Source organism: Streptomyces sp. GbtcB7 (genome assembly GCF_019091445.1).
In the GTDB taxonomy this organism is placed as follows: domain Bacteria; phylum Actinomycetota; class Actinomycetes; order Streptomycetales; family Streptomycetaceae; genus Streptomyces; species Streptomyces mirabilis.
On the sequence record NZ_JAGXJM010000001.1, the window covers coordinates 1 to 230,686 of the forward strand.

Consider the following 230,686-nt stretch of genomic DNA (forward strand, 5'->3'; position numbering starts at 1 on the left):
TTGGGCACAGCGACATCCTTCCCACCCGCCCCGCAGGGCAAGCCAGTTCAGATGTCACCCGATCGTGCACCAGACCCGTCTGCTGCCTCCGCAGGTGACGCCGTCAAACTGGCCATGCCAGTTGCGGCGATTGCGGTCGCCATGAGTGCGGCCATGCGCTTATGCATAGTAATCCCCCACATGTTCGATTGTTGTGGTCATGCCGACCGTATCATGGGGCGAGTGGATGCCTTCGGCAGCGGGGCTTTTGCCTCTGGTGTCTCCTGCGTCGGAGCGTGCCGATCAACGCAGTTGTCAGGGGCCGAAATAGTGGAGCCCCGGTCGTCGATCGACCGGGGCTCTGTCTGAGTGCGGGGAGTGCTACGTCTTGACGCGGACTTCCTTGCGAAACTTCGCGGTCAGTTCGGCGGCACCCGCGAGGTCCGCGTCCTTACCGGCCATCGCGTCGGCCATGTCGACGCGGATGATCACGCCCAGTGTGCTGTGGTCACCCCAGATGCACACCGGCATGCTGATCTCACTCGGCCCGGACGATGAACTGCTGGACGAGGAGTCGCTCTTTACCTTCGCCTCCTGGCACTTGAGGATCGCGCCGTCGAGGCCGCTGGGCGTGTACGCCTTGGGGCTACCGACAACCTCGCCCTCGTCGTCCTTGGCGCTCTTCTTCATCTCGGTGAACATCCCGTCGACAACCGCCTCAGGGTCGTCGATGTCGCCGTACACGCCCATAAAGTTGATCATTTTCATTGCCAGCGGGTTGTTCTCGTCCCCGGACTGGTATCCGGAGTGCACGTCTTTGGCGTTCTTCACGCCGTGCTTCTCGGCGTCCTTGACGTCGTTCTCGTCGAAACCGCCGCTGCCAGCGCTGTTCGCCTTCTTGTACTCTCCGTTGAGTACTGTCGCCGGGGTGGTTAGTTTGTGCGGCCCGTCGTCTGCCACGCTCGAACTGTCGTTCCCGCCGATTACGAAGTATGCCCCCACCGCGATCGCGGCCACGACAGCCACCGAGCCGATGACGATCGCCGTCTTCTTCTTGCCACCGCCCGGCGCGGGCGGCTGCGGGGCGCCGTAGGGCTGCTGGCCGTAGGGAGGCTGCTGCCCGTAAGGGGGCTGCTGGCCGTACGCGGGTTGCTGGCCGTACGGGGGAGTCTGCGGCGGGACACCCTGGGGAGCCTGCTGGGGGTAGCCGTAGCCGGGCTGCGGAGGAGCCTGCTGCGGGTAGCCGTAACCGGGCTGGGGAGCCTGCGGCGGCTGGCCGTAGGGGCCCTGCTGCCCCGGCTGACCGTACGGTCCGGGCTGCTGGGGCGGCCCACCGTACGGGCCCGGCTGGTTGTAGCTCATCTCTGGGTTCCCCTCCAGATGCTTATGTGTTCCTGACATCTTGGCGGAAGGCCGAAGAGTGCGGGGCGCGTGGGGTCTATTGATGCCTAGTTGTTGACAGGCTGTGCCAGATGTTCGACGTACTGGTCGAACTTGGCGGACGAGTGCGCGCCGGCGGAAGCGGCGTAGTACGTCTTCGACCACACATTTTCTGTTGTGCCGCGTGAACGTCGTATGGCCCTAGCCGTAGCTCCTTTGAGTTGCTTGGCCAGGTTTGCCACGGAAACGTAGGCCGGATAGGTGATGGTTACGTGGATATGGTCGTCCTGGCCGTGAAACTCCTCGACCTCCGCGTCGAGTTGCCGCGCCGCCTCACGCATCGTGTGTTCGGTGAGCGATAGCAGCTCGCTGGTGAGAACGGGCCGGCGTCGCATCGTGGTCAACGCCAGGTGTACGCGGAGCTCGTGCGACTCCAGGATCGTGCCTTGTCCGGGATCTTCACGCTTCCGTGCGGGTCGCTTCGAGGGGTGAGCCGCTCGCCAAGCGTCCAGCTCCGCCGGTGTCCACGTGGGAGTCCGGCCGGTGTACACGGGTTGCGGAAAACCATTCCCCTTCCGGGAGTTGAGGACGTAAATCGCCTCTGGCGATATGCCGAGATGCTCGGCGGCCTGTACTGGCGTCAGTCGACGATCCATCATGAGGTTCACCGTATGACAGACAAGTTCACCTTGTCTGTCATACGGTGAATGCGCTGACCGCCCCTCCAGCCGAGGCGAGTTGAGCCGTGATGGGGGAGTGCGTGACGGTGAAGAGCAAGGCCAAGGCGGCGGGCAGGTCGGTCAAGGATCCTGCTGACGCCGGGCGCAAATACCGCCTCTACCCAACACCTCAACAAGCTCAGCGGCTCAGCGAGTGGGGGCACACCTGTCGCACCGTCTGGAACGTGGCCCTGGAACAACGGATCTACGTATACAGGCAACGGCGCATCCGCCTCCGGGCCGACGAGCAGTGCCGCTACCTCACCAGGGCGCGGCACGACCTGCCGTGGATCGGAGACCTGCCTTCCCAGGCGCCGCAGCAGGTCCTCAAGCATCTCGACCGGGCTTACGACAATTTCTGGGATGCGGAGCATCCGGCAGGATTCCCGCGATTCAAGAAGCGCACGGCGCGCCTGGCGATCCCGCTCCCCGGGCAGGCCGTGCGCGTGACGAGGCTGAACCGCAAGTGGGCCTGCGTTCGCATCCCCAAGCTCGGGGACGTCAAGTTCAGGTTGACGTGCCCGCTCGGTGGTCGGATCAAAAACGCATCGATCCGTACAGACAGCTCGGGCCGCTGGTATGTCAGCTTCGGCGTGCATATCGGGAGGACGGCAACGCCACCGAATGGGCATCCGCCGGTTGGAGTGGACTTCGGGGTGAAGCAAGCGGCGTACCTGTCGGACGAGACGGAGCCACGGCTCATGCCCCAGACGCTGACCGAGGGCGAGAAGCAGAGGCTGACCGGACTCGAACGCCGCAAGGAGCGGCAGATCGTGCAAGCCAAGAAGCATCGAGGAGGCAGATACGGCAACCGCTTACGAAGGACGCTCCGCGCCATCGCGGAACTCAAGGCCCGACAGGCCCGTCGACGCCTGGACTTCACACATAAGCTCACTACAGACCTGGCCAAGAACCACGGCCTGGTCGCCATCGAAGATCTTCGTGTGAAGCAGATGACGCGGAGCGCGAGCGGTACGCGCGCCGCACCCGGCGTGCACGTCTCTCAGAAAGCCGCTCTGAACCGGGCCATCCTCGACAATCTGCCGGGGGAGCGGCGCCGCCAGCTCGCCTACAAATGCCCGGCCTACGGATCCGACCTCTCTCTGGTGCACCCTGCGAGGACCTCGCAGACATGCGGTGTCTGCCACCTTTGGGACCCTGCGTCGCGCGTCAGCCGCGACAGGTTCATCTGTACCGGGTGCGGGCACACCGACGACGCGGATCACAATGCCTCGGTCGTCATTCTCCGTCGTGCCCTTCGTGGTCCGGCGGGCACCACCAGTGCCGCAGGACATTGCGGTGAACAGCACGCACCCGCAGGCCATGCCCGGCCTGCGATGCCCCGCACCCGTGCCGGGCGCACGCGTGAACCCCTGAACCCCTCATCCGGGACGGCCCGCCTTCCAGTGGATATCGAGGGCTACAAGGAATCCCAGCAGGTCACTGCAGGGAGGATGTCAAGAAAGAATCGCGTTTCGGGACACGGGCGCGGCACCTCTAAACTGACCCCGTGACCGAGAACTCTCAGCAGCCGCAATCAGAGCCCACTCCCGAACTGCCGACCCAGTACGCGCCGGCCGAGGTAGAGGGGAAGCTGTACGAGCGCTGGGTAGAACGGGGTTACTTCGCGGCCGACGCGAAGAGCGACAAGCCCGCGTACACCATTGTCATCCCGCCGCCGAACGTCACCGGGTCGCTGCACCTGGGCCATGCCTTCCAGCACACGCTCATGGACGCCCTGACGCGCCGCAAGCGCATGCAGGGGTACGAGTCGCTGTGGCTGCCGGGCATGGACCACGCCGGTATCGCGACCCAGAACGTCGTCGAGCGCGAGCTCGGCAAGGAGGGCAAGTCCCGCCACGATTTGGGCCGTGAGGCGTTCGTCGAGCGCGTGTGGCAGTGGAAGGAAGAGTACGGCGGCAAGATCCTCGGCCAGATGCGCCGGCTCGGCGACGGCGTGGACTGGTCCCGCGAGCGGTTCACCATGGACGAAGGGCTCTCGCAGGCCGTCCAGACCATCTTCAAGAAGCTGTACGACGACGAGCTGATCTACCGCGCCGAGCGCATCATCAACTGGTGCCCGCGCTGCCTCACGGCCATCTCGGACATCGAGGTCGAGTACCAGGACGACGACGGCGAGCTGGTCTCCATGAAGTACGGGGAGGGGGATGACACGATCGTCGTCGCCACCACCCGTGCCGAGACGATGCTCGGTGACACGGCCGTCGCCGTCCACCCCGACGACGAGCGCTACCGGCACCTGGTCGGCCGACGGATCAAGCTGCCGCTGACGGACCGCACCATCCCCGTCGTCGCGGACACCCACGTCGACCCGGAGTTCGGCACTGGCGCCGTCAAGGTGACCCCGGCCCACGACCCGAACGACTTCGCCATCGGCCAGCGCCACGACCTGGAGTCGCTGACCGTCATGGACGAGCGCGGCGTCATCACCGTGCACGGCCCGTTCCAGGGCCTCGACCGCTTCGAGGCCCGCTCCGCGATCGTCGCCGCGCTGCGCGCGGAGGGCCGCATCGTCGCCGAGAAGCGCCCGTACGTCCACTCGGTGGGCCACTGCTCGCGCTGCAAGACGACGCTGGAGCCGCGTCTGTCCATGCAGTGGTGGGTCAAGGTCGGCCCGCTGGCCAAGGCTGCCGGCGACGCCGTCCGGGACGGCCGGGTCACCATCCACCCCGCCGACATGTCGAAGCGCTACTTCGACTGGGTCGACAACATGCACGACTGGTGCATCTCGCGCCAGCTGTGGTGGGGCCACCGGATCCCCGTCTGGTACGGCCCCGAGGGCGAGGTTGTCTGCGTCGGCCCGGACGAGGAGCCCCCGGGCACCGAAGCCGAGGGCTGGAAGCAGGACCCCGACGTCCTGGACACCTGGTTCTCCTCGGGCCTGTGGCCCTTCTCGACCCTCGGCTGGCCCGAACGGACCCCGGACCTCGAGAAGTTCTACTCGACCGACGTCCTCCTCACGGGCCACGACATCATCTTCTTCTGGGTCGCCCGGATGATGATGTTCGGCCTGTACGCGATGGACGGCGAGGTGCCCTTCAAGACCATCGCCCTCACCGGACTCGTTCGTGACCAGTTCGGCAAGAAGATGTCGAAGTCCTCGGGCACGGCCGTCGACCCGCTCGACTGGATGAACGCGTACGGCTCCGACGCCGTCCGCTTCACCCTCGCCCGCGGCGCCAACCCCGGTACGGACGTGCCGATCGGTGAGGACTGGGTCCAGGCGTCCCGGAACTTCGCCAACAAGATCTGGAACGCCACCCGCTTCGCGCTGATGAACGGCGCGACGGTCGCGGGCCCGCTGCCGGACCCGTCCGAGATGACGGCGACGGACCGCTGGATCCTCTCCCGCTTGAACAAGACGGTGGCCGAAGTCGACGCGTTCTACGACGACTTCCAGTTCGCCAAGCTGTCCGACGCCCTCTACCACTTCGCGTGGGACGAGGTCTTCGACTGGTACGTCGAGCTGTCCAAGACGACGTTCATGGCGGGCGGCGAGCCGGCGAAGGTCTCCGGGCGTGTCCTGGGCGAGGTCCTCGACGTCACCCTGCGCCTCCTGCACCCGATCGTCCCCTTCGTCACCGAGACGCTGTGGACGACGCTGACCGGCGGCGAGTCGGTCGTCATCGCCGAGTGGCCGACCGACTCCGGTTTCCGCGACGCGGGCGCCGAGCGCGAGATCGAGACGCTTCAGCAGGTCATCACGGAGGTCCGCCGCTTCCGTGCCGACCAGGGCCTCCAGCCCGGCCAGCGCGTCCCGGCCCGCCTCACGCTGGACGGCACCGCCCTCGCCCCGCACGAGGCGGCCATCCGCCAGCTGCTCCGGCTGCAGCCGGAGGGCGAGGCCTTCGCGGCGACGGCGACGCTTCCCGTCGCCGGGGCCACGGTGGCGCTCGACCTCTCCGGCACGATCGACGTCGCGGCCGAGCGTAAGCGGCTCGCCAAGGACCTCGCCGCCGCGGAGAAGGAGAAGGCCCAGGCGAACGCCAAGCTCGGCAACGAGGCGTTCCTCGCCAAGGCACCGGACCAGGTCGTGGACAAGATCCGTACGCGGCTCGCCAAGGCGGACGAGGACATCGCTCGCATCCAGGCCCAACTGGAACGTCTCCCGGAGGCGTAACGGCTCTGTCGTAGGTGAACGAAGGCCCCCGGAACCTCACTGGTCCCGGGGGCCTTCGACGTCCTTCGGCTGCGGCCCGATCCCCTGGGCGCGCGGAGTTGTTCGGCTGCGGGTGGACGGGGGCTGGTCGCGCAGTTCCCCGCGCCCCTAGGGCGGGGGCTTCGCCCCGCATCCCCCGTTCACCCGGGTTCGTTCGGCTGCGGGCCGGTGGGGGCTTGGCGCGCAGTTCCCCGCGCCCCTAAAAGCCTGGGCGCAGGGGCGCGGGGAACTGCGCGACCGGCCCCCACTCGCCCGCAGCCGAAGAACCCACCCCGGGGGTCCGGGGGCGGAGCCCCCGGGGACGGGACGGGTAGGGGCGGCGGGGGCGAGAGACCCGGGGCGGGCTCGGCTCCGTAGACTGGCAGCGTGAGTGAGCTCCCCCCGCACGACAGCAGCGAGCCGGACGAGCCGGACCCCAGCGACCCGCACGGTCTCTTCGACGAGATCATCGCGGCCGAGACCGACCGCGACCCCGACCTCGCGGTGATCGAGGCCGGCAGCCGCACCCTGCGCACCCAGGGCGCCGACGCGGGCCGGCAGGCCGACGTGCCCGGGCGCCCCGCCGACCCCGAGGTCGACAAGGCGCTGCGCGAGGTGGAGTCCGAGCTCGCCAGCCGCTGGGGCGAGACCAAACTGGAGCCCTCCGTCAGCCGGATCGCCGCGCTGATGGACGTCCTGGGCGAGCCCCAGCGCGCGTACCCCTCGATCCACATCACGGGCACGAACGGCAAGACCTCCACCGCCCGCATGATCGAGGCCCTCCTCGGCGCCTTCGACCTGCGCACCGGCCGGTACACCAGCCCCCATGTCCAGTCGATCACCGAGCGGATCAGTCTCGACGGCGCCCCGATCTCCGCCGAGCGGTTCATCGAGACGTACAACGACATCAAGCCGTACATCGAGATGGTCGACGGCCAACAGGAGTACCGGCTGTCGTTCTTCGAGGTGCTCACCGGCATGGCGTACGCCGCCTTCGCGGACAGCCCCGTCGACGTCGCCGTCGTCGAGGTCGGCATGGGCGGCAGCTGGGACGCCACCAACGTGATCGACGGGGACGTCGCCGTCGTCACCCCCATCGACCTCGACCACACAGACCGGCTGGGCGAGACGCCCGGCGAGATCGCCACCGAGAAGGCCGGCATCATCAAGCCGGACGCGACGGTGATCCTGGCGCAGCAGCCGGTGGACGCCGCTCAGGTGCTGCTGAAGAAGGCCGTGGAAGTCGACGCGACCGTGGCCCGGGAGGGCCTGGAGTTCGGGGTCGTCGCCCGGCAGGTCGCCGTCGGCGGGCAGCTCGTCACACTGCGCGGGCTCGGCGGGGAGTACGAGGAGATCTTCCTGCCGCTGCACGGCCCCTACCAGGCGCACAACGCCGCCGTGGCGCTCGCCGCGGTCGAGGCGTTCTTCGGCGTCGGCGCGGCGCACGCCCAGCGGCTCGACATCGACACCGTGCGGAAGGCCTTCGCCTCCGTCACCTCGCCGGGCCGCCTCGAGGTCGTACGGCGCTCGCCGACCGTCGTCCTGGACGCCGCGCACAACCCGGCGGGCGCCCGTGCCACCGCCGAGGCCGTGGGCGAGGCCTTCGACTTCAGCCGGCTGATCGGGGTCGTCGGCGCGAGCGGCGACAAGAACGTACAGGGGCTGCTCGAGGCCTTCGAGCCGATCTTCGCCGAGGTCGTGATCACCCAGAACTCCAGCCATCGCGCGATGGACGCCGACGAGCTCGCCGGGATCGCCGTCGAGATCTTCGGCGACGAGCGGGTGCAGGTGGAGCCGCGGCTCGACGACGCGATCGAGGCGGCGATCACGCTGGCCGAGGAGGAGGGCGAGTACGCGGGCGGCGGCGTTCTCGTGACCGGCTCCGTCATCACCGTCGGCGAGGCCCGACTGCTCCTGAGGAGGGGCTGACCGCTGTGCGTACGCTCTGTGCTTCCACTCTGATCGGCGAGTTCTTCGTCATCGGCTTCGCCGGGCTCGTCGCCATGAAGGATCCCGATCTGTCCATGGCCACGGTGTGGACGGTCAGCGGGATCTTCATGGCGGTGAGTGTGCTGCTCTGCGGGATGATCACCCGGCCCGGGGGTGTCCAGCTCGGCTGGGCCCTGCAGATCGCGCTGATCGCCGGCGGGTTCGTCGTGGGGTCGATGTTCTTCCTGGGGGCGATCTTCGCCGCGCTGTGGTGGGCCTCGGTGCACTACGGGCGGAAGATCGACGAGGCCAAGGCGAGGTTCGCTGCGCAGGCGGAGGCGGGCGGGAACCCGGCATAGGCTTCTTCGCCCCCGCCGCCCCTACCCGTCCCACCCGTAGCCGGGGCTCCGCCCCCGGTCGAACGGGCCCCGAAGAACCCCGAACGCCCCCGCCCACCTGACTCTGCGTGACACCCACCCAGACACGCCCTGTAGCCTCGGTCACCCGCACACTTGTGACCCGAAGGAGCCACCACCGTGAGCCAGCGCACCCTCGTCCTCCTCAAGCCCGACGCCGTCCGTCGCGGCCTGACCGGCGAGATCATCAGCCGTATCGAGCGCAAGGCCGGCTGGCAGATCACCGCGCTGGAGCTGCGCACGCTGGACCAGGACACGCTGGAGCAGCACTACGGCGAGCACAAGGGCAAGCCGTTCTACGAGCCGCTGGTGGAGTTCATGGCGTCCGGCCCGGTCGTGGCGCTGGTCGTCGAGGGCGAGCGGGTCATCGAGGGCGTGCGCGCGCTCGCCGGCCCCACCGACCCCATCGCCGCCGCCCCCGGTTCCATCCGCGGCGACTACGGTGTGATCGTCCGCGAGAACCTGATCCACGCCTCCGACTCCGAGGAGTCCGCCGAGCGCGAGCTGAAGATCTTCTTCCCCGGCCGCGTCTGACCCCTCCTCGCAGTCGCGTCCGAGCTGCGCCCAAGTCGCCGCCGAGTCGCTTCCAAGTCGCCTCCGAGCCAGGTCCAAGTCAGGTCCCAGTCGCGTCCAAGTCGCGGCGGACCCGCACAGACATCACGATTCCAAGATGTTCTTGTAACGGCTTGTAAAGGCTTGTAAAGGACTTGCGTCCCCAGCCTGATGTCCGACCAGGGACGGCCGTGGAAATTCCGGCCGTCCCGCGGCATATGCGTGCCGATCGGGGGAACGCGTGCCCCCGTTGGGTCGTCTCCACAAGCGGGGCGGCGCCACGCATGCTGACAATGGCGAAGACCCTCGCGCAGTGTTCGTGCAGGCGCGTCTACGATGGAGACCTTCACGTCACTGCACCCACCTCGCCGTTCCTAAAAAGCCGTCAAAGCTCCGCTTGGGAAGGCCAGACGAATCCTGATGGGGAACTCAATGTCGTTCATCGGCCGTGACATGGCTGTCGACCTCGGGACCGCCAACACGCTGGTGTACGTCAGGGGTCGCGGGATTGTACTCAACGAGCCGTCCGTCGTCGCGATCAACACCAACACCGGTGGCATCCTCGCGGTCGGCGCGGAGGCGAAGAAGATGATCGGGCGGACCCCCGGCAACATCGTTGCCGTGCGCCCGCTGAAGGACGGTGTCATCGCCGACTTCGAGATCACCGAGCGCATGCTCCGCTATTTCATCCTGAAGATCCACAAGCGGCGCTATCTCGCCCGTCCCCGTGTCGTCGTCTGTGTGCCCTCGGGCATCACGGGTGTCGAGCGCCGTGCCGTCATCGAGGCGTCGTCCCAGGCCGGCGCCCGCCAGGTGCACATCATCGAGGAGCCCATGGCCGCGGCCATCGGCTCCGGCCTGCCGGTCCACGAGGCCACGGGCAACATGGTGGTGGACATCGGCGGCGGCACCACGGAGGTCGCGGTCATCTCGCTCGGCGGCATCGTCACCGCCCAGTCCATCCGCGTCGCGGGCGACGAGTTGGACAACGCGATCATCCAGCACATCAAGAAGGAGTACAGCCTCCTCCTCGGTGAGCGCACCGCCGAACAGATCAAGATCACGATCGGTTCGGCGTACGACCTGGACAACGACGAGCACACCGAAATCCGCGGCCGGGATCTCGTCTCCGGGCTGCCCAAGACCGTTGTCATCTCCGCGGCCGAGGTCCGCAAGGCGATCGAGGAACCGGTCAACGCGATCGTCGACGCCGTGAAGACGACGCTCGACAAGTGCCCGCCGGAGCTTTCGGGTGACGTGATGGACCGCGGAATCGTTCTGACGGGCGGCGGGGCGCTGCTGCGCGGGCTCGACGAGCGCCTGCGCCGTGAGACCGGTATGCCGATCCACATCGCCGAGGACCCGCTGGACAGCGTGGCGCTCGGGTCCGGCAAGTGCGTCGAGGAATTCGAGGCGCTCCAGCAGGTTCTGGACGCCCAGCCGCGCAGATGAGGTAACTCTTCGATTCCGCCGTACGGGATGATCGCTTCTCGTACGGCGGATCGTTGATATCGAGGCATAAGCTCCCCCATAACACCCTTGGGCGTCAGCACTCGCTCGGGGTGCGTTCCTGTTGACACCGACGAGGAAGGCACGGCCGCCGCACGTGAGGGACACACGAGAGAGCCGGCTGCTCCTGGTGCTGCTGATCGCCATCGCGTTCGCTCTGATCACGGTGGACATCCGTGGTGGACAGGACTCACCGGTCCAGGGTGCCCGCCAAGCCGCCGCGGCGGTCTTCGGCCCGATCGAGAACGGGGTGTCCTCCGCGGTCAACCCCGTCGGCAACGCGATCGCCGCGGTCCGCGACTCGGACAGCCGGCACGATCGCATCGCCCAACTCGAGCACGACAACACGGCGCTGAAGGCCAAGCTCGGCAGTGACGACCGCAATCGCAGTCGTCTGAACCAGCTAGACAAGATGCTGAAGATGGCCGGCGCCGGGCAGTACGGCATCAAGGGCGCCGAGGTCATCGCCATAGGAGCCGCCCAGGGCTTCTCCTGGACCGTGACCATCGACGTCGGCAGCAACGACGGCATCCAGCGCGACATGACGGTCCTGAACGGCGACGGGCTCGTCGGCCGCGTGACCACCGTCGGTCCGGACACCGCCACGGTGCTGCTCGCCAACGACCCCGATTTCACCGTCGGTACGCGGATGGAGTCCAGCGACGAGCTCGGCTTCGCCTCCGGTCAGGGCGACCGCCCGCTGCGGGTGGAGATGCTCAACGGCAAGGCGAAGATCAAGAAGGGGGACCGGCTGGTCACCTTCGGCTCGCAGGCCGACAAGCCCTTCGTGCCCGGCGTCCCGGTCGGCGTGGTCTCCCGTGTCGACCCGTCAGGCGGCGACCTGACCCGCACGATCTACGTCACGCCGTACGTCGCGTTCTCGAAGCTCGACATCGTCGGCGTCGTCGTAGAGGCCCCCCGCAAGGACCCACGTGACACGGTGCTGCCGGCCAAGCCCAAACCGACGCCCACGCCGACCGTGACCGTGACGGTCACCCCCTCGGCGTCCGAGCCCGTCACCGGCCAGACGCCGTAGGAGCTGAATCCCCATGCGTTTCAATCGGATGCTGCTCTCCGCCACCCTGGTGGTGGTCGCCCTGGTGATCCAGGTGAGCGTCCTCGCCCGTCTCCATCTCCCGGGTGCCGTCCCGGACCTCGTCCTGCTCACCGTGCTGGCCCTCGCCATGGTCTACGGCCATGTCGGCGGCGCCCTCATCGGCTTCGCCGCCGGCCTGCTCGCCGACCTCGCCCCGCCCGCCGACCACGCCGCCGGGCGCTACGCCCTCGTGCTGTGCGTCATCGGCTATCTCGCGGGGCTGGCGAAGCCGGAGAACGGCCAGCTCAAGTCGGCGACCGGCCCGATGGCCGTGGTCGTCGCCGCCGCGGTCGGCTCCACCCTGCTGTACGCCGGTGTCGGCGCCCTCGTCGGTGACACCGCCGCCCGCCATGTCGGCCTGGGCAGCCTGCTGTTCACGGCCGCCCTGTACGACCTGCTGCTGGCGCCGTTCGTGGTCCCGGGGCTGATGGCCCTGGCCCGGCGCTCCGAGAGCAATCCACTCGCCGATTCCAACAGCGCCAAGGCCGCCGACGTCTCCTCGGGCTGGCTGGCCTCCGGCACCGGCCTGCGCATCGGCAGCCAGCGCGGCCACCGGGTCAAGGCCGCCCGGGCGCGCGTCGCCCGCGCGGGGCGCATCAAGGGGGTCAAGCGCCTGTGAGCACACGTCGGTTGACCGACCCCGGGGTCAAGTCGCCCAGGTTCGCCGTGTACTCGTATGACTTGTATGACTCGTACGCATGTGGCGCCCCGTACGCACACGGCTCGCGCGCCCGTGTCCCGTACCCACTCTGAGAGGGGGAGGCAGCACCAGTGACCAACATTCCCGAGACCGGCAGGACCCCACGGGTACAGATCCGACTCGTCGTCATCCAGATCCTCGTGCTCTCCCTCCTCGGCACCCTCGGCGGCCGCCTCTGGTACCTCCAGATCCGCAACGGCCAGGAGTACGCCAAGGAAGCCTCCGGCAACCACGTCCAGCAGGTCGTCCAGCCCGCCGTGCGCGGCTCGATCCTCGACGCGCGTGGGGTGCCGATCGCCGACAACGAGACCCGGCTCGTGGTCTCCGCCTCGCGCACCGACCTGATGAAGATGAAGGACGACGGCAAGGCGGTCCTGACGAAGCTGGCCGGCGTGCTGGACATGAAGCCCGAGGACGTCATCCAGAAGGTCCGGCTGTGTGACGCGAAGACGCCGCAGCCCTGCTGGAACGGCTCCCCGTACCAGCCCATCCCCATCACCGACGAGGCCACCGCCAAGCAGGCCCTGCAGATCCGTGAGCGCTCCGAGGACTTCCCCGGCATCAGCGCCGAGCCCGAGGCCGTACGCCGCTACGCCGCCCCCGGCAAGGCCAACACCGCTCAGGTCCTCGGCTATCTCTCGCCCGTCACGGACGCCGAGATCACCCAGGCCAAGGACAGCAGCTCGCCGTACCTCCGCTCCGACCAGGTCGGCCGCTCCGGCCTCGAGCGCCAGTACGACAAGGAGTTGCGCGGCAAGGCCGGCGTCACCCGTTACGAGGTCGACAACCTCGGCCGCGTGATCGGCAAGGCCAAGAGCGACGCGGCCCAGTCCGGCTCCAACCTCGTCACCAGCATCGACTCCCGCGTCCAGCGGGTCGCCGAGTACGAGCTGGACACGGCGATGAAGACCGCCCGCCAGCAGTTCGACAAGATCACCGGCGAGAACTACAAGGCCGACTCGGGCGCCGTCGTGGTGATGGAGGCCAAGACCGGCCGGATCGTCGCCATGGCGTCCGCCCCGACGTACGACCCGAACGCCTGGGTCGGCGGCATCTCCGCCAAGGACTACAAGGCCCTCACCGGAAAGAACTCCGACTACCCGCTGCTCAACAGGGCCATACAGGGTCAGTCCGCGCCCGGTTCGACCTTCAAGGTGGTCTCCACGGCCGCCGCGGTCGAGGCCGGCTACGAGTGGGACGGCGGCTACCCCTGCACCAGCTCGTACTCGGTGGGCGGCCAGGTCTTCAAGAACTTCGAGGGCGAGAACTTCGGCCCCATCTCGCTCGGCCGGGCCCTCGAGGTCTCCTGCGACACCGTCTTCTACGGCCTCGCGGACAACGAGTGGAAGAAGGACGGCGGCATCAACCCCAAGAAGGGGGAGCCGAAGGACTACTTCTTCAAGGCCGCTCACCAGTTCGGCCTCGGCAAGGAGACCGGCGTCGACCTGCCCAACGAGGTCACCGGCCGCGTCCCGGACCGCCAGTGGAAGCAGAGTTACTGGAAGGCCAACAAGGACGTCTGGTGCAAGACCGGCAAGAAGGACGGCGACTACGTCCAGAAGATCGCGTACGAGAACTGCCTCGAGGGCAACAAGATGCGCGAGGGTGACGAGATCAACTACTCCATCGGTCAGGGCGACACCCTCGTCACCCCGATCCAGGAGGCCATGATCTACGGGGCGCTCGCCAACGGCGGCACCATCCACGCGCCGACCATCGGCAAGGCGATCGTCAGCGCCGACGGCAAGACCGTCCAGGAGATCAAGCCCAAGGTCAAGGGCAAGCTGCCGATCAGCAAGGCCACGCTCAACGGCATGAACTCGGCCCTCGAAGGCGTCGTCACCCGTGGTACCGCCGCCTGGAAGTTCGGCGGCTGGCCGCAGGACAAGATCACGCTGCACGCCAAGACCGGTACCGCCGAGGTCTACGGCAAGCAGACCACGTCCTGGTTCGCCACGTACACCAAGGACTACACGGTCGTCATGACCATCGCCCAGGCCGGTACGGGTTCCGGCGCCTCCGGTGAGGCCGTGCGCAACATCTACAACGCGCTGTACGGCGTCCAGGCCGACGGTTCCATCGACAACTCGAAGGCCCTCCTCCCCACCCCCCAGAAGGGCCTGCCGAAGATCCAGACGGACGGTTCGATCGACACCCCGGAGATCTCCAAGGACCCGGTCAAGGACCTCCAGGCCAGCGAGTCGCCCTCGCCCGGAGCCACCGACCAGCAGCTGCCCGCGGGCACCACGCCGTCCCCGACGGCCAGTAACCGGAACACCCGAAGGCGTACGGACCGTCCGAAGAAGCGGCGGGGGACGAGGATCCTGACATGACCGGAGCGAACAACTTCTCCGTCTCCGGCTACGGCCCCGCCCGCGGTGGGATGTCACGGCTCCTGGCCCGTGACTCCCTGGCCCGCCGCCTCGACTGGCCGATACTGCTCTCGGCCATGGCGCTCTCCCTGATCGGCTCGGCCCTCGTCTACTCGGCGACCCGCAACCGCACCGAGATCAACCAGGGCGACCCGTACTACTTCCTCATCCGCCACCTCATGAACACCGGCATCGGCTTCGGCCTGATGGTCGGCACGATCTGGCTGGGCCACCGCACCCTGCGCACGGCGGTCCCGATCCTGTACGGCCTCTCGGTCTTCATGATCCTGCTGGTGCTGACCCCGCTCGGCGCGACGATCAACGGTCAGCGCAACTGGCTCGTCGCGGGCGGTCTGTCGCTCCAGCCCGCCGAGTTCATCAAGATCACGATCATCCTGGGCATGGCGATGCTGCTGGCCACCCGGGTGGACGCGGGCGACAAGCAGTACCCCGACCACCGCACGGTGCTGCAGGCACTGGGCCTCGCGGCCGTCCCGATGATGATCGTGATGCTCATGCCCGACCTGGGCACGATCATGGTCGCGGTCATCATCGTGCTCGGCGTGCTGCTCGCCTCCGGCGCCTCCAACCGCTGGGTGTTCGGTCTGCTCGGCGCCGGTGCGCTGGGCGCGGTGGCGATCTGGCAGCTCAAGATCCTCGACGAGTACCAGATCAACCGCTTCGCCGCCTTCGCCAACCCCGACCTCGATCCGGCAGGCGTCGGCTACAACACCAACCAGGCCCGTATCGCCATCGGCTCCGGCGGCCTCTTCGGCACGGGCCTGGGCCACGGCTCCCAGACCACGGGCCAGTTCGTCCCCGAACAGCAGACGGACTTCGTCTTCACGGTCGCGGGCGAGGAACTGGGCTTCGTGGGCGCCGGCCTGATCCTGCTCCTGCTGGGCGTCGTCCTGTGGCGGGCGTGCCGCATCGCCCGCGAGACCACCGAGCTGTACGGCACGATCGTCGCCGCCGGCATCATCGCCTGGTTCGCCTTCCAGGCCTTCGAGAACATCGGCATGACCCTGGGCATCATGCCGGTCGCGGGCCTTCCCCTGCCCTTCGTCTCCTACGGTGGTTCGTCGATGTTCGCGGTGTGGGTGGCGGTGGGGTTGTTGCAGTCGATCAGAGTCCAGCGCCCCATGTCGGCGTAGGCCTCCGGCGGTTGGGCGGGAGGGGGTGCGTCTGCGTCGTCGGCTGCGGCCCGGTGGGGGCTGGTCGCGCAGTTCCTCGCGCCCCTGTACCGGGGCTGCGCCCCTGGCTCCGGTTGGTTTTTCGGGTGCGGGGTGCGTGGGGGCTGGTCGCGCAGTTCCTCGCGCCCCTGTACCGGGGCTGCGCCCCTGGCTCCGGTTGGTTTTTCGGCTGCGGCCCGGTGGGGGCTGGTCGCGCAGTTCCTCGCGCCCCTAAAGGCCTTGGGCGTCCGGTGTTCGAGGCGTGTGCCCGATCCAGCCCCGCCCTCAGCGCACTTCGCGCGTCCGGCGTTTGAGGACGAGGCCGTTCAGCCCGTGCCCCACCCCGCCCGCCCATCCCACCCGCCCGTCCTGCATCCGCAGGCCCGGCGGGGGCCGGGGCCGCAGTCCCGCCGGGGTCCAAGGGCGGAGCCCTGCGGGGGTGTAGGGGGCGGCGGCTCCCGGTGGGGTGCAGGGGTGGAGCTTCGCGGGGTCCAGGGGGCGTAGTCCCTGGCGGGGTGCAGAGGTGGCAGCCCCGCGGGGGTTCAGGGGCGTAGCCCCGGTGGGGTTGAAGGGGCGGAGCCCCTGGGGATGGGACGGGTAGGGGCGGCGGGGGCGAGATCCGGTCGTTCCCGGAGGTCCTGGAAGGGGCTGGTACTGCCATCCCGGCCCGACAGCCACTAGATTCAGTTCATGGCGGACACCAAGCGCGAAATCGAGCGAAAGTACGAGGGTCCCCCGGCCGGCGGCGACGCGCCACTCCCGGACCTGACCGACGTCCCAGGAGTCTCGGGCGTCATCGACAAGGGCGTGGCCGAACTGGACGCCACCTACTACGACACGGCCGACCAGCGGCTCGCCACCGCCTCCCTCACCCTCCGCCGCCGCACCGGCGGCGACGACGCGGGCTGGCACCTCAAACTCCCCGTTTCCGAGGGCGTCCGCGACGAAATCCGCGCCCCGCTCTCCGACACCGTCCCCGAAGACCTGACCGCCCTCGTCAGATCCCGCATCCGCGAGGCCGAACTGGTCCCCGTCGTACGTCTCGTGTCGGCCCGCGACATCCGCCACCTCGTCGACGCCTCCGGCACCCTCCTGGCCGAGGTCAGCGTCGACCGCGTCCGCGCGGAGCGCCTCAGCGGCGGCGCGGGCAGCGCGGAATGGACCGAGATCGAGGTGGAACTCGCCGACGACGGCGATCCGGCCTTCCTCGACAAGGTCGAGAAGAAGCTCCGCAAGGCGGGCATCAAACGCTCCGCCTCCGCGTCCAAACTGGCCAAGGCCCTCGACGACACGGCCCCCCGCAAGCCGGAGAAGCCGGAGAAGCCGGAGAAGCCGGAGAAGCCGGAGAAGCCGGAGAAGCCGGAGAAGGCAGGCAAGCCGGGGAAGGCAGGCAAGGCGGGGACGACCGGCAAGGCCGCTGACGCGTCGAAAGCGACGACAACGGCCGCGAAGCCCGAACCCCCCGATTCGACCCCGCGCACCGCAGGCGACCACATCCTCACCTACGTCCGCGCGCAGCGCGACGCGATCGTCGAGCTCGACCCCGCCGTCCGCCGCGACGTGCCCGACTCCGTGCACCGTATGCGTGTCGCCACCCGCCGCCTCCGCAGCACCTTCCGCTCGTACGGCAAGATCCTCGACCGCGCCGTCACCGACCCGATCGGCGTCGAGCTGAAGTGGCTCGCCGCCGAGCTGGGCGTCGACCGCGACCAGGAGGTCCTCACCGAGCACCTGACGACGGCGCTCGACGACCTCCCTTCCGAGCTGGTCAAGGGCCCCGTCCAGGCCCGTGTGAGCACCTGGTCGGGAGCCCGCCGCTCCGGCTCCCGGCAGCACCTGATCGCCGTACTGGACGGCAAGCGCTACCTGGACCTGCTGACGACGCTGGACACCCTGGAGGCCGGCCCGCCCCTGCTGGAGGCGGCCTCGAAGAAGCCCGAGAAGGTGATCGCCAAGGCCGTACGGAAGGACTTCAAGAAGGTCGCCGACCTGGTCGGCGAGGCCCTGGAGCTGCCGCCCGGTTCCGAGCGCGACCTCGCGATGCACGACGCCCGCAAGAAGGCCAAGCGCACGCGCTACGCGGCCGAGGCGGCCACCCCCGCCCTCGGCGAACCCGCCGCCGACCTGGTCAAGTCGATGAAGTCCCTGCAGACGCTGCTGGGCGACCACCAGGACAGCGTGATGGTCCGCGGGGCCCTGCGGGAGCTGGCGGCCGAGGCGCACGAGGTCGGCGAGAACGCGTTCACGTACGGGGTGCTGTACGGCCGCCAGGAGCAGCGCGCGGCGGCGGTGGAGGCGGAGCTGCCGGGGGAGTGGGAGGCGATCGAGGACAAGGGCGCCGTCTGAGGCGTACGGGGGCCGGCCACGGCCGCGTTAGGCTGGATGGTCAACCCTGTCAGTACCTCCCAGCTCACGAAGGTTCGCGAGATGCCTGCCGAAGCCGCTGTATCGGTGTTTCCACAGCTCGAAGCTCTGCTCCCGCATGTGCAGAAGCCGATCCAGTACGTCGGCGGAGAGCTCAACTCCACGGTCAAGCCCTGGGACGCCTGTGACGTCCGCTGGGCGCTGATGTACCCGGACGCGTACGAGGTCGGGCTGCCCAACCAGGGCGTCATGATCCTTTACGAGGTGCTGAACGAGCGCGAGGGCGTCCTCGCCGAGCGCACCTACAGCGTCTGGCCGGACCTGGAGGAGCTGATGCGCGAGCACCGGGTCCCCCAGTTCACGGTGGACAGTCACCGCCCGGTGAAGGCCTTCGACGTCTTCGGTCTGTCCTTCTCCACGGAGCTGGGCTACACGAACATGCTGACGGCCCTGGACCTGGCCGGGATCCCGCTGGAGTCCAAGGACCGTACGCTCGACGACCCGATCGTCCTGGCCGGCGGCCACGCGGCGTTCAACCCCGAGCCGATCGCCGACTTCATCGACGCGGCGATCATCGGTGACGGCGAGCAGGCCGTGCTCGACATGACGGAGATCATCCGGGCCTGGAAGGCGGAAGGCCGCCCGGGCGGCCGCGAGGAGGTCCTCTTCCGCCTGGCGAAGACGGGCAACGTCTACATCCCGGCGTTCTACGACGTCGAGTACCTCTCCGACGGTCGTATCGCCCGTGTCGTGCCCAACAAGTCGGGTGTCCCGTGGCGTGTGTCCAAGCACACGGTCATGGACCTCGACGAGTGGCCGTACCCCAAGCAGCCGCTGGTCCCCCTGGCCGAGACGGTCCACGAGCGGATGTCGGTGGAGATCTTCCGCGGCTGTACGCGCGGCTGCCGCTTCTGCCAGGCGGGCATGATCACCCGCCCGGTGCGCGAGCGCTCGATCACGGGCATCGGCGAGATGGTGGAGAAGGGCCTGAAGGCGACGGGCTTCGAGGAGGTCGGCCTGCTGTCCCTCTCCTCCGCCGACCACTCGGAGATCGGCGACATCGCCAAGGGCCTGGCGGACCGCTACGAGGAGGACAAGATCGGCCTGTCCCTCCCCTCGACCCGTGTGGACGCCTTCAACGTCGACCTGGCGAACGAGCTGACGAGGAACGGCCGTCGCTCCGGGCTGACCTTCGCGCCGGAGGGCGGCTCCGAGCGCATGCGCAAGGTCATCAACAAGATGGTCTCGGAGGAGGACCTCATCCGGACCGTCTCCACGGCGTACGGCAACGGCTGGCGGCAGGTGAAGCTGTACTTCATGTGCGGCCTGCCGACGGAGACGGACGAGGACGTCCTGCAGATCGCCGACATGGCGATGAACGTGATCGCCGAGGGCCGCAAGGTCTCCGGCCAGAACGACATCCGCTGCACGGTGTCGATCGGCGGCTTCGTTCCCAAGCCGCACACCCCCTTCCAGTGGGCGCCCCAGCTCTCCGCCGAGGAGACGGACGCCCGTCTGGAGAAGCTCCGTGACAAGATCCGCGGCGACAAGAAGTACGGCCGCTCCATCGGCTTCCGCTACCACGACGGCAAGCCCGGCATCGTCGAGGGCCTGCTCTCCCGCGGTGACCGCCGCATCGGCGCCGTCATCCGCGCGGTCTACGAGGACGGCGGCCGCTTCGACGGCTGGCGCGAGCACTTCTCGTACGACCGCTGGATGGCCTGCGCCGAGAAGACCCTCCCGGCCTTCGGCGTGGACGTCGACTGGTACACGACCCGCGAGAAGACCTACGAGGAGGTCCTTCCCTGGGACCACCTCGACTCCGGCCTCGACAAGGACTGGCTCTGGGAGGACTGGCAGGACGCCCTCGACGAGACGGAGGTCGAGGACTGCCGCTGGACCCCGTGCTTCGACTGCGGCGTCTGCCCGCAGATGGACACGAGTATCCAGATCGGCCCGACGGGCAAGAAGCTGCTGCCGCTGACGGTCAAGAACGCGGCGCCGGCGCCGAGCGGTCACGCGCACTGAGGTGAGCGAGGCGCTCGATCGGGTGATTGAGGCGCTGGCGGGGGTGAGCGAGGAGGAGGTGGCTGCGGCTCTGGCTGCGGTCGTCGCTTCGCCCCCTCGCCCGTCGGCGCCGCTGGCGTCCTCTCGGACGCCCCTGCCGGGTCCTGGCCGTGCCCTGCACATCGTCTCCGAGGTGGAGTGGATCTGAGGGCTCGTTCCAGGCTTGTGCGAGACTGTGTGGCCTTTGAGCCCCTCCCCGTCTGGGAGGGGCTCTCGGCGTGGCGGTCGGCCGCACGACGCCGGCGCATGTGCGGAACGCGGTGGGTCAGGCCGGGGTGTCGGCGTCCTGCATGGAGGCCGCGAACGCCTCGGGGCCCTGCTCCGCCGCTGCCGGGTCCATCCACATGACCTGCCAGCCGTGGCCGTCGAGGTCGAAGAAGCTGCGTGAGTACATGAAGCCGTAGTCCTCGGCGTCATCTGCCTTGGAGCCGCCCGCGGCGAGCGCAGCGGCGCTGACCGTATCGACCTCATCGCGGGACGACACGCTGAAGCAGTACAGCGCCAGCGTGTGGGTGGTGGGATCGGCCATCGGCAGTTTCGCGAACTCCGCGAACTTCTCGCGGCTGAGCAGCATGACGAAGGCGTGCTCGCCGACCAGCATGCAGGCGGCGGTCTCGTCGGTGAACTTCGGATTGAAGCTGAACCCGAGCTTGGCGAAGAACGCCTTGCTGCGCTCGAGGTCCGCTACGGGGATGTTCACGAACAGCATGCGGCCGGGGTGTGCGGGATCGGTCATGGTGGGTCTCCAGTCGGTGGCTCGATGGCGTACGTCCTGGTAGACCGGCGCCGCCGGCGGAACTCATCGGTGGATCCCGGCCAGGTCGCAGTCGCAGCGTTGATCAAGTCCACAGCCGCAGCTCAGAGACCCGGCCTTTCATTTCTTCGGCTCCTGGCGGAGGTGGCCCGCCCGTCGACTCACGTGCCGTGCCTGTGCGTGTTCTTGCCCGGCCGGGACCTTGCCCGTTGCGTGCCCGTTCCGGCGGAACGCAGCGGGCGGTGCGATGCGGCCTGTGTCGTGTCCGTGCAGGTACTTCCGCCTCCTGCCTATCACCCTCACCAAGGATTTCGGGCCGCTCCTCTCCTCGTCTGCGCAACCGACACCGGGCAGTACCCGCTCGCCGTCTGAAGGCTTTGACCAGGGTCTGGGCGTGAGTGTGGGTGACCAGATGCTCCCAGATGGACACGAGTATCCGGATCGGTCCGACGGGCAAGAAGCTGCTGCCGCTGACGGTCAAGTGGACTGGGTCCGAGGTCTGTTCCAGGCTTGTGCGTGACCACGTGGCCTCTGAGCCTCCTTCCCGTCCGGGAGGGGGCTCGGTGGTGTGTGATGGCGTGTCAGTTCGTGAACTTGGCGCTGCCAGGCGGCCCTCTGCCGGACCTTGGCCATCCGGATGGCCTGTTCGCTGTTGTTGTCGAAGGGCACCCGCCAGTCGAAGGCGAACGGGAGTACCTGGTCGCGTTCGGTGTCGAGGCGGGCGAGCAGGTTCGCGACCCTGCCCCTTGCGGCGCGGTTCGCCGGGGCCCGGGGCGGGTGCAGGGCCCCCGGCGGTGATCTCCTCGTAGCGGGCGGTGAGGCGTTCGAGGGCGCCCTGGGCCTGTCCGGTTCGCGGCGAGTTGTCTTGCTCGCGCAGTGGGCCGTTGCTAAGCCTTGGGCACTCAACTCTATGGAGGACGCTGTGTATCAAGAGCCCCCTCTTCCCGTTCCTCCGCGTTCACGTGTCCGAGGATTCGTCTGCGCCGTCACGGCCATCGCCCTCGTGACGCTCACCGCCGCGACAAGTCCCCGCGACGCGGACACCCGGACCGCGGCGGACCAGGCAGCCGTGGTCCGCGAGTGGAACGCCATCGCCACCGACACGATCAAGACCAGCCTCGGCCCACGCCCCTCCGGGCAGGTAGCGATCTGGGAGGGGTTCGTCTCCGTCGCCGTGTACAACGCCGTGGTGGGGATCGAAGGCGGCTACGCCCTGTACAAATGGCGCGAGCGCGGTCCGGCCAAGGCATCCTCCGCGGCGGCCGCCGCCACTGCGGCCCACGACGTGCTGCTCACCTACTTCCCTGCCTTCAAGGAGCGGCTCGACACCGCCTACGCGGACTCGCTCGCCGCTCTTCCGGCCGGTCAGGCCAGAGACCGGGGCGTTGACTACGGAAAGCGCGCCGCCGCCCGCATCATCGAACTCCGGGAAGGGGACGGAAGGTTCGCGGACGTTCCTTTCACCGCTTCCCCGGCACCGGGGGTCTGGCGGCCCACCCCGCCCGCGTTCCAGCCCTTCATCGACACCTGGCTCGCCAGGCTCCGCCCCCTCTTGCTCGCCTCCCCGCAGCAGTTCCGCCCCGGCGGACCACCCGCCATCTCCTCGGCCCGCTACGCCGAGGATGTCCAGGAGTTGAAGGCCCTGGGCGCGAAGACCGGCTCGGGCAGGAGCGCGCAGCAGACCGAGACCGCCCTCTTCTTCAGCGGCAACCTGGTCGAACAGGTCCAGACAGCCGTACGAGACCACGCCACCCGGCACCGGCTCGGCATCGCCGAGACGGCCCGGCTGTTCGCCGCGGTGAACGCGTCGGCGACCGACGCCGTCGTCACGGCATGGGACGCCAAGCTCCACTACGGCTCCTGGCGGCCGATCACCGCCATCCGCCTCGCCGACACCGACGGCAACCCCGCGACGACGGCAGACCCGGCCTGGGAGCCGCTGCTCCTCACCCCGCCACACCCGGACTACATCGCCGGCCATACGACCGTCGCCGCTGCCGTAGCACGCGCCCTGACCGGCGTCCTCGGCACCTCGCGCATCGACCTCCACGTTTCCTCCGAGGTCACCGGCACCACGCGGTTCTACGGGTCCGCCGACGACCTCAACCGGGACGTCGTCGACGCCCGTGTGTGGGGCGGCGTCCACTCCCGCACGGCGGACGTGGTCGGCTGCCGGGCCGGCACCCACGTGGCCGCCTGGGCGCTGGACCACTACTTCCAGCCGGTCGCCAAGGACGGCACCCAGCCGTCCTCGCCGGCACGAACGGCTCGGCAGGACAGGCTCGCCGAGCCCAAGTGCGGCGACGACAGCGACTGAACCACGGAGCCGAAGGGGATCCGGCGTCGTGCCGGGCTTCCGATCCTGTCCTGCCTTGAGCACTGGAGCAGCGCCCCCGGCAGCTCAGCGGGGGCAGCCACTCCAGGGAAAGGCTGTGAACGCGTCTTGATGACCCACATCAAGCCTCGTTCACGGCCTTTTCAGCGCATGTGGATGTTCCGCCCCGTCAGTACCAGCGGACGTGGGCGGCCGCACCCTGGCCTGTGCGGGCGGCGTGGCGGAGCACGCGCAGCGGGCCGTCGAGGAGCTCGTCGGCGTGGTGGTCAGGATCGTCTCCCAAGCCGGTCATCCACGCGTGGATCCGCTCGACGGCGTCTCGCCGTTGGGCTCCGGTCAGGGCGAGGGCTTCCTCGGCCGCCGGAAGCTGGGCGCGGACCTGCTCGGCGTCGAGCAGGAAGTCCCCGAACCAGCCCGGCAGCCGCAGCACCGCGTCGGGACCGAGCGCGTAGGCCAAGGCCGAGAACGGGCTGGCCTTGCGGGCCACGGCCACGAACAAGCCCTCCTCGCCATCGGACGGAAACTGGTCCATAACGGCGTCACGCAGGGCCTCCACGTGCTCGGAGTCGTCACGGCAGGCGTCGAGGAACGCGCTCAGCCGGACGGCGTCCTCGTCAGCGCTCCAACTGCCAGGAGAGGTCGTCGACGCGCTGAACATGGATTCCTGCGCCTTGCCCCGCCACCAATCAAGCCCGCCGGACACGTCCCAGTGCACCGACACCGGTGCCGACGACGAGTCCTGACCCGCAGCGCGCAGCAGGTCCCACACCTTCTCGTCGGGCATCGCGCCGACGACCCACACACCCGTGACGCTCAACCCTGCCTCCCGCCGCTGCTCCAACCCCAGCAACCTGATCATGCACGACTCCGTGCGCCTGCAATTCGTTGGCGTGTTGTCGTAGAGGAACCCGATCTCGGCGGTGCCGGAGTTCTCGGGGGAACTGACGTACGCAGCACTCCGCGCCGAACCGGCTCACCACATGGGCCGTGCCGACACGCCCGACGCGGTCACCGAACGGCAGTGGCGCTACGTCGGCTCCGGCCGCACCCCCGGTGCTGCCCTCATGGCGGTCGGAATCGCCGATGACCTTGCAGAGTCTCGACGGCTCGGCCTGGAGGCGAGGCAAGAGGGGGAGTGGGGCCGATAGCCGCTTCGCCCGAACGTGAACCCCGGCAGCCTCGGCGCTCGTCGCTGCCCCGGGCTGTCGACGGCAGGATCATGAGCCTGATCGAAAGCGAGATCGTGATCATTGACGATGACGGCACAGGAGAGCCGTTCGACCCCGCGTCGTGGTTCGAGTGCACCGAGAGGCCACCCACCCGGATGGTCAACCTCTGACGATGCAGAAGGGGTGCCCAGCCGGATCGGTGAGAACCCGCGCCTTGGCCCCGACGATCCTCCACGGCGGCGAGAAGGTCGACCGGACCCTCTGCGGCTGACCCTCCCGCCGGCCTGAGGCACGGGGTGGCCGACGACCGGCGAGCGACCTCCTGCTCGCGGGGAATCCTGAGCCGCCCGCACGAAAGAGAGTGGCCCCGCCATGGTCGGGGCCACCGCCCGCCCTCATTCCACCGGCTCCTGGTCCTGGAGGCGCTCCGCGGATCATCTCCGAGGTGGAGTGGGTCTGAAGCCAGGTCCACGCTTCGATGCGACCGAGTGACCAGTTGAGCCCCCTTCCATGAACGGGAGCGTGCGGCCGTAGTCCGCGCGGCGGCTGCCTTGACCAGTCAGAGGTGGTGCAGCGCCTCGATGATCTTGGCGGTGACTGCCTTGGTGGAGTAGGGGTTCTGTCCCGTCACGAGCCTGCCGTCAGCGGTGGCGAAGGGGGTCATGGGGATGGTGTTCCTGACATAGTGCGCGCCCCGCTCGCGGAGTTCGTCCTCCAGCAAGAACGGCACTCTCTTCTTCACTGTGGCGACTCGCTCCTCCGCGGTGGAGAACCCGGTGACCGTGCGGCCGTCGACAAGCAGGGTGCCGTCGGAAAGCGTGATGTTCAGCAGTCCGCAGGCACCATGGCAGACCGAGGAGACCACGCCGCCGTTCTCGTAGATCTCCCGTGCGACCTGCTGCAGCGCAGCGTTCGAGGGGAAGTCCCACATGACGCCGTGCCCGCCGGTGTAGAAGATCGCGGCATACCGGGCCGGGTCGATGTCGGCCGCCTTGGTGGTGCGGTCCAGGCTCGACATGAACGCGCGATCACTCATGTACTCGCGCACCAGCTTGTCGGCCCATCTGGTGCTGCGGGGATCCAGCGGCACGTGGCCCCCTGCCGGACTGGCGAGGTCGACCTCGAAGCCGGCCCGGCGGACCCCGGCGTGGAAGTGAGCCAGCTCTCCGATCCACAGTCCGGTCCGATGGGGGTTCGTCCCGTAGGTCGCCTGGTTGGTCACCACGGCGAGGATCCGTCTCGACGCCATCACGACTCCTTGCTTGCTGCGGAGTTGACCACGGGCTTGGTGCTCAGGCCTGCTCGGTGGGGCGTACGAGCAGCTCGGCGACGGCCACGTGCCGGGGGCGGGTGACGATGTAGCCGACGGTGTCGGCGATGTCCTGACTCTGCAGCCGTTCGATGTCGCCCAGGGCGGCGACGATGTGCTGCTGGATGACGTCGGGGTTGTGCGTACGAAGTTCGGTGTCGACGCTGCCCGGCTCGATGACGGACACGCGGACGTGCTGGCGTGCCAGTTCCTGACGCAGTGCCTCGCTGAAGGCACCGACGCCGAACTTGGTGGCGCTGTACACGGCGGACATGGCGTAGGCGTTGCGGCCGGCGAGCGAGCCGATGTTGACGATGTCGGCGACCTGACGCGGCTCCTCGGCGGCGGCCTTGACCAGGTGGGGGACGGCCGCGTGGGCGGTGTACATCAGGCCCATGAGGTTGATGTCGATCATGCGCCGCCAGTCGTTCAGGTCCGCGCTGGGGGCGGGGCCGAGCAGCATGAGGCCGGCGTTGTTGACCAGCGTGTCCAGGCGGCCCAGGCCCTCGACGGTCCGCTCGACCGCTTCCGCGGCGGCCTGGGCGGTGGTGATGTCGGCCGGCACGACCAGGGCCTTCCCACCGGCGCCGGTGATTTCCGCGGCGAGGTCGGTGAGCCGGTCCTCGCGCCGACCGACCAGGGCAACGGAGGCGCCCTCGCGGGCAAGCTCCAACGCGGTGGCGTGGCCGATACCGCTGGATGCTCCGGTGACCAGGGCCGCAGTTCCTTCAAGACGACGATTCATGGGTTCAAGCCTTTCGATGAACGGCCACGCTGCTGCGGGCCGTACGCGATGGAGGGAGGACGGCCATGTGGGTGGGGGCCGTACGGGGGCAGAGGCCGCTCAAAGCAGGGCCGAGGGCACAATGGGGAAGTGAGCAGCACTGGGCAGAAGACCACCGACAGCACGAGTCGAGAGACCAGGACCGAGGGAGAACTACCGCCTCGCGAACGCCTGGTCCGGGCCGCGTCGCGGCTGTTCTACTACGAGGGCGTCCGTGCGATCGGCGTGGAGCGGCTGATCGCCGAGGCCGGGGTCACGAAGGCGACCTTCTACCGCCACTTCGCCTCCAAGGACGACCTGGTCGTGGCCTACCTGCTGACCAAGGACGCCTATTACAAGGAGGTGGCCGAACCACTGGCCGCCGGGCACCCGCCCGTCGAAGCGATCGACCTGATCTTCGAGGCCATTGCCGAGCACGCCCGCGAGCGCGGATTCCGCGGCTCGCCGTTCATGAACGCGGCCGCCGAGTACCCGGACGCCGGCCATCCGGTACGCGGCCTGGTGACGTCCCACCGGAACTGGATCCGCACCCTCTTCCAGGATCTGCTCACCCGGCTCGGCCACGGCGACCCGGAGTCGGCCGCCGGTGCGCTGCTGATGCTCTACGACGGCGCGATGGCTGCCGGCTACCTGGACGACTCGGCGGCCGCCCACAAGACCCTGCTGAACGCGGTCCGGCTCATCCGGTCGGACGGCTGATCCCAGTGGGGCCGCACGAAGCAGTGGCCCTCTGCGGGGCCCCAGCCAGGCCGGGGCACGGGTTGCTTTCATGGAACTCTTTGATCTCTCTTCGACGTGCACCAGGGCCCACCAGCAGTTCTCTGCATGGAGGCAGTCCCGCCCGGAAGGCGGAGAGGTCATCCCATCGGAGGTAGGAAGACCGGTCGTTCTCCCTGTCGACGGTAGCCTCCTCGGCGTTCACGCGCCACTGGTCGACCCCATTTGTGGCGTCCCTCACCGGTCCGCAGCCGGCTCGCGCTGCCGGCTGAGAGGGTCATCGCCGAGTCTTCAACTCCCGTACGAGCTCTGAGGCCCCTCTCGATCGGGAGGGGCCTCAGATGCTGTCCGGGTCAGTTCTGGCAGCCGCAGCCGGCCTGCGTCTCGGTCCGGGGCTTGGTGGCGCGGACGATGGCGGAGTGCATGCCGTCGGCCACGGGGTGCGTGGGGGTGATCTCGACGTTCACGAACCCTGCCGCCTCAAGGCCTTCGCGGTACTCGGTGAACGACAGGGCCCCCGCGATGCAACCGACGTAGTCGCCGCGCTCGGCGCGCTGGGCGGGGGAGAGGGCGTCGTCGGCGACCACGTCCGAGATGCCGATGCGGCCGTTGGGGGTCAGGACGCGGAACGTCTCGGCGAAAACCGCCGCCTTGTCGGTCGACAGGTTGATCACACAGTTGGAGATCACCACGTCGATGGTGCCCGCGGGGAGCGGGATCGCCTCGATGGTGCCCTTGAGGAACTCGACGTTCGTCGCGCCCGCCTTCTTCGCGTTGGTGAGGGCCAGGGCGAGCATCTCGTCGGTCATGTCGAGGCCGTACGCCCTGCCCGTGGGGCCGACGCGGCGGGCGGAGAGCAGGACGTCGATGCCGCCGCCGGAGCCGAGGTCCAGGACGCGTTCGCCCTCGTGGAGATCGGCCACGGCGGTCGGGTTGCCGCAGCCCAGTGAGGCGGCGACGGCTTCGGCGGGCAGGGCGTCACGCTCGGCGACGGCGTAGAGGGTGGAGCCGAAGTTCTCGTCGACCTCGACCGGCTGCGGCCCGCAACAGGCGGTGCCGCCCTCGGTCACCTTCACGGCCGCGGCGGCGTACCGCCGACGGACGGTCTCGCGCAGTTCGGTGGACTGCTCGCTCATGACTCACTCCTGGATGACGGGGCATGGCAGGCCCCGGAACGGCTTGTATTGACGTTCATTGATGCAACCTTGCGCCTTGCATCGAAAAACGTCAACATAGACGCATGTCGAAACAAGAGCTTGAGGTGCTCGGCCAGGACGTGGACGGCGCCTGCTGTCAGGGACTGGCCTCCGCCCCGCTGGCCGAGAAGCAGGCCGTCGAACTGGCGAAGGCGTTCAAGGCGCTGGGCGACCCGGTCCGACTGCGACTGCTCTCGATGATCGCTTCGCGGGAGGGCGGCGAGGTGTGCGTGTGCGAGCTGACGCCCGCGTTCGAGCTGTCGCAACCGACGATCTCGCACCACCTCAAGCTGCTCCGGCAGGCCGGACTCATCGACTGCGAGCGTCGAGGGACCTGGGTCTACTACTGGGTCCTGCCCGGAGTGCTGGACCGGCTGGGCGCGTTCCTGACCACTCCTGAGCCCGTTGGGGTGACTGCGTGAGCGCTTCGCTCGGTCGGCGCGCGGTGGCCGAGCTGGTCGGGACGGCCGCGCTGGTCGCGGTGGTGGTCGGCTCGGGCATCCAGGCGACGGAGCTGTCACGGGACGTCGGCGTGCAGTTGCTCGCGAACTCGCTCGCCACCGTCTTCGGCCTGGCCGTGCTGATCACGCTGTTCGGGCCGGTGTCGGGGGCCCACTTCAACCCGGCCGTCACCCTGGCCGCCTGGTTCACGGGTCGCAAGAGCGGCGACGGAATGACCGCACGCGAAGCAGCCGTGTACGTCCCCGCCCAGACCCTGGGTGCGATCGGTGGCGCGCTGCTGGCTGATGCGATGTTCGCCGAACCGTTGGTGAAGTGGTCCACGCACGACCGCTCCGCCGGCCATCTGTGGCTGGGCGAGATCGTGGCAACCGCCGGGCTCGTCCTGCTGGTCTTCGGCCTGACCCGGACCGATCGCGCCCACCTCGCGTCAGCTGCCGTGGCGTCCTACATCGGGGCCGCGTACTGGTTCACGTCCTCCACGTCGTTCGCGAACCCGGCGGTGACGGTCGGCCGGGCCTTCACCGACACGTTCGCGGGGATCGCCCCCGCTTCCGTCGCCCCGTTCATCGCCGCGCAACTGGTCGGTGCCGCCGTCGGCCTGGGCCTGGTGGCGGTGGTGTTCGGTCGACCTGCGCCCGCCGAGACAGACGCCGTCGTCCCTCACGGCGAGTCCGAACTCGCCCCGTCCGCTCCCTGAGCCCGACTCCTCCCCTCCCCGGAAAGACACCTGCCATGAGCACTGCCACCCCGCGCCCGTCCGTGCTGTTCGTCTGCGTCCACAACGCCGGGCGGTCCCAGATGGCCGCCGCGTTCCTCACCCACTTCGCTGGCGATCAGGTCGAAGTCCGCTCGGCGGGCTCCACTCCCGCCGACACGGTCAACCCGGCGGTCGTCGACGCGATGAAGGAAGTCGGCATCGACATCTCCGCCGAGACCCCGAAGGTGCTGACCGTGGAAGCGGTGCGGGCGTCCGACGTCGTGATCACCATGGGGTGCGGCGACACGTGCCCGGTCTTCCCCGGCAAGCGGTACCTGGACTGGCAGCTCGACGACCCCGCTGGGCAGGGCGTCGACGCGGTTCGGCCGATCCGCGACGAGATCGAACAGCGCATCCGCGGCTTGCTGGCGGACCTGGAGGGTTGATCCAGTCGCCACACCGTGTGGTGCGGCCCGTGTCCCCGGATGGACACCAGCGTCCGAGGGGTTCGATCACCCGATCGAACCCCTAGCGGTGCCCAGAGGTGCCTCGGACATCCGCTCAGCGGTGCCTCGGACATCCGCTCAGTAGTGGACTTCCACTCACTGGTGGAGTGGGTCCGAGTCCGGTTCGGGCCTTTCTGCTGCCCCTGCGCTGTTGCGGAGGGGAGTGGCCCGGCGTTGGAATCAAGTGTGAGGCACTTTGGCGGCGCCGAGTCAGCCGGCCGCCCCGCTCCCGGGACGGGGTCCGGCCGGAAAGGGCTCAAGAACGACGCCCTGGGCATGTTCTCCTCGGTGGCCATGGGCCTGGCCTCCACCGGCCCGGCGTACAGCCTGGCCGCCACGCTGGGCATCATCGTGGCGGGGGTCGGACTGCAGGCCCCGATCGTGACCATGCTGGCGTTCATCCCGATGCTGCTGGTCGCGTACGCCTACCGGGAGCTGAACGCGAGCAACGCCGACTGCGGGACCACCTTCACCTGGGCCACCCGCACCTTCGGACCGCGTACCGGCTGGATGGGCGGCTGGGGCCTCATCGTCGCCAACATCATCGTCATGGCGAGCCTCGCCGAGATCGCCGCCACCTACGGCTTCCTGCTGGTGGGCCTGGACGGACTGGCGGAGAACCGGCTGTGGACCACCGTGGCGGGCATCGTCTGGATCGCCGTGCTGACCGCGATCTGCTATGTCGGCATCGAGTTCTCGGCGGCTGTCCAGCGCTGGCTGCTGTGCCTGGAAGTGGTGATGCTGGTCCTGTTCGCCGTCGCCGCACTGGTCAAGGTCTACACCGACCCTCCCCCGACGGCGACCCATGTTTCCGCCTCCTGGTTCAATCCGTTCGAGGTGCCCTCGGCAACGGCGCTGACCTCGGGCATCCTCGCGGGGGTTTTCATCTACTGGGGCTGGGACACCTCATTCGCGGTCAACGAGGAAACCGTCGACAGCACGTGCGTCCCCGGGCGTGCCGCGGTCATGTCCACCGTGCTGCTTCTGATCTTGTACGGGCTGGTGTCCACTTCGGCGCAGGCGTTCGCGGGAGTCGGCGCCTCGGGCATCGGGCTCGGCAACACGCACAACTCGGACAATGTGTTCTCCGGGCTGGGCAACGCCGTGTTCGGGAGCGACGGCACGGGGCTGCTCCTGTCGAGACTGCTGATCCTGATGGTGCTGACCTCCGCGTTGGCCTCCGCCGAGACCACCATCCTGCCCCTGGCCAGGACCGTCTTCTCCATGGCGGTCCACAAGGCCGTTCCCGCCCGGTTCGCCCGGGTCCACCGCAGGTTTCTCACCCCGACCTGGGGAACCGTCGGCATGGGCGTGGTGTCGATCGCCTTGCTGGTCCTGTTGAAGTCGTTCAGCCATAACGTCCTGGCCGACTCGATCGACTCGGTCGGTCTAGCGATCGCGTTCCAGTACGGACTGACCGGCTTCGCCTGCGTCTGGTACCACCGCAAGGTCCTCACCCGCAGTGCCAGGGACCTGGTCTTCAAGGGCGTGCTGCCGGGGCTCGGCGGGCTGATCATGCTCCTGCTGTTCCTCTACGCCACCTTCGTCGTCTACGCGAAGCCCGGATACGGCATGACCAGCGTCGACCTGCCGCTGATCGGGAAGACGGGCGGGGTCACCGTCCTGGGCCTGGGCGCCCTGCTGCTCGGTCTCCTGCTGATGCCGCTGGTCACCCGTGGCCATGCCGTGGCCCTCAAACTCCAGCGGAGCCTGCTGCCGGGCCGCCTGCCGCCACACGCCGCCGTTGACACGGCGAGCCGCTACCTGCCCGCCGACAGCGGGTCCGGGGTGGGCGGCGACTGGTACGACGTCATCCCCCTGTCGGGCACCCGGGTCGGCCTGGTCGTCGGGGATGTACTCGGTCACGGCCTGCGCGCCGCGGCCACCATGGGCCGCTTGCGCACGGGTGTGCGCGTGCTGGCCCGGCTGGACCTGAGCCCGGACGAGCTCCTGTCCCGCCTGGACGACCTGGTCGAGCAGACCGCGCACGAGCGCGGGGCCGGCCACGGCCCGGGGCACCTGAGGCCGAAGGCCGACGAGGCCCTGGGCGTGACCTGCCTGTACGCGGTGTACGACCCCGTCTCGGGGAAGTGCCGTCTGGCGCGGGCCGGGGAGTCGGTACTGGTGGTCGTCGAGCCGCACACGGGTGCCGTCGACCATCCGGAGCTGCCCCCCGGACCGCCGTTGGGAATCGGTGGCCTGCCCTACCAGAGCACGGATCTGGAGCTCCCGCCGGGCAGTCTCGTCGCCCTCTTCACGGGCGGCCTCCTCCAGGCGGCCGACAGCCGTGCCGCCGGACTCGCGCAGCTGTCCCAGGTCCTCGCCGACTACCGAGCGTCCCTGGAAGAGCTGTGCGACCGGGCGGTGACCACCCTGCTGCCCGGGGCCGTGGACGAGGACGCCACGCTGTTGGTCGCCCGCACACGCCTGCTCGACCGGAACCAGTTCACCCAGTGGGAGCTGCCCCCGGACCCGGCGGCGGTGGCCACCATCCGCACCGCCGTCGGCAAGCAGCTCCGCGACTGGGGGCTGGACGACCTGACGTTCGCCAGCGAGCTCATCGTCAGCGAACTGGTCACCAACGCCATCCGCTACGTCGGCGGCCCGATCGAGGTACGCCTGATCCGCGACCGGACCCTGATCTGCGAAGTCTCCGACACCGGCCACACCACGCCCAATCTGCGGCACGCCGCGAACGACGACGAGGGAGGCCGGGGTCTGTTCATCATCGCCCAGATGACCCACCACTGGGGCACGCGCTACACACCCACCGGCAAGACGATCTGGACCGAGCAGGACCTGCCGCCGACGGACGGCCAGTAGCGCCTCCCGAGGTCCGAAAAGGCTGAGCCGGTGCCTGTCGGTCACAGAGGCTGCCACGCTGATCCGAGTCGGCCGTAACGGAAAGGGCAAGATCGCGCGTGGCGTGATCAACTTGCCTACGCTGCCCGGTATGGGCGGGATCGATGTGGCCAACGGAGTCGTGGGCGCCGTACTCGGGACGCTGTGTGCGGTGCTCTTCCAGCAACCGTTGCAGGACGGCTGGTTCAGGCTGCGTACGCGCTCCACCCGCGCGGTGCGCGGCCTCAGGCAGCGGGAGGAGCCCGGTCCCGCGTGGAGGACCTTCTCCATAGGTCCTCTGCATACGTCCGCCCTGATCGTCGAAGGGGACGGCGAGTCGTCCATACCCGCCGAAGCGGTCCACGTCCGCGTGCTCGACGCGGAGATCGAGCTGCCCTCGGACATGGACGGCTGGCGAGCCGAGATCGAGGGGGCGAAGGCATGTCACGTCATATCGACTCGTCCGGCAAGAACGCGCCCGACGTGCATGCGTTGGCCCGGCGCGGCATGCGGGAGGAGCTGTCCCTCGAACCGCACGAGTACGCACTCGAGTTGCTTGCCTTTGTGCTGGACGTCGACAAGCGCCACTGGAGCGCGCACTTCCGTGCCAGGCTGAAGGACTTGACCCGACAAGGCCTGCGAGCGCGTATGAGCCGAGGGGTCGCGGATCGCTGGGAGCATCAGACCAGGCTGGGCCCCTCTTACGCCCGCCCTGTTCCATCTCGCCCTGGTCCATGTCTACGGCCGCACGCCCGTCGAGAGGGCGGAGGCGCAGGTCGTTCGGCGGATGTAGTACCCGGGTTCCCGGGGTCCTACAGGGACCCCGGGAACCTCGTCCCACGTACTGATGGCGGACTACGTCGTGATGGCGGACTACTTGCTGACGGCGAAGCGCATCAGGGCGTGCTCGTCACCCTGCTTGATCTTCCCCGTCACATTGATGACCTCGAGCTTCCAGCTGCCGTCGACACGAACGGCCTTGGCCACGGCGCACCCGTTGTCCTGGGTGAGCATGCTCGGCCAGATGTCGGCGACCTGCTGAGTGGTGCCGCCGGTCGCGTCGTACACCTTGAAGCTGATGTTGCGGGCCTTCTGGAAGGAACTGCCCTTCTTGAAGGCGGCGGCGATGAACACGATCGACGTGATGTTGGACGGTATGCGGGCGAACTCGACCGTCAACGTCTCGTCGTCGCCCTCCCCCCGCCCGGTCTGGTTGTCACCGCTGTGGACCAGGGAGCCGTTGCCCATGGGATCGAGCGAGTCGAGGCCCGCCAGGCGCACCGGGTCCATGCCCTGCATCGCGATGGCGATCAGGTCCAGGTCGGTGCCGGTTTTGCGACGGAGTACGCCCATCACTCCACCGCTGCTGCCCGCGGTGGGATCCCAGGACACTCCGATGGACAGATGGGTGACTCCGTCCAGATCCGCCGGGCCGTCTTCTTTGGTGAGCGTAATCATGCGTGGATCATCCTCTTGGAGGCGGGACTGCGACAGGCAAAGTGTGCATGGAGCTTTCGGTGTTCCCTCGGCAGGGGTCCCTTCATAAGCGGACAAGGGGACACATGAGGCACTGATCGCCGACTAGAGTCGTGTGATCACTGCTGGTTGTGGGGCCGGGGCGGTGCGGTGGCAGGGCCGCGAAGTTCCGGGGGAGGGCCTGTAGAGCATGAGTCGTCGCTCCAGTGGGTTGGTCGGTATCTGGGCTGAGGCACAGCGTCAGCAGCAGCGCCAGTTGGCGGCGCAGTCCAGACAGCAGCGGGATCAGGAGCGACAAGAGCGCGCCTTCCAGAGGGAGTTGGCGCGCGGCCGACAGGAGCAGCGGGCGGCCTACCGACAGCAGCGGGAGGCCGAGGCGCGGCGGCGGACCGAGGAGTTGGAGGCCCGGGTCGCCTCCTTGCAGGGCTTGCTGGCCGCCGGATGCCGGGCGCCCGCGTTCCGGGCCGCCATGCTCACCCGTTCCCAGCGGGTCGAGCCCTTCGCTCCGGGGCCGCTGGCGCATCCGACGCCCATGCCTGATCCGAACCACTACCAGGCGCAGGGCGGTTGGGGGCTCGGTGCCGGCCGGCGTGCCCAGGCGCAGGCGGACGCGCGGGCCCGCTTCGAGCGTGACCGGGAGGCCGCGCAGGCGGCGGAAGCCCGCCGACAGCAGCAACTGGCTGGTTACCAGCGGGAGTACCAGCGGCGGGCCGAGGCCCAGCAGGCGGAGGTCGGCCGGCACAACGCCGCCGTGTCCGAGATGACGGCGGGGCTGCGCGACGGCGACCCCGACGCCACGGTGGAGTACTTCTCCGCGGCCCTCTACGCCTCCTCCGCATGGCCCGAGGACCTGCCCCGGCAGGTGTCTGCGGCCTACGACCCGGCCGCACGCCAGCTGGTGCTGAACTGGGAGCTGCCCAAGTACGGCGTCGTCCCCGAGGTGAAGTCGGTGCGGTACATGCCCACCGCGGACCAGGACAAGGAGACGCCGCGGTCGGCGGCGCAGAGCCGTGCCCTGTACAGGGACGTACTGGCGCAGTGCGTTCTCCTGGTGCTGCACGCGCTCTTCGCGGCGGATGAGTTCGGGGTGCTGGAGTCGGTGGCGCTGAACGGGTTCGTGGACGACCACGATCCGGCGACCGGCAGGGAGGCGCGGATCTTCCTCGCCACCGTCATGGCTCCGCGTTCCGTCTTCGCGCGACTGCGGCTGGAGCAGGTCAACGCCGTCGACTGTCTGGTGGACGGGCTCCGGGGGCAGCTGTCGGCACGCCCCGACCAGCGCGCGGCGGTACGTCCGGGCCGCCACCCCGAGGACATCGGCAACGGCGTCGTCACCCACGGGGGTGCACAGGGAGCGGAGCTGGACGCGCCGGACCTGGACGAGCCGGATCTGTACGAGATGGATCCGATCGCCTTCGAGGCGCTGGTCGCGGAGCTGTTCCGCGCGATGGGCATGCGGGCGGTGACGACCCAGCGTTCGAACGACGGCGGTGTGGACGTCGACGCGCTGGATCCGACCCCGATCCGCGGCGGCAAGATCGTCGTCCAGGTGAAGCGCTATCGCAACACCGTGCCTCCGACCGCCGTCCGGGACCTGTTCGGCACGGTCCAGGACGCGGGTGCCAACAAGGGGGTTCTCGTCACGACCTCCGGCTTCGGTCCGGGATCGCACGCCTTCGCCAGCGGCAAGCCCCTGGAACTCGTGGCGGGCGGCGAACTCGTCGACCTGCTGCACCGCCACGGGCTGCGCGGGCGGCTCGGAAACGCCGGCCGCCCGGTTCCCGCTCCCCGCACGCCGGACGCGGTGGACGAGAGGGACGGCGGGGACGAGAGGGACGGCGGGGACGACTGGAACAGGCTCGGCATGTTCTGGACCGGCCAGGTCGCCCTGGACGTGTGCGCGCTCGTGTGCCACGGCAACCGGGCCCTGAGCGACGACCACTTCGTCTTCTTCAACAATCCCCGGACCCCCGACGGCACGGTCCGCGCGCTCGCCGCCACCGCACCGGACAAGGCGGCCATCCGGGTGTCGTTCGACGCCCTGCCGGAGCGGGCCGACCGACTCGTGCTCGTCGCGGCGGTCGACCCGGAGGCCAACCCCGGAGCCGATCTGTCCGGCTTCACCGAGGCGGGCATCCGGCTGCTGGACCGATCGGGGACCGAGCTCGGCCGACTCGACGTGTCCGACGGCCGCGTCCACGAGACCGCGCTGGTCCTCGGATCCTTCCGCCGTCGCGCGGGCGGCGACTGGGACTTCGTGGTCGGCGGCAAGGGGTATACGGGCGGCCTGGAAGAGCTCATCAGGGAGTACGGCATCGAAGTGGACTGACACCCCGGCTGTCTCCGGACCGGGCACGACGGCGCGACCGCCAGGAGTTTCGACGGGAGCGCAACCGGCCTCAGGGGTGTGCATCCAGATGGTGCCCTGATGCGTCTACGTCGGTATGGATCTGGAAAAGTCGCCTGCTGAGCGACCCGCAGTACCGGCCGAGGGGTGCCTCACGGTCGCGATCCGCCTGCCCGTGCGGATCGTCGTCCTCGTGCTCGTCGTGCCGGTGCGCATGCTGTGGGACGCCCTGGTGGTCGGCGGAAGGTTTCTGCGGGACACCGTGCTGCGCCCCGTGGGGCGGGTGTTCCAGTGGGTGGCGTGGGCGGTGTTCGTCTGGCCGTGGGTGACGCTGTGGCGGTACGCCGTGGTGCCGGTCGCGAAGGCGCTGGCGTGGCTCGGGTACGTGCTGCTCGTCGTGCCCGCCGTGTGGATGTACGAGACGGTGCTCACGCCGGTCGGACACGCGATCGCCTGGGTGGCGCGGGGCGTCGGCGCCGGGTTCGCCTGGGTCCTCCGAGGTCTCGGCGCCGGGTTCGCCTGGGTGCTCCGTGGCATCGGCGCCGTACTCGCCTGGGTGTACGCCCGGGTGCTGACCCCCGTCGGGCGGGCCGTCGCCTGGCTGCTCAGGGGCCTGGGGATCGGGTTCGGGGCGGTCGCGCTCGGGGTGTACCGGGTCGTGGCCTGGCTGGTCCGCCATCTGATCGTCGTACCGGCACTGTGGTTGTACGAGTGGATCCTCGCCCCCGTCGGACGGGCGATCGCGTGGGCGGCACGCGGACTCGGGTGGCTCGTACGGATGATCTTCACCGGGATCGGCGCCGCGCTCTACTGGACCCTGCGCGTCCTGCTCGTGCTGCCCGCGCTCGCCCTGTGGCGCTGGGTCCTCGTGCCGGTCGGACGGGTCCTCGCCGTCGTCGCGCGGGAGGTCGGGGACGCACTCGGACACGCCTGGCGGGTGGCCGGACACCTTTCGCTCGCCGTCGGCCGGTTCCTCGGACGGCTCTTCCGGTGGATCTTCGTGGAGCCCGTGCGCTGGGTGTACCGCAGCGTGCTGACGCCGGTCGGACACATCGTCCGGGACACGGTCCTGCGGCCCGCCGCCGAGGCCGCGCGCGGCGTGGGCCGTGTGACACGGCAGGCCCTGGCCACCGCCCGCGAGTCGGCGCGGCAGACCCGCGCGGACATCCGCCGCATGCTCTTCGGTGCGCCCCGGGAGCCCGAGCGGGTGCCCCTGGCGAAGGACCGGCGGGAACCGGGAGCCGCCGGGACACGTACTCTAGGTAGCAGTACGACCGCTCTCACGAAGGACTGAACGACACTGGGCAAGCGACAGCCCGAAGGCCCGCCGCCCGCACCCGCGGTGCAGCGCATCCGACTGCGCTACACCAAGCGCGGCCGCCTCCGGTTCACCAGCCACCGTGACTTCCAGCGCGCCTTCGAGCGTGCGTTGCGCCGTGCCGAGGTGCCGATGGCGTACTCGGCGGGGTTCACACCGCATCCGAAGGTGTCGTACGCCAATGCCGCACCCACCGGCACAGGCAGCGAGGCGGAGTACCTGGAGATCGCGCTCACCCAGACGCGTGACCCTCAGAAGCTGCGTGAGCTCCTCGACGAGTCGATGCCCGTGGGGCTCGACATCATCGAGGCGGTCGAGGCCCGCACGTCGGGTCTCGCCGACCGGCTCACCGCGTCCGTGTGGGAGCTGCGCCTCGACGGCGTGGCGCCCGAGGACGCGGAGCGCGCGGTCGACGCCTTCAAGTCGGCCGACACGGTGGAAGTCCAGCGCAGGACCAAGAACGGGATGCGCACCTTCGACGCCCGCGGTGCCGTGGCGAGCCTCGAGGTGCACAGTCCGCAGGCTGATAGGCCGACCGACCAGCCCTGTGCGATACTGCGCCTGGTTGTTCGGCACGTGACGCCTGCCGTACGACCCGACGACGTCCTGTCCGGTCTTCGCGCCGTGGCCGACCTGGCGCCGCCGGTCGCCGCAGCGGTGACCAGGCTGGCGCAGGGGCTGTTCGATGAAGAGACCGGCACGGTGACCGACCCGCTCGCGCCCGACCGCGAGGCAGTCATGGCCGCCCCAGCCGATCGCACAGGGGCCGCCGAAACTGCCGCCGCGAAGGCGTCGGCGTAAGGAAGGTCCCGCGTAAGGACGGACGTCGTAGCGTCGCCCTCGGATCCGGGAGCCACCTGGGTCGGGCAGCGCACCGACCAGAAGACTTTCGCCAGGCCGTACGCACACATGGCGTACGGAACCGGCGAGACAGGACACAGAGAGCTCCCGTGCGGCGCCCGCGCCCCGGACGGCGGCACCGCGCATCGCGCGAGCCGCGGACGTCACCGGCACTGCCGGACCAGGCGCGGCGCCCGGGAGCCTGACGGGAGATCCACCCGCATGCTCGAGCCGACCGAACCCACTGAGGGTTCCGACAACAACAACACTCCGAGCGACACCCTGCCGCCGCGGCGCCGCCGCCGTGCGGCGTCGCGTCCGGCCGGCCCGCCCACGGGCGCGGCCGAGTCCCAGTCCGTGGCCGAGACCACGGCTCCGGCCATACCGCCGGTGGCATCCGCCGAGGCCATGGCCGCCGCCGAGGTCGTCGAGGCCCCCGAGGCTCTCGAGACCGAAGAAACCCAAGAGACCGAAGAGACGGTGGAGGAGGCGGTGGCTCAGGCCGCTGCCGCCGAGCCGGTCGAGTCGGTCGAGCCCACCGAGGACGCCGCTCCGCGCCGTACGCGTCGCCGCGCCACCCGCCGGGTGTCCGCGCCCGCCGGTGCGCCGGTGACGGCCGAGGCGGCCCGGGCCGCGGAGACCGTGGTGCCCGCGCCCGCCGAGGCCGAGGCCCAGGTCGAAGAGGCCCCCGCTGCCGAAGCGACGCCCGCCGTCGAGGAGGCGGCGCCCGCCGCCCGTCCGCGTCGTCGTGCGACCCGTCGTGCCTCCGCACCGACCGGTGCGCCCCAGGCGGCCGAGGCCGCTCGGACCACCGAGACCGCTCAGACCCCTGAGGCCACTGAGACCCCTGAGGTCGTCAGGGAGCCCGTCGAGGCGCAGGCCGAAGAGGCCCCCGCCGCCGAGGACGCCGCACCCCGCCGCACCACCCGTCGTCGCGCCACCCGGCGCGTCTCCGCGCCCGCCGGTGCGCCCGAGGGCGACGCCGCCGACGAGCGTGTGGAGGCGCCCGTGACCAGCGAGACCAGTCCCAGCGAGAGCAAGCCCGCGGCCGAGGCCGAGACCAAGCCCGCCGCGGAGGCCGAGACCAAGCCCGCGGCCGAGGCCGAGACCGCCGAGGACGGCGCCCCGCGCCGGACCCGCCGCCGTGCCACGCGCAAGGCCGCTGTCGGTTTCTCCGCCCCCGCGCCGAAGGAGGCCGAGTCCGCGCGACGGCCCGCGCGTCCGGCCGTCGCCGTGTTCCAGGCGCCCGTGTTCACCGAGCCGATGTTCCAGACGCCGGAGCGGGCCGCCGCCGCGGCTGCCGCCGAGGCGGCGGAAGTGGCCGCCGAGACCGCCGAGGCCCCCCAGGCCGAAGAGGTCGTCGAGGCACCCGTGGCCGTCGAGGAGGAGACCGGCGGACGCCGTCGCCGTCGCCGCCGGGCCGTCGAGGAGGCGCCCGCGGCCCCGGCCGCGGAGCCCGTCGACGAGGTGGAGGAGCCCGACGAGTCCGCCGAGGACGTCGAGGAGGGCGCCGAGGACGACGAGTCCGAGGAGGAGTCCGCGGGCTCGCGCCGCCGTCGCCGTCGTGGTGGTCGTCGCCGTCGCCGCGGCGAGTCCGCCGAGGCGGACGGTGAGGCCGGTGACGACGAGTACGCCGCCGAGCAGGCCGCGCAGGACGCCGAGGACACCGCCGAGCAGGCCGAGGAGGACGCCGAGGAGGCGGAGGAGCGCGAGGAGCCGGGCGGTTCCGGCTCCAGCAGCAGCCGTCGCCGCCGTCGTCGTCGCCGTCGCGCCGGTGACTCCGGCCCCGAGGGCGAGCCCGGCGAGAACGACCCCGAGCGCACGGTGGTCAAGGTCCGCGAGCCGCGCGGCAAGAAGGACGAGCACCCGTCCGACGAGGTGCAGTCCATCAAGGGCTCGACCCGCCTCGAGGCCAAGAAGCAGCGCCGTCGTGAAGGGCGCGAGCAGGGCCGCCGCCGTGTTCCGATCATCACCGAGGCCGAGTTCCTGGCCCGTCGTGAGGCCGTCGAGCGCGTGATGGTCGTCCGCCAGAGCGGCGAGCGCACCCAGATCGGCGTCCTCGAGGACAACGTGCTCGTCGAGCACTACGTCAACAAGGAGCAGTCGACCTCGTACGTCGGCAACGTCTACCTGGGCAAGGTCCAGAACGTGCTGCCGTCGATGGAGGCCGCCTTCATCGACATCGGCAAGGGCCGCAACGCGGTGCTCTACGCCGGTGAGGTCAACTTCGAGGCGCTCGGCATGGCCAACGGGCCGCGCCGCATCGAGAGCGCGCTGAAGTCCGGCCAGTCGGTCCTCGTGCAGGTCACCAAGGACCCGATCGGCCACAAGGGTGCCCGCCTCACCAGCCAGGTCTCCCTGCCCGGCCGCTACCTGGTCTACGTGCCCGAGGGCTCGATGACCGGCATCAGCCGCAAGCTGCCCGACACCGAGCGCGCGCGCCTGAAGACCATCCTCAAGAAGATCGTCCCCGAGGACGCGGGCGTCATCGTGCGCACCGCCGCCGAGGGCGCGAGCGAGGACGAGCTGAGCCGTGACGTCGAGCGACTGCAGGCGCAGTGGGAGGACATCCAGAAGAAGGCGAAGAGCGGCGGCAGCTCGAACGCGCCGACCCTGCTGTACGGCGAGCCGGACATGACCGTCCGTGTCGTCCGCGACATCTTCAACGAGGACTTCACCAAGGTCATCGTCAGCGGCGACGAGGCGTGGGAGACCATCCACGGGTACGTGTCCCACGTCGCGCCCGACCTGGCCGACCGCCTCTCGAAGTGGACCTCCGAGGTCGACGTCTTCGCGACGTACCGCATCGACGAGCAGCTGATGAAGGCCCTGGACCGCAAGGTCTGGCTGCCCAGCGGCGGTTCGCTGGTGATCGACAAGACCGAGGCGATGGTCGTGGTCGACGTCAACACCGGCAAGTTCACCGGTCAGGGCGGCAACCTCGAAGAGACCGTGACCAGGAACAACCTGGAGGCGGCCGAGGAGATCGTGCGCCAGCTGCGGCTGCGCGACCTGGGCGGCATCGTCGTCATCGACTTCATCGACATGGTCCTGGAGTCCAACCGGGACCTGGTGCTGCGGCGCCTCCTGGAGTGCCTGGGACGCGACCGTACGAAGCACCAGGTGGCCGAGGTGACCTCGCTGGGCCTCGTCCAGATGACGCGCAAGCGTGTCGGACAGGGTCTGCTGGAGTCCTTCTCGGAGACCTGCGTCCACTGCAACGGCCGTGGCGTGATCGTGCACATGGAACAGCCGACCTCCGTCGGAGGCGGCGGCAAGCGCAAGAAGCGCGGCCGTGGTGGTGCCGAGCAGGACCACGAGCTCGAGCACACGCACGAGATCGCGGAGGAGCCGGAGACGGTCGAGAGCGAGGCCGAGGTGGCCGCCGAGATCGCCGCGCCCGTCGCTCTGGTCGAGCAGGAGTTCCAGCCGGACGAGGAGCTGTACAGCAGCGCCGCCGAGGCGGAGGCCGCGGCTTCCCGCGGTGGCCGTTCGCGGCGCCGGGCGACCCGGCGCGTGTCGGCTCCCGCGGGTGCGCCGAAGGCCGAGGAGCGTGCTCCCCGGGGCCGCCGTGAGGAGCGGGTCGAGCGGACCGAGCGGGCTCTGACGTCCCACGAGGCCGCCGAGTCCGAGCCGGTCGCGGTCGAGGACCCGGTCGTCGCGGCGCCGGTCGCCGAGGCTCCCGAGGTCACGCCGGCTGCTGAGGCCGCTCCGGCCCCCGTGGTCGCCGTACCGGAGGACGAGGCCGCTCCCAAGGGCCGTACGCGCCGTCGCGCCACCCGCAAGGTGTCGGCTCCGGCCGGTTCCCCGAAGGCGGCGGAAGAGGCCGTGGTGACGGTCACGGAGCCGGTCGCGGCGCCCGTGCCGGAGGCCGCCGCCGAGGTCGTCGTCGAGCCGCAGCCCGCGCCGGTCGCCGAGGCGCCCGCCGAGAGCGCCGCGCCGGCCCGCCCGCGTCGTCGCGCCGTCCGCAAGGCCACCGCGCCCACCGCGTCCGAGGAGGCGGCCGTCGTGGTCGTCCCGTCGGCCTCGGCGGAGCCGGCCGAGGCACCCGAGGCGGTCGAGACGGCGGCCGAGACCGCGGTCGAGACGGACGCCGAGGCCCCGGCCCCGGCCAAGAAGACGGCCGCCCGCAAGACGGCCAAGAAGGCGACGGCGAAGAAGGCCGCCACCAAGAAGACCGCTGCCAAGAAGACGGTCGCCAAGAAGGCCACGGCCAAGAAGGCGACCGCGAAGAAGACGGCCGCCAAGACCACCGCGAAGAAGACCGCGGCGGCCGAGCAGCAGGACCGTTCGACAGTCTCGGCGACCACCGAGGACTGACGCGGAACCGGCGGAGGGCTGACGGAAGTCGGTCCCTCCGCTGCTCCGACCGCATGACGGTGGCCCGGTTTGACCCCTCAAGCCGGGCCCCGTAACCTAGACCGTCGGCGTGTCCCCTGACACGCCGCACCCCCGTAAACCTCTTCCTCCCGGAATTCTGCGTGTCGTGCGTGTTCGCATGCCGTGCGCTTCGGGAGAGGCCGCTCGCGCAGCGCGTGGCTGGACTGCGGGGTTCCGTTCCGAGCGAGAGAGAGATCCGCGTGTACGCCATCGTGCGCAGCGGTGGTCGCCAGCACAAGGTTGCTGTCGGCGACATCGTTGAGGTTGACAAGATTCCCACTGCCAAGGTTGGCGACACGGTCGAGCTCTCGACCCTGCTCGTTGTCGACGGCGACGCCGTGACCAGCGACCCGTGGGTCCTTGCCGGCATCAAGGTCCAGGCCGAGATCGTGGACCACCACAAGGGCGTCAAGATCGACATCCTTCGCTACAAGAACAAGACCGGTTACCGCCGTCGTCAGGGCCACCGCCAGCAGTACACGGCGATCAAGGTCACTGAGATCCCCGCGGCTGCGAAGTAAGGGACTGAGGAGAGATGGCACACAAGAAGGGCGCATCGTCCACTCGGAACGGTCGCGACTCCAATGCTCAGCGGCTCGGCGTGAAGCGCTTCGGCGGTCAGGTCGTCAACGCCGGTGAGATCCTGGTCCGCCAGCGCGGCACCCACTTCCACCCGGGCAACGGCGTCGGCCGTGGCAAGGACGACACGCTGTTCGCCCTTGACGCCGGTGCGGTGGAGTTCGGTACCCACCGTGGCCGCAAGGTCGTGAACATCGTTCCGGTCGCCTGACCGGTTCTTTCGCGAGGCGGACCTCACTTCCCGTACGGGAAGCGGGTCCGCCTTTCGCGTGTTTTGAATAGCAGCGGCTCTGTGGCATACAGGGCTGCGCAGGACTTTCGTACGTAACTGGAGGCACATCCCATGACCACCTTCGTGGACCGCGTCGAGCTGAACGTCGCCGCGGGTAGCGGAGGCCACGGCTGTGCCTCCGTACACCGGGAGAAGTTCAAGCCGCTCGGCGGCCCGGACGGCGGCAACGGCGGCCGGGGCGGTGACGTGATGCTGGTAGTCGACCAGTCCGTGACCACGCTGCTCGACTACCACCACAAGCCGCACCGCAGCGCCACCAACGGCAAGCCCGGTGAGGGCGGCAACCGCTCCGGCAAGGACGGCCAGGACCTGATCCTGCCGGTGCCGGACGGCACGGTCGTGCTCGACAAGGCGGGCAACGTCCTCGCGGACCTCGTCGGCCACGGCACGTCGTACGTCGCCGCACAGGGCGGTCGCGGTGGCCTCGGCAACGCGGCGCTGGCCTCGGCCCGCCGCAAGGCGCCCGGCTTCGCGCTGCTCGGTGTCCCCGGTGACTTCCAGGACATCGTCCTGGAGCTGAAGACCGTCGCGGACGTGGCCCTCGTCGGCTACCCGAGCGCCGGCAAGTCGTCCCTCATCTCCGTTCTGTCGGCCGCCAAGCCGAAGATCGCGGACTACCCCTTCACGACCCTCGTCCCCAACCTGGGCGTGGTGACGGCGGGCGAGACGGTCTACACGATCGCGGACGTGCCCGGCCTCATCCCCGGCGCCAGCCAGGGCAAGGGCCTCGGCCTCGAGTTCCTCCGCCACGTCGAGCGCTGCAGCGTGCTGGTCCACGTGCTGGACACGGCGACCCTGGAGTCCGAGCGCGACCCGGTCACCGACCTCGACATCATCGAGGAAGAGCTGAAGCAGTACGGCGGCCTCGGCAACCGTCCGCGCATCGTCGTCCTCAACAAGATCGACGTGCCGGACGGCAAGGACCTCGCCGAGATGGTCCGCCCCGACCTGGAGGCCCGCGGCTACCGCGTCTTCGAGGTGTCGGCGGTTGCGCACATGGGCCTGAAGGAGCTGTCCTTCGCGCTCGCCGAGCTGGTCGGCACGGCGCGCGCCGCCAGGCCCAAGGAGGAGGCGACCCGGATCGTCATCCGCCCGAAGGCGGTCGACGACGCCGGCTTCACCGTGGTCCAGGAGGAGGACGGCCTCTACCGCGTGCGCGGCGAGAAGCCCGAACGCTGGGTCCGCCAGACCGACTTCAACAACGACGAGGCCGTCGGCTACCTCGCCGACCGTCTCAACCGCCTCGGCGTCGAGGCGGAGCTGATGAAGGCGGGTGCCCGCTCGGGCGACGGCGTCGCCATCGGCCCCGAGGAGAACGCGGTCGTCTTCGACTGGGAGCCCACCGTCATGGCCGGCGCGGAGATGCTCGGCCGCCGTGGTGAGGACCACCGCCTCGACGTCCCGCGGCCCGCCGCGCAGCGCCGCCGCGACAAGCAGGCGGAGCGGGACGACGCGGACAAGGAGTACGACGACTTCGAGCCGTTCTAGGCCGACGTTCCCGGTCCCTCTGCCGTCGTTCGTTCGGCTGCGGGTGGGTGTTGCTCGCGCAGTTCCCCGCGCCCCTTTTTAGGGGTGGGGGGAACTGCGCGGTCTTTTGGGGGTCACGACGGGCCGCCCTTCACCTTCTTGTCATGCTCTTGATTAACTCCGTTCAGCGAGCGGGCCACTGCGGCGTGTGAGCCTCCCGATGTCCAAGGGGCCACCGACGCAGGGGAGTTCACCGATGACCGGAACCGTCTCGCGCGATCGACGCCGCTTTCTCACCGCCGGCGCCGCGGCCCTGGGCGCCGCCACCAGCCAGTTGTGGCTGCCGGGCACCGCCCGCGCCGCCGAACCCCCGCTGCCCGACGGGGTGTTCACCCTCGGCATCGCTTCCGGTGACCCGCTGCCCGACGCCGTCGTGCTGTGGACCAGGCTCGCCCCCGACCCGCTGAACGGCGGCGGCATGCCCGACCGCGCGGTACCGGTGGAGTGGGAGATCGCCGAGGACGCCCGTTTCAGAAGGCCGGTGCGGCGGGGCGTCGCACAGGCGCTGCCCGAGTACGGGCACAGCGTCCACGTCGACGTCCGCGGACTGCGTCCCGACCGCGCGTACTGGTACCGCTTCCGCGCCGACGGCCAGCTCTCGCCGACCGGCCGCACCCGCACCGCCCCGCACCCCCACAGCTCCGGCGGCTCGCTGCGCGTCGCGCTCGCCTCCTGCCAGAACTGGCAGAACGGCTACTTCACCCCGTACGCCGACATGCTCGCCCAGGACCCCGACTTCGTGCTCTTCGTCGGCGACTACATCTACGAGTCCGCGCCGTCGGCGACGGCCGTCCGTCGGCACGAGGGCGGCGGGGAGCCGTACACCCTCGTCCAGTACCGCAACCGTTACGCGCAGTACCGCACCGACCCGCACCTCCTGGCGATGCACGCCGCGGCGCCCTGGGTGGTCACCTTCGACGACCACGAGGTCGACAACGACTTCGCCGGGGAGATCCCGCAGGACCCGGCCAAGCAGTCGCACGACGCGTTCGTGGCCCGGCTGACCGCCGCCTACCAGGCGTACTACGAGCACATGCCGGTCCGGGCGGCCGCGGTGCCGAACGGTCCGCACATCCGGATGCACCGGCGGCTCGACTTCGGCCGGCTGGTCCGGCTGAACGTCCTGGACACCCGGCAGTTCCGCAGCGACCAGGCGACCACCCGGGCGGGCGCCGAGAACCCCTCGATGACCATGCTCGGCGCCGAGCAGAAGGCCTGGCTGCTGCGCGGGCTGCACCACTCACCGACGCGCTGGAACCTGATCGCCTCGCAGATCATGATGGCCGAGACCGATCTGCAGATCGGCCCCGGCAAGCTCTGGTTCTACGACGCCTGGGACGGTTACCAGGCCGAACGCAACGCGCTCATGGGGGAGTTGGCCACCGTGCGCAACCCCGTCGTGCTGACCGGGGACCGTCACCTCACCATGATCAGCGACCTCAAGAAGGACTTCGCCGACCCGGAGTCCGACGTCGTCGGCGCCGAGTTCGTCGGGACCTCCATCTCCAGTGGCGGTGACCAGGACCAGGTGGCCTTCCACAACGAGTGGGACCCGCGGATGCCGGACAACCCGCACTGGAAGTTCATCGACGCCCACCGCGGCTACCACCTCTTCGACATCCGACGCGACGGCATCGACGCCACCGTCCGCGCCCCGGAGACCGTGCTGCGGCCGGACGCCGCGTCCAGCACGCCGGCCCGGCTGCGGGTCGAGGCGGGGAAGCCGGGCGTACGTCTGGTCTGAGCAGCGGGTCTGAGCAGCGTCGTTCTGGGACTCACAGAACTCGTAGAACTCATAGAAGTCTCAGAACTCATAGAGTTCTCAGAACTCATGGGATTCCTGGGACTCATGTGAGTCCCAGGACATTCTCAGGTAAGGCTCAGGTAAGAGATTTAGCCTCCCTTGACCATGGAGACCGACTGTACGCATCACGACTCGGCGGCCCCTGAGGCGGAGACCGGCGAAACCGCCCCGAAGAGCGCCCCCACACTGCTGCCCCCCGGCACCCGGCTGCTGCACATCGGCCCGCACAAGACCGGGACCACGTCGATTCAGAGCGCCCTGTTCGCGGCGAAGGACGCGATGGCCGGGCACGGCGTCGACTTCCCGGCCCACAGCAGGCACCCGATGGAAGCCGCCCTCGCGGTCTGCGCCCGGCCGGGGATGATGGGCGACGCCAAGCCCACCGACAGGCACTGGCAGCGGCTCGTCGACGCGGTGCACGCCACCGGCAGGCGCACCTCGGTGGTCAGCAGCGAGTTCTTCGCCGACGCGCCCGACGACGAGGCCATCGCCCGGATCGTCGACGACCTCGGCCGGGGCCAGGGGCGGGATCAGAGCCGGGATCAGAGCCGGGACCAGGGCCGGGACCAGGGCCGGGTTCATGTCCTGGTCACCCTGCGGCCGCTGGCGAAGATCATGCCCTCGCAGTGGCAGCAGTACGTGCAGAACGGTCTGCGCATGGGCTACGAGGACTGGCTCGAGCACATGCTGCGCAAGGCCCCGTACGAGAAGCCCAATCCGAGCTTCTGGCGCCGCCACCGCCACGACCGGCTCGTCGAGCGCTGGGTGCGGGTCGTCGGCGCCGAGAACGTCACCGTCGTGGTGGTCGACGACCGCGACCGCGACGGTCTGATGCGCACCTTCGAATCCCTCCTCGGCCTGCCCGACGGTCTCCTGGTGCCGGTGCCGGACACGGCCAATCGCTCACTCACGCTCGCCGAGACCGAAATGCTGCGGAAACTCAATATGGAGTTCCGCGGCAATGGGCTGCCCGACGAGGTGTATTCCAGGATGGTGCGTGGCGGCGCCGTCATGCATATGAAGAACGCCTGCCGCCCGGCCCCGGACGACGCGCGGATCAGCACGCCCCGCTGGGCGCTGGAGGCGGCCGCCGATATCGGCGCGGAGATGGCCGGGCGGATCGCCGCCATGGGCGTGCGGGTGCTCGGTGACCCGGCGTTGCTGTCCGTCGTACCCAGCGTCGCGAGCGCCGAGGAGACGGCATCGCCGCGGATCGATCCGGAGGTGGCGGCCCACGCGCTGTACGGGGCGCTCGCCGTGGCGGCCGCGACTCCCGCGTATCCCCCCGCGTCCGTGCGCTCGGTTCACCAGACCCCGTCCAAGGAACTCGTCCGGGTTCTCGGTCACCGGGTCCTCAAGCGTCTGAAGCGGGCGTGAAGAGCGCACGTAAAACGTGTGCAGTTACTCACAGCAAATCCGGACAATACGGTTCGGGATCTCGGAAGAGACCTGCCTGCAAGGTGAATAGCCGGTTGCGTGCACATAAGCAGCAGAGGGCGCTCACCTTGCATGGCAGTAACGGAAAGTGGGAGCATCCCAAAGTTCCCTGTCGCCCCAAGGTAGGTCACCTGTGTCTGAGCACTTTGCCAAGCCCCGTACCACCGCAGTGATCCTGGCCGGCGGCACCGGTCAGCGCGTGGGTCTGTCGATTCCGAAGCAGTTGCTGAAGATCGCAGGCAAGGCGGTCATCGAGCACACGCTGACCACCTTCGAACAGGCCGAGTCGATCGACGACATCATCGTGCTGATGGCTCCCGGTTATGTGCCGGACGTCGAGAAGATCGTCGCGAAGGCGGGGCTGAAGAAGGTCACCAAGGTGATCGAGGGCGGCTCGACGCGGAACGAGACCACCGAGCGCGCGATCGCCGCCCTCGGCGAGGGGCTGGCCGAGGGCGAGGACGCCAACGTCCTCTTCCACGACGCCGTGCGCCCGCTGCTGTCCGAGCGCGTCATAGACGACTGCGTCACGGCCCTGGAGCGTTACCAGGCCGTCGACGTCGCCATCCCCTCCGCGGACACGATCATCGTGACCCGCACCCACGGCGAGGACGGCGAGTTCATCACCGAGATCCCGGACCGCTCCCGGCTGCGCCGCGGCCAGACGCCCCAGGCCTTCAAGCTGTCCACGATCCGTCGCGCCTACGAGGTCGCGGCAGGCGACCCCAACTTCCAGGCCACCGACGACTGCTCGGTCGTCCTCAAGTACCTGCCGGACGTGCCGATCCACGTCGTCGCGGGCGACGAGTACAACATGAAGGTCACCCAGCCCGTCGACGTCTTCATCGCCGACAAGCTCTTCCAGCTGGCCTCCACCGCCGCCCCCGAGCAGGCCGACGAGGCCGCCTACCGCGAGCTGCTCAGCGGCAAGACCGTGGTGGTCTTCGGCGGTTCGTACGGCATCGGCAAGGACATAGCCGAACTCGCGGAGGGCTACGGCGCGAAGACCTACGCGCTCGGCCGCTCGACCACCGGCACCCACGTCGAGAACCCGGAGGAGGTCGACGACGCGCTGTCCACGGCGTACGCCGAGACCGGGCGCATCGACTACGTCATCAACACCGCCGGGGTGCTGCGCATAGGCAAGCTCGCGGAGACGGACAACGCGACGATCGAGGAAGCGCTGAAGGTCAACTACCTGGCCCCGGTGCAGATCGCCCGCTCCGCGTACAAGTACCTCGCCGAGACCAACGGCCAGCTGCTGCTTTACACCTCCAGCAGCTACACCCGCGGCCGCGCCGAGTACAGCCTCTACTCCTCCACCAAGGCCGCCATGGTGAACCTCACCCAGGCGCTGTCCGACGAGTGGGCCGGCGACGGCATCCGCGTCAACTGCATCAACCCCGAGCGCACCGCGACCCCGATGCGCACCAAGGCCTTCGGTCAGGAGCCCGCGGGCTCGCTGCTCTCCTCCGAGGCGGTCGCGCGCACCTCGCTCGACGTCCTCCTGTCCGAAATGACCGGTCATGTCATCGACGTACGCCAGCAGGACCCGACCGCCGGCGCCGGACTGGCCTCCGGATTCGAAGCGGCGCTGGCCAGCGTGCTGGACCGTCAGGACGGCGTGGCATAATTAACACCCATTAGTTTTCTTGGAATTCAGGCCTCTGAGTCTGCGCGTTTGCCGCGTATTCACAGAGGCCTGAGTCCGTAAAATTCCCGGATTGTCCGCGATCGCCCGCAAGGCCCTTTTAGTTAATCAAGCAGTAACAAAACCGGCACACACCCCCCAAGAGCAGGTTTATCCGTGATATCCACCGCTATACGCGTTGCCCGGGTGGGCAGTGCGGCCGAGTTGGCCGCGGCGGCCCTCATGATGCTGGGCTTCCCCTGCCTGATGCTGGCCGCGCTCATCCCGAGCGTCGGTGCCTTCGCGGCCGCGGCCGCTGTGACGTACCTGGCGGACCACTATCTGCACCGGCGCGGCAGCTATCTGGTCAACCGCCTCAGCAAGGTGCGCGCCGGTCTGTCCATCAGGTTCCTGATCCGACAGCTGCTGCTGGTCCTGCTGCTCGCGCGCCTTGACCTGTCCGACAGCATGGTCTTCTACGCGGCGATCGCGTGCTTCCTCGCCTTCTACGGCTTCCAGGCCCCGCACAGCGCGCTGATCACCATGATCCGGCTGCGCCGCAAGATGCCGGTCGCCACCCGCAACGTCGACCTGGCCTCGCGCATCCGCATCCCGGACGCACCGCCGCGCACCCTGCTCGACCGGGCCGCCGAGAAGATGCTCCACCTCGACCTGCTGGCCGTCGCCGGCGTCCTCGTCACCGGAGCCACCGACACCAACGTGTACGGCTTCGTGGGCATCGCGGCCACGCTGGTGCTGGCGTTCGTCTACGTCGTCGCGCTCGTCCCGTACATCCGCGGCAAGAAGACACCGCCCAACGCGGACACGGTCCTTGCGTCGGTCGACGGCTGGCTGCGCGAGTACCGCCCGGAGACGGTGCTGTACTTCTCGGGCTCCAAGGACTCGGCGTACCAGGTCAACATGTGGCTGGAGACGATGGAGCAGCTGGACACCCGGCCGCTGATCATCCTGCGCGAGCGCGCCATCCTGGAGCGCATGGCGCCCACCACGGTGCCGGTCATCTGCGTGCCCGGGGGAGTGCACCTGATGAACATGGACCTGTCCACGGTGCGCGTCGCGCTGTACGCGGCGAACGTCGGCAAGAACATCCACATGCTGCGCGTCCCGACCATGAAGCACGTCTTCATCGGCCACGGTGACAGCGACAAGCTGGCCAGCGTCAACCCGTTCAGCAAGGCGTACGACGAGGTGTGGACCGCCGGTCGCGCGGGCCGCGACCGCTACGCCATCGCCGACGTCGGTGTCCGGGACGACGACATAGCGGAGGTCGGCCGCCCGCAGCTCGCGCCGATCCAGACCTGGCGGGGCGTGCCCGAGGGACGTGTCCCCACGATCCTGTACGCCCCCACCTGGGAGGGCTGGGACGACAACCCGGGCAACACCTCGATCCTGCTGGCGGGCGCCAACATCGTGCGCGCGCTGCTGAAGGCCGAGCAGCCCGTCCGCGTCCTCTACAAGCCGCACCCGTTCACCGGCACCCGCAGCCCGCAGGCCAAGACCGCGCACGAGAAGATCGTCGCGCTGGTCGAGAAGGCGGCCGCCGAGCGCGCCGCCGACCCGCGCTTCACCGTCGACGCGGCGGCCCAGTCCGCGGCCAAGGCGGAGCTGGCCCGCATCGGGGCTCGCATCGAGAAGCTGACCGGCGTCACCGAGAGTGGTGACGAGGCCGAGGCCACCCGCGACGGCCTGGTCGACACGGCCGCGCACGCCGAGGTCGCCCGGCTGCGCACCGAGTGGAACGACGCCTACTGGCGCTCGTTCGGCAGCTGGGAGCACCGGGTCATCACGGGCGCCGAGCCGCGCCTGTACGACTGCTTCAACGTCTCCGACGCGATGGTCTCCGACATCTCGTCCGTGGTCTCCGACTTCATCGCGAGCGGCAAGCCCTACGCGGTCACGGACTCCGCGGAGCTGGGCGTCGAGGAGTTCAAGCGGCAGAACACCGCGGTGCGTGCCGCCGTGATCCTGTCGAACTCGGCGAGTGAGCTGGGCGAGCTGCTCGCCGAGGTCACCGACCCGTCCTCGGACGCGCTCGCCGCCGACCGCCGGGAGCTGAAGGAGTACCTGCTCGGCCCGGACGAGCCGGCGTCGATCGACCAGTTCAACGCCGCGGTGCGCGACCTCGCGAAGAAGTCCCGGGCGCGCAACCTCGGCCAGGAGACCGGTGCGTCGGCCGCCGCCGTGGAGCTCGCGAACGGGGTTCCCGGGCAGCGCAAGGCCTCGGCGGACGAGACGGGCGGCGCGGCCGTCAAGGGCTGATCCACCTCGCCGAGCAGTCGCCTCGCCGAGTAGCCATCTCTCCGAGTAGTCAGTGACAGGGCCCGGCCCCGAGGAGCATCCTCGGGGCCGGGCCCTGTCCCGTTCCCCGTAAACCTGTGAACCGCATCACATTTGGGGTCCGGTGAGGCAACCTCTTCGTACTTTCAACCGTCTTTGAGGTAGCCCTTGAGCTGATACGGGGGAAATGTTCGGATGACAATGGAGAAACGTGACCGTGACGCAGCCTGATGTGAGCGTGATCATCGGGGCGTACGAGGCCATGCCCTACCTGGTCAAGTGCCTGGAGTCGGTCGAGGCCCAGACGCTCGACCCCGCTCGTATCGAGGTCATCGCCGTCGACGACGGGTCGAAGGACGGCACCGGCGAGTACCTCGAGGAGTTCGCGGAGCGTGCGGCCATGGCCGTCACGGTGATCCGGCAGGCCAACTCCGGCGGCCCCAGCGGCCCGCGCAACGTCGGCCTCGACAAGGCCCGGGGCCGGTTCGTCTTCTTCCTCGACGCCGACGACTACTTCGGCCCCGAGGCCCTGGAGCGCATGGTCGCCATGGCCGACGAGCACGGCACGGACGTCGTGCTCGGCAAGGTCATCGGCGTCAACCGCAACGCCCCCAAGTCGATGTGGGGCAAGAACCAGCCCCGTACGGACGTCTTCTCCTCGCAGATCAAGTTCACGCTCAGCGCGCAGAAGCTCTTCCGGCGCGAGCTGCTCACCCGGCACGACATGCACTTCGACGAGTCGCTGAAGACCGGCGAGGACGCCCTCTTCACCATGGAGGCCTACCTCCGCGCCGACGGCGTCTCCGTGGTCGCCGACTACGACTGCTACTACCTCGTCGGCCGCGACGACGGAAAGCACGTCACCAAGAGCGGCAGCTACACCCTGCGCTTCGACTCCGCCCGCGCCCTGATGGGCCTGATCGCCGAGCACGTGCCCGCGGGCAAGCGCCGCGACGGCCTGATGGTCCGCCCCTTCCTCGTCACGCTGCTGCCGCAGTTCGGCCCCGTCTTCCTCAGAGACGACGAGGAGGTCAGACAGAACAAGCTCGTGCTGGCCAAGCCGCTGATCGACGCGTACTGGACCGAGGGGGTCGCGAACCGCCTCAAGGTCAACGAGCGGCTCCGGGTGAACCTCGCCGGTCAGGGCCGGGGCGACCTGCTGGTGGACGTCCTGGACTTCATCAAGAAGAAGAAGGCGCCCACCCTCCACGTGGACCCGCGCAGCCGCAAGGCCTACCTCGCCTACCCGCACTTCCGGGACAAGGCGGCGCCGCTCCCGGACGGCTGGTTCATCCCGACGTCCCGCGAGACGGTCACCATCGAGAGCTTCAAGTTCCCCCCCGCCGCCCACTTCCCGGGCATGCGCACCGCCCGCAAGATGGCGCGCAAGATCCTCGGACCGCGCCGCGCGGGCTGACGAAGAGGCCCGTTCCGCGGCCCGGAGGGCCACGGAACGGGCGTTCGATGAACCACCTGGCCACCAAGACCGCCGATGAGGGCTACTGGCGCCCCGCCTGCAGGGCCTTCCGCAGCGGGCGCCCCACCGCTCGCCGGGCGATCCGGTAGACGGAGCGCTGCGGCGCCGTCGCGGCCGCCGGCTTCGCGGCGGTCTTGCGGGCCTTGTCGAGTTCGCGCTTGAGCTTCGCGTTGTCCGTGGACAGTTCGCCGATACGGGTCTGGAGCCAGCCGAACCGGCTGGTCAGCGAGGCGACGTCGGCGTCGTTCCAGGGGCGGATGCCGGCCGGGAAGGCGAGCGAGCGCAGCCGCTTCTCGTGCGCCGCGCCCCCGTCGCCGTGCGTGAACGTGTTCTCCAGGCCGTTGCGCTCCAGGAAGCCCATGAAGCGGTCGAAGCGCTCCTGGTGGCCGCCGGTGAGCGCGCCGAAGTCCGCCTCCGCGTACAGCTCGGCCGGGTCGAGGTCCTGCGGCAGCGCGTTGATCCTGCGGTGCGGGACGCCGAAGTAGCGGCACAGCTCGAGGGTGCGCGAGTCGCCGCACAGCACGGTCGCGGGCGTACCCGCCAGCAGCGCCGCGATATTGCCGTGGATGCGGGAGCCGAACGAGAAGTCGAAGCCCCGCAGGTCGTCGATCCAGGTCACGGGGTCGATGTACACACGGACCTTGTCCTCGCGGTACATCGGGTGATCCGGGTGCGTGGGCATCGCGGTGACGGAACCGTTCGGATCCGACAGGTCGCGCCAGTGCAGCTGGCGGGCGTCGCTGAGGTTCTGTCCGACGAACCGCAGGTGGGGGTAGCGGCCGTGCGCCCGGCGGATGACCCCGTCCAGGCCCTGGGACTTCACCGCACTGTGCGAGCCGTTGATCGCGACCCGGGACTCGGGACCGAGCGCGGGCGCGTTCTTGCGTACGTCGAGCTCCCTGCCGTACATGAACATCGACGGACAGCCGATGACCTCGACGTCACGGAAGCCCATGTCCTTCAGGTACCGCTCGGTGAACTCGCCGCGCACCCCGATGGACGCGCTGCGCTCGAGCACCGCGCCGACGAACTCCCGGACGGCCGGTTCCATGGGCTTCAGCCTGGCCGGGTTGTAGTCCAGACCGGTCTGCGCGCCGATGCCCGGCACGACCACCGGGATCTTCAACTTGCTGATGAGCTGCGTCAGCCGCCTGAGCTGGGGCTCGAACGAGGGCCGGAACGCGTTGGCCAGCGGAACGACGAAGGCGTCGTACTCCTCGTTGATGCGGCCCGCGGCGGCGACGTTGGTACGGATGCCGTTCGACACGACCTCGGCGCGAGGAGTCTCGAGGATCTTGTGCGCGGCGTCGCTGAAGATCAGGTTTCCCGCGTTGGTGGCGATGACGTCCTGGTGGAGAGCCTGCTCCACAGGGACGACGTCGTACGGGCTTTTCCCTGATCTCAGGAGTATGCGCTTCACCGGATGAACATTAGATGCCACGTTGGTCAACTTATCTTTGCGTCATCTTTAAGTCCTATGAGGAACCCGCACAACCTTTTTTGCATACGCGGGACGTGAGCGAGCGGCTACGCCCCGGTGATCACGAGGGTCGGGCGCCGTCCGCAGGCTGGACCGGCGGGCGCCATCCCCGCCCCTTCGCGTAGATTGCCGGGCGGGACCGACGCGAGGGGACACACCGCAGGTGGCAGGGCAGGTGACTGGGCACATGGCAGGCCAGGTGGCAGGAGCGAGGCAGGCCGTGGCCGGGGCTCACAGAATCGTCGTCAAGGTGGGTTCCTCCTCGCTGACCACGGCCGCGGGCGGACTCGACGCCGACCGTGTCGACGCGCTCGTCGACGTCCTCGCCAAGCACCGCAGCGGCGGCGAGAAGGAGATCATCCTCGTCTCGTCCGGCGCCATCGCGGCCGGCCTCGCCCCGCTCGGGCTGCGCCGCCGCCCCAAGGACCTGGCCCGGCAGCAGGCCGCCGCCAGCGTCGGCCAGGGCCTCCTGGTCGCTCGCTACACCGCCTCCTGCGCCCGCCACGGCGTCCGTGTCGGGCAGGTGCTCCTCACCGCCGACGACACCAGCCGGCGCGCCCACCACCGCAACGCCGCCCGCACCCTCGACAAGCTCCTCGCGATGGGCGCCCTGCCGGTCGTCAACGAGAACGACACCGTTGCCACGGACGAGATCCGCTTCGGCGACAACGACCGGCTCGCCGCGCTCGTCGCCCACCTCGTCCGGGCCGACCTGCTGGTCCTGCTCTCCGACGTGGACGGCGTGTACGACGGTGACCCCAGCAGGCCCGGCACCTCGCGGATAGCGGAGGTCCGCGGACCCGGGGACCTCGCGCACGTCGACATCGGCACCGCGGGCAAGGCGGGCGTCGGCACCGGCGGCATGGTCACCAAGGTCGAGGCGGCCCGGATCGCGGCGGCCGCGGGCATCGCCGTGGTGCTCACCTCCGCCGTGCACGCCGCCGAGGCCCTCGCGGGCGGCGACACCGGCACGTACTTCCACCCCACCGGCAAGCGCTCCGCCGACCGACTGCTGTGGCTGCAGCACGCCTCGACCCCGCAGGGCGCGCTCGTCCTGGACGACGGGGCCGTGCGCGCGGTCGTCGACCGGCGCACCTCGCTGCTGCCGGCGGGTATCGCGGCCGTCGAGGGCGACTTCACCGCGGGCGACCCCGTCGAGCTGCGAGACAGTACGGGACGGGCGGTCGCACGAGGTCTGGTGAACTTCGACGCCAAGGAGATTCCCCAGCTCATCGGGCGCTCGACCCGCGAGCTGGCCCGCGAGCTGGGCCCGGAGTACGAACGCGAGGTCGTACACAGGGACGACCTCGTGCTCCTGCATCCGTAAGACGCCCGTTCCGCACCGCCTCTGAAACAGCTGTCCAGTACACCCGTAAAAGGCCGATTCCGAGGCCCCCGCCGGGGGACGTTGTGTAAAAGCGCCACACGGCGGCTCCCCACCTGCTGAACTTTGTTGCGGGGAGACCCCGGTGCAGCCCGATGCAGTACGACCATTGCGGACCATTGCGAAAAGGAGGCCGTCGTGAGACGAGTGCGCCCTGGGGCGGCGGCGTCCCGCGGCGGTGCCGCCTCCCGGGCGGGTGGTCCGGCTTCCCGCGCGGCGGGCGAGGAACGGGCCCTGACGAGCGTCGCGGCCGGTGACACCTACGAGCGCGAGAAGCCGGCCGACCAGCCCCGGCTGTGGCACGTCACGCTGAGCGTCTCGGGCGGCGAGGCCCCGCTGAAGGAGGTCAGGCGTGCCCTCGAACAGCTGGCCCACGACCACCCGTTCCTGCTGACCAGCCGCTACGCCAACGACCACGCGGAGATCCGCTACTGGGAAGAAGCCCGCGACCTGCACGACGCGGCGGCCGTCGCCCTGCGCCTGTGGGGCGAACACCGCCAGACCGCCAAGCTCCCGCCCTGGGAGATCGTCGGCCTGGAGGTCATCGACCGCGAGACGTACCACCAGCGGATCGCGGAGGGGTATGGGCCACTTCCGGCCACTCCGGTCGGAGTCCATCCCTTTTGACCCTGTCTCGGGGTGTGGGACAGCCGCTGGACGGGTCCGTCCGGCGCACTACCCTTCCGATATGACCACGCTCTCGCCGTACGACTCGATGTCCCCGGTCACCCAGGCCGCCTACCGCGCCAAGGCCGCCGCCGCCGATCTCGCACCCCTGCCGCGGGCCGAGAAGGACGACGCGCTGCTCGCGATCGCGGACGCGCTGGAGGTCCGTACGAGCGAGATCGTCGCGGCCAACGCCAAGGACATCGCGCGCGCCCGCGAGGCCGGCACCAGCGAGACCGTCATCGACCGGCTCACGCTCACGCCCGAGCGCGTGCGCGCCATCGCCTCGGACGTACGGGACGTCGTCTCGCTGCCCGACCCGGTCGGCGAGGTCGTGCGCGGCTCGACCCTCCCGAACGGCATCGACCTGCGCCAGGTGCGCGTCCCGCTCGGCGTCGTCGGGATCATCTACGAGGCCCGCCCGAACGTCACGGTCGACGCCGCCGCCCTCTGCCTGAAGTCCGGCAACGCCGTCCTGCTGCGCGGCTCCTCCTCGGCCTTCGAGTCGAACACCGCGCTGGTCCGGGTGCTGCGCGACGCCGTGGGCGGCGCCGGACTGCCCGCCGACGCCATCCAGCTGGTGCCCGGCGAGGGCCGCGAGTCGGTGCGCGAGCTGATGCGTGCCCGCGGTCTGGTCGACGTCCTCATCCCGCGCGGCGGCGCCTCGCTGATCCGCACGGTCGTCCAGGAATCCACCGTCCCCGTCATCGAGACCGGCACGGGCAACTGCCACGTGTACGTCGACGCCAACGCCGACCTCGACATGGCGATCGACATCCTGATCAACTCCAAGGCGCAGCGGCCCAGCGTCTGCAACTCCGCCGAGACGCTCCTCGTGCACCAGGACATCGCCCCCGAGTTCCTGCCGCGCGCCCTGGACGCCCTCGCGGACGCCGGGGTCACCGTGCACGCCGACGAGCGCGTCCTCGCCTATGCCAAGGACTCCAAGGCCACCGTCGTCGAGGCCACGCCCGAGGACTGGGAGACCGAGTACCTCTCGTACGACATCGCCGCCGCCGTCGTCGACTCGCTCGACCGGGCCGTCGAACACATCCGGCTGTGGACCTCCGGCCACACCGAGGCCATCGTCACCACCTCGCAGCAGGCCGCCCGCCGCTTCACCCAACTGGTGGACTCCACCACGGTCGCCGTGAACGCCTCGACCCGCTTCACCGACGGCGGCCAGTTCGGCTTCGGCGCCGAGATCGGCATCTCCACGCAGAAGCTGCACGCGCGGGGACCGATGGGGCTGCCGGAGCTGACGAGCACCAAGTACATCGTCACGGGCGACGGACACATCCGGCGCTGAGCCCGCGCTCCGCGTGAGCCGCGTCTCGTCAGGCGGATGAATTTCCATACCGTCTGCCCAAAATGACCCCCCAGGTCTACTCTGGATCCGTGCCGGAGGACGTGGGGGGCACGCCGTTCCCTGACGGCTGGGAGCCCGACGACGACCGCGACCGCGGGGGTGCGGACGAAGAGTTCGCCTCCGTGGTCTTCGACGAGGACTTCGTACGTGCGGCGGTGATCCATGAGCCGACCGCCGTCGAACGCCTCCTAGCAGCCGCGCAGGCCCGCGCGGAGGCCTCAGAGGCCGAGGCGCGCCGGGCGCACTCCCGGGGTGCCCGTGGCGACGACGAGCGCTACGAGGACGGGTTCGGGCCCGACGGCCCTGGCGATTACGGCCATGACCCGGACCTGGACGACCTCGACGACACCGAGATCCTCGAAGGCCGCTACGGAGCGCCGGGCTCGTACGGCAGATACGGCAGGGCCTACGGAAAACAGGCCCGCTGGCACCGCCCCGTCGCCTGGGTGCTCGCCCTCGTGATGGGCGTGGGCATGGTCGCCCTGGCCTTCACGGCGGTCTACCGAGGGGCCTCCTCGGGCCGTCAGGACCAGGTCCCGCCACCCGCCTCCACGGGCCTCGAACAAGGCCAGGACAAGGTCACCGGCACCGGCCCCTCCGCTTCGGCCGAGTACTCCCATTCGGCCGTGTCCGCGGTTCCCAAAACGCCCTGACACCCGTGGCGCCCGCGCCGCCCCTGACGACCCTTCGAACATTCTGACGATCGCGACGGTCCTTGGCGATCCTGGTGAGAACCTGTCAGAAGTTGTCGTGTACCACGGCGTTTACCTGAGCCCCCGGAGACCTACCCTGAAGGTATGGGCGGGCCTGGAGACCCACCTGAGGGGACACCCGAGGGCGCTCCCGCTGGTGGAGAGGACGAATACCGATCCGTCGTCTTCGACGAGTCGTTCGTCCGTGCTGCCCGCCTCCAGGAGTTCTCCGCGCAGGAGCGGATGGCCGACCACGCCCCGGCCGTACGCCGCCGCCCCACCCTCCAGCGCGGTCTGCCCCGGCAGGCGCTGATCCTGGTCCTGCTGATCGCCGTCGCCTTCGGCACCGCGATCTACATGGGCGTGCGGCACCCCTACCAGAGCCCGGCCGCCCAGCCCCCCGAGCCGCTGCGGATGACCGTCATACCCCTGGCGCCCCAGACCGCCGTCCCGGGGGCCACGAGCGCCGAGGAGCTGTACGCGCACAGCCCGGCCGCCCAGTTCGCCGTCGGCGCCGACGGCATCGCGCTGCCCGCCTACCGGCGCACCGCGCACTTCTCCGACAGCCAGGTCGTGGCCGCCCTGACCACCGCCAAGGACTACCTCGTGAAGTCCTCGCTCGACCCGGAGGTGCTCACGGGCGTCACCAACCGGCCCGTGCGGATCCTGCTCGCGCCCCAGCAGCTCGACCAGTTCGACCAGAGCTTCGACCACCCGGCCGCCGACGGTCGGCACGCGCCCACCGGCTGGCTGGTCCGCTTCGATCCCACCCGCGCCCAGCTCGCGGACTCCAGGATCAGGGTGCAGGGCACCCTTCAGGCCGCCGAGTTCGACTCCAGCACCCTTGAGGTCGTCGCCGACCACACCTTCGTGTACGCCCTGAAGCCGGCCGGCTCGGACGTCAACGCGAAGGCCTCGCTGTTCACCGTCCGGCGCGAGCTGCAGTTCCGCTTCGACCGCGACGACCTGCGCATGCACCAGGCCGAGGTGGTCGTCTCCTACGTCCAGGCCGGACCGCTCGCCTGCTCCGAGGACTCGGTGACCCATCTGCACCCGCTGCTCGCGGGCCAGACGGCGAAGGCGGGCGGCCCGGCCGGCACCGACCCGTACGCGACGGGCAGCGCGACGGCACTGTGTGGCTCACTGGCGACGAGCTCGCAGCCGAGGGTCTGACGGCCGAAGGTCTGGCGGCCGTCACTCTGGCGGCCGATGGATGGTCTGACAGCCGCAGGTCCGACGCCCAAAGTTCTGACCGTGACCGTCGTGTCCCCGGCTCCCGTGCGTGTCAGTCGTCGTCCGCGGGTGCGTGTCAGTCGTCGTCCTCGGGGGTGCTGTCCCGGGGCGGCTGGTCCTTCGGCGAGGTCCGGTCCTCGGGGGTGGTCTGGTCGTTCGGGGCGGTCTGGTCCTTCGGGGTGCCGCCGGCGAAGCCTCCGAACCCGCGCCGCACCCGCCCGCCGAGGTCGCCCGCGCCCCCCGCGATGTCGCTGACCAGCTTCATCAGCGGGTCCTTGGAGTTCTTGACGTCCGTGGCGTAGCTCGCCGCCGACTGCCGGAAGGAGTCCGAGACCGAGGTCTCCTTGTCCTCGGTGCGCCGCGGATAGTGACCGTCCATGATCCGCTGGTAGTCGCGGGACTCGGCCCACTTCTTCAGCTCGGCGGCGCGCACGGTGGTGAAGGGGTGTGTGCGGGGGAGGGTGTTGAGGATCTTGAGCACGGAGTCGCGCAGGTCGCCCCCGGCCTCGTACTCCTCGGCCTGTTCGAGGAACGCGTCCACGTTCATCTCGTGCAGGTGATTTCCTCCCGCGAGCTTCATCAGGCCGCGCATCGAGGCCTTCAGGTCCTGCCCGACGAGGAGCCCCGCCCGGTCGGCCGACAGCTCCGACTTGCGGAACCACTCGCGCAGCGCGGTCACTATCGCCATGATCGCGATGTTGCCCAGCGGGATCCAGGCCACCCGGAGCGCGAGATTGGTCAGGAAGAGCAGGATTGTGCGGTAGACGGCGTGGCCGGAGAGCGCGTGGCCGACCTCGTGCCCGACGACGGCCCGCATCTCCTCCTCGTCCAGCAACTCGACGAGCCCGGTCGTCACGACGATGATCGGCTCGTCCAGGCCGATACACATCGCGTTCGGCTGCGGGTCCTGGGCGACGTACATCGGCGGGACCTTCTCCAGGTCCAGGATGTGACAGGCGTCCCGCAGCATCGTGTTGAGGTGCGCGAACTGGGCGTCCGAGACGCGCACCGAGTCGGACAGGAACAGCAGCCGCAGGCTGCGCTCGGGCAGCAGGCCGCTCAGGGCCTTGAAGACCGTGTCGAAGCCGCTGAGCTTGCGCAGGGCCACCAGGGCCGAGCGGTCCGCCGGGTGTTCGTAGGTGCGCGAGGAGATCCCCTCGAAGCGCCTGCGCTGCCTGCTCGGCACGTTCTCGTGCCCGTTCTGCTGGTGGCCGTTGTCGGACATGTGTTCCCCCATGTGCGTCTGAGTGCCCTTTGTGCCCCCAAGGCACGGCCCAGCCTAGGCGGAGATAACGTGGACGGGCAGTACAGAGAAGGAGTCCATCGCCATGGAGCACATCCCCGCAGCCGCCTGGCTCACCGAGGCCGCGAACGCGGCAAACAAGCAAGGCCCGGGCAATCTGCTCCGTGTCGTGCTGATCGTGATGATCGTCGGGGTGGGCCTGACCGCCTGGTTCCTGCTGCGCGGGTACAAGCGGGACGACTGACGCGGGGACAAGCGGCACGGCTGAGGCGGGGACAAGCCGCACGACCGAGGCTGTGTGGGCCGGGGAGGCCGGAGCAACCGGCGTCCCCAACGGCGGAGTCGGCGTGATCGCGACCGAGGCCCCCGCATACGATGGGGCGACGTCTTTATCCCGCCCACACCGGATAGGTCCTGCCGAGATGAGCTTCCACAGCACCGCTGCACAGTTGGTCACCGTTGCCGCCGAGGGCGAGCAGGGGGGCAACCACGAGAGCCTCAACCCGTTCCTGACCGGCGGTGGCGCGCTGTTCGTGCTGCTCCTGCTGCTGTGGATCACCACGCGTTTCAACCGCGACCGCTGAGCCTTTTCGGCCGTTCGGAGCCGTCCCAGGGACCCCTGTCGGGCGGAGCCCGTCGACCGGGCCGGTAGGGTCTGCACGCATGGGAGAGCAGGACATGCCTACCGGTCCGGCGAGTGACACGGAGAGCGGCGCCGTCGGCGGCGCCGCGGGTGACGCGCTCGGCGGCCCAGTGAGAGGCGGGGCGAGTCGGCTGACGACCGGCCCCGGGAACGGCCCCTCGAATCCGGGCAAGCGCCGCCTCGGCGTCATGGGCGGAACGTTCGACCCGATCCACCACGGGCACCTCGTGGCGGCCAGCGAGGTCGCCGCGCAGTTCCACCTCGACGAGGTGGTGTTCGTGCCGACCGGGCAGCCGTGGCAGAAGTCCGACCGGAAGGTCTCACCGGCGGAGGACCGCTACCTGATGACGGTCATCGCCACCGCCGAGAATCCGCAGTTCTCGGTGAGCCGCATCGACATCGACCGCGGCGGCCCGACCTACACCACGGACACCCTGCGCGATCTGCGCGCCCTCAACCCCGACACCGATCTGTTCTTCATCACCGGTGCCGACGCGCTCGGTCAGATCCTCACCTGGCGGTACGCGGAAGAGTTGTTCTCCCTCGCGCACTTCATCGGAGTCACCCGGCCCGGTCACACCCTGACCGACCCGGGCCTGCCGGAGGGCGGCGTCTCGCTGGTCGAGGTTCCCGCGCTGGCCATCTCCTCCACAGACTGCCGTGCGAGAGTCGCCAAGGGCGACCCCGTCTGGTACCTGGTGCCGGACGGTGTGGTGCGCTACATCGACAAGCGTGAGCTGTACCGCGGCGAGTGAGGCGAGTGAGCCGAGAGGGGCACCGGTGAACGACCGATACGACGGATACGCGGGCGGCGACCAGTACGAGCTCGTCGGCTACGACGAGTTCGGGCAGCCTGTGTACCGGCAGGTGGCGCCCCAGCAGCCCCAACAGGGCTACGACCCGTACGCGCAGCCGCAGCAGCCCCAGCAGCACCAGGGCTACGGCTACGACCCCTACGCGGCCGACGCGGGGGGCTATGACACCGGTCAGCAGCAGCCCGTGTCCTCGTACGACACCGGTCAGCAGACCGCGGTCCCCGCCTACGACCCCTACGACCCGTACGGAGCCGGCGCGTCCGGAGCCGCCGGGACGACGCCGTCGTACGACCCCTACGGGCAGACGGTGCACACGGGGCAGGCTGGTCAGCCCGGGCAGACGGGGCGGGCCGGGCAGGCGGGTCAGTCCCGGAGCGGGACCGGCGCCGCGGGCACGAGCACCGGGCAGCAGCCCCGGGTCGCCGAGCAGACCGCGTACATCCCGCAGCAGGCGCGCCCCGCGGAGGAGAACGAGCCCCGGACCGACCGGGACTACCGCACCGAGCAGTTCGCCTTCGTCGAGGAGCAGGAAGCCGAGCCCGAAGACGTCATCGACTGGCTCAACTTCACCGAGAACCGTACCGAGCGCCGCGAGGAGGCCAAGCGCCGCGCCCGCAGCAGGGTCGTCGCCCTGGTCGTGGTGCTCGCCCTGGTCGTGGTCGGCGGCGTCGGCTACCTCTGGTACGCGGGGAAGCTGCCCGGCACCTCCTCCGGCGGCAAGTCCGCCGCGACGACGGCCACGGGTGCCCAGAACCGTGACGTGATCGTCGTCCACCTGCACAACACGAAGGGCGGCGGCACCTCCACGGCGCTGCTCGTCGACAACACCACCACCAAGCAGGGCACCACCGTCCTGCTGCCCAACTCCCTTGCCCTGACGGATGACAGCGGCTCGACGACCACGCTCGCCAAGTCCGTCGGCGACGACGGCTCCTCCGGGACCCGGGACGCGATCGACACGGTGCTCGGGACCAATATCCAGGGCACCTGGCGCCTCGACACCCCCTACCTCAACAACCTCGTCGACCTCGTCGGCAGCATCGACCTCACCACCAACGCCGATGTGCCGGACCCCGATGCGAAGAAGAAGGGCGAGGCGCCCCTCGTGAAGAAGGGCGAGAACCAGACCCTCAGCGGCAAGATGGCCGTCGCCTACGCCACCTACCGGGCCTCCGGCGAAGCCCAGAACGCGCAGTTGGAGCGGTTCGGGCAGGTCATGCAGGGCGTGCTGCGCAAGCTGTCCTCGGACAAGCAGGCCGCGACAACCACCGTGCAGACCTTGGCGCAGATCCTCGACCCCTCCCTGACCGACCAGGACCTCGGCGCCTTCCTCGCCAAGCTCGCCGACCTCGCCAAGGGCGGCGACTACAAAACGGCACTGCTGCCCGTGCAGCAGGACGGCACTCTGAGCGAGAGCGCCACCAACAGCGTGGTCAAGGACGTCCTCGGCGGCACCGCCAAGAGTCCCGACGCCGGTGCCGCCGTCCGTGTCGGCATCAAGAACGCCACCGGGAACAAGGACGCCACCGAGAAGGCCCGCGTCGTTCTGGTCAACGGCGGCTACACCTTCCTGGACTCCGGCACCGCCGCCACCGCCCAGAGCGTGTCCCAGATCACGTACACCGATGCCGCCAGGAAGAACGACGCCATCGAGGTCGCGAAGACCCTCGGTCTGCCCACCAGCACCGTGAAGAAGGGCAGTGGCTCGTCCAACGCGGACGTCTCGGTGGTCCTCGGCCAGGACTACAAGGTGACCACCTCCACCGGGTGATCACCATGACCACTCCACTGGGTGATCACGAAGAGTGGTCATGGGTGACCCTCCGGAGTGGTCGGCGCCACGTCCCGGGGCTCCCGGGACGTGGCCACGTAAACGCGTGGGGTGCCGTCGGTGGTCCGTGAGACCCTTGAGTCATTACTGACCGCCGACGGAAAGCCGCGTAGTGACCGCCACGGACCGCTCCATCGAGCTCATCACCACCGCCGCGCAGGCGGCCGCAGACAAGCTCGCGCACGACATCATCGCTTACGACGTCAGCGACGTTCTCTCGATTACCGACGCCTTCCTGCTGGCGTCCGCCCCCAACGACCGCCAGGTCAAGTCGATCGTCGACGAGATCGAGGAGCGGCTGAACAAGGAGCTCGGCGTCAAGCCGGTGCGCCGCGAGGGCGACCGCGAGGCCCGCTGGGTACTGCTCGACTACGTCGACATCGTGGTGCACGTGCAGCACAGCGAGGAGCGTGTCTTCTACGCTCTGGAGCGGCTGTGGAAGGACTGCCCGGAGCTTGACCTGCCCGCCGACGCCAAGGCCACCCGCGGCAAGGCCGCCGAGCACGCCAAGCTGCAGGCCGAGGAGGACTCCGTCGAATTCGGGGAGCTGCGGTGACCGCGGCGGGCGCCGAGGCGGCCAGGGCATCCGCCACGGGTGACGCCCAGGCGGGGCGGCGGCCGACCGTCGCGGGCGTCGAGGCCGGGGAGAAGCCGGGCCGCGGTCGCCGCGTCATCCTGTGGCGGCACGGCCAGACCTCCTGGAACGTGGATCGCCGCTTCCAGGGCACCACGGACGTCGAGCTCACCGAGACGGGCATCGGCCAGGCCCGCCGCGCCGCCCGGCTGCTCGCCTCGCTGAAGCCCGACGTGATCGTCGCCTCGGACCTCCAGCGCGCCGCGAACACGGCCGGCGAGCTGTCCACGCTCACCGGTATCGACGTCATCCACGACGAGGGGCTGCGCGAGACCTACGCGGGCGTCTGGCAGGGGCTGACGCACGAGGAGATCATCGCCCAGTACGGCGACGAGTACGCCGCCTGGAAGCGTGGTGAGCCGGTGCGCCGCGGTGGCGGCGAACTGGAGACCGAGGTCGCCGACCGCGCCGCCCCCGTGGTGCTGCGCCACGCCGACAAGCTCCCCGAGGACGGCACCCTCGTGGTCGTCAGCCACGGCGGCACCATCCGCACCACCATCGGGCGCCTGCTCGGCCTGGAGTCCCGGCACTGGGAGAGCCTGGGCGGCCTCTCCAACTGCTGCTGGTCCGTCCTCGGAGAGGGCGCGCGGGGCTGGCGGCTGCTCGAGCACAACGCCGGCACACTGCCGGAGCCGGTGCTCGGCGACGACGACTGAGCGGCCCCCTGTCCGGTCCCGGGGGCCGGGCGGGACCGGATTTCACTTTCTGGCAGGTCGCAGGCTAAAGTTCTTCTTGTTCGCCCCGCCGAGCGGGAAGAACGCAAGGGGCTATAGCTCAGTTGGTAGAGCGCCTGCATGGCATGCAGGAGGTCAGGAGTTCAATTCTCCTTAGCTCCACAGATCAACTCTCTTGAGTTGTCAAAGATCAGCACAGATCAGTGATGAGAATCCCGTTCCCTTCAAGGGGCGGGATTTTTTCATGTCCCCCATGTTGTCGGTGACATGGGCGACATCGGTCCCAGGGATGCCGTGGCGGCCGCGAGTGACGGTGGCCACAACCGCTCCCGCCGCTCGCGCAGAACCGCCAGCCCCTTGCGCGCCTTCTCGTCGTCCGGGGTGTAGGCGACGATCCGGCACTCCGGCATCCCGTCGATGGACAGCGACACCGAGGTCATCCGCAGTTCGCCCACCGCCTCATGGCGGAACGTCTTCACACGCGGTCCCGGCGGGAGGACGTCCCCGCCCGCCCACAACTCGGCGAAGCGCGGGCTGGCGGCCGACAGCCCGCGTATGTAGTCCTCCCAGGCGGGCTCGCCGACATGTCTGCCGTACGCGGAGCGCAGCGTCGCCACCATCAACGGCAGTTCGCTGTCCCGGAACACCACGGGGCAGCCGGGCTCGGGCACGGTGAACAGGGTCCACAGCACGTTGGGAACGCCGATGTCGAGCGTCTGCGGCACGAAGAACAGGTCGCGGTATGGGGGGTTGGCGGCCAGGATGTCGTACCGCGAGTTGTAGACCGCCGCCGGGCGCGGATCGAGGGCGTCGATGATGCCCTGGATCTCCGCGCTCACGGTCTGCGCGGGGAGCTCCGGCTCGGACTCGTAGGGCACTTCGGCCAAGTGGTACAGGTGCTCCCGCTCGGTCTGGTCCAGGCGCAGGGTGCGCGCCACCGCGTCCAGGACCTGAGGAGATGCGTTGATGGGGCGGCCTTGCTCCAGCCATGTGTACCAGGTCACACCGACCCCGGAGAGCTGCGCGACCTCTTCGCGGCGCAGACCCGGTGTGCGGCGTCGCAAGCCCGGGGGCATCCCGACGTCGGCGGGTGTCACCCGCGCCCGCCGGCCGCGCAGAAAGCCGGCCAGCTCCGGCCTGCGACGCTGTGTCGTGTTCATCGGCTTCACTTCCCCCGTCTTCCATCGTCCGCGCCGAACCCGTCCGCTGCCAGGTGCTGTCAGTACCAGCATCAGCGGGCTCTCGGCACCCGTATCCGGCCGCCGCCAGGCTCGGAGCCATGACGACGACAACCCCCGCGGGCCCAGGTCCCGCAGCGGATTCAAGTCCTGCGACCAGTAAAGCCCCTGGCACTGACAATCGCCCCGGACGGCTGCTCGCGGTCGTGCTCACAGCCCAGTTCATGGCACTGCTCGACGTTTTCATCGTGAACGTCGCCGTGCCCACGATCGGTTCCGAACTCCACGCGTCCGGCGCCGGAATGCAGTTGGTGGTCGCCGGATACTCCATCGCGTACGCCGTACTGCTGATCACCGGCGCGCGCCTCGGTGACCTGCTCGGCCACCGCCGCGTCCACCTCGCCGGGCTCGCGCTGTTCACCGCGGCCTCGCTGGCGTGCGGACTCGCCCGGGGAACCGGGGAGTTGATCGCCTTCCGGCTGGTGCAGGGCGCCGGTGCGGCCGTGATGATCCCGCAGGTACTCAGCCTGATCCAGCGCCACTTCACCGGCGAGGCCCGGGCCCGTGCCCTCGGCGCGTACTCCGCCGTCGTCGCGACGGGAGCCGCGGCCGGACAGGTGCTGGGCGGCGTCCTGGTCAGCGCCGACCTGTTCGACACCGGCTGGCGGCCGGTGTTCCTGGTCAACGTGCCCGTGGGCCTCGTACTCCTGGCCGTCGGCCACCGCGTCCTGCCGCGGGACGCCCCGGGAGCCGTGGAGCGCTCACGCGGCCTCGACCTGCCGGGCCTCGTCCTGCTCGGCGCCGCCGTGTCGCTGCTCACCGTGCCGCTCGTGCTCGGTCAGGAAGAGGGCTGGCCGCTGTGGTCCTGGCTGTCCCTCGGCGCGGCCGTGGTCCTCTTCACCCTTTTCTGTCTGTACGAGTCCCGGCTCGACCGGCGGGGTGGATCGCCGCTGATTTCACCCCGAGTGCTGCGCCACCCCGGCATGGGCCTCGCGGTCTTCCGCCTGCTCGCGGTGATGGCGGTCAACGCGGGTTTCCTGTTCGCTCTGACCCTGCACGTTCAGGGCGGCCTCGGGTACAGCGCGCTGCGTGCCGGACTCACCTTCGCGCCGACCGCGGTGGTCTTCGGCCTGGTCGGCCTGACCTGGCGCGACTGGCCGGCCGCTCTGCAAGGTGTCCTGATCCCGGCCGGCTTCGCCATCGCCGCCGTTTCCGTGGCCTGCGTCGGAGCCGTGCTGAAGGGCGGGGGCGACGGCGGTTTCTGGCTGTACGTGGCGTTCGCGGGTATGGGGACCGGTCTCGCGCTGGGCTTCAGCCCAACGCTGACCAGGGCGCTGGCCACGGTGCGGCCCGAGGACGCGGCGGACGCCAGTGGACTGCTCGCGACGGTCGCCCAGCTCGGTCAGCTGATCGGTGTCGCGGCCTTCGGCACACTCTTCTTGAACCGACTTGAGTCACTTGGGGCTCCGGGGGCGTATACCTCTGCGGACGCGCTCCTCATGTGCACGTATGCGCTGGCCGCGACGGCCACGTCGGGTGCCGTGTCCGGACTGGTACGAAGGCGTCGCTGACCGTATTGCTCCGGCCGTGGCAGAATCAAACGGCCGGAAGGGGGCGCGGCCCGACGGGAGGGAGAAGCGATGCCTGCGAGCATCCTCGAGGAGGTCGACGATCTCCTCGATGTGGCACAGACACGTAGAAGAGCCACTCTCCTCGACTGTCCTTCCTGCGGATCGGTCCACGTCGCCCAGGTCCTCGGCGACAACGGCGGGATCTCCTACGTGTGCACGGCCTGCGGCCACAGCTGGAGCTGATCGATGGGTGCACACAGGCGGAAGTGCGATTGGTGCGGCAGTGGTACGCCGATCGTCCGCGACATGGAGCCGGTCAACCACGACTACCAGTACTGGTGCGAGGAGTGCGCGCGGGCGCTGATCATAAAAGGCGACCCGATCGAGACGTACCGCGAGCTGGAGGGCGAGCCGATCTACGGCCGGCTCCTCGACGAGCACTGCACGCTCAAACGGTTCTATTCGTTCGCCACAGCTTGACCCCGATCAGGGTCAGGAAGACGAGACCGGCTCCTTCGTAGAGGGCCGACAACGTCAACTGGGCGCCCGTCTGTTGCAGTTCGAGCCGTCCTGGGCCGTGTGGCACCCACCACAGCGCGTACGAGCAGAAGACCAGCGACGTACCGGCGGCGGTCACCAGTGCCGTACCGGCGGCCGTCACCTGTGCCGTACCGATGGCGGCCGCCCGGCCGCGCGTGCCGAGGATCAGCACCATCGGCACGCACCACACCCAGTGGTGCGACCACGACACCGGACTGATCAGCAGCGCCGTGATCGCGCAGGTGGCCACCGCCCAGGCGCGCCGCCCGCGCAGCTCCGCCGCCACGCCGACCCCGAGGCCCAGGGAGCCCGCCACGGCCGCCGTGGCGACCCACCAGAGGCCCGGCTGAGTGGTGTGCAGCAGCCGGGCCAGTACCCCGCGCAGCGACTGGTTCGCGGTGTCCTCCACGAGCCCGACCCGACCCGTCTCGAAGACCATGCGACTCCAGAAGCGCCATGAGTCGTAGGGCAGGGCGGAGGCCGCCAGCAGGGTTGCCCCGGCGAATGTGAGGGCCGCCCCGCGCGCGTGCCGCAGCCAGGGGCCTCCGGGGCCCCGCCGCGCGTATGCCACGACACCGGTGACCAGTAGGAACACCGCGAAGAGCGCCGGTGTCAGCTTGATCGCCGCCGCGAGCCCGATGCCCACCCCGGCCCAGCGGTGCCGGGGCCGCCGCGTCAGGTCCCACAGCACCAACACGCCGAGCAGCAGATTGATCTGCCCGTACCGCACGGTCGTCCACACCGGCTCGCACCACACGGCCGCCGCGGAGGCCCACCAGACGCCCTCCACGCGCGCGTGGTTGACGAGCCGCAGCGAGAGGGCCACGAACGCCACAAGAAGGGCCAGATTTCCGGCCGTCGCCAGAGTCCGCATGGTCGACGTGTCCAGCAGCGTCAGCGGCGTGAACAGCAGCGCCGCGAACGGCGGGTAGGTGGTCGGCAGATGGGCCTCGGTCGTACGCAGCGCGTAGAGGTCGCCGCCCGCGCGGACGGTCTCGCCCTCCGCCCGGTACACCATCAGGTCGATCATCGACACGTGCGCGGCCCGCTGCGCCCACCAGAAGGAGGCGAAGGACAACAGGCACACCCCCAGGGCGACGGGCGCACGGCGGCGGACACGGGGGAGCGCGATCACGGTCACGAAGGCCGACACTATCCCTCATGTCCGCATTGTCCGCACGGCGCGGAATCGATTTGGTGGTCCACGGGGAGGACCGTGTAATGTTGGCGTCGCCGCCGGGGAAACCGGGCGACACGGTCGATATGCGGCTTCGCCGCATGGCCACAAGGGGCTATAGCTCAGTTGGTAGAGCGCCTGCATGGCATGCAGGAGGTCAGGAGTTCAATTCTCCTTAGCTCCACACATATTGAAGGCGGGTCACCCGGTCAGGGTGACCCGCCTTCGTCGTGTTCAGCGGCCGCTGCCGAGCGCCCGACGACCACGGCGCTGGGAGAGGACCGGAAGGTTGTTGCGGGCCGGGGCGGAGGAGCGGGTGTCCTCCTCGATGCGCAGGGCGAGCGCAGGGCAGCGGCGTACGGCCCGCAGCGCCTTCGCCTCCGCGTACCGGGGCACCTGGGCCTGCGCGACGGTGGGGAAGCCGTCGGCGCCCAGTTCGAAGACCTCGGGAAGGATGTCCGCGCACAGGCCGTGACCGCGGCACAGTGTCCAGTCGACGTAGATCTTCTGGCGGCTGGGGCCGGCCTCCTCGACCGCCTGGCCGCCGGGGATGCCGGTGGGCAGCTGACCGCCCTCGAAGAGCGGCAGAACGCCCTCCACGGGCCTTCCGCAGCCATTGCCGAGGACATGGGCGGCCAGGTCGTCCGTGAACGCCTTGATGGTCGACTCGATGAACATCGCCGAGCCGTCGGGGTGCGAGCAGGCGCCGCGCCTTTTCACGGCCTTGGCGACCTGCTTCACGGCCTCCAGGGCGGCCGGTCCGCCGCCGTTGAGGATGTCCTCCAGGCCGCGCGCCGCGGCGGGCAGGCCGAGGTAGCAGGGACCGCACTGTCCCGCGCTCTCCTCCGCCAGCCACTGGGCCACCCGGAGAGACTCGCCCAGCGGGCACGTCTCCTGGGTGATCGGGAGGATCGCGCCGGCGCCGAGCGCGCCGCCCACCGCGTCCAGGGAGTTGCGCGAGACGATCGCCTCGTTGACCGTCGCCGCGTCCAGCCACTTGCCGTGGTAGCCGCCGGTCAGCACGCCCTGCGGCATCGGCGGGGCGCCGGCCAGCTGGAGCACGTAACGCAGCGGCACGCCGGTGGGGACCTCGATCACCATGGGGCGGGCGACCGCCCCGGAGATGGTGAGCATGACGGTGCCGGGCTCGTCGTACAGACCGGTGTTGCGATAGCGGTCGGGGCCGATACGGGCGGCGATGGCCAGCTGCGCGTACGTCTCGGCGTTCGACAGCAGGGTGGGCGCGCCGCCGACGCCGCTCTGCGACGCGCTGATCTTGCGACCCGGCGGGATGGCCGGGCCGCCGTCGATGGAGCGGATGAGCGAAGCGGCCGCTCCGGTCACCATCCGCACCGGATTGCGCTGCACGCGCGCGCGGAGCGGCGATCCGCGCCGGTCGCTGAGGCCGCGCTCGGCCAGCGCGGCCTCCATGGACCGCTGGGTCGACTCGCGGGTCACCCCGATGACCAGGGTGCGGGCGCCCATGGCCTCCGCGGCGAGCAGGGCGCCGTCCAGGATGAGGTGCGGGGCACGGTTGATGAGCACCGTGTCCTTGCGGCAGGCGGGTTCGTCCTCACTTCCATTGACGACCACGACGGGTCGGATGCCCTTGCTGATGGCCGACTCGGCGACCGAGCGCAGTTTCTTGGCGAAGGGGAAGCCCGCACCGCCGCGGCCCTTCAGGCCGATCGCCTCGGCGAGGCCCGCGAGCTGTTCACCGCCCATCGGCTCGAGCGGCCCGTGCACCTTCAGGTGCATGGGCAGATCGAGCCGTTCAACCAGGTCGAAGCCCGACGTGAGCTGCGGAAGCCCGACGACGCGGACCTCCGGGACGTCGGGCAGGGCCTCGTTCACTTAAAGCCTCCGGAAGGGGCGTTCCATGGTTCACCGGAGCCAGGAGCGTCGAAGGCGCCCGGCAGTACGTCAGTCGTGGGACCGCTGTCGTACGTGTCGTTGGTGTTGTACGTACCGAAGGCGGGGTTCGTCTCACCGTTGTTGTACACATCACTCGTGCCGTACCCACCGGTGGCCGAATTGTCATAGACGGGGATGTTGTATCCCGTGTCGGCGAGCGGGTCGTACGCGGAGCGGGGCGCCTCGCCGACCGGCGGCGGCGAGGGGATGGGCCAACTGCCCGACGTGCTGCCACCGGCGTCGGCGCGGGGGAACGTCTCCGTCGGCTGCATGTCCATGGGCATCTGGACGCGCTCGGTCGGGGCCGCGCCGGCGGGGTTCGCGCCGGGCGTGCCCGAGACGGCCCGGTAGGCGGCCGCGAAACCGGACGTCGCGTCCGCGGCGGCGGCGGGGTCGGCCGGGGTCTGGTACAGCGACTGCTCGGGGGACGGCGTGCGCTGCGGGGGTACGAAGGGGGCGCCCGAGGACTGCTGCGCGGGGCGCGGGGCGAAGCCCGGCAGGGAGTTCTCCGACAGGGCGGCACGGGATGCCGTCAGGTCCTCGCGGGCCATGCGGCCACCGGCGCCACCGCCTTCGCCGAGGATCGCCAGGATCCGGTCGGCGACCTTGCGCTTGAAGGGGTGGGGAGCCGCACGCAGGGCGAGGGCCCCACCGACCGCGACCAGGCACAGCTCGTACGACACCATGAAGAACGGCTTCGCCGCCCGTCCCGCGAAGAGACCGTGGATCAGCGCCGCGCACAGGGCCGGGTACGCCAGCATGTGCATCGCGCGCCAGCGTGCCGCGACCGGTGCCGGGGCCGCGAACTGGTTGCGCAGCGCGCCGGTGATGCCTACGAAGATCATGAGCAGCCCGGCCAGGGAGCCGAGGCCGATGAGTCCGGCGCTGCCCTTGACGCCCAGGCTGAAGGGGATCAGCGCGGCGATCAGGACGGTGTGGTCCAGCGCCAGTTTGATGGTGATGTGCACCAAGAGGAACGCGATCGAGCCGACGGCCGTCACCCGGTGGATGCCCTGTGCCACGATCCGCTGACGCGTGTTGAGGATGAGCCGGTCCTGGGCGATGAGGCCCCAGATGACAGAGCACGTGAGGGAGACGAGCGACAGGACGCCCGCGCCGAAGTTGAGGAAGTCCTGGACTTGGTTGCCTCCGGCCAGCACGACCACGGGTATGAGCAGCAGGACGGCAGCCGTCGCCACCCCGTAGGCCGAGCGGCCCGGTCGGGGAAGCGTGCTGCCACTGCGACGAGGGTTCATAGGGGGTTACTCCCAACGGTTCGGGGAAGCGGTCCCGAAGCCGAACTCTAAGTCGAGCCATACCGATGGGTACGAGGTTTGAGTTATTGCGTTGTTATCAAAGTGCGACCAGGTCCTTGTGTTGTCCCGTAGCGTCCCCTTACGCGAAGTAATATTTGAATATTGTTCAGTTTTTTTGGCGTGATTATGACGAGCGGCACGGCGTGTCCGGCCCCGTCCAAAGCTCGTCGCGGTGCGCGCGAGGGCTGCGGTACCCTGACGCCATGCGTGCCGTACGCCTTCTGCTTAGCGAGCCGCGCTGATCAGTCCCGACCACTGACGACCCGTGGTCGGCATCGGCGCGGCGTCCCCTCCTGTGCGAGGGGATTTTTCATTTCTAAGCCGCCGGCAGAGACGATCGATGGAGCTTTGAGGATCATGAGCGAGACGAACCCCGCTGCCGCCTCCGAGGTGGCAGCGCCGCACCGCTACACGGCCGCGATGGCCGCTGAGATCGAGGCACGCTGGCAGGACTTCTGGGACGCCGAGGGCACGTACGAGGCGCCGAACCCCAGCGGCGACCTGGCGGGCGACCCCGAGCTGGCCGCCAAGCCCAAGAAGTTCATCATGGACATGTTCCCGTACCCCTCGGGGGCGGGTCTGCACGTCGGCCACCCCCTGGGCTACATCGCCACCGATGTATTCGCCCGGTTCCAGCGCATGACGGGCCACAACGTCCTGCACACCCTGGGCTTCGACGCCTTCGGTCTGCCCGCCGAGCAGTACGCCGTGCAGACGGGCACCCACCCGCGCGTGTCCACCGAGGCCAACATCGAGAACATGAAGGCCCAGCTGCGCGCGCTGGGCCTGGGCCACGACAAGCGCCGGTCGTTCGCCACGATCGACCCGGGGTACTACAAGTGGACCCAGTGGATCTTCCTGCAGATCTTCAACTCCTGGTACGACGACGAGGCGGACAAGGCCCGTCCGATCTCCGTGCTGATCGCCCAGTTCGAGAGCGGCGAGCGCGCCGTACCGAGCGTTGACGGTGCCACGCGCGCGTGGAACGAGCTGACCGCCACCGAGCGCGCCGACATCCTGAGCGAGTACCGGCTGGCGTACGCCTCCGACGCGCCCGTCAACTGGTCCCCCGGTCTGGGCACGGTGCTGGCCAACGAAGAGGTCACCGCCGACGGCCGCTCCGAGCGCGGGAACTTCCCCGTCTTCAAGGCCAAGCTGCGCCAGTGGAACATGCGCATCACGGCGTACGCCGACCGGCTGCTGGACGACCTGGAGGCGCTGGACTGGCCCGAGGCGATCAAGCTGCAGCAGCGCAACTGGATCGGCCGCTCCGAGGGTGCCCGCGTCGACTTCCCGATCGACGGCGAAGCCATCACGGTCTTCACCACGCGCCCGGACACCCTGTTCGGCGCCACCTACATGGTGCTGGCGCCCGAACACCCGCTGGTCGACAAGTTCGTCCCCGAAGCCTGGCCCGAGGGCAGCCACGAGGTGTGGACCGGCGGTCACGCCACGCCCGCCGAGGCCGTCGCCGCCTACCGCGTGCAGGCCGCCTCGAAGTCCGACGTCGAACGGCAGGCCGAGGCCAAGGACAAGACCGGTGTCTTCACCGGCGCCTACGCGACCAATCCGGTCAACGGCGAGCAGATCCCGGTCTTCATCGCCGACTACGTCCTGATGGGCTACGGCACCGGCGCGATCATGGCCGTCCCGGCCGGTGACCAGCGCGACTTCGAGTTCGCGCGCGCCTTCGAGCTGCCGATCCGCTGCATCGTCGAGCCGACCGACGGCCGCGGCACCGACACGTCGACGTGGGAGAACGCCTTCGGGGCGTACGACGCGAAGATCATCAACTCCTCCAACGACGACATCTCGCTGGACGGCCTGGCGGTGGCCGAGGCGAAGGAGCGCATCACCGAGTGGCTGGCACGCAAGGGCATCGGTGAGGGCACCGTCAACTTCCGTCTGCGCGACTGGCTGTTCAGCCGCCAGCGCTACTGGGGCGAGCCCTTCCCGATCGTCTACGACGAGGACGGCGTCGCGCACGCGCTGCCCGAGTCGATGCTGCCCCTGGAACTGCCGGAGGTCGAGGACTACTCGCCGCGCACCTTCGACCCGGACGACGCGAACACCTCTCCCGAGACGCCGCTGTCCCGCAACGAGGACTGGGTCAACGTCACCCTGGACCTGGGCGACGGCCGCGGCCCGCAGAAGTACCGCCGCGAGACCAACACCATGCCCAACTGGGCCGGTTCCTGCTGGTACGAGCTGCGCTACCTGGACCCGCACAACGACCAGAAGCTGGTCGACCCGGCCATCGAGCAGTACTGGATGGGCCCGCGCGAGGGCCAGCCGCACGGTGGCGTCGACCTGTACGTCGGCGGCGCCGAGCACGCCGTGCTGCACCTGCTGTACGCGCGCTTCTGGTCGAAGGTGCTGTACGACCTGGGGTATGTCTCCTCGGTCGAGCCGTTCCACAAGCTGTTCAACCAGGGCATGATCCAGGCCTTCGTGTACCGCGACAGCCGTGGCATCGCGGTGCCGGCCGCCGAGGTGGAGGAGCGCGACGGCGCGTACTACTACCAGGGCGAGAGGGTCTCCCGACTGCTGGGCAAGATGGGCAAGTCCCTGAAGAACGCGGTCACTCCGGACGAGATCTGCGCCGAGTACGGCGCGGACACCCTGCGCCTGTACGAGATGGCGATGGGTCCCCTGGACGTGTCGCGGCCGTGGGACACGCGCGCGGTGGTGGGCCAGTACCGGCTGCTGCAGCGGCTGTGGCGCAACGTCGTCGACGAGACCACGGGCGAGGTCACGGTCGCCGACACCCCGGCCGGCGAGGACACCCTGCGGGCGCTGCACAAGGCGATCGACGGCGTGCGCCAGGACCTGGAGGGCCTGCGCTTCAACACCGCCATCGCCAAGGTCACCGAGCTGAACAACCACCTGACCAAGGTCGGCGGCCCCGTGTCGCGCACGGTCGCCGAGCGCCTGGTGCTGCTGATCGCGCCGCTGGCCCCGCACATCGCCGAGGAGCTGTGGCGCAAGCTGGGCCACACCGACTCGGTCGTCCACCAGGACTTCCCGGTGGCCGACCCGGCGTACGTCGTGGACGAGGCCGTGACCTGCGTCGTGCAGATCAAGGGCAAGGTCAAGGCCCGCCTGGAGGTCTCCCCGTCGATCTCCGACGCGGACCTGGAGAAGATCGCGCTGGCCGACGAGAAGGTCGTCGCCGCGCTGGACGGCGCGGGCATCCGCAAGGTGATCGTGCGGGCGCCGAAGCTGGTGAACATCGTCACGGCCTAGCCGCTTGCCCGGGTCCGGCACGGATGGGTGGCTTGGCTAGGGGTAGTCCCCTACGGGCAGGTTCGGGGTTCTTCTGGAACTCCGGACCTGTCCGTTGCGTTTACCGTTGAAGAGCGACGCGGCGGCTGCCGCGACCGTCCGGAGGAGGAGCGTGGTGGAAGCCGTGATCACAGTAATCGCCCTGCTCTTCCTGCTGTTCGTGGTGCTGGGCGCATACGCCACCGTGAAAGTGATCGGCGCCGCCAAGCGCGGTGTGGACCGCACGATCTCCCAGGCCCGCCGCACGGTCGAGGACACCACCTTGCGTGCCAAGACCTTCACTCAGCCGGGCCCGGCGGGGGAGATCGCCCAGCTGAGGCTGACGCTGCGCACCTCGATGCGGGCCACGCAGGACGCGCTGCACTTGGGCGTGGCCGAGGACGAGTCCCTGAAGGAGTCCCTGGGGCTGTTCGAGCGGCTCAGTGTGCACGGGCGCGAGCTGGACGACGAGCTGAGGCGCCTGGAGAGCGAACCGGACAAGAGGACGCTCTCCACGCGGCTGCCCGAGCTGCGCGAGCGCACCGAACGGATCACGCAGTCCGCGGACTCGCTGCGCTGGGCCGCGCGCGACCGGGCCCGCCGGTTCGCCGCCGACGACCTGGATTCGCTGAGTGAGCAGATCGACGTGGAGGCGGGCGCCCTGCGGCACTGGACGACCGAGCCGGGACCCACCGCCTCCTGGCCCGAGGCACCGGTACCGGACACGGCCACTTCCAGCGGCCAGACCTGGCCGGAGCCCCCGCGGTCCCGCCCGGCCGACGAGCCGCCGCGCTCCGCGATCACCCCGCCGGTACAGCGGCCCACCTACCCCTGGCAGAAGAAACCCCGTCCCGAGAGCACGACTTGACCTGACCTAGACCGCAGGTGAAAGGGGCCGGGCTGCCGTCCGCGCTCCCCGGCAGGTAACCTCCAGCTCATGTCCCGCCATGTCGCGATCGTCACCGATTCCACGGCCTACTTGCCGCCCCGGACGATGGAGCGCCACGGCATCACCGCGGTGCCCCTGACCGTGGTTCTCGGTGATCAGGCGCTCGAAGAGGGCACCGAGATCTCGGCCCGCTCCCTGGCGCAGGCACTTCAGAAGCGGCGCCCCGTCACCACGTCCCGGCCCAGCCCCGAGGTTTTCGCCGCGGCCTACCGCAGGGTCGCCGAGTCGGGCGCTACCGACATCGTCTCGCTCCACCTGTCCGCCGAGCTCTCCGGCACCTACGACGCCGCCGTCCTCGCGGCCCGTGAGGCCCCGGTCCCCGTGCGGGTGGTGGACACCGGGATGATCGCGATGGCCCTCGGGTTCTGCGCACTGGCCGCGGCCGAGTCCGCGGAGGCAGGGGGCACCGTCGACGAGGCGGTCGCGGCCGCGGAGAAGCGGGCCGCCGGCACCTACGCGTACTTCTACGTCGACACACTCGACTATCTGCGCCGTGGCGGCCGGATCGGCGCCGCGCAGGCGCTGTTGGGCTCCGCGCTCGCGGTGAAGCCGCTGCTCCAGCTCGACGGGGGGCGGATCGAACCTCTGGAGAAGGTACGGACGGCGTCCAAGGCGATCGCCCGGCTCGAGGAGATCGTGGCCGAACGCGCGGGCAGTGCCCAGGTCGACATCGCCGTCCATCATCTCGCCGCCCCCGAGCGGGCGTCCGCTCTCGCGGACCGGTTGCGGGCGCGGGTGCCGGGCGTGGTCGATCTGCATGTGAGCGAGGTCGGTGCGGTGATCGGCGCGCACACGGGCCCCGGGCTGCTGGGAGTGGTCGTCTCGCTTCGATGAGGCTGAGGAATTCGGCGGTGGCGGGGTGGGGGCGCCTGCGTCTGGTGGGATTGCTGCGTGTGCTGCGTCTGCTGCGTCTGCTGCGTCTGCTGGGGCTGGTGTGGCTCGTGTGGGTGACGGAGTTATCCACAACTGGGTAGTTTTCCCCGGGATTTGAGCAAGATCATCGCGAGGATCGCGAGTTGCCCGATCCTCGACGCATGGCACTTCGATCACGCTCACGCACCGCCACACCGACCAGCGGCCCGGGCCGCGGCCCCGTCTCCGACGGCCGCACCCGCCATCGCCGCCATCGCTCGCCAAGCCGCGCAGACGCAGGTGTAGGTACAAACGCAGGTACAGGTACAGGTACGGATACAGGCGCCCGCGCCCGACGCCGCGATGCCTCGGCCGAGGCGCTCCGCCTGCGTGCACAGGCACTCTTCTCCGAAAGGCCCGGCACACGAGGGGAGTTGGGGGACGGGCCGCCGGGCGTGGACCGGGATGTGGGAGGCCCAAGGGGGAGTACCTCGGTGGGGGCCGGGGTCGCCGTCGTTCGGGGAAGTGGCGGCTCTTCGCCCACCGGGGTCCTGGACCGTGACGAACCGAGCCCGAGCCCAGGTGCGCGTGCGAGTACGGGCGACCGTGCCGAGCGCGGCGCTCCCGCGCCTGGGGCAACGGCGGCATGGCGAGAGCGGGCCGGGCTTGCCGTGCGGGAGCGGATGCCGCTGTGGCTGCAGTCGAGGTGCGGTCTGGAGCGCAGGAGTGTGACCGCACTCGGTGTGCTGCTCGTTGTCGCCGTGGTCTTCGCCGTGCAGCAGTTCTGGGGTGGCCGGACGCAGTCGGTGCGGGCTCCCGAGGTGGTGCGGGCAGTGGCGCCGTACGGCGGGCAGAGCGGCGCGGTGGAGCGGAAGTCGGCGGAGCCGGGAGGCTCGGCCGGGGCGCCGCCGAGCCCGGCCGGTTCGGCCGGTTCGACCGGGGCCGCGATCGTGGTGGACGTCAGCGGCAAGGTGCGCAGTCCCGGGCTGCAACGACTACCGGCCGGGTCGCGGGTCGAGGACGCGCTGCGGGCCGCGGGTGGGGTGCGACCGGGTGCGAACACCGAGGGGCTCAACCGGGCCCGCCTCCTGGTGGACGGCGAACAGGTCCTGGTGGGCGTCTCCGTCGCCGTGGCTGGACCGGTCACGGGTGGCGGCTCCAGTGCCACGGGGATCGGTGGATCCGTTTCAGGAGCGGCTCCTTCGGCTCCTGTCTCCCTCAACACGGCCACCGTGGACCAGCTCGACACCCTGCCGGGCGTCGGTCCCGTTCTCGCCCAGCACATCATCGACTACCGCACCCAGCACGGCGGCTTCCGTTCGGTCGACGAGCTCCGTGAGGTCAATGGCATCGGCGACCGCCGGTTCTCCGATCTGCAGAAACTCGTACGGCCGTGAGCGGGCCCACCGGGCCTTCGGCGGCTTCCGCGACCTCTTCGCCCCCTTCACTTCCTTCATCTCCGTCACCTCTTTCGCCCCCTTCGCCCCACGTGGCCTCCGCGCCGACGGATGCCACGCGGAGCATCCGGCACTCCCGGAGCCGCCGAGCCGTGCACGCTGCCTCGGGAAAGCGGCTCGGTACGGCCCACCCCCGCGAGGAAGGGCCGACGGATCTGCGGCTCGTGCCGCCCGCGCTCGCGGTCTGGGTGACGGCGGCGGTGACGGTGGGCGCACCGCCCGGACGGGTCACGGCCGTGGTGGTGGGCTGCCTGGTCCTGGCCGGCGCGTTGTTGGCGTTGGGGCGGACCAAGGCGCGCAGGGTGACGGAGTACGGCGCACGATCATCCCGTGCGTGGCCGCGGGTCTCCGTCGCTGCCTCGCTGCTCTGTGTCGCGGCGGCCGCCGCCTCCGCGGGGCTGCACGGGGCGGATGCGCGCCGCGGCCCGATCCCGGCCCTGGCACGGCAGTACGCCCATGTGACCGTCGAGGTGGAGATCACCTCCGATCCACGGCTCACCCGGCCTCGGATCAAGGGGGATCACGCGGCTCCCACGGCTGTGCTGCTCGACGCGGAGGTCCGGCGAGTGACGCGGGCGGGCGGAGACGGGGCCGTGGTGACGCGTACGCCGGTGCTGGTGATCGTCGACGCGAGTTCGCCGAGGGGCTCGCCCCGGCTGCCCGGCGGGCGCTCGCCCTGGCTGTCACTGCTGCCGTCCACACGGTTGCGGATGGCCGCGCGGCTCGCCCCCGCGCTGTCGGGCGGGGATCGGATCGCGGCCGTGCTGCGCGTGCGGGGGAGCGGGCCGCCGGAGGTGGTGGGGCAGCCGTCCGGGCCGCAGCGGTTCGCCGGCCGGTTGCGAGAGGGCCTGCGGCAGGCGACCGACGGGCTGGAGGCGGACGCGCGGGCGCTGCTGCCGGGGCTGGTCGTGGGGGACACCTCACGGGTCACACCGGAGCTGGACGAGGCGTTCAAGGCGACGGATCTCACACACCTGCTGGCGGTCAGCGGCGGCAACTTCACGATCTTGCTCGCCCTGTTCGTCGGACCACCGGGTCTCGCCCAGCGCGCCGAGCGGCGTGGCCTCGCACCGCGGCTCGGTATCCCGCTGCGGGCCACCGCCCTGCTCGGTGGCGCGGTCACGCTCGGCTTCGTGATCGTGTGCCGGCCGGACCCGAGCGTGTTGCGGGCCGCGGCCTGCGGATCGATCGCGCTGCTCGCCCTCGCGACCGGTCGCCGCAGATCGCTGATCCCCGCCCTGGCCACGGCCGTACTGCTGCTGGTGCTGTACGACCCGTGGCTGTCACGGAGTTACGGCTTCCTGCTCTCCGTGCTGGCGACCGGCGCCCTGCTCACGCTCGCCCCGCGGTGGAGTGCGGCGCTCCAGAGACGCCGGATGCCGCCGCGCCTGGCCGAGGCACTGGCCGCCGCGGGCGCCGCACAGGCCCTGTGCGCGCCGGTCGTCGCGGTTCTGTCGGCCCGGGTGAGCCTGGTGGCGGTGCCGTGCAATCTGCTCGCGGAGTTCGCCGTCGCGCCGGCCACGGTGCTGGGGTTCGCGACGCTGGCGACGGCGCCAGTGGTGCTGCCCGTGGCCAAGGGGCTCGCGTGGTGTGCGAGTTGGCCGGCCCGGTGGATCGCCGACATCGCCCGGACCGGCGCCGCGCTGCCCGGTGGGGGAGTGGACTGGCCCGCGAGCTGGCCGGGGGCGCTGCTGCTCGCCCTGGTCACGGCGGTCGTCGTGCTCGCCGGCCGACGGCTCCTGAAGCACCCTTGGCTGAGCGGTGCCTGTGTCGTGGTGTTCCTGCTGGTCGTGGTGCAGCCGGCGCCGCTCACCAGGATGATCACGGGATGGCCGCCGCCCGGCTGGCGGTTCGCGATGTGCGACGTGGGACAGGGCGACGCGACGGTGCTCGCGGCGGGCGACGGCACCGCGGTGGTGGTGGACGCGGGCCCCGATCCGGCGCTGGTCGACCATTGTCTGACCACGCTCGGCATCACCCGGATCCCGCTCGTCGTGCTGACGCACTTCCACGCCGACCATGTGGCGGGGCTGCCGGGGGTGCTGCGCGGGCGTGCGGTGGGGGCGATCGAGACGACGGGCTTCGCGGAGCCGCCCGACCAGGCCGAGTTCGTACGGAGGGAGGCGGCCGCTCGCCACATCTCGGTGACGTCGGCCGTGGCGGGTGACCGGCGGCGCATCGGCAGTCTCGACTGGCAGGTGCTGTGGCCGCCACCGAGCCCGGCGCCCACCCCGGACGGGCCGAACGACGCCAGCGTCGCCCTCGTCGTACGGTCGGCGGGGCTGCGGCTGCTGTTGCTCGGCGACCTCGAACCGCCGGCGCAGCAGGCGCTGCTGCGATCGCCGGCGGCCGGGGAGCTGACGGCCGTGGACGTGCTCAAGGTCGCCCACCACGGCTCGGCTTACCAGGACCCGGAGCTCATACGGAGGGTGGCCCCGCGGCTGGCCCTGATCTCGTGCGGCAGGGACAACCCGTACGGGCATCCCGCGCCCACCACGGTCGCGGCGCTGCGTGCCGGGGGTGCCGTGGTGCTGCGGACGGACAAGGACGGGGCGCTGGCCGTCGTCGGTGCGGGCGGAGGGTTGAGCGTGGCGAGAGACTGAGGGCATGAATTCCGCACAGGCCGATGCCTACCTCCGCCGGATCGGCGCCCATCACCCCGCGTGGCCCACTTCAGGTGTGCTGCGCGACCTGCACCTGCGCCATCTGAAGGCGGTGCCGTTCGAGAACCTGTCGATCCATCTGGGTGAGGAGATCGTGCTGGAGGAGAAGCGACTGCTGGACAAGGTGGTGGGCGGGCGCAGGGGCGGCTTCTGCTACGAACTGAACGGGGCGTTCGGGGCGTTGCTCGGGGCGCTGGGCTTCGACGTCACGCTCCTCGCGGGGCGGGTGTACGGGGAGGAGGGGCGGCTCGGGATCCCGTACGACCATCTCGCGCTGCGGGTGCGGACGGTGGACGGGGGCGACTGGCTGGCGGACGTCGGGTTCGGGGCGCACAGTCACTATCCGCTGGCCTTCGGGGCGCGGACCGAACAGGTGGACCCGGGCGGCACGTTCAGGGTGCTCGAGGCGGGGCCGGACGCGGCGGGAGTGCGGGGCGTCGGCGGGCGGCGGGAGGCCGAGGACCTGGACGTCATCCGGGACGGCGGCCCGCAGTACCGCCTGGAGGTGCGGCCGCGGGTGCTGGGGGACTTCGCCGCCGGGGTCTGGTGGCACAGCACTTCGCCGAAGTCGCATTTCACGCGGTCGCTGGTCTGTTCGCGGGTGACGGAGGACGGAGGGCGGATCACGCTCAGCGGTCGGAATCTGACGACGACGGCGCCGGACGGGACGAAGGAGGTGTCGGAACTGGCAACGGACGAGGAGGTGCTGGCGCTGTACCGGGAGCGCTTCGGGATCGAGCTGGATCGGGTGCCGGAGGTGCGGAAGGGCTGATTCCTGCGTTCGGAAGCGCCGGCCCCGGCGTCGGTCGTGTCCGGCGTGGCGGAAAATGTTCTCGTGAGCGATGTGAGACATGTGCTGGTGCTGCCCGACCGCGATGCCGCGGAAGAGGCGGCGGAGGTGATCGGTGACCGGTTCGGGCTCGACGAGGAGCCGCAGCTCGTCAGGGACGCGCTGGCCGGTGAGGACGATGCCGAGGACGCGCAGTGGCTACTGGTCCTGACGGATCCCGGGGAGCGGCTCGATTCGAAGGAGCTGGACGAGTTCGCGGGGGAGTGGGACGGCTGGCGCGAGGAGCCGTAGCGCTTCGCCGGGGCTGGGCGTGCGGGTTCCCGTGCGGGGTGCGTTGTCAGTGGCGCGTGGGATGCTTTCGGTGATGGCCAAGAAGACCGCTCAAGACGACCCTCTCGCCCCCGTCACACTTGCCGTGGGCCAGGAGGACCTTCTGCTCGACCGTGCCGTGCAGGAGGTGGTGGCCGCCGCCAGGGCCGCCGACGCCGACACGGACGTACGGGACCTCGCTCCGGACCAGCTGCAGCCCGGCACGCTGGCCGAGCTGACGAGTCCCTCGCTCTTCTCCGAGCGCAAGGTCGTGGTCGTGCGCAATGCGCAGGATCTGTCGGCCGACACCGTCAAGGACGTGAAGGCGTACCTGGACGCGCCGGCCGAGGAGATCACCCTCGTGCTGCTGCACGCCGGTGGGGCCAAGGGCAAGGGGCTCCTCGACGCCGCGCGCAAGGTGGGGGCGCGGGAGGTGGCGTGCCCCAAGATGACGAAGCCCGCGGACCGGCTGGCGTTCGTGCGGAGCGAGTTCCGGGCGCTCGGGAGATCGGCCACGCCCGAGGCGTGCCAGGCGCTGGTCGACTCGATCGGGAGTGATCTGCGGGAGCTGGCGTCCGCGGTGTCGCAGCTGACCGCGGATGTCGAGGGGACGATCGACGAGGCCATTGTCGGGCGGTACTACACCGGGCGGGCCGAGGCGTCGAGCTTCACCGTGGCCGACCGGGCCGTGGAGGGGCGGGCCGCGGAGGCGTTGGAGGCGTTGCGGTGGTCTTTGTCGACCGGGGTCGCGCCCGTCTTGATCACCAGTGCGTTGGCTCAGGGGGTGCGGGCGATCGGGAAGCTGTCCTCCGCGCGGGGGGGCCGGCCGGCCGATCTTGCCCGTGAGCTGGGGATGCCGCCGTGGAAGATCGATCGGGTGCGGCAGCAGATGCGGGGGTGGACGCCGGACGGGGTCGCGGTTGCCCTGCGGGCGGTCGCCGATGCCGATGCCGGGGTCAAGGGCGGGGGAGATGATCCCGAGTACGCGCTGGAGAAGGCGGTCGTGGCGATTGCTCGGGCGGCTCGGTCTCGGCGGGGCTAGTTCCCGGCTGGGCTGAGCCTGGGGTCTTCGCCCCCGCCGCCCCTACCCTCCCCCGAGCTCTCGGCTTCGCTCGAGCAGGGGGACCCCCATCATCCCGTACCTGGGGGCTTCGCCCCCAGACGCCCCGGGTGGGGTTGTCGGGTGCGGGTGGGTGGGGGTTGCTCGCGCAGTTCCCCGCGCCCCTGGGGCGGGGCTTCGCCCCGATTGCCTGTCCGCGGCCCTGACGGGGCGCTCGCCCTACGCCAAAGGCCCCGTCCGTCTCCTGGGGAAGGAGGGGAACGGGGCCTTCGGATCACGATGGTGGATCCACGCCCGCGTGGCGAACGCAGGCCGCGCGTGGGTCCGGGGGTGCCGGGCAGGAGCGGAAGAGAGGGCCCGCTGGGTCCTTTCCGGCGGTCAAGTCAGGGGTTGAGCCCGATAGGGCCCAGCCGACTCAGCCCTTGAGGGAAGAGACCTTCGAAGCAAGCGCCGACTTCTTGTTGGCGGCCTGGTTCTTGTGGATGACGCCCTTCGAGACGGCCTTGTCGAGCTGGCGCGACGCAGCGCGCGTGTACTCGGTGGCCTTCTCGACGTCACCCGCGGCAGCAGCCTCGCGGGCCTTGCGGATCGCGGTCTTCAGGGAGGACTTGACCGACTTGTTGCGCAGCCGAGCCTTCTCGTTGGTCTTGATCCGCTTGATCTGGGACTTGATGTTCGCCACGAATGAGCCTTTACAGGTTCAGGCGCGCGAGACAGCACGTCTCACTCGCCGTTTGATTTCCTTGGGGTGTGCCTCCTGCAGAGAGGGCACGAGACACAGCCACCCAGGCTACCAGTAGCCGCACGACCGGCCCAAACCGGTCGCAGCTCGCCACCCGTGGGACCATGGAGCCTACGTATCGATCCGACCCGAGGCGACAGGCGCCTCAAGAGACAGGACCCTGCGTGCCCGCGACCCCTAACAATGTGCCCGAGCCGAGCCGTACCGCCCCGGCTCTGATCCGCAATTTCTGCATCATCGCGCACATCGACCACGGCAAGTCCACGCTCGCCGACCGCATGCTCCAGCTGACCGGGGTGGTCGAGCAGCGGCAGATGCGCGCTCAGTACCTCGACCGCATGGACATCGAGCGCGAGCGCGGCATCACGATCAAGTCCCAGGCGGTCCGGCTGCCCTGGGCCCCGACGGAGGATCCGGGCAACACCCACATCCTCAACATGATCGACACCCCCGGGCACGTGGACTTCACGTACGAGGTGTCCCGGTCGCTGGCCGCCTGCGAGGGGACCGTCCTCCTCGTCGACGCCGCCCAGGGCATCGAGGCGCAGACCCTCGCCAACCTCTACCTGGCGATGGAGAACGACCTCAAGATCATCCCCGTACTCAACAAGATCGACCTGCCGGCCGCCCAGCCGGAGAAGTTCTCGGAGGAGCTCGCCAACCTCATCGGCTGTGACCCCGATGACGTGCTGAAGGTCTCCGCCAAGACGGGGCTGGGTGTCGAGGCCCTGCTCGACAAGGTCGTCGCCGAGATCCCCGCCCCGATCGGCGTCCAGGATGCCCCCGCCCGCGCGATGATCTTCGACTCCGTCTACGACTCCTACCGCGGTGTCGTGACGTATGTGCGTGTCATCGACGGGCAGCTCAACAAGCGTGAGCGGATCCGGATGATGTCCACCGGAGCGACCCATGAGCTGTTGGAGATCGGCGTCTCGTCCCCCGAGATGACGCCGGCCGACGGGCTGGGCGTCGGTGAGGTGGGCTACATCATCACCGGTGTGAAGGACGTCCGGCAGTCCAAGGTCGGTGACACCATCACCACCCTCAACAAGGGGGCGACCGAGGCGCTCGGCGGGTACAAGGACCCCAAGCCCATGGTCTTCTCCGGGCTCTATCCGCTGGACGGGTCCGACTACCCCGAGCTGCGCGACGCGCTCGACAAGCTGCAGCTCAACGACGCCGCGCTCGTCTACGAGCCGGAGACCTCCGCCGCTCTCGGCTTCGGTTTCCGCGTCGGTTTCCTCGGGCTGCTGCACCTCGACGTGATCCGTGAGCGGCTCGAGCGCGAGTTCGGGCTCGACCTGATCGCGACCGCGCCGAACGTGGTCTACCGGGTCGTCATGGAGGACCGCAGCGAGCACATCGTCACCAACCCGAGCGAGTTCCCCGAGGGCAAGATCGACGAGGTGTACGAGCCCGTCGTACGCGCCACGATCCTCGCGCCCTCCGAGTTCATCGGCTCGATCATGGAGCTGTGCCAGACCCGGCGCGGCACCCTGCTCGGCATGGACTACCTGTCCGAGGACCGGGTCGAGATCCGGTACACGCTGCCGCTCGCCGAGATCGTCTTCGACTTCTTCGACCAGTTGAAGTCGAAGACCCGGGGTTACGCCTCGCTCGACTACGAGCCCACCGGCGAGCAGACCTCCAGCCTGGTCAAGGTCGACATCCTGCTGCACGGCGACAAGGTGGACGCCTTCTCGGCGATCACCCACAAGGACGCGGCGTACGCGTACGGTGTGCGGCTCGTCGCCAAGTTGCGTGAGCTGATCCCGAGGCAGGCCTTCGAGGTGCCCATCCAGGCCGCCATCGGGTCGCGCGTCATCGCGCGCGAGACCATCCGCGCCATCCGCAAGGACGTCCTCGCCAAGTGCTACGGCGGTGACATCTCCCGTAAGCGGAAGCTGCTGGAGAAGCAGAAGGAAGGCAAGAAGCGGATGAAGATGGTGGGCTCTGTGGAGGTTCCGCAAGAGGCCTTCATCGCCGTGCTGTCCAGCGACGACAGCGGCGGTTCGGCCAAGGGCAAGAAGTAACGGCGCTCGCCTCGGAAAGCCGGGCACAACAGGGGCCCGTCGCGCGAATGTGCGGCGGGCCCTCAGTGTGCGAGCGGTGGTGGTCGCTCTCTGTAGGAATTGAACCCTCCCCGGCCGAAGCAGGGGATTCCTGGCTCACGCTGCTCGGCCGCTCAGCGAACGGTCCAGTCTCACGCGATCAACACCAGCCGGGTTGGAACCAGCCCGGTTGACATCAAATGTCAAGGATTAGCGCGTGCTTGGCTCTCGCGACGCGCTGGGCGGAGCCTACCCGGTCCGCAGGTGAAGAATCCGGGGATTCGCAAGATCGCGGACCGTGGCCTCTTACGCCGGGGCCGGTCGCGCTTTACTCTGATCCCTGCTCGATAGTTACTCGCGAGTTAAACAACAGCCGAACCAGCCAGCCGCACAGCAACAGTCAGCAGTCGGTCGAGCCAGACGCACGCACTGTCGCGGGCCCCGGAGGATGTCGTGAGCGACACACAGACCCTGATCGAGAACCGTCCGCCGTCCGTGGCGGCCCTCTTCCTGGAGCGCGTGGCAGCCACGCCCAACGCCGAGGCCTACCGCTACCCGGTCCCCCCTGCCTCAGGTGAGGGCCCGGACGAGTGGAAGTCGCTGACCTGGGCGCAGGCCGCCGAGCGGGTCTACGCCATCGCGGCCGGACTGATCGAACTGGGCGTACAGCCGGAGCAGCGCGTCGCGCTCGCCTCCTCCACCCGGGTCGAGTGGATCCTCGCCGACCTCGGCATCCTGTGCGCGGGCGCGGCCACGACGACGATCTACCCGCAGACGAACGCCGAGGAGTCGGCGTTCATCCTCTCCGACTCCGACAGCAAGGTCCTGATCGCGGAGAACGCGGCCCAGCTCACCAAGGCCCGGGAGAAGCGCGCCGAGCTGCCCGAGCTCGGCCACATCGTCGTCATCGACCCGGCGGGCGTCGAGACCGGCGACGGGGTGCTCACCCTCGCCGAACTGGAGACGCGCGGTGCCGCGTACCTGGAGAAGAACCCCGAGCTGATCAAGGAGCGCGTCGGCGCGATCACCGCCGCCCAGCTCGCCACCCTCATCTACACCTCCGGTACCACCGGCCGTCCCAAGGGCGTGCGCCTCCCGCACGACAACTGGTCGTACATGGCGAAGGCGATCGCCTCGACCGGGCTGCTCGGCCCCGACGACGTGCAGTACCTGTGGCTGCCGCTCGCCCACGTCTTCGGCAAGGTGCTCACCTCCGGCCAGATCGAGGTCGGGCACGTCACCGCCGTCGACGGCCGCGTCGACAAGATCATCGAGAACCTGCCGATCGTGCAGCCGACGTACATGGCGGCCGTCCCGCGCATCTTCGAGAAGGTCTACAACGGGGTCGCGGCCAAGGCACGGGCAGGCGGCGGCGCCAAGTACAAGATCTTCCAGTGGGCCGCCGAGGTCTCCCGCGAGTACGCGAAGGCCAGCCAGGACAGCTTCCGCCGCACCGGCACCGCCGCCGTGCCCTTCGGGCTGGGCGCCAAGCACAAGGTCGCGGACGCGCTCGTCTTCGCCAAGATCCGCGAGGCCTTCGGCGGCCGGCTGCGCGCCTGCGTCTCCGGCTCCGCCGCGCTCGCCCCCGAGATCGGCTACTTCTTCGCGGGCGCCGGCATCCACATCCTCGAGGGGTACGGCCTCACGGAGTCCTCCGCCGCCTCCTTCGTGAACCCCGGCGAGGCGTACCGCACCGGCACCGTCGGCAAGCCGTTGCCCGGCACGGAGGTGCGCATCGCGGACGACGGCGAGATCCTGCTGCGCAGCCCCGGCATCATGGAGGGCTACCACGGGCTGCCCGAGAAGACCGCCGAGGTCCTCGAATCCGACGGCTGGTTCCACACCGGTGACATCGGCGAGTTGTCGCCCGACGGGTACCTCCGGATCACCGACCGCAAGAAGGACCTCATCAAGACCTCGGGCGGCAAGTACATCGCGCCCGCCGAGGTCGAGGGCCAGTTCAAGGCCGTCTGTCCGTACGTCTCCAACATCCTCGTGCACGGCGCCGACCGGAACTTCTGCACCGCCCTCATCGCCCTGGACGAACCCTCCATCCTGGAGTGGGCGAAGGAGAACGGGCTGGAGGGCAAGTCGTACGCCGAGGTCGTCGCGGCCCCGGCCACGGTCACCCTCGTCGAGGGGTACGTCAAGGAACTCAACGAGGGGCTCCAGCGGTGGCAGACCATCAAGAAGTTCCGGTTGCTGCCGCGGGATCTCGATGTGGAGCACGGGGAGATCACGCCGAGTCTGAAGTTGAAGCGGCCGGTGGTGGAGCGGGAGTACAAGGGGCTGATTGAGGAGATGTACGCCGGTTCCAGGGAAGCGTGAGCCTCCGGCGGTCGGGCGGGTATTCGGCTGCGGGTTCGTTGTGGCTGGTCGCGCCCACGCGGCGGAGCCGCATATGTCACGGCCCCGCGCCCTTACGGGGCGCGGGTGCCAGCCGCCTTGGCCATCAGGTGCTGTAGCTCTGCTACCTGCCTGCGGAGGTCCGGCACGTTCGGAGGGTCCTCTGTCGCCAACTGCTTCTCCAGAGCCGCGAGCCGTGTGCTGATCTGGGCCGCGTGGGTGTGTTCCTGGGTCAGTAGGCGTTCCAGTTGCTGGTTCTTGCGGTGGAGGTCCAGGAAGACCGTGACCTTGGCGCGCAGGACCCAGGGGTCGAAGGGCTTGGTCAGGTAGTCGGCCGCGCCGGTGGCGTAGCCGCGGAAGGCGTAGCCCGCGTCGGCGTCGGTGCCGGTCAGGAAGATGATCGGGACGTCCTTGGTCTGGTCGAGCCGCTTGATGTTGGCGGCTGTCTCGAAGCCGTCCATGCCGGGCATTCGGATGTCGAGGAGGACGACGGCGAAGCGTTGCCTGAGCAGCGCCTTCATCGCCTCCTCGCCCGAACGCGCACGTACGAGCGGCTCGTTGAGGGACCCCAGGACGGCCTCCAGCGCGATCAGGTTGTCCTCCATGTCGTCGACCAGGAGGATGCTGGCGCGCTCGTAGGTCGTTTCCTCAGCGCTCATGGTGACTGTCCTCATTCGGTCGTCGGCGGGGCCGCGGCCTCCTCGGACGATGTGCTCGGCCCCGGAACAACGGATCCTTCGGAGTCGTCCTGCTCCGCGTCGTGCGCGCTCTCCGGGTCGAGGAGGGCGCAGACGACCGTGAGCAGCTGATCGACGTCCACCGGCTTGGGTACGTAGTCGTTGGCACCGCGCACGATGGACTTCTCTCGGTCTCCCGGCATCGCCTTCGCGGTGAGCGCGACGATCGGCAGGCCCGTCCAGCGGGGGGTGCGGCGGATGGCGGAGATCGTCTCGTAGCCGTCCATCTCCGGCATCATGATGTCCATCAGGACGAGTTCCACGTCGGGGTTGCGCTCCAGGGTCTCGATGCCCTCGCGGCCGTTCTCCGCGTACAGGACGGGCATGCCGACGCGGCCCAGGACATGGGTGAGCGCGAAGACGTTGCGGATGTCGTCGTCCACGATCAGCACCCGTCGCCCCGGCAGGACCTGACCCGCCCGGCCGGCCTTCCAGGCCTCCAGCTTGGTGGGGGTGGGCCAGGAGTCGTCGGTGTCGTGGGAGGTGTACGGCTCGGTGGACAGCTGCTCGGGCACGAGCGGCCGGTGGTCCTCCGGGGTGGCGCCGGTCGCCGTGTGGCCCGGGCTGATGACAGGGACGTACAACGTGAAGGTGGAGCCCTTACCGGGGGCGCTCTCCGCGATGATGCGGCCGCCGAGCAGTCCGGCGATCTCCCGGCTGATGGACAGGCCGAGGCCGGTGCCGCCGTACTTGCGGTTGGTGGTGCCGTCGGCCTGCTGGAACGCCTCGAAGATCACGGGGAGCTTCTCCGCGGCGATCCCGATGCCGGTGTCGGAGACGGCGAAGGCGATCACGTCGTCGCTGTTCTCCCGGGTGAAGGCGTGGTCGGGGTCCTTGAGGCGGTTGACGCGCAGTTCGACCCGGCCGGTCGCGGTGAACTTGATGGCGTTGGAGAGCAGGTTGCGCAGGATCTGCTGGAGCCGCTGCTCGTCCGAGTACATCTCCCGCGGTACGTCCTCCCCGACCGTCACCTCGAAGGCGAGACCCCGGTCGAGGGTGAGCGGGCGGAACGTGGCGTGGACGTAGTCGAGGAGTTTGATCAGGGGGAGCTTCTTCGGGCGTACGTCCATACGGCCCGCCTCGATCTTCGACAGGTCGAGGATGTCGTTGATGAGCTGGAGGAGGTCCGATCCCGAGCGGTGGATCGTCGTCGCGAACTGCACCTCCTGGTCGGAGAGATGGGCGTCCGGGTTGTCCGACAGCAGCCGGGCCAGGATCAGCAGCGAGTTCAGCGGGGTGCGCAGCTCGTGCGACATGTTCGCCAGGAACTCCGACTTGTACTGCGAGCTCGTCGCCAGGAGCGCCGCCTTTTCCTCCAGCTCGGCGTTCGAGCGTTGCAGCTCCGCCTGCTGCGACTGGAGTTCGTCCGAGCGGTCCTGGAGCTGGATGGCGAGGCGCTGGGACTCGCCGAGCAGGGACTCCGTACGGGAGTTGGCGATGATCGTGTTGATGGCCACGCCGATGGTGTTCACGAACTGGTCGAAGAAGGCCAGATGGACGTCGGAGAAGCGGGAGAAGGAGGCGAGCTCGATCACGCCGAGGAGTTTGTCCTCGAAGAGGATCGGGATGATGACGACGCTGGCGGGGGCGGCTTCCCCCAGACCGCTGTTGATCTTGATGTAGTCCGGCGGGGCCTCCTCGACGAGGATCCGCTTCTTCTCGCGGGCCGCCTGCCGGACCAGGCCGTGCACCGGCATGCCGCCCGTGTCGACCGTGGCGCCCTGCGCCGAGCCGTATCCGGCGATGAAGGCGAGTCCCTTGGCGGGGACGGCGGTGTGGAGGGAGGCCCCGTCCTCCTCCGGGTCGGCCAGGAAGAAGGCGCCGTACTGCGCGTTCACCAGCGGGGTCAGCTCGCGCAGGATCAGGTCGGCGACCTCCATCAGGTCGCGGTGGCCCTGCATCAGCGCGGCGAGGCGGGCGAGGTTCGACTCCAGCCAGTCCTTCGCGCGGGTCGTCTCGCGGAGGTTGGCCACCATCAGGTTGATGTTGTCCTTCAGCTCGGCGACCTCGCCCTGCGTCTCCACGGTGATGGAGCGGGACATGTCGCCCTGTGCCACCGCGGAGGCCACCTCGGCGATCGCGCGGACCTGGGTGGTGAGGTTGGAGGCGAGTTCGTTGACGTTGGTCGTGAGGCGCTTCCAGGTGCCGTACACGCCCTCGACCCGTGCCTGACCGCCGAGTTGGCCCTCCGAACCCACCTCGCGGGCCACCCGGGTCACCTCGGAGGAGAAGGAGGAGAGCGTGTCGACCATCGTGTTGATGGTCGTCTTCAGTTCGAGGATCTCGCCGCGGGCGTCCACGTCGATCTTCTTCGACAGGTCGCCCTGCGCCACGGCCGTCGCGACCTGCGCGATGTTCCGCACCTGCGAAGTGAGGTTGTCGGCCATGTAGTTGACGTTGTCGGTCAGGTCCCGCCAGACGCCGGAGACGCCGAGAACCTGGGCCCGTCCGCCGAGTCGCCCGTCGGTGCCGACCTCGCGGGCCACCCGGGTCACCTCGTCGGCGAAGGCGCGCAGCTGCTCCACCATCGTGTTGACGGTGTCCTTCAGCTCCAGGATCTCGCCACGGGCGTCGACGGTGATCTTCTTCGACAGGTCGCCGTTCGCGACGGCCGTCGTCACCTGGGCGATGTTGCGGACCTGGGAGGTCAGGTTCAGGGCCATGAAGTTGACGTTGTCGGTGAGGTCCTTCCAGACGCCGGAGACGCCTCTGACCTGGGCCTGGCCGCCGAGGTTGCCTTCGGTGCCGACCTCGCGGGCGACGCGCGTGACCTCGTCGGCGAAGGCGGAGAGCTGGTCGACCATGGTGTTGATGGTCGACTTGAGTTCGAGGATCTCGCCCTTCGCCTCGACCGTGATCTTCTTGCCGAGGTCGCCCTGCGCGACGGCCGTGGAGACGAGGGCGATGTTGCGGACCTGCGAGGTCAGGTTGTCCGCCATGAAGTTGACGTTGTCGGTGAGGTCCTTCCAGACGCCGGAGACGCCTCTGACCTGGGCCCGCCCGCCGAGGTTTCCCTCGGTGCCGACCTCGCGGGCGACGCGCGTGACCTCGTCGGCGAAGGCGGAGAGCTGGTCGACCATGGTGTTGATGGTCGACTTGAGTTCGAGGATCTCGCCCTTCGCGTCCACCGTGATCTTCTGGCTGAGGTCGCCGTTGGCCACGGCCGTGGTGACCTGGGCGATGTTGCGGACCTGGGAGGTCAGGTTCGAGGCCATGAAGTTGACGTTGTCGGTGAGGTCCTTCCAGACGCCGGAGACGCCTCTGACCTGGGCGCGGCCACCCAGTTGCCCTTCGGTGCCGACCTCGCGGGCCACGCGCGTGACCTCGTCGGCGAAGGCGGACAGCTGGTCGACCATCGTGTTCACGGTGAGTTTCAGTTCGAGCAGCTCACCGGTCGCCTCGACCGTCACCGTACGGGTCAGGTCGCCGCGCGCCACCGCCGTGGTTACCAGGGCGATGTCACGGACCTGGGCCGTCAGCCGGGACGCCATCGTGTTGACCGCCTCCGTCACATCGCGCCAACTGCCCGACAGACCCTGCACCTTGGCGCGCCCGCCGAGACGGCCTTCGGTGCCGACCTCGCGCGCGACCCGGGTCACCTCGCCCGTGAAGAGGGAGAGCTGATCGACCATCTTGTTGACGGCGCGCCCCAACCTCCGGAGATCTCCTCTGAGTTGACGGTTGCCGTCGTGCAGGTCGACCCGCTGGGTGAGGTCGCCGCCGGCCACCGCGTCCAGGACGCGCGTCGCGTTCGCGGCGGGCGCCACCAGGGCGTCGAGCAACTGGTTCACGTCATTGACGCGGGTCGTCCAACTGCCCTGGCCCGGGCTCGCCGACAGCCGCTCGTCGAGCCGTCCGTGCCGGACCAGCTCCCGTCGTACCCGCTGCACTTCCGTGTTGAAGTGGGTGCTGCGGTCGATGATCTGGTTGAACGCCGCGCTCAGGTCGGCCACCAGGCCGTGCCCCGTCTCCGGCACCTTGGCGAAGTCACCGTCCCGCGCGGCGGTCATCGCGGCGAGCAGCGGACGCAGATCGGACGCCGGGATCCGGCCGTCGTCGAATGCCCGAATCTGTCCGTCTTCGAGCACACGCGTAGCACTGTTCTCACTCATGGCGGCCCACTTCGGTAACTCGGTGCTTATGGGCGTGGCCAGTCTGTCACTCTGTCCGTGTCGCCTGAGGCGTATTCGTCCGAACTGCTCAGGGAGCCGCACAGTGGGGGCCATTCCGACGCAACGGGAGTCGCAACCGGACTCCATGGCGCTCGCCCCTGGTACGCCCGCGCACTACCGCGTGGGTCAGGAAGCCATGGCGCGCGCCGCGCTGCCGGGCACCCCGCTCGCGCCCGGCGCCGCCCGCCGCATGGTGCGCGAGACGCTCGCCGACTGGGGGGAACTGGCCCTGCCCGGCGCCGAGATCGTCCGCGAGCGCCTCGCCGAGGACGCCGTCCTGGTCGTCAGCGAACTCGTCACCAACGCCGTCGTGCACGCGGGCACCGACGTCGAGCTGCTGTGCCGGCTGGAGATCACCGACGGCGGCGCGGTGGGCGCGGTGGTCGTCGAGGTCTCCGACCACCATCCCTCGCGGGCGGTACGCGAGGAGTCGGCCGAACGGGCTTACGGCACACCGGAGTACGGGCGGGGGCTGCGGTTGGTCGCCTCACTGTCGGAGGCGTGGGGGATCACGTATCGGACCGGGGTCAAGACCGTGTGGGCGCGGCTGCCTGTGGACGGGGGGCTGGGTGAGGAGGGGCTGGGTGTTCAGGGTGGGTTGGGTGTCGAGGGTGAGTTGGGTGTTGAAGGTGGGCTGAGTGTTGAAGGTGGGTTGGGTGTTGGTGGTGGGCTGAGTGTTGGTGGTGGGTTGGGCGTTGAGCGTGGGCTGAGTGTGGGTGGTGGGTTCGGTGCCGATGGGGGGAGGGGTGTCGGGCCGGGAATGACGGACGCCATGGGACTGTCCGCCGGTTCGGGGTTGGCCGACGGAATCGGACTGCCGGACGGAATCGGACTGCCGGGCGGGACGGGACTGGCTGGAGAGACGGGACTGGTCGGAGAGACGGGGCCGGTCGGCGGGACGTTCGCTGCTGGACAGCGGCACAGGCCGCGACAGGACGGCGACTGGCTCAACCGCGGCGCTCTCTCCTTCCTCGCCGAGGCCTCCGACCTGCTCGCCGGGCAGCTCGACGAGGACCTCGTGGCCGCGCTCGCCGGGCAGCTCCTCGTGCCGCGGCTCGCCGACTGGTGTGCCGTATGGCTGGAGGACGAGGCCACCGACCGGGCGGGTGGGCTCGGGCTGGCCCTGGGACCCCGACTCGCCCGCGTCTGGCACGGCAGTGAGAACCGGATCGAGGAGCTGCGGCAGGCCCTGGAGAAGGATCCGCCACGGTTGCCGGACTCGGTGCGGTCCCGGGCGGTGCCGGTGCCCTGGCCGGGGGAGGCGTCAGGGCCGGGGGAGGCGTTAGGTACGGGGCAGGGGCAGGGGCACGGACAGGGTGGCGCGGGCGGGGTGAGCGGGGCGGCGCTCGCGTACCGGCTGATCGCGGGTGGCCGGCCGCTCGGCACCCTCGTCATCGGCCGGGCCGGACTGACCGCCTTCCCCGACGAGATCACCGGGCTCGTCGAGGACCTCAGCCGACGGATCGCCCTCGCCATCGGCGCGGCCCGCCAGTACGCGCGCCAGGCCACCATCAGCCGGGTCCTCCAGCGCGGCCTGCTGCCCGGCGCGGTCGCCGAGATCCCCGGGGTGCGCAGCGCCCTCGTGTACGAGCCGCTCGACAAGGGCGGACCCAGCGGTGACTTCTACGACCTGTTCCCCGCGGGCGACGGACGCTGGTGCTTCGTCCTCGGCGACGTCCAGGGCAAGGGGCCCGAGGCCGCCGTCGTGATCGGCCTCGCCCGGCCCTGGGTGCGACTGCTGGCCCGCGAGGGCTACCACGTCGCGGACGTCCTCGACCGCCTCAACCAGCTCCTCCTCGACGACGCGACGGAGGCGGCGGACGCGGCGGCCCGTGCGCTGGTGGCGGCTGGCGGGCCGGGTCTCGGCCCCGATGAGGGTCCGCAGACCCGTTTCCTCTCCATGCTGTACGGCGAGCTGGTGCCCTTCGAGGGCGGCGTACGCTGCACCCTCGCCTCCGCCGGGCACCCGCTGCCGCTGATTCTCGGCCCGGACGGCGACGTACGGGAAGTGGCCGAGCCGCAGACCCTCCTCGGGGTCTTCGAGGACGCGACCTACGTCTCCGAGACCTTCGACCTGTACCCCGGTGACACCGTCCTGTGTGTTACCGACGGGGTGACGGAGCGCCGCAGCGGGCCCCGCCAGTTCGATGACGACGAAGGGCTCGCGGAGGCCCTCGCGGGCTGTACGGGGCTGAGCGCGGAGCTCGTCGCGGAACGGATCCGGCGGCTCGTGCACGAGTTCGGCAGCAAGCCGCCGGAGGACGACCTGGCGTTGTTGGTGCTGCAGGCGGAGTGGACGGAGTAAGGCGGAGTCGGGGGAGCGGGGAGAGCGGGAGGAGCGGGGGAGAGAGAAACCGCAGGTGAGTGGCTGGAAAGGGGTATGCGGCCGGGTACGGGACAATGGAAGGCATGCCTTCCGCACTTCCCGACGGTGAGCCCGTCCCCGACGACGGGGCGCTGCCCGCGCACGCCCTGGCCGGAGCCGCCGAGCGACCCCTCGGTTTCTACCTCCACGTGCCGTACTGCGCGACCCGCTGCGGCTACTGCGACTTCAACACCTACACGGCGACCGAGCTGCGGGGCACGGGAGGCGTGCTCGCCTCCCGCGACAACTACGCGGACACGCTGATCGACGAGGTCCGGCTCGCCCGCAAGGTCCTCGGCGACGACCCGCGACCCGTTCGTACGGTGTTCGTCGGCGGCGGTACGCCCACGCTGCTGGCCGCCGACGATCTCGTACGGATGCTGGGGGCGATCCGGGACGAGTTCGGGCTCGCGGACGACGCGGAGATCACGACCGAGGCGAACCCGGAGTCGGTTGATCCGCGGTATCTGGAGACGCTCAGGGCCGGAGGGTTCAACCGGATCTCCTTCGGCATGCAGAGTGCCCGGCAGCATGTCCTCAAGGTGCTCGACCGTACGCACACCCCCGGCCGGCCCGAGGCGTGTGTCGCGGAGGCGCGAGCGGTCGGGTTCGAGCATGTGAACCTCGACCTGATCTACGGCACGCCCGGTGAGTCCGACGACGACTGGCGGGCCTCGCTCGACGCCGCGCTCGGTGCCGGGCCCGACCATGTGTCCGCGTACGCGCTGATCGTCGAGGAGGGGACGCAGCTCGCCCGTCGTATCCGGCGGGGCGAGGTGCCGATGACGGACGACGATGTGCATGCGGACCGGTATCTGATCGCCGACGAGGTGCTCTCCGGGGCGGGGTTCGACTGGTACGAGGTGTCCAACTGGGCCACTTCCGCCGCCGGGCGGTGCCTTCACAACGAGCTGTACTGGCGGGGTGCCGACTGGTGGGGGGCCGGGCCCGGGGCCCACAGCCATGTGGGCGGGGTGCGGTGGTGGAACGTGAAGCATCCCGGGGCGTATGCGGGGGCGTTGGCCGCGGGGCGGTCTCCCGGGGCGGGGCGTGAGCTGCTCTCGGAGGAGGACCGGCGGGTGGAGCGGATTCTGCTGGAGCTGCGGCTTCGGGAGGGGTGTCCGTTGTCGCTGCTGCGGGCGGAGGGGCTTGCGGCGGCGGGGCGTGCGTTGTCGGAGGGGTTGCTCGAATCCGGGGCGTATGGCGAGGGGCGGGCGGTCCTTACGTTGCGGGGGCGGTTGCTGGCGGACGCGGTCGTACGAGACCTGGTGGACTGAGGGGGCTGCGCCCCCACTCCCCGGCTGTGTTCTTCGGCTGCGGGTGGGTGGGGGTTGTTCGCGCAGTTCCTCGCGCCCCTGGGGGGTCGGGGCTGCGCTCCGGATCCCCGGCCGAGCGGGGTTCTTCGGCTGCGGGTGGGTGGGGGTTGTTCGCGCAGTTCCTCGCGCCCCTGGGGGGTCGGGGCTGGGCCCCGGATCCCCGGCCTCACGTTGTTCTTCGGCTGCGGGCCGGTGGGGGTTGTTCGCGCAGTTCCCCGCGCCCCTGGGGGATCGGGGCTGCGCCCCGGATCCCCGGCTGCGGGCCGGTGGGGGCTGGTCGCGCAGTTCCCCGCGCCGCTGAAGACCTCGGGTCGTCCGGAGTTCCAGGGCGAGGCCGGGGGACGCACCCCACCCACCCCGGTCCACGCCTTCCAGCCCGTCCGGCGTCTGAGGACGAGGCCGGAGGCCGATGACCCGCCCACCCCGGTGCGCGTCTTCAGGCCGTCCGGCGTTTGAGGGCGTGGCCGTTCAGGCCGATGAGGGTCTGGGGGCGTAGCCCACAGGGATGGGACGGGTAGGGGCGGCGGGGGCGAGGAAGTGTGTTGTCAGTGCGGGGCTGTGACGAAGTCGATGAGTTCTTCTACTCGGCCCAGGAGTTCCGGCTGCAGGTCCTTGTAGGAGTGGACGCGGGACAGGATGTGCTGCCAGGCGGCGCCGGTGTTGTCGGGCCAGCCGAGGGCGCGGCAGACGCCGGTTTTCCAGTCCTGGCCGTGGGGGACCCGGGGCCAGGACGGGATGCCTACGGAGGACGGTTTCACGGCTTCCCAGATGTCGATGTAGGGGTGGCCGAGGACCAGGGCGTGATCGCTCGTGACCGACGCCGCGATACGGGACTCCTTGCTGCCGGGCACCAGGTGGTCGACGAGGACGCCGAGGCGGGCGTCCGGGCCGGGTGAGAAGTCCGCCACGATCGCGGGCAGGTCGTCGACGCCCTCCAGGTACTCGACCACGACGCCCTCGATGCGCAGATCGTCGCCCCAGACCCGTTCGACCAGCTCGGCGTCGTGGCGGCCCTCCACGTAGATCCGGCCGGCACGGGCGACCCGGGCCCGCGCACCGGGGACGGCCACCGAACCGGAGGCCGTGCGGGTGGGACGGGTGATGGTGGAGGAAGGGCGGGTGAGAGTGACCACTTGGCCCTCCAGGAGGAAGCCGCGCGGTTCCAGGGGGAACACGCGGTGCTTGCCGAAGCGGTCCTCCAGCGTCACCGTGCCCGCCTCGCAGCGGATCACCGCACCGCAGAAACCGGTACCCGGCTCCTCGACCACCAGGCCCGGCTCCGCCGGAACCTCCGGCACGGGCTTGGGCTTCTTCCACGGCGGAGTCAGGTCCGGAGAGTACTGGCGCATTCGGATGACGATAGGAGAAGCCCGGCGGCGCTCAACGCGACACGCCGAAATCCGACGCGTCGAAACCCGGCGTGGCGAGACCCGGCACGCCGAAACCCGACACGCCGAAACGCGCGGCCAGCGCGTCCCGCTGGGACCGCACGAACCCGGCGTCCACGACCGCTCCGTGACCGGGCACGTACAGCGCGTCCTCGCCCCCGAGTTCGAGCAACCTGTCGAGGGCCCCGGGCCAGCGTGACGGTACGGCATCGGGGCCCGCCTGGGGCTCGCCGGACTCCTCGACCAGGTCGCCGCAGAACACCACCGTCGGCTCGCCCGGCACCACGACCACGAGGTCGTGGGCGGTGTGGCCCTCGCCCGTCCGCACCAGCAGGACCTCGACGCCGCCGGTCAGCTCGAGATGCCGGGTGCCCCACACGTAGTGCCGGGGACGCACCAGGGTGTCCGCCGCGTCCTCCGCCGCCCGCGCGTCCAGCCCGCCCCGTACCGCGTCCGTGTACAGCTCCTCGCGCCCGTGCTCGTACACCTCGGCCGAGCCGCCCGCGACGAGGACCTCCGCGCCCGCGAACGCCGCCGCGCCCAAGACGTGGTCGAAGTGGGGGTGGGTGAGCGCGAGGAAGGTCACACGGCGGCCGGCGAGCGCCTGCGCCTCCCCGCGCAACCGTGCGCCCTCCGCGAGGCTCGACCCCGCGTCGACGATCAGCGCCCCGCCCTCGCCCACGACCAGCCCGACCGTGCAGTCCCAGACCGGAAGCCGCCGCCGCCCCACCCGCGGTGTCAGCCGCTCCCACCCTGCCTCTTCCCAAGTCACCTTCATACGCCGACGCTAGCGGTGAGAGCGTGGACGGTACGACATCGCGGGCAGGGACGGTGTGACATCACGGGACACGTCGGTGTACGTCCGTGCACCTTGCACAAGATCGCGGGGCCGCCCTTGCCGGGGCCGTACCCACCGGCCGTACACTGGGCCGGGGAATGCTGGCACTCGCACGCGCTGAGTGCCAAGCGAGGCGCCGAGGGGTCGAGAGCTGGAGGTGTGCGCGATGCTCAGTGAACGCAGGCTCGAAGTGCTGCGCGCCATCGTCCAGGACTATGTCGGCACCGACGAGCCGGTCGCGGTCGGGTCCAAGGCGCTGACCGAGCGGCACCGGCTGGGAGTGTCCCCGGCCACCGTCCGCAACGACATGGCGGCCCTGGAGGACGAGGGGTACATCGCCCAGCCGCACACCAGCGCCGGGCGGATCCCCACCGACAAGGGCTACCGGCTCTTCGTCGACAAGCTCGCCGGCGTCAAGCCGATGACCGCGCCCGAGCGGCGGGCCATTCAGAACTTCCTGGACGGCGCGGTCGACCTGGACGACGTCGTCGGGCGGACGGTGCGGCTGCTCGCGCAGCTGACCCGGCAGGTCGCCGTCGTGCAGTATCCGTCGCTGACGAGATCGACCGTGCGGCACGTGGAGTTGCTGTCCCTCGCCCCTGCCCGTGTGATGCTCGTGCTGATCACGGACACCGGTCGGGTCGAGCAGCGCATGATCGACTGCCCGGCCCCGTTCGGAGAAACGTCTCTCGCGGATCTGCGGGCCCGGCTCAACAGCAGGGTCGCGGGCCGCCGCTTCGCGGACGTCCCGCAGCTCGTGCAGGACCTCCCGGACGCGTTCGAGGCGGAGGACCGAGGTACGGTCGCGACGGTGCTCTCCACTCTTCTGGAGACGCTCGTCGAGGAGACCGAGGAGCGGCTGATGATCGGCGGAACCGCCAATCTGACGCGCTTCGGACATGACTTCCCTCTCACCATCCGGCCGGTGCTCGAAGCGCTGGAGGAGCAGGTCGTGCTTCTCAAGTTGCTTGGTGAGGCCGGGGATTCGAGCATGACCGTGCGAATCGGTCACGAGAACGCGTATGAGGGACTCAACTCCACGTCCGTGGTCTCGGTCGGCTACGGTTCGGGCGGCGAGGCAGTAGCCAAACTCGGCGTGGTCGGCCCGACCCGCATGGATTACCCGGGAACGATGGGAGCGGTACGCGCAGTGGCACGGTACGTCGGACAGATCCTGGCGGAGTCGTAAGTGGCCACGGACTACTACGCCGTACTCGGCGTGCGCCGCGACGCGTCCCAGGACGAGATCAAGAAGGCCTTCCGGCGGCTCGCACGCGAGCTGCACCCGGACGTCAATCCCGATCCGAAGACGCAGGAGCGGTTCAAGGAGATCAACGCCGCGTACGAGGTGTTGTCGGACCCGCAGAAGAAGCAGGTCTACGACCTCGGCGGCGACCCGCTGTCCCAGTCGGGCGGCGGCGGTGCGGGCGGCTTCGGCGCCGGTGGGTTCGGGAACTTCTCGGACATCATGGACGCCTTCTTCGGTACGGCGTCACAGCGCGGTCCGCGGTCGCGTACGCGGCGTGGCCAGGACGCCATGATCCGGCTCGAGATCGAGCTGGACGAGGCGGCCTTCGGCACGACGAAGGACATCCAGGTCGACACGGCCGTCGTCTGCGCCACCTGCAACGGTGAGGGCGCGGCGCCGGGTACCTCGGCCCAGACCTGTGACATGTGTCGCGGGCGGGGTGAGGTGTCCCAGGTCACGCGGTCCTTCCTCGGGCAGGTCATGACCTCCCGGCCGTGTCCGCAGTGCCAGGGCTTCGGGACCGTCGTCCCGACTCCCTGCCCCGAGTGCGCCGGTGACGGGCGGGTCCGGTCGCGTCGCACGCTGACCGTCAAGATCCCCGCCGGTGTCGACAACGGCACGCGGATCCAGCTCGCGGGCGAGGGCGAGGTCGGGCCCGGTGGCGGTCCCGCCGGTGACCTCTACGTCGAGATCCACGAGCTGCCGCACTCCACGTTCCAGCGGCGCGGGGACGATCTGCACTGCACGGTGACCATTCCGATGACCGCGGCCTCGCTCGGCACCAAGGTGCCGCTGGAGACCCTCGACGGTCTCGAGGAGGTCGACATCCGTCCGGGCACGCAGTCCGGGCAGTCGATTCCGCTGCACGGGCGGGGTGTCACGCATCTGCGGGGCGGTGGCCGCGGTGACCTCATCGTGCACGTCGAGGTGACCACGCCCACGAAGCTCGATCCCGAGCAGGAGCGGTTGCTGCGGGAGCTGGCGCTGCTGCGCGGGGAGGAGCGGCCCACCGGGCAGTTCCAGCCCGGGCAGCAGGGGCTGTTCTCGCGCCTGAAGGACGCGTTCAACGGTCGCTGACGGGTGTTCCTGGGGGCTCCGCCCCCAGGCGCTCGAGCGTCCATCCCGGTGGCCTATGCCAGGCGGAAGGCCCGATTCGGACTTGTTCGGAGGACGTGACAACATGCCGTCATGTCCACCGCACTGACCGATCTCCTCCCTCACCCGATCGTGCAGGCCCCCATGGCGGGCGGCGTCTCCGTCCCGCATCTCGCGGCCGCCGTGTCCGAGGCCGGCGGGCTCGGGTTCCTTGCCGCCGGGTACAAGACCGCCGACGGCATGTACCAGGAGATCAAGCAGTTGCGCGGGCTCACGGGCTGCCCCTTCGGGGTCAATCTGTTCATGCCGCAGCCCGAGTACGCGGACCCCGCCGCGGTCGAGGTCTACGCCCACCAGCTCGCGGGTGAGTCCTCCTGGTACGAGACCGAACTCGGTGAACCGGACAGCGGCCGTGACGACGGCTACGACGCCAAGCTCGCCGTCCTCCTCGACAACCCGGTGCCGGTGGTCTCGTTCCACTTCGGCGTCCCGAGCACCGACGTCCTGGACTCCCTGCGCCGCGCCGGCACCTTCACCGTGATCACCGCGACCACGGCCGAGGAGGCCCTCGCCGTTCAGCGGGCCGGCGCCGACGCGGTCATCGCGCAGGGCGTGGAGGCGGGCGGCCACCAGGGCACCCACCGCGACAACCCGGAGACGGACGGCACCGGTATAGGGCTGCTGTCGCTGATCGCGCAGGTGCGCGAGACCGTGGACATCCCGATCATCGCCGCCGGCGGCATCATGCGCGGCAGCCAGATCGCCGCGGTGCTGGCCGCGGGCGCGAACGCGGCGCAGCTCGGCACCGCGTTCCTCGCCACCCCGGAGTCCGGCGCCAACGCCGTGCACAAGCAGGCGCTGACCAACCCGCTGTTCGTACGGACGGAGCTGACGCGCGCGTTCTCCGGGCGGCCGGCGCGCGGCCTGGTGAACCGCTTCATGCGCGAGCACGGCCCGTACGCGCCCGCCGCGTACCCCGAGGTCCACCACCTCACCTCCCCGCTGCGCAAGGCGGCGGCCAAGGCGGGCGACGCGCAGGGCATGGCGCTGTGGGCGGGGCAGGGGCACCGCATGGCGCGCGACCTGCCCGCCGGGCAGCTGGTGGAGGTGCTGAGCGCGGAGCTGGAGGCGGCCAGGACAGCGTTGTCGGCCGCCGGGGAAGCGGGGGGTGAGGTCCGATGACGGCACCGGTGTTCGTGGTCGAGCACTTCGAGGCGAGCAGCGGCGGACGGTACGTGCTCGACGGCCCGGAGGGGCGCCACGCCGTCTCCGTGAAGCGGCTGAACCCTGGTGAGGACGTCGTCCTCACGGACGGGGCCGGGCGGTGGGCCGAGTGCGTGGTCGTCGCCACCGAGGGCAAGGACCGGCTGATCGTCCAGATGGACTCGTACAGCGAGGAGCCCGCGGAAGAGCCCCGTATCACCGTCGTCCAGGCGCTCCCCAAGGGCGACCGGGGCGAGGTGGCCGTGGAGACGATGACCGAGACCGGCGTCGACGCGATCGTCCCCTGGGCCGCGTCCCGCTGCATCACGCAGTGGAAGGGCGAGCGGGGTCTGAAGGCGCTCGCCAAGTGGCGGGCCACGGCCCGGGAGGCCGGCAAACAGTCGCGCCGGGTGCGCTTCCCTGAGGTCGCGGACGCGGCGACGACCAAACAGGTTGCCGCACTTCTGGCCAGTGCCGACTTCGCGGCGGTGCTGCACGAGGACACGGAGGTCGGCACCGAGCCGTTCGTGACGGCCGCACTCCCCACCTCGGGCGAGATCGTGCTGGTGGTCGGCCCCGAGGGCGGGATCTCCCCCGAGGAGATCGAGCTGTTCACCGGGGTGGGCGCGAAGACGTGCCACCTGGGGCGTACCGTGCTGCGTACATCGACCGCAGGGACGGTGGCGACCGCGTTGCTGATGGCGCGCACCGGCCGCTGGTCCTGACCTCGCGCACGCACGGGGGACGCCTTGGAACTCGCCCAAGTACGGCTGCTCGTCTCGGACTTCCCGGTCTGCTACCACTTCTACGCGGAGGTCCTCGGCCTCAAGCCCCAGTCGGGCGCGACCGAAGGACCGTACGAGAAGTTCAGTCCCACCGTCGGTTCGGCGGGCATCGCGCTCCAGGACCGCGCGATGATGGCCCAAATACTCGGTGAACTGGGCGACTCGGCGAGCGGCCACCGCTCCCTGGTGGTCCTGCGCGTCGACGACCTCGACTCCTACTGCGAGGCCATCACCTCGCGCGGCGCCGTCCTCGTGCACGGCCCGGACTTCATGACGGACCGGATGCGGGTCGCCCACCTCAAGGATCCCGAGGGCAATCTGGTGGAACTTCAGGAGTGGCTCCTCCTGCGGAACTGACAGAGTTTCACGCATATGCGTTCGACGGGGGCGCCCGCGGGTGTGTAGTGGCCGTATGGGGTCTACCGCGACGCCCGTGACAGTGGCACTCTGCCGTCTATGGGGGCATTGATGCGTATTCGACGACTGGCGAGGCGACTGGTGACGGGCCGTCGGGGACCGATGGTCGCCGGGCTCGCCGTGGTGAGCGCCTTCGGGGTGGCCGCGTGCGAACCGGTCGGCGGGCTGAGCGCCTCCGCGGTGGCGTACACGACCGACCGGGCCGGGACCGCGGAGCTGCAGCGGCAGCACGTCGACGTGCAGTACCTGAGCTGCACCGGGTCCTACGGCGGCGGGAACAAGGCCTACACCCCGGGGCACACACCGTCGGCCTCGAGTTCCACGCCCTCCGTGGTGGAGGTGGACTGCCGGGGGCAGACCAAGGACCGGCGGGAGATCACCATCACCGGGAAGGTCACCCGCGAGGTCGAGGGCAAGTGCGTCCGCGGGGACCTGACGGCCAAGGTCGGCGGCAAGCAGTGGTTCCACGTGAACGTACTGGGCAACTGCAACGCCCCGAGCACGCCCTCGTACACGCCCCCCACCTACGGCGCGCCCACCTACCACCGGCCGGGCCCCACCACCACCGTCACGGTGACGAAGACCATGTGGTGCAAGGGCGATCCCACCTGCTGGCCCTCCCAGGGCAAGTGATCCAAACCCCTGTCGGGCCGAGCTGTCCCTGCATAGGGTGATCGGGTGACTCAGTCTGCATCGTCCGCGTCGTCGGTATCGCCCGCGTATCTCCGGTTTCCGCATCTGCACGGCGAGCTGGTCGCCTTCACCGCCGAGGACGACGTCTGGGTCGCCCCCCTCGACGGCGGCGGTCGCGCCTGGCGGGTCAGCGCCGACAACATGCCGGTGAACCACCCCCGCATCTCCCCGGACGGTACGACCGTCGCCTGGACGTCGACCCGCGACGGAGCGCCCGAGGTGCACGCCGCGCCCCTGGAGGGCGGACCGTCCACGCGGCTGACGTACTGGGGGAGTTCGAAGACCCAGGTGCGCGGCTGGACCCCGGACGGGCAGGTGCTCGCGCTCAGCACCCAGGGCCAGGCCAGCCTGCGCCGCAGCTGGGCCCGGGCCGTCCCGCTCGACGGGGGCCCCGCGACCACCCTCCCCTACGGGCCGGTCGGCGATGTGGTCTACGGCGATCCGGGTGTGCTGCTGCTGTCCGCTCCCATGGGGCGCGAGGCCGCCTGGTGGAAGCGGTACCGGGGCGGCACGGCGGGCAAGTTGTGGATCGACAGGGCCGGCGGCGACGGAGTGGGGGCTGGCGAGTTCGTACGGCTGCACGAGGACCTGGACGGGAACCTCGAATACCCCCTGTGGGTGGGGGAGCGCGTCGCCTTCCTGTCCGACCACGAGGGTGTCGGAGCGCTCTACTCCTCCCTCGCCGACGGCTCCGATCTGCGCCGGCACACGCCGATCGACGGCTTCTACGCCCGGCACGCGGCGACCGACGGCGCCCGGGTCGTGTACGCGTCCGCCGGTGAACTGTGGCTCCTCGACGACCTGGACGGCGCCGAGCCGCGCCGGCTCGACCTGCGGCTCGGCGGACAGCGCGTCGACCAGCAGCCGCACCTCGTGAGCGCCTCCCGCTGGTTCTCGGCCGCCGCCCCCGACCACACCGGACGCGGCAGCGCGGTCTCCGTGCGCGGCGCCGTGCACTGGGTCACCCACCGCTCCGGACCGGCCCGCGCGCTCGCCGCCCGGCCCGGTGTGCGCGCCCGGCTGCCCCGCGCCTTCCGGGTGGAGGGCGAGGAGTACGTGGTGTGGGTGACGGACGCGGCGGGCGACGACGCGCTGGAGTTCGCCCCGGCGACCGGTCTCGCGCCCGGAGCGACCCCGCGCCGGCTCGCCGCCGGACAACTGGGACGGGTCCTCGGGCTCGCCATGGCACCCGACGGCAGCCGCGCCGCCGTCGCCTCGCACGACGGACGGGTGCTGCTCATCGAGCGGGAGACCGGCGAGGTACGGGACGTCGACCGGAGCGAGGACGGCGAGGTCTCCGGGCTCGTCTTCTCGCCCGACTCCGCCTGGCTCGCCTGGTCGCACCCCGGCCCGCGCCCGCTGCGCCAGCTCAAGCTGGCCAACACCGCAGACCTGTCGGTGACCGAGGCGACCCCGCTGCGCTTCCGTGACTACGCACCCGCGTTCACCCTCGACGGCAAGCACCTCGCCTTCCTCTCGGCCCGCTCCTTCGACCCCGTCTACGACGAACACGTCTTCGACCTCGCGTTCGTCGGGGGCTCCCGGCCGCATCTGATCACCCTGGCCGCGACCACCCCGTCCCCCTTCGGACCGCAGCGACACGGCCGCCCCTTCGAGGCACCCGACAAGGACGAGACACCCGACAGCGAGGGCGCCCCCACCACCCGTATCGACCTCGACGGACTCGCCGACCGGATCGTCCCGTTCCCCGTCGAGGCGGCCCGCTACTCGACCCTGCGCGCCGCCAAGGACGGGCTGCTGTGGCTGCGCCACCCGGTCGTCGGAGTCCTCGGCGCCTCCCGCGCCACCCCGGACGACCCGGACCCGAAGACCGAACTGGAGCGGTACGACCTCGCCCAGCAGCGCGTCGAGCACCTCGCCGCGGACGCCGACCACTTCGCCGTCAGCGGCGACGGCAAACGCGTCCTGCTGTGGACCGACGGCAAGCTCAAGGTCGTCCCCAGTGACCGCCGCGCCTCGAACGACGACGAGAGCGACACGAACATCACCGTCGACCTCTCCCGGGTCCGCCAGACCGTCGACCCGGCCGCCGAGTGGCGGCAGATGTACGACGAGACCGGCCGCCTCATGCGCGACAACTTCTGGCGGCCCGACCTGGGCGGGGTCGACTGGGAAGGCGTACTGGAGAGGTACCGGCCGGTGCTCGAACGGGTCGCCACCCACGACGACCTCGTCGACCTGCTGTGGGAGGTGCAGGGCGAGCTCGGCACCTCCCACGCGTACGTGACCCCGCGCGGCGGCTGGGGCGGCGGCGACCGGGCGCAGGGACTGCTCGGGGCGGACATCTCCCGTCACGAGGACGGCAGTTGGCGCATCGACCGGATCCTTCCCTCGGAGACGTCCGACCCGGACGCGCGGGCGCCGCTCGCCGCGCCCGGCGTCGCGGTGCGCGCGGGGGACGCGATCGTCGCGGTCGCCGGGCAGCCGGTGGACCCGGTGGCCGGACCCGGGCCGCTGCTCGTCGGCACCGCGGGCAAGCCGGTCGAGCTGACCGTCTCCCCGTCGGGCGGCGGCGATCCGCGGCACGCCGTCGTCGTCCCGCTCGCCGACGAGGAGCCGCTGCGCTACCACGCCTGGGTCGCGGACCGGCGCGCCTACGTCCACGAGAAGTCCGGCGGACGGCTCGGCTATCTCCATGTGCCCGACATGCAGGCGCCCGGCTGGGCCCAGATCCACCGCGACCTGCGGATCGAGGTGGCCAGGGAGGGGCTGGTCGTGGACGTCCGGGAGAACCGCGGCGGCCACACCTCCCAGTTGGTCGTGGAGAAGCTCGCGCGGCGGATCGTGGGCTGGGACCTGCCGCGCGGGATGCGGCCGTACAGCTATCCGGAGGACGCGCCGCGCGGACCGGTCGTCGCCGTCGCCAACGAGTTCTCCGGCTCGGACGGCGACATCGTCAACGCGGCGATCAAGGCGCTGGGCATCGGGCCGGTCGTCGGGACGCGGACGTGGGGCGGGGTCGTCGGCATCGACAGCCGGTACCGGCTCGTCGACGGCACCCTCGTCACCCAGCCCAAGTACGCGTTCTGGCTGGACGGTTACGGGTGGGGCGTGGAGAACCACGGTGTCGACCCGGACGTCGAGGTCGTCCAGGCGCCGCAGGACTACGCGGCCGGGCGCGACGCGCAGCTCGACGAGGCGATCCGGATCGCGCTGGCCGCGCTCGCGGAGAACCCGGCGAAGGCGGCACCGACGCTGCCGGAGCTCTGATCCGGGCACCCACCCGCACCTACTGAGGCCGATACGATGCACGACGTAATGATCAGACGGCGTGAGGAGGCACACGCATGACGGGAGAACCGCAGGACGACTGCTTGTTCTGCAAGATCGTCGCGGGGCACGTTCCCGCGAACGTCGTCCGGGAGACCGACACGACCGTCGCCTTCCGCGACATAAACCCCCAGGCGCCCACGCACATCCTGGTCATCCCCAAGGTGCACCACCCGGACGTGGCCTCCCTCGCCGCCGCCGAGCCCGCCATCGCCGCGGACCTGCTGCGCGAGGCCGGCGAGGTGGCGTCCGAGGAGAAGCTGGAGAGCTACCGCATCGTGTTCAACACGGGCGGCGGCGCGGGCCAGACCGTCTTCCACGCGCACGCCCACCTCCTGGGCGGCCGTGGCATGCAGTGGCCGCCGGGGTAACCGACCTTGTCCGTACGTGAACTGGTGGTCCTCGGCACCGCCAGCCAGGTCCCCACCCGGCACCGCAACCACAACGGCTATCTGCTGCGCTGGGACGGGGAGGGCCTGCTCTTCGACCCCGGTGAGGGCACCCAGCGGCAGATGCTGCGGGCCGGGGTCGCCGCGCACGACCTGCACCGGATCTGCGTCACCCACTTCCACGGCGACCACTCCCTCGGCCTCGCCGGGGTGATCCAGCGCATTAACCTCGACCGTGTCCCGCACTCGGTGACCGCGCACTACCCGCGCTCCGGGCAGCGCTTCTTCGACCGGTTGCGGTACGCGACGGCCTACCGCGAGACCGTCGAGCTGACCGAGGCACCGGTCGAGGCGGACGGGGTGCTCGCGACCACCCCCTCGTACACCCTGGAGGCCCGCAGGCTCTCCCACCCCGTGGAGTCCTTCGGCTACCGGCTGATCGAGCCGGACGGTCGGCGGATGCTGCCGGAGCTGCTCGCGGAGCACGGGATCAAGGGGCCGGACGTGGGGCGGATCCAGCGCGAGGGCGCGCTCGGCGGGGTCTCGCTCGACGACGTGAGCGAGGTGCGCCGCGGACAGCGGTTCGCGTTCGTCATGGACACGCGGCTGTGCGAGGGCGTGGACGCCCTCGCCGAGGGCTGCGATCTCCTCGTCATCGAGTCGACGTTCCTGGACGGCGATCACCAACTCGCCGTCGATCACGGTCACCTGACGGCCGGTCAGGCGGGGCGGGTGGCGCGGGACGCGGGCGTACGGCATCTCGTGCTGACGCACTTCAGCCAGCGGTACTCCGAGCCTGGGGGCACCTCCCGGACGGAGTCTGGGGGAGAGTTCGAGCGCCAGGCCCGGGCCGCCGGGTTCGAGGGGGAGCTGACCGTGGCGCACGACCTGGTGCGGGTGCCGGTGCCGAAGCGGCGATGAGCCGACGCCGTACGAGTCGACGAGGCGTCGTCGCACGAGATCGTCGGTACACACCCGTACGATATTTCGATGCCCCTCCCCAAAGCAGAACTGCACCTCCACATCGAAGGCACTCTCGAACCCGAGCTGGCCTTCGAGCTCGCCGCGCGCAACGGCGTCACGCTCCCTTACGCGGACACCGAGGAGCTGCGCAAGGCGTATCTCTTCGACGACCTCCAGTCGTTCCTGAACCTGTACTACGAGCTCATGGCCGTCCTGCGGACCGAGCAGGACTTCGCCGACCTCGCCGACGCCTACCTCGCACGGGCCGCCGCGCAGGGTGTGAGGCACGCGGAGATCTTCTTCGACCCGCAGGCCCACATCGCCCGGGGCATCGGCATGGGGACGGTCGTCGAGGGGCTGCACCGGGCGCTCTCCCGCAGCGAGGAGACGCACGGCGTCTCCACCCAGCTGATCATGTGCTTCCTGCGCGACGAGTCCGCCGAGTCGGCGCTCGCGACCCTGGAGGCCGCGAAGCCCTACCTCGACCGGATCGTCGGCATCGGCCTCGACTCCGCCGAGGTCGGGCACCCGCCGGTCAAGTTCCGCGAGGTCTACGAGGCCGCCGCCGCGCTCGGCCTGCGCCGCGTCGCCCACGCGGGCGAGGAGGGGCCGCCGGAGTACATCACCGAGGCGCTGGACGTGCTCGGCGTCGAGCGCATCGACCACGGGCTGCGCTGCATGGAGGACCCCGAGCTGGTCGAGCGGCTCGTACGGGACCGGGTGCCGCTGACGCTCTGCCCGCTGTCGAACGTACGGCTGCGCGCCGTGGACGTCCTGGAGGACCACCCGCTGCCCGCGATGCTGGACGCCGGGCTGCTGTGCACGGTCAACTCCGACGACCCCGCGTACTTCGGCGGGTACATCGGAGACACCTTCCACGCCGTGCACGGGGCGCTGGGGCTGGACCGGGAGCGGATGCGGGAACTGGCGCGCAACTCGTTCGTGGCGTCCTTCCTGGAGCACGACGAGGAGCGGCGGGCGCGCTACCTCGCCGAGGTCGAGGCGTACGAGTTCGGGTAGGCCGCAGCGGGACTACCTGCTTCCGGGCCCCGGTCCGGCCACCGCACCCGCGGTCGCCTGCCGGGGTCCTGCCGTGTCGTACGCCGTCCGGGGTGCCGGGACGGCGTCCAGCGGGATCTCCACGACCGGGATCTCCACGACCGGGTGCTCCTGTGGGAGCGGCGCGGCGCGCCCGGTGCGCAGGGCCACGGCCGTCATCGGGACGGTGATCAGGAGCAGGCCGAGGGCCAGGATCACGCCCATCCCCGGGTATCCGACCCGCGCGGAGAGCAGACTGCCCGCGAGTGGACCGCACGCCGTGCCGAGCGAGGAGGCGGAGCCGACGAGGACCGCCCACCGGCCGCGCCGGTCCAGGGACGCGGCGAGGCCGATGACGTAGGAGAGCACGACCGGGTAGACCGTGTTCCAGGCGATCTCGCCCGTCGCGAACGACGTCAGGTCGGTGGCCGCCGCGCTGAGCGCGATGCATCCGGCGATCAGGGCCGTGCCCGCGCCGATGGGCAGCGCCCGGCCCAGGCGCTGGCCGAGTGCGCCCGCGCCGATCACCCCGAGCAGCCCCGCGCCGAGCGCCACCGCGAAGACCGCGCCGACGGTCACCTCCGTCAACCCCGCCTGCTGCAGACCGATCCGGCCGCTGACACCCCAGAGTGAATTCTGGGCGAGGGACCAGCAGAGCATCGCGGCGGCCAGGACGAGTCCGGCGCGGCGGTGGGGGAGCGGAGTGGTGGTGGCGCGGAGGGTGCGGGCGGCGGGGGTGTGGGGGGCCTCGGGGGTCCCGGCGCCGGGGAGGTGGCGGGTCACGGGCAGCACGAGCAGCGCGGTGACGGCGATCGCGGCGAGGGGGTGGCCGTGGCCCGGGCCCAGGTGGGGGATCGTCAGATACAGCGCGCCCGCGAGGGCGGAGACGCCCAGCAGGCCCAGGGTGGTGGTGCGGTGGGGGTCGCGCCGGCCGGCGATCCCGGTGGCGGCGACGCTGGTGATCGTGCCGGAACCGAGGCCGCCGACGATCGCGCCGAGGACGACCAGGGGGATGGTCGTCGTGAGGGCGGCGGTGCCGTAGCCGGCGGCGGCCAGGAGCAGGCCGCCGCGGGCGAGCCCGCGGGGGCCGAAGCGGTCCACGCGGGACGCGAGCAGGAAGCCCGCCGTCGCCGAACTCAGCAGCAGGGCGCTGCCGATGGAACCGGCCTCGGTGGCGGAGAGGGGGAGACCCGCGCTCAGCCGGCCGACGGTGGTCGGGAGCAGGTACGGGGCGAGGTACCCGGCCGTGAAAAGGGCGACGAGGGGCCAGGGCGTGGTGGTGCGGGCGGACACGGGCGTTCCCAGGGCATGCGAAAGAGCGGCTCGATAAGGGGGGTTGGGCGGCTGTCGACGGACAGGAACGCGCGGGCAATTTGTATCAAGCGGGTGGGGGTGCGACGTAGGCGGGGAGGTGTGATCCGGGTCACGTTCTGTTTGTGAGGGGAAGAGACGGGTAGGCGCGAGGTTTTCACCCGGCCGTTCATCGGTCCGCTCCGGCCTCGACCGGCGCCGTGCCGTGTGCCGTTTGGTGCACACTGGCCTGAATCCGCACCACCTCAGGGAGCGCACCGTGATCGAGACCAACGGAGAGCGACCGTACTGTCACGCTCACGTCGACCCGCTCGCCGGTCTGCGCACCCCTCAGGACCCGCCCTGGGACGTCTACCTCACCGGCACCGTCTTCCTCGACATCATCTTCACCGGGCTCGACACCGCCCCGGTGCGCGGCACCGAGTCCTGGGCGCGCGGGATGGGGTCGAGCCCCGGCGGCGTCGCCAACATGGCGACCGCGCTCGCCCGCCTCGGCCTCAAGACCTCCCTGGCGGCGGCCTTCGGGGACGACCACTACGGGGAGTACTGCTGGGACGCCCTGGAACAGGGCGAGGGCATCGACCTCGCCCCCTCGCGCACCGTGCCCGACTGGCACTCGCCGGTCACCGTGTCGATGGCGTACGAGGGCGAGCGGACGATGGTCAGCCACGGGCACGAGCCGCCGCCGGAGGAGCCGGCGCCGGAACACGCCCCCCGCGCGCGTGCCGCCGTCGCCTCGCTGACGCCCGGTACGCGCGCGCACTGGATCGCCGAGTCCGCGCGTGCGGGCACCCGGATCTTCGCGGACGTCGGCTGGGACGACACCGGACGCTGGGACCTGGCCGGGCTCGCGGACCTGGAGCACTGCGAGGCGTTCCTGCCCAACGCGGACGAGGCGATGCGGTACACGGGCGCGGACTGCCCGCGGGCCGCCGCGCACGCGCTGACCGAGTACGTGCCACTGGCCGTCGTCACCCTCGGCGCCGAGGGCGCGTACGCCGTGGACGGCCGTACCGGGGAGACCGCCGAGGTCCCCGCGATCGCCGTGGAGGCCCTCGATCCCACCGGTGCCGGTGACGTCTTCGTCGCCGGGTTCGTGATGGGCACCCTCGCCGACTGGCCGCTCGCCGACCGGCTCGCCTTCGCCGGGCTGACCGCCGCGCTCTCCGTCCAGGAGTTCGGCGGGTCCCTCTCGGCGCCCGGCTGGGCCGAGATCGCGGCGTGGTGGCGCCGGGTCCAGTCCGTCGACGACCAGGAACCGGCCGCGCTCCGCCGGTACGCCTTCCTGGAGAGCCTCCTCCCGGAGGTGACCCGTCCGTGGCCGCTGCGGCGGGCGGTCCCGACCATCGGCTTCCGCCGGTCGGCCTGACGCTCCCCGCCCCGCGCGACCGGTTCCGCGTGCCTTTGGGTTCAGGGCCTCGCCCCGGACCCCGAACCCGCGCCGAAAAGCCCTACGGCACTGTCACCCCACCGTCGTACCCTTGGAACCGCAAGGCTGCCCCCGTGGCAAGCGTGCCGATCAAGGAGGAAAAGCAGGCCTACAGAGCCGGCCCATGACTCAGACACCCACAGCTCACAGCCCCGGTTCGGGGCAGGCACGAGCGCATTTCACCGTCCCGGCCAAGCACCCCATGGTGACCGTGCTGGGTTCCGGAGACGCGCTGCTTCGCGTGATCGAGAAGGCCTTCCCGGCGGCCGACATCCACGTCCGGGGCAATGAGATCAGTGCGGTCGGCGACGCCGGTGAAGTCGCTCTCGTCCAGCGCCTGTTCGACGAGATGATGCTGGTGCTCCGCACGGGGCAGCCGATGACGGAGGACGCAGTGGAACGCTCGATCGCCATGCTCAGGGCGAGCGAGAACGGGGAGGGCGACGGTCAGGAAACCCCTGCCGAAGTGCTCACGCAGAACATCCTGTCCTCGCGCGGCCGCACCATCCGACCCAAGACGCTCAACCAGAAGCGGTACGTCGACGCCATCGACAAGCACACCATCGTCTTCGGCATCGGCCCCGCCGGCACCGGCAAGACGTACCTCGCGATGGCGAAGGCCGTACAGGCGCTCCAGTCCAAGCAGGTCAACCGGATCATCCTCACCCGCCCCGCGGTGGAGGCGGGCGAGCGGCTCGGCTTCCTGCCCGGCACGCTCTACGAGAAGATCGACCCCTACCTGCGGCCCCTCTACGACGCGCTGCACGACATGCTCGACCCCGATTCCATCCCGCGGCTCATGGCGGCGGGGACCATCGAGGTCGCGCCGCTCGCCTACATGCGTGGTCGCACCCTGAACGACGCCTTCATCATCCTGGACGAGGCCCAGAACACGAGCGCCGAGCAGATGAAGATGTTCCTCACCCGTCTCGGCTTCGAGTCGAAGATCGTGGTCACGGGCGACGTGACGCAGGTCGACCTCCCGAACGGGACGAAGTCGGGCCTGCGCCAGGTCCAGGACATCCTGGAGGGCCTCGACGACGTCCACTTCTCGCGGCTCACGTCCCACGATGTCGTACGGCACAAGCTGGTCGGCCGTATCGTCGACGCGTACGAGAAGTACGACAGCGAGAACGGCACCGAGAACGGCTCCCACAAGAGCCGCGGCAAAGCCGGCCACAAGGGGAAGTAGACAAGCGAGCACCATGTCGATCGACGTCAACAACGAGTCCGGAACCGAGGTCGACGAGCAGGCGATCCTCGACATCGCCCGCTACGCACTCGCGCGGATGCGCATCCACCCGCTCTCCGAACTCTCGGTGATCGTCGTGGACGCCGACGCCATGGAGCAGCTCCACATCCAGTGGATGGACCTTCCGGGGCCCACCGACGTGATGTCGTTCCCCATGGACGAACTGCGGCCGCCGTCCAAGGACGACGACGAGCCCCCGCAGGGACTCCTCGGCGACATCGTGCTCTGCCCGGAAGTCGCCGAGCGGCAGGGCAAGGAAGCTCCCACGCAGCACTCCATGGACGAGGAACTGCACCTCCTCACCGTCCATGGAGTGCTGCACCTGCTCGGCTACGACCACGAGGAGGCGGACGAGAAGGCCGAGATGTTCGGTCTGCAGGCCGCCATCGTGGACGGCTGGCGCGCGGAGAAGGGCATGACGGGCCCCTCGCCGGCCCCGACCGTTTCATGAGTCCGCAGCTCGTCATCGGCGCCATCGCGCTGGTCGTGGTCGCCTGGCTCGCCGCCTGCGCGGAGGCGGGCCTCGCGCGTGTCTCCAGCTTCCGCGCGGAGGAGGCCGTACGGTCCGGGCGGCGCGGCAGTGCCAAGCTCGCCCAGGTCGCCGCTGACCCGACCCGCTATCTGAACGTGGCACTGCTGGTGCGCGTGGCCTGCGAGATGGCCGCCGCCGCGCTCGTCACGTACGCCTGCCTGAAGGAGTTCGACGAGACCTGGGAGGCCCTCGTCGTCGCCATCGGGGTCATGGTCCTCGTCTCGTACGTCGCCGTGGGCGTCTCGCCGCGCACCATCGGCCGCCAGCACCCGCTGAACACGGCGACGGCGGCCTCGTACGTCCTGCTGCCGCTGGCCAGGATCATGGGCCCGATCCCGCCCCTCCTCATCCTCATCGGCAACGCGCTGACGCCCGGCAAGGGCTTTAGGCGCGGTCCGTTCGCCTCCGAGGCCGAGCTGCGCGCGCTGGTCGACCTCGCCGAGAAGGAGTCCCTGATCGAGGACGAGGAGCGCCGCATGGTGCACTCCGTCTTCGAGCTGGGCGACACCCTCGTACGAGAGGTGATGGTGCCGAGGACCGACCTCGTCGTCATCGAGCGGTACAAGACCATCCGCCAGGCCCTCACCCTGGCGCTGAGGTCCGGCTTCTCGCGCATCCCCGTCACGGGGGAGAGCGAGGACGACGTCGTCGGGATCGTGTACCTGAAGGACCTGGCCCGCAAGACGCACATCAGCCGTGAGACCGAGTCCGAGCTCGTGTCCACGGCCATGCGGCCCGCGACCTTCGTGCCCGACACCAAGAACGCGGGCGACCTGCTGCGCGAGATGCAGCAGGAGCGCAACCACGTCGCCGTCGTCATCGACGAGTACGGCGGCACGGCCGGCATCGTCACCATCGAGGACATCCTCGAGGAGATCGTCGGGGAGATCACCGACGAGTACGACCGTGAGCTGCCGCCCGTGCAGGAGCTCGGCGACGACAGCTACCGGGTGACCGCCCGTCTCGACATCGGCGACCTCGGCGAGCTGTACGGCTTCGAGGCGTACGACGACGAGGACGTGGAGACGGTCGGCGGACTGCTGGCGAAGGCACTGGGGCGGGTTCCGATCGCCGGTGCCTCCTCGGTGGTCGAGCTGCCCGACGGGCGCGAGCTGCGGCTGACGGCGGAGGCCGCGGCCGGGCGCCGGAACAAGATCGTCACGGTGCTCGTCGAACCGGTCGGCCCGGTGGACCCGGAGCCGTCCGAGGAGGAGAAGAAGCCGGAGTGATGCCGTCGGAGAAGGCGATGTGGGCGAAGGAGACGTGGGAGTGAAACCTCAGCAGCTGCGTGCGTTCTGTCTGTCCTTCAACGCGACCGTCGAGGACTTCCCCTTCGCCCCGGACATCTCCGTCTTCAAGGTGCTGGGCAAGCTCTTCGCGCTGACACGACTGGACGCGCGTCCGCTCACGGTCAACCTCAAGTGCGACCCGGAGGACGCGGTCCGGCTGCGCGGCGAGCACCCGGGGCTGATCGTCCCGGGCTATCACATGAACAAGCGGCACTGGAACACGGTGACGGTCGACGGCGAACTCCCGGACCGTCTGGTCCGGGAGCTCGTCGAGGACTCCTACGATCTCGTCGTCGCCGGTCTACCGAAGGCCGAGCGCCTCCGCCTCGACCGGGCGTGAGCGGTCGCGGCCCAGCCCGGCCGCGACCAGCACCGCCGCCGCCAGCACGATCACCGCGTCCAGGGCGAGGACCGTGTGGACACCGGCCAGCAGGTCGCTCGACGTCGTCGCCAGGACACCCAGCAGCGGGATGCCGATCGTGAGGCCGACCTGCTGGGTGGAGGTCACCAGGCCCGTGGCCAGCCCCTGCTCCTCGTCGGGAACGCCCGAGGTCACGGTCAGGCCGTACGAGATGATCGCGCCCAGGTGGCACATGCTGGCCAGCGAGACCGCGGCGGTGGCGAGCCAGACCGACCAGGTGTGGGCGTTCAGCAGCACCAGTCCCGCCACGAACAGGCCCTGACCGGCGAGCGAGCCGACGAGCGTACGGCGGGCGCCGAAGCGGCCGATGACCTTAGGGGCGTACACCCCGGCGACGGCGGACATGACGCCCTGGAACCCGAAGACCAGCCCCGTCTCGAACGCGGACAGGCCGAGGGTCTCCTGCAGGTACAGCGTCAGCGCGAAGACGACCGTCGACATCATCGAGAAGGTGACCAGACCGCCCAGGTTGCCCCACGCCACCGTGCGGCGGCGCAGCATGGGGAGGCTGACGAGCGGAGCGTGGGCGCGGGACTCGATGTACACGAAGGCGGCGAGCAGGAGCACGCCCGCGGCGAGGGTCACGATGACGTCGGTGCCGCCGAAGCCGCGCTCGGCGGCCGTCGACAGGGCGTAGATCAGGGCCAGCAGACCGCCGGTGACGGTGACCGCGCCGGGAACGTCCAGGCGCGGGCGGTCGGGGGTGCGGGACTCGGGCAGCAGGCCCGGGGCCAGTGGCAGCACGATCAGCGCGAAGACCGACAGCAGGCCCATCGTCGAGCGCCAGCTCAGTACGTCGGTCAGGACGCCGCCGGCCACCATGCCGACCGTGAAGCCGAGGGAGAGGAGTGTGCCGGAGATGCCGAGCGCACGGTCGCGCGCCGGGCCCTCGGGGAACGTCGTCGTCAGCAGCGACATGCCCGTCGGCACGATCGCCGCCGCGCCGAGGCCCTGCAACGCCCGGCCCGTCAGGAACGACGCCGGGTCCCAGGCGAAGGTCGCCAGCAGCGAGGCCGTGCCGAAGAGGGCGAGGCCGGTCAGGAAGAGCCTGCGGCGGCCGTACAGGTCACCGATGCGGCCGAAGAGGAGCAGGAAGCCGCCGGACGGCAGTGCGAAGGCGGTGACCGCCCACTGCAGCGCGGACTGGCTCATGCCCAGGTCCTTGCCGAGCACGGGCAGCGCCACGTTCAGTACGGAGAAGTCGAGCGCGACCATGAACTGCGCGGCGCACAGCACGAAGAGGACGAGTTTGTCGCGGGTCGACAGCCGGGTGCCGAGCGGGGAGTGGGCAGTTGGGGAAGCGGATGTGGTTTCGGTGGTGTCGATCGCCATGGCAAGAGCGTGCGGCCGTCGGAATATCCGTGGGGAGCGGGAACTTATGCTGGTGGTCGCACCACCAGTCACCAACAGGGGGATTCACACGTGACGGAGGACGCGCTCAGGACCCACCGACGGCGTGAGCTGCGGGACTTCCTGATGAGCCGCCGGGCGAGGGTGTCACCGACGGAGGCCGGTCTGCCGGACGGCGGGGCCCGCCGCCGCACGCCGGGGCTGCGCCGCGAGGAGGTGGCCGTGCTCGCGGGCGTCGGCGCGTCCTGGTACCAGTGGCTGGAGCAGGGGCGGGACATCTCCGTCTCGCCCCAGGTACTCGACGCGGTCGCCCGCGTCCTGCGGCTCAGCAACGCCGAACGACGCCATCTGTACCTGCTCGCCGGGCTGAACCCGCCCGCGCCGGAGGTCGCGCCCGAGGTCCGGGACATGTGCGACGGGCTGCGGCGGCTGATCGACACGTGGATGCCGTATCCGGCGCACATCATGGACCCCTACTACAACTGCGTCATGTACAACGACGCCGCCGGGATGGTCCTCGGGATGCGGCCCGACAACACGCAGAACTGCATCATCGACTTCTTCACCGACCCGCTGTACCGGGGGCAGTCCCGGACCTGGGAGAAGAACGCGCGCACGGTCGTCGCCCAGTTCCGCGCGTCGTGCGCGGCCGCGCCGGACGACGAGGGGTACCAGGAGGTACTGAGCCAACTCCGGGACGCTTCACCGGAGTTCGCGACGCTGTGGGAGGAGCGGGACATCGAGGACGCCGGGCAGATCCGCAAGGAGCTCGACCACCCGCTCGTCGGGCTGCTCGCCGTCGAGTCCACCGCGATGAAGGTGCCGGCGCGGCCCGACCTCACGATCGTGCTGCACACGCCGCTGCCGGAGGCGAACACGGCGGCGAAGCTGGAGTGGCTGGCCTCGCCGGAGGGCCGACGGGGCTCGATGTATCCGGTGGCGGGCTAGGTCTGTGCGTGCGGCTTCCGATCCCTTCGTATGCTCTGAACATGACCGACAGCAGCGCGCTTGACCCCGAGGACCGCAAGATCGTCACCCTGGCCCGTTCCGCGCGGGCACGCAACGCGGTGCCGGAGGGGGCGGCCGTACGGGATGAGACCGGCCGTACGTATGTCGCGGGGACGGTGGATCTTCCCTCCCTGCGGTTGAGCGCGTTGCGTACCGCGGTCGCGATGGCGGTGGCGTCCGGGGCGAAGTCTCTTGAGGCGGCGGCGGTGGTGTCCGAGGCGGGGGAGGTCTCTTCGGAGGACCGAGCGGCGGTCCGGGACCTCGGTGGGCCCGCGACGCCGGTACTGCTGGCGGGCCCCGACGGCACCGTCCACCTGACGACACCCGCAGGCTGAGCCCGCTTCTTCGCCCCCGCCGCCCCTACCCGACCCATCCTCGACCTGGGGCTCCGCCCCAGACCCCGGCCCTGTCCGTCGGCTGCGGGCCGGTGGGGGCTGGTCGCGCAGTTCCCCGCGCCCCTGAAAGCCTCGGCTCGCCCTCGTTTTCAGCCCGTCCGGCGTTTGAGGACGAGGCCGTTCAGGCCGATCGGGGGTTCGGGGGCGGAGCCCCCGAGTGAGGATGGGACGGGTAGGGGCGGCGGGGGCGAGGAACTCTCAGAAGCCGAGTTTGCGGAGTTGGCGCGGGTCCCGCTGCCAGTCCTTCGCGACCTTCACATGGAGGTCGAGGAAGACCGGCGTACCCAGCAGCGCCTCGATCTGCTTGCGGGACTTGATGCCGACCTCCTTCAGCCGCTTGCCCTTGGGGCCGATGATGATGCCCTTCTGGCTGGGGCGCTCGATGTAGACGAAGGCGTGGATGTCGAGGAGGGGCTTGTCGGCGGGGCGGTCCTCGCGGGGAAGCATCTCCTCGACGACGACGGCGATGGAGTGGGGGAGCTCGTCGCGCACACCCTCCAGCGCCGCCTCGCGGATCAGCTCCGCGATCATGACCTGCTCGGGCTCGTCGGTGAGGTCACCCTCCGGGTAGAGCGCCGGGCCCTCGGGAAGGAGCGGGACGATCAGGTCGGCCAGCAGGTCCACCTGCTTGTCCCCGACCGCCGACACCGGCACGATCTCCGCCCACTCGAACCCCAGCTCCCGCCCGAGCTGATCGATCGCGATGAGCTGCTCGGCGAGCGTCTTGCTGTCGACGAGGTCGGTCTTCGTGACGATCGCGATCTTCGGCGTCTTCTTGATGGACGCCAGTTCCTTCGCGATGAAACGGTCACCCGGACCGAGCTTCTCGTTCGCGGGCAGGCAGAAGCCGATGACGTCGACCTCGGCCCACGTCGTGCGCACGATGTCGTTCAGGCGCTCACCCAGCAGCGTGCGCGGCTTGTGCAGACCAGGGGTGTCGACCAGGATCAGCTGGGCGTCGGGGCGGTGCACGATGCCCCGTACCGTGTGCCGCGTGGTCTGCGGCTGGTTCGCGGTGATCGCCACCTTCTGGCCGACCAGAGCATTCGTGAGGGTGGACTTGCCCGCGTTGGGGCGGCCCACGAAGCAGGCGAAGCCGGCGCGGTGGGGTGCCTCGGACGGCTCGGATGACTGGGTACGAACGCTCATGGCGCCCATTGTCCCTGATCCACAGGCCCGCGCCGTACGCCATATGCCTTTGACCGCTCCCGCGCCGCCCCGTGAGGTTTCGGAAACCCCCACGCAATACGAAACACGCCGGAAACGCACACGTGCACAACCGGAAACGCGAGCCCGTGACTCTCTGACGACGCCCCCGCACCCAGGAGAACCGAGGAGAGCCGTCCGTGGAGTTCGTGCAGACCGTGGAGACCCTGGACACCGTCAACCTGGCCGCCGCACCCCACCTCGACACCGGCGACACCGCCTGGCTGCTCGCCGCCACCGCCCTCGTCCTCCTGATGACACCGGGCCTGGCCCTCTTCTACGGCGGCATGGTCCGCACGAAGAGCGTCCTCAACATGCTGATGATGAGTTTCGTGTCGATCGCCCTGGTCACGGTGGTGTGGCTGACGGTCGGGTACTCGCTCGCCTTCGGGGACGACGCCTTCGGGGGACTCGTCGGCGGCCTGAAGCACGCGGGGATGAGCGGTATCGGGCCGGACAGTGTGCACGGGACCGTGCCCACCCTGCTCTTCGCCACCTTCCAGCTCACCTTCGCGATCATCACCGCCGCGCTGATCAGCGGGGCGATCGCCGACCGCGCGAAGTTCGCGGCGTGGCTGGTGTTCGTGCCGGTCTGGGCGCTGCTCGTATACGTTCCCGTCGCGCACTGGGTGTGGGGTCCGGGGGGCTGGGTCCTGGCGAAACTGGGTGCGCTGGACTTCGCGGGCGGGCTGCCGGTCGAGATCACCTCCGGCGCCTCCGGCCTGGCTCTCTGTCTCGTCCTCGGCCCCCGTCTCGGCTTCAAGAAGGACGCCATGCGGCCGCACAACCTGCCGATGGTGATGCTGGGCGCGGGGTTGTTGTGGTTCGGCTGGTTCGGCTTCAACGCCGGGTCCGCGCTGGGCGCCAACGGACTCGCCGCCGCAGCTTTCCTCAACACCCTCGCCGCCGGCTGCACCGGTCTGCTCGGCTGGCTCTTCGTCGAGCAGAAACGCGACGGCCACCCCACCACCCTCGGAGCCGCCTCCGGCGCGGTCGCGGGTCTGGTGGCCATCACCCCGTCCTGCGGGTCCGTGTCGCTGCTGGGCGCGCTGGTCGTCGGTCTCGCCGCCGGTGTCGTCTGCTCGTACGCCGTGGGCTGGAAGTTCAGGCTGAACTACGACGACTCGCTGGACGTCGTCGGCGTTCACCTGGTCGGCGGCATCATCGGCACGGTTCTCATCGGTGTCTTCGCCGACGCGACGATGACCGGTGGCGCCGAGGGGCTGCTGTACGGCGGTGGGTTCGGACAGCTCGGCAAGCAGCTGGTGGCGGTCGTGGCCGTTGGGGCGTACGCCTTCACCGTCACGTACGGCCTCGGGAAGGTGCTCGACAAGGTCGTGGGGCTGCGGGCGGACGAGGAGCACGAGCACACCGGCCTGGACCTTACGGTGCACGCCGAGACCGCTTACGATCACGGGGTCCTGGGCCACGGCGCCCCGGTCTCGTCATCCCTCCCCACCGCTCAGAAGGCCAAGGCCCAGGCATGAAGCTCATCACCGCCATCGTCAAGCCGTACCGCCTCGACGAGGTCAAGACCGCTCTCCAGGAGCTCGGCGTGCACGGGCTCACCGTCACCGAGGCCAGCGGGTACGGGCGCCAGCGCGGCCACACGGAGGTCTACCGCGGCGCCGAGTACCAGGTCGACCTGGTACCCAAGGTCCGTATCGAGGTCGTCGTCGAGGACGCGGACGCGGAGGCCGCGATCGATGCGATCGTCAAGGCCGCGCAGACGGGGAAGATCGGTGACGGGAAGGTGTGGTCCGTACCGGTCGAGACGGTCGTACGGGTACGGACGGGCGAGCGCGGCCCCGACGCACTCTGAGCCACCACGGACGGATACCGCCCCTGCGCGCTCCGAGCGGCCACGGGCGGGTACCGCCCCTGCGCGCCCTGATCACCACCACGGCGGCGGCGATCCCCGCGCCCGCCAGCACCGCCATCAGCCACGGGAGTGCGAAGAACGACGTGCTCGCCGACTCCCGGGTGCCGGGCGCGCTGGCCGTCAATGTCACGTGACCCCAGTCGAGTTGGGGCGCCCCGTGCCACGGCTCGGTCAGCCGGACACGTTGCCCCGGCAGCAGCTCCGAGGGGATCTTCGTGAGCCCCCGGGACAGCAACGTACGCCCGAAGAGGCCTTCGGCCCTGAGCCGCACCTTCGGGTTCAGGGTGACGTTCCCGGTGTTGTGGAGGGTGTACGAGACGGTGGCGCCGCTCTCGCCGAGGCCGGGGACCAGGGGCTGGTGGTGGCTGATGTGGACCTTCTCGACGGCGAGGGCGGGGACGGTGGGTCCGCCGACCCGGAGGTAGATCCGGGCGCCGACCGCCCGTTGCACCGCCACCGAGGAGGTCGCCGCGTCCCCGGACTCGAGGCGCTCGTCGAGTGCGACCAGCGCGCCCGGGTGGTCGCCGGGTTCGGCCTTCGCGGGCACCCGGAGGGTGAACGGCACGGTCACCGAACCGTGCGCGGGCACCGTCACCCGGGAGCGGGCGGGGTGCGCCCACGCGCCGACCCCGAGCTGCTTCTCCTTCACCGTCCGCACCGCGAACCCGCCGTCGCGCGCGGTGTTGTACGCGTCGGCGGCGTACAGCCGGAAGGTCAGCGGGGCGCCGGTCTTGTTGGCGACGGTGACCTTGTCCCGGAGGGTCTGTCCGGGGTCGGCGGAGAGGTAGAAGTACGGGCGGGCCGCGATCTGCGTGGAGACGGGGTAGACGGACCAGCTGCCGTTGTCGGCGGCGTACGAGGCGGGCGTGGTGAGCGCGAGAAGGACCACGGACAGGATGAGGACGTACAGCTTGCGCATGGGTGCGGACCCCCGCGGACGTGGTGGACCTGGCGAGGTGGACGGGCGGGTGCGCGCCCGGCCACCGGGGTGCGGAGGGGTGGGTCAGGTGAGCGTCAGCGTGAGCACGCCGGAGTAGGAACCCGGCGGGGTGAACGCCGGTACGTCCAGTGACAGCCCGGCGTCGACGGTGAACTCACCACCGGTGAGCGCCCCGTTGGGGGTGGACGCCAGCGTCGCTCCCGCATCGCCCACCGCGCCGGACGAACCGGCCTGGCAGGTGCTCGGGCTGCCCGCCTTGGTCGCGCAGGCGGGGGTCCAGCTCAGCTTCCCGGCGTCGATCTTGGCGCCGGGACCGGTGAAGTCGGTGACCTTGCCGGTCAGGGACCAGCCCGCGGGCCCGCCGCGGAAGTCCTTGACGGTCACCGTCCGCAGGGCACCGGTCGAGGCCCCGCCCTTGCCGAAGTCCACGGCCGACAGCTGGACGGCGTCCCCGGCCTGGGACATCGACAGGGTTCCCGCCTTCACCGTGGTGGTGAGTTTCTGGGAGCCCGCGGGGATCGGGGTGTCGTCGACGACCACGTACGCCGCCGGCCCCGCGCCCTTGGTGTCGCTCCAGCTCGCGCCCTCGTACGCCACCACACCGGTCGTCGTCTTGTCGTTGACGGTCAGCGTGCCGTTGATCGAGCCCTGTGCGTCGGCGGTCGTGGTGGCGGTGTCGGCGGTCTGGGTGGCCCCCGACCGTCCGGCGAGGGTCACGCTCGCGCCCGGGGTGAAGTTGCTGCCGGTGACGGTCACGCTGTCACCGGGCTTCCCGGAGGCCGAACCGAGCGAGATGGCACGGTTGTTGGTCTGGGTTCCGTCCGTCGCGGTGATCGTCCCGGAGACCGGGGCGGGCGGGTTGGTGACCGTGCAGGGGGTGTCCAGCTCCAGGATGTAGCTGGTGTGGATGTTGTAGTCGCCGGGCGCGAGGGTGATGGCGCCCGGGCTGGTGACGGTGAAGGTGCCCGTCATGCTGAACCCCGGGAAGGGCGCGTTGCCCGCCACCGGGTCGTTCTTCCTGGGGCCCGCGACCGTGACGTCTCCCGTCTGCGCGCCGCCGAGGGCGACCTTGCCGGTGGGCGTCATGATGTCGGCGGGCAGGGCGAGGGCGGTCGGGTTGTTCGCGGCGGGCGTGACCACCTTGTACGTCACGGTGACGGTGTCACCGACCTTGGGACTGGGGTTGTCCACCGTGATGATCGCGGTGGTGGTGCCGTCGATCGGCGGGATGCCCGCGATCGCCGGCGGGATGCAGTGCGTGGCGAAGTCCACGTTCTGGGAGTCCGCGGCCGCGGCGCCCGCCGGGGCCGCCAGCGCGCCTCCCGCGGTGACCGCCAGCGCGGTCACCCCGAGCAGTGCCGCCCAGCGGCGTCTTCGGGCGTGCGAACCCCTGGTTCCCCTGTGCGTTGCCATGTGCCCCCTCCTGAGGGATGCGGGCGCAGCGGCTCGTCTGCGCCGACAGGGGGCCATTGATGTGCGGGTTGTGTGAGAAGTCAATGGAGGGCCCGGACGGTAACTGATGGGCCATCAGGTCGTGTCAATATCGTCAACTGGGCACCCCCGTAGGCTAGTTGGCCGTGATCAGGCAGTTGTTCGGTTCATTTGTTCGGTTCAGTTGTTCAGGCAGTACGAGGACCGGTGCCGCCGCGCGCCGGCGACACCGGTCTTCACGTATGTGCTGTGGCGGGGCTCAGCTGAAGACGAACGGGCCCGGTGCCTGCGCCGCGCTCGCGGTGCATGTGATGGTGATGCCGAAGACGACCATCTTCAGCGAGCCCCCGTACGCGTCGAGGCTGTCGCCGGAGGTGACGGTGCCGTTGAGCGGGCCCACCGTGACCCCGCCGCCCAGCGGAATGGCGGGGTTCTTCGTGCCGGTGAACGCGACGGTGCCGCCACCGGACTTCGCCATGGTCAGGGTGGAGGCGATGGAGTCCTGCGCCAGCGCGATCGGCGCGGTGATCGAGGTGGAGCTGAGGGTGATGGTCGCGGCCGTGCCGGTCTGGGTGGCGGTGAGGGTGGCCGCACCACCGCCGCCGATCGTGCAGGTCGCGTTGATGGTCGCGGTGAGCGGGGTGACGGCCGCGGCGGTCGGCGCGAGGGCCAGGCCGGTCGCGGCGAGGGTGCCGGCGGCTAACGCCGCGGCGATTCCGAGTTGCTTGCGTCTCATCGGGTTCCCTTCCCTTGTACGGGAATTGCCATGTGGGGATGGAGGGACGGAACCGTCTGCTCAGAGGCCGGGGCCGGGCCGGGCACACGGACGCGTCACCGGTGAACGCCGGTGCGGGTGCGGAGAGATGTGTACACGGACCGTCCGCGAGCGGGGTGCGGGACGCCAGCGGAGGCGTTTCTGACGGTCCGTCGGAACTAGCGGTTCCATTGATGCGCGAGCGGCTTGGGATTGCAAGGCATGCCGGGCGGTTTCTTCAGGGGTTGTCGAAAGTGGCCGAAGTTCGTCCCTGACCCCTGATCGGCCCGCTACTCGGCGAGTTCCGCGATCAGCGCCGTCGCCACCGTCCGGAACCCCAGGCGGCCGTACATCCGCGCCACGTCCTCGTCCCCGGCCGACAGGAACAGCGTCTCGACGCCCCGCTCACGCGCGTCGGCCACGAGGGCGGCCGTGACGCCGTACGCCAGCCCGCGGCGCCGTTCGGCGGGCAGGGTGCCGACGCCCGCGATCTCGCTCACGCGGCCGACGGGCAGGTGCATGCCGGAGCAGACCACGACGCCGTTCTCGACCGCCGCGGCCAGTACGGTGCGGCCCACGCGGATGCGGTCCGCGGCGGCGGGTACCTCGGCGGCGCGGGCGGTGATCTCGGTGGCCAGTTCGCCGGTTCCGGCCTCCCCCACCGCCGTGCCCGGCGCCGCGAACGCCACATGCGGCACCGCCAACGCGCCCGCCAGGAAGGGGTCTTCGGGATCCAGTACACGGACCAGGGGATGCGGGTCGGGCAGCGGCGCGTCCTCGTCGCGGATCATCAGGGGATGCGCGTGTACCCGTAGCCCCGTCGCCTCGACCGCCTCCCGCAGGCCCGGCGTCACCTCCGCCACCCACTCGAAGGCCTCCGGCACACACAGCTCCCGCTGCCGCGCCCGCACCCGCTCGACGTCCTCGGCGGTGGCCGCCGGGCCCGTCCACTCCAGGGTGGGGCGTGCGTAGTAGGGCCAGCCCGTGGCCTCCCGTACGAAGAGGGTCAGCGGGCCGAAGTCCTCGGCCCGCGCGGCGGCGCGCGGTACCGAGTCGTAGTAGCGCTCAAGACGGTCGAGGGATGCGTTCACAGTCGTCATGACGCCATCCAAGAGGAACACGGATGCCGGTGGCACCCGAATTCAGTCCACGCCCCTGATCCGCCCCACCAGCAGCGCCCCCGCCAGTCCGATCACCGCCGCCACCAGGTACAGCACCCGGTAGCCGCCCAGATACGTCACGATCGGGGCCGCCAGGGCGGGGGCGGCGACCTGGGGGAGGGCGTTGGCGACGTTGATGACGCCGAGGTCCTTGCCGCGGTCCAGGGCCTTGGGCAGGACGTCCGTCATCAGCGCGAAGTCGACGGAGGTGAAGACGCCGAAGCCGATGCCGAGGACCGCCGCCGCGACGATCGCGCCCGGCCAGGTCTGCCACCCGGAGAGGACCGCCGTCGCCACCGCCATGAGGACGCCCGACCAGATCACGAACGGCTTGCGGCGGCCCACCCGGTCCGACCACACCCCGCCGACCACGACCGTGGCGAGGAGGGTGACGCCGTTGACCGCCGTGAGGATCAGTACGCCGTTCTCGGGGTCGTCGTAGTGGAGCCGGTCGCGGAGGTAGTACAGGAGGTAGAGCAGGACCAGGGCGTTGCTCAGGTTGATCAGGAAGCGGGTCAGCCAGGCCCAGGCCAGGTCCGGGTGGCGGCGCGGACTCAGCCAGAAGGAGGCCGCGAACGTGCGCCAGGACCAGGCGGGCCGGGCCGAGGCCGGCAGCCGCAGGTCCTGGTGGCGCAGTACGTACGGCAGCACGCCCACCAGCGTGAACACCGCACACGCCGCGTAGCCGCCGCCCACACCCCCCGCCGCCGTCGCGAGGCCCGTTCCGCCCACCACGCCCAGGATCTGTGCCGCGCCGAGCCAGCCGCCCACGGAGCCCCGCTGGAGCCGGGGCACCCGGTCGGGGACCGCCGCGGTGATCGCGGCGAAGGCGGCGTTCAGGGTGAGCTGGACCAGGCACCAGCCGGCCGCCATCGTCCAGACCCCGCCCGCTCCCGCCAGGAGCAGCAGGGAGAGGGCGCCGCCCGCCGAACCCGCCACGATCCACGGCGTACGGCGGCCCCACCGCGCCGTCGTCCGGTCGGACAGCGCGCCGAAGAGCGGGTTGGCGACCAGCGACACCACCGCGCCCGCGCCCGTGACCCACGCCAGCATCGTCTCCTTCGACATGCCGGTGCCGGGCGCGAAGTCCTCCGCCTGGGAGGCCAGCAGGATCTGCAGCGGGCCGTACCAGCCCACCCAGATCGCCCCGTTGGCGAGCGAGAGCGCCGAGGTCCAGCCCCGGCCGACCCGCTCGACGGGCTCGGCGAGCGGGTCGACGGACACGACGGGGTCCGCCGCCGTCATCCCCGCGCCCGCAGCGCGTCGCGCAGCCAGGTGTACGACACCTTCGGGGTCCGCTTCAGCGTGTCGTAGTCGACGTGGACCAGGCCGAAGCGCCGCGCGTATCCCTCCGCCCACTCGAAGTTGTCCAGCAACGACCACACGAAGTACCCGCGAACGTCCACGCCCTGTTCCAACGCCCGGTGCAGCGCCCGGACATGGCCGTCGAGGAACGTGATCCGCTCCTGGTCGTCGATGCCCTCGTAACTGCAGCCGTTCTCGGTGATGACGACCGGCGGGAGGCGGTCCCCGTAGCGCTCGCGGAAGCCCACGAGCAGCTCGGTCAGTGCCTCGGGGACCACCGGCCAGCCGAAGTCGGTGACCGGGTAGCCCTCCAGTTCCCGCACGGAGAAGGGGAGTTCGGCGGGCAGGGTCAGTCCGCTGAACTCGATCTCCGCGCCCTCGGGGGCGCCCACCTTGGTCGGCTGGTAGTAGTTGATCCCGTACCAGTCGATCGGCTCCGCGATGACCTTCAGATCCGCCTCGACATCGCCCGGCATCAACTCACCGATGCCTTCCGGGTATCGGCCCAGCAGCAGCGGATCCGCGAAGAGGCGGTTGAGGAGGAGGTCGTAGAAGTCGGCGGCCTCCACGTCCTCGGGCTGCTCGGAGGCCGCCCAGGTCGGGCCGTGCGAGTTGGCGATGCCGATGTCCGTGACGCCGGCCGCGCGCAGGGACCGGACGGCGAGGCCGTGAGCCAGCAGTTGGTGGTGGGCGACCGGCAGCGAGTCGAACAGGAGCTGTTTGCCCGGGGCGTGGGCGCCGAGCGCGTGGCCGAGCAGGGTGTGTTCGGCTGGCTCGTTGAGGGTGATCCACTTCTTGACGCGGTCGCCGAGACGGGCGGCGACGACACCGGCGTACTCGGCGAAGCGCTCGGCCGTGTCGCGGTTCAGCCAGCCGCCGGCCTCTTCGAGCTTCAGCGGGAGATCCCAGTGGAAGAGGGTGGGTACGGGGCGGATCCCCGCCGCGACCAGGGCGTCCACCAGGCGGTCGTAGAAGTCGAGGCCGCCGGGGGAGTTCACGCGGGGCCAGGAGATCGAGAAGCGGTACGCGTCCACGCCGAGGTCGGCGAGGAGGGCCACGTCCTCGGGGTAGCGGTGGTAGTGGTCGCAGGCCACGTCCGCCGTCGAGCCGTCCTTGATGTGGCCGGGCTCGGCCGTGAACGCGTCCCATACCGACGGGTCGCGTTCGGCCGCGGCTCCCTCGATCTGGTGGGCCGAGGTGGACACGCCCCAGAGGAAGCCGGGCGGGAACTGCGGTAGGGGGTTCGTCGCCATGCGCGCGATCATCCGTACCGGCAGTAAGGGAAGTCAACGGGTTGGTGTGAACTGGGAGTTACGGCTTCTTGGGACGCCAGGGGAGGGGTGGTGCGGAGTGTTCGCGGCTGCGGCCCGGTGGGGGCTGGTCGCGCAGTTCCCCGCGCCCCTGAAGGGGCGCCTCCCGCAAGGCCGCTTTCTAGGCGCCCTCCTTCAGGACCCTCGAAATCAGACTTCGCTGCTCCTCCGTCAGTCTCGGATCGGCGGCGTAGACCGTCTTTCCGTTCACGGTGATCTCGTAGCTGAAGCCGTCGGGGACCCCGGCGGGGCGCGTGCCCTGGCCGGAGGCGATCGCCTGCTCGGCCAGGGCATGCCACTCGGGGGCGTCGGAGCGCCCCGAGGTGTCCACCTCGGCATGGCGCTCGATGCCCGCGAATCCGCCCGTGCGCCTTACCTGAATACGCATGGGTCCTGTCTAGTACGAGTCGGGCGCCGAAGCTACGACGTCGCCACCCCGACCTGTTCCCAGGCCTTCGTGACGGACTGGAGCTCCTCGCCCTCGCCGTACCGGCTCCTGGCCTGGGCGACCGTCAGCTTGGCGAAGTCGGAGAAGCTCGCCTGGGACTGGAGCTCGCCGCCGGTGAGGACGTCGTACCAGATCTGCCCGGCGCGCTCCCAGGCGTGCCCGCCGAGGGACTGGGCGACCAGGTAGAAGGCGTGGTTGGGGATGCCGGAGTTGATGTGGACACCGCCGTTGTCGCGGCCGGTCCTCACATAGCCGTCCATCGTCGCGGGCTGCGGGTCCTTGCCGAGCACGTCGTCGTCGTACGCCGTGCCGGGCTCCTTCATGGAGCGCAGCGCCTTGCCGGTGACGCGCGGGGCGAGCAGGCCCGCGCCGATCAGCCAGTCGGCGTCGGCGGCGGTCTGGCCGAGCGTGTACTGCTTGATCAGCGAGCCGAAGACGTCCGACATGGACTCGTTCAGGGCGCCCGGCTGGCCGAAGTAGGTGAGGTTCGCCGTGTACTGGGTGACGCCGTGGGTCAGCTCATGGCCGATGACGTCGACCGGGATGGTGAAGTCGAGGAAGATCTCGCCGTCGCCGTCGCCGAACACCATCTGCTCGCCGTTCCAGAAGGCGTTGTTGTAGTCGACGTCGAAGTGGACGCTCGCGGTGAGGGGCAGGCCCTCGCCGTTGATCGAGTTGCGGGCGTAGGCGTTCAGGTAGAGGTCGAAGGTGGCGCCGAGTCCGGCGTAGGCGCGGTTGACCGTGGCGTCCTTGCCGGGCTTGTCGGCCTCGCCGCGGACCTTCTTGCCCGGCAGGTCCTGGTGGTGCCTGGCGTCGTAGATGGTGCGCTGCGGCTTGTCCGCGGGCGCACCCTGGGGCGGGGCCACGGTGGGCGCGCCGATGACCGTGGTCAGCCGGCGGTGGGTGCGCTCGAAGGCGTCGCGCTCCAGGGTGCGGCGCGCGGGCCCGGCGAGCGCGGGGTCCTCGTGCTGGGCCAGCGTGTCGAGGACGTGGGGCGGCACGATGGTGCAGAAGACAGGCTCGAAGCCTGCCGGGTTCGCGGTCATGCCCGGCACAATTGCACTGAGTTACTTCGCTGTCACTACCTGCGACCAAGATTGTGTGAAATGCGGCGATAAGGAGCCCGTCGGTCCGCTCTTCAGTGGTATGAGGACTCACTCTGGGTGGTGTGCCACACTTTTTGTCCGTTTTCTTCCTTATGTGGTCACGATCCCGCATACTGATACAGCCCTCCGGAGAGAGTGAGGCTCGGCTACGCTGCGGAGCATCATGCGTATCGGGCTGCTTCTCCTTAGCTGCCGCGGCGAGGGCCTGTAGTCGAGGCCGACCCCCTCCCCGCGGAGTTCGGCGTTGCGCCGTCGGCCGTCCTTCCGGACACCCTCTGAGGAGCCCACGCATCATGCCGAACTTCCAGCAGTCCACCGCCATGCCGGTCCACAAGTACGGCAAGTACGAGCAGGTGGACATCCCTGACCGCACCTGGCCGGACAAGCGTGTCACCGTCGCCCCCCGCTGGCTGTCGACGGACCTGCGGGACGGCAACCAGGCGCTGATCGACCCGATGTCCCCGGCCCGCAAGCGCGAGATGTTCGACCTGCTCGTGAAGATGGGCTACAAGGAGATCGAGGTCGGTTTCCCGGCCTCCGGGCAGACCGACTTCGACTTCGTCCGTTCGATCATCGAGGACGAGACCGCGATCCCGGACGACGTCACGATCTCCGTACTGACCCAGGCCCGCGAGGACCTGATCGAGCGCACGGTGGAGTCCCTGGTCGGCGCCAAGCGCGCCACGGTCCACCTGTACAACGCGACGGCCCCGGTCTTCCGCCGGGTCGTCTTCCGCGGCTCCAAGGACCAGATCAAGCAGATCGCCGTCGACGGCACGCGGCTGGTCATGGAGTACGCCGAGAAGCTGCTCGACGAGCGGACGGCGTTCGGCTACCAGTACAGCCCCGAGATCTTCACCGACACCGAGCTGGACTTCGCCCTGGAGGTCTGCGAGGCCGTCATGGACGTCTGGCAGCCCGGCCCCGGCCGCGAGATCATCCTCAACCTGCCCGCCACGGTGGAGCGTTCGACGCCGTCCACGCACGCGGACCGCTTCGAGTGGATGTCGCGCAACCTGTCCCGCCGCGAGTTCGTCTGCCTGTCCGTGCACCCGCACAACGACCGGGGTACGGCCGTCGCCGCCGCCGAGCTGGCCCTGATGGCCGGCGCCGACCGCATCGAGGGCTGTCTGTTCGGCCAGGGCGAGCGCACCGGCAACGTCGACCTGGTCACCCTGGGCATGAACCTGTTCTCGCAGGGCGTCGACCCGCAGATCGACTTCTCGAACATCGACGAGGTCCGCCGCACCGCCGAGTACTGCAACCAGATGGAGGTCCACGCCCGTCACCCGTACGTCGGCGACCTCGTCTACACCTCCTTCTCCGGCTCCCACCAGGACGCCATCAAGAAGGGCTTCGACGCCATGGAGGCGGACGCCGCCGCGAAGGGCGTCACCGTCGACGACATCGAGTGGGCCGTCCCGTACCTGCCGATCGACCCGAAGGACGTCGGCCGTTCGTACGAGGCTGTGATCCGCGTCAACTCGCAGTCCGGCAAGGGCGGGATCGCCTACGTCCTGAAGAACGACCACAAGCTGGACCTGCCGCGCCGGATGCAGATCGAGTTCTCGAAGATCATCCAGGCGAAGACGGACGCCGAGGGCGGCGAGGTCACCCCGAAGGACATCTGGGCGATCTTCCAGGACGAGTACCTGCCGAACCCCGACAACGCGTGGGGCCGTATCCAGGTCAAGGCCGGCCAGACCACGACCGACCGCGACGGCATCGACTCGCTGACCGTCGAGGCCTCGGTGGACGGCACCGACACGGTCCTGACCGGTACCGGCAACGGTCCGATCTCCGCGTTCTTCGACGCCCTGCAGTCCGTCGGCATCGACGTACGCCTCCTGGACTACCAGGAGCACACGATGAGCGAGGGCGCCTCCGCGCAGGCCGCCTCGTACATCGAATGCGCGATCGGCGACAAGGTCCTGTGGGGAATCGGCATCGACGCGAATACGACACGCGCGTCGCTGAAGGCCGTGGTCTCCGCGGTCAACCGCGCGGCCCGCTGAGGACTTTGACCGGCACTTTCGGGGCCCCGTCCGCCTTTCGAGGCGGGCGGGGCCCCGTCGTATACCGGCCAATCGCCGTGGAGATCACGGAAAGGTCTCGTCCAAGGTACTGACTCTGCCTCAACAATGTGGCTAACATCACGCCAGCGCGGCGATGTTGCCGCGGCGTTACGGAGGTGTGCGAGCGTGCTGCCAGGATGGGGACGAAACGGTCGTGCAGTGCAGATTTCCCGCATCCTAGGCACCCGTACCGCGTGGACCACCATGGGGGACGGCGAGTTCTTCTGCCCGGGCTGCGGGGGTGACCGCAACTACCAGCGGCTGACCGGCCGACGCCGCTTCACCCTCCTCGGTGTCCCGGTCCTGCCGCGCGGTGACACGGGACCCGTCGTCGAGTGCGCCGCCTGCGGCCACCACTACGGCGCGGACGTCCTCGACCACCCGACCACCACCCGCTTCTCGGCGATGCTCCGCGACGCCGTCCACACCGTCGCGCTCGCCGTGCTCGCCGCCGGCGGCGCCTGCTCCCGTACGTCCCTGGAGACCGCGGCGACCGCGGTGCGCTCGGCCGGCTTCGACGACTGCACGGAGGACCAGCTCGGCGCCCTCGTCGAGGCGCTCGCCGCGGACACGGGCCGGATCTTCGGGGAGCCGTGCGGGGCGGGCCTCGCCATAGAGCTGCACGAGGCCCTGGATCCGCTGGCGCCGCACCTCGCCGCGACGGGACGCGAATCGATCCTGCTCCAGGGCGCCCGGATCGCCCTGGCGGACGGGCCGTACACCCCCGCCGAACGGGACGTGCTCGCCACCGTGGGCGCGGCGCTGACGATCTGTGCGGACGACGTGACGCGACTGCTGGCGGCGGCGCGCACGCCCTCGTAGCGAAGGGTCGGGAGTGACGTTCGGTGACTCAGGGTACGGTGTGAGCGACACACCGTAACCGGACCCTCGTGTTGCGCGGGGGAGAGCGGGGACCACCCTGAGCCGCAGTCTCGCCGCCGCCCTGGCCGTCGGCCTCCTCGCCTCCGGCGCCGGCGTCGCGTCCGCCGCCGCCCCCGGTCCCCGTACCGACTGCGCCTCCTCCGTGCCGTACACCGCGGGCGAGGGCGGCTACGACACCTACCGCATCCCGGCGGTCGTCACCACCCGCGCGGGCACGGTGCTCGCCTTCGCCGAGGGACGGCACGACGGCGCGGGCGACAGCGGCCACATCGACGTCGTCCTCAGACGCTCCCTCGACGGCGGCTGTACGTGGGGTTCGCTGCGGGTCGTCGCGGCGGGGGCCGGGGACACCCGGGGCAACCCGGCGCCCGTCGTGGACCCGCGCACCGGCCGGATCGTCCTGGTCACCTCCTACAACAGCGGCGCGGTGACCGAGGCGCGGATCATGCGGGGCGAGGTCACGGCGCGCCAGGGCCGCCGCGTCTTCGTCCAGACGAGCCGCGACGACGGCGTGCGCTTCTCCGCTCCCCGGGACATCACGGCCGAGGTGAAGCCGCCGGGCTGGCGCTGGTACGCGACTGGCCCCGGCCATGCGATCGCCCTCCGTCACGGCCCGCACGCCGGCCGTCTGGTCGTTCCCGCCAACCACTCCGCCGCCCCGCCCGCGGGCTCGACCGACACCGGCCGGGAAGCCAAGTACTACGGGGCGCACGCGATCTACTCCGACGACGGCGGCCGTACCTGGCACCTGGGCTTCACCGACCGCACCTACGACGGCCGGGTCGACGCCAACGAGAGCGGTGCGGCCGAACTCCCCGACGGACGCCTGTACTTCAGCGCCCGCGATCAGGGCGGCGCCACCCCCGGCAACCGCCTGGACACCTACTCCAGCGACGGCGGCGAGACCCTGGACCGCCCCTACGCGATCCAGCCCACCCTGGACGACGTCCCCGTCGTCCAGGGCAGCGTCCTCCAGCTCCAGGGCGCCCACGCCCCCTTGCTCTTCTCGGCCCCCTCCGTACCCACCGCCCGCCGCGCGATGACCCTCTGGCGCAGCACGGACGACGGCACCACCTTCACCCGGGCGACGACCCTCTCCTCCGCGCCCGCCGCCTACTCGGACCTGGTGGACCTCGGGCACGGCCGGGTCGGGATCCTGTACGAGACGGGCTCGACACGGCCGTACGACAGGATCGAGTTCCGGCGTCTGCGCCGGCCGGGTTCGCCCGTCAGGTGAACGCGGGCAGGACCTCGCGCTCGAACAGGCGCAGACTCGACCAGGCCAGCTCCATCGGCATTCCGCCGCACAGGGGGTGGAACTGGGTGAAGGGCCGCGGTGGGGGATGAAGCCGTCGGCGATACGGGCGGCCCGGCGCGCGGCCGGTTCGGTGCTGCCGCCGAGCGAGACGCCCGGGCCTCCCGGCCGAAACGGCGCGGGCGTGAGGCGTACGGTGCGGCCCCGGTAGGTGAACTCCTCGCCGGTGAACGCCGCCTTCAGGGTGGTGACCACCTCGGTCACCCGTTTCGCCCGCTCGTTCATCGGCACGTCGAACAGGGCGAACTCCTCGTGCACATAGCCGCCCGCGACGACCAGGTCGACCCGCCCCCTGCTCAGGTTGTCGAGCACGATCATTTCCTCGGCGAGCAGCAAGAGGTCGTGGAACGGGGCGATCAGCGCGGCGACGAGGAAGCGGACGTTCGTCGTCCGTGCCGCCATCGCCGCGAGCATCGGGATCGGGGCGGGGAGGTAGCCGTCCGGTGAGCCGTGGTGTTCGGAGACGGTGATCCGCGCGCACCCCAGACGGTCGGCCCACTCGGCCACGTCCAGGGCGGCCGCGTAGCGATCGGCCATGGTGGTTCCGGCCTGCGCCTCTCGCTTCTGGGGCCTGCTCTAGAGCAGGCCCGCTCCCGCCAGGTACTTCCCCACCCGCTCGACTTCCGCCTCCGACAGCGGCACCTGCGGCTCCGCCGTGGCCGGACAGGCGATGACGCCCCGCAGGTGCAGTGCCGCCTTGAACGCCCCGAGCGCCGACGAACCCCCGCCCATCCGGGCCGGGTCCCCCACCCCGACCATCCCGAACAGCCCGCACAGCCGCTCCTGTTCGGCCCGCGCCCGCTCCCAGTCGCCCCTTCGGCAGAACCGGTCGAGCCGTACGTACCCGTGCGGGTCGACGTTGGCGAGACCCGGCACGGCCCCGTCCGCCCCGAGGGCGAGCGCGGAGTCGACGACGAGTTCGGACCCGGTGAGAGCGGTGAAGCCGGTGATGTCGGGGTGGGCGCGGGCGCCCGTGACGACGGCGCGGAAGGCGGCGAGGTCGCCGCTGGAGTCCTTGAGGCCGCTCAGCACGCCCTCCGCGGCGAGGGACAGGACCAGCTCCGCGTCCAGCTTGGTGTGGACGGACACCGGGATGTCGTAGGCGAAGACGGGCACGGACGAACGGGCGGCGACGAGGCGGAAGTGGCGCGCGATCTCCGCCGGGTGGGTGCGGGCGTAGAAGGGTGCGGTCGCCACGATCGCGTCCGCGCCCGCCGCCGTCACATACGCCACATGGTCCAGCACCCTCGGCGTGGTCATGTCGATCACCCCGGCCAGCACGGGGAGCCGCCCGGCCGCATGGGCGACCACCGTCTCCACCACCAGCCGTCGCTGGGCGTCCGTCAGGAACGCCGCCTCCGAGGACGAACCAAGGACGAACAGGCCGTCGACGCCCCCGTCCACCAGGTGGTCCACGAGCCTGATGAGCGAGGGGACGTCCACCTCACGGTCCGGTGTCAGGGGCGTGCAGACGGGCGGAACGACACCGGTCAGCGGGGTGGGGATCGGCATGAAGGCTCCCTCGGGACGATCAAGGCTGCTGCTGGGCGGGGATGTCGGCCACGGCGGGCGCCGCGGACACGGCCTGGGCCACCAGGTCGCGCGTCGACTGGTCCTCCTGCACAGGATGGTGGCACCGGAAGCGGTGGTCCGGCGCCGACGCGGCCGTGAAGTCCGGCATCACGCTCACGCACTCCTCATCGGCCTTCCAGCAGCGGGTGCGGAACGGGCAGCCGGTCGGCGGGTGCGTGGCCGAGGGCACCGGGCCCACCAGCGGGATCGGGTCGATCGGGTCCAGAAGGCCGGGCGTGGCGGAGAAGAGGGCCCGGGTGTACGGGTGCCGGGCGCGGTCGGTGACCCGGGCGGCAGGGGACTCCTCCACGATCCGGCCCAGGTACATCGTGATCACCCGGTCGCTCATCCTCCGTACCGTCTGGATGTCGTGCGAGACGAAGACCAGGGCCAGGTCCAGACGCTCCTTCAGGTCCAGCAGGAGGTTGAGGATCTGGGCGCGGACCGAGACGTCCAGCGCGCTCGTCGGTTCGTCCGCCACCACCAGGTCCGGGTCGAGGGCCAGGGCGCGCGCGATGGCCACCCGCTGGCGCTGACCGCCGGACAGTTGGCCGGGCAGGGCGTCCGCCAGGGCGCGGGGGAGGCCCACCAGGGACATCAGCTCCCGCACCCGGTCGTCCCGTTCCCGTGCCGTGCCGCGCCGGTGCACGTCGAGGGGGTCCCGCAGGATCCGGCGTACGGGCAGGCGGCGGTTCAGGGCCGTCGACGGGTCCTGGAAGACCATGCCCGTGCTGCCGCCGACGGACGCCCGTCGCTCGGCGGGCCGCATCGACCACAGGTCACGGTCACGGAAGCGCACGGTGCCGGACGTCGGCCGCTGGACGCCCACCAGCACCTTCGCCAGCGTCGACTTCCCGCACCCGGACTCGCCGACGACGCCGACCGTCTCGCCGGGCGCGACGGTGAGGTCGGCGCCAGTCAGGGCGTACACCCGGTCGCGGGAGAACAGGCCGCCGGAGCGGGCCTTGTGGACGACATGGGCGTCGGAGAGGGTGATGAGCGCGTTCACTGGACGGCCTCGCTCTCCGTGGTGATCAGATCGACCGCGGGGTGATGGCACGCGGCCGTGTGTGTCCGGGCGCCCAGCAGGTCGGGCGCCGTCGTCCGGCACACCACGCTCGCCGACGGACAGCGGTCGGCGAACCGGCAGCCCGCCGGGAAGTCGGCGGGGGCGGGCACGACCCCCTTGATCTGCGTCATCCGTTCGGCCGCGGACTCCAGGGAGAGGACGCTGCCGAGCAGGCCGCGCGTGTAGTGGTGGGCCGGTGCCTCCACCAGGTCCGCCGTCACGCCCGTCTCCACGATCTGCCCGCCGTACATCACCACCACCCGGTCCGTGACGTCCGCGACGAGGGCCAGGTCGTGCGAGACGAGGATCAGCGCGAAGCCCAGCTCTTCCCGCAGCTTCAGCAGCAGGGTGATGATCTGCGCCTGGACCGTCACGTCCAGGGCCGTGGTCGGCTCGTCCGCCACGATCAGCTTCGGGCCCCGGGACAGGGCCATCGCGATCAGGACACGCTGGCGCTGGCCGCCGGAGAGCTCGTGGGGGTAGCTGCGCAGGGTGCGTTCGGGGTCGAGACCGACCAGAGCGAGCAGCTCCGCGGGGGTCTGTCTCCCGCCCCGTCGCACCAGCTGCTTCAGCTGCGCCCTGATCGTCATCGCCGGGTTCAGGGACGACAGCGCGTCCTGGTAGACCATGGCCATCTCGTGGCCCAGCAGACGCCGTCGTACGCGCATCGGCTCCCCGACCAACTGGCGCTGGTCGAAACGGACCTGGCCCCGGACCCGGGCCCCCTTCGGTTCCAGGCCCATCACCGCGAGCGCCGTCAGCGACTTGCCGCAGCCCGACTCGCCGACCAGGCCCAGGACCTCACCTGGGTGCACGTCGAAGCCGATGCCGTCGACGATGTCCACCCCGCCGTGCCGGGCCTCGAAGCCGATGGCGAGGTTCTCCACGGAGAGGACGGGCCGGCCGGTGGGCAGGGGGCGGGCCCGGGAGCGCAGCCGGGCGGCGGCCTCCGTCAGACCGGGGAGCTCGAGGACCTCTCCGCTGCCGGGCTCGGGAGCCTCCAGCCGGTCACCGGCGGTCGCCTTCGCCGCCACCTCCCGCGCCACGGGCGCCGCCCACGCGTCCGAGACGCCCTCGGAGAGGATGTTCAGCGACAGTACGGTGATCAGCATCAGCAGACCCGGGAAGACCGTCGCCCACCAACCGCCGGTCAGCACCATGTTCTTGCCGTCCGCGATGACACTGCCCCAGGACGGGTCGGGCGGCCGGACGCCCGCGCCGATGAAGGACAGCGAGGCCTCGAAGACGATGGCCTCGGCGACCTGGACCGTGCAGAACACCAGCACGGGGGCGGCGCAGTTGACGGCCACGTGGCGCAGCACGATGTGCGGGGTGCGGGCGCCGATCACCCGTTCCGCCGTCACATAGTCCTCGCCGTACTGGTCGAGGACGTTCGCGCGGACCACCCTGGCCACCGACGGGGTGAACAGGAACGCGATCGCGCAGATCAGCACCGTGATGCCGCCGCCGAAGACCGCGACCAGGACGGCGGCCAGCGCGATGCCGGGGAACGCCATCACGACGTCCAGGCAGCGCATCAGCGTCTCGTCGACGGCCCCCCGCGAGGTCGCGGCGATCGCGCCGAGGAGCGCGCCGACGACGAGGGCGAGGGCGGTGGCGCCCAGGCCGATCGCGAGGGACCAGCGGGCGCCGTACATCAGCCGGCTCAGGATGTCCCGGCCGAGGCTGTCCTGCCCCATCCAGTGACCGCCGGAAGGGGCGCCGGTGCCGTCGACCTGCGGTTGCTGGTCGAGCGGGTCGTGCGGGGCGAGCAGGGGCGCGAACACGGCCAGCAGGACCACGAGCGTGAGGAAGCCGAGGGCGATCCGGGAGAGGACGGGCAGGCGTCGCAGCCGGATGCCGGGCCGGGCGAGGCCCTCGGTGAGACGTCGCCGGGAGAGTGGGGGGATCGTCACGTGGCATCCCTCAGTCGCGGATTGACCAGCAGATACAGGATGTCGATGGCGAGGTTCACGACCACGAACCCGGTGGCCGTGGTCAGGACGACGCCCTGGACGACCGCCGGGTCGCCGTTCTTCACGGCGTCGATCATCAGCTTGCCCATGCCGGGGAGCGAGAAGATCGTCTCGATGACGACCGCGCCGCCGAGCAGATAGCCGACGCGCAGACCGAGCACGGTCAGCGGGTTGATCAGCGCGTTGCGGAGCACATTGCGGCCGACCACGACCACCGGCGGCAGTCCGCTGCCGATCGCCGTCCGGACGTAGTCCTTGTCCAGTTCCTCGACCACGGCCGTGCGCACGATCCGGGTGAGCTGGGCGGCGACCGGGAGGGAGAGCGCGAAGGCGGGGAGTGTCATCGTCTTCAGCCAGCCGATCGGCGAGTCACCGGGGTTGATGTATCCGCCGGTCGGGAACCAGCCCCGGTCCACGGCCAGGTACTGGATCATCAGCAGCGCCAGCCAGAAGCCGGGCGCCGCGACCCCGGTCAGTGACACGACCCGGATGACCTGGTCGGGCAGCCGGTCGCGGTGGATCGCGGCGGTGACCCCGCCGAGCAGCGCGAGCACCACCGCGATGGCGAGGCCGAGGAAGGTGAGCTGGAGGGTGAGCGGTAGCGCGGTGGTGACCTGGTCGACGACCGGCGCCCGGGTCAGCGCGCTGGTGCCCAGGTCGCCGTGGAGCAGATCGCCGATGAAGTGGACGTAACGCACCGGGAGTGGGTCGAGCAGGCCGTTCCGCTGCCGGAAGTCGTGCAGTTGCCGAGGGGTCGGGTTGGCGCCCTGGAAGAACGCGGACGCCGGGTCGACGTCCGAGAACCGCATCACCAGGAACACGAACAGCACGATGCCGAGCATCAGCGGCACGAGCAGGGCGACACGGCGGGCCAGGATGCGGACGATGGCCGTCATCTACGTCAGGCCCACTTGGCCTGGAGGAGGTTGATGCCCGGATACGGCTGGGCCCTGATGCCCGTGAGTTTCCTGGGGTCCCAGGCCGTCATCAGCTCGTTGTGCACGACCGGGTAGAGCACGGCCTGTTCGGCGACGACGTCGATGTAGTCCTGGATCATCGTCTTCTTCTTGTCGGCGTCCGGCTCCCGCGTCGCCCGGTCCATGTCCTTGAAGAGCTGCTTCGCGACCGGGTCGCCCGCCCATCGGGCGTACTGCATCCACAGATTCTCGGGGCCGTAGTTGTAGTGCATGATCAGATCGGCGTCGAGGCCGAACTGGTTGGGGTTCGAGGCGGCGGCCACCACCTGGTAGTCCCGCTTCTGGTCCATCTTCGTGAAGACGGCCGTCGTCTCCTGCGGCGAGAGCGTGGTCTCGACCCCGATCGCGTCCCAGGACGCCTTGATGGTCGGCAGGCAGTCGACGATCCAACTGACGTTCACCGACAGGATCTCGATCTTCAGTCCGGAGACTCCGGCGGCCTTCAGGAGCTGCTTGGCCTTCTGCGGGTCGTAGCCGTACACGGTCTTCGCCGGCCGGTAGGCCGGGTTCCCCTCGTTGAGGAACGAGCTCGACGGCTTGCCGTGTCCGTGGAGGGCGACCTCGACCATCTTGCCGGTGTCGATGGCGTAGTGCAGGGCCTGGCGCACCCGTACGTCGTCGAAGGGCTTGTGCCTGGTGTTGAACATCAGGAAGAGGTTGTTCATCCCCGCGCCGCCCTCGACGGTCATGCCGCCCTTCCTCAGCTGCTCGATGTTGGCGTACGGGATGTTGTCGGCGATCTGGGCCCCGGCGCTCGCGCCCGAGATCTTCGCGACGCGGGGCGCCGCGTCCACGATCGTCAGCCAGTTCATCTTCTTGAAGGCCGGCTCGCGCGGGCCGTTGTAGGCGGCGAAGGCCTCGAAGGTGGTGTTCGACTTGGGGTGGTGCGCGGTCTGCCGGTACGGCCCCGAGCCCACCGCCTTCCCCTTGATCGCGTCGTCCCAGGCACCGGGCTGCGAGAAGACGTGCTTGGGCGTGATCTTCGCGAGGGTGAGCCGCGCGATGCCTTCCGGGAAGGGGAACTTCAGCACCAGTTCGACGTTCGACGCGTCGATCTTCCGGACCTCCTTCAGCCAGCTCGCGAAGAAGCCCTTGCCGAGGGTCTGCGTCTTCGGGTCGAGGATCCGGTCGAAGACGAAGACCACGTCGTCGGCGGTGACGGGCTTCCCGTCGTGGAAGGTGGCCCCGGCCCGCAGCGTGAACTTCCAGGACGTACCGCTGAGATCGCCCGGCACCTGGGTCGCGAGCGCCGCGTACGGCTCGCGCGAGATCGGGTCCGTGTCCAGCAGACCCTCGTAGATGTGGTTGTTGGCCGCCATGGCGAAGGCGGACGCGGTCTGCGTCGGATCCCAACTGCCGTCGTTCCCGTAGCCGATGACGGCGGTGAGCGTCGCGTCCTTGCCGCCCTTCCCGCCGCCGGTGTCATTGGTGGACTGCGGCCCGGACGAACAGGCCGCCAGCGAGGAGGAGAGGAGCCCGGCCGCGCCGAGGGCGCCGGAGTACTTCAGGAAACGTCGGCGGTGCAGCGCCGAGTGGTCGGTCACGTCGCGCACGGTTCCTCCAGAGAGAGGCGGGAGATACGACGTCCTACGTCATGGTGGGCAGCGTGACCATAAGAGGGCCCGTGAGGGCGGTCAAGGGATCGCACACGAATGGCGTATCTTCCAGAGGTGCGACCAATGAAGCCCTGGAACACGGGTAGTTGGTGCTGAATCCGCCCGGAGGTGGGACGTCGGATGTCCGGTGAGCGTACGATGCGGCGCATGTCTGAGGAGACCGGGAACCGGCGCGGGCCCGAGCGCAGGTCCGAGCGCCGGGTGAGCAGTCAGATCCAGCGCGAGGTCGTGCAGCTGATCCTCGACCGCAGGCTCCAGGCGGGCGCCCCGCTGCCCACCGAGACCGAGCTGATGCAGGACCTCGGCGTCAGCCGCAACTCCGTCCGCGAGGCCCTCAAGGCCCTGCAGGCCCTCGACATAGTCGACATCCGGCACGGCTACGGCACCTACGTGGGCGAGGCCTCCCTGACCCCCTTCGTCGACGGCCTGACCTTCCGCACGCTCGCCCAGCCCGACGACAAGAACGAGACCGGGGCGCTGGCGGAGATCCTCCAGGTACGGGAGGTGCTGGAAGAGGGGTTGATACGCCGGGTCGCGGCCGTGCTCACCGAGCCGGAGCTCGACCGCCTCGAGGCCGTCGTGGCCGAGATGGAGGAGGCGGGCCGCTCAGGGCGACCCTTCCCCGAACTCGACCGCGAGTTCCACGAGTTGCTGTACGCCTCGCTCGGCAACGCGCTCGTGCCACAGCTCCTGGGCGCCTTCTGGACCGTCTTCAGCCGGGTCGCCGGCATACGCGGCTGGACCGACGACCCGTCCCCCGAAATGACCGTCCGCCGCCACCGCGACATCGTCACCGCTCTGCGCGCCCGCGACGTGGAGGCCGCCCAACGCGCGATGGCCGACCACTTCCGTGGCATCGAGGCGAGGGCGGCCCAGGAGTCCAGGGGAGTGGGCTGAGTACGGGGTCCTGTGCGGCCCCTGGGGCCTGACCGCCTCTAGACGCCGGCCAGGCGCCACACCTGGAGTTCCTTCGTGTCCTCGGCGATCGTGTACCAGCTGCCGTCGCCCAGGGTGTTCGGCACGCCGGACGTCGGGAAGGGGTAGGTGACCTCGCCGAGCAGCCGCATGTCCCGCACGTCGACCAGCCAGTGCCGTCCCGTCCCGTACTCCTCGTCGGCCTCGGTGGTGCCCGCGATGACGGTGTGTTCGTCGAGGAAACCGCCGTAGTAGTCCCAGTGCACCTCGGGCTCGTCGTCGTCCGGGTCCAGGGCGGGGTGATCGGGTATGACCTCCTCCGCGTCCAGCTCCGACACCACCGAGCCGTCCTCGACCCGGTGCAGGGACAGGAGTTCCTGATAGTGGGTCACGGTCAGGAAGTGCTCGCCCGACGGGCTCACGGCGAGCAGACACCGATCGTCGTCGATCCGTTCGACGGAGAGCCGCTCACCGTCCCAGCGGCCCCACAGCAGCGGCGCCCCGTCCTGCCCCTCGCCGACGCTCAGCCCCATCTGTCCGGGGTCCGGGTGCGACACGTGCCCCGAACCGGCGGCCACGGTCTGGGTGTCCGCCTGCCCGAGGACCGTCCCGTCCGTGGCGTCCAGCACCAGCCACTCCTCGATCACGTCCGGATCCCCGCCCCCCGCCGCGAGCGGCCCGCGCACATGGGCCCACACGAGCTTGCCGTCCGCGGAGAAGACCACGGAGCCGCTGTCGGCGTACAAGTGCCCCCGACTGTCCGTGTTTTTGCCGTATTCGCCGTATTCGTCGAACGAGGCGTGCATCTCCCGGCAGCTCCCCTCCCAGCAGCCGTGCCGCACCTCCCACAGGGTGGCGCCCCGCCGGTCCACCGCCCGCACCGCGTGCACGCCCGCGAAGACGGCGACGTCCAGCCCCGGCGACACGGTGCACGTCCCGAAGCGGCGCGGCCACGGCAACGGGAAGCGTGCCACCGACGCCTCCCCCGCGAGCGCCGCGGCCAGGTCGTACGCGGCCAGCTGGGTGTCGTCGCTCTGGAGGATCAGCGTCCGGCCGGGCAGGCACCGCTCTCCTGGGAAACCGGCCGTGGCCGACTCCAGCGGGCCTGCGAGCGTGGTGACGAGACGGGCGCTCGCGGACATGGTTCCTCCAGTGCGCGTGATGCCGTACGGCGTTGTGTGCGTGGGGTGCACAGTACGGCCGCCCACTGACAACCCCGTACGCGGCCGTCCCGTACGACCCCTCACACGTCCCGGCGGTCCACCGCCACCACGACGATCACCGCCGACACCACCGCCCACGCCCCCAGCACCACCCAACTGCCGGTCACCGTCGCACCGTAGCGCGGAAGCCGGGTGAAGGGATCGTGGCCGTAGGCGATGTCGGTCAGCCGCGTCCAGGCGTTGACGGGCATGGCGTGCCGCACGGCGGCCGTCCAGCGGTAGCGGTCGGTGATGAAGTTGGGGACGAGGAGCAGGACGGCGGTGACGGCGACCATCGTGCTCGCGCTGTGCCGGATCAGGGCTCCCAGGGCCATGCCCGCCAGCGCGCAGACCGGGGCGAGCAGCGCGGAGGCGACGACCACGCGCAGGGCACCGAAGTGGGTGATCGACACGGCGGCGTCACGGGTGGTGAGGATCGCCTGCGTCGAGGCGAAGGAGGCACTCGCGACGAACGCGCCGTACAGCGTCATGACCGCCGTCACCACCACGACCTTCGCCGCCATCAGGGCACGCCGGTCAGGGACGGCCGCGAGGGTCGTACGGATCAGGCCCGTCGAGTACTCCCCGACGACCGTGATCGCGCCGATGCTCGCCGCCGCGAGGATCAGGATCAGTGCCGATCCGTCGGTGAAGGCGTCACGCAAGGCCAACTCCCAGGCAAAGGCGCGCATTTGGGGGTTGTAGCGCGGATAGTCGTGCGCGTGCACCCGTGCCGCGTTGGCGTTGAAGCCGATGACGGCGAGGGCGCCCGCGCCGAGCGCCCAGCAGGTCGAGCGCAGGGAACGGAGTTTGATCCACTCGGCGGCGAGGAGATCGGTGAACCGCGCTGCAGGGTGTGCGGGAGTGGGAGTGAGGGCGAGAGTGGTCATCGGGCGTCTCCGGCGAGGAACTCGGTGCTTTCGGCGGTCAGTTCCATGAAGGCGGCCTCCAGGGACGCCGTCTGCGGGGTCAGTTCCTCGAGCAGGATCCGGTGGTGGAGGGCGAGTTCACCGACGCGGGCCGCGCTCAGGCCCGTCACCTTGAGGGTCCGGTCGTCGTACGGCGCCACCGCCGCGCCCTCCTCGGACAGCACGGCCGTGAGCTGCGCGAGGTCCGGCGTCCGCACGGTCACCGTCGGCCGGGTGCCGCGCGCCGCGAACGCGGTCACGCTCTCCGCGGCGATCAGCTCACCCCGGCCGATGACGATCAGCTCGTCCGCGGTGTGCTCCATCTCGGACATCAGATGGCTGGAGACGAAGACGGTACGCCCCTCGGCCGCGAGCCTGCGAAAGAGCTCCCGTACCCACAACACACCTTCCGGATCGAGCCCGTTGAGGGGTTCGTCGAAGAGCAGCACCGGAGGTTCGCCGAGCAGCGCGGTGGCGATGCCGAGCCGCTGCCGCATGCCCAGCGAGAACCCGTCGACCCGGCGCCGCGCCGCCGCCCCCGCGAGCCCCACCTCCTCCAGCACCTCGTCCACCCGGCTCAGGGGGATGCGATTGCTCCGCGCCAGCGCCTCCAGATGGGCCCGCGCGCTGCGCCCGCCGTGCACATCGCCCGCGTCGAGCAGCGCACCCACGTGCCGCAGCCCGCGCGGATGGCGCCGGAACGGCTGCCCGTCGATCGTCGCGCTCCCGCCGGTCGGGCCGATCAGCCCGAGCAGCATGCGCAGCGTCGTCGTCTTGCCCGCGCCGTTCGGGCCGAGGAACCCGGTGACGCGCCCCGGGCGCACCTGGAACGTCAGATTCCGTACGGCGGTGGTGTCGCCGTACCGTTTGGTCAGTTCGTTGACTTCGATCACACGGACCACCGTCTCGTCGGCGCCCCGCCGCGCGGTATCGCCCCGTGGCCGACACTCCCCCCGGCCGGTGTCGACCAGGGGTGTACGTCCCCGGACCGATGCCCGTCCACGGCCCCCGTGCCTACGATCGCCGCATGCATGCCATGCCGCTCCCGCCCCGTCTCAAGCGTGTGCCGCCCGGTGTCTGGGTGGCCCTGGCCTGGTGCGCGAGCACGGCGTTCACCTTCCTCGCCCGCATCCGGCTTCCCGGTGAGGAGACGGCCAACGAGTTCGCCGCCGTCCAGTTCTACCGCTGGGACGGCCTGCTGATCCTGGCCATCGCCTGCGCTCTGGCGCTGCTCGGCAGCATGTGGTTGCACCGACGGCCGCTGAGGGCCCTCGCCCTGCTCCTGACGGCCGCCGCCTTCCTCACCACCAACCTGGCCGCGGGAGCGATCCAACTGGCCCAGTTCCTCGCCGTCGACCTCGCCCTCTACTTCATCGCGGCCGGCCGCCCCCGCCGCACCGGAGTCACCGCCCTCTGCACGGCGCTCGCCGTCCTGGTGTTCTGGGAGTCCCTGCGGCTGCTGCGCGGATGGGGCATCGGCACGCTGGAAGAGCTGACCGTGGCGCTGACGGCCGTCGTCGCCTGGCTCCTCGGCGACGCCTCCCACCGCACCCGCGAGTACGGCGAGACGCTCCGCGCCCGGGCCGCCACCCAGGCGGTCACCGACGAACGCCTGCGCATCGCCCGCGAGATGCACGACATGGTCGCCCACAGCATCGGCATCATCGCCCTGCAGGCCGGGGCGGCGGCCCGCGTCGTCCACACCCAGCCGGATGCCGCGCGCGAGGCGATGACGGCGGTGGAGACGACCGGGCGGGAGACCCTGTCGGGGCTGCGCCGGATGCTGGTCGCCCTGCGTCATGCGGATCAGGACGGGGACCGGGACGCGGACCGGGACCGCGCCGCCGCCTCGGCCGAGGCCGACCGGTTGCACCCGGCCGAGGGCCTCGCCGACCTCGACCGCCTGGCCGCCGCGACCACGGCGGCGGGCGTCCAGGTCGACGTCCACTGGAAGGGCGCGCGCCGCCAACTCCCCCCGGACATCGACCTCTCCGTCTTCCGGATCGTCCAGGAGTCGATCACGAACGTCGTACGCCATGCGGCGACGACCGCCTGCCGCGTGACGGTCGACTACCTGGAGGAGCACGTGGCCGTCGAGGTCACCGACGACGGCCGGGGCCGGGGCAGCACCACCGACACCGGCTTCGGCCTGGTCGGGATGCGCGAGCGCGTGGCCCTGCTGCACGGCGAGTTCACGGCGGGCCCCCGTCCCGAGGGCGGCTTCCGGGTGACGGCCCGCCTCCCGGTCCCGGCGACCGCGGCGACGGTGGCCGCGTGATGCCGATCCGTGTCGTCCTCGCCGACGACCAGCAGCTGATCCGCACGGCCCTGCGGATGGTCATCGCCGACATCGAGGACGTGGAGGTGGTGGGGGAGGCCGCGGACGGCGAGGAGGCGGTGACCCGCACCGAGGAACTCCGGCCCGACGTCGTGGTGATGGACATCCGCATGCCCGGCGTGGACGGCATAGAGGCGACCCGCCGGATCACGACGGGTGCGGGTGAGTCGAGGATCGTCGTCCTGACCACCTTCGACGACGACGACTACGTGTACGGGGCGCTGCGTGCGGGCGCGTCGGGGTTCCTGGTCAAGGACATGGCCCTGGACGACATCATCGGGGCCATACGGGTCGTGGCGGCCGGCGACGCCCTCATCGCCCCCAGCGTCACCCGCCGCCTGATCCAGGACTTCACCTCCGCGCGCTCCTCCGAGCCGGCGCGTCCACGCCGCGATCTGACCGCGATCACGGACCGCGAGCGCGAGGTCCTCACCCTGGTCGGCACGGGCCTGTCCAACGCCGAGATAGCCGAACGGCTCTTCATCAGCGTCGCCACGGCGAAGACGTACCTGACCCGCCTGCTGTCCAAGCTGGACGCACGGGACCGGGTCCAGCTGGTCATCATCGCGTATGAGGCGGGGTTGGTGTCCGTGACCCGGTGAGCGGTCCCCGCGCCGGGCGGCTTGTCGAGGTCAGTGGCGCAACGCCAGCAGAAGGCGGTCGTTGCCCGGCCCGAAGTAGCCCTCGCGGGCGCCCTGTTCGACGAAGCCCAGGGACCGGTAGAGGGCGATCGCGGCGGTGTTGGTCGGCTCCACGGTGAGCCACACCTCGTGCACCGCGTCGATGGGCAGTCTGCGAAGCGTCTCCTGCATGAGCCGCCGGGCCAGTCCCTGTCCCCGCAGCTGCTTGGCGACACCCAGGCCCAGGATCCAGCTCCTGCGCCCGTCCGCGGAGGGTGCGCTCAGCGCGTAGCCGTGGAGGCAGGAGCCGTCGTCGAGCACGAGGAGATGGTCTGTGTACATGTCGAGGAACTGGCGCAGCGCGAAGTACGGGTACGCGAAGTCCGGGAACAGCTCGGTGTCCAGACGGACGAGCGCGGGCAGGTCGTCCTCTGATGCCGGTCGTACGCGAAAGGGCCCAATGTCGGAAGGCGGCGAGAACGGAACCAAAGGATGAGCGGACATCCGGTCAGCATCGCGTGGCGCGACACGATCCTTCAAGGGGGTAATCGAAGATCGCTTCACCGATTGCTGCGTTGCGCCCCCCTTGCATCCGCCGGTGCGCCGGATCGGGTTGAAGGAGAGTCGACGGCCTGGTCGTGTTGATACCTTGGGGCATGGATTCGAGATCACCGGGGCACGTCGACCAGTTGAATGCGGACGCACCCTGGGACTACTTCGACCCTCGTACCTACATTGAACACAACTACCGCTCCATGGTCGCCGAGGACGAAGAGATCATCGCCGTCGTGCGAAGCCATTTCAGTGATCATTTCCGCAGGAATCCCGCTGAACGGATTCAGGGTATCGACGTGGGCGCCGGAGCCAATCTCTACCCCGCCCTCGCGATGCTGCCCTGGTGCGAAGAGATCACGCTGCTCGACCGCTCGGCCGCGAACGTGAGCTATCTGGAAGCTCAGGTGGACCGGTACGACCCGAACTGGGACCAGTTCTGGGATGCCCTGTGCCGGAGCGGGCCGTACGCGGCGCTCGGCAGCGACCCCCGGACGAGGTTCCGCCGGGCCGTCCGGATCGAGAAGGGCAATCTCTTCGACCTGGTCCGCCGGGAGGGGAAGTGGTCCATGGGGACCATGTTCTTCGTGGCCGAGTCCATGACGACCTCCCGCAAGGAGTTCCGCAGCGCGGTGGAATGCTTCATGCGCGCCCTCGCACCGGGAGCACCCTTCGCGGCCGCGTTCATGGAGCATTCCATGGGCTATGTGGTGGGCCAGAATCAATTTCCCGCATGTGACGTGAGTGAATCCCAGGTACGCGACAGCATCGTGGGATTCGCGGGAAATGTGGAGACGTGCCGGATGGGACAGCCGAACGTTCTCCGCGAGGGATACACGGGAATGATCCTGGCCTGCGGGCTGCGTGATCCTGATACCGTCGAAAGCAGGCCGTTTGGGCGACATCACCTGTGAGGGGGCATGGGGATGAGGATCGAGCCGCGTCAGCATCTGTTGGACATATGGCGGGCGATGGCCAGAAATTCAATCGACGACGGCGCCTGGTCCTGGGGGAAATGGGGCGGGCTCAGCAGCGTGGCGGATGCCGAGCGGCTGCTCTGTCTGATGTACCCGGCCACCGAGATCGCCGGATTTCGCCTCGACGACCCGGACCTCACCCAGTACGACGTGGAGAAGGCGCTGGGACGGCCCGGCGGGCGGACGGAGATCCCCGGGCTCCTCCTGACGGCCGTCGGCGACTTCATGCGCAGGCACACCGGTGACGACGAGAGGCCGACCTTCGCGGGCGGCCACTACTTCGCCCCCCAGGAGGACGGCCAGGAACTCACCGGGAAGCAGCGGGAGATGGAGGTCGTCGACTCCTACTCGATGTCGGTCACCCTCTGCCTCGCCACCCTCGGCTTCCTCAGGACGTACGAGGCCAGGACCGGTCGCCGCGACATGCTGCACCTGATCCAGGAACTCAAGACCGTCTGCAGCAACCGGCTCACCGCCGCCATGGTGAGTCTGCTCCGCTCGTTCACCGTCAACGTCTTCGACGCCGAGTCCCCCCAGGGCCGTACGCTCTGCGAACTCCTCGGCCAGGGGCGGCTGCCCCCGCGGCTCGTCCTGCAGACCTTCCAGCGCCGCTTCCGGTCGCTGCGCGCCACCCTCACCGAGAGCGTCGTCCTCGGTGTCGAAGTCGAGGAGGCACTCCGCGACGAGAGCGGGCTCTTCGAGTGCGGCTGGACCTGGAGTCTGGTGAAGGACGCGCCCGAAGTGGAGACCGACGAACCGATCGGGCCGCAGCCGAACGGCGTCGCCGACCCCGTGCCCTACCTCTACTTCACCGTCGTCGCCCTGGACGGCATCCAGGACCTGTTCTCGGACCGCACCCTCACCCTCGGCCTGCTCAACCCCGAACAGCAGAAGCTCGCCGAAGCACTCCGACTGCGCTGGGAGATCACCCAGCAGTACTGGTCGGGCATCGCACGCTTCGACGCCGAGCGCTGGCCGCTGGAGGACATCCCCTGGCGGACCACGGGCCAGCAACTGGAGTCCCCGTACTTCTCGCTCTCCGTCGCCGCCATCCTCGTCCACGACCTGGTACGCCGCCGCGCCACCGACGACGACCTCACCCGCACCGTCGACGTCATGGAGCGCCTCGCCGAACACGGCCGGATCACCAGCCGGATGGCCCGTGACGACGCGACCGCCCTGCTCCTGCACCGCCCCGGTGTCGCACTGCCGCTGCAGGGCAGCGAGGCCCTGGGCCCACCCATGCAGTGGACCATCGCCGACTTCTCGGCGCAGCTGCTCAAACGGACCGTGCAGCTCTGCACGCTGTCCCGCAACCCGGACTCCCACGACCGACTCCTGCGGCTCGCGGAACAGGTCTTCGAGCATCTGTGGCAGCGCCGCATCGAGGAGGGCGAGGGAACCGGTCTGTGGGACGACGTCCACGCCGTCTATCCGTCGGCGCCGCGGAGCGAGGAACCCCCGTCCTGGAGCGTCACCGAGCGCGTCACCGAATGCATGGTCGCCGCCCACGACCTCTACTCCCAGCGACCCATACGCAGCACCGAACTCACCACCCTCGCACGGGCCCTGCTCAGCGAATCGACCCACCTCCTGGGCCATGAACAACTGGAGGTGCCGGCCATCCCGGGCAGTGGGCAGGGGAGGGCGCTGAAGAGCCTGGAGATCAGGCTCCGCCGCGCCCGCAGGATCGTCGACGAACGGCCCGGATCGGCCTGCGCGTTGGCCCTGTCGGTGCTCGGTGAACTCGAAACCCTGGCCCAGGCCAGGGACGACGCTCAGGGGGCCTGAACCGTGTTCGTCTTCGCCGCCTCCGACAAGGGAGGCACGGGCCGCTCCGTCACCAGCGCGAATCTCGCCTATCAGCGGGCGCTCGCCGGGGACGACGTGTGCTACGTGGACTTCGACTTCGGCTCACCCACCGCCGTGGCCGTCTTCGACATACCGACAGCCCCGCGCGGTACCGAGGGCAGCGGTCTGCACTCCTACCTGGAGGGCACGATCGGCGAGCCGGCCCGCTTCGACATCTGGAAACTCACCGAGCACCCCGTCCTGCGGAACAAGCCCAACGGCGCGGGCCGACTCGTCCTGCTGCCCGGCGACCCCAGCGGCGGCGAGTTCGCCACGAACCAGGGGACCCTCCGCCGTTGCGCGGACCTGATGCTCCGCCTGAACGGAGAGTTCGACCTGATCATCGTGGACCTGAGCGCCGGGCGCAGCTACGCGGTGGAGATGGCGCTGGAAGTGACCGCACAGCCCGAGATGCGCGGCGTCGAGACCCGCTGGCTCGTCTTCCACCGCTGGACCCGGCAGCACGTGATCGCCGTGCACGGGCTGGTGTTCGAGAAGCACGGCATCCTGGAAGCCGGAGAGGCCAGGGGACACGACAAGCGCGTACTCCGGGACGCCATCCGCTTCGTCCGCGCGGCCGTACCCGACCCCGAATCCCCGCTGTGGTCCCATGTGTCACCCGCGCAGATCGCCTGGATGCACAAGTGCGAAGAGGAACTGCGCGTGCTGGCCTCGGAACACGGCATCGGTGACAGCCGGGTGCTGGGAAGCGTCCCCCTCGAACCCGTCCTGCAGTGGCGCGAGCAGCTCATCACCGAAGAGGACGTCCTCTCCACCCAGATCGCCAACAAGCAGACCCTGGAGGCGCTGGAGAACCTCGCCCGAAGGCTGACCGACGACATGTACTGGGGGCAGCCGTGACAGAAGCCGTATTCCGGGAGACCACCGCGGAGCTCAGCACCCGATCCGTACCGCTCTCCCATCTCTCCCTGGAACTGGGCCACTTGTACATGGAGGACTTCGAGGAGGGCCCCGACCGACTGCGCCGGCATTTCGCACGGGTACGGCCCTGGGTGGACGCGGCCCGCGCGGAGGCCGCCGTCCGGGCCACGGGCAGGCGGCCCCGCATCAGCACCTGCTTCCTGATCGACGACTACTTCACCCGCTTCTCCTCGCCCGCCGACCTCGTCCCGCTGCTGCTCGCCGAGGCCGAGCGGGCCGGGCTGGTCATCGACTACCTGGCCAGGGAATCCGGCTGTGCCGTCGCGGACAAGGTGCCCCTCGCCGAGTCCGTCTCCCACCGCCTGGTCGAATCACCCCCGCCCGGCACCTACGGCCTGCGTCCGCCCGTCGGGGTGACCGGCTGGCTCGCCAACGGCGAACGCACCCCGTCCGCCGGCACCACGCGGGCGATGACGACGGCCACCGCCTGGCGGCCGCCCCACGAGACCGCGGCACGCCGCCACTCCGTCTTCCTGGACATCGAACTGTGGGACGACGACAAGGAGGGACACCGCACCTGGTCCTGCCCCTTCCTCGCCGCGGTCTGGCAACTGGCCCGCCTCGGCCTCCTGCGCAACGAGGGCGAGCCCGTCCTCGCGCCGCGCCCCTGGAGCTCCGGCGACTTCCCGCGCGACTGGGACGAACTCCCGCCGCTGCTTCAGCTCAACACCTCCGCGGCACCCTTCAGCGCCTACCGCACCTGTTCCGTGCTCCCCAACCGGTTCGTGCCCGTCGAGCACGCGGTGCGCGTCATCCTCGACCAGACCGACGTGGACTCCGGAGCGCTGCGGCAGGTCACCGAACGCGCCACCCGTGAGGGCACGCCCGTGCCGGACGCCGTCGCGGACCGTGTCGCGTACGTCTTCTACGCGGGCCTGTGACATGCGAAGCCCCCTGGACTCGACCCACGCGTTGCTCGCCTGCGGCGAAGTACGCACCTGTCTGCTGCCGTCCTTCCAGCCGCTGGACACCCGGGCCGCCGCCCACCTCCTGCAACTGCGCTCCGACGAACGCGTCCTCGTCTCCGAACGGCCCCAGGTGTACGCGCTCTCACCGGACACGCTCACCGGGGTGGACTGCCGGCTGCCGGCCGCCAACGGGGCGAAGGTCCGCGCGGTCGGTACGGTCGTCGCCCGCGCCGCGCTCACCGAAGGCCGTGTCCTGCAGGCCACCGCGTACTTCCGGGCCCCGGCCGCGGGACCGGACCGACGGCAGCCGTGGGGCCACTACCTGGTGCGCCCCGGAGTGCTGGAGCCGTTCGGCAAGCTGCCCGAACAGGCCTTGGCCCAGGGAATTCTGCGAGATCCCCAGAAGGGCGAGCTGCATCTCGGACTGATCGCCGAGGGCCTGCTCGCGCAACTGCGCAGGCATCCCCTCCTTGATCGGAAGGCCCCCTTCAAGTCCCGCGCCACCCGGCTGCGCTGGGTGGCGCTGCGGGCCCCGGACGGCGAAGGCGCCTCGATCGAACGCTTCACCCTCGCCGAGGACGAACTGCGCACCGTGGAACTGCGCGTCCCGGCGGCGGAGGAGGCGTCCGCCGTCGCGGGCCTGTGCGAGGACCTCGCCCTCCACGACTGGCTTCTGACGACGGTCGTACGGATGCTGGACACCAGCCGGCTCGGAGCGACCGGCGGGGCCGCCACCGTCCTGGCACTGCGCCCGGCCGTCGACCATCTGCTGCACCTGTGGATGCCGAGGGCCCACGTGGACCCGGCACTGGGCCTGCTCTGGGAGGTACTCGAACGAGAACCCGGATTCAGTCGGCAGTGGCAGGCCCTGGTTCAACGCGTCCGGGACCAACTGGCCCTCCAGGCAATACCGTTGCTGCGTGAGGCACTGGCGTCACGCTGACCGGAACATCCCAGGATCGATCCCGCGGGGGGAGAGGCAGGAATGGACGGATCGTCAGGGGCACCGGCACCGGCACCGGCACCGGCACCGGCACCGGCACCGATACCGGCTCCGGGGACGGCGGAGGGCTTGCGCATACCGCCGGTTCTGCTGAAGACACTGGTCACCGTCGTCGTGGCCACCATCGCGTATGTGACGACCAACCTGATCAACCAGGACCAGAACAAACTGTGGCAACTCGCGGTGTCCATCGTCATCGGCGGTGCGACGCTCATCGTCCAGTACATGGTCGACTTCGAACGGCGGCTGGCCTCGGTGGAGACCGGTCAACAGGCGTACGCACGGGAAGTCGCCGACCGTCTGGCGGGCCACCACCGTGAGATGCGGACCCTGGTCGACCGGAGGTTCACGGACATCAGCGAGGCGACCGAACTCTTCGACACCCTCGACCACTCCATGCTCCGCTTGGACGGGGTGACGCGACTGGCCCGCAGCGCCACGCGGGTGAGTTCCCTGGGCCCCGGCCTCGTGAGTGCCTTCGCCCGCGAGGAGATCGATCGCCTCGCGTCGGTCATGGAGAACCTCACCACGATGAGTGCCGACTGCCTCGGCGAGAACCACGACTGGCTGATGGACCTCACCAAGTGCACCAGCGAGACCATGGACGCCACCAGCAGCTTCGTGGAGCGGGACTACTGGGACAGCGAGCCCGCCCTCCGCTATCTCCAGGCGCAGGCGGATGCCATCGCACAACGGGGTGTGAAGGTGCGGCGTCTGTTCATCGTGCAGAAGCCGGAGGGCGTCGACCCGGCGCTGCTCCGACTCTGCGAAGACCAGAGGAACATGGGCATCGACACGCGCGTCGTAGCCCTGTCCGAGCTCCCGCCGAACGTTCGGCGCGGCACGACGAACGACTTCGTCATCTTCGACGAGACACTCTGCTACGAAGTCGAGCCGGACCTGTTGCACGTGAACGCCAAGACCACGCTCAACGCCCGCGAGGACCATCTCAGACAGCGGGTCAAGCGGTTCCGGGAGCTCTGGGACGTGGGCCTCAGCGATACGTGACACGACACGACACGACACGACGTGACGTGACGTGACGTCGCGTCGTGCGTCGCGTCAGTGGGTGGTCGCGGCCGGCTTCGGTGTGGCCTTGGGACGGTCCGGGCGTACGGAGAAGGCGGTGTCGCCCGCCACGGCCACGATCGCGTCCTTCACCAGCAGCAGGCTCGGGACCGTGGTCTCCGGTGAGTTCCCCGGGTCGTCCAGCTTGTCCGTGTTCCACCGCGCGGCGCCGGTCGCGCGGTCGAGCGCGAGCAGCCGCCCGTAGCGGTTGGCGAAGAAGAGGTCGTCGTACGTCGTCGACAGCACCGGCTTCGACAGATTCTCGATCTGCGTCTCACGCTGCCAGAGCCGGGCGCCGTCGGTCACCCTGACCGCGGTGACGGTCCCGTCGGGCCGGACGAAGTACACGACGCCGTCGAGGAGGGTGGCCGAGCCGCGCGGGGGGCCCGTCAGCGGGATCCGGACGGGGGCACCGCCGGTCGGGTTCACCCTCAGCAGGCTTGAGTACGGTGTGTCCGCATCGTCGACGGACTCGTCCTCCGCCGCGTTCCGTGGCACCGCGAACAGCGGCTGCCCGCCCGTGGTGCCGAGCGGCACCACCCCGTGGGGCAGTGTGGCGAGGTCATGCGCCGTGCCGTCGGCCGGGTCGAGGCGCACCAGGCCGGTCGGGCCCGTGTCGGAGTTCTGCTGCGTGCACAGGCCGTAGGGGACGCCGTCCAGGGCCAGCGGGGAGCAGGAGTTGGTCACCGACGACTTCGCCGGTGTCCGCCACAGTTCCTTGCCCGTCCGGGCGTCGAAGGCGACGAACTTCGTCCCGTCCTCCCCGTCGTCCGACTTCGCCAGGACGCCGCCGTCGAACAGGACGGCGGGCCAGACCTCGTTGATCGGGCGGTACCAGAGCCGTTTTCCGGTGGCGGCGGAGAGGGCGACCAGCCGCCAGGTCTCGTGCACGTTCAGGCCCGGCTTCTCGTAGGTGTACACGACGCCGTCCCGGACGCCGAGCGGCAGCGTGGTCTGCGGGGTGTGGCCGATCCGCCACTCGACGCGGCCGGAGGCGGCGTCGAGCTTGGCGACCGTGAAGCCGGACCCCGCGCAGTACAGGGAGGCGCCGCCGGCCACACAGCCGGATTCCGAGCCGCTGATGGAGATGTCCGCGTACGCCTTGTCCGGGGCCTGGGTGAGGTTCGCGCGCCAGGGCTTCCAGCCGGTGGGGAGCGCCGCGGCGGGAGAAGCGGCGGCGCGGGACGCGGTTGTCCGCCCGCCGGGCGTGCCCTCGGTGCTCTTCGGGCGCGCCATCAGGTAGTACACCGACGCGGACACCGCCATGACGGCCAGGGCCGCGCCGAGGGCGACGAGGAGGCGTACCCGGCGACCGCGCCGGCCGGAGCCGGTCGAGGTCGTCGTGTCACCGTGCCTCCGGGCGGCCCTGCGGCCTCCCACGACGGTCGAGGGGCCCGACGCGGCCGGAGTGGGCGGGGCGGTCGCCACGTCCGGCAGGTCCCTGAACAGCCGGTGCAGCTCGGTGAGGTCGGGCCGAGCGGTCGCGTCCTTGTCCAGGCAGCGCTCGGCGACGCTCCTGAGAGGCTCCGGTACGCCGTCCAGGACCGGCTGCTCGTGCACCACCTGATAGCCCGTCATGTACGGGCTGCCGCCGTCGAAGGGGCGGTTGCCGGTGGCCGCGTACACCAGCAGCGAGCCCAGCGAGAACACGTCCGAGGCGGCGGTGACGTCCCGGGGCGAGGCGAACTGCTCCGGGGACATGAAGGGCGGGGTGCCGATCAGCCGCCCCGTCACGGTGAGGGCCTGGTTGTCGGCGGCGTGCGAGATACCGAAGTCGATGACGCGCGGACCGTCGTCGGCCAGCAGGACGTTGCTCGGCTTCAGGTCCCGGTGCACCACACCGGCCTGGTGGATGTCCCGCAGCGCCTCGACGAGCCCCAACGCCAGTGTGCGCAGTGCGTGCCCGCTCAACGGGCCTTCCTTCGCCACGATTTCGGACAGCGTCCGGCCCGGCACGTACAGCGTCGCCATCCACGGCACTTCGGCGTCCGGATCGGCGTCCACCACGGGAGCGGTGAACGCTCCGCTCACCCGGCGGGCCGCCGAGATCTCCTGCCGGAAGCGGACGCGGAACTCCTCGTCCTGTGCGTACTGCGCGTGTACGACCTTGACCGCGACCTGCCGTCCCGAGGCGGAACGTCCCAGGTAGACGACGCCCATACCGCCGCTGCCGAGCCGGTCGACGAGTGTGTAGCCGCCTATCGACCCGATGGACTCCGATTCCCCGGTGCTCAGCGGCATGGCCGGTCACCTTTCCCAAATCCCCTGTGTCGCACGCCTGTTCCGCGGCATCACACTAGTGCCTGCGTCACTGGAACACTGGCGAGGCCGGCTGGCCTGAGGTGTGGGGCGCGTTGGGGACACGAGCCGGCGGTCCGACAAGCCGTCGGTTTGCGGGAGCTCCCCATGGCCAAAACCCCTACGCTGCGCCGAACTCGTAGAGGACAGACTCCTGCCGAGTGTAGATGCGGAGCGTCACCTCGGGGACGCGAAGAGTGAAACTCGGAAAGTCGGGGGAACAGCGTGAAGGCACAGCACGCGGCGCTCTGCGTCGAAGAGGCGGAGGTAACGGTGAAGGAATTGCGGGCGGCACTGGAGAGGGCCGGAATCACGTTGCCGTCGCTCCGGATCGACCCGGCGAGTTTGGCGCGCGAGGCACCTTGTCCGCGTGTCGAACGGGGCGGCTGCTCCATCGAGGTCGCGACCCGGCTCGCGGCGGCCCTGCGGTGAGGCCGCCGACGAAGCCGCCGATCGGCTCGTACGTCGTCGACACGCACACAGGGAGGGTGGGCATGGTGATGGGACACGAGGGACCGTACGTACAACTGAGACCGCTGGGTGGGGGCAAGGAGTGGGACTGCGCGCCGGACACCGTCCGACGGGCCACCGCGGCGGAGCGGCTCAGCGCGGCCACGGCGTATGCGAACGCACGCAGCCGCGGTGAGGTCCCGTGAGCGGTGGTTCGGCCGACGTCAGTGCAACGGAGCGACCTCGGCACGCTTGCCAGCGGGACCGAGCCGGTCCAGGAGGTGCTGGATGTCTCCGGGGTCCGACGTGACAATCACGGCACCGAGGTCCGCCGCCAGCACCGCGACGGTGCCGTCGACCGGGTCCGACGTGGCGGCCTGTCCCAAGAGCGCCCCCACCCTCCTGGCGAGTGCGTGATCGAGTACGGGGACCTCACAGCCGTTGAGGATCCGGGCCAACTGGGCCTGGCGGGCGCCATCCCGCCAGGCCTGCGCCACGACCGGTGCGGGTGCCAGGGGCAGGCCGCCCGCGGTGAGGTAGGAGCGGTGGGCTCGCCAGAAAGCGGCATGGTTCCGTTCCGCGGCGATCAGTGCCCCGGCGTCATAGACCACGGGCCTGAGCACGTTCACGCGGCACCCGGTGACTGCTCGGCCGTGAGCGTGGGCTGAGTGACGCGGTTCATGAAATCGTCGACCCATGCCTGCTCGTCCGGCGTGGGTGGATCGACGTGTGCCATGGCCTCCTCCGCCGCGGCCAGCCCGGCTTCGATCTTCGCCGCGTGTTCAGCGGCACGCGAAAGCCAGGCGGAGACACTCAGGCCTTCGCGCTCGGCGGCCGACTTGACCGCGTCGAGCGTCTCGCTCGGGATGGTGATGGTGACTCGCTCCAGGCTCATACCGAGAGTCTTACTGACATGAGCGGTCGGCCGCCAGGCGAGTCGGCCATATTCACTGGCAAGTAGTACGGCACCCGCCGGTGCATGCCCTTGCGTACGCGAGAATGGCCCCATGAGTCTGTTCCGCGACGACGGCATCGTGCTGCGCACCCAGAAGCTGGGTGAGGCGGACCGGATCATCACGCTGCTCACCCGCGGTCACGGCCGCGTACGGGCCGTGGCCCGTGGCGTGCGGCGGACCAAGTCGAAGTTCGGGGCGCGGCTCGAACCCTTCTCGCACGTGGACGTGCAGTTCTTCGCGCGGGGGAGCGAGCTGATCGGGCGCGGCCTGCCGCTGTGCACGCAGAGCGAGACGATCGCTCCGTACGGCGGCGGGATCGTGACGGACTACGCGCGCTACACCGCCGGTACGGCCATGCTCGAAACCGCCGAGCGGTTCACCGATCACGAGGGCGAGCCCGCGGTGCAGCAGTATCTGCTGCTCGTCGGCGGGCTGCGCACCCTCGCCCGGGGTGAGCACGAGCCGCACCTCGTCCTCGACGCCTTCCTGCTGCGCTCCCTCGCCGTGAACGGCTACGCGCCCAGCTTCAGCGCCTGCGCGAAGTGCGGGATGCCGGGACCGAATCGGTTCTTCTCGGTCGCGGCGGGAGGTTCCGTCTGCGTGGACTGCCGGGTGCCCGGCAGCGTCGTACCCTCGGCGGGGGCCCTCGAACTGCTCGGCGCGCTGCTGACGGGAGACTGGGAGACCGCGGACGCGTGCGAGCCGCGGTACGTCCGGGAGGGCAGCGGGCTGGTGTCGGCCTATCTGCACTGGCATCTGGAGCGCGGGCTGCGCTCACTCCGGTACGTGGAAAAGTAGGACTGAGGGAGACGAGAAGCACATGGTCGTACGCGGGATCCTGGGACGCCAGCGCCGCGAGTACAAGACGCCGGAACCGCACCCGTCCGGCGCCGTCGCGCCCAAGCTCCCCGGTGAGCTGATCCCGAACCACGTGGCGATCGTCATGGACGGGAACGGCCGCTGGGCGAAGGAACGCGGGCTGCCGCGTACCGAGGGGCACAAGGTCGGCGCCGAGCGCGTCCTCGACGTGCTGCAGGGCGCGATCGAGATGGGGGTCGGCGCCATCTCGCTGTACGCCTTCTCCACCGAGAACTGGAAGCGCTCGCCCGACGAGGTGCGCTTCCTGATGAACTTCAACCGCGACTTCATCCGCAAGACCCGCGACCAGCTCGACGAACTCGGCATCCGGGTCCGCTGGGTGGGCCGGATGCCCAAGCTGTGGAAGTCGGTGGCCAAGGAGCTCCAGATCGCCCAGGAGCAGACCAAGGACAACAACCGGCTGACGCTGTACTTCTGCATGAACTACGGCGGTCGCGCCGAAATCACCGACGCCGCGCAGGCTTTGGCTCAGGACATCAAGGCCGGCCGGCTCGACCCGTCTAAGGTCACCGAGAAGACCTTCGCGAAGTACCTCTACTACCCGGACATGCCCGACGTGGACCTGTTCCTGCGGCCGAGCGGCGAGCAGCGCACCTCCAACTACCTGCTCTGGCAGAGCGCCTACGCCGAGATGGTCTTCCAGAACGTGCTGTGGCCGGACTTCGACCGGCGCGACCTGTGGCGGGCGTGCGTCGAGTTCGCCCAGCGCGACCGCCGCTTCGGCGGGGCTGTCCCGAACGAGCAACTGCTCGCGATGGAGCAGGGTATGAGGGGCCGCGCGGAATAGGGCCTGATGCGTGAGGGGGCGCTCCGTCAGGAGGCGCCCCCTTCAGGGGCGCGGGGAACTGCGCGCCCAGCCCCACCGACCCGCGGCCAAAAAACGAGCCCCCGGCTACCCCTTGGCGGCAGCGCACTCCGCACAGGTGCCGAAGATCTCCACGGTGTGCGCGACGTTCACATAGCCGTGCTCGACGGCGATCGCCTCCGCCCACTTCTCGACGGCCGGACCCTCGACCTCGACCGCCTTGCCGCAGACGCGGCAGACGAGGTGGTGGTGGTGCTCGCCGGTGGAGCAGCGGCGGTAGACGGACTCGCCGTCGGAGGTACGCAGTACGTCGACCTCGCCGGCGTCGGCGAGGGACTGCAGCGTGCGGTACACGGTGGTGAGTCCGACGGAGTCACCCTTGTGCTTGAGCATGTCGTGGAGCTCCTGCGCACTGCGGAACTCGTCCACCTCGTCGAGCGCCGCCGCCACGGCGGCACGCTGCCGGGTGGAACGGCCCCGAACGGGCGATCCAGCGGTTGTCACCGTTGCCTCCTCACGTCTGCCCTTGCCCGGCCATTGTGCCAGCCCGGACTGTGCGTGGTCAGACGCCGACCTTGCGTTCCGGGCCGCGGGTGGCCGGAATCGCGCACTCCGCGGGGTCTCCGGCCTCTTGCGCGGCGGCCAGGGCCCGGGCACGGCGCCGGGCCAGCGGGGTCGCCAGCGCGGTGAGCACGATGAACGCGCCGATGGTCAGCAACACGATCGTCGCACCGGGCGGCACGTCCTGGTAGTACGACGTCACGGTGCCGCCGATCGTCACGCTCACCCCGATGGCCACCGCGATCGCGAAGGTGGCGGCGAAGCTGCGGCTGAGCTGCTGGGCCGCGGCCACCGGGACCACCATCAGCGCGCTGACCAGGAGCAGGCCGACCACGCGCATCGCGACCGTCACGGTGACGGCGGCGGTGACGGCGGTGAGCAGGTTCAGGGCGCGCACCGGCAGACCCGTCACCCGCGCGAACTCCTCGTCCTGGCTGACCGCGAACAGCTGTCGGCGCAGGCCGAGAGTGACCAGGACGACGAAGGCCGCGAGCACGCAGATCGCCGTCACGTCGGACTCGCTCACCGTGGAGAGCGAGCCGAAGAGGTACGAGGTCAGGTTGGCGTTGGACCCGCCCGGCGCGAGGTTGATGAACATCACGCCGCCCGCCATACCGCCGTAGAAGAGCATGGCGAGCGCGATGTCGCCGCGCGTCTTGCCGTACCAGCGGATCAGTTCCATGATCACGGCGCCGAGGACCGAGACGGCCGTCGCCATCCACACCGGGTTGGTGGAGAGCAGGAAGCCGAGGCCGACACCGGTCATCGCGACATGGCCGATGCCGTCGCCCATCAGGGCCTGGCGGCGCTGGACGAGGTAGATGCCGACGGCGGGCGCGGTGATGCCCACCAGGACGGCGGCGAGCAGCGCCCGCTGCATGAAGTCGTAGTTCAGGATGTCCATCAGCTCTGCGGTCCCATCAGCTCAGCAGTCCCGTCCGGATCGGTTCGGCGTCGTGAGCCGCGTGCGGGTGTACGTGGTCGTGGCCGGGCAGCGCGTGCTGGCCGACCGCCCGCGGGGGCGGGCCGTCGTGCAGGACGCAGCCGTCGCGCAGGACGACCGCGCGGTCGATCAGTGGCTCCAGGGGGCCCAGCTCGTGCAGGACGAGCAGGACGGTGGTGCCCGCCGTGACCTGCTCGCGCAGGGTCCGGGCCAGCACCTCCTGGCTCGCGAGGTCGACGCCCGCCATCGGCTCGTCCATGATCAGCAGCTCGGGTTCGGAGGCGAGGGCACGGGCGATCAGGACGCGCTGGTGCTGGCCGCCCGACAGGGCGTTCACCGAGTCCTTGGCGCGGTCCGCCATGCCGACGAGCTCCAGGGCGTGCCGTACGGCCTCGTGGTCGGCCTTGCGCAGCACGCCGAAGCGGGCGCGGGAGAGCCGGCCGGAGGCGACGATCTCGGTCACCGTGGCGGGCACGCCGCCCGCGGCGGTCGTGCGCTGCGGCACGTACCCCACCCGCTTCCAGTCGCGGAAGCGGCGCCGCGGGGTGCCGAAGATCTCTATCTCGCCGCCGCTGACCGGGACCTGGCCGATGACGCTGCGGATGGCCGTCGACTTGCCGGAGCCGTTGGCGCCGAGCAGCGCGACGACCTCACCGCGGTGCACGGTGAGGTCGATGCCGCGCAGGACGGGGCGCGAACCCAGCTCGGCGGTCACGCCGCGCAGGGATATGACGGGCTCGCTCACGCTGTCCTCCTGGAACTCGGACTGGGTGTCACTTGGCGCCCAACGCCGTTCGCAGCGCCTTCAGGTTCGACTCCATGACCTGGAAGTAGTCGCTGCCCCTGGACTTGCCGGTGATGCCCTCGATCGGGTCGAGGACGTCCGTCTTCAGGTTCGCGTCGCCTGCGATGGTCTTGGCGGTCTTGTCGCTGACGAGCGTCTCGTAGAAGACCGTCGAGACGCCGTCGGCCTTCGCCATCTTCTCAAGGTCCTTCACGCGGTTCGCGCTGGGCTCCGACTCCGGGTCCAGACCGTTGATGGCCTCCTCGGTGAGGCCGTAGCGCTCGGCGAGGTAGCCGAAGGCGGCGTGCGTGGTGATGAAGACCTTGGTCCTGGTGTTCGCCAGCCCGGTCTTGTACTGGGTGTCGAGATCGGCGAACTTCTTCCGCAGTGCCGCCATGTTCTTGTCGTAGTCCGCGGCGTGCTTCGGGTCGGCCTTCTTGAGGGCCTTGGCGACCCCTTCGGCGACCTGGCCGTACTTCACCGGGTCGAGCCAGATGTGCGGGTCGGCGGAGCCGGACTCCTCGCCCTTGGAGCTGTCGTGCGAGGCCGCGTGCCCGCCGACCTCGTTGCCGTGCTTCTCCAGGGTCGTCAGCGACGCGGCGTCGATCTTGGTCTTGACCTCGGACTGCGCCACGGCGTCGTCGACGGCCGGCTGCAGGTTCTTGAGGTAGACGACGGCGTCCGCCGACTGGAGCTGCGCGGTCTGCCGGGCGCTGATCTCCAGGTCGTGCGGCTCCTGACCGGGCTGGGTCAGGCTCGTGACGTGCACGTGCGTCCCGCCGATCTGCTCGGCGAGGTACTGCATGGGGTAGAACGACGCCACGATGTCGAGCTTCCCGTCGCTCTTGCCGCCGGCCGCCGTGGAAACCGAGCAGCCGGTGAGGGCGCCGAGGCCGACGGCGGTGGCTGCCAGGGCCGCGGACCCGGCAGTGCTTATTCGAGAAGCGGCGAGGCGCCGTCGTACGTTCATGACAGTCATTTTCAACAAATCTGGAAACGATTGTCAACAAGCCTTCGGTAAGCCCTAGGTAAACGAGGCGGCGAATGAGCCGGTAAGGGGCACGATGAGGCGAGGTGTCCCCGAACCGATTTGATACGAGGGTGGGCGGCGCCGGTAACCTGAATCATTCGCTGCCGTCCGTTCGTAATGAAGAGAGCACCGTGGCCGCCGACAAGATCGACACCATCGTCAGCCTGAGCAAGCGCCGTGGCTTCGTTTTCCCCAGTAGTGAGATCTACGGCGGACAGCGTGCCGCCTGGGACTACGGCCCGCTCGGCGTCGAGCTCAAGGAGAACATCAAGCGCCAGTGGTGGCGCTACATGGTCACCTCCCGCGAGGACGTCGTCGGTATCGACTCGTCGGTGATCCTGGCGACCGAGGTATGGGTCGCGTCGGGGCACGTCGCCACCTTCACCGACCCGCTCACCGAGTGCACCTCCTGCCACAAGCGCTACCGCGCCGACCACCTGGAGGAGGCCTACGAGGCGAAGCACGGCCGCCTCCCGGAGAACGGCCTCGCCGACCTCAACTGCCCCAACTGCGGCAACAAGGGCACGTTCACCGAGCCCAAGCAGTTCTCGGGCCTGCTCACCACCCACCTCGGCCCCACGCAGGACAGCGGCTCCGTCGCCTACCTGCGCCCCGAGACGGCCCAGGGCATCTTCACCAACTTCGCCCAGGTCCAGCAGACCTCGCGCCGCAAGCCGCCCTTCGGCATCGCGCAGATGGGCAAGTCCTTCCGCAACGAGATCACGCCCGGCAACTTCATCTTCCGCACCCGCGAGTTCGAGCAGATGGAGATGGAGTTCTTCGTCAAGCCGGGCGAGGACGAGAAGTGGCAGGAGTACTGGATGCAGGAGCGCTGGAACTGGTACACCGGCCTCGGTCTGCGCGAAGAGAACATGCGCTGGTTCGAGCACCCCAAGGAGAAGCTCTCCCACTACTCCAAGCGCACCGCCGACATCGAGTACCGCTTCAGCTTCGGCGGCAACGAGTGGGGTGAGCTGGAGGGCGTCGCCAACCGCACCGACTACGACCTCGGCGCCCACTCCAAGGCCTCCGGCCAGGACCTCTCCTACTTCGACCAGGAGGCCGGCGAGCGCTGGACTCCGTACGTCATCGAGCCCGCCGCCGGTGTCGGCCGCGCGATGCTGGCGTTCCTGTTGGACGCCTACGTCGAGGACGAGGCCCCCAACGCCAAGGGCAAGATGGAGAAGCGCACGGTGCTGCGCCTCGACCCGCGCCTCGCGCCGGTCAAGGTCGCCGTCCTCCCGCTCTCCCGCAACCCCGAGCTGTCCCCGAAGGCCAAGGGTCTCGCCACCGCCCTGCGCCAGCACTGGAACATCGACTTCGACGACGCGGGCGCCATCGGCCGCCGCTACCGTCGCCAGGACGAGATCGGCACCCCGTTCTGCGTCACGGTCGACTTCGACACCCTCGACGACAACGCCGTCACGGTGCGCGAGCGCGACTCGATGAAGCAGGAGCGCGTCTCCCTCGACCAGATCGAGGGCTACCTGGCCGCGCGCCTGATCGGCTGCTGACCGGGCCTGTCCATGAAAAGCCCCCGGTTCCCGTGATGCGGGAACCGGGGGCTTTTTTGGATCGCCGGACATTCCGCACGACCCCGGCCCCGGGCCGATCCGAAGACGGGCCGGGGCGGCCGGACAGGTCCCAGCTGTGGGACAGGTCCCAGTGGTCGGACAGGTCCTAGCGGCGAGCGCCGGTCGGTGTGCCCATGGCGCGGGCGACGAGCGCGTCGTAGGCGCGGTCGGGCAGGGCGCGGCGCAGGAAGATGAGGGGCCTGGCCCCGAAACCGACGGCGTACCGGGTCCTGGGGCGGCGAGCCGTGACGGCCTTGGCGACGGTGTCGGCGATCACCGAGGGCGGGGAGCTGCGGCGGGCGGTGCTCTCGGAGCCCAGGGACTCGGCCATCGCGTCGGCCTGCCTCGCGTACGCGGTGTCGCCGGAGGTCTTGCGCAGGTTGTCCGCGGCGATGCCGCCCCACTCCGTCCTGATGGCTCCGGGCTCGACGATGACCACGTCGACGCCGAACGGCTTGAGCTCCATGCGCAGGCAGTCGCTGAGCCCTTCGAGGGCGAACTTGGTCCCGTGGTACCAACCGCCCAGCGGGGTGTGGATCTTGCCGCCCATGGACGAGATGTTGACGATCGTGCCGCTCCGCTGCGCCCGCATGTGCGGCAGCACGAGCTGGATCAGCCGGGCGGCACCGAAGATGTTGACCTCGAACTGGGCCCGCGCCTCGTCCAGCGGTACGTCCTCGATGGCCCCGTAGGACCCGTACCCCGCGTTGTTCACCAGGACGTCGATACGGCCCGATTCGGCGATGATCCCGTCGACACCCGCCTGCATCGAGGCGGTGTCGGTGACGTCCATGGGCAGGACGTGGACGCCCGCCTCGGCGAGCCGGGACATCCGTTCCACCCGGCGGGCAGCGCCGTACACGGTGTATCCGAGTTCCTGGAGCTTGAGTGCGGTGACTTCACCGATACCGGAGGAGGCACCGGTGACCAGGGCGACCTTGCTGGACATGGGGCAAACCTTTGAGTCGGCCCCTCGCGGGGCGGGAACGCCAGGTAAAGATGAACCATGGCTCATCTTCATCATGAATCATGGTTCACTTTCCTGCAAGCGAACCGCATAGGCTTGACTCCTCGATGAGACTGGAGGGCACGATGACCCAGGCCCGGCCGCTGCGCGCCGACGCGGTCCGCAACCGCAAGAAGATCCTCGACGCGGCGCACCTGCTGATCACCCGGCACGGCCCCGAGGTCCCCATGGACGCGATCGCCGAGGCTGCCGGGGTGGCGGTGGGCACGCTCTACCGGCACTACCCCACGAAGACCGATCTCGTCGGCGCGGTCCTGTCCCGGCATGTCGAGCGGATGACCCTCGCCGTGGAGGAGGCGGCGGACCGCGTGCGGGCGGGGGAGCACGCCATGACCGAGCTCACCGCGCTCGTCTCCCGCGTCATCGAGGCCGCGGCCCAGGACCACGCGGTGAAGGCCGCCGCGCAGGGAGTCGGCGCCTCGTACGCGCCCGAGAACGACACGCGTGCGGCCGCCGCGCTGACCGAGCTCATCACCGCCGGCCAGGCGGACGGTGACCTCCACTCGGACGTCACCGTCGCCGACTTCTACCTCCTGCTGGCCACCGCTCCCCTCGACCAGCCACGCGAGGTCCGCGATCGCTGGCTCACCCTCATCCTTCCGGGCTTCACCGCGGCGGCGCGCTGAGAACTGCGGCGGTGCGCTGAGACTGCGGCGGTGCGCTGAGACTGCTGCGGTGCTTTGGAAGTGGACTGCTCAGTGGACTGCTCCCCGAGTCGTCCTGGTTCTCAACGGCCCTGCAGCGCCTTGACGTTGTCGCCGAAGGTCCAGTTCTTCGAGCCGTCCCAGTTGATCGACCAGGTCATCAGGCCCTTGAGGCCGGTGCCGTAGTGCCGCCACGCCTGGGAGACCAGGCTCGGTGACATGTAGCCGCCGCCGGCGCCCGACTGGGCGGGCAGACCCGGGACCTGCTTGTCATAGGGCACCTTGATGGTGGTGCCCTGCACGACCAGCCCCTTGTTCAGGCAGTCGGTCTGCGCGGTGAAGCCCTGGACGGTGCCCGCGGAGTAGGAGTCCCCGGAGCATCCGTACATGCTGCCGTTGTAGTACTGCATGTTCAGCCACCACAGGCGCCCGTTGTCCGCGTACTTCTTGACGATCGGCAGATACGCGCCCCAGATCGAGCCGTACGTGATGCTGCCGCCCGTGACGTACGCGGTCTCCGGCGCCATGGTCAGCCCGAAGTTGGCCGGCATCTGCGACAGCACGCCGTCGATGATCCGGATCAGGTTGGCCTGGGACGTGGAGAGCTGACCGATGCTGCCACTGCCGACCAGGCCCGTCTCGATGTCGATGTCGATACCGTCGAAGTTGTACTTCTTCAGGATCGGCACGATCGTCGCGACGAACCTGTCGGCGACGGCGGAGGAACTGAGGTCGATGCCCGCCGCCGCCCCGCCGATCGACAGCAGGATCGTCTGCCCGGACGCCTTGGCCGCGCACATCTCCGCCGGCGTCGCGACCTTCACACCGGTGTCCATCCCGTCCTCCCACAGCGCCGTGCCGTCGGAGCGGATGACCGGGAACGCCGCGTTGATCACGTTGTAGCCGTGCGCGGCGATACGGGAGTCGGTGATCGGCGTCCATCCGAACGGCGGGTGCACTCCGTTGGAAGAGCCGTCCCAGTTCTCCCAGTAGCCCTGGAGAACCTTCCCGGACGGGCGGGACTTCACGGCGCAGGTGTCGGCGGCGGATGCGGTGGGGGCGGTGGCGACCGACAGTGGGGCGAGGACGGCTGCGGTGAGTGCGAGGGCGAACAGACGCAGCTTCCGACGGATCATGCGAGGCCTCCCGGTGGGGGGTGCGGTGAGGTGTCGTAGGCATGACAGTGCCCGCGGTCCAGACCTGTCGTCAATAGGTCTGGACCAAAGTGGGGTGGGGGATGGCGGGTGACGGATGGCAGGTGACGGATGACGGATGACGGATGACGGATGACGGATGACGGGTGACAAGTATGGGATGACAGATAACAGATGACAGATATTGAAATCTGTCATCTGTCATGCCATCGTGAAAGGGCACCAATCCTTCAAGGGACACCAGGGAGTCCTCATGCAAAACCGCCCCCTCGGAACCACCGGCCCCCAGGTCTCCGCCCTCGGTCTCGGCTGCATGGGCATGTCCGCGCTGTACGGCGAGGCGGACCGGGCCGAGTCCATCGCGACCATCCACGCCGCCCTCGAGGCAGGCGTGACGCTCCTCGACACCGGCGACTTCTACGCCATGGGCCACAACGAGATGCTGATCGGCGAGGCCCTGCGCGCGGCTCCGGCGGCCCTGCGCGAGCAGGCGCTGACCAGCGTCAAGTTCGGCGCCCTGCGCGACCCGGACGGCGGCTGGTCCGGATACGACGGCCGCCCCGCCGCGGTGCGGAACTTCGCCGCGTACTCGCTGCAGCGCCTGGGCGTCGATCACATCGACGTGTACCGGATCGCGCGGCTCGACCCGAACGTCCCGATCGAGGAGACGGTCGGCGCGATCGCCGAGCTTGTGGAGAAGGGGCACGTCAGGCACATCGGTCTGAGCGAGGTCGGCGCCGAAACCATCCGCCGGGCCGCCGCCACCGCCCCCATCTCCGACCTCCAGATCGAGTACTCGCTGATCTCGCGCGGCATCGAGGACGAGGTCCTGCCGACCACCCGTGAGCTGGGCATCGGGATCACCGCGTACGGCGTGCTGTCCCGCGGGCTGATCTCCGGCCACTTCACGGCCGACCGGCAGCTGGCCCCGACCGACTTCCGTTCCATGAGCCCCCGCTTCCAGGGCGAGAACCTCCAGCACAACCTCTCCCTCGTCGAGGCGCTGCGGAAGATCGCGGAGCAGAAGGGCGTCAGCGTGGCGCAGATCGCGATCGCGTGGGTGCTGTCGAGGGGCGAGGACATCGTGCCGCTCGTCGGTGCGCGGACCCGGGAGCGGCTGACGGAGGCGCTCGGCGCGCTGGACGTCACGCTCGACGACGCCGACCTCGCCGCGATCGAGCAGGCCGTGCCGGCGGACGCCGCCGCGGGTGACCGCTACCCGGCGGCGCAGATGTCGCATCTCGGCACCGACCGCTGACAGTGCAGCCAGGTACGGTTTTCGACATGGCACCGACCACCGAAGCACTGACCGCCGAGCGCATCCTCGAGGCGACCGAGGAGGCGCTGCGCCGCCACGGCCCCGCGAAGGCCACCGTGGTGGACGTGGCCCGCGCACTCGGCGTCAGCCACGGCAGCGTCTACCGTCACTTCCGTACGAAGGCGGCGCTGCGGGAGGCGGTCACGAAGCGCTGGCTGGACCGTACGTCGCAGATACTCGCGGAGATCGCCAGGCCGTCGTCCACGCCACCCCCGGAGGCGCTCGAACACTGGCTGGCGACGCTGTTCACCGCCAAGCGGCACAAGGCGGGCGACGATCCCGAGCTGTTCGCCACGTACTCGGTGCTGCTCGACGAGGCGAGCACGGTGGTCGAGGAGCACGTCGCCGAGCTGGTCGACCAGCTCTCGGACATCATTCATCGCGGCGTGATGGAGGGCGACTTCATGACCGTGGACGGCGACTCCGTCGCGACGGCACGCGCCGTCTTCCACGCCACGAACCGCTTCCACGACCCCGCCTACGCCCACGAGTGGGAACAGCCGGGCATCGAGGCCGAGTTCTCGACGGTCGTCACCCTCGTCCTGCGCGGACTGCGCCGCCGAATCGACTGAATCCACGGCCCCGACGGACCGGTGTTCCCGACGGACCGGTGGACCCGTGGCCCCGGCGGAGGACTATCCCTCCGTCGGGTCCACCGTCGCCTGGTGCGCCTCGGCGAGGTGCTCCTCCGCCTTCAGCCACGGCAGGAACTGCGCGCCCTTGCGCCAGCCGCAGGTGTCGCATCTGATCGTGCGCTGTACACCGGCGCGCTGGACATGGACGACGTGCTCGCGGCCGTGCTGGTCCCAGCGGCTTACCTTGCTCGTGTTGATCTGCAGCATGACACCTCCAGGTGTTACCGCTCCGCTTGCCCGGCAAGGCGTTGGCGGCAAGCCTTTCGCAGCAAGGAGTGTGCAGCATCGGGAAGATCAACGGGGGTTCTTCGGCCGCGAGTTCACCGCGTGGTCGTACGCGATCACGATCCGTTTCCGCCTGCCCACCCTCCGCACTGCCGCACCGCCCCCGATCTAGACTCCGCTCATGACGACCGGAACTCCCGCCATCGCCAAGGACCTCGCGCCCCACGGCACCCTGCGGGCCTCGATCAACCTGGGCAATCCCGTGCTGGCCCAGGGCACACCGACGGCCCCGGCCGGCATCACCGTCGACCTCGCGCGGGAGATCGCCGCCCGCCTCGACGTCCCCGTGGAACTCCTGTGCTTCGACGCGGCCCGCAAGTCGTACGAGGCGATGGCGGAGGGCCGTGCCGACCTCTGCTTCCTGGCCGTCGAGCCCGCGCGGGAGGCCGAGGTCGCGTTCACGGCGCCGTACGTCGTGATCGAGGGCGTGTACGCCGTCCCCCGCGACTCGGACCTGACGACCGTCGCCGAGGTCGACCGTCCCGGCGTACGGATCGGTGTGAAGCGCGGGTCCGCCTACGACCTCTTCCTCTCCCGCACGCTTCGGCACGCGAGCGTGGTGCGCGGGGAGGACGGGGTCGAGGCGTTTCGGGCCGAGGGGCTGGAGGTCGCGGCCGGGATCAGGCAGCCGATGACCGAGTTCGTCGCGGCACACCCCGAACTCCGCCTGATCGAGGACCGGTTCATGCAGATCCGCCAAGCGGTCGGCACGACGAGGACCCGCCACCCCGAGACCGTCCGCTTCCTCCACGACCTCGTCGAGGAACTGAAGGCGAACGGCTTCGTCGCGAACGCCCTACGCCGCGCCCACCAGCCGGAGACCCTGGCCGCCCCACTCGCCCGCCCTGGGAGCCGACCTAGGATCGGCGCGTGATCGCCGAACTGCAGTGCGTGGTCCTTGACTGTCCCGATCCGCTCCGACTCGCCGAGTTCTACGAGGACTTGCTCGGCGGCACCGTCAACCGGCCGGACCGGCGCTGGGCACTCGACGAGGCCTGGTCGACGCTGCACACGCCGTCCGGTCTCGTGCTCGCCTTCCAGCGCGTGCCGGCCACGGAGTACCGGCCTCCACAGTGGCCCGATCCCGCCCGCCCCCAGCAGTTCCACCTGGACTTCGGCGTCCCCGACCTGGACCGAGCGCGGGAACAGGTCCTGGCTCTGGGCGCGACGCCGCTCGACGTCTCCGACGGGCGGGGCTGGCACATCTACGCCGATCCGGCAGGACATCCCTTCTGCCTGGTCCGTCACTTCCGTCGCTGAGGAGTCGTATTCATGACGCGTGGGACAGCCGAGCTCGGGGAGCTGTTGCGGCGGGCGGGGCTGGAAGTCGTCGGGGAGCGACGGGTCCAGGAGGTGCCGTCGCCCCGGTTCGCGTGGCGTGCGGCTGTCCCGGGTGACGCGCAGCGGGTGCTGCGCGTGGCCGGTGACCGGGCGGACCCGATCGGCGAGTTCAACGCGCAGTGGCACCGTCTGGCGGTCGCGGGCGGGGTCCTCGACGAGGACGGTGTCTTCCTCATCGACGTCGCAGGCCACTGCACGGGCAGCGCGCCCTGGGACTGGACGCCGGTCCGGCTCACCGACCGGTGGGACCTCGCCGGAGTGCTGGGCGAACGGCCCGGCGAGCCGAAGTTCGTCGCGCTCTCCATAGATGGCGACAGCCTGCTGGGTACGACATTTGAGGACGACGGGATCCGGCTCGCCGTCGTGGATCGGATGCAGGAGCGGCGGGAGGCGGCCGCGCGGGCGACGGCCCGGGAGACTTCTGAGGAGCGGGCCGCTGTCTGGGAGTCGGCGTTCGAGGGGCTGGACCCTTCGGAGCGGCTCCTCACGTCATGGGCGGACGGGCTGGCGCTCAACCCGGCCACCCCCGATGACCTGCGCGCCGGTCTACTGGGACGGTCCACCTACCTCAAGTACAGCGCGATGCCGACGGCGGCCGTGGAGGCCGCCATCGTCCACCCGGACTGGCAGATACGGGCACAGTTGGCCGAGGCCCAGCAGAACATCACGGCCGACCAGTGGACCCGCCTGATCCTCGCCGAGCAGAACGACCGGCACCGGTGGATCCTCACCATGCTCGCGGCGGACCGGCGTGCCGAGCTCACCGGACCCGGGTACGAGCGGCTCGCCGTGGATCCCTCCGCCCGGATCCGTGCGGAGACCGCCCGCCTGTCCGGGCTGTCCGCGCACCTGTTGACCGTGCTGGCCACCGACCCCGCGTGGGAGGTGCGGGCCGCGGCCTGCCGGCGGGCCTGGCCCCACCTCCCGAACGAGACCCGGCACAAGCTGCTCGGCGACCCCAGCGGCAAGGTCCGCGCGGAGGCCCTGCTCCGGCACCACCAGGACCATCCGATGCCCCGGTCCGTCTTCCTCGCCGCCGACTTCGCCTCCGACACCGCCTACGGGGGGTTCCAGGACCGTGCCGTGAGGACCTGCCGTCTGGAGCGCGACCTCGTCGAACACCTGGCCCACCACGGCGATCCCGCCCTGCGCCGTTCCCTCGCGGGCGGCCCGGGCCTCGACCCGGACCTGGTGGCCCTCCTCGGCCGGGACCAGGACGAGTCCGTCCGCTTCGCGGTCTCCACGCGACCCGACCTCACCGAGGAACAACGAGCCGGCATCGACATCGACTTCGATCCGCGCCTGCACCACTACCCGCTCGACTGGGTCCTGGACCTGCACGACGACCCCGCCGCCCTGCGCCGCCTGGCCGCCTCCGCCCACCCCCTCGTACGCCGCAGCGTCGCCCGCGCCAAGCGTCTTCCGCCGGACGTCGTGGAACTCCTCGCCCGGGACGAGGACCGTGTCGTGCAGCTCTTCCTCGCCGAGTCCTGCGACGACGCGCCCGCCGACATGCTGCTGCGGGTGTGGCAGTGGTGGACCGGGAGCCTCAGCGCCCCCGACCGTCCGCACGGCCACCCGAACTTCCCCCGCCACGACCTCCTCCGTCACGCCGACGACCCGAACCCGCGGATGCGCCAACTGGCCCTGGACGACCCGGAGTCGACGCCCGAACTGGTGGAGCGGTTCAGCCGGGACCCGGACGAGGAGGTCAGATACCGGGCGGCGAAGGACCCGCGGCTGACGGCGGCGTCGGCGGTACGGCTGCTGGACGACCCGCACGGCCACATACGCCAGGCGGCCTTCTGGCACGCGCGGTTTCCCGCTCGGGTCGTCGTCCGGCTGCTGCGCGACCCCGACACCGCGGAGCCCGCGGCCCGGCACCCGGCTCTGCCCGTCCCCGTCATGAAGCGGATGCTTCAACTGCCCCCACAGCTCAGCTGATCGTGCGCGGCAGTCGCAGGCTCAGGGCCGTCGTCAGGGCCACGCCCGCCAGTTGGACCAGGAGGGTGGTGACGAGGGCGTCCCGCATGCCGTCGCTCGAGGCGAGGGACAGGAAGAGGGTGCCCAGGGTGGCGACGCCGACGGCGAGGGCCGACTGCTGGGTGGTGGCCATGACGCCGCTGCCGACGCCGGCCCGGGCGGGCGGGACCTCGGAGAGGATGATCCGGATGAGGACGGGGAGCTGGAGTGCCTGGCCCGCGCCCGCGACCGCCGCGCCCGGCAGCAGTTGCCACACGCCCAGGTCAGGCCAGGACCGCCAGGCGGCCAGCGCGATGAGGCCCACGCCCACCGCCTGGATCAGCCCGCCCGCGGTGACGATCCGGGTGCCGTAGCGGGCGATCAGCCGGGGGCCGCAGAGGGAGACGACGAAGAAGACCGCGGCCATCGGTGCCAGGGCCAGGCCCGCCGGGACGGGACCGAGGCCCGCACCCCGCTGCAGCGCCACCGCGATCACGAACATGAAGCCGCTGAAGCCGATCGAGAACGGCACGATCATGATCAGGCCCCGGCGGAGCGAGGTCAGCGCGAACAGGCTCGGCGGCACCAGGGGCGTACGGCCCTGGCGGTCCTCCCGGCGCTCGACGAAGTAGAACGCCGCGGCCGCGAGGGGGAACAGCGCCAGCGACAGCCAGGTCCACAGGGGCCAGCCCGCCGCCCTGCCCTCGGTGAGCGGGGCGAGGAGCGCGAGAAGGGACACGGCGAGCAGCACCGTGCCGGGGGTGTCGATCGGCTCCGGGTTCTGCGAGCGTGTCTCGGGGACGGCACGCGTGGCCAGGATCAGGCCGAGGATCACGACGGGCACGTTCACGAGGAACACCGCGCGCCAGCCGGTGCCCGCGATGTCCGCCGCGACGAGGAGGCCGCCGAGTATCTGCCCGGCCACCATGGACAGACCGGCCGTGGCCCCGTACAGGCCCATGGCCTTGGCGCGGTGCGGGCCGGCCGTCGCCGCCTGGATGGTGGCGAGCACCTGCGGCAGCATCGCCGCGGACGCCGCGCCCTGCGCGACGCGCGCCGCCACCAGCGTCCAGGCGCTGGGCGCGAGCCCGCACGCCAGGGAGGTCAGGCCGAAGGCCGCCATGCCGCCGAGGAAGAACTGGCGTCGCCCGAAGAGATCGCCGAGGCGGCCGCCCAGGACGAGCAGGACGGCGTACGCGACTCCGTACCCGGCGACGACGAGTTCGAGGACGGCTTCGCTCGCGTTCAGGTCCCGGCCGATGGTCGGGAGGGCTACGTTGACGATGAAGAAGTCGATGAGGGGCAGTGCCGCCCCGAGCAGCACGGTGAAGAGGCCGAGGCCGCTGAGCACGGGTGCCGCGGAGGGCGAGCGGACTGGAGTCCTGAGGGTTCCGGTTTCGGTCACGTCCTCCAGACTTCTCCTGACCTCAGACTGGTACCAGAGTGTCCTTATCCTGGTAGAAGCACTACCTGGCAACAGGTTTCGGCGAACGGCAGGCTGGAGGCATGACGACGATGACGCAGGAGAGCACCGCTCCCCGGCCGGTGGAGGCCATCGACCCTGCTCAGCGGGCGGTGTCCGTGGCTTCTCCCCGGCCGGTGGACCCCGAGCCGCACGGCTCCGCCGCCCCCCGCGGCAGCGAGATCCGGCGGCACGAGCTCGCCACCTTCCTGCGCAATCGCCGTGAGCGCATCACACCGGAGCAGGTCGGACTGCCCCGCGGCCGCCGCCGGCGCACGCCGGGCCTGCGCCGCGAGGAGGTCGCGCAGCTCTCCGCCGTCGGCGTCACCTGGTACACCTGGCTCGAACAGGCCCGCGACATCCAGGTCTCCGAACAGGTCCTCGACGCGCTGGCCCGCACCCTGCTGCTCGACTCCAGCGAGCGCGCCCACCTCTTCCGGCTGGCCGGAGCCGTCGACCCCACGCCCGCCGCGCCGTGCCCGACCCTCACCCCGGCCCTGCTCGAGGTGCTGTCCCAGCTGGAGCCGGTCCCGGCCTGCATCCAGAACAGCCGCTACGACATCCTGGCCTACAACCGCACGTACGCCCGGCTGATGATGCGTGACCTCGATGCCGTACCGCCCGAGGACCGCAACTGCATGATCCTCGCCTACACCCACCCGGAGTGGCGCGAGTCGATCGTGCTCCTCGACGAGACCATGCGCGTGATGGCCGCCAAGCTGCGCGGCTCGATGGCCGGCCACCTCGGCGAGCCCGCCTGGAAGCTGCTGGTCAAACGACTGCGGACGGAGTCGGCGGAGTTCCGTGAGATCTGGGAGCGGTACGAGGTGTACGGCGGCTCGCGCAGCAAGACCAAGCAGTTCCTGAACCCGTACGTCGGGCTGCTCACCGTCGACCACACCGACCTGTGGCTCGCCCCCGACATGGGCGCCCGCATGGTGACGTACGCCCCCGTGGACGAGCAGAGCCGCGAACGCCTGAGGAAGCTGCACGAGATCGCGCTGACGGCGGAGACGGAAGCCGCCTAGGCCGACAGGGCCTGGGGCCCGCCTAGGCCCGGACGCTCACCGAGTCCGGGACCTCCGCCGACTCCAGCTGCCGTGCCGTCCGCTCGGCCGTCCCGCGTGCCCAGCGTCCGCTGGTCAGCGCGCCCAGGACGAGCACGGCGAGACCGCAGCCGGCGAGGATCCACCAGCCGGGGCGGGCGGCCGTCACGAACGTCTCACGGTACGCCGAGGCCTGGATGCCGGAGGCCAGGACCGCGCCGACCACGGCGACACCGAGGGTGCCGCCGATCTGGCGGCTGGTGGAGGCGACGGCAGCAGCGACCCCGGCCTGGGTGCGGGGCATGCCGGAGACGGCGGTGTTGGTGATGGGGGCGTTCACGAAGCCGAAGCCGAGGCCGAAGAGGACGTACCCGATGACGAGCGTGACGTTCGACGTCTCGCCTTCGAACGCGGCGAAGAGGATCCCGCTCGCGGTCATCGAGACCCCCGCGATCAGCAGGGGAAGTCGCGGCCCCCGGTTGCCGACCAGCCGCCCCGACAGCGGCGCGCACACGAAGCACATGACCGCCATGGGCAGCATCCACAGGCCCGCGTGCAGCGCGTCCAGACCGCGCACGTTCTGCAGGTAGAGCGTCGAGAGGAACAGGAACCCGCTGAGCGCGGCGAACGCGCTGATGGCGACGACCGTGGCCCCGCTGAACGGCGCCGATCGGAAGAAGCGCAGGTCGATGAGGGGTTCGGCGCGCCGGGGCTCGTACCACAGCAGGCCGAGCAGCGCGGCGACGGCGATCGCGCCGAAGGCGAGGGTCTGGGGGGCGCCGGAGCTGGGCGCCTCGATGATCGCGTACGTCAGGGAGCCGAGCAGCGCGATGACGAGGAGCTGTCCGACCGGGTCGGGGCGGCGGGCCTTGGGGGCGCGGGACTCGGGGACGTAACGCCAGGTGAGCAGGAGCGCGGCGAGGCCGACCGGGAGGTTGATCCAGAAGATCGACCGCCAGCCGACCGAGTCCACGAGCAGGCCGCCGACGATCGGCCCCGCGGCCATCGATATGCCGACCACGCCACCCCAGACGCCGATCGCCCGGGCGCGCTCGCGCGGGTCCGTGAAGGTGTTGGTGATGATCGACATCGCGACCGGGTTCAGCATCGAGCCGCCGACCGCCTGCACCATGCGGAAGGCGACGAGCGAGTCCAGGTTCGGAGCGACGGAGCACAGGACCGAACCGAGGGTGAAGATCACCAGGCCCGCCTTGAAGACCCGGCGGCGGCCGATGCGGTCGGCGGTCGAGCCCGCGAGCATCAACAGCGACGCCAGGACCAGCGTGTACGCGTCGATGGTCCACTGGAGGCCCGCCACACTCGCGTGCAGTTCCTTCTGCATCGAGGGGAGGGCGACGTTCAGGACCGTGTTGTCGAGGCTCACGATCAGCAGGCTCATGCAGCAGATCGCGAGGACGAGAAGGCGGTGGCGAGGGCTGAGCTCGGGCATTCCACCAGCGTACGCCCGTGTCGATAGTGCGTCTAACTAATGACCCTCTCCTGACCCTCCTTTGTTGCGCACCGCACTCATTCATGACAGTCACCACAGTCATCGCACCCGTCCGCGTACGCGACAATGGGGGAATGTCCACGACCGCCCTCGCCCCCGCCCCCCCGCTGTCGATCGGCCCCCACACCGTCCAGCCGCCCGTCGTCCTCGCCCCCATGGCCGGGATCACGAACGCGCCGTTCCGCACGCTGTGCCGCGAGTTCAGCGGTGGCAAGGGCCTGTTCGTCAGCGAGATGATCACCACGCGGGCGCTGGTCGAGCGCAACGAGAAGACCATGCAGCTGATCCACTTCGACGCGACCGAGAAGCCGCGCTCGATCCAGCTGTACGGCGTGGACCCGGCGACCGTCGGCAAGGCCGTCCGCATGATCGCGGAGGAGGGCCTCGCCGACCACATCGACCTGAACTTCGGCTGCCCGGTCCCGAAGGTCACCCGCAAGGGCGGCGGCTCCGCCCTCCCGTACAAGCGCAACCTCCTGCGGGCGATCCTGCGCGAGGCCGTCAGCGGGGCGGGCGACCTCCCGGTGACGATGAAGATGCGCAAGGGCATCGACGACGACCACATCACGTTCCTCGACGCCGGACGGATCGCCGTCGAGGAGGGCGTCACCGCCATCGCCCTGCACGGCCGCACCGCCGCCCAGCACTACGGCGGCACGGCCGACTGGGACGCCATCGCGCGCCTCAAGGAGCACGTGCCGGAGATCCCCGTCCTCGGCAACGGCGACATCTGGTCGGCGGAGGACGCGCTGCGGATGGTGCGCGAGACCGGCTGCGACGGGGTCGTGGTCGGGCGCGGCTGCCTCGGCAGGCCGTGGCTGTTCGGCGACCTGGTGGCCGCCTTCGAGGGGCGCCAGGACGCCTACGCCCGCCCGACCCTGCGCGAGGTCGCGGCCGTCATGGTCCGCCACGCCACCCTGCTCGGCGAGTGGATCGGCGACGAGGCGCGCGGCGTCATCGACTTCCGCAAGCACGTGGCCTGGTACCTGAAGGGCTTCGCGGTCGGCTCCGAAATGCGCAAGCGGCTCGCGATCACGTCATCCCTCGCCGAACTCTCCGACGGCCTCGCCGGGTTGGACCTCGACCAGCCCTGGCCGGCGGGCGCGGACGGCCCGCGCGGCCGCACGTCCGGCAACAACCGGGTGGTCCTGCCGGACGGCTGGCTCAAGGACCCGTACGACTGCGCGGGCATCAGCGAGGACGCCGAACTGGACACGTCCGGAGGCTGACTCTCCTGTCGGGGGGCCGGGGGTTCCCTCAAGCGCCCCCGACCGCCGTGAGCAACGCCAACGGTGCCGCCGCCGAGCGGGACTCCCGTACGCACGCGTGCGGATAGGGCACCGGCTCCCCGTGTGTCTCGCGGCCGTACCCCGCGAGGACCTCCGGCAGGCGGTGGCCGGCGGCCGTGGCGGCGTCGACGAGCGCGTGGGCGACCGTCCGGGCCTCGTCGTGCAGGCCGTAGCGAGCCAGCCCCAGCGTGATCAGCGCGTTGTCGTGCGGCCAGACCGAACCGCGGTGGTACGACAACGGGTGGTACGCCGGCTGGCCGGCGGCCAGGGTGCGCACACCCCAGCCGGAGAAGAAGTCCGGCTCCAGCAGGCGGTGGCCGACCAGTTCGCCGTACTCCTTGTCGAGCAGCCCCGACCACAGCAGGTGCCCGGCGTCCGAGGCGAGGGCGTCGACCTGACGGCCGTCACCGTCCAACGCCAGCGCGGGGAAGGCGTGTTCACTCATCCAGAAGTCCCGCTGGAAACGGTCACGGAGGTCGCCCGCCGCCTGTTCGAGCAGAGCGGCGTAGACCTCGTCGCCCCAGACCGTACGGGACAGGTGGGCGGTGCGGCGCAGCGCGTCGTACGCGTATCCCTGCGCGCCCGCGGCCATCACCGGCCCACTGGGGCGGCTCCCGTCGGCGGAGCAGATCGCGCCGGGGGAGTCCTTCCAGTTCTGGTTGGCGAGGCCGCCGCCGTCCGCGCGGTAGACGAGATAGCCGACGGAGGTCAGACCGCCGTGGTCCAGCATCCAACCGATCGCCGCCCGGGCGTTGGCCTCCAGCCGCCGGGCCAGGGCCGGGTCACCCGTCTGCTCGGTGTACGCGCCGAGCAGCACCAGGAACAGCGGCGTGGCGTCCACCGATCCGTAGTACCGCCCGTACGGCACCTGCCCGAAGTGCGCCAGCTCACCGTGGCGCACCTCGTGCACGATCTTGCCGGGCTGGGCCACCGCACCCGCTCCCACCTCGACCGCCTGGGTCGCGGCGAGCGCGGGCAGCGTGGCGGCGGCGAGCTCGGGGCGGTAGGGGAGCGCGAACAGGGAGGTCAGCAGGGCGTCGCGGCCCAGGAGCGTGAGGAACCAGGGCACTCCGGCCGCCGGCACCCGCAGCTCCTCGCCGTCCGGGCCCGTCGCCGGGACCTGGAGCACCGCGAGGTCGGACAGCCCGCGCGCGCAGGCCGCGGCCAGCTCCGGCCAGCCGGTCGGGAAGGGCACGCCGTCCGCGAACTCGCCTTCCAGCGCCAGGAGTCGTTCATTCGCCGCGGAGGGTGAGGCGGGCACCTCCGGGTCCTTCAGCGCCCCGTGCGGGCGGGCCGCCACGCGCAGCGCAAGCTCCGCCGAGGCGTGTGGTTCGAGGTCCAGGGTCCATACGAGGCGACGGGCGCCGGTGCCGGTCTCCTCGACCCCGTCCGGCGGCGGCTCGGAGGTGACCGTCGTACAGGACCGCCACTCCCCGCGCTGGTAGCTGAACTCCACCCCGTCATCGAGGACCTGACGCCCTCGTACGGCGCCGATCTTGGCGTACGTACGGTAGTCGGAGCGCAGCTCGAACTGGTCCGTGAAGTCGGCGTCCACGGTGAGCGCGATGCGCACGGTCGTGGGCGACGGGCGGTTGCTGGTGACGCGCAGCGCCTCCACGAACGCGCCGTCGGTGACGGCCTGTTCACGGAAGAGCGTGTACGCGGGCGGTTCGTTGCGCCCGCCGCGCGGGACGAGTACACAGCGCGCCGTGTCGCCGTCCGCGACCGGCGTCAGCGCCTCGGGCACCGCGCCGTCGACGGTCAGCTGCCAGCGGCTGAGGTGCCGGGCGTCCCGTACGAATAACCCGTCCGGGGAGCTGCCGCTGCGCACCCCGCTGATGTCCCCGCCGTCGCCCACGGCGGCGAACGTCCCACCGTGCACGAGCAGATGATGCCGGTCCGTCATCCCCGGTCCCCTCCCTTGGCGCCCGTCTCGAATGAACTGTGTGGCGTGTGTGGCGTGTGTGATGCGTGCGATGTGTGTGGCGGTGTGCCCTGTGCCTTGTCGAACGCGCGGTGCCCCGGATGGGACACGACTTGCGTCGACCGATCCGCCTGGTCGGCTCGCGCGGGCTCGTGCAGCAGGTCCAGCGTCAACGCGGCCGTCCAGCTGAAGCCGAGCGCGCCGCAGGCCTCGCCGGTGTACGGATCCACGTACTCCGCGAACCCCGACGTGTCCGCCGTCTCCAGCAACGCCGCCCGCAACTCCTCCGCGCGCCCGTGCTCCCCGTGCAACCGCAGCCCGCGCTCCAGCAGCCAGTTCGTGTTGAACCACGCCGGGCCGCGCCAGTAGCGGTGCGGGTCGAAGGCGTGCCCGGTCAGGTCGTAACTCGGCGCCAGCCGGGCGACCCCGCCGAGCCCGAAGTGCGGGCCGCCCGCCGTGCGGACCAGGGTGGCGGCGATGTCGCGGGGGAGTGCGGGGAGGATGAGCGGGAGCAGCCCGGCCACGCTGCGCTCGGGGATGAGCGCCCCGGCGCGAGAGCGCTGCTCCGAAGCGTGAGCACTGCTCTGGCGGGAGCGCTGCTCCGTAGAGTGAGCACTGCTCTCGGCAGAGCGCCGCTCCGAGGCGAGAGCACCGCTCTCAGGAGAGCGTCGCTCCGAACCGAGAGCACCGCTCTCGCCCCCGTCGCGCGCATCCCCGCCGTACGACTCCCCACCGCGCCCATCCCCGCCATACACATCCCGGCAGAAGAACATCCCCTCCGCCGGGTCCCACAGGCGTTCCACCAGTGCCGCTGTCAACCGTTCCGCGCGGGCGTGCCGCGCCGTCCCCGCCGCGCCCAGTTCCTGCGCGATCGCCGCGAGCGCGTGCTCGGAGGCGATCAGCAGCGCGTTGAACGCCGGGTCCTCGACGGCGAACTCGCCGGCGCCGTCGGCGTACCCGCCGTCCCGGTAGTCCGTCGCGAGTCGCACGTACCGGCCGTAGTCGAGGTCCGTCGGCCGGTCCTCCGCGGACCCGTGGTCGAGGTCGGCGCGGCGGAAGGAGCGCGGCGCGGCCGGGGTGACACGGCTGAGCGGGGCGTCCCAGCACGGGCTGTTGTCCATCCCCTGCTCCCACGGGTGGACCACGGAGGCGAGCCCGCCGCCGCCCAGGTCCCGCCGGTGCAGCAGATAGCGGTGCCAGGCGGCCAGCCGGGGATACATCCGGGAGAGAAAGGAACGCGACCGGGACAGACCCGGGTCGGCCTGGTGCACCAGCCAGGCGGCGAGCGCGTGCACCGGTGGCTGCACGATGCCCGACGTCTGTACGGTGCGCGGGGCGCCCGCAGCGCGCCCCGCGGTCGAGGAGCGCCAGAAGTCGGGGCTCGGGAAGTAGGCGTCGAGCGGGACGGAGGGGTTGAACACGATGTGCGGGATCCGGCCGTCACCCCATTGGGCGCCGAGCAGCGTCTCCAGTTCCGTCTGTGCCCTCAAGGGGGACAGGTGGCGCAGGCCGATCGCGATGAAAGCGGAGTCCCAGGACCACTGGTGCGGATACAGGCCGTGCGAGGGAACCGTGGACGTTCCCGTCCAGTTGCCTTCGAGTACCCGGGCGGCCCTGAGGTGCAGCGACCCGGCGGGCCGGTCGGGATCGTATACGTGCGCGCCGGAGTGGGTGATCTCGTGCGAACCGGGCGGAGCGGGGGAACCCGAGGTACGCGCGGGGGTGGTGGTCCCCGTGCGGCGGATGGTGAGTTGGGTTGTGCTGTCCACTCAGGTCTCCCCGAAGACGTCCGGCCGATCGGTTCGGCACTAGCTACCGTAGGGTTACGTCTATTTAACACGCAAAACTCAATATGTAATGCAGAGTTGGTGAACGCAAGGGGTTGGGCATGACAGGCATGGCGGGGACGGCGGGAAGGGCGGCGAAGGCCATGAGGGCCGGGCATCAGGCAAGCGCCGGGGAACTGCTCGAACTGGTGCGCAGCGGGCGTGCCACGACGCGCGGCGCGCTGCAGCAGGCCACCGGCCTGTCGCGGGCCACGGTCGGCCAGCGCCTCGACCGGCTCTTCCGTGCGGGCTGGCTGCGCGAGGGCGCGGGCGGCCCGGTGGACTCCCCCCAGGGCGGCCGGCCCTCGATCACCCTCGAGTTCGACGACGAACACGCCGTCGTCCTGGCCGCCGACCTCGACACCCGGCACGGCCGGGCCGCCGTCGTCTCGCTGAGCGGCGAGATCCAGGCCGAGCACCACGGAAGCCTGCGCATCGAGGACGGCCCGGACGCCGTACTGGGCGAACTCGGCCGCTGGTTCGCCGAGCTGCTGGAGAAGGCCGGGCAGCGCGCGGACGCGGTGTGCGGGATCGGGATCGCGGTGCCGGGCCCGGTCGACACCGACACCGGCAAGGTGGTGCAGCCGCCGATCATGCCCGGCTGGGACGGCTACGACATACGCGGGCGTCTGGGACGTGCCTTCGCCGAGCACGCCGGCATCAAGAGCGCCGGTGGTGCCATGGGCGCCGGGGTCACCCGGAGCGGCGCCCGGATCCCGGTACTCGTCGACAACGACGCCAACCTCATGGCGTACGGGGAGCAGCGCACCGGTTATCCGGACTGTTCGGCGTTCGCCCTGGTCAAGGTCTCCACCGGTATCGGCGCGGGCATGGTCGTCGGCGGCTCCATCTACCGGGGCGTCGACGGGGGCGCCGGGGACATCGGGCACATCCGGGTGGGCGCGGACGCGCTGTGCCGGTGCGGTTCGTACGGCTGTCTGGCCGCCGTCGCGAGCGGTGGCGCGGTGGCGCGCAGACTCGCCGAGTCCGGCGTCCCGGCCACCTCCGGATCGGATGTGCGCGACCTGCTGACGGCCGGGCACCCGGAGGCGATGGCGCTCGCGCGGGAGGCGGGGCGCCAGGTCGGGGACGTACTCGCGACCGTGGTGACCCTGCTGAATCCCGGCGTGCTGATGATCGCCGGGGATCTGGCCGGAACCCCGTTCCTCACGGGTGTGCGCGAGTTGCTGTACCAGCGGGCGCTGCCGCGTTCGACCGCTCATCTGGACGTGGTGACCTCGCGGCTCGGAGAGCGGGCGGGGCTGGTGGGGGCCGGTGCGCTGGTCGTGGAATACCTGTACGCGCCGGAGCGGGCGGAGGAACGGCTGGCGGCGCTGGGTGTGTGACGCCTGTGCGACGCACATGGGTGGCGGGACGTTCGGCGGGGCGTGTGACGTCCGTGTGTCGCGTCCGCGTCGCGTCCACATCGTGGTCCGCATGATGAAATTCAGGCCGTCTTTACTGCGTGATTCTCGCCACCCTTGATAGGGGTAGCGCTCAGATGAGCGGATCTTGGGCGACTGCACTTCCCTAAGGGGTGGCACTCAGTGCCACCCCTTGATCGTTCATCGATTAAACTCAGACGTGTCAGTGACCGCTCATCTGAGCGTATACTTCTCCCAGAGGGCGTCGATTCGTTCAAGAAGTGAAAACATCAGACGGTGACCGCTTGCCAAGGCTTGACTTTCAATCGAGTGGCGGACGGGTGGTTACAGGCGCATGACGTGCAAGTGGACGTACCCAGGCGCCTTCGATCTGGGTATGTTCCTCGCCGTCAGGGCAGCCACCGCGACGTCGAGGAGTCGAGACTCGTGTCGGAAAACAAAGATCCCCATGTAGCCGAGAGCGGCGACAGCGGCGTTGAGGGGACGAAGTTCGTTTACGACTTCACCGAAGGCAACAGGGACCTCAAGGACCTCCTCGGTGGCAAGGGTGCGAACCTCGCCGAGATGACCAACCTGGGCCTTCCCGTCCCTCCGGGCTTCACCATTACCACCGAGGCGTGCAAGACCTACCTCGGCAGCGGCGAGGAGCCGGCGGCACTGCGTGACGAGGTGAGCGCGCACCTCGAGGCCCTCGAAGCGACGATGGGCAAGAACCTCGGCCAGGCCGACGATCCCCTCCTCGTATCCGTCCGTTCCGGGGCGAAGTTCTCCATGCCGGGCATGATGGACACCGTGCTGAACATCGGCCTCTCCGACAAGTCGGTCCAGGGCCTCGCCAAGCAGGCCGGTGACGACCGCTTCGCGTGGGACTCGTACCGCCGCCTCATCCAGATGTTCGGCAAGACGGTCCTCGGCGTCGACGGAGAGCTCTTCGAGGACGCGCTGGACGCGGCGAAGACGGCCAAGAAGGTCACGGTCGACACGGAGCTGGAGGCCGCGGACCTCAAGAAGCTGGTCACCAAGTTCAAGAGGATCGTCAAGGCCGAGGCCGGCCGGGACTTCCCGCAGGACCCGCGCGAGCAGATGGACCTCGCGATCCACGCGGTCTTCGACTCCTGGAACACCGACCGCGCCAAGCTCTACCGCCGCCAGGAGCGCATTCCGCACGACCTCGGCACCGCGGTCAACGTCTGTTCGATGGTCTTCGGCAACCTCGGCCCCGACTCGGGCACGGGTGTGGCGTTCACGCGCGACCCCGCATCCGGCCACCAGGGCGTGTACGGCGACTACCTCCAGAACGCCCAGGGCGAGGACGTGGTCGCGGGCATCCGCAACACGGTCCCGCTCGCCGAGCTGGAGTCGATCGACAAGAAGTCGTACGACCAGCTGATGCAGATCATGGAGACCCTGGAGAACCACTACAAGGATCTCTGCGACATCGAGTTCACCATCGAGCGCGGCCAGCTGTGGATGCTCCAGACCCGCGTCGGCAAGCGCACGGCGGGTGCGGCCTTCCGTATCGCCACGCAGCTGGTGGACCAGGGCCTGATCGACGAGGCGGAGGCCCTCCAGCGGGTGACGGGCGCCCAGCTCGCGCAGCTGATGTTCCCGCGCTTCGACGACCAGGCGAAGGTCGACCAGATCGGCCGGGGCATCGCGGCGTCGCCGGGCGCGGCGGTCGGCAAGGCGGTCTTCGACTCGTACACCGCGATCAAGTGGTCGCGTTCGGGCGAGAAGGTCATCCTGATCCGCCGGGAGACCAACCCCGACGACCTGGACGGCATGATCGCGGCCGAGGGCATCCTGACCTCGCGTGGTGGCAAGACCTCGCACGCCGCCGTCGTGGCGCGCGGCATGGGCAAGACGTGCGTGTGCGGCGCCGAGGAGCTCGAGGTCGACACCAAGCGGCGCCGGATGACGGCCCCGGGCGGAGTGGTCATCGAGGAGGGTGACGTCGTCTCGATCGACGGCTCGACGGGCAAGGTCTACCTGGGCGAGGTCCCGGTCGTGCCCTCCCCGGTCGTCGAGTACTTCGAGGGCCGGATGCACGCGGGCGCCGACGACGCGGACGAGCTGGTCGCGGCCGTCCACCGGATCATGGCGTACGCGGACCGGGTCCGCCGCCTGCGCGTCCGCGCCAACGCGGACAACGCGGAGGACGCCCTCCGTGCCCGCCGCTTCGGCGCGCAGGGCATCGGCCTGTGCCGCACCGAGCACATGTTCCTCGGTGACCGGCGTGAACTGGTCGAGCGCCTGATCCTGGCCGACACGGAGGAGGAGCGCGAGGACTCCCTCAAGGAGCTCCTGCCCCTCCAGAAGCGGGACTTCGTCGAACTCTTCGAGGCGATGGACGGCCTCCCGGTGACGATCCGTCTCCTGGACCCGCCGCTGCACGAGTTCCTGCCGGACGTGACCGAACTGTCCGTACGGGTGGCACTGGCCGAGTCGCGCGGCGACGCCAACGAGAACGACCTGCGCCTGCTCCAGGCCGTGCACCGCCTGCACGAGCAGAACCCGATGCTGGGTCTGCGCGGCGTACGTCTCGGCCTGGTCATCCCCGGCCTGTTCACCATGCAGGTACGGGCGATCGCGGAGGCGGCGGCCGAGCGCAAGAACGCCAAGGGCGACCCGCGGGCCGAGATCATGATCCCCCTCGTCGGTACGGTCCAGGAGTTGGAGATCGTCCGCGAGGAGGCCGACCAGGTCATCGCGGAGGTGCAGGCGGCCGCCGGCACGAACCTCAGGCTCGCCATCGGCACGATGATCGAACTCCCACGGGCCGCCCTGACCGCCGGTCAGATCGCCGAGGCCGCCGAGTTCTTCTCCTTCGGTACGAACGACCTCACGCAGACCGTCTGGGGCTTCTCCCGGGACGACGTGGAGGCGAGCTTCTTCACCGCGTACCTGGAGAAGGGGATCTTCGGCGTCTCCCCCTTCGAGACCATCGACAAGGACGGTGTGGGTTCCCTGGTGAAGTCGGCCGTACAGGCCGGCCGCGCCACCCGCCCCGACCTGAAGCTCGGCGTCTGCGGCGAACACGGCGGTGACCCCGAGTCCGTCCACTTCTTCCACGAGGTGGGACTGGACTACGTGTCCTGCTCCCCCTTCCGGATCCCGGTGGCACGCCTGGAGGCGGGCCGCGCGGCGTCGACGGCGAAGGGCAGCGACCACCGCTAGCCTGCCGGAACTCCGGAGCCGCCGACGGTCGACCCCGACCCTCACCGACGGCCGACGGCTCCGGCGTACGAAAGAAGCGGGGCGGCACCTTGTGCGGAGGTGCCGCCCCGTCGTGCATCATCTGCGGAGACTGTCAAGCTACGCCGCTGACCAGGCAAGTTGGCGTTTGCTGGCGTTGGTTGCCGTTGAACCCGCGCGAAGCTGTTGTGCCCTCGTTGTGCCCTCCGGGTGCGGCTGGGTCCCGTCACGCGTCGTCACCACAGAGACCGTCGCCCTGATTCGGCACCCTTCCAGGGCGGTCCTCGCGTTTTGCCAGTTGCGGTGGCGGCTGCCGTGGGCGTGACCCTGACGGAACGAGCCCGGGCAACTCGCTTTGCAGGTTTGTTCATGCTGGTCAGGGCGTGATCGAGATGCGTTCACCGGTGTTCATCGCTGTACGGATGCCGTGCCCGCCGAGGTGGAGTGAATGGCCCCGGACGGCCGCGTACGGCGGTGAATGAGACGGAGACTGAGACGGCGGACTCTGCCTTGCTTCGCCGGTCAGTACATCTACTTCTGGCCCCTGTACACGGGCACCGCGATCCCCATAGACCAGTGGCGCTCCCGGATGTGGCTGGACACCTGGGTCTAGCTGCACGGACGTAGCAAGGGGGCGCGGCAATCTGCCGCGCCCCCTTGGTCGTTGTTGGCCGTTGGCGATTGTCGTTGGCCGCCCTCGCACGGCCCGAGGACGGCCCAGCTCTGGGCCACGTGAGATTTACAGCCCCCTCAAGATCGGGCTCTCAAATCCCGCTTGACCAGGCCCTTTATGGGGTGCTTGAGCGGGGCACTCGATCCCCGTCCACATCTCGCTGATCTTAAAAATTTCGTGTGGCCGTGATCGCCCCTGGGAGCGTTGAGTCGGTCCGCCGGAGACTCGTCAACCGCCGCCTTGTAAGGGCGGCATGACCGTTGATCGGGACGGCGCAGGTCAATCCCGCCGTAGCGGCTGCCCAGGTCGTCCGCGCATTCCGACTGCGGCGAACCGCCGTTGACCGTGGCTGACCGCACGATGTGGCACGCATGTGGCACGAAGCTGGCACGTCCTGGGCTGAGTACGCCCGCTTCCCCACTGAGCCAACTGAGCCACTGACGACGCTGCTAACGACCGATCGGAATCTCGTAGACGATCTCGCAGTGAGCGGCGGGCACCACGATGTCCGCCGTCTCTACGGATCGCCCCTGGTTGCTGTAGTAGGTCCGCCGGATGTGCGTGACGAGCGCAGCCTTCTGGATGCCGAGAAGCGAGGCTTCCTCGGCGGTCGCCTGCCTGGGTTCCGGCTGCTCCAGGGCGTGGCTGACGGTGATCCCAATCGCGGCCATGCGGTTCACGACGCCTGCCCCGGCGTGCGGCCCTCCCTCAGGGAGGACGACGAGCGTGCCTGCGGTGAGGTCGTAGGGCTCCCAGCTCGTCGACAGCTGTACTGGTCTGCCGTCGGCCAGGAACTCGTACGACGTCCGGACGCACATGGCACCCTCGTCGACACCCAGCCGTGCCGCGATGTCCGCAGGGGCCGGCACTTTCGCATCGGTCCGGCTTTCCCAGTCGCCCAGCTTGCCGACGGCTTTCATGTCCGTGCGGAACGGCGATCCGTTGGGCTGCTCGCGCGCTGAGGACCGAACGACTCGAACCCGTTGCTGAGGCTCGGCGACGTACGTGCCCGATCCGGCACGGCCTTCCAGCAGTCCCTGGGAGATCAGCAGTTCCTGCGCCCGACGGACCACGTTCTCGCCTACGCCGAACTCCTGGCCGATCTGGACGCGAGAGGGGAGTCGGTCTCCCGGCTCCCACACGTGCTCCCCGATCCGCCGCCGGAGCTCGTCGGCGATGCGGAGGTAGGGCGGTTGCTCAGACATGTGGAAAATCTAGTCCACTAGCTCTAATCTAGTTAACTAGCTTCACTCAAAGTGATCGCTGGTTAACGGAGGCTGCCCTGTGCCCGCTTCGGGAGTTCGCGCGGCGGCCATCGCTGCCCGGCTGTCCGCCGTCGGACTCCCTACACGCGTGAAGGAACACGAGGAGTTCACGTCGGTCGAAGCGGAGGTGCCGGAAGAACTCTCCGCCGAGTCATGGAGGGAGGCCCTGCAAGTGGTGGCCGAGGCTGATCGGTTCGGGCTCCTCACCACGAGCCTCGGTGACCGCACTCTCTGGGCGGTCTTACGCAAAGCGGTCCCACGGCAAGCGATGTCGCAGGACCGAGCCATCAGCAACAGGAGCTGATTCAGAGTGCTCAACCGTATCCGCCATGCCGCCACGCTCACCAAAGCGCGGCACTCATCCAAGGGCAGACATCGCCGCCCTTTAACGCCCTCCCGACCGTCGACCGCTCCCGCTTCTGTTGCGCCCGCCGACGAGCCGACGGTCACCTTGGCTCGGGCCTCCGACTGGGCGAGACATCGCTACGTGCTGACGGGCGAAGAGAACGCGCTCGTCCGCCCCTACATGCTGGCTTGGGAGAAGCGCGCTCGACAGCACCCGTCGGTTGCCGTTGCTCCTCATCTGCCGACCGAAGCATGGCCGACTCTCGTGGAGGCCATCTGATGCCCTCCCGACAGCAGACCTCCAGTCCGAACGCTTCGGGCGCCTCCTACCGCTCGATCGCCTGCCGGATCGGCACGCATCACGCATGCGCGGAGTCCTCCCCAGCCTCGGCTCCGATCGACGTGCCCGTGATCTACGAAGCCTGCGGCTGTTCATGCCATCCGGTGTCCGACTGCTCCACACCCGACGAAGGTGAACCGCCGAGCGGTTGGGCACCTGGCAGCGCGCCGACATCCAACCTCGAAATTGCCGGAGGGCAGACGCAGCGATGACGGAGGAGAGTGAACTGAGACTGCTCCCGTGGGTAGGGCCGGAGGGTAAACCGTGCTACCTGAGCACCGACGATGGTGACGGTTTCATGTCCCGCTTGGCGGACCGCATCGAGGCGGATCAACTCGACACGGCGTCCAAACTGCTGAAGCACGCACTGCAAGTACTCGATCATCGAACGGGCGACTTCGACGAACTACCGCTTCTCACGGCCCAGCTAGCTGCGGCACTGGGGGACGTGTTGCGTGTAGCGACCAGCCGCGGAATGCGTCTGGCGACGCCAGAGCATCCTTGAAGGAGGGACGGCCATCTGACCGTTGAGGGCAACTCCCGGTCGGGCCGTGGCCAGTACAGCAGGGAGCCCCGAACTATGTTCGGGGCTCCCTGCTGTACAGCACCCTTCGTCCTAAGAACTCCTAACAGAATGAGGCTGGGACAACCTGGTTGAGACTGAAGATCCAGTCCAGCACCATGAGCCCTGGCAGATGCGGGAGGGCAAAGCAAAGGGCATACGGTGGAACTGATCAGTCTCTCGGATGGCGACAACAGCTTCCGGGTGCGCGTGCTGGGGCGTCGGTCGCCGGGTGTGCTGCATCTTCACGACCAGTTCGACGCAGAGGTCCTTGTCACGAGCAGCTTTGTCAGCGGGCGACTGGCCATGTCCCTGTCCCCTTCCGACCTGGAGAACTGGTCGCGTGCCTTGGACCTGCTCGCTGCCGGCGAGGACATCTGCTGGAGGGATGACGACCACAGCCCGGAGATCAGGAACCAGCCGTACAACGAAGAGCATGAGACGGCCGCTGTCCGTGTAGAGGATCTGGGCAGCTCGTGCGTCTCCGTGTTCCTTCCCATGAGTCTTGAGGAGGGTTGGATCGACGAGCAGCGCAGGCTGCTTGTACTGGTGCGGAAGGAGTGGCCGAGCGAAGTCCTGCAGTCACCACCAGGTGTCTATGAGTGGCGGCGCTGAACTGCCGCCAAGCGGCGCCAGCAGATGATGGCGCAGCCGAGGGTGAGGAAAGCTTCGTGGAGGTCGTCGCGGATCTCCCAGCGGATCCGCAGGCGGCGGAACCAGTGCAGGAGTGCGAAGGCGGCTTCGACGACCCAGCGGTGGACGCCCAGGCCGGAGCCGTGCTCGGTCCCGCGGCGGGCGATGACCGGGCGGATGCCCAGGCCGCGCAGGTCGCGGCGGTAGGTGTCGTAGTCGTAGCCGCGGTCGGCGTACAGCACATCGGGGCGCCGGTGGGGACGCCCGCGCTTGCCCTTGACCGCCGGAACAGCGTGTACCAGGGGCATGAGCTGGGTGACGTCGTGGCGGTTCCCGCCGGTCAGCGTGGCGGCGAGCGGGATACCGTGCGCTTCCACGATCACGTGGTGCTTGCTGCCCATCCTGCCCCGGTCCACTGGAGACGGCCGGGTCTTCGCACCGCCCTTCATCGCCCGCAGGTGGGCCGTCGACTGCGGCCCGGGTGAAGTCCAGCAGGTCAGCCGCCCGTAACTCGGCGAGCAGCAGTTCGTGCAGGGCCTGCCACACCCCAGTCTGATGCCAGTCCCGCAACCTGCGCCAGCAGGTGCTCCCCGAACCGTAGCCCAGCTCCTGTGGCAGGAACTCCCAGGGGATCCCCGTGTACAGCACGAACAGGATCCCGTTGAGGACCCGACGGTCCTCCAGCCGTTTGCGCCCCGGGTACCGCTGTCTGCGTTCGATCACCGGCAGCAGCGGAGTGATCCGTTCCCACAGCCCGTCATCGACCTCCCACGGCCTCCGCTGCCCCACACCTCACCCCGATCCATCGAATGCAGGCACAACACCAGCTGACTGCCTTCCATTCCAAGGTGGCAACCACTCTTTTTGCTAGGAGTCCTTAGTCGTCGTCCTCGTCGAAGTAGTCGTCATCCTCGTCGAAGTCGTAACCGCTCCTCGCGGCCTTGGCCCCGTCAAGGAGGCCGTGGGCGTAAGCCGCCGCGTTCGCCATACGTGCAGAGTTGCGTGTCGCGACGAGGGTGACGACGGCTGCGCCCACTGCGGTGACAGCAAAGCCGCCGGCCGCTACGGCAATCTGCTTCCAGGACGGCCCGGACCTGACGGGGCCGGCTTTGGCTTGAGCAGCCTCGCCGGCTACACCATCGGAGGCCTCGGACGCCATCTCTTCACCGTTCTCCGGGACCTTGCTCATCAGGCTGCACCTTCCAACTGCCCTGGCAGCCAGGCCGATACGGCTGCCCTCCGCTCGCTCACCCCCGCATTCTGGGTCATTCGCCCCGTGGTGTACGACCTGGTTAGGTCAAGTCGATCCAGCCTGACACCAGGCACTGGGGTGGAACTTGCCCTTCCGTGCGGACGGCTGGCACTCCCAGGGCTCCAGCGACCTCCTGGCCGTCCTCGGCCCGGCCCCCGTCGCAACCCCCTCCAACAACACTCCGGCCCTCCGGCGGCGCATGAACCGCCGCACGTTCCGGGCCTGGCAGGCCGAGCAGGGCGCCCGCCGTGCCCGCCGACATGGCGCCTCAGTCGATCCGGACGGGCTGCTCTGACTCGCAACCCAGGGTTCTCCTGGCCCTCGTACGGCATTGAGAGTCGAGCACGGCTGCGTAATTGATCATCGTTGCCCCGGGCGGCGCCGACAACCTCGGAAGCGCCGATGCGCGTTGTCTTCACATGATGGGTTCTCGTCGTCTATATATGAAGTGGCGGCGCCTTTCCATCGGCGCACCCAACCGAGGGGGAGTATGACCCAGGACTGGAGCATCCGTCTTCGTGTCATGGCAACTATCGACGCCATCGATGACGTGAAGACCGAGCTTACTAGTGCAAGTACTGAGAACCCCGAATCTGTACAGATAAGCCACATCAAGACCGTCGAGAATCCGAGCGAATTTCGGCTCGACTTGGCGCAATATGCCGAACTTGTCGGGACGTTCACAGGTGTCTTCTTTGGTGGAGCCCTAGTGCCGCGACTGGTGGCTGCACTAAAAAGAAAGAAAAACAGGAACTTAATCATCGAAAGCCCCCTGGGGCGGGTGACGCTTACATCCTCTACCGACCTATCAGAGGATCAGGTACGTCAAAAGCTGAAGAAACTAATTGGGTCAATCTGATGGTCGCACCTCCGGGTGAAGGAGCAGATCTCCAGCAACATTTCGGAAGTTTCGACGGCCGTTTCCCGGGTGTCACCTTAAGAATAGCAACGGACCGGTCTGCCAGTTACCTGAAGGGTCTTATGGCTGGCGAATCTGAGTCCGATTTAATCAGGCGGCTGGATGATCATTCCAATCCCAGCGCCAACGCCCTATCTCACATAAGCGTTCTCGCGCACGAATATCGCCACTTTCACGACTTCCTGCTCTCGCCGTGGGGTTCTGAAGTTTTTGTGTGGCGTGTCGATGCACTGTTACACCTCTCCCAGTTCATGACATTCCTGGGACAAAGTGAGAACTGGCGCTCCGCGAACAGCATGCCGGTTCCGCTAAAACTTTGGTGCCGCATGACGGATGACCAAAGGAAAAACTATGTTGCTCCCATCCGGGAAATGTTGTGGCAGGTTTCTGGAACGGATCTGAAGTTACCGTATCTGCCATTTATACCGGATGATCAAGTTTTCGAACCTGCAGACCATTTGCGACTCCAGCAATTTCGCGAATCCGATGCATCTGCAGCGCAGTCAATGGCGCTCTTTGGAGCGAGAACGATAGGCGCATACAATCGTCTTGAGCGGCTATTGCGCTTCACTCCGCCGCCGGGTGTATCTGCTGAGCTTCAGCCTGCCCATATCGCAGAAACCTCAGCTCTGCTGACCCAAGTCCAAGAGATTGCCACCGCCATGGGGGCAGGAGCAGCAGAGTCCTTTCTGCGAGCTATGAGGAAGCAGCAGTCCACGACTTACGACCGTGGTCTTGAGTTGATGATGTCATGCTTCGAATACGGTGACACCGAGCTGAGATGGGATCGGGCATCCACACTGACAGCCTGGGCTTTACTGGGTGACTATCGTGAGCCAATTGACCGTGCAAATTCTGTTTACCGATTTTCACAAGCTTGCCTAGACGTGGCGCGCCATGGTTGGCCTGACACGAGTCGACTGGTGGACGTTTTTGACGTTTGGGACAAGCGATTCAGTCACCCTTCCACCCTTGCTGGAATTGTGCATAGCGTGAGAGCAAATAGGGATTACTTGGACAGAGTTATCATAAATGCACTCTCCAAGAAGGCCGGCTCAGAGAGCGTGGGACAAGGCGCAACCGTCAAGGTGGCTGTTCGCCTGTTGCGCAAGTACGTGGAAGCGCGCGAAAGAATGGTGTCAAAATTTCTAGCGAACCCTGATTCCTACTTGGCACCGCAGTGGTACATACGCTCACAGGATTTCCCGATGCCACCCATTCGCCTGGTTGCCAACCCTTGGTTGATGTATGCGAACATTAACGACGAAGCTGGCTACTACGTGCACACTACTGCCACGGCTGCCGACCTGGGCCTGACGAGTGCTGTGAGCATCGCGCTTGATCCTCCCCAGAATGGTATCTACTCAGCCAAGGAGGCGTGTAGATTGTATGACGAATTTACGCTCTGCGACGTACTCTTAAGTGAGTTCGACCGAGACTTCCACCAATCCGAATTCGACCTGGCTCGAAGCTGGTTTGGTGATACGCGATTCTTGTCGATTATCGGTACTGACCGTGCGATCTGACACGGCCGATCTGCTCCAACGATTCAATCAGGGAAGGCGCACCGGTTCGAGGCGGTACTCGTCACGGTTCCAGGCGGGCCTTAAAAGTGTGGGTGCGGTGCCACTGGTAATAGAGTTCTCGGCCTGGTGTCCACCAGCTGACCGTTCGGCCAGCGATGGACTCTCCGGCGACCAGCAGATGCGCGGCGGCAACAAGTCCATGCAGCGCTACCAGGCAGAGCAGCGCGCCCTGCGCTACTGGCACAAGCCCCACCAGGGACAGTGGACCTTCGAATCCTGGGCCGTCATCGTCGAATGTCACCGCCGCTGGGGCCGCGGCGAGGACGGGAAGGTGCGACGGGAGTTCGCTTGGGTCCTCGCACCCGTCGCCTCGCCCCTACGTCACACCTGGCCTCAGCACGTCCTCGACGCGCTCGCCGAAGACGATGGCCTCGTGCACGACCACACGGCCAACACCCCCCTCGGGGACACGGACGAAGCCGAGACCCTCAGCGACCTTGATTGATACCGGCAACTTGCTGCTGCCGCCGGCCGGACGGCCTCGCGCCGCACGCAGAGGTCACGCCGGACCGAAGTCGACCGCTACTTCCGCTCGCCGGCCGCGCGTGAAGCAGTCGTCATCCGCAGCGGTGGTACGTGCGAGAACCCCGACTGTCTAGGGCGCCCCACCGAACGCACAGACGCCGGTGCACCCATCCTTGAGGTCGACCACGTCAACGAACTCGGCAACGGCGGCGACGACATCCCCGAAATCATGATCGCGCTCTGCCCCAACTGTCACGCCCTCAAAACCCGCGGAAGCAACCGGCGGCAACTCCGCACCGCCCTCCACCGCATCGCGCGCCAACGCCACCGAGCCTTCCTCGCAGGCGCCTTGTAGAGCTACCGGCACGTAGACCTCGGGGCAACTGCCTCAGCCCTCGGGCGTCTCAGTCGGTTGGTCAAGCTGCTGCTGCCGCTTGCGTTGGTCGTTCTTAAGGGTTTCCACACGTTCAGTAAACTCAAGTAGGGCGGTTGCGTCGTCGACACTGCCTCTGTAACGCCCCACTTTCAGGTTGACAGCGTCGTACTCCTCCTCAATGGAGTCGGCCGTCTGCTGGAGGTAGAAACTACGTTCGCGAAACTTGAAGTAGCCCGTGAATCCCGCCGCAAGCCCTACGGAGAAGCTTGTGCTAACCGTGATCCACTTGTAAGGGGCAGGGGTTTCCGCAAGGCTTGCTGCCGTCGAAGTGGCAAGCGAGCCGATAATGATGACGCTCTGGAAGAGGTTGTGGATGCGTCTATATCGCAAACCGTCGGTTCGGTATCGATCAATTGACCCTGGAATGGTCTCTCGGTAGATGTGGCGGCGCGTTTCTGTCGGCAAGTCAATTGAGGCAGCCGACAGGCGCTTACGTTCTATCGCGAGCTCAAGGTCGATTTTTTTCTTGACTGCGTGCCCAGGTTTCCACTCATCGACGACGACTCCGTCGAATACCCCTCCGCAACTGAAATACCTAACGAATGGGCACAATATGAGCAGAGTAATGAGGATCGGTATGCATGCGGTATTAACGCGGGCAAGGTCGATGCGTCCCCATGTAACGGTGTTCCCGACGAACAAGAGGAATAACAATATCGGGGCAGACGAATAGGTCGATACTAGAACAAAGCGTCTCATACGAGCCCGGCGAATCTCATGCCGAAGTTCGAGGATGTTTCTATCGTGCTGGAGGAGTTGCTCAACCGCCCTTTCAGCCGCAGACGTTGACTGTGCCATGGCCCCCCACTACTACTCTGCATGACGATCGAACTCGATCCGATCATAGAAGCTAAGGCTTGTCCCATAACACCTGGCCGCAGTTGAGATGCCTCAAGGCTGATGGTCTTCGGTAGACCGCGCTTCAACGACAGTCTCAGCCTCTTTGCGGTGATGCCGTGGACCATCCACTACGGCGCCAAGCCGTCGAAGATCTCTACCTCTACCCGTAAGTCTCTCGCCGGTGCCACCCGGCTCCCCCTTCAGGCTGCGAAGGGGAGCCGGGTGGGTTCAGGGGTGCAGTCCGTGAGCCGGAATCGCCGACCGAGCTGCCCGCTGCCCAAGCCACCCGGACGACCTGGGGCTTCATGAATGGTGAGATGACGAGCAACTCAACTGTGAGACGCCCTCATTGACCGTGGCTGACCGCTGCATCTGGCACGGCAGTGGCACGAACCTCGGCCGACGACAGCCAGCCACGACGGCGGGTGCGTCGACCAAGCACGCACGCGTATGCCTCGCTGCACCCCCACCGGCCTCAGCCACGCTGCTCGATTGACGTCCGCCAGAGCAAGCTGCGACGGCAGAACCGTGGTGACGAGGCGTTGGGCAGTGTCTTCTTCGTCCCGAAGCAACTTGGGCGAGCGTGCCACCTTGGGCTGGAGTGTCCTTCACCTGTGCTGATGGTCCGCAGGCGTCCGCGTTCGTCCGCCGTTGTTCGTGGACGTTGTCACGCAGTTAGACACTCACCTGGTGCGCCCCGGTGCGCGGGAACTGCCGCACGTCAACTCAGTTCTCCGGGCTTCGGCATAACCCTTCCAGTCTCGCAGATCAACACGACCGGCCCGGGCCGGAACGGGGTGGGGGTGGTCACCCGCGGGTGCCGTCCGTCAGCGTTGGTCGACCTCGGACGGCCCAGAGACGGCCCAGGGACGGCCCAGGACTCAGACAGTCCCCGACCGACCGTGTTCAGGCAGCGTCGCCACCGCCCGTCAGTCCAGCCGCACGCGAGCGACCGGGAGCTGTTCCCTGTAAGGCCAGGTGAAGGTGCGGTCGGGTTCGAGGTGGGCGTCCCCCCAGTGGATGGCATGGATGCCGTTTTCGACGTCGGCCGTGAAGAAGACACAGACCAGCCTGGTGGAAGCTCCCAGCTCCTCGAACGCTTCGTGCAGCCCCAGGTACTCCTCGGTCACCAAGTCCTCGTCGACATCGAACAAGGCTTCTGGAGGCTGCGGCCCATGGGCCCGTAACAGCCGGTGCCGGGTCGGCGACGCGTTGGCGGGCAGCCGGGCCCGGTCCAGGGGCCTCGGCCTGTCCGCGTACCGGAAGGGGAAGAGTGCGTGATCGTTGATCACCGCGTACTCATACCCGCGCACATCTCGAACGGCTTCGCCCAGCTCGCGTGCGGTCTCCGCCAGGTTCTCGCGCACCAGGCCCGCGAGGGCGACACCGTACGGACTCCGCTTCTTCAGTCCCGCGGCGAGGTGCGCGGCATGGGCCTTCTCATGCGCCTCTGCCAGCCGCACCGGAACAGCGGCGGCCAGCGCGCCGGCACGCCGCCCAAACCGCTCGACGGCCCAGGCCGACGGCCCTACCGGATAGCCACCCAACACCGACATGCAGTGCCCCCTCCCCCAGGTCCCCGCCTCTGAACTGTGTGACACGCATACGAAGAGCCCACAAGGGGGCGATCCGGCCAGGACGCAGCCGAGCACGCTCGCCTTTCAACACAGCCACAACTGATCATCGGCGGCCGTGTCCTGCGGCCGCCTTATCGATCAACGTCCTGACCTGCTGCTGAGCTGTCGGCGTTGGTCACCATTGAGCGCCCTTCCACGGCCCGAGGACGGCCCGGGAGGGCGCTCGTTCGTGAGCACCGCATTAGGAGTTCGATCATTGCTCGGCTCAGTTGCGGATCTGACTGGCCGCGTCGGTCGTGCCAGGGCGGGTGTCAGCGTCTGTTGCTGTTGATGTCAGCCATGGATGTCAGCGGGACTCAGCGCTCGTCTCTCAGCGTCAGCCTCGACGAACTCACGGCCCTGGTGAGGACCCGGCTAAAACGGATGCAATACCGCCCCGGCCTCATCAACAGCCTCCTCGCCAAAACCGGACTCGACCTCCAACCGCCGTAACCTCAGCCGTTGAAGATCTCTAGAACAGAGACCAGAAGGCCGGGGATTTTCAATTAGGGTCGATCCCCGGCCTTCTTCGTCTGACTACTTTCGGCTGATGTATCGAAATCCGAGCATCAAACGTCGGCGCTCGACTCCTTGGCCTTTTGTAGCAGAGCCTCCTGGTTACGACGGCTGCGCACATCGTCCTTGCGCAAACTCCTGCCCTCGTTCAAGACAGACTGAAACTGCTCGGTGGCAAGCTCGACTGCAGTAGTGATCGCTCCTTCAATCCTCTCCGATTCCGAAATCTTGAACCTCAGCTTCTTAGCGCCCCTCAGCCGCTGTTTTGCTGCCTCTGTCTCAGAGGTTTCGAAGATAGGCACAAGTTCCGGCGTGATCAGAGCGGACACCATCATCGCGATGTGATACTTCGCGGCTTTGAGAGTGGTCGAGTCGGGTGTTCGGGCGAAGAATCTGTCTACCCGATACAAAATCCAGGCCGCGTAGTAGTAAGCCTCAACGGAGTATTCACCCCAAACGAACGAACCCTCAACCTCTAGCTCCTTCGGAGCACCGATCGCTCGGAAAGAATCACCGAACAGTGTTGCAGCGACCGCTCGGTTGAGTTCGGGAGTCGTGACAACGCGAGTCCGCGGGAAATCAAGAGACGCATGCTGGTTCTGCCGCAGATAACGTAGGCCGTTTACGCCCGACTGGTTGAAAAACTCTTCCACGTCTTTCGCCATCTGGGAACTCGCCTGAATGTCAGTTGAGCCGATGGGAGTTTGCAGGTTAGTAGCGATCGCCACGTTCGTTCGCACCCCAGCGTCGCCTGAGCTGACGATCTTCACCGGGATCCAAAGGTCAGAGAGGAGGGCCGGCTTGGCCTTAACCTCGTCGCTTGCCGCCCACCTAACGAGCTGGTGACTCGTCTGCCCGCCATTTACGATCTGATACCCGGAGATGAAGAATCTGTCACCCGACCCTCGGAGAGATGTCGCAATGATCGTGAGTCCGTTGTTGAGGAAGGGAAAGTGCTCGCGGTCGTCGCTCTGAAGGGTTCTCGTGATCCGGATATTCACTGGGTTGTGGCTACCGAGATCGAGACGCACATTGTCGTCGAAGATCCCTGGTCGTACGGAGCCGGTTGCATCCGTCAGCAACTTCATCACCTCCGTGCCGGACAAGAGCCCGATGTAAGCCTCACTCACCCGCTCAGTCGCAGGGATGGTCTGCCGCTTTTCAAAGTTGAACTGAATGTTCTGTGGTCCGTGACGCTCTTTCAGCTTTGCAGCTAGTGCATCGTGGCCATGAGTGTTGAGGTGCAAAGGTTCTGAATAAATGCCCTGGGCTCGAATACGATCGATCGCCTCTGTGACCTGAAGTTCTTGCTGTGCGCTCTTCCCGTCATTGCTGCTGGTGGTGACGTAGAAGAGTTCGCACGGGATTCGCGTGTCTTGAAACTTGTCACCGTTCTCTGCGATCCGATCGATCAAAGCAGCCAGGTCAACCAGGGCCGGAGGAAGCTTGACGCTCTTCGCCTTAATCGCGTACTTTGTCACGGCCTCGACGCCGTGGAGGAACTTCGCGATGAGCTTAGAGTCGTAGGACTCGCTTGTCTTAGCCTGGATGAAGAGTACCCGCGCTGAATTGGACGCCTGATCTGAGATAAGGTCGTCGATTTCTGAGGGTTCCGAGACGATCTGTCCGTTGACTACGACGGCAGCGATGTCGATGCCCTCGTCGGTCCCACCGCCGAGAACAGCGCGCTCAATCTGCTCGATATCGTCCCGTACATAAGGGAAGAGGTAGTTGGCTGCGACGTACAGCTCGAACTGCTTCGCCTCGCCCCCCTCGAAGCCAAAGTCTCGTGCAAACTTGGCCACTCGCTTTCCCGTGAGCGTGTGCACTTTATCCCCCTAGGCAGCGCGAGCGCTGATCGTCATCACGGTGTGTTTGTCAGTGAGCGTAGCGTCTGGGGTGCCTTTGGGTGAGCCAGTTCTAAGCGCCGACGGCGGTCCGCTTCAGTACCGGGCGGACCGCCGATTCACGAAGACCGTGATGGTGCGCACTCGGTAGCTTCAGGATCGCGGACTGATTCACTGCGTTAATACTCCAGCCGTAGATCGTGATCATGGATGCAGAGGCCGCTCGTCGGTAGCCTGCGCGTGTGGCTGAGACCTGGGATGAAGTGCAGCTGATCGCGGACGGCTTCGAGCGCGTGTACGTCGAGTTGGAGTGGTCCAGCGAGCCACGCGCTGGCCTCGCCGATGTCGACGGCAAGCCCCACTACTTCCAGGGAAACGACTGGAATGACGCTGACGAGGCCGACGAGTACAGCGTCTGGCCCGCGAGCTTCGCGGTGGTGGAGCTGGAGCGCGAGCAGTGGGCGATCTTCGCCAGGTGGAACGAGCGCCATGAGGCAGGGAGGGTGGGGCCGGAGACCCACCCGGGTCAGGGCGGGATCGACGCCCGCTACGACGAACTGGCCCTGCTGTTGGCGCAGTACCGTCAGGCGCCGGACGATGCGAGGCGACTGGTGGGCGAGGTGCGCTTTGATGCCGGGGCCCGCTACCGGGTCGAGGGTCTGGACTACTGGTTCCGGTGGCGGCCAGGCAGATGAGGCCGCCGTTGATCATTAGGTGTTGTGTGGACAACCAATGATCACGCGGCGACTTCGGACGCCAGCGTAGTGCCTGCTCACTGGCAGGAAGCATTCGAGGGCCTGATGAGCCGGATCGCGGGCCGGTTCGCCCGAGTTGAACCCCGCCGCCGGGTGCTGCGGTTGGTCTCCGGGCTGTTGTCGGACCTGCCGCGCAAGAACTGCTGGACCCTGGCGGAGCACGTCGGCGACGCCACTCCGGACGGCATGCAGCATCTGCTCCACCGTGCGAAATGGGACGCCGACGCGATCCGGGACGACATACGCGCCTACGTGGTCGAGCACCTGCATGACACGGAGGCGGTGCTCGTGGTCGATGAGACGGGCGATCTGAAGAAGGGCACGGCGACCGTCGGCGTCCAACGCCAGTACACCGGCACCGCCGGCCGCATCGAAAACGCCCAAGTCGCCGTATATCTCGTGTACTCCGCCGCCCGCGGACACGCTGCCATCGACCGGGCCCTGTACGTGCCGCGCTCATGGACGGAGGACCCGGACCGCTGCCGGAGCGCGGGTATCCCCGAAGGTTTGGCCTTCGCCACCAAGCCCCAGCTCGCGGCCCGCATGGTCGAGCGGGCCCTGGACGCGGGAACACCGGCCCGCTGGGTCGCGGGAGACGAGGTCTACGGCGACAACCCGCACCTGCGGACGGCCCTGGAACACCGCCGGACCGGCTACGTCCTGGCCGTCTCCAGCACCCACCCCGTCATCACGCACGCCGGGAAGTTCCAGGCCAGGACCCTGGCCGCGCGGATCCCGAAGCGGGCCTGGCAGCGGCTGTCGGCTGGAGCGGGCGCGAAGGGCGAGCGGTACTACGACTGGGCGCAGATCGAGGTTCATGGTCCCGCCGGCCGGTTCGGCCAGTGGTGCCTGCTGGTTCGCCGCAACCGCCGCACCGGCGAACTCGCCTTCTACCGCTGCTTCTCACCCCAGCCGGTGCCGATGTCCGAGCTGGCGCGGGTCGCCGGACGGCGATGGACGGTCGAAGAGACGTTCCAAGCCAGCAAGGGCCTGACCGGCCTGGACGAGCACCAGGTCCGTCGCTGGACCTCCTGGCACCGCTGGGTCACCCTCGCGATGCTCGCTCACGCCTTCCTCACCGTCACCGCGGCTGCCGAACGCCGCGACCGGCCCACCCCGAACGGCTTGATCTCCTTGACCGGCAATGAGATCCAGCATCTGTTCGCCGCACTGATCAGCCCCGTCCACGACCTCGCACACCGCCTGCGCTGGTCACACTGGCGACGCCAGCACCAAACCCGCGCACGCCTGTGCCATTACCGCAGGCAAGCCGCCGCTCGGCTGTGAAGATCAAGATCTACGCCTGGAGTACTGGCTCGTCAGACCATCGCGCCATCGTCTAGCGGCTTCAGGCCGGTCCTCACGCGCGTGAGGAGCCGTCTCGATGAGATGCAGGAGGACCCAGGCCACGCCGAAGCATTCGTCGTCGCCGAAGCAGTCCGCCAAGGCATGGGCCTCCTCGTCGGTGACGGGGCGCTCAATGAGATCCAGAAGAGCTCCCGCACGTTCGACGGCCTCCTCAAGAGCCTCGTCGGGCTCGCCGTCCTCGGACGGGAGTTTGCCCAGGGCGGTGAAGTCAGCAACCTCCGGACGGATCACGACACACCCTTCCTGTCCTGCCATCGGGATGGAGCCGACGTGGCGGCCTCACCGCAGGCTACGGGACGGGAGACCTTCCCATCCGTGATCACGATCTACGGCTGGAGTACTAACCCACCACTCACCCCAGCTCTCATCCCGTCCGCCGTCGACCCACACACCGTGGAGCGGGCGTGGTTCAGGGCGTCCAGGTGGAGCGCGCTACTGTACGAACGACCTGGACGCCCTGGGCCGCGTCTGCTCGGCTCTGCCTGGGTCGGCGGTGGACGGGATGGGAGCTCTCCGCGCACGCCACAACGTGCCCGCGCCCGGCAACGGCGCCCCCTCCATCCCGGTGTCGGCCGATCCCCCGCCGGAGGCACAGGCTCTGACCGCGGCCTCGATCGTGCGGTGCTCGCCACCTATAGCCCGGCCTCTTCCCATTCGTGGGCGCGCGTCGGCGCAGTGCGGGCGGAGCGAGCCGAAGGCAGGAGCGGTGCCCGCAGCGGAGCCGGGAGCGCGCCCGGCGGAGCGGAGCGCAGCCGGGGCTTGATGAAGTAGGGAAAGTTCTACCGCACACTTTGAGCGTCTTTGCTCATCGGCGGCGGGCAACCTACTCACGTGAGTAGGTGCAGGGCTACGCTTGCTGCGGCGTCACGACGTCACAAAGACAAGGAGCGTGCTCACGGGATGGGACCGAAGTCTGAGCGGGTCTACCGCACGATTCGCGAGTGGATCACGACAGGCAAGTACCACCCTGGCGCCAAGCTCCCGTCAGAGCGGACCCTGTCCGAGGAACTGGAGATCGGCCGCACGGCTCTTCGTCAGGTCCTGGCGAAGCTAGTCGCTGAAGGCGTAGTTGAGGTGCACGGTCGCAGTTCCTACCGCGTACCCGACCGGTCCGTAACTACGGAGACCCCGACAGACGTCGAGCCGTGGCAGATCCATGGTGAGCGGACTCTGTACGACAACCGTTGGGTGAAGCTCGGCCTCGTCGACGTCGAGCCGCCCGGCGTTGAGCGCTTCGAGCATCACGTCGTGCGCCTGCATCACGTGGCCATCGCCGCTGTCCTCGACGATCAGGACCGCGTTCTGATGATGTGGCGGTACCGCTTCGTCCCCCAGTCCTTCGGCTGGGAGCTCCCCGGAGGGATTGTCGACGAGGGAGAAGATTCCTTGCAGGCGGCTATGCGCGAGGTTGAGGAGGAGACCGGCTGGCGGCCCGACGGGCTTGAGCATGTGGTCACCTATCAGCCGATGGTCGGCATGGTCGACTCGCCGCATGAGATCTTCGTGGGTCAGGGCGCGGAGCTCATCGGGGAGCCGACCGACCTGGAGGAAGCCGGGCACATCGCCTGGGTTCCCCTCACCGACGTACCTGGCCTGATGGCTCGCGGTGAACTCATGGGTTCAGGAACCCTCGTTGCCCTGCTGCATGTGCTTGCTTCCCGGGGTGCCGGCGCTTCGCCTACAGCCGCTGGGTGAGCTGTTCGATTCGGCGTCGGTGGCGCACGGACCCCGTACGACTTGCCATCAAGCGGGCTTGGCGCAAATGCTCGTGCGCCTGGTCGTACTCGCCGCGGGCCAAGTGTGCCTGCGCAAGATCGCAGCGCAGTCCGGCTGATGCCCGGACGAACGTCGGATCGGTCGCTTCCAAGGCGGTGTAGAGGCTGCCTACGGCTTCCTCGTCTCCGATCAGGGCGAGTGCGTTGCCGCGCCACCTAGTCAAGTGCCCGCCGTTGAGGAAGATGCTCAGCATGTCGGGGTCGCGGGCTTCCTCACCCGATGGCAGGTATTGAATCGCGTTGTCGAGCGCGCGCCGGCACTCCTCCTGAAGTCCGGCTCGGGCGCAGATTTCGGCTTCGGCCGCATACAGCCAAGCCGTGAGCCGCGGGGACATGGCCTTGCCGCCGAGTCGCTGCGCATCTCGTACCAACTCGACAGCCATCGGGGCCCGGCCCGCATCGCAGAGTACGTATGCCTGCTCTGCGGTGGCGTGAGCCAGATACATCGGCTCTTCGGCTTCCTGGGCGGCTCGTTTGCCCAACTCGTAGTGTCGCCAAGCCCGTTCGACTGCGCCAACATCGAGCGCCTGCCATGCCGCCAAGGTCGCCGCTCCGGCCAGTGCCAGGGCGACCGGGCGTCGCGTCTCGGGGAGCACGGCGAACGTGAGGGCATCTTCCAGGGTCGACAGGTGTGCGGTCATCTGGTCGACAAGGCTCGCAGCGCCCAGTTGCCGGTCGATGGTCCGCAGTAGCTCGGTCTGATCCATGAACGTCTTCACCAAGGTCTGGCTGACGTTGCGGGCCGCGTCGATACGGCCCATGAGCTCGTCGTAGCCGTCGACCGCAGAGTCGGTGGATGGCACCTCCGGCTTACCGGTCAGCTCGTCGTCCGTGACACCCAAGAGGACACGGAGAATGTTTGCGTACCGGGTCGAGATGGCGCGTCGGTCGTTCTCCCACTCCGAGACGTATACGCGCAGACTCGCTGTCGACGCGACGCTGACCATGTGCTGACGCGCGTGACGTTCGATCTCGCGAACCAGTCGCTCTTGCGACCATTCGCGCGCGCTTCTTGCTGCCTTGAGTCCGTTCATCACCTGTGCCGCTCCGCATGGGGTGTTGAGCCGTAACAGCAGCATGCCTCACATCGGTGCAGGTGGGCAGGGGTTAACGAGACGTGTGTTAACCCCTGTTGGCTACCGATTCGTTGGCGTGAGCGCTTCTCTAGAAGGGCGGCTGTGCGAGGAAGCGATGATGTGCAGGTCACCCCGGGTTCGGAGAGTTCCGGCTCCGCGATGTGTTTCGACTGCGGCGAACCTTCGTTGACCGTGGCTGACCGCCTGATGCGGCACTGCTGTGGCACGCGCCGTTTGCCAGGGCTGTTCGACCGGAGCCCATGTGAGTCATGCGTCCCGGTGTCTTGACAGCCAGACCCAGACGGTTAGTACTAACTCGTGCGTGCGCGGACTGAGGGCCGCAGGGCATAAACGGTTTCAAGGAAACTGGCGCGCGTAGGGAGAGCTCATGGCAGGGTGGTGATGCAAACCATCTATCACGGAGGTGGCTACATGGGCCCGTTGAAAGAGTATATCGTTGTAAACGAAAGGCTCATCGAGGGGCTTTACCGGCAATTCGCTGAAATGCAGCAAGGTCCCGGCTCGTCAGAGAATGAAGTCTCGGCATCTCTGAAGTTTCTGAATCTAAGGCATCTCAGATCTTCTAGCGCGAAGACTTTCACCCCTCACGACCATGACGTGATTGAAGCCGTGGTTGAATCGCTAAGAGAAACGGGGCAGCTCCATGCGTTTCGTCCAGATCGAGCTAGAGACTTTTGGCACGGAGAGCATGCCGGGTGGTACGTACGTGAACAGATGATCGCTACACCCGTCATCGTTCCGCTGGAGCAGCATTTCGAAGGGCTTCAGGTTCCACAAGCCGTTACGGTTTGGGTAAGCGATCCGACGCCGCCCAAGAATCCCGCCGAATGGGAGTATGACGTCGTAGGATCCTTCGTTTTCCTGGTGCAGGAAATGGGTGAACTGAAGTGGCCGATGCGCTGGTTCATGTCCGGTATCTCAGCCCTTCGAATGGTCGCCAATTTTATGGCCGGAGGGGAGGATTACCGAACCGAGGGTGAACTTCATCGCGTCATGCAAGCGACGCGGGACCAGTTCGAGATGCCAAATGGGTGGGGCGACGAAAACGATGAACGTCATCCGATTGAGAAATTGAAGTCTGTCGGCGGAATGCCAGGGCGCCCCCGAAGAATCGAAACCGTATACAGAATTGCCTACATGTCAGACGAGCAGTGCATTCCAACAGATAGTGGGGTACTCCGGGTGAATGATGTACTTGCATATCCACTTTACATTGCCGAATAAAACCACTGCAAGGCGGGCAGAAAATTAGGTCGGCGGAGCGGGTTTTACGACGCCATCGGCCCGAGTCTACTTGCGGAGCGCCAGGCCAAAAGCTTGTTGTGCAGGAACTTGTGCAGCGAACGGCCACCCTCGAAGAACACCCGCAGGGGAGCCGCACTTGCAACTGCGTAGTCCTCAAGGGGCGTTGTTGGTCGCTGTGGGCCGCCCTTTGACGGCCCACGGACGGCCCGGCTCGGAAGCCCCGACAGGTACATAGTCGGTGCCATGGGACGGTCTTCGTGTGCCTGTTGCGGGTGGCCCCCTTGTTTGGCCCCCTCGTAGACAGATGTTGCAGATCTGAGTCAGGCGCGAAGGATGACATCCAGTCGGATGTATTGGCCAACTCCGTCAGAGGTCTGGGAGGGTGAACCTACCGGTGGACTGCACCAAAAGTTTCCTGGCTTCCTGAGGGGGTACTGCCCCGTCTTGTACGCGCGCGAATAGGTGAAACAGGGCCACTGTGTCGACTACCAATCCGTTTGCTTCCCCGAACGCCGCCACGTCTTCTTCTTTCCCGTGCAGCGCCATCTGGCGGGTTGACGGGTCGCGATTTAGGAATTGGTTCACGATGTACCAGTTGGCGTCGGGGTTTTGTTTGGTTCTCGCCGTGTAGCGCATATTGAAGCGCAGGAACTGAGTAATGCCCTCGGTTTTCGCCCCACGACTGTACCCCTTCACCTCTCCCAAGGCAATCCATCCAGGACGGTCGGGATCCTTGATGTGAAGGTCTTCCAAATGGTCGTCCGATGCGGCGTCCTTATCCGCGTCGGTGACCTCAAAACCCATAGCCTCAAGGGCCGCAATTACAGCTGACTTAAGGACATCCGACTGCGCTGTGAGTAGGCTGCGTTCGCATTTGTCTGCCCTCTCGGTGGCCGAGGAAAGTTGTTCTTTGAGCTTATTCTCGCGAGCCGCAAGCTCCTCTAGAACCCTTATCCTCTGCTCCTCAATCTCAGCGATTCCGGCACTGATCCTTCTTTCCTCTCCGGTCATCCACTGAGGTTGCCGAGACCAGTCGGGAAGTCCTGGAAAACGATCCGGGGCTAGGGAGTTCCATTCCGCCAGTGCGGCCTTCACCCAATCCACTAGGCCTAGCACATCGTGAGGCAGAAGCCACGCTTCAGATGATTCACTACGCTTGTAGCGTCCCGCGAGGATGTCGCCATCTGGAGTAGTGATGAAGGGCTCAATATCTGGCACGGTTGAATCCGCTGCCGTGTAGGAGTTGCCAAACAGGCTATGATTTTTGCGCTTCGTGAGAACGGGCTCTAGTTTTTCATGTACTAGGGTGGCAACACGTTCTGGAAGTCCGCGAACGCGGCGAATTTCCTGTGAAATCTTAGGTCCTTTGTTCCCCACTTCCCCTTTCCATTCGTTCCGCCTCTCGATGGTGCCGTAATGGCTGTTAGGGAGTGCGACATAGATCACGCAGAGGTGGGGTTCAAGCACCCAGGTGTCGAGGTACTGCACACTCCTAACCAAGCTATCTGTGGTTACCAGAACGTCCCATTCGGCTTGTCGAACATCTCTGAAGCTATCGACTCTCTTGGAGGTGGGGCACGTTTTAAGAATCTCGTTTACGAGATTTTCGTTTTCTGGGAAACCTGAAACAAGCAGCCTTGGGCGAGGGTTAGCGTTGATGATCGCGCCAGCGTCATACCGATTGCTCACGGCTGCCTGCCTCCAGGTGAAGATCCAAGAATCTGTGAAGCCGGAGGATATCCTTTCGTATCTCGGGTGTGACTGCCATAGGTTTCCTGCAGCGTGAAGGTTTGGGTGACCGCCGTGCGCTAGCTCTGCTACTGCGGTAGGAAGCCGGGTTTCCCTTGCCCTCGGCGTCTCTTGATGAGGAGCTGCCCACTCGACATGTACGGACCCGGACATTCTGTCCGGGCCCCTTTGCTTTGGGCCCGTCACGCTCGTACTGGTTCCGATGGTGAGCAAGGCGAACTACCCGTCTCACCACTGGCTCTGTACCGTGAAACCGGCCACCAATCAGCAGGAGGCAGCACGCAATGCGTGGTCTCGGAGATCACCTCAGCATCGGCGAGCGGATCGCGTTCTACCGCAAGCGTCGCGGCTACAGGCAAGAGGTTCTGGCTGGACTGGTCGGCTACAGCACTGACTGGTTGGCCAAGATCGAAACTGGGCGCCGGAAGCCGCCCCGGATCGACATGCTCGCCGAGCTGTCGCGCATCTTGCGCGTGCCCCTCGGAGACTTGCTCGGGCAGACCGTGCTCGTAGAGGACGAGAGGCAGCAGGACGACGTTCCGGCCGTGCGCGACGCGCTCATGAGCCCGCGGCGCCTGTCGCGCTTGCTCTTCGGCCGCGAAGCCGAGGTACAGCTCCCGACGCCCGCTCCCGTGGCCGTGCGTGTGGAGCAAGCATGGAACGACTACCAGGGTGGGCGACTCGGCAGCGTCATCGCCGCTCTTCCCGCGCTTCTCCAGACAGCACAAGAACTTGAGGAGCGAGCGGCACGCCGTGGCGAGGACCGCAGCGACTGCTGGGCGGTATCGGCTCGAACGCACCACCTCGCAGCAACGACGCTCGCGAAGATCGGTGAATCAGACATCTCATGGCTTGCTGCCGAGCGCGCGATGCGGGCCGCGGACGAGTCGGACGATCCGCTGGTGTTGACGTCTGCCGCACGGTCCGGCACACACGCCCTGCTGGCCAACGGTCGGTATGACGACGCGTTGGAGCTGGGCAACACAGCCGCTGCATGGCTGTCGTCTCGGGTCGCTGAGAACGACCCGGCGGCGCTGAGCCTGCTGGGGATGATCCATCTGCGCGCTGCTGTGGCGGCAGCACGCCACCAGGACCGTCCCACCGCAACGGGCTTGTTGGACCGAGCCGAAGAACTTGCGGACGATCTCGGGTCGGATGAGAACTACTGGCAGACCGGCTTTGGGCCCACTTCTGGCCCCTGTACACGGGCACGGCGATCCCCATAGACCAGTGGCGCTCCCGGATGTGGCCGGACACCTGGGTCCAGCTGGGCAGACACACCACGAGGGCGCGGCAATCTGCCGCGCCGTCTTGGTCGTTGTTGGCCGTCAGCGGTTGTCGTTGGTCACCCTCGTACGGCCCGGAGACGGCCCAACTCGCGGGTGAAGCGGCTGACCACGGCCTTACAAGTTCCCCCCAACAGTCCAACGACCAGGGGTGCAACCGGCCAGCCTGCGTTCTCCGAGTTCTCGCTCAAGCTCCTGTAGTCCCCCATCGGGTTAGGGACGGTAGTGGTCGGTCATGGTGGGCGAAGAGCTGTGCACTGAGGCAGCGTTGTAGGAGACCCTGTCGTTGTGCGCCTGCAGACGCCGTGCTTGCTCGATCAGGCGACCGTCGACGTTCTCCGTGTTGCCGTTCCTTCGACGCAGGAGCACGAAGAGCAGGACCAGTACCGCTGCCACCAACAGACCAAATAGCACGCCGAGTTCGATCACAGACGTCCCCCCGAGTGAGTGTGTGACGCTCCACGATAACGAGCAGCCTGAGAGGTGCCTAGGTAGCTTCCGGGCGCCCCCAAATCCACTCGTAGTCGTGCTCCGGGGCGGTTGCTGATCCACCTCTGACTACCCAGATCCATGATCGTCCGACGACGTTGATGTCAGCTGCTGATGTCAACCTGCACTGGGGAAGTGGCTGTTTCACGAGGGGACCGGCGGGTCTCTCGCACGGCGCGTGCATGTGAATGTGTGAACTGTGGGCGCCTGGCAGCAGTGGAACGGTTTGGTGTCCGCCTGCGTCGTCCCTCTCCGGGGCGCGGTGGCTGTGTCCCGGAGAGGGGAGACCGGGTGCATACGGGCGGCTTCGCCAAGTGGACAAGGCGGTTCGAGGACGAGCGCGAGCGCAGGCGCGCCCAAGGTGATCCGGACTGGGGGCAAAGCGCGGTGCTGCATCCTGCGGTGTGGGCCAGCATTCAACGCTTCCAGGTCGGCGAGGACGGTGACGGCGCCAACCTCGTCGGCAAAGCGGACCAGGCCGGCGACGCCGACTACGCGCAGGCGGTCCGGCTCTTCATCGCCGAGGAACAGAATCACGCCCGTCTACTTGCTCGGCTGCTGACTGCGGGGGGCATAGCGACGTTGAGCGGGCACTGGAGCGACGTGGTCTTCGTACGGCTGCGGCGTCTCATGGGCCTGCGCATGGAACTGCTGGTGCTGATGATCGCGGAAGTGGTGGCGCTGCGTTATTACCGGGCCCTGCGCGATGGCACCGACGACTCGCTCACTGCGGATGTGGCGGGACGGATCCTGTCCGACGAGCAGCGCCATGTCCCGTTCCACTGCGAGCGGCTACACGCGTCCCTGGCGCAGTTGCCCCGCGCAATGCGCCGCCCGGTGATGGCCCTGTGGCGACTTCTTCTGCTCGCGGTCTCTCTCGTCGTCGCCGCCGACCACGGTCCGGCACTGCGCCGACTCGACATCGGGCGCCTGCGATTCGTGGTCGATGTCATGGCCTCGTCCCACGCGGTGGTCTCCGCGGTGCTGGCGCCCCGCCCAGATGCATGGACGAGCGCGGGCTGACAACAGACAGCTCCACCGCTTCCTACAATCTCTTTAGAAGCCATCTCAATTGGCTGTCTCGGTAGGCTGTCGGCTGTGGTGGGAATCGTTGAGCGGCTGGTGCCGGACGAGTTGTGGGAGCTGTTCCAGCGGGTGGCACCGGAGGCTCCCACGCGGCCTCAGGAGGGTGGTCGGCGAAGGCGCGGTGACCGTGAAGTGCTGTGCCAACGTCCATGACAGCCAGGCCCTGATTCCGCTCGTGAAGGGCATACCCCCGGTCCGCTCGCGCCGAGGCCCCCGTCGTCGCAGGCCCGGCAAGCTCCATGCCGACAAGGGCTACGACTACGCTCACCTGCGGCGATGGTTATCCAAGCGGGGAATTGGGCACCGCATCGCCCGCAGGGGAGTTGAGACCTCGCAGCGGTTGGGGCGTCACCATTGGACCATCGAACGGACCATGTCCTGGCTCGCTGGCTGCCGCCGTCTCCACCGCCGCTACGAGCGCAAAGCCGAGCACTTCCTCGCCTTCACGAGCATCGCCTGCACCCTCATCTGTTACCGGCGGCTCGCCTGCTGATGTGGGCCCGCAGCAGATTCACCGCCAGGTCGTGACCGTAGTGGGCGGCCATGTCCAGGGGGGTGTGACCGTCTGGATTCGCGAGCTCCGGGTCAGCGCCGAAGGCCAGCAGCACAGCAGTGATGTGAACGGTCAGTGGCTCACCGCTCTGCAGGGATCCGTCGCCCTCGGCATCGATGGCGTGCGTCAGCAACGTCATGTTGCTGAAGACCTCGTCGGGATCAGCGCCGTCGGCCAGCAACCGGGCCAGGGCCTCCGCATCGTCGTGCTCGACCGCGTCATGGGCGGGTGTCCAGTAGTCACTCACCAAGGCATTCAACCGCCATCGCAATCCGTCTGCCAGCGACTATCTCCGTTGGCAATCACCAATTGAGATGGCTTCTAAGCTCGGCCTATTCCTACTGGTCAAACCGAACCGTCAGACACGCGCCAGCTCCCGACCTCGGCGCAACGACGGCTACCCGCGTCGTTGACCGTGGTTGACCGCCTGATGTGGCACAGCTGCGGCGCGCGCTGACACCAGCTTTGGGAGTTCGATCAACTGAACCTCCTGGCTGGGCGCTGAGCCCGCGGCATCGCTTGGTGGGTGCTCCGAGAGGCGCCCAAGGCCGATCCAGTCTATTGACGTTGCCGTCGGACTCTGCCGTCACGACCTCTTCGTCGCTATGCGACTCGGGTGGACGCTCGACCTCCGCCCGGGGGCGCCTCACCTGCTGCGATGGTCCGCAGGTGTTCGTGAGCGTCCGCTGCTGTTTCGTCGGAGGTGCCGCCCCGTCGTGCGACCGGGAACAGTCGTACGAAGGCGTCGAGCCCTCCGTACGGGGCCGCACTCAACTCGGCCTCGCCGCCACCGGCGTGGGCCGGCCGCTGCACCAGGGCGAGACCGAGGCCCGTACCGCCCACCGCCGCTGCTCCGCACTCAGGAGGAGTCCAGGCCGGGGTCCTCGTCCACGGCATGGAGTTCGGTCCAGACGGGCCCGGCCGGGCCCGGCCGGGCGGTGCGGGAAGCGACGCTCGTGGGCGGCCGGGCGGCGCGGATCGATCCAGGCCGAGGAGCCGTACGGCGCCACGCGCAGCGCGTTCGGCAGCAGGTCGTCGAGGATCTGCTCGACGGCCCCGGGCGCCGCGAGCACCGGCCCCGCACCGCAACACCGCCCCGTCGCCCTGCCTCCCCCGCCCCCGCGGAGGACTGGGCCCACGCCGAGGCGTCGTCGACTCCGATGCCGGGCCCCACCGCCGAATGGTCCTACCTCGACACCCGGCCCTTCTCGAACGACTACGCAACGCCTTGACGCCGGCCGCCGAGGTCGGCGCCCGCTCGTGCTTCTCGTGCTTCCGGATCACCTGATGGGATGGCGATTCGTAGGCCAAAGGATTCAGCGCGTTACTGATCCATTACCTTCTGTAACTCCTGGGGGCCGGTGGGGTCCTCGGGAGACAGAGGAGTGACGGATGAAGACGGCGATGGTTGGCGTGGTGGCGGCGGGAGTCTTCCTCGCGGGGGCAGGTGCGGCGATCGCGGAATCGTGGCACTACATGCCCAATTTTCAGGCGCCAGGAGTCGTTTTCGAACGGGGCCAGTACCGGTTCAACCCGCCAGGGCAGAACCACGGTTCCTTCGAGTGGGCGGGATACCTCAAGGACGGCGCGCCCCGCGACGGCCACAACATCTACGTGCGGGTCCGGGTCGAGGGCCGCGATGGGGTCGAGTACTACGGAAAGCAGGGGCAGTTGGTGTTCCTGCACAAGTCCATCTGGGAGGCCTCCCAGCGCTACACGGACGATGCCTATGTCCGGGCCTGTGTTGATCGCGGAGCTGTTTGGCTGGACGCCTGTTCCGCCGAGGTGCACTTCCGGAAGGGTTGAGCGGTTCCACCAGTGTCCAGGACTCGGGTGCAGGCCCGGGTCCGCTTCCCTTCGGGAGTCCAGATCAACACGTCAGAAGTCCTCTCCGCCACGGGAATCGACCTCTACTACGGCCCCGCGCACGCTGTTAAGTGCGCATCCATTGCGCTCCATCGGGGCGAGGTCGCGGCGATTATGGGTCAGAGTGGTTCAGGTAAATCCTCCCTGCTATATGCCCTTGCGGGCGTTCTGCCCGTAGCCAGCGGTGAAGTTCATTTCGAGGGCCGCCCGTTGGCCGCACTCGACGATGAGGAACTCAGCGCCTTGCGCCGAGATCGCTTCGGGTTTGTTTTCCAGTACGGAGAGCTCCTGCCCGAGCTGACCGTGGAGGAGAACACAGCTCTGCCGCTACGGCTGGCAGGGCAGCGCAAAGCTCCGGCGCTCGCTGCTGCCGGGGAGGTACTGGGGCGTTTGGGCCTCGCGGATCTGAAGGAACGGCGTCCTTCGCAGGTGTCCGGTGGACAGAACCAGCGCGTGGCCGTCGCTCGCGCTCTCGTGCACAGGCCCGCAGTGGTCTTTGCCGATGAGCCAACAGGGTCGCTGGACAGCACCAATGCGGCCACAGTGCTCAAGGAGTTTCTCGCGCTTGCCCGTTCGCGGGGCACGGCAGTCGTGCTCGTCACGCACGACGCGAAGGTCGCGGCCCAGGCGGACAAGCGCTTCACCATGCTTGATGGTGAGCTCGCCCCGCAGGGACAGGGGGAGTTGTGAAGGAACTCCTCTTGGGGTTGAGACTGCTGCTCGGCAGCGGACGCGGCAATCGTGTGCGCTTCGTCCTCATGACGGTCGGCGGCTCACTGGGCGTGTGCTGTCTGGCCATCGTGCTGGCGATTCCAGGGATTCTCGCTGCGCAGGATGGGCGCATTGTCGGCAGACAGTCCGTCAGTCCCACAGCTCAATCCAACGGCGTCATCGCCGACGGCTACCCCCTGACCCTCGACCGCACAGATCCCTACGGCTCAACACCCCTCACCCGCGTCTTCACAGCGCGTGGTACCAGGTCTGTCGAGCCGCCCCCGGGACTCCCCTCGTTCCCCCGGGTCGGTGAAGTGTTCGTCTCGCCACAGCTGCACGAACTGCGCCAGCACAACCCGGCGTTGGCCCAGCTGGTCCCTGGCGAGGAAGTCGGGCTGATCGGTGCCGAGGGACTGGCCCGCCCCGATGAACTCGTCGCGTACGTAGGCATGAGCCGTGCCGAACTCTCCGGCGGCAGCCCTGTGGAGCGTTTCGGCGAGCGCTACGGGCCACCCCCCACATTGGATCCGACGACCCTCGGCATCCTGCGGTTCGCACTGTCGGCGGTCGTGCTGCTCCCGCTCGCCGTCTTCCTCTCGGTCTGCGCACGCCTCTCCGCGGCCGACCGGGCCCGCAGGCTGGCCGCGCTGCGCCTTCTGGGGTTGAGCAAGAAGGGGACTCAGCGGGTGAACGCCGCCGAGACCGTCGCCGCCGCCGGGCTGGGCGCGATCCTCGGACTCGGCGAGTACTGGGTCGTGAACCAACTCGCCTCACGAGTCGGTCTGCCGGGGTTCACGTGGTACCCGGCTGATGGCGCGCTGACCTTCCAGACCCTCGTGGTGTGTCTCGTCGGATGCCCGGCGCTCGCCTGGTACGTGGGTCGCGCCAGCGCGGGAAAGGCCGCTGCCAATCCCCTGGCCGTCCGGCGCGGCGCGGTGGAGAAGCCGCCCTCGAAATGGGTCTTCCTACCGCTGATCGCAGGTCTGGGAGTCATCACGGGCTACTGCGTGGCGGGCGCGACCGGCCATGCTCCCACAAGCACCACCGTGTCCTCGTTGCTCATGCCGCTGGCCATCATCCTGGCCGGTGTCGGGCTCGCGCTCTCGCTTCCGTCGCTGTCCCGATTCCTCGCGCAACGGATGGCGCGCTCCACCCGGTCACTCTCCCTCGGGCTCGCGATGCGGCGCAACGAGGCCGAGCCGGGCGGTGCGATCCGGGTGGCCACCGGACTCGTGCTGCTGGTCTTCGCGGCTTCCCTCGCGCAGGGAGTCGTCATTGAACTGAACGGGGTCGCCAAGAGCGTCTTGGCCGTCCAGACGTACGAGATCTCGTACGGAGAGCTCAGCGGGTCCCAGCGACGGGCCGTCGAGGCGGTGCCGGGGCTCCGCGCGCATGTCGTCACTCTGAGGTCGGACTCCGCCGACGCGGGAGCGGCTCCCAGCCCTGAGGCCGTGGTGGCGACGTGCGGTCAACTGCGCGAGACGGTGCCGTGGGTCAAGGGGTGCGTGGACGGGCGGCCCATGAGGCTGTGGGATGCCACGCAACCTGAGGACAATGCCAAGGCGGGCGGCAGCGTCGTCTTCAGGCTGAAGGTGGGACAGCACTCTCGTGACCTGAAGCTCACTGTGCCGCAGCAGACGATGCGGTATCGCGACCATGAGGGCATCCATGTCCTGCCGAGCGGAGCGATCCTGATCCCCCCAGCCGCACTGCCGCCGAACGCACGCCCGGAGAGCGCCACCCTCACACTCGTCAGTGGTCCGTCGGAGAAGACCGTCCGCACCGTCCTCGACGGCATCGGCGGCATCGCCCCCATGGCCGGTGTCACCACTCCGGGACTGATCGTCGACTCCTTCCAACGGGTCACCATCGTCAGGACCCTCCTGGCCGTAGGCATGATCCTCGGTCTGATCATCGGCGTAGCCGCCTACCTCGTCGCTGCCACCGACCGGGCCGTCGAGCGGCGGCCGCAGGTTACTGCGTTGGCTCTGCTGGGGGCGCGGGCGCGGACGTTGCGGGCTGTGCAGGTGGTGCAGGTGGTGTTGCCGTTGGCTGTGGGGTTGGTGTTGGCAGTGGTGGTGGGGAAGATGGCCGAGTCGAGCTATCTGGTCACCGGGGGCGGGGCCGTCTTCTGGGACGGGGGTGGGGTTCCGTTGCTGCTCGCGTGTGCTCTCGGGGTGCTGGTCGTCGCCGCCGTGGGCGCGTTGCCGCTTGTGGGGCGGAGGATTGATCCCGAGTTGATCCGGCGAGACTGAGCGTACGGTGAGTGACGGGCAGTGGTGGAGAGGGGTCTGGGCATGGCCGGGTGGAATGTGAGTGACATCCCTGATCAGCGTGGCCGTACGGCCGTCGTCACCGGGGCCAACAGCGGGATCGGGTTCGTCACGGCACGTGAGCTGGCGCGGCGCGGGGCGCGGGTCGTGCTCGCCTGTCGGAGCGAGGCGCGGGGGAGTGAGGCGGGGGACCGGATCACGTCCGAAGTACCCGGCGCGGACGTGGAGTTCGTACGGCTGGACCTCGGCGACCTCGACTCCGTGGCGGAGTTCGCGGCGATGTTCGACCTCGTGTACGGCGAGCGGCTCGACGTGCTGGTCAACAACGCGGGGGTCATGGCCCTGCCGTTCGCGCGCACCTCCGACGGGTTCGAGACTCAGTTCGGGGTCAATCATCTGGGGCACTTCGCGCTCACCGGGCTGCTGCTTCCCGCGCTGCTCGCCACCCCGGGCGCCCGCGTCGTGACCGTGTCGAGCATGTTCCACGTGCTCGCCAATATCGACATCCGCGACCTCGACAGCAAGCGCGGCGGGTATCGGCGCTGGGTCGCCTACGGGCGGTCCAAGAGCGCCAATCTTCTGTTCACCCACGAGCTGGCGCGGCGGCTGGTCGGTGTCGGGTCCGACATCGTCGCTGCCGCCGCTCACCCCGGGTACGCCTCCACCAACCTCCAGACCGCCGGGCCGAAGCTCGCGGGGCGCAAGGGCGCCGAACGGGTCATGGAGATCGGGAACCGGCTTCTCGCGCAGAGCCCGGACGCCGGGGCCCTGCCCACTCTGTACGCCGCCACCGCGCCCGGTGTACGGCCCGACTCCTTCACCGGACCCTCGTTCGCGATGTGGCGCGGCGCGCCCGCGAGCTCCTGGCGGGCCGGGTGGACGCGCAACGACGCCGTCGGCGAGCGTCTCTGGAGCGCCTCCGAGCAGCTCACCGGCGTGACCTACGACGCTCTGAAGTGACCTGACGTCCCGGTCCGTGTCAGAGGACGCCTCCGCTGTCCACCACCAGGTCCGTGCCCACCACCGACGCCGCGTCGTCCGACGCCAGGTAGAGGACGGCCGCCGCCACCTCCTCGGTCTTCGACACGCGGCCCAGCGGCAGTTCGTGACGTGCCCGCTCCACCCGCTCGGCCTCCGACTCGCCCGGCCGCAGTGACATCGTGGTGGCGGAGGCGCCGGGGCTGACGACGTTGATCCTGACTCCGTCGGCGATGTGGTCGAGGGCCGCGGCGCGGGACAGCGCGGTGACGGCGGCCTTGGCGGCGGCGTAGGCGGCGACGCCCGGGCGGCGGGTGTGCAGGCCGATGGTGGAGGCGAGGTTGACGATCGCGCCGCCGGACGGCTGCGTCCGCATCTGCCGGATCTCCGCCTGAAGGGCGAGGAACACGCCGGTGACGTTGATGTCCAGTTCGGCGTGCCAGTCGGCCTCCGGAAGGTCGGCCAGCGGTGTTCCGCCGTGGAAGACGGCCGCGTTGTTCACCGCCACGTCCAGGGAGCCGAAACGGTCGACGGCCGCCTCGACGAGGGCGTGCACCTCGTCCGAGCGTGACACGTCCGCGGTCACTGCCAGCGCCTTTCCGCCCCGGGCCTCGATCAGCGCGACCGTCTCTTCGAGCGATGCGGCGGTGCGGCCGGCGACGACCACCTGCGCGCCCTCCGCGGCGAACGCCAGGGCGGTGGTCCGGCCTATGCCGGAACCGGCGCCCGTGACGAGGGCCGTCTTTCCCGAGAAGCGTGTGGCCATTCCGGATCCCCTTATTTGACCGATCGGTTCAGTATGAAGGCGTGCACGGGCCTTGGAACGTGGTCTTCAGTCGAGCAGCGTCAGCGCCTGTTCCGCCGCGTCCTGGACCCGGACCGGGTCCGCGGACGCCTTGCCCACCACCCGTAGGCCCTGCATCAGGACCAGCAGCATGCGGGCGAGGGTGAGCGGGTTCCGGTCGGCGGGCAGTTCGCCCTGGGCCTGCGCGCGGACCAGGGCCGAGTGCAGCAGGGTCTCGAGGTGGTCCCAGTTGTGCTCGACGCGGCGGGCCGCGGCCGTGTCGTGGGGTGCCAGTTCGGCGGCCGTGTTGGTGACGAAGCAGCCGCTCAGGCGCCTTCCCTCGGTCGTCGCCTCGGTCGCGAAGCGGCGTACCACCGCTCGTACGGCGGGCAGTGCGGGACCCGGCTGGGAGAGCTCCCGCAGGAGCTGCGGATTGCGCGCCTGCTGGTAGCGGTCCAGTGCCTTCAGATACAGCTCGTGCTTGTTGCCGAACGTCGCGTAGATGCTGGCGCGGCCGACGCCGAGGTGCTCGACGAGGTCCGTCATGGATGTCGCCTCGTAGCCGCGCCGCCAGAACAGCTCCAGGGCCGACTGCAGCGCGGCGTCCGGGTCGAATTCCTTCGTCCTGGCCATAAGAGCGACCGTAGGGCAATCGAGAATGATCGGTCAAGTAAGACCGGGGTGACCGGCGGGCGTGAGGAGGTCCCGGTCACCCCGGCCGTCAGGAAGTGGCGGTCAGGAAACGGTCGTCAGGAAACGGCCGTCAGGAGATCCGGACCTCGTACGTCGTCACCCGCACCGTCTCGTCGTCCAGGCACCGGCCCGACTCCAGGTCGAACCGCTGCTTCAGCAGGGGCGAGGCCACGAACGGGCGGCCCTGGTGGGAGCCGATCAGGCCGCGGGAGAGGACCGCCGCGCCGCTGAACGGATCGCGGTTGTCGATGGCGTACATCCGGCCCGCGCGGTCGAGGAAGACGGCCGCCTGGCCGCCGTCCGGGAGCAGGGCGGCGACTCCGCGGCCCGGCGTCAGCGCGGACAGGTCGCAGAGGGCCAACCAGGAGTCTTTCAGGCGGAGTTGGACCGTGAGGGTGGTCGTTTCGGGTGCCAGGGTCATCGCTGGGCGCTTCCTTCCAGGGCTTCCGAGGGACGGCGGCCGATGCTCAGCAGCGGCAGGTCCGGCTTGATCTGGTCGCGCTCGGGGACGAAGCCGACGACCGGGTCGGGGGTGTCCGGGGCGTTCACGAAGGACACGAACCGGGCCAGCTTCTCGGGGTCGTTGATGGTCTCGGCCCACTCGTCGCGGTACGCGGCGACATGCGCGGCCATCAGCGACTCCAGTTCCTCGCAGATGCCGAGTGAGTCCTCCACGACCACCTCGCGTACGTGGTCCAGGCCGCCCGGAATCCGCTCCAGCCAGGTCGACGTGCGCTCCAGGCGGTCCGCGGTGCGGATGTAGAACATCAGGAACCGGTCGATCAGGCGGACGAGTTCGGCGTCGGAGAGGTCCTGCGCGAGCAGGTCAGCGTGGCGCGGGGTGGCGCCGCCGTTGCCGCCGACGTACAGGTTCCATCCGTTGGCGGTGGCGATCACGCCGAAGTCCTTGGACTGGGCCTCGGCGCACTCGCGGGCGCATCCGGAGACCGCCGACTTGAGCTTGTGCGGGGAGCGCAGCCCCCGGTAGCGCAGCTCCAGGTCGATCGCCATGCGGACGGAGTCCTGGACGCCGTAGCGGCACCAGGTCTGGCCGACGCAGGATTTGACCGTGCGCAGGGCCTTTCCGTAGGCGTGGCCCGACTCGAAGCCCGCGTCCACCAGCCTCGCCCAGATGAGGGGGAGTTGCTCGACCCGCGCGCCGAACAGGTCGATGCGCTGGCCGCCCGTGATCTTCGTGTAGAGGCCGAAGTCCCGGGCCACCTCGCCGATCACGATCAGCTTCTCCGGGGTGACCTCGCCGCCGGGGATGCGCGGCACGATCGAATACGAGCCGTTCTTCTGGAGGTTGGCGAGGAAGTGGTCGTTGGTGTCCTGGAGGGCCGCCTGCTCGCCGTCCAGGACATAGCCGCTGGCGCCGATGGTCGGGGCGAGGGAGGCGATGATCGAGGCGACGGCCGGCTTGCAGACCTCGCAGCCCTCGCCACCCCGGGCGCCCTCACGGCCGTAGCGGTCCAGCAGGACCTGGAAGGAGGGGATGCGCAGCGCGAGGGCGATCTCGTACAGCTCCTCGCGGGTCTGGGAGAAGCAGCCGCACAGGCCGTGGTCGACCTCGACGCCGCTGGCCGCCAGCTCCTCGTTGACGAGCTGGCCGAGGACCTTGACGCAACTCCCGCACCCCGTACCGGCCTTGGTGCACTTCTTGACCTCGGGCACGGTGGTGCAGGAGTGCTCGGTGACCGCGCCGCGGATCGTGCCCTTGGTGACGTTGTGGCAGGAACAGATGACCGCGGAGTCGGGGAGCGCGGAGGGGCCGAGCGCTACCGGGGCGCCCGCGCCCGCCGGGAGCACCAGCTGCTCGGGGGCGATCGGCGGCACCGAGCCGGTGAAGGCCCGCAGGGTGCCGTACGCCTCCGCGTCGCCGACCAGGATGCCGCCGAGCAGTTCGCCGTCGCGGCCGATGACCAGCTTCTTGTACGTGCCCGAGCGCGCGTCGGAGTAGACGACGTCGAGGCAGTCGGAGGTGGCGCCGTGCGCGTCGCCGAAGGACGCGACGTCGACGCCGAGCAGCTTCAGCTTCGTGGACAGGTCGGCGCCCGTGAAGCTGGCCTCGTCCGCGGCGATCGTCGCGGCGGCCGTCTCGGCCATCTCGTAGCCGGGCGCGACCAGGCCGTACACCCGGCCGTCCGAGGCGAGGGCGCACTCGCCGATCGCGAACACCTGCGGGTCCGAAGTGCGGCACTGGTCGTCGACCGTGATGCCGCCGCGCTCGCCGACCGTGAGCCCGGTGTCGCGGGCGAGCTGGTCGCGCGGACGGACGCCGGCCGAGAACACCACGAGATCCGTGGGGAGTTCGGAGCCGTCGGAGAGCTTCATCCCGGTCACGGCGCCGTCGTCGCCGGTGACGATCTCCTGGGTGCCCGTGCCCGTGTGCACGGTCAGGCCCATGTCCCGGATGGTGCGCAGGAGCGCCGCGCCGCCGCCCTCGTCGACCTGCACGGGCATCAGACGCGGCGCGAACTCCACGATGTGCGTGGTCAGTCCGAGCCCCTTCAGCGCGCCCGCGGCTTCGAGCCCGAGCAGGCCGCCGCCGACCACCGCGCCGGTCGTCGCCCGCGCCTTCGCGTACTTCTCGATGGCGAGCAGGTCCTCGATGGTGCGGTACACGAAGCAGCCCTCGGCGTCCTTGCCGGGCACCGGCGGGACGAAGGGGTACGAGCCGGTGGCGAGGACCAGGGTGTCGTACGTGATGACCAGACCCGAGCGCGCGGTGACCTGCCTGGCCTCCCGGTCGATCGTCTCGGCCGGGTCGCCGAGGTGCAGTTCGATGCCGTGCGTGGTGATGAACTCGGCGTCGGTGAGGGAGAGTTCCTCCGGAGTGCGGCCCGAGAAGTACGAGGTGAGCTGGACGCGGTCGTACGCCGGGCGCGGCTCCTCGCACAGCACGACGACACGGTGCGTGGCGGTCAGGCCGCGTTCGGCGAGCGCTTCGAGGAAGCGCTGGCCGACCATGCCATGGCCGACGAGCACGATGGTGTGCGCGCTGCCGTCGGTGGCGTTCGCCGCCGTCGTCATCGTCGTGTCCGTGGACATTCAGGAGCCTCCGTCGTTGGTGAGCAGGTGGAGCAGCGGGGCGCTGTCCGCGGGGGAGCGGTGCGGTTCCCTCCCGGGCCGAGGGCGAGGGCGAGCCGGGTCAGGGAGCGGGCGCATTCGAGGTCATGCACCGCAGCCTGCGACGCCGGTGTTACCCGGTCGCATCACGGCTGTTTCCCGGGAGGAACGCTGCCCTCAGCGGGAGCGGCACCCGGTTGTGAGGGTTTGGTGGGGTCAACCGAACCCCCGGTCCTCGTGCGGGCACGATCGATCGCGGCGCCCCGGCACGGAAACCTTGAGGCATCGGGATCCACCCGCTGACGAACAGCGGGCTCCACCGGCTCACGAACAGGGGGACAGAAACGTGGCCATCTCCGAGAAGCCGGAGCAGAAGCCGCAGCGGAAGCCCCAGCAGAAGCAGAAGCCCCAGCAGAAGCAGAAGGCGCCGCTCCCGCCGTCCCGCGACGACTCCGCCGTACGGGCCTGGCTGTTCGTCCGCGAAGCGTTCACCGCGGGCACCTGGCGCCGGGTCGCGTACGCACTGCTGGCGTTCCCCGTGGGGGCGCTCTGCGTCCCGCTGGCACTGCTGGGCGCCCCGACCGGGCGGTGGCAGCGGGGGCTCGTCCGGCGTTTCCTGGGCCGGGAGCTGTCCGGGTCCTCGCGGGGACTGGCCCACGCCACGGCCGCCGTACCCCTCAATCTCCTGGTGCTGGCCGTCACCCTCTACGGCTGGTCCCTGGTGCCGATGAACCTGGGCTGGCCGCTGCGCGCCGCCGGTTCCGACTACTCCGACGCGTGGGGAGGGCCGACCTTCGCGGGGGCCTGGGCGTTCCACGCCATCGTCGGCGGGTTCGGCTTCCTGCTGCTCATGCCGTGGCTCGGCCGGGCCCTGGCGGCCGTCCAGCTCCGCCTCGCCGCGGCGCTCCTCTCCTAGATTGACGCCATGCACCCCCTCCGCAGCCGCCTCCGCGCACTCGCGGCCTTCCCCTTCGGGCGGAAGGCCCTAGCGGCGCTTCTCTACGGGGTGATCGCCTTCCCACTCGCCCTGGTCGGGTTCGTCCTCACCTTCGTGGGGCTGTTGGTCGGTGGCGTGCTGTCCGTGACCACGCTGGGACTGTGGCTGGTCGCCGTCACCGTGCGCGGGGCGCTGGCGCTCGGCAGGCTCCAACGCGTCCTCGCCCGAGGCCTGTTGGGGCTGGAGATCGAGGAGCCGGAGCGCCGCGAAGGTGCCGGGTTCCTGGGCTGGCGGCGGGCGCTGCTCGGGGAACGGAGCGGGTGGCGCGCCGTCGCCTGCGCGCTGGCCACCCCCTTCACCGCCGTCTTCGGGTACACCGCCGTCGTCATCGGCTACGTCTATGGCGTCCTGCTCACCCTCCACCCCCTCCTCAAGCGGTGGAACTACGACACTCGGCGGGCGAGCGACGGCACGACGCACCGGGTGTCGCTGGAGTTCTTCGGATTCCAGGTCGACTCCTGGCCACGGTGGCTGATCCCGGCCGCCCTCGGGCTGCTGCTCCTCGCCACCGCGTCCTGGCTGCTGCGCCAGGCCCTCGCCCCGCACCGGGCGCTGCTCAGCGCGCTGCTCGGCCCCGACCCCGCCGAGCGCCGCATCCGCACCCTGGAGGAGACCCGCGCCCAGGCCGTGGACGACGCGGCGGCGACCCTGCGCCGTATCGAACGCGACCTGCACGACGGGACGCAGGCCCGGCTCGTCGGCCTCGCGATGCACCTCACGGTGATCAGGGAGCTGATCGGCGCGGGGGCTTCCCCCGACCGGCTCCTCGCCGTCGTCGACACCGCGCGGGGCAACGCGACCCAGGCCATCGCCGACCTGCGCCATCTGGTGAAGGGCATCCACCCTCCCGTACTGGACCAGGGCCTGGACACGGCCCTGGCCACCCTCGCCGCCGACAGCGCCCTGCCCGTCGAGGTCGCCGCCGACATCACGGACCGCCCGAGCCCGGCCGTCGAGTCGATCGCGTACTTCTGCGCCGCCGAACTCCTCGCCAACGCCACCAAACACAGCGGGGCGAGTGGCGCCGCGGTGAGCGTGACCGCCCGGGACGGACTGCTGCGGCTGAGCGTGCGCGACGACGGACGCGGGGGAGCGGTGATCGGCGCGGGCTCGGGCCTGACCGGGCTGCTGGCCCGCGCCCGGACCGTCGACGGCACACTCACCTGCGAGAGCCCGCCGGGAGGCCCTACGGTGGTCACGGTCGAGCTTCCCTGCTGACCAGCCTCCCTCCTGACTGAACTGCCCTCCTGTCCGAGCCTCCCTCCTGACGATCACGGGGATCACATGCGCGTCGTCATCGCCGAGGACTCCGCCCTCCTGCGTGACGGGCTGGTCCAGCTGCTGCGGCTGCGGGACGTGGAGGTCGCGGCGGCCGTCGGGGACGCCGAGACGCTGCTCGCCGCCGTGGCCGAGCACCGTCCGGACGTGGCCGTCGTCGACATCAGGCTGCCGCCCACGCAGACCGACGAGGGCGTACGGGCGGCCGTACGGCTGCGCAAGGACCACCCCGGCACCGGGGTGCTGATCCTCTCGCAGTACGTGGAGACGACGTACGCCCGGCAACTGCTCGCCGACCCGGCCGGGATCGGCTACCTGCTGAAGGAACGGGTCGTCGACATCGGCGAGTTCGTGGACGCCATGGAACGGGTCGCCGGAGGCGGTACCGCGCTCGACCCCGAGGTCGTCGCGCAGCTCTTCGGCGTGAGTCGGCGCGCCACCGCCCTCGACAGGCTCACACCGCGCGAGCGCGAGGTGCTCGCCCTGATGGCCGAGGGGCGGACGAACCAGTCGATCGCCGGCGCCTTCACCGTCTCGGAACGAGCCGTCGAGAAGCACATCGCCAACATCTTCACCAAGCTCGACCTGCCGCCGTCGGGCACCGGGCACCGACGGGTGCTGGCGGTCCTGCGCTACCTGGACTCGGTGACCGTCACATAGGGTCGCGATCATGCCCGACATATCGCTGACCACCGTCGTTGTGCTCTGCCTCGCCTCCCTCGCGGCGGGCTGGATCGACGCCGTGGTGGGCGGTGGCGGGCTGTTGCTGCTCCCCGCGATGCTGCTCGGACTGCCGGGCGGTACACCGGCGGCGTACGCGCTCGGGACGAACAAGGCGGTCGCGATCGTCGGGACGACCGGCGCGGCGGTGACGTACGCGCGCAAGGCGCCGGTGGACGTGCGGCTGGCCGTGCGGATCGGGCTCGCGGCGCTGGCGGGCTCCACGGCCGGTGCCTTCGTGGCCGCCGGGCTGAGTACGGACGTGCTGAAGCCGGTGGTCATGGTGGTGCTGCTCGGGGTCGGGACCTTCGTCATGCTGCGGCCCGCCTTCGGTACGGCGCCCTCGACCGAGCCCGTCTCCGCGCGGCGCGTGCTGGCCGCGATCGGGCTCGCCGGCCTCGGGATCGGCTTCTACGACGGGCTCATCGGACCCGGCACGGGTACGTTCCTCGTCCTGGCGCTGACCGCGCTGCTCCACTTCGACCTGGTGACCGCCTCCGCCACCGCGAAGATCGTCAACTGCTGCACCAACGCGGGCGCCCTCGCCACCTTCGCCTGGAAGGGCACGGTGTACTGGCAACTGGCCGCGCTGATGGCCGTGTTCAACCTGGTGGGCGGCACGGTGGGGGCGCACACCGCGCTCAAGAAGGGCAGCGGGTTCGTCCGGGTGGTGCTGCTGACGGTGGTGTTCGCGCTGGTGGCGAATCTGGCGTACCAGCAGTGGATCGCGTAGGCGCCGGAGACGGCGGTCAGCGGCTGCCGGTGAGGTGGGCGAAGACGACCACGTTCCCCTGGTACCCGGTGGCCTTCGAGTAGTCGCCGCCGCAGGTGATGACGCGCAGTTCGGGGCGGGACGCGGCGCCGTACACCTTCTCGTCCGGGAAGTCGCGGGCGGCGTACACCTCGACGGCGTCGACGGTGAACAGCGCGGTGCCGCCGTCGCGGCGCGCCACCTCGATGGCGCTGCCCTTCTTGAGGGCGCCGAGGTTGTAGAAGACGGCGGGGCCGTTGGCGTTGTCGACGTGGCCCGCGACGATCGCGGTGCCTCGCTCGCCGGGGGTGGTGCCGGCCTGGTACCAGCCCGCGAGGTTCTTCTGCCCGGCGGGCGGGACGTCGAGGCTGCCCTGCGGGGTGAGGCCGAGGCCCATCAGCGGGGCGTTCACGCCGATGGAGGGGATGCGGATGCGCTCGGGCGGGGAGTGGCGGAGCGCGGGGGCGCCCTGCTGGAGGGCGTCGCCGGTGCCGGCCTGGGCGGCGGAGGGCTGGGGCGGCGGGTGGACCTGGGTGCCGTTGTGGAGCAGCCAGGTCCCTGAGCAGAGGGCGACCACGGTGACGGAAGCTATGGCGGTGTTGCTGACCCGGCGCATGTGAGCCTCCTCTCGGGGCCAGGGGTTGTGCGGTTGTGGTCGTGACAGTGGTCGTAACCGTGGTCGTGGTCGGGGTGGGTCCCCTTCCCCCTCCGGGCCGCGAGGGGCGTCGGGCCACGGAGGGGGAGGGGACGGCGGTACCGGCGGACGGACAGCGGAGGGTGTCCGTCAGATCCCGTCGCCTCTCGCCCGGCGATGCAGGAGCCAGGTACCGCCCGCGGCGGCGACGGCCAGGGCCGCCACTCCCGCCGCGGTCTGCACGGGGTCGGGGCCGAGTGCGCCGCCGACCCCCGTGTTCAC

General features: G+C 69.5%; 195 protein-coding genes, 2 tRNA genes and 4 pseudogenes (1 of these 201 cut by a window edge). 130 read left to right on the plus strand and 71 right to left on the minus strand.

All coding sequences use genetic code 11. The features are described 5' to 3' along the window. Window positions 1–360: 360 nt before the first annotated feature. Together KVT44_RS00005 and tnpA are read right to left on the minus strand one after the other, a co-directional pair. Complete coding sequence (locus KVT44_RS00005; RefSeq protein WP_217565634.1) at window positions 361–1,341, minus strand: hypothetical protein; 981 nt, start codon at window positions 1,339–1,341, stop codon at window positions 361–363. A gap of 86 nt (window positions 1,342–1,427) precedes the next feature. After that, complete coding sequence (gene tnpA / locus KVT44_RS00010; protein WP_217565635.1) at window positions 1,428–2,018, minus strand: IS200/IS605 family transposase; 591 nt, start codon at window positions 2,016–2,018, stop codon at window positions 1,428–1,430. Between the two features lie 101 nt (window positions 2,019–2,119). Here tnpA and KVT44_RS00015 point away from each other — a divergent pair, with 101 nt between their 5' ends. The 12 genes from KVT44_RS00015 to KVT44_RS00070 all read left to right on the plus strand — a co-directional run bounded on the left by KVT44_RS00015 (window position 2,120) and on the right by KVT44_RS00070 (window position 20,375). After that, window positions 2,120–3,592, plus strand: a complete 1,473-nt coding sequence (locus KVT44_RS00015; protein WP_217565636.1) for an RNA-guided endonuclease TnpB family protein — start codon at window positions 2,120–2,122, stop codon at window positions 3,590–3,592. Then, window positions 3,589–6,219 carry a valine--tRNA ligase gene (locus tag KVT44_RS00020; protein WP_217565637.1) on the plus strand — a complete coding sequence of 877 codons (2,631 nt, stop codon included), beginning with the start codon at window positions 3,589–3,591 and terminating at the stop codon, window positions 6,217–6,219. The genes KVT44_RS00015 and KVT44_RS00020 overlap by 4 nt, the downstream gene beginning before the upstream one ends. Window positions 6,220–6,624: 405 nt before the next feature. Then, window positions 6,625–8,166 (plus strand): folylpolyglutamate synthase/dihydrofolate synthase family protein, encoded by a 1,542-nt coding sequence (locus KVT44_RS00025; RefSeq protein WP_190168870.1) that lies wholly within the window; start codon window positions 6,625–6,627, stop codon window positions 8,164–8,166. A 5-nt stretch (window positions 8,167–8,171) separates the two neighbouring features. Further along, window positions 8,172–8,525 (plus strand): DUF4233 domain-containing protein, encoded by a 354-nt coding sequence (locus tag KVT44_RS00030; protein WP_075031812.1) that lies wholly within the window; start codon window positions 8,172–8,174, stop codon window positions 8,523–8,525. Between the two features lie 177 nt (window positions 8,526–8,702). Further along, entirely contained in the window at window positions 8,703–9,116 is a 414-nt protein-coding gene (ndk, locus tag KVT44_RS00035; RefSeq protein ID WP_054231901.1) for a nucleoside-diphosphate kinase, read from the plus strand. A gap of 450 nt (window positions 9,117–9,566) precedes the next feature. Beyond that, window positions 9,567–10,586, plus strand: a complete 1,020-nt coding sequence (locus KVT44_RS00040) for a rod shape-determining protein (protein WP_037747701.1) — start codon at window positions 9,567–9,569, stop codon at window positions 10,584–10,586. 154 nt (window positions 10,587–10,740) lie between these two features. Further along, window positions 10,741–11,679, plus strand: a complete 939-nt coding sequence (gene mreC, locus KVT44_RS00045) for a rod shape-determining protein MreC (RefSeq protein WP_099922668.1) — start codon at window positions 10,741–10,743, stop codon at window positions 11,677–11,679. A gap of 13 nt (window positions 11,680–11,692) precedes the next feature. Continuing rightward, a complete protein-coding gene (gene mreD / locus KVT44_RS00050) occupies window positions 11,693–12,358 on the plus strand; it encodes a rod shape-determining protein MreD (protein WP_099922669.1) in 666 nt (221 codons plus the stop codon). Between the two features lie 152 nt (window positions 12,359–12,510). Next, window positions 12,511–14,772, plus strand: a complete 2,262-nt coding sequence (gene mrdA, locus KVT44_RS00055) for a penicillin-binding protein 2 (RefSeq protein ID WP_190168868.1) — start codon at window positions 12,511–12,513, stop codon at window positions 14,770–14,772. After that, complete coding sequence (gene rodA / locus KVT44_RS00060) at window positions 14,769–15,965, plus strand: rod shape-determining protein RodA (RefSeq protein WP_190168867.1); 1,197 nt, start codon at window positions 14,769–14,771, stop codon at window positions 15,963–15,965. Before mrdA ends, rodA begins: the two co-directional genes overlap by 4 nt. Before the next feature lie 708 nt (window positions 15,966–16,673). Then, window positions 16,674–18,329: a CYTH and CHAD domain-containing protein gene (locus KVT44_RS00065; RefSeq protein WP_217565638.1), complete on the plus strand. Its 1,656-nt coding sequence runs from the start codon at window positions 16,674–16,676 to the stop codon at window positions 18,327–18,329. An 81-nt stretch (window positions 18,330–18,410) separates the two neighbouring features. Then, complete coding sequence (locus tag KVT44_RS00070) at window positions 18,411–20,375, plus strand: TIGR03960 family B12-binding radical SAM protein (protein WP_099922673.1); 1,965 nt, start codon at window positions 18,411–18,413, stop codon at window positions 20,373–20,375. 304 nt (window positions 20,376–20,679) lie between these two features. On the opposite strand, the gene KVT44_RS00075 is transcribed toward KVT44_RS00070, so the two are convergent. After that, window positions 20,680–21,150: a VOC family protein gene (locus tag KVT44_RS00075; RefSeq protein WP_217565639.1), complete on the minus strand. Its 471-nt coding sequence runs from the start codon at window positions 21,148–21,150 to the stop codon at window positions 20,680–20,682. Between the two features lie 1,021 nt (window positions 21,151–22,171). Here KVT44_RS00075 and KVT44_RS00085 point away from each other — a divergent pair. Further along, window positions 22,172–23,485: a vanadium-dependent haloperoxidase gene (locus tag KVT44_RS00085; RefSeq protein ID WP_217565641.1), complete on the plus strand. Its 1,314-nt coding sequence runs from the start codon at window positions 22,172–22,174 to the stop codon at window positions 23,483–23,485. A 187-nt stretch (window positions 23,486–23,672) separates the two neighbouring features. Here KVT44_RS00085 and KVT44_RS00090 read toward each other — a convergent pair whose 3' ends face one another. Continuing rightward, a complete protein-coding gene (locus KVT44_RS00090; RefSeq protein WP_217565642.1) occupies window positions 23,673–24,362 on the minus strand; it encodes a hypothetical protein in 690 nt (229 codons plus the stop codon). A gap of 61 nt (window positions 24,363–24,423) precedes the next feature. On the opposite strand from KVT44_RS00090, the gene KVT44_RS00095 reads away from it, so the two are divergent. After that, window positions 24,424–24,651 carry a hypothetical protein gene (locus KVT44_RS00095; protein ID WP_254648776.1) on the plus strand — a complete coding sequence of 76 codons (228 nt, stop codon included), beginning with the start codon at window positions 24,424–24,426 and terminating at the stop codon, window positions 24,649–24,651. 580 nt (window positions 24,652–25,231) lie between these two features. Here KVT44_RS00095 and KVT44_RS00100 read toward each other — a convergent pair. Further along, window positions 25,232–25,921 (minus strand): type 1 glutamine amidotransferase domain-containing protein, encoded by a 690-nt coding sequence (locus KVT44_RS00100; RefSeq protein WP_217565643.1) that lies wholly within the window; start codon window positions 25,919–25,921, stop codon window positions 25,232–25,234. A 43-nt stretch (window positions 25,922–25,964) separates the two neighbouring features. Further along, window positions 25,965–26,726, minus strand: coding sequence for an SDR family NAD(P)-dependent oxidoreductase (locus KVT44_RS00105; protein WP_099922677.1), 762 nt, complete (start codon window positions 26,724–26,726; stop codon window positions 25,965–25,967). A 129-nt stretch (window positions 26,727–26,855) separates the two neighbouring features. On the opposite strand from KVT44_RS00105, the gene KVT44_RS00110 reads away from it, so the two are divergent. Continuing rightward, window positions 26,856–27,464: a TetR/AcrR family transcriptional regulator gene (locus KVT44_RS00110; protein ID WP_308313876.1), complete on the plus strand. Its 609-nt coding sequence runs from the start codon at window positions 26,856–26,858 to the stop codon at window positions 27,462–27,464. Window positions 27,465–27,835: 371 nt separating this feature from the next. Here KVT44_RS00110 and arsM read toward each other — a convergent pair whose 3' ends face one another. Further along, on the minus strand, window positions 27,836–28,618 hold the full coding sequence (gene arsM, locus KVT44_RS00115) for an arsenite methyltransferase (RefSeq protein WP_217565645.1): 783 nt from the start codon (window positions 28,616–28,618) through the stop codon (window positions 27,836–27,838). 104 nt (window positions 28,619–28,722) lie between these two features. On the opposite strand from arsM, the gene KVT44_RS00120 reads away from it, so the two are divergent. The 4 genes from KVT44_RS00120 to KVT44_RS57715 all read left to right on the plus strand — a co-directional run bounded on the left by KVT44_RS00120 (window position 28,723) and on the right by KVT44_RS57715 (window position 33,166). Next, complete coding sequence (locus tag KVT44_RS00120; RefSeq protein WP_217565646.1) at window positions 28,723–29,100, plus strand: helix-turn-helix transcriptional regulator; 378 nt, start codon at window positions 28,723–28,725, stop codon at window positions 29,098–29,100. Further along, window positions 29,097–29,837, plus strand: coding sequence for an MIP/aquaporin family protein (locus tag KVT44_RS00125; protein WP_099922681.1), 741 nt, complete (start codon window positions 29,097–29,099; stop codon window positions 29,835–29,837). Before KVT44_RS00120 ends, KVT44_RS00125 begins: the two co-directional genes overlap by 4 nt. Before the next feature lie 35 nt (window positions 29,838–29,872). After that, window positions 29,873–30,283 carry an arsenate reductase ArsC gene (locus KVT44_RS00130; RefSeq protein WP_190168848.1) on the plus strand — a complete coding sequence of 137 codons (411 nt, stop codon included), beginning with the start codon at window positions 29,873–29,875 and terminating at the stop codon, window positions 30,281–30,283. A 336-nt stretch (window positions 30,284–30,619) separates the two neighbouring features. After that, window positions 30,620–33,166, plus strand: coding sequence for an amino acid permease (locus KVT44_RS57715; RefSeq protein ID WP_254648777.1), 2,547 nt, complete (start codon window positions 30,620–30,622; stop codon window positions 33,164–33,166). Window positions 33,167–34,057: 891 nt separating this feature from the next. Here the strand turns inward: KVT44_RS57715 and KVT44_RS00140 are convergent. Further along, complete coding sequence (locus tag KVT44_RS00140) at window positions 34,058–34,642, minus strand: TerD family protein (RefSeq protein WP_190168847.1); 585 nt, start codon at window positions 34,640–34,642, stop codon at window positions 34,058–34,060. A gap of 208 nt (window positions 34,643–34,850) precedes the next feature. Here KVT44_RS00140 and KVT44_RS00145 point away from each other — a divergent pair, with 208 nt between their 5' ends. The 12 genes from KVT44_RS00145 (at window position 34,851) to KVT44_RS00200 (ending at window position 54,529) form a co-directional block, all read left to right on the plus strand. Beyond that, window positions 34,851–36,989 (plus strand): restriction endonuclease, encoded by a 2,139-nt coding sequence (locus KVT44_RS00145; RefSeq protein WP_217565647.1) that lies wholly within the window; start codon window positions 34,851–34,853, stop codon window positions 36,987–36,989. A 115-nt stretch (window positions 36,990–37,104) separates the two neighbouring features. Further along, a complete protein-coding gene (locus tag KVT44_RS00150; RefSeq protein WP_217565648.1) occupies window positions 37,105–38,301 on the plus strand; it encodes a hypothetical protein in 1,197 nt (398 codons plus the stop codon). Window positions 38,302–38,349: 48 nt separating this feature from the next. After that, complete coding sequence (locus KVT44_RS00155; RefSeq protein ID WP_217565649.1) at window positions 38,350–39,126, plus strand: TIGR03936 family radical SAM-associated protein; 777 nt, start codon at window positions 38,350–38,352, stop codon at window positions 39,124–39,126. 261 nt (window positions 39,127–39,387) lie between these two features. Beyond that, window positions 39,388–43,485, plus strand: coding sequence for an Rne/Rng family ribonuclease (locus KVT44_RS00160; RefSeq protein ID WP_217565650.1), 4,098 nt, complete (start codon window positions 39,388–39,390; stop codon window positions 43,483–43,485). 260 nt (window positions 43,486–43,745) lie between these two features. Next, window positions 43,746–44,066, plus strand: coding sequence for a 50S ribosomal protein L21 (gene rplU, locus KVT44_RS00165; RefSeq protein WP_054231928.1), 321 nt, complete (start codon window positions 43,746–43,748; stop codon window positions 44,064–44,066). A gap of 14 nt (window positions 44,067–44,080) precedes the next feature. After that, on the plus strand, window positions 44,081–44,335 hold the full coding sequence (gene rpmA / locus KVT44_RS00170; RefSeq protein WP_028802588.1) for a 50S ribosomal protein L27: 255 nt from the start codon (window positions 44,081–44,083) through the stop codon (window positions 44,333–44,335). Between the two features lie 132 nt (window positions 44,336–44,467). Next, entirely contained in the window at window positions 44,468–45,904 is a 1,437-nt protein-coding gene (gene obgE, locus KVT44_RS00175) for a GTPase ObgE (RefSeq protein ID WP_054231929.1), read from the plus strand. A gap of 235 nt (window positions 45,905–46,139) precedes the next feature. Next, window positions 46,140–47,687, plus strand: a complete 1,548-nt coding sequence (locus KVT44_RS00180) for an alkaline phosphatase (RefSeq protein WP_217565651.1) — start codon at window positions 46,140–46,142, stop codon at window positions 47,685–47,687. Window positions 47,688–47,852: 165 nt separating this feature from the next. Further along, window positions 47,853–49,124, plus strand: a complete 1,272-nt coding sequence (locus tag KVT44_RS00185; RefSeq protein ID WP_254648778.1) for a hypothetical protein — start codon at window positions 47,853–47,855, stop codon at window positions 49,122–49,124. 193 nt (window positions 49,125–49,317) lie between these two features. Beyond that, window positions 49,318–50,817, plus strand: a complete 1,500-nt coding sequence (locus tag KVT44_RS00190) for a bifunctional cytidylyltransferase/SDR family oxidoreductase (RefSeq protein WP_067370042.1) — start codon at window positions 49,318–49,320, stop codon at window positions 50,815–50,817. Between the two features lie 174 nt (window positions 50,818–50,991). Next, window positions 50,992–53,094 carry a CDP-glycerol glycerophosphotransferase family protein gene (locus KVT44_RS00195; protein WP_229888793.1) on the plus strand — a complete coding sequence of 701 codons (2,103 nt, stop codon included), beginning with the start codon at window positions 50,992–50,994 and terminating at the stop codon, window positions 53,092–53,094. A gap of 229 nt (window positions 53,095–53,323) precedes the next feature. Continuing rightward, complete coding sequence (locus KVT44_RS00200) at window positions 53,324–54,529, plus strand: glycosyltransferase family 2 protein (protein WP_099922689.1); 1,206 nt, start codon at window positions 53,324–53,326, stop codon at window positions 54,527–54,529. A gap of 82 nt (window positions 54,530–54,611) precedes the next feature. On the opposite strand, the gene KVT44_RS00205 is transcribed toward KVT44_RS00200, so the two are convergent. Further along, window positions 54,612–56,009 (minus strand): polysaccharide pyruvyl transferase family protein, encoded by a 1,398-nt coding sequence (locus tag KVT44_RS00205; RefSeq protein ID WP_217565652.1) that lies wholly within the window; start codon window positions 56,007–56,009, stop codon window positions 54,612–54,614. Window positions 56,010–56,289: 280 nt separating this feature from the next. Between KVT44_RS00205 and proB the strand changes: the two genes are divergently transcribed. The 5 genes from proB (at window position 56,290) to KVT44_RS00230 (ending at window position 61,353) form a co-directional block, all read left to right on the plus strand. Beyond that, entirely contained in the window at window positions 56,290–57,396 is a 1,107-nt protein-coding gene (gene proB / locus KVT44_RS00210) for a glutamate 5-kinase (protein ID WP_190169045.1), read from the plus strand. A 204-nt stretch (window positions 57,397–57,600) separates the two neighbouring features. Further along, window positions 57,601–58,080, plus strand: a complete 480-nt coding sequence (locus tag KVT44_RS00215) for a hypothetical protein (protein ID WP_099922692.1) — start codon at window positions 57,601–57,603, stop codon at window positions 58,078–58,080. A gap of 61 nt (window positions 58,081–58,141) precedes the next feature. Further along, window positions 58,142–59,428 carry a glutamate-5-semialdehyde dehydrogenase gene (locus KVT44_RS00220; protein WP_095854712.1) on the plus strand — a complete coding sequence of 429 codons (1,287 nt, stop codon included), beginning with the start codon at window positions 58,142–58,144 and terminating at the stop codon, window positions 59,426–59,428. A 62-nt stretch (window positions 59,429–59,490) separates the two neighbouring features. Continuing rightward, window positions 59,491–60,141, plus strand: coding sequence for a hypothetical protein (locus KVT44_RS00225; RefSeq protein WP_217565653.1), 651 nt, complete (start codon window positions 59,491–59,493; stop codon window positions 60,139–60,141). 144 nt (window positions 60,142–60,285) lie between these two features. Then, a complete protein-coding gene (locus KVT44_RS00230) occupies window positions 60,286–61,353 on the plus strand; it encodes a hypothetical protein (protein WP_190168838.1) in 1,068 nt (355 codons plus the stop codon). A 136-nt stretch (window positions 61,354–61,489) separates the two neighbouring features. On the opposite strand, the gene KVT44_RS00235 is transcribed toward KVT44_RS00230, so the two are convergent. After that, window positions 61,490–62,638 carry a M48 family metallopeptidase gene (locus KVT44_RS00235; RefSeq protein WP_075032721.1) on the minus strand — a complete coding sequence of 383 codons (1,149 nt, stop codon included), beginning with the start codon at window positions 62,636–62,638 and terminating at the stop codon, window positions 61,490–61,492. A 103-nt stretch (window positions 62,639–62,741) separates the two neighbouring features. On the opposite strand from KVT44_RS00235, the gene KVT44_RS00240 reads away from it, so the two are divergent. The 7 genes from KVT44_RS00240 to KVT44_RS00270 all read left to right on the plus strand — a co-directional run bounded on the left by KVT44_RS00240 (window position 62,742) and on the right by KVT44_RS00270 (window position 67,415). Next, window positions 62,742–62,900 (plus strand): hypothetical protein, encoded by a 159-nt coding sequence (locus KVT44_RS00240; protein ID WP_099922696.1) that lies wholly within the window; start codon window positions 62,742–62,744, stop codon window positions 62,898–62,900. Window positions 62,901–63,078: 178 nt separating this feature from the next. Beyond that, a complete protein-coding gene (locus KVT44_RS00245) occupies window positions 63,079–63,240 on the plus strand; it encodes a hypothetical protein (protein ID WP_095854717.1) in 162 nt (53 codons plus the stop codon). 79 nt (window positions 63,241–63,319) lie between these two features. Continuing rightward, window positions 63,320–64,054 (plus strand): nicotinate-nucleotide adenylyltransferase, encoded by a 735-nt coding sequence (gene nadD, locus KVT44_RS00250; protein WP_079065074.1) that lies wholly within the window; start codon window positions 63,320–63,322, stop codon window positions 64,052–64,054. A 25-nt stretch (window positions 64,055–64,079) separates the two neighbouring features. After that, window positions 64,080–65,885 (plus strand): LytR C-terminal domain-containing protein, encoded by a 1,806-nt coding sequence (locus tag KVT44_RS00255; RefSeq protein ID WP_217565654.1) that lies wholly within the window; start codon window positions 64,080–64,082, stop codon window positions 65,883–65,885. A 172-nt stretch (window positions 65,886–66,057) separates the two neighbouring features. After that, window positions 66,058–66,501 (plus strand): ribosome silencing factor, encoded by a 444-nt coding sequence (rsfS, locus tag KVT44_RS00260; RefSeq protein WP_054231941.1) that lies wholly within the window; start codon window positions 66,058–66,060, stop codon window positions 66,499–66,501. Window positions 66,502–66,617: 116 nt separating this feature from the next. Continuing rightward, a complete protein-coding gene (locus KVT44_RS00265) occupies window positions 66,618–67,235 on the plus strand; it encodes a histidine phosphatase family protein (protein ID WP_099925677.1) in 618 nt (205 codons plus the stop codon). A gap of 107 nt (window positions 67,236–67,342) precedes the next feature. Next, window positions 67,343–67,415: transfer RNA gene (locus KVT44_RS00270), tRNA-Ala, on the plus strand. Between the two features lie 80 nt (window positions 67,416–67,495). Here KVT44_RS00270 and KVT44_RS00275 read toward each other — a convergent pair. Continuing rightward, window positions 67,496–68,413 (minus strand): helix-turn-helix transcriptional regulator, encoded by a 918-nt coding sequence (locus KVT44_RS00275; protein WP_099925678.1) that lies wholly within the window; start codon window positions 68,411–68,413, stop codon window positions 67,496–67,498. A 224-nt stretch (window positions 68,414–68,637) separates the two neighbouring features. Here KVT44_RS00275 and KVT44_RS00280 point away from each other — a divergent pair, with 224 nt between their 5' ends. From KVT44_RS00280 to KVT44_RS00290, 3 genes are all read left to right on the plus strand, one after another. Beyond that, window positions 68,638–70,002, plus strand: coding sequence for an MFS transporter (locus tag KVT44_RS00280; RefSeq protein ID WP_308313877.1), 1,365 nt, complete (start codon window positions 68,638–68,640; stop codon window positions 70,000–70,002). A 69-nt stretch (window positions 70,003–70,071) separates the two neighbouring features. Further along, entirely contained in the window at window positions 70,072–70,245 is a 174-nt protein-coding gene (locus KVT44_RS00285; protein ID WP_101405208.1) for a hypothetical protein, read from the plus strand. 3 nt (window positions 70,246–70,248) lie between these two features. Further along, the gene (locus KVT44_RS00290; RefSeq protein ID WP_010986886.1) at window positions 70,249–70,482 is read left to right on the plus strand and encodes a hypothetical protein; all 234 of its coding nucleotides are present in this window, start codon (window positions 70,249–70,251) and stop codon (window positions 70,480–70,482) included. Here the strand turns inward: KVT44_RS00290 and KVT44_RS00295 are convergent. Further along, entirely contained in the window at window positions 70,451–71,683 is a 1,233-nt protein-coding gene (locus KVT44_RS00295) for a glycosyltransferase 87 family protein (protein ID WP_308313878.1), read from the minus strand. The genes KVT44_RS00290 and KVT44_RS00295 overlap by 32 nt on opposite strands. A 147-nt stretch (window positions 71,684–71,830) precedes the next feature. On the opposite strand from KVT44_RS00295, the gene KVT44_RS00300 reads away from it, so the two are divergent. Further along, window positions 71,831–71,903, plus strand: a tRNA-Ala gene (locus tag KVT44_RS00300). Between the two features lie 50 nt (window positions 71,904–71,953). Here the strand turns inward: KVT44_RS00300 and KVT44_RS00305 are convergent. Together KVT44_RS00305 and KVT44_RS00310 are read right to left on the minus strand one after the other, a co-directional pair. After that, the gene (locus KVT44_RS00305; protein ID WP_067370006.1) at window positions 71,954–73,573 is read right to left on the minus strand and encodes an NADH-quinone oxidoreductase subunit NuoF family protein; all 1,620 of its coding nucleotides are present in this window, start codon (window positions 73,571–73,573) and stop codon (window positions 71,954–71,956) included. Continuing rightward, the gene (locus KVT44_RS00310) at window positions 73,570–74,889 is read right to left on the minus strand and encodes a cytochrome b/b6 domain-containing protein (protein WP_190168835.1); all 1,320 of its coding nucleotides are present in this window, start codon (window positions 74,887–74,889) and stop codon (window positions 73,570–73,572) included. The genes KVT44_RS00305 and KVT44_RS00310 overlap by 4 nt, the downstream gene beginning before the upstream one ends. A gap of 417 nt (window positions 74,890–75,306) precedes the next feature. On the opposite strand from KVT44_RS00310, the gene leuS reads away from it, so the two are divergent. The 8 genes from leuS (at window position 75,307) to holA (ending at window position 86,275) form a co-directional block, all read left to right on the plus strand. Continuing rightward, the gene (leuS, locus tag KVT44_RS00315) at window positions 75,307–78,195 is read left to right on the plus strand and encodes a leucine--tRNA ligase (RefSeq protein ID WP_099922699.1); all 2,889 of its coding nucleotides are present in this window, start codon (window positions 75,307–75,309) and stop codon (window positions 78,193–78,195) included. 154 nt (window positions 78,196–78,349) lie between these two features. Next, complete coding sequence (locus KVT44_RS00320; protein ID WP_217565656.1) at window positions 78,350–79,081, plus strand: hypothetical protein; 732 nt, start codon at window positions 78,350–78,352, stop codon at window positions 79,079–79,081. A 69-nt stretch (window positions 79,082–79,150) separates the two neighbouring features. Beyond that, a complete protein-coding gene (locus KVT44_RS00325) occupies window positions 79,151–79,996 on the plus strand; it encodes a DegV family protein (RefSeq protein WP_099922700.1) in 846 nt (281 codons plus the stop codon). A 200-nt stretch (window positions 79,997–80,196) separates the two neighbouring features. Continuing rightward, a complete protein-coding gene (locus tag KVT44_RS00330; protein WP_217565657.1) occupies window positions 80,197–81,411 on the plus strand; it encodes a ComEA family DNA-binding protein in 1,215 nt (404 codons plus the stop codon). 152 nt (window positions 81,412–81,563) lie between these two features. Continuing rightward, window positions 81,564–84,074, plus strand: coding sequence for a ComEC/Rec2 family competence protein (locus KVT44_RS00335; protein WP_217565658.1), 2,511 nt, complete (start codon window positions 81,564–81,566; stop codon window positions 84,072–84,074). Between the two features lie 4 nt (window positions 84,075–84,078). Continuing rightward, a complete protein-coding gene (locus KVT44_RS00340; protein WP_099922703.1) occupies window positions 84,079–84,906 on the plus strand; it encodes an arylamine N-acetyltransferase in 828 nt (275 codons plus the stop codon). Between the two features lie 63 nt (window positions 84,907–84,969). Further along, window positions 84,970–85,215, plus strand: coding sequence for a hypothetical protein (locus KVT44_RS00345; RefSeq protein WP_060901959.1), 246 nt, complete (start codon window positions 84,970–84,972; stop codon window positions 85,213–85,215). A gap of 73 nt (window positions 85,216–85,288) precedes the next feature. Further along, window positions 85,289–86,275, plus strand: coding sequence for a DNA polymerase III subunit delta (gene holA, locus KVT44_RS00350; RefSeq protein WP_217565659.1), 987 nt, complete (start codon window positions 85,289–85,291; stop codon window positions 86,273–86,275). Window positions 86,276–86,708: 433 nt separating this feature from the next. Here the strand turns inward: holA and rpsT are convergent, their stop codons facing one another. Then, complete coding sequence (gene rpsT / locus KVT44_RS00355; protein WP_054231951.1) at window positions 86,709–86,975, minus strand: 30S ribosomal protein S20; 267 nt, start codon at window positions 86,973–86,975, stop codon at window positions 86,709–86,711. Window positions 86,976–87,199: 224 nt separating this feature from the next. On the opposite strand from rpsT, the gene lepA reads away from it, so the two are divergent. Together lepA and KVT44_RS00365 are read left to right on the plus strand one after the other, a co-directional pair. After that, entirely contained in the window at window positions 87,200–89,068 is a 1,869-nt protein-coding gene (gene lepA, locus KVT44_RS00360) for a translation elongation factor 4 (RefSeq protein ID WP_054231952.1), read from the plus strand. A gap of 471 nt (window positions 89,069–89,539) precedes the next feature. Beyond that, entirely contained in the window at window positions 89,540–91,414 is a 1,875-nt protein-coding gene (locus tag KVT44_RS00365; protein ID WP_217565660.1) for a long-chain fatty acid--CoA ligase, read from the plus strand. A gap of 92 nt (window positions 91,415–91,506) precedes the next feature. Here the strand turns inward: KVT44_RS00365 and KVT44_RS00370 are convergent, their stop codons facing one another. Continuing rightward, window positions 91,507–92,091: a two-component system response regulator gene (locus KVT44_RS00370; RefSeq protein ID WP_099922705.1), complete on the minus strand. Its 585-nt coding sequence runs from the start codon at window positions 92,089–92,091 to the stop codon at window positions 91,507–91,509. An 11-nt stretch (window positions 92,092–92,102) separates the two neighbouring features. Continuing rightward, complete coding sequence (locus KVT44_RS00375; protein ID WP_190168828.1) at window positions 92,103–96,281, minus strand: HAMP domain-containing protein; 4,179 nt, start codon at window positions 96,279–96,281, stop codon at window positions 92,103–92,105. A 103-nt stretch (window positions 96,282–96,384) separates the two neighbouring features. On the opposite strand from KVT44_RS00375, the gene KVT44_RS00380 reads away from it, so the two are divergent. Together KVT44_RS00380 and hemW are read left to right on the plus strand one after the other, a co-directional pair. Then, window positions 96,385–98,646 carry an ATP-binding SpoIIE family protein phosphatase gene (locus KVT44_RS00380; protein ID WP_217565661.1) on the plus strand — a complete coding sequence of 754 codons (2,262 nt, stop codon included), beginning with the start codon at window positions 96,385–96,387 and terminating at the stop codon, window positions 98,644–98,646. A gap of 104 nt (window positions 98,647–98,750) precedes the next feature. Beyond that, window positions 98,751–99,983 carry a radical SAM family heme chaperone HemW gene (hemW, locus tag KVT44_RS00385; RefSeq protein ID WP_099922707.1) on the plus strand — a complete coding sequence of 411 codons (1,233 nt, stop codon included), beginning with the start codon at window positions 98,751–98,753 and terminating at the stop codon, window positions 99,981–99,983. Between the two features lie 584 nt (window positions 99,984–100,567). Here the strand turns inward: hemW and KVT44_RS00390 are convergent. Together KVT44_RS00390 and KVT44_RS00395 are read right to left on the minus strand one after the other, a co-directional pair. Next, window positions 100,568–101,371 carry a DUF3097 domain-containing protein gene (locus KVT44_RS00390; RefSeq protein WP_217565662.1) on the minus strand — a complete coding sequence of 268 codons (804 nt, stop codon included), beginning with the start codon at window positions 101,369–101,371 and terminating at the stop codon, window positions 100,568–100,570. 31 nt (window positions 101,372–101,402) lie between these two features. Then, window positions 101,403–102,188: an MBL fold metallo-hydrolase gene (locus KVT44_RS00395; protein WP_190168825.1), complete on the minus strand. Its 786-nt coding sequence runs from the start codon at window positions 102,186–102,188 to the stop codon at window positions 101,403–101,405. A 226-nt stretch (window positions 102,189–102,414) separates the two neighbouring features. On the opposite strand from KVT44_RS00395, the gene hrcA reads away from it, so the two are divergent. The 10 genes from hrcA (at window position 102,415) to KVT44_RS00445 (ending at window position 113,353) form a co-directional block, all read left to right on the plus strand. Next, a complete protein-coding gene (gene hrcA / locus KVT44_RS00400; RefSeq protein ID WP_075032705.1) occupies window positions 102,415–103,437 on the plus strand; it encodes a heat-inducible transcriptional repressor HrcA in 1,023 nt (340 codons plus the stop codon). Further along, window positions 103,438–104,574, plus strand: a complete 1,137-nt coding sequence (gene dnaJ, locus KVT44_RS00405; protein WP_054231959.1) for a molecular chaperone DnaJ — start codon at window positions 103,438–103,440, stop codon at window positions 104,572–104,574. 111 nt (window positions 104,575–104,685) lie between these two features. Continuing rightward, window positions 104,686–105,774, plus strand: coding sequence for a nitronate monooxygenase (locus KVT44_RS00410; protein ID WP_217565663.1), 1,089 nt, complete (start codon window positions 104,686–104,688; stop codon window positions 105,772–105,774). Continuing rightward, window positions 105,771–106,520 (plus strand): 16S rRNA (uracil(1498)-N(3))-methyltransferase, encoded by a 750-nt coding sequence (locus KVT44_RS00415; RefSeq protein ID WP_217565664.1) that lies wholly within the window; start codon window positions 105,771–105,773, stop codon window positions 106,518–106,520. The genes KVT44_RS00410 and KVT44_RS00415 overlap by 4 nt, the downstream gene beginning before the upstream one ends. Before the next feature lie 24 nt (window positions 106,521–106,544). Further along, window positions 106,545–106,937 (plus strand): VOC family protein, encoded by a 393-nt coding sequence (locus tag KVT44_RS00420; protein ID WP_190168822.1) that lies wholly within the window; start codon window positions 106,545–106,547, stop codon window positions 106,935–106,937. 111 nt (window positions 106,938–107,048) lie between these two features. Beyond that, entirely contained in the window at window positions 107,049–107,630 is a 582-nt protein-coding gene (locus KVT44_RS00425; protein WP_229888789.1) for a hypothetical protein, read from the plus strand. 45 nt (window positions 107,631–107,675) lie between these two features. Further along, window positions 107,676–110,921: a S41 family peptidase gene (locus KVT44_RS00430; RefSeq protein WP_217565665.1), complete on the plus strand. Its 3,246-nt coding sequence runs from the start codon at window positions 107,676–107,678 to the stop codon at window positions 110,919–110,921. A gap of 77 nt (window positions 110,922–110,998) precedes the next feature. Continuing rightward, complete coding sequence (locus KVT44_RS00435) at window positions 110,999–111,352, plus strand: histidine triad nucleotide-binding protein (RefSeq protein WP_054231965.1); 354 nt, start codon at window positions 110,999–111,001, stop codon at window positions 111,350–111,352. Window positions 111,353–111,358: 6 nt separating this feature from the next. Further along, complete coding sequence (locus KVT44_RS00440) at window positions 111,359–112,291, plus strand: ribonuclease Z (RefSeq protein ID WP_217565666.1); 933 nt, start codon at window positions 111,359–111,361, stop codon at window positions 112,289–112,291. A gap of 69 nt (window positions 112,292–112,360) precedes the next feature. Then, a complete protein-coding gene (locus KVT44_RS00445) occupies window positions 112,361–113,353 on the plus strand; it encodes an adenosine deaminase (protein WP_143608046.1) in 993 nt (330 codons plus the stop codon). Between the two features lie 12 nt (window positions 113,354–113,365). Here the strand turns inward: KVT44_RS00445 and KVT44_RS00450 are convergent, their stop codons facing one another. Next, on the minus strand, window positions 113,366–114,664 hold the full coding sequence (locus KVT44_RS00450; protein ID WP_217565667.1) for a sugar MFS transporter: 1,299 nt from the start codon (window positions 114,662–114,664) through the stop codon (window positions 113,366–113,368). A gap of 277 nt (window positions 114,665–114,941) precedes the next feature. On the opposite strand from KVT44_RS00450, the gene KVT44_RS00455 reads away from it, so the two are divergent. The 5 genes from KVT44_RS00455 to KVT44_RS00475 all read left to right on the plus strand — a co-directional run bounded on the left by KVT44_RS00455 (window position 114,942) and on the right by KVT44_RS00475 (window position 119,524). Beyond that, the gene (locus tag KVT44_RS00455; RefSeq protein WP_054235446.1) at window positions 114,942–116,051 is read left to right on the plus strand and encodes a carbohydrate kinase family protein; all 1,110 of its coding nucleotides are present in this window, start codon (window positions 114,942–114,944) and stop codon (window positions 116,049–116,051) included. Between the two features lie 184 nt (window positions 116,052–116,235). Beyond that, window positions 116,236–117,303, plus strand: a complete 1,068-nt coding sequence (locus KVT44_RS00460; protein WP_217565668.1) for a PhoH family protein — start codon at window positions 116,236–116,238, stop codon at window positions 117,301–117,303. A gap of 13 nt (window positions 117,304–117,316) precedes the next feature. After that, window positions 117,317–117,814: an rRNA maturation RNase YbeY gene (ybeY, locus tag KVT44_RS00465; RefSeq protein WP_054235448.1), complete on the plus strand. Its 498-nt coding sequence runs from the start codon at window positions 117,317–117,319 to the stop codon at window positions 117,812–117,814. After that, complete coding sequence (locus KVT44_RS00470) at window positions 117,811–119,124, plus strand: hemolysin family protein (protein WP_099922718.1); 1,314 nt, start codon at window positions 117,811–117,813, stop codon at window positions 119,122–119,124. Before ybeY ends, KVT44_RS00470 begins: the two co-directional genes overlap by 4 nt. 40 nt (window positions 119,125–119,164) lie before the next feature. Then, on the plus strand, window positions 119,165–119,524 hold the full coding sequence (locus KVT44_RS00475; protein WP_075032692.1) for an MmcQ/YjbR family DNA-binding protein: 360 nt from the start codon (window positions 119,165–119,167) through the stop codon (window positions 119,522–119,524). Here KVT44_RS00475 and KVT44_RS00480 read toward each other — a convergent pair. Continuing rightward, a complete protein-coding gene (locus KVT44_RS00480) occupies window positions 119,486–120,937 on the minus strand; it encodes an MFS transporter (RefSeq protein WP_217565669.1) in 1,452 nt (483 codons plus the stop codon). The genes KVT44_RS00475 and KVT44_RS00480 overlap by 39 nt on opposite strands. A 90-nt stretch (window positions 120,938–121,027) precedes the next feature. On the opposite strand from KVT44_RS00480, the gene KVT44_RS00485 reads away from it, so the two are divergent. Further along, a complete protein-coding gene (locus KVT44_RS00485) occupies window positions 121,028–121,903 on the plus strand; it encodes a helix-turn-helix transcriptional regulator (RefSeq protein WP_308313879.1) in 876 nt (291 codons plus the stop codon). A 41-nt stretch (window positions 121,904–121,944) separates the two neighbouring features. Beyond that, entirely contained in the window at window positions 121,945–122,298 is a 354-nt protein-coding gene (locus KVT44_RS00490) for a cytidine deaminase (RefSeq protein ID WP_099922720.1), read from the plus strand. A gap of 258 nt (window positions 122,299–122,556) precedes the next feature. Here KVT44_RS00490 and era read toward each other — a convergent pair whose 3' ends face one another. Continuing rightward, the gene (gene era / locus KVT44_RS00495; RefSeq protein WP_179436579.1) at window positions 122,557–123,516 is read right to left on the minus strand and encodes a GTPase Era; all 960 of its coding nucleotides are present in this window, start codon (window positions 123,514–123,516) and stop codon (window positions 122,557–122,559) included. Between the two features lie 215 nt (window positions 123,517–123,731). Here era and KVT44_RS00500 point away from each other — a divergent pair, with 215 nt between their 5' ends. Both KVT44_RS00500 and KVT44_RS00505 read left to right on the plus strand, forming a co-directional pair. Beyond that, entirely contained in the window at window positions 123,732–125,051 is a 1,320-nt protein-coding gene (locus KVT44_RS00500; protein WP_217565935.1) for an ammonium transporter, read from the plus strand. Beyond that, window positions 125,048–125,386, plus strand: coding sequence for a P-II family nitrogen regulator (locus tag KVT44_RS00505; RefSeq protein WP_067369901.1), 339 nt, complete (start codon window positions 125,048–125,050; stop codon window positions 125,384–125,386). Before KVT44_RS00500 ends, KVT44_RS00505 begins: the two co-directional genes overlap by 4 nt. Here KVT44_RS00505 and KVT44_RS00510 read toward each other — a convergent pair. The 8 genes from KVT44_RS00510 to KVT44_RS00545 all read right to left on the minus strand — a co-directional run bounded on the left by KVT44_RS00510 (window position 125,280) and on the right by KVT44_RS00545 (window position 133,840). Beyond that, window positions 125,280–126,365 carry a DUF916 domain-containing protein gene (locus tag KVT44_RS00510; RefSeq protein WP_217565670.1) on the minus strand — a complete coding sequence of 362 codons (1,086 nt, stop codon included), beginning with the start codon at window positions 126,363–126,365 and terminating at the stop codon, window positions 125,280–125,282. The genes KVT44_RS00505 and KVT44_RS00510 overlap by 107 nt on opposite strands. A gap of 84 nt (window positions 126,366–126,449) precedes the next feature. Further along, the gene (locus KVT44_RS00515; protein WP_217565671.1) at window positions 126,450–127,799 is read right to left on the minus strand and encodes a beta-xylosidase; all 1,350 of its coding nucleotides are present in this window, start codon (window positions 127,797–127,799) and stop codon (window positions 126,450–126,452) included. A gap of 277 nt (window positions 127,800–128,076) precedes the next feature. Next, the gene (locus KVT44_RS00520) at window positions 128,077–128,553 is read right to left on the minus strand and encodes a hypothetical protein (protein ID WP_217565672.1); all 477 of its coding nucleotides are present in this window, start codon (window positions 128,551–128,553) and stop codon (window positions 128,077–128,079) included. A 308-nt stretch (window positions 128,554–128,861) separates the two neighbouring features. Then, complete coding sequence (locus tag KVT44_RS00525) at window positions 128,862–129,671, minus strand: GNAT family N-acetyltransferase (RefSeq protein ID WP_099922724.1); 810 nt, start codon at window positions 129,669–129,671, stop codon at window positions 128,862–128,864. A gap of 42 nt (window positions 129,672–129,713) precedes the next feature. Beyond that, window positions 129,714–130,976, minus strand: a complete 1,263-nt coding sequence (locus tag KVT44_RS00530) for an MFS transporter (protein WP_217565673.1) — start codon at window positions 130,974–130,976, stop codon at window positions 129,714–129,716. Beyond that, on the minus strand, window positions 130,973–132,301 hold the full coding sequence (locus KVT44_RS00535; RefSeq protein ID WP_217565674.1) for a GH1 family beta-glucosidase: 1,329 nt from the start codon (window positions 132,299–132,301) through the stop codon (window positions 130,973–130,975). The genes KVT44_RS00530 and KVT44_RS00535 overlap by 4 nt, the downstream gene beginning before the upstream one ends. Before the next feature lie 166 nt (window positions 132,302–132,467). Next, window positions 132,468–132,734 (minus strand): protealysin inhibitor emfourin, encoded by a 267-nt coding sequence (locus tag KVT44_RS00540; RefSeq protein ID WP_060896474.1) that lies wholly within the window; start codon window positions 132,732–132,734, stop codon window positions 132,468–132,470. Between the two features lie 32 nt (window positions 132,735–132,766). Then, window positions 132,767–133,840, minus strand: a complete 1,074-nt coding sequence (locus KVT44_RS00545) for a M4 family metallopeptidase (protein ID WP_217565675.1) — start codon at window positions 133,838–133,840, stop codon at window positions 132,767–132,769. 353 nt (window positions 133,841–134,193) lie between these two features. On the opposite strand from KVT44_RS00545, the gene leuA reads away from it, so the two are divergent. The 3 genes from leuA to KVT44_RS00560 all read left to right on the plus strand — a co-directional run bounded on the left by leuA (window position 134,194) and on the right by KVT44_RS00560 (window position 138,094). Further along, window positions 134,194–135,915, plus strand: a complete 1,722-nt coding sequence (gene leuA / locus KVT44_RS00550; RefSeq protein WP_099922729.1) for a 2-isopropylmalate synthase — start codon at window positions 134,194–134,196, stop codon at window positions 135,913–135,915. Between the two features lie 186 nt (window positions 135,916–136,101). Continuing rightward, entirely contained in the window at window positions 136,102–136,797 is a 696-nt protein-coding gene (locus KVT44_RS00555; protein WP_099922730.1) for a TerB family tellurite resistance protein, read from the plus strand. A 121-nt stretch (window positions 136,798–136,918) separates the two neighbouring features. Further along, complete coding sequence (locus tag KVT44_RS00560; protein WP_254648833.1) at window positions 136,919–138,094, plus strand: exo-alpha-sialidase; 1,176 nt, start codon at window positions 136,919–136,921, stop codon at window positions 138,092–138,094. 156 nt (window positions 138,095–138,250) lie between these two features. Here KVT44_RS00560 and KVT44_RS00565 read toward each other — a convergent pair. From KVT44_RS00565 to KVT44_RS00590, 6 genes and pseudogenes are all read right to left on the minus strand, one after another. Further along, a pseudogene (locus tag KVT44_RS00565) lies at window positions 138,251–138,709 on the minus strand (LLM class flavin-dependent oxidoreductase); the annotation flags it as partial. Between the two features lie 39 nt (window positions 138,710–138,748). Next, window positions 138,749–139,684 carry a dihydrodipicolinate synthase family protein gene (locus KVT44_RS00570; protein ID WP_217565676.1) on the minus strand — a complete coding sequence of 312 codons (936 nt, stop codon included), beginning with the start codon at window positions 139,682–139,684 and terminating at the stop codon, window positions 138,749–138,751. 19 nt (window positions 139,685–139,703) lie between these two features. Continuing rightward, entirely contained in the window at window positions 139,704–140,753 is a 1,050-nt protein-coding gene (locus tag KVT44_RS00575) for an ABC transporter ATP-binding protein (RefSeq protein ID WP_217565677.1), read from the minus strand. Then, window positions 140,750–142,729 (minus strand): dipeptide/oligopeptide/nickel ABC transporter permease/ATP-binding protein, encoded by a 1,980-nt coding sequence (locus tag KVT44_RS00580; RefSeq protein WP_217565678.1) that lies wholly within the window; start codon window positions 142,727–142,729, stop codon window positions 140,750–140,752. The genes KVT44_RS00575 and KVT44_RS00580 overlap by 4 nt, the downstream gene beginning before the upstream one ends. Next, complete coding sequence (locus KVT44_RS00585; protein ID WP_099922735.1) at window positions 142,726–143,685, minus strand: ABC transporter permease; 960 nt, start codon at window positions 143,683–143,685, stop codon at window positions 142,726–142,728. The genes KVT44_RS00580 and KVT44_RS00585 overlap by 4 nt, the downstream gene beginning before the upstream one ends. A 5-nt stretch (window positions 143,686–143,690) precedes the next feature. After that, complete coding sequence (locus tag KVT44_RS00590) at window positions 143,691–145,319, minus strand: ABC transporter substrate-binding protein (protein ID WP_217565679.1); 1,629 nt, start codon at window positions 145,317–145,319, stop codon at window positions 143,691–143,693. Between the two features lie 210 nt (window positions 145,320–145,529). Here KVT44_RS00590 and KVT44_RS00595 point away from each other — a divergent pair, with 210 nt between their 5' ends. Continuing rightward, window positions 145,530–146,279 (plus strand): FadR/GntR family transcriptional regulator, encoded by a 750-nt coding sequence (locus tag KVT44_RS00595; protein ID WP_254648784.1) that lies wholly within the window; start codon window positions 145,530–145,532, stop codon window positions 146,277–146,279. 38 nt (window positions 146,280–146,317) lie between these two features. On the opposite strand, the gene KVT44_RS00600 is transcribed toward KVT44_RS00595, so the two are convergent. The 3 genes from KVT44_RS00600 to KVT44_RS00610 all read right to left on the minus strand — a co-directional run bounded on the left by KVT44_RS00600 (window position 146,318) and on the right by KVT44_RS00610 (window position 149,300). Then, window positions 146,318–147,439, minus strand: a complete 1,122-nt coding sequence (locus KVT44_RS00600) for a hypothetical protein (protein ID WP_217565680.1) — start codon at window positions 147,437–147,439, stop codon at window positions 146,318–146,320. Between the two features lie 101 nt (window positions 147,440–147,540). After that, the gene (locus KVT44_RS00605) at window positions 147,541–148,389 is read right to left on the minus strand and encodes an ABC transporter permease (RefSeq protein WP_217565681.1); all 849 of its coding nucleotides are present in this window, start codon (window positions 148,387–148,389) and stop codon (window positions 147,541–147,543) included. Further along, the gene (locus KVT44_RS00610) at window positions 148,386–149,300 is read right to left on the minus strand and encodes an ABC transporter ATP-binding protein (protein WP_217565682.1); all 915 of its coding nucleotides are present in this window, start codon (window positions 149,298–149,300) and stop codon (window positions 148,386–148,388) included. Before KVT44_RS00610 ends, KVT44_RS00605 begins: the two co-directional genes overlap by 4 nt. Before the next feature lie 134 nt (window positions 149,301–149,434). On the opposite strand from KVT44_RS00610, the gene KVT44_RS00615 reads away from it, so the two are divergent. After that, on the plus strand, window positions 149,435–150,685 hold the full coding sequence (locus KVT44_RS00615; RefSeq protein WP_190168796.1) for a sensor histidine kinase: 1,251 nt from the start codon (window positions 149,435–149,437) through the stop codon (window positions 150,683–150,685). Beyond that, the gene (locus KVT44_RS00620; protein ID WP_099941269.1) at window positions 150,685–151,347 is read left to right on the plus strand and encodes a response regulator transcription factor; all 663 of its coding nucleotides are present in this window, start codon (window positions 150,685–150,687) and stop codon (window positions 151,345–151,347) included. The genes KVT44_RS00615 and KVT44_RS00620 overlap by 1 nt, the downstream gene beginning before the upstream one ends. 30 nt (window positions 151,348–151,377) lie before the next feature. Here KVT44_RS00620 and KVT44_RS00625 read toward each other — a convergent pair whose 3' ends face one another. Next, entirely contained in the window at window positions 151,378–151,869 is a 492-nt protein-coding gene (locus KVT44_RS00625; protein ID WP_099922741.1) for an N-acetyltransferase, read from the minus strand. Between the two features lie 152 nt (window positions 151,870–152,021). Here KVT44_RS00625 and KVT44_RS00630 point away from each other — a divergent pair, with 152 nt between their 5' ends. The 6 genes from KVT44_RS00630 to KVT44_RS00655 all read left to right on the plus strand — a co-directional run bounded on the left by KVT44_RS00630 (window position 152,022) and on the right by KVT44_RS00655 (window position 158,606). Next, window positions 152,022–152,831, plus strand: a complete 810-nt coding sequence (locus tag KVT44_RS00630) for an SCO2525 family SAM-dependent methyltransferase (RefSeq protein ID WP_217565683.1) — start codon at window positions 152,022–152,024, stop codon at window positions 152,829–152,831. Between the two features lie 12 nt (window positions 152,832–152,843). After that, window positions 152,844–154,685 (plus strand): SCO2524 family protein, encoded by a 1,842-nt coding sequence (locus KVT44_RS00635; RefSeq protein ID WP_217565684.1) that lies wholly within the window; start codon window positions 152,844–152,846, stop codon window positions 154,683–154,685. A gap of 3 nt (window positions 154,686–154,688) precedes the next feature. Continuing rightward, a complete protein-coding gene (locus KVT44_RS00640; protein WP_054235472.1) occupies window positions 154,689–155,606 on the plus strand; it encodes an SCO2523 family variant P-loop protein in 918 nt (305 codons plus the stop codon). Next, a complete protein-coding gene (locus tag KVT44_RS00645; protein ID WP_217565685.1) occupies window positions 155,603–156,568 on the plus strand; it encodes an SCO2522 family protein in 966 nt (321 codons plus the stop codon). The genes KVT44_RS00640 and KVT44_RS00645 overlap by 4 nt, the downstream gene beginning before the upstream one ends. 1 nt (window position 156,569) lies before the next feature. Then, window positions 156,570–157,538: an SCO2521 family protein gene (locus KVT44_RS00650; RefSeq protein ID WP_217565686.1), complete on the plus strand. Its 969-nt coding sequence runs from the start codon at window positions 156,570–156,572 to the stop codon at window positions 157,536–157,538. A 129-nt stretch (window positions 157,539–157,667) separates the two neighbouring features. Continuing rightward, window positions 157,668–158,606 (plus strand): DUF6879 family protein, encoded by a 939-nt coding sequence (locus tag KVT44_RS00655; RefSeq protein ID WP_254648785.1) that lies wholly within the window; start codon window positions 157,668–157,670, stop codon window positions 158,604–158,606. A 54-nt stretch (window positions 158,607–158,660) separates the two neighbouring features. Here KVT44_RS00655 and KVT44_RS00660 read toward each other — a convergent pair whose 3' ends face one another. Further along, window positions 158,661–160,907 carry a serine/threonine-protein kinase gene (locus KVT44_RS00660; RefSeq protein ID WP_217565687.1) on the minus strand — a complete coding sequence of 749 codons (2,247 nt, stop codon included), beginning with the start codon at window positions 160,905–160,907 and terminating at the stop codon, window positions 158,661–158,663. A 282-nt stretch (window positions 160,908–161,189) separates the two neighbouring features. Here KVT44_RS00660 and KVT44_RS00665 point away from each other — a divergent pair, with 282 nt between their 5' ends. Beyond that, complete coding sequence (locus tag KVT44_RS00665; protein WP_190168790.1) at window positions 161,190–161,396, plus strand: hypothetical protein; 207 nt, start codon at window positions 161,190–161,192, stop codon at window positions 161,394–161,396. Further along, window positions 161,393–161,620: a hypothetical protein gene (locus tag KVT44_RS57720; RefSeq protein ID WP_229888783.1), complete on the plus strand. Its 228-nt coding sequence runs from the start codon at window positions 161,393–161,395 to the stop codon at window positions 161,618–161,620. The genes KVT44_RS00665 and KVT44_RS57720 overlap by 4 nt, the downstream gene beginning before the upstream one ends. An 18-nt stretch (window positions 161,621–161,638) precedes the next feature. Here KVT44_RS57720 and KVT44_RS00675 read toward each other — a convergent pair whose 3' ends face one another. Together KVT44_RS00675 and KVT44_RS00680 are read right to left on the minus strand one after the other, a co-directional pair. Then, the gene (locus KVT44_RS00675; RefSeq protein ID WP_217565688.1) at window positions 161,639–162,043 is read right to left on the minus strand and encodes a twitching motility protein PilT; all 405 of its coding nucleotides are present in this window, start codon (window positions 162,041–162,043) and stop codon (window positions 161,639–161,641) included. Beyond that, complete coding sequence (locus tag KVT44_RS00680) at window positions 162,040–162,309, minus strand: CopG family transcriptional regulator (protein ID WP_099922749.1); 270 nt, start codon at window positions 162,307–162,309, stop codon at window positions 162,040–162,042. Before KVT44_RS00680 ends, KVT44_RS00675 begins: the two co-directional genes overlap by 4 nt. 112 nt (window positions 162,310–162,421) lie before the next feature. Here KVT44_RS00680 and recO point away from each other — a divergent pair, with 112 nt between their 5' ends. Then, complete coding sequence (gene recO, locus KVT44_RS00685) at window positions 162,422–163,168, plus strand: DNA repair protein RecO (protein ID WP_054235479.1); 747 nt, start codon at window positions 162,422–162,424, stop codon at window positions 163,166–163,168. A gap of 22 nt (window positions 163,169–163,190) precedes the next feature. Further along, the gene (locus KVT44_RS00690) at window positions 163,191–164,036 is read left to right on the plus strand and encodes an isoprenyl transferase (protein ID WP_099922750.1); all 846 of its coding nucleotides are present in this window, start codon (window positions 163,191–163,193) and stop codon (window positions 164,034–164,036) included. Window positions 164,037–164,141: 105 nt separating this feature from the next. Here KVT44_RS00690 and KVT44_RS00695 read toward each other — a convergent pair whose 3' ends face one another. Genes KVT44_RS00695 through KVT44_RS00710 form a run of 4 tightly spaced genes read right to left on the minus strand, consistent with a single transcriptional unit; the run spans window position 164,142 to window position 167,312 of the window. Beyond that, complete coding sequence (locus KVT44_RS00695; protein ID WP_054235481.1) at window positions 164,142–164,558, minus strand: Fur family transcriptional regulator; 417 nt, start codon at window positions 164,556–164,558, stop codon at window positions 164,142–164,144. 58 nt (window positions 164,559–164,616) lie between these two features. Next, window positions 164,617–165,519: a metal ABC transporter permease gene (locus tag KVT44_RS00700; RefSeq protein ID WP_217565689.1), complete on the minus strand. Its 903-nt coding sequence runs from the start codon at window positions 165,517–165,519 to the stop codon at window positions 164,617–164,619. Window positions 165,520–165,535: 16 nt separating this feature from the next. After that, window positions 165,536–166,303 carry a metal ABC transporter ATP-binding protein gene (locus KVT44_RS00705; protein WP_217565690.1) on the minus strand — a complete coding sequence of 256 codons (768 nt, stop codon included), beginning with the start codon at window positions 166,301–166,303 and terminating at the stop codon, window positions 165,536–165,538. A gap of 28 nt (window positions 166,304–166,331) precedes the next feature. Continuing rightward, window positions 166,332–167,312, minus strand: coding sequence for a metal ABC transporter substrate-binding protein (locus tag KVT44_RS00710; protein ID WP_217565691.1), 981 nt, complete (start codon window positions 167,310–167,312; stop codon window positions 166,332–166,334). A 191-nt stretch (window positions 167,313–167,503) separates the two neighbouring features. On the opposite strand from KVT44_RS00710, the gene KVT44_RS00715 reads away from it, so the two are divergent. After that, window positions 167,504–168,886, plus strand: coding sequence for a glycine--tRNA ligase (locus KVT44_RS00715; RefSeq protein WP_060901977.1), 1,383 nt, complete (start codon window positions 167,504–167,506; stop codon window positions 168,884–168,886). A gap of 166 nt (window positions 168,887–169,052) precedes the next feature. On the opposite strand, the gene KVT44_RS00720 is transcribed toward KVT44_RS00715, so the two are convergent. Beyond that, the gene (locus KVT44_RS00720) at window positions 169,053–169,895 is read right to left on the minus strand and encodes an oxidoreductase (RefSeq protein WP_099922752.1); all 843 of its coding nucleotides are present in this window, start codon (window positions 169,893–169,895) and stop codon (window positions 169,053–169,055) included. 125 nt (window positions 169,896–170,020) lie between these two features. Here KVT44_RS00720 and KVT44_RS00725 point away from each other — a divergent pair, with 125 nt between their 5' ends. Beyond that, window positions 170,021–170,599 carry a TetR/AcrR family transcriptional regulator gene (locus tag KVT44_RS00725; RefSeq protein ID WP_225900293.1) on the plus strand — a complete coding sequence of 193 codons (579 nt, stop codon included), beginning with the start codon at window positions 170,021–170,023 and terminating at the stop codon, window positions 170,597–170,599. A 101-nt stretch (window positions 170,600–170,700) separates the two neighbouring features. Here KVT44_RS00725 and KVT44_RS00730 read toward each other — a convergent pair whose 3' ends face one another. Beyond that, on the minus strand, window positions 170,701–171,753 hold the full coding sequence (locus KVT44_RS00730; protein ID WP_060896534.1) for a chitinase: 1,053 nt from the start codon (window positions 171,751–171,753) through the stop codon (window positions 170,701–170,703). A gap of 271 nt (window positions 171,754–172,024) precedes the next feature. Here KVT44_RS00730 and KVT44_RS00735 point away from each other — a divergent pair, with 271 nt between their 5' ends. Together KVT44_RS00735 and KVT44_RS00740 are read left to right on the plus strand one after the other, a co-directional pair. Beyond that, complete coding sequence (locus KVT44_RS00735; protein ID WP_217565692.1) at window positions 172,025–173,029, plus strand: aldo/keto reductase; 1,005 nt, start codon at window positions 172,025–172,027, stop codon at window positions 173,027–173,029. Window positions 173,030–173,055: 26 nt separating this feature from the next. Next, on the plus strand, window positions 173,056–173,661 hold the full coding sequence (locus KVT44_RS00740) for a TetR/AcrR family transcriptional regulator (protein ID WP_217565693.1): 606 nt from the start codon (window positions 173,056–173,058) through the stop codon (window positions 173,659–173,661). A 63-nt stretch (window positions 173,662–173,724) separates the two neighbouring features. Here the strand turns inward: KVT44_RS00740 and KVT44_RS00745 are convergent, their stop codons facing one another. Beyond that, window positions 173,725–173,931 carry a hypothetical protein gene (locus KVT44_RS00745; protein ID WP_054235491.1) on the minus strand — a complete coding sequence of 69 codons (207 nt, stop codon included), beginning with the start codon at window positions 173,929–173,931 and terminating at the stop codon, window positions 173,725–173,727. Window positions 173,932–174,130: 199 nt separating this feature from the next. On the opposite strand from KVT44_RS00745, the gene KVT44_RS00750 reads away from it, so the two are divergent. Genes KVT44_RS00750 through KVT44_RS00760 form a run of 3 tightly spaced genes read left to right on the plus strand, consistent with a single transcriptional unit; the run spans window position 174,131 to window position 177,294 of the window. Beyond that, window positions 174,131–174,883, plus strand: coding sequence for a transporter substrate-binding domain-containing protein (locus KVT44_RS00750; protein ID WP_190168784.1), 753 nt, complete (start codon window positions 174,131–174,133; stop codon window positions 174,881–174,883). Further along, window positions 174,880–175,269 carry a VOC family protein gene (locus KVT44_RS00755; RefSeq protein ID WP_099922757.1) on the plus strand — a complete coding sequence of 130 codons (390 nt, stop codon included), beginning with the start codon at window positions 174,880–174,882 and terminating at the stop codon, window positions 175,267–175,269. The genes KVT44_RS00750 and KVT44_RS00755 overlap by 4 nt, the downstream gene beginning before the upstream one ends. A 12-nt stretch (window positions 175,270–175,281) precedes the next feature. Then, window positions 175,282–177,294: a PE-PGRS family protein gene (locus tag KVT44_RS00760; protein ID WP_217565694.1), complete on the plus strand. Its 2,013-nt coding sequence runs from the start codon at window positions 175,282–175,284 to the stop codon at window positions 177,292–177,294. Here KVT44_RS00760 and KVT44_RS00765 read toward each other — a convergent pair. Then, window positions 177,287–178,717 carry an MFS transporter gene (locus KVT44_RS00765; protein ID WP_217565695.1) on the minus strand — a complete coding sequence of 477 codons (1,431 nt, stop codon included), beginning with the start codon at window positions 178,715–178,717 and terminating at the stop codon, window positions 177,287–177,289. The two genes, KVT44_RS00760 and KVT44_RS00765, sit on opposite strands and share 8 nt — an antisense overlap. Before the next feature lie 101 nt (window positions 178,718–178,818). Between KVT44_RS00765 and KVT44_RS00770 the strand changes: the two genes are divergently transcribed. Further along, entirely contained in the window at window positions 178,819–179,802 is a 984-nt protein-coding gene (locus KVT44_RS00770; RefSeq protein ID WP_099922759.1) for a helix-turn-helix transcriptional regulator, read from the plus strand. 22 nt (window positions 179,803–179,824) lie between these two features. Here the strand turns inward: KVT44_RS00770 and KVT44_RS00775 are convergent, their stop codons facing one another. Then, window positions 179,825–181,270: an MFS transporter gene (locus KVT44_RS00775; protein ID WP_190168780.1), complete on the minus strand. Its 1,446-nt coding sequence runs from the start codon at window positions 181,268–181,270 to the stop codon at window positions 179,825–179,827. A 134-nt stretch (window positions 181,271–181,404) separates the two neighbouring features. On the opposite strand from KVT44_RS00775, the gene dusB reads away from it, so the two are divergent. Next, on the plus strand, window positions 181,405–182,559 hold the full coding sequence (gene dusB, locus KVT44_RS00780; protein ID WP_217565696.1) for a tRNA dihydrouridine synthase DusB: 1,155 nt from the start codon (window positions 181,405–181,407) through the stop codon (window positions 182,557–182,559). A gap of 28 nt (window positions 182,560–182,587) precedes the next feature. Here the strand turns inward: dusB and KVT44_RS00785 are convergent, their stop codons facing one another. Both KVT44_RS00785 and KVT44_RS57725 read right to left on the minus strand, forming a co-directional pair. Continuing rightward, window positions 182,588–184,525: a glycogen debranching N-terminal domain-containing protein gene (locus KVT44_RS00785; RefSeq protein ID WP_099922762.1), complete on the minus strand. Its 1,938-nt coding sequence runs from the start codon at window positions 184,523–184,525 to the stop codon at window positions 182,588–182,590. Then, window positions 184,522–186,312, minus strand: a complete 1,791-nt coding sequence (locus tag KVT44_RS57725) for a hypothetical protein (RefSeq protein WP_308313880.1) — start codon at window positions 186,310–186,312, stop codon at window positions 184,522–184,524. Before KVT44_RS57725 ends, KVT44_RS00785 begins: the two co-directional genes overlap by 4 nt. Window positions 186,313–186,440: 128 nt before the next feature. Here KVT44_RS57725 and KVT44_RS00800 point away from each other — a divergent pair, with 128 nt between their 5' ends. Continuing rightward, window positions 186,441–187,715 (plus strand): ROK family transcriptional regulator, encoded by a 1,275-nt coding sequence (locus KVT44_RS00800; protein WP_217565939.1) that lies wholly within the window; start codon window positions 186,441–186,443, stop codon window positions 187,713–187,715. 465 nt (window positions 187,716–188,180) lie between these two features. Further along, window positions 188,181–190,931, plus strand: coding sequence for a pyruvate, phosphate dikinase (gene ppdK / locus KVT44_RS00805; protein ID WP_217565697.1), 2,751 nt, complete (start codon window positions 188,181–188,183; stop codon window positions 190,929–190,931). A gap of 1,140 nt (window positions 190,932–192,071) precedes the next feature. Here the strand turns inward: ppdK and KVT44_RS00810 are convergent. Then, entirely contained in the window at window positions 192,072–192,827 is a 756-nt protein-coding gene (locus KVT44_RS00810) for a GntR family transcriptional regulator (protein WP_217565698.1), read from the minus strand. 79 nt (window positions 192,828–192,906) lie between these two features. Here KVT44_RS00810 and KVT44_RS00815 point away from each other — a divergent pair. From KVT44_RS00815 to KVT44_RS00830, 4 genes and pseudogenes are all read left to right on the plus strand, one after another. Next, window positions 192,907–193,181, plus strand: a pseudogene (locus KVT44_RS00815) (hypothetical protein); the annotation flags it as partial. 16 nt (window positions 193,182–193,197) lie between these two features. Beyond that, window positions 193,198–193,512 (plus strand): hypothetical protein, encoded by a 315-nt coding sequence (locus tag KVT44_RS00820; protein ID WP_217565700.1) that lies wholly within the window; start codon window positions 193,198–193,200, stop codon window positions 193,510–193,512. Window positions 193,513–193,780: 268 nt separating this feature from the next. Then, window positions 193,781–194,077: a hypothetical protein gene (locus tag KVT44_RS00825; protein WP_217565701.1), complete on the plus strand. Its 297-nt coding sequence runs from the start codon at window positions 193,781–193,783 to the stop codon at window positions 194,075–194,077. Window positions 194,078–194,296: 219 nt separating this feature from the next. Then, complete coding sequence (locus KVT44_RS00830) at window positions 194,297–194,749, plus strand: DUF5959 family protein (protein ID WP_308313881.1); 453 nt, start codon at window positions 194,297–194,299, stop codon at window positions 194,747–194,749. Here the strand turns inward: KVT44_RS00830 and KVT44_RS00835 are convergent. Together KVT44_RS00835 and KVT44_RS00840 are read right to left on the minus strand one after the other, a co-directional pair. Further along, window positions 194,731–195,556, minus strand: a protein-coding gene (locus KVT44_RS00835; RefSeq protein ID WP_308313882.1) for an IS5 family transposase whose coding sequence is annotated in 2 segments (ribosomal slippage) — window positions 194,731–195,216 and window positions 195,218–195,556 — 825 coding nt in all. Because the reading frame shifts where the segments join, the coding sequence is not laid out codon by codon here. The two genes, KVT44_RS00830 and KVT44_RS00835, sit on opposite strands and share 19 nt — an antisense overlap. 88 nt (window positions 195,557–195,644) lie before the next feature. After that, entirely contained in the window at window positions 195,645–195,956 is a 312-nt protein-coding gene (locus tag KVT44_RS00840; protein WP_217565703.1) for a hypothetical protein, read from the minus strand. Between the two features lie 148 nt (window positions 195,957–196,104). On the opposite strand from KVT44_RS00840, the gene KVT44_RS00845 reads away from it, so the two are divergent. The 5 genes from KVT44_RS00845 (at window position 196,105) to KVT44_RS60985 (ending at window position 199,344) form a co-directional block, all read left to right on the plus strand. Beyond that, window positions 196,105–196,314: a hypothetical protein gene (locus KVT44_RS00845; RefSeq protein ID WP_254648787.1), complete on the plus strand. Its 210-nt coding sequence runs from the start codon at window positions 196,105–196,107 to the stop codon at window positions 196,312–196,314. 195 nt (window positions 196,315–196,509) lie between these two features. Beyond that, the gene (locus KVT44_RS00850) at window positions 196,510–196,878 is read left to right on the plus strand and encodes a hypothetical protein (protein ID WP_217565704.1); all 369 of its coding nucleotides are present in this window, start codon (window positions 196,510–196,512) and stop codon (window positions 196,876–196,878) included. Continuing rightward, on the plus strand, window positions 196,878–198,464 hold the full coding sequence (locus tag KVT44_RS00855) for a hypothetical protein (RefSeq protein ID WP_217565705.1): 1,587 nt from the start codon (window positions 196,878–196,880) through the stop codon (window positions 198,462–198,464). The genes KVT44_RS00850 and KVT44_RS00855 overlap by 1 nt, the downstream gene beginning before the upstream one ends. Window positions 198,465–198,561: 97 nt before the next feature. Next, window positions 198,562–198,969, plus strand: coding sequence for a hypothetical protein (locus KVT44_RS00860; RefSeq protein ID WP_217565706.1), 408 nt, complete (start codon window positions 198,562–198,564; stop codon window positions 198,967–198,969). Window positions 198,970–199,158: 189 nt separating this feature from the next. Then, window positions 199,159–199,344, plus strand: coding sequence for an HNH endonuclease (locus KVT44_RS60985; RefSeq protein ID WP_368857582.1), 186 nt, complete (start codon window positions 199,159–199,161; stop codon window positions 199,342–199,344). A gap of 33 nt (window positions 199,345–199,377) precedes the next feature. On the opposite strand, the gene KVT44_RS00870 is transcribed toward KVT44_RS60985, so the two are convergent. The 3 genes from KVT44_RS00870 to KVT44_RS60495 form a co-directional block, all read right to left on the minus strand. Then, entirely contained in the window at window positions 199,378–200,067 is a 690-nt protein-coding gene (locus tag KVT44_RS00870) for a DUF4231 domain-containing protein (RefSeq protein ID WP_254648789.1), read from the minus strand. A gap of 1,127 nt (window positions 200,068–201,194) precedes the next feature. Next, on the minus strand, window positions 201,195–201,821 hold the full coding sequence (locus KVT44_RS00875) for a hypothetical protein (RefSeq protein WP_217565707.1): 627 nt from the start codon (window positions 201,819–201,821) through the stop codon (window positions 201,195–201,197). A gap of 629 nt (window positions 201,822–202,450) precedes the next feature. Further along, on the minus strand, window positions 202,451–204,226 hold the full coding sequence (locus KVT44_RS60495) for an AIPR family protein (protein WP_217565708.1): 1,776 nt from the start codon (window positions 204,224–204,226) through the stop codon (window positions 202,451–202,453). A 260-nt stretch (window positions 204,227–204,486) separates the two neighbouring features. Between KVT44_RS60495 and KVT44_RS00885 the strand changes: the two genes are divergently transcribed. Both KVT44_RS00885 and KVT44_RS00890 read left to right on the plus strand, forming a co-directional pair. Beyond that, window positions 204,487–204,939, plus strand: a complete 453-nt coding sequence (locus tag KVT44_RS00885) for a hypothetical protein (protein WP_217565709.1) — start codon at window positions 204,487–204,489, stop codon at window positions 204,937–204,939. A gap of 105 nt (window positions 204,940–205,044) precedes the next feature. Next, on the plus strand, window positions 205,045–206,286 hold the full coding sequence (locus KVT44_RS00890) for an IS701 family transposase (RefSeq protein WP_217565944.1): 1,242 nt from the start codon (window positions 205,045–205,047) through the stop codon (window positions 206,284–206,286). 3 nt (window positions 206,287–206,289) lie between these two features. Here the strand turns inward: KVT44_RS00890 and KVT44_RS00895 are convergent, their stop codons facing one another. Continuing rightward, window positions 206,290–206,598 (minus strand): hypothetical protein, encoded by a 309-nt coding sequence (locus KVT44_RS00895; protein ID WP_217565710.1) that lies wholly within the window; start codon window positions 206,596–206,598, stop codon window positions 206,290–206,292. Between the two features lie 669 nt (window positions 206,599–207,267). Here KVT44_RS00895 and KVT44_RS00900 point away from each other — a divergent pair. Beyond that, window positions 207,268–208,062 (plus strand): NUDIX domain-containing protein, encoded by a 795-nt coding sequence (locus KVT44_RS00900; RefSeq protein ID WP_217565711.1) that lies wholly within the window; start codon window positions 207,268–207,270, stop codon window positions 208,060–208,062. Here KVT44_RS00900 and KVT44_RS00905 read toward each other — a convergent pair. After that, window positions 208,046–209,089 carry an XRE family transcriptional regulator gene (locus tag KVT44_RS00905; RefSeq protein ID WP_217565945.1) on the minus strand — a complete coding sequence of 348 codons (1,044 nt, stop codon included), beginning with the start codon at window positions 209,087–209,089 and terminating at the stop codon, window positions 208,046–208,048. The two genes, KVT44_RS00900 and KVT44_RS00905, sit on opposite strands and share 17 nt — an antisense overlap. 525 nt (window positions 209,090–209,614) lie before the next feature. On the opposite strand from KVT44_RS00905, the gene KVT44_RS00910 reads away from it, so the two are divergent. Beyond that, entirely contained in the window at window positions 209,615–210,463 is an 849-nt protein-coding gene (locus tag KVT44_RS00910) for a hypothetical protein (protein ID WP_217565712.1), read from the plus strand. Between the two features lie 387 nt (window positions 210,464–210,850). On the opposite strand, the gene KVT44_RS00915 is transcribed toward KVT44_RS00910, so the two are convergent. After that, window positions 210,851–212,173: a hypothetical protein gene (locus KVT44_RS00915; RefSeq protein ID WP_217565713.1), complete on the minus strand. Its 1,323-nt coding sequence runs from the start codon at window positions 212,171–212,173 to the stop codon at window positions 210,851–210,853. A gap of 344 nt (window positions 212,174–212,517) precedes the next feature. Between KVT44_RS00915 and KVT44_RS57740 the strand changes: the two are divergent. Further along, window positions 212,518–212,712 (plus strand): annotated as a pseudogene (locus tag KVT44_RS57740) (helix-turn-helix domain-containing protein); the annotation flags it as partial. 1,020 nt (window positions 212,713–213,732) lie between these two features. Here KVT44_RS57740 and KVT44_RS00925 read toward each other — a convergent pair. Continuing rightward, window positions 213,733–213,915, minus strand: coding sequence for a hypothetical protein (locus KVT44_RS00925; protein WP_308313883.1), 183 nt, complete (start codon window positions 213,913–213,915; stop codon window positions 213,733–213,735). Between the two features lie 384 nt (window positions 213,916–214,299). On the opposite strand from KVT44_RS00925, the gene KVT44_RS00930 reads away from it, so the two are divergent. Further along, complete coding sequence (locus tag KVT44_RS00930) at window positions 214,300–215,031, plus strand: ferritin-like domain-containing protein (RefSeq protein ID WP_217565714.1); 732 nt, start codon at window positions 214,300–214,302, stop codon at window positions 215,029–215,031. 75 nt (window positions 215,032–215,106) lie between these two features. Beyond that, window positions 215,107–215,587: pseudogene (locus KVT44_RS00935) on the plus strand (transposase). Here KVT44_RS00935 and KVT44_RS00940 read toward each other — a convergent pair. Further along, window positions 215,559–215,894, minus strand: a complete 336-nt coding sequence (locus KVT44_RS00940; RefSeq protein WP_190168774.1) for an ankyrin repeat domain-containing protein — start codon at window positions 215,892–215,894, stop codon at window positions 215,559–215,561. The pseudogene KVT44_RS00935 and the gene KVT44_RS00940 overlap by 29 nt on opposite strands. A gap of 691 nt (window positions 215,895–216,585) precedes the next feature. Between KVT44_RS00940 and KVT44_RS00945 the strand changes: the two genes are divergently transcribed. The 5 genes from KVT44_RS00945 (at window position 216,586) to KVT44_RS00965 (ending at window position 221,460) form a co-directional block, all read left to right on the plus strand. After that, on the plus strand, window positions 216,586–216,879 hold the full coding sequence (locus tag KVT44_RS00945; RefSeq protein ID WP_217565715.1) for a hypothetical protein: 294 nt from the start codon (window positions 216,586–216,588) through the stop codon (window positions 216,877–216,879). Between the two features lie 160 nt (window positions 216,880–217,039). Further along, window positions 217,040–217,453, plus strand: coding sequence for a hypothetical protein (locus KVT44_RS00950; protein ID WP_217565716.1), 414 nt, complete (start codon window positions 217,040–217,042; stop codon window positions 217,451–217,453). Window positions 217,454–217,549: 96 nt separating this feature from the next. Continuing rightward, entirely contained in the window at window positions 217,550–218,203 is a 654-nt protein-coding gene (locus KVT44_RS00955) for an ABC transporter ATP-binding protein (RefSeq protein ID WP_308313897.1), read from the plus strand. Between the two features lie 11 nt (window positions 218,204–218,214). Continuing rightward, window positions 218,215–220,482: an FtsX-like permease family protein gene (locus tag KVT44_RS00960; RefSeq protein ID WP_254648790.1), complete on the plus strand. Its 2,268-nt coding sequence runs from the start codon at window positions 218,215–218,217 to the stop codon at window positions 220,480–220,482. A 42-nt stretch (window positions 220,483–220,524) separates the two neighbouring features. Beyond that, window positions 220,525–221,460 (plus strand): oxidoreductase, encoded by a 936-nt coding sequence (locus tag KVT44_RS00965; protein WP_217565718.1) that lies wholly within the window; start codon window positions 220,525–220,527, stop codon window positions 221,458–221,460. 19 nt (window positions 221,461–221,479) lie between these two features. Here the strand turns inward: KVT44_RS00965 and KVT44_RS00970 are convergent, their stop codons facing one another. The 4 genes from KVT44_RS00970 to nirB all read right to left on the minus strand — a co-directional run bounded on the left by KVT44_RS00970 (window position 221,480) and on the right by nirB (window position 226,006). Further along, window positions 221,480–222,244, minus strand: coding sequence for an SDR family NAD(P)-dependent oxidoreductase (locus tag KVT44_RS00970; RefSeq protein WP_217565719.1), 765 nt, complete (start codon window positions 222,242–222,244; stop codon window positions 221,480–221,482). A 66-nt stretch (window positions 222,245–222,310) separates the two neighbouring features. Further along, on the minus strand, window positions 222,311–222,895 hold the full coding sequence (locus KVT44_RS00975; protein ID WP_099922772.1) for a TetR/AcrR family transcriptional regulator: 585 nt from the start codon (window positions 222,893–222,895) through the stop codon (window positions 222,311–222,313). Between the two features lie 130 nt (window positions 222,896–223,025). Next, a complete protein-coding gene (nirD, locus tag KVT44_RS00980; RefSeq protein WP_099922773.1) occupies window positions 223,026–223,376 on the minus strand; it encodes a nitrite reductase small subunit NirD in 351 nt (116 codons plus the stop codon). Then, the gene (gene nirB / locus KVT44_RS00985) at window positions 223,373–226,006 is read right to left on the minus strand and encodes a nitrite reductase large subunit NirB (protein ID WP_254648791.1); all 2,634 of its coding nucleotides are present in this window, start codon (window positions 226,004–226,006) and stop codon (window positions 223,373–223,375) included. Before nirB ends, nirD begins: the two co-directional genes overlap by 4 nt. A gap of 364 nt (window positions 226,007–226,370) precedes the next feature. Here nirB and KVT44_RS00990 point away from each other — a divergent pair, with 364 nt between their 5' ends. The 4 genes from KVT44_RS00990 (at window position 226,371) to KVT44_RS01005 (ending at window position 229,752) form a co-directional block, all read left to right on the plus strand. Next, complete coding sequence (locus tag KVT44_RS00990) at window positions 226,371–226,940, plus strand: hypothetical protein (protein WP_217565720.1); 570 nt, start codon at window positions 226,371–226,373, stop codon at window positions 226,938–226,940. A 9-nt stretch (window positions 226,941–226,949) separates the two neighbouring features. Continuing rightward, window positions 226,950–228,239, plus strand: coding sequence for a sensor histidine kinase (locus KVT44_RS00995; protein ID WP_217565721.1), 1,290 nt, complete (start codon window positions 226,950–226,952; stop codon window positions 228,237–228,239). Window positions 228,240–228,305: 66 nt separating this feature from the next. Continuing rightward, window positions 228,306–228,959, plus strand: a complete 654-nt coding sequence (locus KVT44_RS01000; protein WP_217565722.1) for a response regulator transcription factor — start codon at window positions 228,306–228,308, stop codon at window positions 228,957–228,959. Window positions 228,960–228,969: 10 nt separating this feature from the next. Next, entirely contained in the window at window positions 228,970–229,752 is a 783-nt protein-coding gene (locus KVT44_RS01005) for a TSUP family transporter (protein ID WP_217565723.1), read from the plus strand. Window positions 229,753–229,768: 16 nt separating this feature from the next. On the opposite strand, the gene KVT44_RS01010 is transcribed toward KVT44_RS01005, so the two are convergent. Then, on the minus strand, window positions 229,769–230,386 hold the full coding sequence (locus KVT44_RS01010; protein WP_217565724.1) for a class F sortase: 618 nt from the start codon (window positions 230,384–230,386) through the stop codon (window positions 229,769–229,771). A 168-nt stretch (window positions 230,387–230,554) separates the two neighbouring features. After that, a protein-coding gene (locus KVT44_RS01015) for a hypothetical protein (protein ID WP_054232490.1) crosses the window boundary here: on the minus strand, window positions 230,555–230,686 show its end. The gene runs 390 nt beyond the window's last position; 132 of the gene's 522 nt are visible here — the last part of the coding sequence; its start codon lies off the right edge, out of view; the stop codon is at window positions 230,555–230,557.

Bases quoted from the DNA above. Each gene is read 5' to 3' on its own strand.
- KVT44_RS00395 (WP_190168825.1), bottom strand. From the start codon at position 102,188: ATGAAGGTGACTTGGGAAGAGGCAGGGTGGGAGCGGCTGACACCGCGG.
- KVT44_RS00535 (WP_217565674.1), bottom strand. From the start codon at position 132,301: ATGATCGCGCGCATGGCGACGAACCCCCTACCGCAGTTCCCGCCCGGC.
- KVT44_RS00005 (WP_217565634.1), bottom strand. From the start codon at position 1,341: ATGAGCTACAACCAGCCGGGCCCGTACGGTGGGCCGCCCCAGCAGCCC.
- KVT44_RS00510 (WP_217565670.1), bottom strand. From the start codon at position 126,365: ATGCGCAAGCTGTACGTCCTCATCCTGTCCGTGGTCCTTCTCGCGCTC.
- KVT44_RS00595 (WP_254648784.1), top strand. From the start codon at position 145,530: ATGTCTGAGGAGACCGGGAACCGGCGCGGGCCCGAGCGCAGGTCCGAG.
- KVT44_RS00625 (WP_099922741.1), bottom strand. From the start codon at position 151,869: ATGTCCGCTCATCCTTTGGTTCCGTTCTCGCCGCCTTCCGACATTGGG.
- KVT44_RS01005 (WP_217565723.1), top strand. From the start codon at position 228,970: ATGCCCGACATATCGCTGACCACCGTCGTTGTGCTCTGCCTCGCCTCC.
- KVT44_RS00785 (WP_099922762.1), bottom strand. From the start codon at position 184,525: ATGACGGACCGGCATCATCTGCTCGTGCACGGTGGGACGTTCGCCGCC.
- KVT44_RS00180 (WP_217565651.1), top strand. From the start codon at position 46,140: ATGACCGGAACCGTCTCGCGCGATCGACGCCGCTTTCTCACCGCCGGC.
- KVT44_RS00460 (WP_217565668.1), top strand. From the start codon at position 116,236: ATGACTCAGACACCCACAGCTCACAGCCCCGGTTCGGGGCAGGCACGA.
- KVT44_RS00540 (WP_060896474.1), bottom strand. From the start codon at position 132,734: ATGCGTATTCAGGTAAGGCGCACGGGCGGATTCGCGGGCATCGAGCGC.
- KVT44_RS00285 (WP_101405208.1), top strand. From the start codon at position 70,072: ATGCCTGCGAGCATCCTCGAGGAGGTCGACGATCTCCTCGATGTGGCA.
- hemW (WP_099922707.1), top strand. From the start codon at position 98,751: ATGCCTTCCGCACTTCCCGACGGTGAGCCCGTCCCCGACGACGGGGCG.
- KVT44_RS00950 (WP_217565716.1), top strand. From the start codon at position 217,040: ATGAAGACGGCGATGGTTGGCGTGGTGGCGGCGGGAGTCTTCCTCGCG.
- KVT44_RS00775 (WP_190168780.1), bottom strand. From the start codon at position 181,270: ATGCCCGAGCTCAGCCCTCGCCACCGCCTTCTCGTCCTCGCGATCTGC.
- KVT44_RS00330 (WP_217565657.1), top strand. From the start codon at position 80,197: ATGGCACTTCGATCACGCTCACGCACCGCCACACCGACCAGCGGCCCG.
- KVT44_RS00490 (WP_099922720.1), top strand. From the start codon at position 121,945: ATGACCGACAGCAGCGCGCTTGACCCCGAGGACCGCAAGATCGTCACC.
- KVT44_RS00520 (WP_217565672.1), bottom strand. From the start codon at position 128,553: ATGAGACGCAAGCAACTCGGAATCGCCGCGGCGTTAGCCGCCGGCACC.
- KVT44_RS00185 (WP_254648778.1), top strand. From the start codon at position 47,853: ATGGAGACCGACTGTACGCATCACGACTCGGCGGCCCCTGAGGCGGAG.
- leuS (WP_099922699.1), top strand. From the start codon at position 75,307: ATGAGCGAGACGAACCCCGCTGCCGCCTCCGAGGTGGCAGCGCCGCAC.
- KVT44_RS00130 (WP_190168848.1), top strand. From the start codon at position 29,873: ATGAGCACTGCCACCCCGCGCCCGTCCGTGCTGTTCGTCTGCGTCCAC.
- KVT44_RS00680 (WP_099922749.1), bottom strand. From the start codon at position 162,309: ATGAGCCTGGAGCGAGTCACCATCACCATCCCGAGCGAGACGCTCGAC.
- KVT44_RS00100 (WP_217565643.1), bottom strand. From the start codon at position 25,921: ATGGCGTCGAGACGGATCCTCGCCGTGGTGACCAACCAGGCGACCTAC.
- leuA (WP_099922729.1), top strand. From the start codon at position 134,194: ATGCCGAACTTCCAGCAGTCCACCGCCATGCCGGTCCACAAGTACGGC.
- obgE (WP_054231929.1), top strand. From the start codon at position 44,468: ATGACCACCTTCGTGGACCGCGTCGAGCTGAACGTCGCCGCGGGTAGC.
- KVT44_RS00840 (WP_217565703.1), bottom strand. From the start codon at position 195,956: ATGAGCAAGGTCCCGGAGAACGGTGAAGAGATGGCGTCCGAGGCCTCC.
- KVT44_RS00090 (WP_217565642.1), bottom strand. From the start codon at position 24,362: ATGATCAGGTTGCTGGGGTTGGAGCAGCGGCGGGAGGCAGGGTTGAGC.
- KVT44_RS00635 (WP_217565684.1), top strand. From the start codon at position 152,844: ATGAGGATCGAGCCGCGTCAGCATCTGTTGGACATATGGCGGGCGATG.
- KVT44_RS00375 (WP_190168828.1), bottom strand. From the start codon at position 96,281: ATGAGTGAGAACAGTGCTACGCGTGTGCTCGAAGACGGACAGATTCGG.
- hrcA (WP_075032705.1), top strand. From the start codon at position 102,415: ATGCTCAGTGAACGCAGGCTCGAAGTGCTGCGCGCCATCGTCCAGGAC.
- KVT44_RS00890 (WP_217565944.1), top strand. From the start codon at position 205,045: ATGAGCCGGATCGCGGGCCGGTTCGCCCGAGTTGAACCCCGCCGCCGG.
- KVT44_RS00290 (WP_010986886.1), top strand. From the start codon at position 70,249: ATGGGTGCACACAGGCGGAAGTGCGATTGGTGCGGCAGTGGTACGCCG.
- KVT44_RS00120 (WP_217565646.1), top strand. From the start codon at position 28,723: ATGTCGAAACAAGAGCTTGAGGTGCTCGGCCAGGACGTGGACGGCGCC.
- KVT44_RS00810 (WP_217565698.1), bottom strand. From the start codon at position 192,827: ATGTCTGAGCAACCGCCCTACCTCCGCATCGCCGACGAGCTCCGGCGG.
- KVT44_RS00725 (WP_225900293.1), top strand. From the start codon at position 170,021: ATGAGACTGGAGGGCACGATGACCCAGGCCCGGCCGCTGCGCGCCGAC.
- KVT44_RS00310 (WP_190168835.1), bottom strand. From the start codon at position 74,889: ATGAACCCTCGTCGCAGTGGCAGCACGCTTCCCCGACCGGGCCGCTCG.
- KVT44_RS00105 (WP_099922677.1), bottom strand. From the start codon at position 26,726: ATGAATCGTCGTCTTGAAGGAACTGCGGCCCTGGTCACCGGAGCATCC.
- recO (WP_054235479.1), top strand. From the start codon at position 162,422: ATGAGTCTGTTCCGCGACGACGGCATCGTGCTGCGCACCCAGAAGCTG.
- KVT44_RS00545 (WP_217565675.1), bottom strand. From the start codon at position 133,840: ATGACCGCGAACCCGGCAGGCTTCGAGCCTGTCTTCTGCACCATCGTG.
- KVT44_RS00505 (WP_067369901.1), top strand. From the start codon at position 125,048: ATGAAGCTCATCACCGCCATCGTCAAGCCGTACCGCCTCGACGAGGTC.
- KVT44_RS00630 (WP_217565683.1), top strand. From the start codon at position 152,022: ATGGATTCGAGATCACCGGGGCACGTCGACCAGTTGAATGCGGACGCA.
- KVT44_RS00970 (WP_217565719.1), bottom strand. From the start codon at position 222,244: ATGGCCACACGCTTCTCGGGAAAGACGGCCCTCGTCACGGGCGCCGGT.
- KVT44_RS00800 (WP_217565939.1), top strand. From the start codon at position 186,441: ATGGCGGGGACGGCGGGAAGGGCGGCGAAGGCCATGAGGGCCGGGCAT.
- KVT44_RS00145 (WP_217565647.1), top strand. From the start codon at position 34,851: ATGAGTCGTCGCTCCAGTGGGTTGGTCGGTATCTGGGCTGAGGCACAG.
- ybeY (WP_054235448.1), top strand. From the start codon at position 117,317: ATGTCGATCGACGTCAACAACGAGTCCGGAACCGAGGTCGACGAGCAG.
- KVT44_RS00235 (WP_075032721.1), bottom strand. From the start codon at position 62,638: ATGTCCGACAACGGCCACCAGCAGAACGGGCACGAGAACGTGCCGAGC.
- nadD (WP_079065074.1), top strand. From the start codon at position 63,320: ATGGGAGAGCAGGACATGCCTACCGGTCCGGCGAGTGACACGGAGAGC.
- rpmA (WP_028802588.1), top strand. From the start codon at position 44,081: ATGGCACACAAGAAGGGCGCATCGTCCACTCGGAACGGTCGCGACTCC.
- KVT44_RS00435 (WP_054231965.1), top strand. From the start codon at position 110,999: ATGACGGGAGAACCGCAGGACGACTGCTTGTTCTGCAAGATCGTCGCG.
- KVT44_RS00325 (WP_099922700.1), top strand. From the start codon at position 79,151: ATGTCCCGCCATGTCGCGATCGTCACCGATTCCACGGCCTACTTGCCG.
- KVT44_RS00160 (WP_217565650.1), top strand. From the start codon at position 39,388: ATGCTCGAGCCGACCGAACCCACTGAGGGTTCCGACAACAACAACACT.
- era (WP_179436579.1), bottom strand. From the start codon at position 123,516: ATGGGCGCCATGAGCGTTCGTACCCAGTCATCCGAGCCGTCCGAGGCA.
- KVT44_RS00750 (WP_190168784.1), top strand. From the start codon at position 174,131: ATGACGACCGGAACTCCCGCCATCGCCAAGGACCTCGCGCCCCACGGC.
- KVT44_RS01000 (WP_217565722.1), top strand. From the start codon at position 228,306: ATGCGCGTCGTCATCGCCGAGGACTCCGCCCTCCTGCGTGACGGGCTG.
- KVT44_RS00650 (WP_217565686.1), top strand. From the start codon at position 156,570: ATGCGAAGCCCCCTGGACTCGACCCACGCGTTGCTCGCCTGCGGCGAA.
- KVT44_RS00850 (WP_217565704.1), top strand. From the start codon at position 196,510: ATGACCCAGGACTGGAGCATCCGTCTTCGTGTCATGGCAACTATCGAC.
- KVT44_RS00605 (WP_217565681.1), bottom strand. From the start codon at position 148,389: ATGACCACTCTCGCCCTCACTCCCACTCCCGCACACCCTGCAGCGCGG.
- nirB (WP_254648791.1), bottom strand. From the start codon at position 226,006: ATGTCCACGGACACGACGATGACGACGGCGGCGAACGCCACCGACGGC.
- KVT44_RS00245 (WP_095854717.1), top strand. From the start codon at position 63,079: ATGAGCTTCCACAGCACCGCTGCACAGTTGGTCACCGTTGCCGCCGAG.
- KVT44_RS00585 (WP_099922735.1), bottom strand. From the start codon at position 143,685: ATGACGGCCATCGTCCGCATCCTGGCCCGCCGTGTCGCCCTGCTCGTG.
- KVT44_RS00975 (WP_099922772.1), bottom strand. From the start codon at position 222,895: ATGGCCAGGACGAAGGAATTCGACCCGGACGCCGCGCTGCAGTCGGCC.
- KVT44_RS00855 (WP_217565705.1), top strand. From the start codon at position 196,878: ATGGTCGCACCTCCGGGTGAAGGAGCAGATCTCCAGCAACATTTCGGA.
- KVT44_RS00760 (WP_217565694.1), top strand. From the start codon at position 175,282: ATGACGCGTGGGACAGCCGAGCTCGGGGAGCTGTTGCGGCGGGCGGGG.
- KVT44_RS00615 (WP_190168796.1), top strand. From the start codon at position 149,435: ATGCATGCCATGCCGCTCCCGCCCCGTCTCAAGCGTGTGCCGCCCGGT.
- KVT44_RS00770 (WP_099922759.1), top strand. From the start codon at position 178,819: ATGACGACGATGACGCAGGAGAGCACCGCTCCCCGGCCGGTGGAGGCC.
- tnpA (WP_217565635.1), bottom strand. From the start codon at position 2,018: ATGATGGATCGTCGACTGACGCCAGTACAGGCCGCCGAGCATCTCGGC.
- KVT44_RS00530 (WP_217565673.1), bottom strand. From the start codon at position 130,976: ATGACGGCGGCGGACCCCGTCGTGTCCGTCGACCCGCTCGCCGAGCCC.
- KVT44_RS00600 (WP_217565680.1), bottom strand. From the start codon at position 147,439: ATGTCCGCGAGCGCCCGTCTCGTCACCACGCTCGCAGGCCCGCTGGAG.
- KVT44_RS00140 (WP_190168847.1), bottom strand. From the start codon at position 34,642: ATGATTACGCTCACCAAAGAAGACGGCCCGGCGGATCTGGACGGAGTC.
- KVT44_RS00660 (WP_217565687.1), bottom strand. From the start codon at position 160,907: ATGCCGCTGAGCACCGGGGAATCGGAGTCCATCGGGTCGATAGGCGGC.
- rodA (WP_190168867.1), top strand. From the start codon at position 14,769: ATGACCGGAGCGAACAACTTCTCCGTCTCCGGCTACGGCCCCGCCCGC.
- KVT44_RS00480 (WP_217565669.1), bottom strand. From the start codon at position 120,937: ATGGCGATCGACACCACCGAAACCACATCCGCTTCCCCAACTGCCCAC.
- KVT44_RS01010 (WP_217565724.1), bottom strand. From the start codon at position 230,386: ATGCGCCGGGTCAGCAACACCGCCATAGCTTCCGTCACCGTGGTCGCC.
- KVT44_RS00150 (WP_217565648.1), top strand. From the start codon at position 37,105: ATGGATCTGGAAAAGTCGCCTGCTGAGCGACCCGCAGTACCGGCCGAG.
- KVT44_RS00620 (WP_099941269.1), top strand. From the start codon at position 150,685: ATGCCGATCCGTGTCGTCCTCGCCGACGACCAGCAGCTGATCCGCACG.
- KVT44_RS00525 (WP_099922724.1), bottom strand. From the start codon at position 129,671: ATGACGACTGTGAACGCATCCCTCGACCGTCTTGAGCGCTACTACGAC.
- KVT44_RS00425 (WP_229888789.1), top strand. From the start codon at position 107,049: ATGCGTATTCGACGACTGGCGAGGCGACTGGTGACGGGCCGTCGGGGA.
- nirD (WP_099922773.1), bottom strand. From the start codon at position 223,376: ATGACCCTGGCACCCGAAACGACCACCCTCACGGTCCAACTCCGCCTG.
- KVT44_RS00075 (WP_217565639.1), bottom strand. From the start codon at position 21,150: ATGACCGATCCCGCACACCCCGGCCGCATGCTGTTCGTGAACATCCCC.
- KVT44_RS00875 (WP_217565707.1), bottom strand. From the start codon at position 201,821: ATGTCGGTGTTGGGTGGCTATCCGGTAGGGCCGTCGGCCTGGGCCGTC.
- KVT44_RS00040 (WP_037747701.1), top strand. From the start codon at position 9,567: ATGTCGTTCATCGGCCGTGACATGGCTGTCGACCTCGGGACCGCCAAC.
- dusB (WP_217565696.1), top strand. From the start codon at position 181,405: ATGTCCACGACCGCCCTCGCCCCCGCCCCCCCGCTGTCGATCGGCCCC.
- KVT44_RS00340 (WP_099922703.1), top strand. From the start codon at position 84,079: ATGAATTCCGCACAGGCCGATGCCTACCTCCGCCGGATCGGCGCCCAT.
- KVT44_RS00905 (WP_217565945.1), bottom strand. From the start codon at position 209,089: ATGGTCAGCGTCGCGTCGACAGCGAGTCTGCGCGTATACGTCTCGGAG.
- KVT44_RS00470 (WP_099922718.1), top strand. From the start codon at position 117,811: ATGAGTCCGCAGCTCGTCATCGGCGCCATCGCGCTGGTCGTGGTCGCC.
- KVT44_RS00065 (WP_217565638.1), top strand. From the start codon at position 16,674: ATGGCGGACACCAAGCGCGAAATCGAGCGAAAGTACGAGGGTCCCCCG.
- KVT44_RS00730 (WP_060896534.1), bottom strand. From the start codon at position 171,753: ATGATCCGTCGGAAGCTGCGTCTGTTCGCCCTCGCACTCACCGCAGCC.
- KVT44_RS00900 (WP_217565711.1), top strand. From the start codon at position 207,268: ATGGGACCGAAGTCTGAGCGGGTCTACCGCACGATTCGCGAGTGGATC.
- KVT44_RS00700 (WP_217565689.1), bottom strand. From the start codon at position 165,519: ATGGACATCCTGAACTACGACTTCATGCAGCGGGCGCTGCTCGCCGCC.
- KVT44_RS00415 (WP_217565664.1), top strand. From the start codon at position 105,771: ATGACGGCACCGGTGTTCGTGGTCGAGCACTTCGAGGCGAGCAGCGGC.
- KVT44_RS00515 (WP_217565671.1), bottom strand. From the start codon at position 127,799: ATGGCAACGCACAGGGGAACCAGGGGTTCGCACGCCCGAAGACGCCGC.
- KVT44_RS00410 (WP_217565663.1), top strand. From the start codon at position 104,686: ATGTCCACCGCACTGACCGATCTCCTCCCTCACCCGATCGTGCAGGCC.
- KVT44_RS00740 (WP_217565693.1), top strand. From the start codon at position 173,056: ATGGCACCGACCACCGAAGCACTGACCGCCGAGCGCATCCTCGAGGCG.
- KVT44_RS00390 (WP_217565662.1), bottom strand. From the start codon at position 101,371: ATGCGCCAGTACTCTCCGGACCTGACTCCGCCGTGGAAGAAGCCCAAG.
- KVT44_RS00240 (WP_099922696.1), top strand. From the start codon at position 62,742: ATGGAGCACATCCCCGCAGCCGCCTGGCTCACCGAGGCCGCGAACGCG.
- KVT44_RS00690 (WP_099922750.1), top strand. From the start codon at position 163,191: ATGGTCGTACGCGGGATCCTGGGACGCCAGCGCCGCGAGTACAAGACG.
- KVT44_RS00710 (WP_217565691.1), bottom strand. From the start codon at position 167,312: ATGAACGTACGACGGCGCCTCGCCGCTTCTCGAATAAGCACTGCCGGG.
- KVT44_RS00370 (WP_099922705.1), bottom strand. From the start codon at position 92,091: ATGAGCGCTGAGGAAACGACCTACGAGCGCGCCAGCATCCTCCTGGTC.
- holA (WP_217565659.1), top strand. From the start codon at position 85,289: ATGGCCAAGAAGACCGCTCAAGACGACCCTCTCGCCCCCGTCACACTT.
- KVT44_RS00965 (WP_217565718.1), top strand. From the start codon at position 220,525: ATGGCCGGGTGGAATGTGAGTGACATCCCTGATCAGCGTGGCCGTACG.
- KVT44_RS00570 (WP_217565676.1), bottom strand. From the start codon at position 139,684: ATGCCGATCCCCACCCCGCTGACCGGTGTCGTTCCGCCCGTCTGCACG.
- KVT44_RS00720 (WP_099922752.1), bottom strand. From the start codon at position 169,895: ATGTCCAGCAAGGTCGCCCTGGTCACCGGTGCCTCCTCCGGTATCGGT.
- KVT44_RS00445 (WP_143608046.1), top strand. From the start codon at position 112,361: ATGCCCCTCCCCAAAGCAGAACTGCACCTCCACATCGAAGGCACTCTC.
- KVT44_RS00070 (WP_099922673.1), top strand. From the start codon at position 18,411: ATGCCTGCCGAAGCCGCTGTATCGGTGTTTCCACAGCTCGAAGCTCTG.
- KVT44_RS00230 (WP_190168838.1), top strand. From the start codon at position 60,286: ATGGGCGGGCCTGGAGACCCACCTGAGGGGACACCCGAGGGCGCTCCC.
- KVT44_RS00735 (WP_217565692.1), top strand. From the start codon at position 172,025: ATGCAAAACCGCCCCCTCGGAACCACCGGCCCCCAGGTCTCCGCCCTC.
- KVT44_RS00995 (WP_217565721.1), top strand. From the start codon at position 226,950: ATGCACCCCCTCCGCAGCCGCCTCCGCGCACTCGCGGCCTTCCCCTTC.
- KVT44_RS57715 (WP_254648777.1), top strand. From the start codon at position 30,620: ATGTTCTCCTCGGTGGCCATGGGCCTGGCCTCCACCGGCCCGGCGTAC.
- KVT44_RS00220 (WP_095854712.1), top strand. From the start codon at position 58,142: ATGACCACGCTCTCGCCGTACGACTCGATGTCCCCGGTCACCCAGGCC.
- KVT44_RS00275 (WP_099925678.1), bottom strand. From the start codon at position 68,413: ATGAACACGACACAGCGTCGCAGGCCGGAGCTGGCCGGCTTTCTGCGC.
- KVT44_RS00745 (WP_054235491.1), bottom strand. From the start codon at position 173,931: ATGCTGCAGATCAACACGAGCAAGGTAAGCCGCTGGGACCAGCACGGC.
- KVT44_RS00225 (WP_217565653.1), top strand. From the start codon at position 59,491: ATGACCCCCCAGGTCTACTCTGGATCCGTGCCGGAGGACGTGGGGGGC.
- arsM (WP_217565645.1), bottom strand. From the start codon at position 28,618: ATGAGCGAGCAGTCCACCGAACTGCGCGAGACCGTCCGTCGGCGGTAC.
- mreD (WP_099922669.1), top strand. From the start codon at position 11,693: ATGCGTTTCAATCGGATGCTGCTCTCCGCCACCCTGGTGGTGGTCGCC.
- KVT44_RS00825 (WP_217565701.1), top strand. From the start codon at position 193,781: ATGACGGAGGAGAGTGAACTGAGACTGCTCCCGTGGGTAGGGCCGGAG.